A 162170-nucleotide genomic window follows, 5' to 3' on the forward strand; every position below is an offset into this window, starting at 1 on the left:
CTCCGCGACGGCCTGTACGCCGACGGTTCGTTCGTCCAGCACACCACCGTGCCGTACACCGGCTCCTACGGCTCGGTCATGCTCGGCGGACTCGGGCTGCTGTTCGCGCTGCTGGCGGGGTCCAGCTGGGAGGTGACGGACCCGAACCGGCAGATCGTGTTCGACGCGGTGGAGCACGCCTGGGCGCCGTTCCTGCACAACGGTCTGATGATGGACGGCGTCGCGGGCCGGGCGATCAGCCGCGGGCTCTCGGCGGCGGACCCCCAGCAGGTCCAGCAGGACGACCATCTGCGCGGCCATCCGATCCTCGGCTCGATCGTGCTGCTCGGGCAGGGCGCGAGCGCGGCCGAGAACGCACGCTGGCGTGCTCTGGTGAAGGGCTGGATGCAGCGCGACCACTACAGCCCGCCGCTCGCCGACCCGGTGCTGAGCCTGCCGCATCTGGCCCGGCTCAAGGGGGTGCAGGACGACGGGTCGGTGACGGCGCTGGCCGAGCCGGCCGGGCACCGGCTGTTCCCGTCCATGGCGCGGGCCACGCACCGCGGATCCGGCTGGGCGGCCTCGGTGAGCATGGCGAACAAGAGGATCACCTACTACGAGACCGGCAACGGCGAGAACCTGCGCGGCTGGCACACCGGGGCCGGGATGCTCTACTGGTGGGGGGACACCTTCGCCAACGGGCAGTACAGCGACGCCTTCTGGCCCACCGTCGACCCTTACCGGCTGCCCGGTACGACCGTCTCGCGCAAGGCGCTGGCCGACCAGGCCGGCGGGGACTGGGGCGCCTCGATGCCGGACGTGAACTGGGTGGGCGGCGCGACGGACGGACACCGGGCGGCCGTCGGGCAGTACCTCAAGGGCCTGCAGTCGACGCTCGTGGCGAAGAAGTCGTGGTTCTTCCTGGACGACACGGTCGTCTGTCTCGGCGCGGGCATCACCTGCACCGACGGCACGGCCGTGGAGACCACGGTCGAGAACCGCAACCTCGGCCCCACCGGCGGCGCCCCCTTCACCGTCGACGGCACGGTCCAGCCCGCCTCCTACCCCTGGTGGGCGACGCTCGCCGGGGCGAAGTGGGCGCACATCGGCGGGCACGGCGGCTATGTCTTCCCCGGCGGGGCGACGGTACGGGCGCTGCGCGACGCCCGCGACGGCAGCTGGAGCACGATCAACAAGGGCGGCGCGACCACCGTCCTGAACCGCAAGTACCTGACGATGTACGTCGACCACGGCACCGACCCGGCGAACGCCTCGTACGCCTACCTCCTGCTGCCGGGCGCCACCGCGGCCCGAACGCAGGCCCGGGCGGCGGACGCCCACTGGATGACCGTGCTCGACAACACGGACCACCAGCAGGGGGTGGCCGTCACCTCGCTCGGCTTCACCGGGGTGAACTTCTGGTTCGGCGGAACGGTCGGAACGCTCACCGCGAGCGATCCGTGCTCCGTGATGATCAGTGAGAACGACGACGGCACCGCCGTGATCGCGGTGAGCGATCCGATGCGCATGCGCACGAGCCTCACCCTGACCTGGCGGCGTGCCGTCGCCGCGGTGACGTCCGCGCCGGGCACGCTCGCCTCGGCCACCACCGGTGCCACGCTGACGCTGGGCTTCGGCGACCTCACGGGCACGGCCGGGGCCACCCAGCGGGTCACCGTCAGGCTGGGCTGAGCACCTCCCGCACCCCCTGCGCGAACCGGCCCAGGGACGCCGTGAACGCGGCGACGAAGGCGTCCCTGGCGTCCTCCGGGAGGGCCTGCAGGGACAGGTAGGGGTTCAGGTCCTCCAGTTCGACCAGCAGGAGGCCGCCGTCGCGGGTGCGGCAGGCGTCGACGCGCTGGATGCCGTGGCCGAGGTCGTTCCAGTCGATGAAACGCCGGGCGAACTCCAGGTCGGCGGCGGTGGCCGCATAGGGCTTCAGCTCCCAGCGGCGCGCGGGGTCGGGGGCGTGCAGGGCGTACTGGAAGTCGTCGTCGACGAAGTAGAAGGACACCTCGTGGACGAAGTCGACGCACGGCTGGATGAGGACCTGACCGGTGGCGAGTGCGGCGACCTGACCGGGGGGCACGATCCTGAGGCCGAGGGAGTCGGCGCCGAGCATCGGCTTGACGACGTACCGCTCGGCGGCCGGCAGCAGGTGCAGTTCCTCGGCGCGGCCGACCGTGGGTATGACGGGGAAGCCCGCGGCGCTCAGGTCGAGCAGATACTGCTTGCCGGCCATGTCGGCCTTGCCGGTGAGCGGGTTGTACACGCGGGCGCCGGTGGCCAGGGCACGCGCGCGGAAGTCGTCGTACGCGCGCTGGTAGCCGAGGACGGGCCCGCTGTTGCGGACCACCACGGCGTCGAAGCCGTCCATCAGCGCGGCGGCGTCCAGCGGATGGCACAGGGCGAGGTCGAAGCGGGCGCGCAGCCGGGAGGTGAGGAAGATGTCCTCGTCGCAGTAGCGGCGCCCGCGGGCCTCGTACGCCAGGTCGGTGACGTAGAGCAGGCGGGGGCGGGCGGCGGGCATACGGGGTCTCCTCGGGCGGGTGCGGCAGGGCCGGCTTCGGGTCGCCGTGCCGACGGTGGGTGCAGAAAGGTTACGTCGGGGTGCGGCCGCCCCCGTCCCCGGCCCGGATCTCCGTGCCCGTCCCCCAGCGTCGCAGTCCCGCCTCAGAGGTCCGCCGCCCGCGACTCGCCGATGTCCACGCCCTCGAGTCCCCGGCGCACCGTGCGCCGGGGTCCTGCCTCGATCGGCGTGTACGACGGTACGGCGAGCACCCGGCAGCCCGCCGCCGCGGCCGCGGTGACCCGGCGGGCAATGCGGCCACGGCGAGATACGCGGCGGGGTCGACGCCCAGGGTGCGGGCGGCGGCCGGGCAGGGGTCGGGGGCGGGCTCGGTCCGGGGCCGTCTCGCCCACGGCGATCGTGGTGCGGAAGGTGTCCGCGCCCTCGGTGGCGAGCACGTTCAGCACGGCATCCACCACGGGTCGGGAGGACTCCGAGACGAGGGCCGCCGGCATCTACAACTCGCAGAGCAGGCAAAGGAGTTCGCGTGCGCCCGACGGGGGTTTCACCTCCTGCCCGACGGCCGCTCGGAAGCGGGACTCCAGGGCCGCGGCGAGGCTCGCCGGGTCGCCGCCGGTGAGGGTGTGCGGGTGGGCCGCGGTGCGGGTGGCGGGGCGGCCGAGGGCGGCGAGGTCCTCCGCGTCGATGCCGGGGACCGTCTCGCGCGCGGTGCGCGCAGCCTCAGTGATCCGGTGTCGGTCGGGGCGCCGTCCATGTCGAACGGCACCGCGTGCGGCCGGGCCGCGCACGCCCGGCCGTCCAGGGCCCAGCGGCGGTCCAGATGCCGGCCGACCGCGGATCGGACCCATCCATTCGATCGCCCCGATGTTCGGATCTTGCTCCCACAGCACTCGGTTCCCCCATTTGGGCCCTCGAACTGCACTGAGTGTCACCAGGACCGTTCGGGTGCTACGTTCCCCTCCATGAGCTCCAGCAGCGCGGCGCCGGCCGTGAAGCCGCCGATGCGCGATGCCCTCGTCGCTGCGGCCTTCCAGCTCTTCCTGGAACGCGGGTACGAGCAGACCACCGTGGACGACATCGTGGCACTGGCCGGGGTCGGCCGGCGTTCGTTCTTCCGCTACTTCCCCTCCAAGGAGGACGTGGTCTTCCCCGACCACGAGCGCTGCCTGGCCGACATGACCGCCTTCCTCGCCGCGAGCGGCGAGGAGCACGAACCGGTGCGCCGGGTGTGCGACGCGGCCCGGCTGGTGCTGGGGATGTACGCGGAGAACCCGACGTTCTCCGTGCAGCGCTACCGCCTCACCAAGCAGGTGCCGGGCCTGCGGGCCTACGAGCTGTCGGTGGTGTGGCGCTACGAGCGCGCGCTCGCCGAGTACCTGCGCGGGCGCTTCGCGGGCCGGCCCGACGGGACGCTGCGGGCGGATGTCATCGCGGCCGCGGTGGTCGCCGCGCACAACAACGCCCTCCGCTCCTGGCTGCGCTCGGACGGCCTGGGCGATGCGGGAGCGGCGGTGGACCACGCGCTGGGACATGTGCAGCGTGTGTTCGGGCACGCGGCCGAGCCCGCCCCGGCGCCCGCCCGCTTCGGCCCGCTGCCGCCCGGCGAGCCCGCGGACGGCCCCGACGACGTGGTGGTGCTGGTCGCCCGCCGGGACGCCCCGCTGTGGCGGGTGGTGCAGGAGCTGGAGGCGGCGCTCGGCCGGGCCTGACCGCGCCGCCTCCATGAAATAAGGGTACGCAGTGCCTTTACGAGTGACACTGAGTGCCATACTCTGTCGCCGTGCACGGTGGCACGGCCGCCGCGCACGCGTGTGCCCGGTGCGCGCCGGACACGCGGGATTCCGGCCGAGCGCAGGGAGTTGACCAGCGTGTACCACTACTCAGCAAACGTCTCGCATCCGGCGGCCGGCTCCGCGGCGGGTGTTCTCGACCCCGTCCCCGCGGACTCCAGGGACGCCATCGTCTTCCAGCGCTGCACCTGGTGCGGCACGGCGATGTACCACCGGCTGCTGTGTCCGGTGTGCCAGGGCAGCGAGCTGCGCACCGAGCGCAGCGAGGGGGTCGGGACGGTCCGGCACTCCACCGTGGTGCACCGCAACACGCCCGCGGCACGCAACGTCTCGCTGATCGAGATGGCCGAGGGGTTCGTCGTACGCGGCCGGGTCATGGGCCCGCCGGTCGGCATCCACAGCGGTGACCGGGTCCGGCTGTCCACCGCCCAGGACCCGGTGCGGGGCGAGCCGGTCTTCCAGCTGCTGGACGAGCCGTACCGGGGCGCCTGGACCTGACGGCGCCGTACCGGACTTCGGGCCGAAGCGAGTTGAGGCCGGGTCACCAGGTGACGACCCCGCCGGGCAGGCATCTCGGTCCCTACTCCGTGAGGCTCACCCGGATGCCGACCGTGCCGTCCAGCCCGCGTCGCAGCCGGCTGCCGAGCAGGGTGAGGCGGCCGATGATGCCGTACTTGCGGGCGATGAGGTCCCGGTAGCGGGCGGTGGTGGCGGCGTCGGTGATCTCCGCGGTGGCCGGGACCTGGTCGCCGGTGGGGTTGCCGCGCAGGTCGCAGGGGCCGACGAGGACATCGGCGCGACGGCGGATGCGTTTGACCTTGAAGCTGTCGGCGGCCGTCCAGACGCCCAGGGTGTCACCGTCCCGGACCACCCACACCGGGGTGGCGACCGGGGTGCCGTTCTTGCGGTGGCTGGTCACCAGCAGGTACTTGCCGGAGCCGAGCCGGTCCAGCCGCGTGTCGTCCATGCACGGCAGTCTAGGAGGCCGTCCCGCTCGGCGGCCCGGCTCGGTCGCACCCTCGCGGGACCCTCGCGAGACCCGCGCGGTCACGCCAGGGCGGCGGCCATGCGCCGTACCCCCTCGGTGAGAATGCCGGGCGAGGTCGCCAGGTTCAGCCGTACGTGCCCCGCGCCCCCGGTGCCGAAGGACGGGCCCGGGCTGAGGGCGACCCGGCCGCGGTCGAGGAAGACCTGCGCGGGGTCGTCGCCGAGGCCGAGGGCGCGGCAGTCGAGCCAGGCCAGATAGGTGGCCTCGGCGGGATGCAGGCGGATCGCGGGCAGGTGCTCGGCGAGCAGACCGGCGAGCAGGGTGCGGTTGGCCTCCAGTCCGGTCAGCAGGACGTCCAGCCAGTCGGTGGCCTCGCGCAGGGCGGCGGTGTGGGCGATGACGCCGAGGTGGCTGGGTCCGTGGCCGACCTCCTCGGGCAGCCGGCCCAGGTCGGTGGCGGCCTTGGGCCCGGCGAGGGCGAGGGCGGCTTTGAGGCCGGCCAGGTTCCAGCCCTTGGACGCCGACATCAGGGACAGGCCGCGTTCGGCGCCGGGCACGCTCAGGTACGGCACGAAGGTGACGCCCGGGGCGACGAGCGGGGCGTGGATCTCGTCCGCGACGACCCGGACGCCGTACCGCTCGGCGAGATCGGCGACGGCCGCCAGTTCGGCGGCGGTGTGCACGGTGCCGGTGGGGTTGTGCGGGCTGCACAGCAGGAAGGCGGCGCGCCCGCCGGCGGCGGTCGCCTCCCGGAAGGTGTGCTCGAGGACCGCCAGGTCGATACGCAGGTCGGCGCCCAGCGGGGCCTCGGCCACCCGGCGGTCCATGTGCGTGACGAACTGGAAGAACGGCGGATACACCGGCGGGTTGACGATCACCGGATCGCCTGGCCCGGTGACCAGTTTGATCATCTCGACCACGCCGAGCATCACGTCCGGAACGATCGCCGTGCGCTCGACGGCGATCCCGTCCCAGTGCCAGCGTTCGGCGGCGAACGCGGCCAGTGCCTCGGCGTAGGCCGTGCCGGCGGGGTACCCGGTGTCGCCGAGGGCGAGCGCGTCGGTCACGGCCCGGACGACGGGTCCGGCGAGGGGCACGTCCATCTCGGCCACCCACAGCGGCAGCACGTCCTCGGGGTAGGTGCGCCACTTCATGCTCGTACGGCGGCGCAACTGCTCCGGGCCGAGGGCGTGCAGCGGGTCGGGGGCGTCGCCGGGAGGGGTGCGCGGGATGCGGCTCATGGGGCTCACGATAGGACCCCGTGCGGGGCGCGGGAACGACCGGATCACCCGGGTCGCGAGCGGAGATCAACTCGGGCGTCTAGATTGCGTCTTGAACGGTGTATCCCTCGTCCGGCAACTCATCCCGTACCCAGGAGCTGACCCACGTGACCGACAACCCGGCAGCCACCGACGAGGTGGCCGTGTCGCTGCGTGCCCGCATCAACACCAGCCAGCCGCACACCGCCCGGATCTGGAACTACTGGCTCGGCGGCAAGGACAACTACGAGGTCGACCGCGCGGCAGGCGACCAGATACGCCAACTGCACCCCGGCATCGGGGACTACGCGCGCGCCGACCGGCTGTTCCTCGGCCGCGCCGTGCGTCACCTGGTCGGCGAGGTGGGCATCCGGCAGTTCCTCGACATCGGCACCGGGCTGCCCACCGCGGACAACACGCACGAGGTCGCCCAGCGGATCGGGCCCGAGTCGCGGATCGTGTACGTCGACAACGACCCGCTGGTCCTCGCGCACGCGCGTGCGCTGCTGACCAGCACGCCCGAGGGCCGTACCGACTATCTGGACGAGGACCTGCGCAACGTCGACGCGATCCTCGGACACGCCGCGAAGACACTGGACTTCAGCCGGCCGGTGGCGCTGATGCTGCTCGGCGTGGTCATCTTCATCGGCGACGACGAGGACCCGTACGGGCTGGTGCGGCGGTTGACGGACCGGTTGCCGGCGGGCAGTCACCTGGTGCTGTCGCACACCGTCACCCATCCGGCGATGCCGGACGTGGACGAGGCGGTGAAGTTCTGGAACGAGCACGGCACCCCGAAGCTGACCCAGCGCACTCCAGAGGACGTGACCCGGTTCTTCGACGGCCTGGAGCTGCTGGAGCCCGGCGTGGTGTCCTGCTCGCGCTGGCGCCCGGATGACGACCACGCGGGCGAGCCGGAGGAGGTCGCGATGTTCGGCGGGGTGGCCCGCAAGAACTGAGCGCGGGCCGAAAGGATTCGGGAGACACCGAGCCCTTCGGAGGGGGATCCCGGCTGCGCTGAGCCGGGCGGTGGCGGATTCTGCCCACGCTGAACCGGAGGGCGGCGAATCCCGGCCGCGCTGAGCCGGACGGCGGCGGAACCTGCCCACGCTGAACCGGACGACGGCGGATCCCGACCGCATTGAGCCCAGCGGTGAGAAATCCTGCCCACGCTGAGCCGGACGGCGGCGAATCCCGCCCGCGCTGAATCCCCCGGCGGTGGCGGATCCCGGCCACGCTGAGCCCAGCGGTGAGAAATCCTGCCCGCGCTGAGCCTGACCGGGAGCCATTCCGCAACCGATCGGCGCAGGCGGGAGGGAGCCTGCAGGCGCTCACCTCAGGCGGGAGCGTGTTTCTTACGCTCAGAGCGGCCGGAACGCAACCGGCAAACGCTCACCGCGGCGGAAACCGAGCCGGCCATCGCTCGACACGGGCGGAAAAAAGCCCTCCATCGCACAGCACAGGCGGCAGGGAGCCGGCCATCCCCCCCGGCAAGCGGAAGGGAGCCGTCGAGAGCCGAGCCTGGTGGAAAGGCCACCGCGAAATCCGAGCGCGGCACAAGCGACCCCACGAAGTCCGAGCACGGTACAAAGGACCCCGCGAAATCCGAGCGCGGCACAAGCGACCCCACGAAGTCCGAGCACGGTATAAAGGACCCCGCGAAATCCGAGCGCGGTACAAGGGACCCCGCGAGAGCCGCGTGAAAAGCCGGGCGCGGCGCGATGGGCCCCGTGGAAGCCGGGTCCGGCCGCCCGGAATCCCCGCTGTCGGTGAACGCCCGGGCCGTGGCCCGCGTATGGAGGTGCGGGCCCTCGACGATCCGAGGGTCCCGCGCCGCCGGCACGGGCGGCGCGCGTCCGGTTCGGCTTCGGGAGCCCTGCATGCGGCACGCACGACGACGGATCGTCAGGCGGGTGACACGTCTGGCGGCGGTCGGCGGACTCCTCCTGGGCGGCGCGATGGTCGCCCAGGCGGCCATGGCGAGCGAGACACCTCCGGCGGCCGCCAGACCGCTCGCCGCGTCCGGCGCGTCCGGCGCCGGGGACACCGGGGCCGCGCTGGTGGCGCGGCTCGGCACGGCACGGACGGCCGGCGACTGGATCGGCGCCGACGGGCGGCCGGTCGTGGCGGTGACCGACGAGGCGGCGGCGCGCGAGGTGCGGCGCGCGGGCGCCGAGGCGAAGGTCGTGTCGCACAGCATGGACGAGCTGAAGTCGGCGACGGCGACGCTGCGTTCGGCGCCCCGCGTGCCGGGCACCGCGTGGGCGGTGGACTACCGGACCAACGGGGTCGTGGTCAGCGCGGACAGCACGGTGTCCGCGGGCGACTGGTCCCGGATGAGCCAAGTGGCGGCGAGGATAGGGAATTTCGTGCGGATGGAGCGCACGAAGGGCACGTTCACCACGCGGCTGAACGGCGCCCAGCCGATCCTGTCGACCGGCGGCCGCTGCTCGGCCGGGTTCAACGTGACCAACGGGCAGAGCGACTTCATCCTCACCGCCGGTCACTGCGGTCCCGCGGGGTCGACCTGGTTCGCCGACAACCAGGGGAACCAGCAGCTCGGCCGGACCGTGAGCAGCACTTTCCCCGGCAACGACTTCTCGCTCGTGCAGTACGCCTCCGGCAAGGCCGGTGACGGCGCCGACGTCGTCGCGATCGGCGGCGGTAACGGCGTGCGGATCACGGGGCTCGCCGACGCGGCCGTCGGGCAGCGGGTGTTCCGCAGCGGCAGCACCAGCGGACTGCACGACGGACAGGTCACCGCGCTGAACGCGACCGTCAACTACCCCGAAGGGACGGTCACCGGGCTCATCCAGACCAACGTGTGCGCCGAACCCGGAGACAGCGGCGGGCCGCTGTTCTCCGACGGGATCGCGCTCGGCGTGACCTCGGGCGGCAACGGTGACTGCACGACGGGCGGCACGACGTTCTTCCAGCCGGTGACGAAGGCGCTGACGGCGCTGAACGTCAAGCTGATCGTGTCGGCGCAGAACGCCGGTGGTGCCGCCGGCAGCGCGGCCCCCTCCCCCGCGCCGTCCGCCTCGGCGGCGCAGGGCGCGGTGGCACCGAGCGCGGCCTCGCCGGGGTCCGCGGCACCGGTGACGGGCACGCAGGGCCGGACGCTGCTGGCACGGCTGACGGACACCCGCAACATCGGTCCCGGGCTGCTGGTCATCGCGGGCAGTCTGATCGCACTGGTCGCGACCCGCTACATCAGGGCCGAACAGGATCGCAAGGCCTATCAGCGGTACTACTCGGCGACCTGGGGCTGAGGCGGGCGCCGGATCGAGGCAGGCGACGTACGAAGGGCACCCGTGCTTTCACGGGTGCCCTCAAGGTGCGGCGAGGTCCGCGCGAGGTCGGTCAGGCCGCCCGCTGCGACGGCGGGGTCGCGGCGGCCCACTCCATCACGAGGCGCTGGTACTCCGCGCGCTGCTCGGTGGTCAGTGTCCCGCCCGACCGGCGCCACAGGGCCCTGATCTCCTCGTTGACCTCCGCGGCCGATCGCGCAGAGCGCTCGGGGGCGGCTTCAACAGTGGTGGACATGCTGTGAAGCATATGCCGATCGGGGTGAAGGCGCTGTGAGTAAGTGCACTCGATAGGGACATTACGGACGTGGTGCTCATCACGTCGATGTGTCAAGCATGAGACGGGAGTTCACACCGGGCCCTCACCCAGTACGAGCACCTGGATCGCCAGCACCGCGGCGCCGCGGGCCCAGTCGTGGAAGTCGGAGACCTTCGTCTCCAGGGCGACCGGGTCGGCCTCTGGATGCCGGTGGGCACCCATGGTGGCGCGGACCGTGTTCCCGGCCACATCCATCAGACCGACGCCCTCACCGGCCAGCAGGATCTTCTGCGGCATCGCGAAGTTGGCGATCTGTGCGACGAGGGTGCCGAGGGCCCGGGCGGCCTCGCCGATCACCCGGGAGGCCATGGGCTCGCCCGCAGCGGCGCCGGCGAGGATCTCCTCGTAGGTGGTGTCCCGGCCGGTGGCGGCGCGGATCTGGTACTCGATGCTGGGAATGGTGAGCAGGGACACGGCGCTGCCACGGGCGCCGTCCGGCGTGAGCGGGCCGTTCGCGTCGATGATCCAGTGCCGGCCGAAGCCTCGCCCCTCCTCCGCGAACGGCACGCGCCTGCCCCCGAGCACCAGCCCGTAGCCGATGCCGGCGCCGATGGTGAGGACGGCGAAGCGGTCCAGGCCGCGGCCCGCACCGAACCAGGTCTCGGCCTCGACCAGGGCGGCCACGTCGTTCTCCACGACGACCGGCAGTCCGGTGCACTCCCCCACCTGCGCGGCGAGCGGTACGTCCCGCCAGCCGAGGAACGGCGACTCGGCGACCACCGCCCGCTCGCGCACCAGGCCGCCCACGCCGATGCCGATGCCCGCGGGAGCGGGACGCCCCTCGGCCAGGGCGGTGGCCATCTCCGCGAGCAGCGCGGCGACGGCTTCCGGGTCGCGGCCGGTGAGCGGCCGGTCGAGTCTTCCGGTCACCTCGCTGCGCAGGGTGGTGACGACGCCGTAGGCCATGTCCCCGGTGATCTTGAAGCCGAGGAAGCAGCGGGCGTCGGCCACGACGTCCAGCGGCTGCGAGGGACGGCCCTGACGCGCCTGGGCCGGACCGGCCGCCTCGGGGGCCTCGGCCAGCAGCCCGGACTCTAGGAGCGGCTTCGTCAGCCGGGTGAGACTGCCCTGGGAGAGCCCGAGGCGCCGGGCCAGCTCGGTGCGGGACAGCGGTCCGTGCACGAGCACCTCGATCGCCACGGAGCGCTCCGCGGCGCTCAGCGGCAGCCAGCTGGTCATGAACTCGACCCCTTCGCTTTCTTCTGCCTCAGAAGTAATTAGCCGCAGCCTACCGCCAGAAGCGCGACAGTGGACCTGCCAGAAACCCCTCTTGACGGTCTGATTCTTCGGAGGCAAAAGTAATCGGCATGACTTTCTCCCTCGGTATCGTCGGCGCCGGACAGTTCTCCGGTCAGTTCGCCACGCTCTTCCAGGCCCACCCCGGTGTGCGCGACGTCCATGTCACCGACCTGCTGCCCGAGCGGGCGGAGCGGCTCGTCGCCTCGCAGGGTCTCGCCGGCACCTTCCCGTCGTACGAGGCCATGCTGGAGTCGCGGGCGGTCGACGCGGTCGCGATCTTCACCCAGCGCTGGACGCACGGGCCGCTGGTCCTGCAGGGCCTCGGTGCGGGCAAGCACGTCTACTCCGCCGTCCCCATGGCGATCACCACGGACGAGATATCGGCGATCATCGACGCGGTCCGGACGACCGGCCTGACGTACATGATGGGTGAGACCAGCCAGTACAACCCGGCGACCGTGCACGCCCGCAACCAGATCGCCCAGGGCGCCTTCGGCCGGCTGTTCTACGCCGAGGGCGACTACGTCCACGACATGGACCTCGGCTTCTACGAGGCGTACCAGTACAGCGGCGGCGAGAACTGGAAGGCGACCGCCAGCTATCCGCCGCTGCTGTACCCGACGCACTCGGTGGGCGGGGTGCTCGGGGCCTGGCGGACGCACGCGGTGAGCGTGTCGGCGATCGGGGTGCGGGACGATCGCGGCGACGGCGTTTTCGAGCGTTCGGTCAGCCAGTTCGACAACGACGTGTCCAACGCGACCGCGTTGTTCGAGGTGGCGGGCGGCGGATCGTTTCGCACGAACGAGTTCCGGCGGGTCGGCTACCCCTCGCACATCCGCGAGTCCCGGTTCCGGTTCTTCGGTACGGAGGCCAGCATGGAGCAGCTGGCGACGGTCGCGCTGTGGCAGGACAAGAATGGGGTGAAGGACATCAGCGAGCTGCTGGAGCCCAAGCCGACCCTGGCCCCCGACGATCCGTCCCTGGCGCACATCGCGCCGGAGCTGCGGGCCGCCTTCACCTCGGGTTCGGCGCCGGTGCACGACCGGTCCCGGCTGCCGCGGGAGTTCGACGAGCTCCACAACGGCCACGAGGGCAGCCATCACTTCCTCGTGGACGATTTCGTCACCGCGGTCAACGCCCGTTCGCTGCCCACGGTGAACGCGTGGGTGGCCGCCCGCTACACCCTGCCGGGCATCATCGCGCACGAGTCGGCGCGGCAGGGCGGCGCCCGTCTGGCGATCCCCGACTTCGGGGACGCGCCGCAGGAGTGACGGCCCGGGCGGCGACGGCCGAGGCCGGCCGCCCGGGTGCTGCTCAGGTGCCCGGCTTGCGGCCGTAGACGAAGACGTCGTCGCCCTTCTTCAGCAGCGACCAGTACGCCTTGGCGTCCTTGGTCGTCATGTTGACGCAGCCGTGCGAGCCCGGAGGGTTCCACATGCTCAGGTTGACCGAGTGGAAGGCCTGTCCGCCGTCGAAGAACTGGCTGTAGGGCATCGGCACGTTGTAGACGGTCGAGACGTGGTTGATGTCCCGCCAGTAGATCTTCTTCAGGCCGGTGCGGGTGGCATAGCCCTTGCGGCCGGTGCGCACGGGGACCGGTCCGTAGACGAGCTTCTTGCCGTCCTGGATCCAGCTCAGCTGGAGCGTGAGGTTCACGCAGGCGATCCGGCCCTTGTTCACCGGGCACGCCCCGTCCTTGTCGGGGTTGTTGCCCACGGCCTTCTGCTTGATCATCAGGTCCATCACGCCCCAGGTGACGGGCCCGGCGTAGCCGATGGCGGGCGTGATGCCGTGCTTGTTCTGGAAGGCCTGGATGGCGCTGCAGTCAGCGGCGGACTGCTTGCCGTCGACCGGCCGGCCGAGGAACTTCTCCACCTGCTTCTGATACGGCCCCGTCTGTGTGGTGCAGCTCGCTGCCTGGGCCGGGGCCGCGGTCAAGGCGAGTGTGAGCGGCGCGACGAGTCCCGTGACCCCCAGTGCGACGACGCCCCGTCTGCGTATGTCCCCCATGTCGACCCCTCTTCTCCCCTGTTCGCCCAGGGTCTGCCCCGGGTGCTCCCCTGCGCGATTCCCGCGATGTCGCACTGCTAGACCTGTGCGGGGGCCCGGGGGTTGTGGTTCCGGTCAGGCTGTGACGAAACGGTGAACTTCCTCGCCGCGCAGCCGGCCGGCGGGGAGCCTGCGGCCGTACGCGACCAGCAAGAGGTCCTGGCCACGGCCGTACAGCGGCGCGCCGGAGCCGAAGGACCAGTCGAGGTCGTCCGCGCACAGCCGTACGCCGGTCAGGTCGGTGCCGAAGACGCGGAAGGCGCGCGGATCGATCGCGCCGAGCAGGATCCGCAGCCGGTCCTCCGGGATGTCGCGGTCCAGGCCGAGGGCGACGGTGACGTCCAGGCCGTGCACGACGTCGTGGCCGAGCGCCGCGGCGAGACCGCCGATCGGAGGCGTCCAGGGGTGGTGGGCGTGGGTGCGCAGGAACCCGGCGAGTACGGCGTCCGGATGGGCGGCGGCGTCGCGGCGGGCGAGCCGGTCGGTCATGCGGTGCAGGCTGCCGCGCGCCTTGACCAGCTCCAGCAGCACCCGCGTGGCCGGATGGCGGAATCCCATCGACATGTGCGCCACGACCTCCCGCACCCGCCAGCCCGCGCACAGACTGGGCGCGCCCCACTGCCCGGGCGTCAACGTCTCGAAAAGATCGGCCAGTTCTCGACGCTCGGCGGCGATGGCGGCGGCCGTGGTGGCCTGGTCGGTAGCGGTGTGTGCTGCTTTCCCCATGAGTCCAGGGTGTTGGCGGCGTTGCCGGAAGTCCAAGACATGATCCGTCTGGCATCTAGCATGATCGCTTATGGAGTTGAGGCAGCTGCGGTACTTCGTGACGGTGGTGGAGGAGGCCGGATTCACCCGGGCCGCCGAACGGCTGCACCTGGCCCAGCCCGGGCTCAGCGCGCAAATACGGCAGCTGGAGCGGGAGTTGGGGCAGCCGCTGCTGGATCGATCGGGCCGGTCGGTGCGGCCGACGGAGGTGGGTGAGGCCGTACTGCCGTATGCGCGGGCCGCGCTCGCGGCCGTCGACGGGGTGCGGCAGACGGTGCAGGAGCACACCGGGCTGCTGCGCGGCCGGGTCGCCGTCGGCCTGGTCCCGGGCACCCTCGCGCACCCCTTCGACCTGGCCGGACAGCTGGCCGACTTCCATGACGCGCACCCCCAGGTGGAGGTCACGCTCACCGAGGACACCTCGGACCGGATGCTGGCCGCGCTGCGCCGGGGCGAGCTGGACCTCGCGGTGGTCGGCGTCGCGCAGGAAGCCCCGCCGCCGGGTATCGCCCACCACGTGGTGATCGACGAGCCGCTGGTCGCGGCGGCCGCTCCCGGACACCCCCTGCTCGCCGAGTACGACGGCTGCGACGCCGTTCCGCCGACGGCTCTGCGCGGGCACCGGCTGATCGGCCTGCCGCGCGGGACCGGGATGCGTGCCGTGGTGGAACGGCTGTGCGCCGAGGCGCGGTTCCGGCCGCACATCGCGTTCGAGGCGGCGACGCCGGACGGGCTGGGCCGGCTGGCGGCTCGCGGGCTCGGGGTCGCCGTGCTGCCCGGCCTCGGCCCCCGCCCGGGCCTCGCCGTGCTCCCGCTGCAAGACCCGCGGGCGCGCGCTCGGGTGGCCCTGGCGTGGCGGTCGCAGGGGCCGCTGCCACCGGCGGCGCGGGAGCTACTGGGGCGACTGCGGAGGGGGACGGCCGGGGGCGGGTGAGCGCCGTGGGGTTCCGGCCGGTCGCCGGGTGCGGGTGCGTCGTGGTGGCTCACACGGTTCCCCGCACCCCTTCCGCCCCCTGCGGTGCCCTCGGCTTCACAGCTCCACCGCGTCAGGGATGTCGTACGGCCGTGTGAAAGCCGGTGTTGACGACCGTGAGTCCGCCGTCGACCACCAGGGCGGTGCCGGTGATCCAGGCGGCGTCCCGGGAGGCGAGGAAGGCGACCGCGGCGGCGATGTCCTCGGGCTCGCCGACCCGGCCGAGGGGGTAGACCGGGCGGATCGCGGCGAGTTCGTCGTCGCGCCCCTCCCACGCCGAGGTGCGGACCGTGCCCGGCACCACGAGGTTCACCCGCACGCCCCGGGCCGCCGCATGCCCGGCGAGAGTGCGGGTGAGCGACTGCTGTCGCCGTCCACTGTCACGGGAGAACCGGACACCTTCTGTCAGTGCTGCCTGCGCGGTCTGCCGGTGTCGCCGGCGCGGTCTCAGTGTCCGCGCCGGATCCACTCCTCCAGGTGCGGTGCCTCGGCGCCGATGGTGGTGGGGTCGCCGTGGCCGGTGAGGACCTTGGTCTCGGGCGGGAGGGTGAGGAGCTTGTCGCGGATGGAGTCGATGATCGTCGGGAAGTGCGAGTAGGAGCGTCCGGTGGCGCCCGGGCCGCCCTGGAACAGGGTGTCCCCGGTGAAGACGGTGCCGAGCGCGGGGTCGTACAGGCAGACGGCACCGGGGGCGTGGCCGGGGGTGTGGAGCACGGTCAGGTCGGCGCCGGCCGCCTCGATGACCTGGCCGTCCAGGAGGTGCCGGTCGGGGTCGCGGTGGGGGTGGGTCGTCTTCCACAGGGGCAGGTCGTCGGGGTGCAGCCAGATGGTGGCGCCGGTGAGGTCGGCGAGTGCGGGTGCGGCGTTGACGTGGTCGTTGTGGGCGTGCGTGCACACGATGGCGATCAGGCGCCGGTCGTCGACGGCGCGGGCGATGGCCTCGGCGTCGTGGGCGGCGTCGATCACGATCACCTCGCGCTCGTCGCCGACGATCCACACGTTGTTCTCCACGTCCCAGGTGCCGCCGTCGAGGGTGAACTGCCCTGTGGTGACGAGGCGTTCGATGCGTACGGTCATCAGAAGACCACCACCGAGCGCAGTACGTCGCCGCCGTGCATCCGCTCGAACGCCTTCTCGACCTCGTCCAGTCGGATCGTCTCGGTGACGAACGCGTCGAGCGGCAGCCGGCCCTGGAGGTGCAGGTCGATCAGCATGGGGAAGTCACGCGAGGGCAGGCAGTCGCCGTACCAGCTGGACTTCAGGGCGCCGCCGCGGCCGAAGACGTCCAGCAGGGGCAGTTCGAGCTTCATGTCGGGGGTGGGGACGCCGACGAGGACCACGGTGCCGGCGAAGTCGCGGGCGTAGAAGGCCTGCCGGTAGGTCTCGGGGCGGCCGACGGCCTCGATGACGACGTCGGCGCCGAAACCGCCGGTCAGCTCGCGGATCGCCGCGACCGGGTCGGTCTCCTTGGAGTTGACGGTGTGGGTGGCGCCCAGGGTGCGGGCCTTGTCCAGCTTGCGGTGGTCGATGTCGACGGCGATGATCTTCGCCGCGCCGGCGAGGTTCGCCCCCGCGATGGCCGCGTCGCCGACCCCGCCGCACCCGATGACCGCGACCGAGTCGCCCCGCCCGACACCGCCCGTGTTGATGGCGGCGCCGATACCGGCCATGACCCCGCAGCCCAGCAGGCCGGCGACCGCCGGGGAGACGGCCGGGTCGACCTTGGTGCACTGGCCGGCGGCGACGAGCGTCTTCTCGGCGAACGCGCCGATGCCCAGTGCCGGCGAGAGCTCCGTGCCGCCGGTGAGGGTCATCTTCTGCTTGGCGTTGTAGGTGGCGAAGCAGTACCAGGGCCGCCCGCGCAGACAGGCCCGGCACTGCCCGCACACGGCACGCCAGTTGAGGACGACGAAGTCACCGGGCGCCACGTCGGTCACGCCCTCGCCGACCGACTCCACGACTCCGGCGGCCTCATGGCCGAGGAGGAAGGGGAAGTCGTCCGAGATGCCGCCCTGTTTGTAGTGCAGGTCGGTATGGCAGACCCCGCAGGCCTGGACGCGCACCACGGCTTCGCCGGGCCCGGGATCGGGGACCACGATCGTCTCGATCCGTACGGGCTCGTCCTTCCCCGGTGCGATCACGCCGCGCACTTCCTGCGCCATGGTCTGGCCCCTTCCTCGAATGCCTTCGCCGCCGACCCTACGCGGGACCGATCGGTGGCGGCGCGGACCACGGCGGGGAGCGTGGATCTTTCCGGCCGCCGGGCGACATGCGCCGCGCCGGGTGCGCCCGCCGAGAACGGCGTACGCATTCGCCATTCGTAAGAAATGATCCGCTCCCCGGTAAGAATGTGACCGAATAACGTCATTCCATGATGGCAATCTTTTTGCAGGGTGCATGAGTTCGCCTGGTGTGTGCACCGACTGCGGCGTGCCTCAATGGGGGCATGCCCATCGAAGCCCTCAATGGTCGTATCGCATTCCTTTTCTCGGCCGGAGGCGAGCCGCGGCCCGGAAATGGACGGGAACTCAGCGACGCGTTCCCGGTGTTCGCCGACACGCTGGACGACATCTGCGGGCGTCTCGATCCGTATCTCGAACTCCCGCTGAAATCCGTGATGTTCGCGGACAACGGGACGCGTACGGCCGCGCTGCTGGAGCGGGAACCGTTCGCCGGGCCCGCGGTGTTCGCCCTCCAGGTGGCGCAGTACCGGTTGCTGCGCAGCTGGGGCGTCCTGCCGGACGCGGTGTTCGGGCAGGCGGCCGGGCGGATGGCCGCCGCGTACGCAGCGGGCGTCTTCTCGCTGGCGGACGCCTGCCACGCGGTCGGCACCCTGGCCCGGCTCCTGGGCGGCCCGGCGGACCCGGAGCCGTACTCCGCGCACCTGGACGACATCCTCGACGCCTACGGCCGTACCCTCGCCACGCTCCACCCGTGCACGCCGCGCCTCCCCCTGGTGTCCGACGTCACCGCACGTCCGGTGGGCGCGGAGACCGCCGAGCCGGAGTTCTGGGTGCGGCGCGCTCCGCTGCGCTTCGCGGAGGCGGTCGGCCTGCTGCACCGCGACGGAGTCCGCACCTGGCTGGAACTGGGCCCGGGCGACCGGCTCACCCGGCTGCTCCCGGAATGTCTGCCGGACGGCGCCCCGGGCGGTACGGCCTCGGCCTTCGCGCTCTGCCGGGACTGGGCGGTGCTGCGGTCGGGACCGGCCGCGGACCCGTCACAGGCGCACCCCTGAGGCGGGGCCCGCAGGCTGCGCTTGCCGAGGCCGCCGCGCCGGAGCAGTCTCGAAGGGTGGGCGTCCGCGCGGTCCGCGCCCCGCCGGGCCGCAGGCGCCCGAAGGAGGTCAGCCATGGGCACCGCGACGGGTTCCGGCTTCGACATCGAGACACTGCGCCGGGGCATAGAGGGGAACACCGGGAACACCCTTCTGTCGCTCTACGCCGACGACGCGGAGATCCGTATCGTCGACCGCAACAACCAGCCCAGCCACCCCACGGTCCTGCGCGGCCGGGGGCAGATCGCCGAGTTGCTGGACGACATCTACAGCCGCGACATGACACACAGGCTGGACCGGTGCGTCGTGCAGGGCGATCACGCCGCGTTCAGTGAGTCCTGCCAGTACGGGGACGGCACCCGAGTCCTCGCCGAGTCGATGGTCACGTTGCGCGACGGCAAGATAGCGGACCAGTTGATCATCCAGGCCTGGGACGAGTAGGCACACCCGGCATGACGGGCGCCGGACGGAGATGGGCGACGGTCCGGGTCACCTCCCGGTTGACCTGGACCTTATCGGCGCGGGCGAGCCTGGGGAGGATGCCCCGGGCTCGCCCTCGACGGCCAGGACCAGTGTGGGCAGCAGGTCCGCCAGTGTGCGCCGCTCTGTTTCGGTCAGCGCTGAGAGCAGCGCACCTTCGCCCGCGTCCTCCGCTGCCGCGTGTGCCGCGAACACGGCGTGCCCGGCCTCGGTGAGCCCGGCCCGCACCCGCCGGCGGTCGCCGCTCTCGTGGGTACGGGTGATCAGCCCAGCCTCCTCGATCGGCCCCAGCCGGGCCGAGAGCGCGCCCTGGGTCAGGCCCAGCCGCTCGGCGAGTACGGACGGACCGGACTCGTACGGCGGCCCGGACCGGCGCAGTGTCAACAGCACTTTGTACTGCCAGTACTTCAGGCCGTCCGCGTCGAGCACCACCCGGCAGCCCTGGGACATGTGCCGGGCGAGGATCATCAGCCGGGCGGCGACGGCCTCCCGCACCGGGTCCAGCCACTCCGGCTCGCGCGCCCAGACGCGACGTGCCGGTCCACCGAGCGTTCGGCAACTTCTCTGCGCAGCAGGTGAGTTGGCCACCGCCGGCCGTTGGAAGCGGGCCGCGCTGCGTCCGCACGGATCGAGGCAGCCGAGCGGGAGTTCCCGGACGGTGACCGGGACACCGGGCTCCTCCGCCTCAGACACACCTACGCCCGGCTGCTCCACATAGCCGGCGCCCCGCGCCTCGGCCCGGCGGGCAAGGGCTCCGGGGCGCTCGCCGCCCTGCGTGACCGGGCGCGGGACCTGTACGACGGCGCTCCGGACGAGGTGCGCCGGGGCTGGGCGGCGATGTACCGGGGGCTGATCGCCGACCACCACTTCGCCGACGCGGCGGCGGGCGCCGGGTACTGGGCGCAGGCACTGCGGGCCGGGGAGGGTGGCGCGGACGATCTGCTGGCCCGCGAGGCGCTGCGGCACCGCGGGGGCCACGACCACGGCTCCGGCGCGTACGAGCGGGGCCGGGAGCGCTGGCGCCGGGCCACCGCGCTGGGCGCCCGGGCCGGCGCGGTGCCCGGCACCCTCTCCCAGCTGTTGCTGCTGGCGGTACTGGCCCGGGACACGGGCGACGAGGCGGGCGCCACGGCGCTGGCCACGGACCTCGGGGAACTCGACGAGGCCCGGGCCCTGCGGCGCCTGCCGGCCGTCCACGGCAGTCAGACCGCGCCGGCCGGCCCGCTGGGCGGAGTCCGTCGACGCCGAACGGCTGCGTGCGGGGCGACCGCGTTGCTGGACGGCGCGGACCCGTTGCCGCCGGGCCCGGCCGCGCCGGACGCGGCGGGGTCGGGCGCGGCCACGTCCGACGCGGCGGGCTGAGGCCCGACGGCCCCGGTCACCCCGGGCCCTGACGGCACCGGCCCCGCGGCAGCCGCCCCGGCGCGTCGGCCCGGTGCCGAGGCGGGGAGCCGTACGGGTGCTCGGTTACCCTGTACCCGGGCCGTGACTGGCGCTGAGGTGGAGTACCACCGGGGAGCGGTCCGTGGTGGATGCCGCGCGCCTGGGCGCAGGAGTCGAACGAGCTCAGGAGTGTGCAGCATGACCCAGGCCCGTCTCATGGACGGCACCGCTCTCGCCCGCCGTGTCGTCGAGGACACCGCGAAGAGGGCCGCCGACCTCACCGAGAGGACCGGCACGGCGCCGTGTCTCGCGACCGTGCTGGTCGGCGAGGACCCGGCGTCGGTGACCTACGTCCGCATGAAGCAGAACCGCTGCCGCAAGGCAGGCATCACCTCCCGGCACGTGACCCTGCCCGCGGCCACGACCACCGGTGAACTGGTCGGCACACTGCGGGAGTTGTCGGCCGACCCGGCGGTCCACGGCATCCTGCTCCAGCACCCGGTCGGCGACCACATCGACGAGCGGGCCGCGTTCGAGGCGATCGCGCCGGAGAAGGACGTCGACGGCGTCACCTTCGCCTCCTTCGCCACGATGAGCTTCGGCCTGCCCGGCTTCGTCTCCTGCACGCCCGGCGGGATCGTGCGGCTGCTGGACGAGTACGACGTGGACCCTGCCGGAAAGCGGGCGGTGGTCGTGGGCCGCAGCGCGATCCTCGGCAAGCCGGTGGGCATGCTGCTGCTGGCCCGGGACGCGACCGTGACGTACTGCCACTCGCGCACGGCCGACCTGTCGGCCGCGGTCCGCGAGGCGGACATCGTGGTCGCGGCGGTGGGCCGGCCGCGGCTGATCCGAGGGCAGGACATCAAGCCCGGCGCGGTCGTCATCGACGCCGGCTACAACCCGGGCAACGTCGGCGACGTCGACTTCGACTCCGCCGTGGAGCGGGCTTCGCTGATCACGCCGGTGCCGGGCGGTGTCGGGCCCATGACGATCGCCACGCTGCTGGAGCAGACCGTCGAGGCCGCCGCCCGGCAGCTCGGCGCCTGAGGTTCGGCACACCGGGTCAGCGCATCCAGGCGCTGTACTCCATCACGTCCCCGGCCTTCACTCCGTACCGGTGGTCGTCCTGCGTGAAGGTGGTCTCCAGACCGAGGACGGCGCCGGTGCGCGGATCGAGGATCAGCATGCGCCGCTCGCCCGGCCCGTCGTACGTGTACGCCTGCGCCGGGCGCCCGAGCCGGTCCGTCACCTGCCCGACCGGGCGCAGGCCCCTGGCGTCCGCGAGGATCCGGACCAGCGCGGCGGACTCCCGCGCACCGAGTGTCCAGTTGTCCAGCAACTCCTGGACGCCGTCCAGGAGTTCGGACGTGGACAGCGAGCCGGTGCCGGTGCGGGCCGTCTCCGTGAGGTAGGCCCGCAGGGCGGCCGGATCATGCGGGGGGTGCGCCTCGGGCGGGGCGTCGCTCCAGCTCGGCGGGTAGGTGGTCCGGCTCAGCACCTGGCCGTCCGCGACCAGGTGCGGCGCGCCGCCGTCGTCGTCGCTGAGGACCGGGCGGCCCGGGTGGCGCGGGTCGGTCGCCACGACGAGCTCGGTGTGGCTGTCGTCCGCGTTCCAGCGCACCACGCGCTCCTGGGGGAGGGTCACGGGTGGCCCGTCGTCGCTCATGCCGAGGCTCCAGGACTGCACATGGGTTCCCTTGCGCAGACCGGGCGAACCGTCCGTGGCGGCAGCGGCGGCCAGTTCGGCCATCCGGTGCAGGGGTACGGCCGTGGAGTGGGCGCGGACGGCCAGCGGGCGGGGCGCGGCCACGGCGGGCGGGCTGCCCGGGCCGCCGAGCAGCGTGGTGAGGGTGGTGGCCAGCACGACGGCGGTGGCGGCGAGACCCCACCGCAGCCGGGCACGCGGAGTACGCAGCCGGGCGGGCCGGGATTCGCCCTCGCCCAGCAGGAGTTCCAGCCGCCGCTCGGCACCGTGGTCGAGCGGACCGTCGCCGAAGTACGGTCCGTTGGCCGGCACCGGGTTGGTACGGCGCAGCAGGTCGAGTTCGTCAGGCATGGCGGGAGTCCTTGCACAGGGGGACGCCGGCGGGGGCGGCGGAACGTGTCGAGCGCGGGCCGGGACCGCTCTGCCCGGCGGGCATGTCTTCGGCGGGCATCTCGTGGGCGGGCGTCCCGTCGGTGATGCGGGCGGAACCGGACGGCCGCGTGCCGTCCCCGACACCGGGCAGCGGCCCGGCCGACGGGACGGACTCCGGTGTCACGGCGGGCGGGCGCTGTCCGCAGAGCGATGGATCCGCGGACGCGTCGGCGGGCGGCCGGCGCCCGGGGAGTGCGGCACCGTCCGGCGGCCCGGAACGCGCACGGCCGTCGGACGGCGGCAGGCTCGCCCGGGCCCCCGGGCTCGCCCGCTCAGGCGTGCCCGCAGCCGCTCCGGGAAGCGACCGGGCACCGGAGTGCGGCGGGCTCACCGGCGCTCCGGAACACGCGAGTCGATCGGGTGGCGGCCCGGACACGGACGCTTCACCACGCGACCGGTCGCCGGAAGGCGCATCGCCCTCGCCCGCGCCGGGATCCGTGCGGCGGCCGGGCGGCGTAGCCGGCGCGCGCGGCGCCGGGCGCATGCGGTCTATCTCGGCTCGCAGTCGGCGGCGGGCGCGGTGCAGGCGCATCGTCGCCGCGCGCCGGCCGCAGCCCAGGGCGACGGCGATCTGCCCGGCGTCGAGTTCCTCCCAGGCGGCGAGGCGCAGTACCTCCTGGTCGGCCGGGGAGAGCCGGTCCAGGGCCTCGTGCACCCAGGCGCCGGGTGCCTCCGCGTCCGGGCTGTGCGCGACGTGCCGGCCGTGCGCGGCCTCGTCGTTGCCGAGCCGGTCCAGCAGCCGGCGCCGCCGCCCGTGCCCGCGTACCGCGTTCGCCAGGCAGTTGCGGGCCACCCCGTACAGCCAGGGCAGCGGCTCGTCCGGCAGCTCGCGTCGGCGCCGCCAGGCCACCGTGAACACCTCCGCCACCACTTCCTCCACCTCGCCGGCCCGTCCGGGCAGCCGCCGCGCGACATAGCGGCTGACCGCCCAGTAGTGCTCGCGGTAGGCAGCGGCGAAGATCTCGTCGTTGCTCATGTCCCGTTCGTGTCCGGCACCGCCCGGATCGTCACACCCTTCTTCCGTGATGCTTCTCGCATCGTCCGAGTGGGCCGCCCCGGATCAGGTCCGGGACCACTTCTGGTTGTCGTGGCCGTTGCAGTCCCACAGTTCGGCCTGGGTGCCGTTGGTGATCGTGTTGTCGTGGACGTCGGCGCAGCGGCCGGACTGCTTGCCGACGAGCAGGGTGCCGTCGGTTCCGGGTATCGGGTGGACGGTGACGCCTCCCAGGGCCGGGCCGCCGGTGAAGGTGAGGGAGTTGGCGGCCCCCTTGGTCAGATGCGCCTGGACCGAGACCGTGCCCTCGGCGGAACCGGTGGGCGGGAAGGAGACGGTCGTCGGGGTCTGGCCGTCCACCTGGAGGGTCGCGGTGACGGGTGGCGGCGGTGTTGGTGTAGGCGATGCCGACGACGTCCAGGCCGGTGCTCGTGGCGCTGACGCCGGTGTACCTGCCGGTGGAGGCGGCGCTGTAACTGCTGCCCGCCGCCTCGGTGCCGCTGACCCCGGGGCGGCGAGGAGCAGGGCGGTGGCCGCCGTCAGCGCCAGGACGAGCGCGCCCAGCACGGCGGCTCTGCACCGGCGTGCGAGGCCTTCGGTGGTCGGTCGGGTGGGGGGTACATGCGTGCCTCCGCGTACGGGACGGACTTGATGTTGACGAGATATCGAACGTAGGTCGGTTGATCGAACGCGCTGCGCGCCGACCGTAGGGCCCGGCGGGGGTCAAGTCAACGCTTGCGACAGGGGCTGAGTCGCCCTCTTTCGGGGCTCGTTCTGCCTGTGGGGGCCGTACCGCCGCCATACTGAGGGCTGTGCGCGTTGCGATCATGACGGCGGGATCCCGGGGCGATGCGGCTCCCTACACCGGACTGGGGCACCGGCTCGTCCGGGCCGGACACGAGGTCACCCTGGTCACCCACGCCCGGTTCGCGCCACTGGTGGCGGGCTCCGGCGTACGGTTCCACGCGTTGCCTGTCGATCCACGAGCGGAGCTGGAGTCCCCGCGCGGCCGGGCCCTGCACCGCAGTGCCGGGGGTGCCGGGAAACTGCTGCGGGTGGTGGACCTGGCGCGGCGGCTGGTCGGGCGGATGACCGAGGATCTGCTCACGGCCGCCCGGGACGCCGAGGTCCTGCTGCTGTCCTCGTCGCTGGCTCCGCTCGGGCACGCCATCGGCGAGGGACTGCGGGTGCCCAGCATGGGTGTGTATCTGCAACCCCTGACCGCCACCAGGGAGTTCGCGCCTCCCGTGCTCGGCGGCGGCCACTGGGGCGGCACGGTCAACCGGCTCGCCGGACACGGTGTGGGCCTCGCCGTGGAGCACGTCTTCGCGGCCACCGTCCCCGGGGTGCGCGCACGGCTCGGACTGCCCCCGCTGCGCACCGGCACGGCGCGGCGGGCCCGTGAACGGCGGGACTGGCCGGTGCACCACGGCTTCAGCCCCCTGGTGGTGCCGCGCCCCCGGGACTGGCGGGCCGGCCTCACGGTGAGCGGCTACTGGTGGCCGTACGACACCGAGGAACAACTCCCCGACCACGTGAGCGAGTTCCTCGACGCGGGCCCGGCGCCGGTCTTCGTCGGACTGGGCAGCGCCACCGTGCCGGACGCGGCGCGGCTCAGCGCCCAGGTGGTCGCGGCGCTGCGGCGGGCCGGGCTGCGCGGGGTGATCCAGCGCGGCTGGGGCGGGCTCGCGGCCACCGGAGACGACATGCTGACCGTCGACGACGTGCCGCACGCGCTGCTCTTCCCGCGGATGGCCGCGGTGGTCCACCACGCGGGCGCGGGGACGACCGCGGCGGGGCTGCGCGCCGGGGTCCCGGCCGTGCCGGTACCGGTCCAGTTCGACGCGGGGTTCTGGTCCGCCCGGCTGGTGGCGCTGGGGGTCGCCCCGGCCGTCGTACCGCTGCGCCGGCTCACCGTGGACACGCTGGCCCCGGCCCTGGTGCGGGCCACCCGGGAGCCGGTGTACCGGGACCGGGCGCGCCGTCTGGGCGCCCGCATCCGTGACGAGGACGGCACCGCCCCGGTACTCGCGGCACTGGACCGGCTCGGCGGCTGACGGACCGGCCGGAGCCGGCCCTCAAGGGTCAGCCGTTGGTGATGACCATCCGGAAGCGCGCCTTGCCGGCGAGCATCTTCTGGTAGGCCTCGCCCGCGGCGTCCAGCGGCACGGTCTCGGTCGTCGGGCGGATGCCGTGCAGGGCGCTGAACGCCATGGTGTCCTCCACGTCCTGCGAGGTGCCGGAGGGGTGGCCGCGGACGACGCGGGCGGCCAAGAGCAGTTGGGCCGGGTTGATACCCATCGGCTCGGTGTCGGCTCCGATGACCACGAGCTCACCACGGGGCGCCAGCCCGTCGACGGTGGCCGTGATGGCCTCCGAGTTCCCGGCGGTGGCCAGCACGACGTCGGCACCGCCGAGGGACTGCAGCGCCTCCGCGACGGGGGTGCCGGACGTGCTGTCGACGTAGTGGTGGGCGCCGAGCCGCTTGGCGAAGTCGGCCTTCTCCGCTCCCCGGGCGATCGCCACGGTCTCGAAGCCCATCGCGACCGCGTACTGCACCCCGAGGTGCCCCAGACCGCCGAGACCGAGGACGGCGACCAGGTCTCCCGGCCGGGCCGAGCTGCGCCGCAGCCCGTTGAACGTGGTCACGCCGGCGCAGGCCATGGGTCCCGCGTCGACCGCCGACAGGCCTTCCGGGATCCGGGCCAGGGCGTCGGCGGGCGCGATCACCTTCTCGGCGAAGCCGCCGTCGTAGGCCCACCCCGGGACCTTCAGGTTCGGACACACGATGAAGTCGCCCTGCCGGCACTGCCTGCAGTGCCCGCAGCTGCCGCCGAACCAGCCGACCGCCACCCGGTCACCGACCTTCCAGCCCCGTTCCAGCACGCCCTGGCCGAGCTCCTCGACATGCCCGGCGATCTCGTGTCCGGGCACCTCGGGGAACGACACGCCCGGTAGCCCGCCGCTCACGAAGAGGGCGTCGCTGTGACAGACCCCGCACGCCTCCACGGCGATCCTCACCTGGCCGGGCCCGGGCTGCGGCACCTCTCGTTCGACCAGCTCGAACGCGCCGTTCGGGGCGGTCACCTGCGCGACTCGATACGTACTCATGCGCTTCTCCGGAGAACGGGTACGACAGGCCCCCGATCCAGCACACCAGCTCCGGGCCGATCGCGCGCGTCGAGGCCCGGACCTACGACGGCCTCACCCGACGGGCCGGGCGACGGCCCGCGGGACGGCCACCGGCGCCCGGAGCCCGCCCGCCACCCCGGACACCCAAGCCCCGCAGCCCACCCGGCGGCCCGCGCCCCGGTCACGGGAACCGGGCCGCCGGGCGGCCTCATCCGCCGGGAGCTCGCGCGTCGAGCCCCCAGGACCCACAACGACCTCGCCCACGCGCCGGGCGACGGCCCGCAGCGCGGACACCGACGCCCGAAGCCCCGTCCGGGGGCCCGGACACCCAACCCCCGCAGCCCGGCGGCCCAGGCCTCGGTCACGGGAACCGCGCCGCGCAGCCGGCCTCACCCCCCGGACGCTCGCGCGTCGAGCCACCGAACCCACAACGACCTCACCCACGTGCCGGGCGGCGGCCCGCAGCGCGGACACCGACGCCCGAAGCCCCGTCCGGGGGCCCGGACACCGAACCCCCTCAGCGGTCCGGCGGCCCGGGCCGTCGGTCACGGGAACCGCGCCGCGCAGCCGGCCTCATCCACCGGACGCTCGCGCGTCAAGCCACCGAACCCTCATCCGACGCGCCGAGCGGCGGCCCGCAGCGCGGACACCGACACCCGGAGCCCGCCCGGCGGCACGGACACCCAACCCCCGCAGCCCGGCGGCCCAGGCCCTGGTCACGGGAACCGCGCCGCGCAGCCGGCCTCACCCCCCGGACGCTCGCGCGTCAAGCCACCGAACCCTCATCCGACGCGCCGAGCGGCGGCCCGCAGCGCGGACACCGACCCAGAGCCCGCCCGACAGCCCGGGCCCCGGTCACGGGAACCGCGCCGCGCAGCCGGCCTCATCCACCGGACGCTCTCCGGCTCGACCCCGGCGACGGCGTCGGAGACCGTGCCCGGCCGGTCGCCGGTGGTGTCACCCGCGCCGGGGCCGCCAGCCCTGCGGGCGCAGCATGCCCAGCAGCAGCCGCACCAGCTCGTCCACCACCTCGTCCAGCGTGGCGTCCACCCAGCCGGCGGTCCAGTCGTGCAGCAGGCCGTTGACGCTGCCGATGAAAGCCGTCGCGGCGAGGCGGTAGTCGCGGGGCGCCGCCTCCCCGCGCGCCACGGCCGCGTCCGCCTCCGCTCGGATGAGGTCGACCCAGCGGGCCCGGCGGGCCAGTCGCTGCTCCTCCAGGCGGGGGCTCACGCCGACGATCTCCACGAAGGTGACGCGGATGCGGCGCGGGTCGCAGGTGACGTCGCGGGCGTAGGCCCGGAAGAGCACGCCGGCACGCTCGGCCAGCGGCAGCCCGTCAGCCGTGGCGAGGGCGTGCAGCACCGCCTGTTCGGCCCAGTCGTTGACCTGGAGGTGCAGCGCGGCGAGGACGTCTTCCAGCGTGCGGAACTCCTCGTAGAACTGACGGGTCGACAGGCCGGCCGCCTGGCTCAGCGCGGCGACCGTCGTGCCCCGGTAACCGGGCGCACCGCCGAACAGCTCCAGGGCCGCGTCCAGGAACCGCCGGCGCCGCTCCGCCTGCCGCTCCTCGGCGGACCTGCCGCCGTAACGGCCCGTGGGCGCCTTGAGTCTGCCCGTCACCTTTCCCCCTCCGTCCGCCGACCGCTCACCCAATCTTGTCGTGCACACATCTTGTCGCGAAGGCCTCCTCCTCCTTACTTTTCAGTAAGTTCACTGTGAATGCGCCCGTGTTCAGATTCCCCGCACACTTCCCCGAGGAAGGAGAGCAGTCATGCCTGCCTCCAGAACCAGGCACCTGTGCTCCGTGGCCGCGGCCCTCGCCCTGACCGTCGCCGGGCCGGCGACCGCCGCCTCCGCCGTGAGCGGCGCCCCCGACGGCCTGCGCGAGGTGCTGTTCGTCGGCAACAACTGGGACGGCACCGCCGATGTCATCACGTCCTCCGGCGACTTCGCGAGGATCGGCCGGATCAACGTCATCCCCGACAAGGCGGAGCGGCTGGCCGAGATCAACGCCGACCCGGTCAAGTGGATCTACTACACGTCCATCCGCAACCAGGTCGGCGAGGGGCACGACCAGTACGTGGACGACATGTACTCCACGCCGGACGGCAGGTCCGTGGTCGTCTCCCGGCCCAGCTTCGCCGACGTCGTGTCCATCGACCTGGCCACCGACAAGGTCAACTGGCGTTTCCCGGTGGCGGGTTACCGCGCCGACCACATGGCGGTCTCCCCCGACGGCACCCGCGTCGCGGTCTCGGCGTCCACCGCGAACAAGGTGCAGGTGCTGGACATCAACACGGGTAAGGAGCTGGGCGAGTTCGGCACCGGCGACAAGCCGCACGAGAACTTCTTCACCAACGGCGGCAAGTACATCTGGAACATGTCCATCGGCGAGGTGACCACGTCCCTCGACGACCCGGGCTGGGACTGGACCAAGGGTGACCGGCACCTCACCGTCGTCGACGCGACCACGTTCAAGCAGGTCAGGACCATCGACATGCGGCAGCGTCTGGACGCGATCGGGCTGAAGGACTTCTCCGACGCCGTGCGGCCCGCCGCCTTCACCCCCGACTGGTCCAAGCTGTACTTCCAGGTGTCGTTCTTCAACGGCTTCCTCGAGTACGACGTCGCCGCCGACAGGATCACCCGGGTGAAGACGCTTCCGGAGAACCCGGCGACCAACCCCGACCGCACCACCTGGCTGCTGGACTCGCGCCACCACGGCATCTCGATGAACCCCGAGGGCACCAGGCTGTGTGTCGCGGGGACGATGGACAACTACGCGACCGTGGTCGACCGGGCCTCCTTCGACGTCGGCCCGCTGATCACCGCCTCGACGCCGTACTGGGCGACCGTGAGCGGCGACGGCAAGGACTGCGTCATCTCCGAGGCCGGCGCCGACCAGGTCACGGCCATCGACTTCGCCACCGGCCAGAAGGTGCTGTCCGTGCCGGTCGGCGACCATCCGCAGCGTGTCCGGCTGGGGCACGTCCAGGCCGACTGGACGGGTCCGGCGGGGAGTTGAGCGCCGTACGGCCTCCGGGGCGACCCCACTCCTCCCGGGGGCCGTACGGCTTCGTCCGGGAGGCGTCAGAAGTGCGCCGACGCCCACGCGGCCAGCTCGGACCGGGCCGCGGTCAGCAGGTCCGCCGAGGGCGCGGTGGCCCCGTTGGTCACCAGCGCGTAGTGCAGGGCACCGGAGTCGGTGTCGGTGAGCAGCAGCCGGCGGCTGCCGGTGCCGCCCGGCTCGGGGGCGACGGCGACCGGGGTGGCGGCGCCGGTGTAGGCGGGCGGGGCCAGGACCGTGCCCAGGTCGGAGACGACGGTGGTGGCCGCGGTGGGGAAGGACGCCGGCAGGTGCAGTTCGGTGGGTGCACTGCCGTCGCCGGAGCGCCACACCAGCAGCCCGTACTGTCCGGAGCCGACGAGCCGGGAGACGTCCGGAAGGGAACTCGGCACCGGGTTCCAGGTGAGGGTGGTGGAGCCGTCGCGGGAGCGGTCCTCGTAGGTGAACGCCAGAGCCGTACCGGCCGTGGCGCTCGGGTAGAGGCGGTCCAGCAGGCGGGCGTCCTGGCGCAGGGTGACGGTGCCGGAGTCGTCCAGGCGTACGGCGGACAGGTCCTCGTCGTTCCAGGCGTCGCCGGCGGTGAGCACCTTGCCGGGGTTGCCGTTCATCAGCTCGTGGTGCCGGCCGTTGTAGAGGTCCCACTGCCACTGGGTGGCGGAGAGCACCGGACCGGACGCGGCCGGGTTCGTCCACCAACTCGACCCCCGCAGGCGTGAGTCGAGGCCCTGGTACATGGCCTTCAGGACGGTCGGCGCCTTGTCGGAGACCGTGCCGGACAGCGGATGGCCGAACTCGCTGACCACGACCGCGGTGCCGGCGGCCGCGGCGCGGTCGCGTACGGCGGCGAAGTCGGAGGCGTACTGGCCGTCGGCCGCCTTGCCCCACATGAGGACGCCGGAGATGGCCTTCTGGTCGTAGAAGTGGGTGTTGAAGACATAGCGCGGGCCCAGCGTGCCCGCGTCCAGCAGGCCTCCCTCCTGTTTCTGGGTGGAGATGTTGGCGTTCCAGAAGAGGTTGGGCTCCACGAGGGCGGGCTTGTCCTGCCAGCCGGCGGCGTCCATGCGGGCGCGGAACTTCTCGTAGAACGGCCACAGCAGGTCCTTCTCCCAGGTGCGGGAGGTCTGCCCGGAGTCGTAGGAGCCGGCGTAGGGCTCGTTGTACGGGTCGAATCCGGCAACGCCCGCGAACTCGGCCGGGTTGAGGTGCTGTTGGAGGTAGGCCATGGTCGTCTGTGCGGTGGCGAGGAAGGCGTCCTGAAGACCGTGGGCGTTGTGCCAGAAGTCGTACTGCGCCTTCTGCACGGCCGCGTTCTGGGTGATGTTCTGGCCCCAGAAGAGACAGATGCCGCAGGACTCGGCCGGGTAACTCCCCGCGTCCACCGCCCACTTGGGGGCGCCGTCGCCCGTGTACCAGCTGCCGCTGTTGAACAGGTACCGGGAGTACAGGTCCTGGTGGAAGTCCGGGAAGACGCGGATGCCCGCGTCCAGGAAGGCGCGCATCTGCTCGGTGACGGCGGCCAGATAGCCGGTGTCCACCTGGCCGCGCACGGGTTCGGCGCGCGCCCAGGAGAGCAGGAAGCGGACGGTGTTCCCTCCTCCCAGGGCACGCAGCGCGGTGGCCGACTTCTCGGCGTCGGCCACCGAGGCGAAGGGCAGCCCGCCGTTCTCCTCCAGCTTGGCCTCGCCGGAGACGTTGTAGCCGCGCAGGACGATCTCGCGCCCCTGGCCGTCGGTGAAGCGGCCGCCCTGCACGGTGAGCGGGGCGCCGTCGAACCAGAGCGAGCCGGCGGGGAGGGCAGGGGTGGCGGCGGTGGCGGGCGGGCGGCCCGCCACCGTCAGGAATCCGCAGAGGACGACCAGAACAACCAGCAGACGCACCCGGATATTCGGCATGTCCACCACAGTCCGGCGACGTCCGGACAGCGTCAATAGCTCCTGACTCTTCAGTAAGTTGACTATCAGTCAGCATACCGATCCGATCCCCCGCCGAGGCGCCCCGATCCCCCACCGAGGCGCCACGTCGGGCAGGTACTTCTTCCGGTTCAGGACATGTACGCAGCGTGCACGGCCGGCCCTCTGCGTGTGACGACGGGCACGGCGCGGTGCGGGAGACACCGGCTCCCGGGCAGCTATGGATCAACGCTCAACAAAAGCCCGTCGCAGCATTCGCCGTGACCAGGGCACGGCCGTAGGGTGACCTACATCGCCTCCGGCGGCTGGAATCCCCTGGCTGAAACCCTCACCCGCACGGTCTGGAGGGCCCATGACCCACATCTCGGTGAACGTGGACGTGACGACCGTGCAGAGCTGCTCGGTGCGCGCCGTCGCCGAGGACGAGGAGTGGACGGCGCCGCAGCGGGCAGGAGCGGACGGTGCGTGAGATCCTGCCGGCGCTGGCGCACTGGCATGCGGCCGGGGCTTCGTTCGGGCTGGCCACGGTCGTCGCGGTGAGCCGCAGCGCGCCGCGCGGCCCCGGTGCCGCCATGGCGGTGGGCCCGGACGACGAGGTCATGGGGAGCGTGTCCGGGGGCTGTGTGGAGGGCGCGGTGTTCGAGCTCGCCCGGGAGGTGGTGGCGGACGGCGAGGCGCGCCTCGCGACCTTCGGCTACAGCGACGAGGACGCCTTCGCGGTCGGGCTGACCTGCGGCGGCGAGATCACGCTGCTGGTACGGCCGGTGACGCCCGAGTCGGACCCGGCGTTCGGCGCGGTCGCCGAGTCGGTCGCCGGGGGCGAGCCGGTGACCGTGGCCACCGTGGTGGACGGACCGGCGCCACGCGGGGCCACGCTCGCGGTCTGGCCGGACCGGGCGGCGGGCACGCTGGGCGCAAGCGGCCTCGACGTCGCCGTCACCGCCGACGCGCGCGGCGAACTCGCGCTCGGCGCCTCGGTGTTGCGGCACTACGGTGCGCAGGGTGAGCGCCGTGAGGACGCCGTCACGGTGTTCCTGCAGTCGTTCGCGCCGCCGCCGCGCATGCTGGTCTTCGGCGCGATCGACTACGCGGCCGCCGTGGCGCGGATCGGCGACTTCCTCGGCTACCGGGTCACCGTGTGCGACGCCCGCCCGGTCTTCGCCACGCCCAAACGGTTCCCGGCGGCCGTCGAGGTCGTGGTGGACTGGCCGCACCGCTATCTCGCCGGCACGGACACCGACGACCGCACCGTGATCTGTGTCCTCACCCACGACCCGAAGTTCGACGTGCCGCTGTTGCAGGAGGCCCTGCGCCGCCCGGCCGCCTACATCGGCGCGATGGGCAGCAGGAAGACCCACCAGGAGCGACTCGAACACCTCATCGAGGCCGGGCTGACGCAGGCCGAGCTGTCCAGGCTGCGCTCACCGCTCGGCCTCGACCTGGGGGCCCGTACGCCCGAGGAGGTCGCCGTGTCCGTCGCCGCCGAGATCGTCGCGCAGCGCTGGGGCGGCAGCGGCGCGCCCCTGACCACCACCGCCGGAGCCATCCACGCGCCCACCGTCTGACGCGTCGGCATCGAGCGCGTCGCGCCCTGCCTGCCGGAACGGCCGGCCGGCGGACGGCCGGGCGCCATGCCACCGCCGCGCCATGCCACCGCCGCGCCATGTCACCGCCGCCTCACGGACACGGCTCCCGGCAGCAACGCGAGGGCGACCACCGCCGCAACCACGTACAGACAGGCGGACGAAAGGGCCACCGCGTGGAACCCGGAAACGAACCGCTCCTGGTTCGCCGGCGTCCCGGCAGCCGCCCCCGCCAGGGCGATCCCCATCGCGCCTCCGGTCTGACGCGCGGTGTTGTTGACGGCCGAGGCAAGCCCCGACCGCTCCCCGGGTACCGCGGCGATCGCCGCGGCGACCACCGCCGGTGTGACCAGTCCCAGCCCGACCCCCCACAACAGGAACGCCACGAGCAGCACGGGATATCCGGCACCGGGCGTGGCCCGCAGCAGCAGCGCGAGCCCGCCCGCGGCGACCAGGAACCCCGCGCCCGCCGGGAGCCGGGAGCCGATCCGGCTGGTGATGCGCCCGCCGAACGGCGCGAGGACGGCGAGCGGCGCGAACAGCGGGACGAGCATGAACCCGGCGGTGAGCACGGAGTGGTGCTGCACGGACTGCAGGAACAACGTCAGCACGAAGAGGGTGCCCAGCGTGCACAGGTTCATGATCCCGGCGGCGGTGTTGGCGGCGCCGAAGGCCGGCCGGCGCAGCAGGCCGAGCGGCAGCATCGCGTCGTCGCCGCGCCGGAGTTCCACCAGGCCCAGGGCCACCGGGGCCGCGACGGCGATCACCGCGGCCGCGAGGACCTCGGGCGCGGCCGCACCCAGTCGCCCGCCCTCGATGACGGCGAAGGTGCCGGCGAAGAGCGTGACGGCGCCCAGCAGCATGCCAGGCAGGTCGAGGCGCCGGGCCCGGTCCTCCCTGCTCTCCCGTACGACCGCGGCCGACCAGATCAGGGCGAGCACCACGATCGGCACATTGACCAGGAAGATCGCACGCCAGCCGAGCCCCTCGGTGAGCAGGCCGCCGAGCAGTGGCCCCGCCGGCAGAGCGAGACTGCCGACGCCCGCCCACACACCGATCGCGCGGGCCCGCTCGGCCTCGTCCTGGAAGACGCGGCCGATGATGGCCAGTGTGCCCGGCAGCAGCAGCGCCGCACCGACGCCCTGGACCACGCGGGCGGCGAGGAGCACGGGCACGCCCGGGGCGAGCCCGCAGGCCAGGGATCCGGCGCCGAACACGGCGAAGCCGGTGAGCACGACGCGTTTGTGGCCGTACACGTCCCCTGCCGTGCCGCTGGTCAGCATCAGCGCGGCGAGTGCCAGCGCGTAGCCGTCGACCACCCACTGCAGTCCGCCGACGTCCGCACCGAGCCCGGAGCCGATCCGGGGCAGGGCGACGTTGACGATCGTGACGTCGAGGAGCACCAGGAAGTAACCGGCGCACATGACGAGGAGCACGGTGCGCGGGGAACCGGCGCGCGAGGCGGGTCGCACCGCGCGCCGCAGGAGGGTTGCCGGTGTGTGAGCCATACCCCCCGGGTACCACCCGGCACTGACATTTCTCGGGTCCGCTATCGCCCCGGCAGGCGGTGCAGGGTGACGTCGGTCAGCGTGCCGTCGGTGAGTGCGGCCGTCAGGTAGGTGCAGTGGGGCTGGCGGCGGCGGTCGGTCGGGGAGCCGGGGTTGAGCAGGCGCAGTCCGGTCGGGGCGGTGGTGTCCCAGGGGATGTGGCTGTGGCCGAAGACGAGCAGGTCGAGGTCGGGGAAGCGGGCGGCGCAGCGGGCCTCGCGGCCCTGGGCGGGGCCGGTCTCATGGACGACGCCGAAGCGCAGGCCGTCCAGTTCGGCGTACGCCATCTCGGGGAGCCGGGCGCGGAGCTCCGGGCCGTCGTTGTTGCCGTAGACCCCGATGAGCCGGCGGCTGCGGCTCTCCAGCAGGTCCAGGGTGGCGGTGTCGACCCAGTCGCCGGCGTGGAACACGACGTCGGCGCGCGGGAGTTCGGCCAGCAGCGGCTCGGGGAGCCGTTTCGCGCGCTTGGGCAGATGGGTGTCGGACATGAGCAGGAGGCGCACGCGGCCAGCCTAGGCCCGGGAGGTCAGCCGGCGCAGGCCGCGCGCGACGCCGAGCATCGCGGCGCCCGTGCCGAGGGCGGTGGCGGCGGGGTGCCGGGCCAGGGTCTGCTGCCAGGAGCGCGGGTGGGCGCTGTCGTCGAAGGAGCCGTGGGCGCCCTGGTCCTCGCCGGGTTCCTGGTCCGCGGGGGCGAAGAGGTTGTCCAGTCCGGCGGGCGGGATGCGGTCGGTCTGCTGGGAGTCGAAGCCGGTGCGGGCGAGGTAGCGGTCGAGCAGGGCCGGGACGAGCCGGTTGGCCCAGATGGTGGCCATCGCGCCGGCGCCGACGTAGTACTGCTTTCGGCGCGGGTGGTCGGCCGCGTACAGCACGGCCCGGGCGGCGACCTCCGGCTGGTAGATCGGCGGCACCGGCATGGGATGCCGGGACAGCCGGGAGCGGACCCATTCGAACTGGGGAGTGTTGACCGCGGGCATCTGGACGACGGTGACGTGGACGTTGCTGCCGCGGTGCAGCAGTTCCGTGCGCAGGGAGGAGGTGAAGCCGTTGATGGCGTGCTTGGCGCCGCAGTACGCCGACTGCAGCGGGATCGACCGCTCCCCGAGGGCCGAGCCGACCTGCACGATCGTGCCCCGGTCGCGGGGCAGCATGCGCCTCAGGGCCGAGCGGGTGCCGTTGACGAAGCCGAGGTAGGTGACGTCGGTGATGCGCCGGAACTCCTCGGGGGTGATCTCGTCGAACGGCGCGAACACGGAGGCGAAGGCACAGTTGATCCACACGTCGATGGGGCCGAACTCCTTCTCCGCCGCCTCCGCCACGGCCTCCACCTGGGCCTGGTCCGCCATGTCGGCCGGCTGGACCAGGGGCCGTCCACCGAGGGCCGCGACCTCGTCCGCCGCCGCCCGTAGGCCGCCCTCGCCGCGCGCGACCAGGACGACGTCGGCACCGCGCCGGGCGTAGAGCCGGGCGGTGGCGCGGCCGATCCCGGCGCTGGCACCCGTGATGACGACGGTCGCAGGCATGCTCATCTCCTTACCGGTGTTCCCGGTGTTTCCCACTGCTTCCCGACTCTCCCGTGCGGGGATGTCGCCGCACGCTCGGCTGCTCACTCATGCCCGCCGCCGCACCCCGAGCACGGCGGCGCCGGCGGCGAGTCCGGCGGCGGTCGCCGCGGTCGCCCAGCGAGCCGTGCGCGAGGGCTCGGGCGGGCGGTCGGCCAGGCGTTCCGGGCGGTCGCTGGGCAGGTTGCCGTCCAGCGCGAGCGCCAGGGCCTCGGCGAGGTGCAGGGCACGGCGGCCGGTACCGCCCTCCTCGATCTGGGTGCGGCAGCTGAACCCGTCGGCGATGACCAGACTGCCCGGCGCGGCGGCACGCACGGACGGCAGCACGCCCAGTTCGCCGACGGCCATGGAGACCTCGTGGTGGCCGCGCTCGAAGCCGAAGTTGCCGGCGAGTCCGCAGCAGCCCTCGTCGAGCACGTCGGCGTCCAGGTGGGCGCGGCGCATCAGTTCTTCGTCGGCGTCGAACTTCATGATGGCGTGCTGGTGGCAGTGGGTCTGCACGGTCGCCTGCCGGGCGAGCTGAGGTGGCCGCCAGCCGTCGGGGGCGTGGTGGACGAGCTGTTCGGCGAGGGTGCGGACCTGTCCGGCCAGTCGCTGCACGTCCTGGTCGGCGGGCATCAGCTCGGGGGCGTCGGCGCGGAAGACGGCCGTGCAGGAGGGTTCCAGGCCGATGACCGGGGTGCCTGCCTCCAGGTAGGGACGCAGCACCGCGAGGGTGCGGGTCAGCACCTTCCGGGCGACGGTGAGTTGACCGGTGGAGATCCAGGTGAGGCCGCAGCAGACGGGTTCGGTCGGTACGGCCACCCGGAATCCGGCGTCCTCCAGGACCCGTACGGCCGACTTGGCGATCGCGGGGTGGAAGTAGGTGCTGAAGGTGTCGGGCCACAGCACCACGGTGCGGGGGTCGGCCGGGTCCGGCTCCTGCCGGTCGCTCGCCTTCCACCACTGCACGAACGACTCCCCGGCGAACACCGGTGCCGAGCGGGCCTCGTCGATGCCCGCGAGCCGCTTGCCGAGTCGGGCCAGGCCGGGGGCGTGCAGCGCGGAGTTGACCAGCGAGGGGGCGATCCGGGACAGCCGGGCCCACACCGGGAGCCAGCCCATGGCGTAGTGCGCCGCGGGCCGCAGCCGGCCCTCGTAGTGGTGGGCCATGAACTCCGCCTTGAGCGTGGCCATGTCGACGCCGGTCGGGCAGTCGGACTTGCAGCCCTTGCAGGCCAGGCACAGGTCGAGCGCGTCGCGCACGGCGGTGGAGCGCCAGCCGTCCTTGATCGCGGAGTCGGCGTGTCCGTCGAGCATCTCGAACAGCAGCCGGGCCCGGCCGCGGGTGGAGTGCTCCTCCTCCATGGTGGCCCGGTAGGAGGGGCACATCACGCCGCCGGAGTGGGCGCGGCAGTTGCCGATGCCGACGCAGCGCATCACCGCGCGGTTGAAGGAGTGCTCGTCCTCGGGGAAGTCGAAGTGGGTCGAGGGGGTCGCGGGCCGCCAGCCGGGGCCGAGCCGCAGCTGTCCGTCGACGGGGTTGGGGTGGACGACCTTGCCGGGGTTCATCCGGTCGCGGGGGTCGAGCAGGGCCTTCAGCTCGCCGAAGGCGGTCACCAGCCGCTCGCCGAACATGCGGGTGAGCAGTTCGCCGCGGGACTGGCCGTCGCCGTGCTCGCCGGACAGTGAGCCGCCGTAGGAGGCGACGAGGTCGGCCGCGCGCTCCACGAAACGGCGGAAGTCCGCCACGCCGTCGGCCGTCCTGAGGTCGAAGGGGATGCGGGTGTGGACGCAGCCCTGTCCGAAGTGGCCGTACAGGGACGGGTGGTCGTAGCCGAACTCCTCGAACAGCCGCTTCAGGTCCCGCAGGTAGTCGCCGAGCCGTTCGGGCGGTACGGCCGAGTCCTCCCAGCCCTCCCAGGTCTCCCGGTCGTCCGGCGGGCGCGCGGTGACCCCGAGGCCGGCCTCGCGGGCCTTGAGCATCTTCTGCTCGCGTTCGGGGTCGTCGGAGAAGGCGACGGTGCTCTCCTTCTCGTCGCGGCCGATGGCGCGCAGCAGGGCGTGGGCCTGCTCGTCCACGTCCTCCTGGCTGTCTCCGCTGTACTGCACCATGAGCCAGCTGCGGCCCTCGGGCAGTGAGTCGAGCGAGTCGAGGTAGGCGCCCTCCTCGCGCATCAGCTGCGCCATGCGGTCGTCCAGCGCCTCCAGCTGGCTGGGCGAGCAGTGCTCCAGCAGGCGCGACACGTCGTCGGCGGCGGCGCAGATGTCGTCGTAGCCGAGGACCAGCAGCGACTGGTACGGCGGCACCGGGACGAGGTCGAGTTCGGCGCGCAGGACGGTGACCAGGGTGCCCTCGCTGCCGACGAGGGCCCTGGCCACGTCGAAGCCGTTCTCGGGCAGCAGGGAGTCGAGGTTGTAGCCGGAGACGCGACGCGGGATCTTCGGATAGCCGCGGCGTATGTCGGCGAGGTACTCGGTGGCGATGCGCTCGAGGCCGGCGTAGATCTCGGCGAGCCGGCCGCCGCCGGAGATGATCCGGGCGCGCTCGTCGGGCGGCGTGGGGCCGGTCCAGGCGCGCTGTCCGTCGTAGGTGAGGATCTCCAGGCGCCGGACGTTGTCGACGGTCTTGCCGTAGGCCTGCGCGGAGGCGCCGCAGGAGTTGTTGCCGATCATGCCGCCGAGCGCGCAGTGGCTGTGGGTGGAGGGTTTCGGCCCGAACTGGAGCTTGTGCGGGGCGAGTTGCCGGTTGAGTTCGTCGAGGACGATCCCGGGTTCCACCACGCAGGTGCGCCGCTCGGGGTCGACGGAGATCAGCCGGGTGCAGTACTTGCTCCAGTCGATCACCACGGCGGTGTTGGTCGACTGTCCGGCCAGGCTGGTGCCGCCGCCCCGGGAGAGCACGGGGGCGTCGAAGCGTGCGCACACCGACAGCGCCCGGGCACCCGCCTCGACGGTGCGTGGTACGACGAGGCCCAGGGGGACCTGCCGGTAGTTGGAACCGTCCGTGGCGTAGGCACCGCGGCTGCCGGCGTCGAAGCGGATCTCGCCGTCCACCTCGGCGCGAAGAGCCGCCTCCAGACCGGAGGTGTCCGCAGGGGTCATCTGCGCTCCCTTGAGTTCACCCGACGTGTGGGTTCACCGACGTGCTGCCCTGTCCGAGGACCGGCGAGTACCCGACAATCATTCAGGCAAAACTGAACAGTCCAAGCTGGACAGTTTCGCCTGCCGGTCCTAGGGTGGGCGCATGGCCGACATCTCCGACTCCGCCGCCCGCGCCGCGCGCGATCTGCGCGTGGTGTTCAGCCGGCTGCGGCGCCGTATCCGCGAGGTCGCGCAGGACACCGACCTCAGCCCCTCCCAGGAGTCGGCGCTCACCCTGGTCGGCAAGCACGGCGCCGCCACGGCCAGCGCACTCGCCGCCGCCGAGGGCGTGCGCCCGCAGTCCATGGCGACGACGCTGGGCGTGCTGGACCAGCACGGTCTGATCCGGCGCGCGCCTGACCCCGAGGACGGGCGCCGCCAGCTGGTCACCCTGACCGACGCCGGGCGGGCCCGGGTCGAGGGCAACCGCCAGGTCCGCGAGGAGTGGCTGGCCCGCGCCTTCCAGGACCGCTACACGGAGGAGGAACGGCAGACGGTCCTGAGGGCCCTGGAGCTGATGGAACGGCTGTCGCGGCAGTGATGCCGAGGCTCACCGGACGCACCGGGAAGGCAACCCGCCCCACCCCCGCCGGATTCGACCGCCGGCTGAGCCCGCCGATGCTGTTCGGCTCGGTCCTCGACCCGGTCAACTCCTCGATGATCGCCGTGGCCCTGGTGCCGATCGGCGCCGCCTTCGGTGCCCCGCCCGCCGGGACCGCCCGGCTGGTCCCGGCGCCGTACCTGGCCACGGCCGTCGGGCAGCCCGTCATCGGCCGCCTGGTGGACATGTACGGCCTCGGGACGTCGGCGGCGTACCCGGCGGCGGTGCCGCCGGCCCGCGGCGAGGCCGAACGCACCGGGCGGGGCAGCCCGGCGGGGGTGCCGGCCGCGCCGGCCGTCGCCCACCGGACGGTGGCCGTCGTCGGGCCCGCGCTCGGCGGCCTGCTGACCGGCCTGGGCGGCCGGCGCGCCGTGTTCACCGTCGACGTGCCGCTCTCGGCGGTCTGCCTGGTGCCCGGCACGCTGCGGCTGCCCCGGTCCGCGACCCGGCGGCGGGCCCGTCGACCTGCCCGGCATGGCGCTGTTCGCGCTGCTGCTGGTCGCGTTGATGCTGTTCCTGCCGGAGCCGCGCGCCGACCGCTGGTACCTGCCGGTGCTGTCGGCCCTCGCCGCCGCCGGTTCAGCGGTGCGCGAGCTGCGGGTGCCGGACCCGTTCATCGGCCTGCGTGTCCTCGGCGGCAACGGCCCGCTGCGCGCCGCCTGTCTGCGCCGGCTGCTCGCCTACACACCTCCTACGCCTTCATGTACGGCTGCACGCAGTGGCTGGAGCGGGGCCGCGGGCTCGGTGCCTCCACCGCCGGGCTCGTCCTGCTGCCGCTGTCGGTGACCGCGCTGATCGTGTTCCTGGTGCGCACCGACAGCGCGCTGTGGCTGCTTTCGGCGGTCGGTGCGCTGCTCGGCGGGCCGCAGGGCCTCATCGGGCCGGCCACGCAGCACGCCCTGTACCGGCAGGCCGACCCGGAGCGGATCGCCTCCGCGGCCGGGCTGCCGCGGACCTTCATGTACCTCGGCGCGCTGGGCGCGTCCGCCGCCACCGCGGCGTTCCACCCGCACCGCGCCGACCCGGCCGGGCTGCACGGCCTGGCCCTGTTCATGCTCGCCGGCTCGGCGCTGCTGCCGGCGACAGTCCTGCCGGACCGCTCCCCGGGCCGGCTCGGCACCACCACCCGAACCACCGGAAAGGCCTGACCGACCGATGTCGCTCACCACGCTCGACCCCCGTACCGCCCTCGTCGCGATCGACCTGCAGAACGGCATCGTGGGCATGCCCGTCCAGCCGCACACGGCCTCGGACGTCGTCTCCCGCACCGCCGAACTGGCCGAGGCCTTCCGGTCCCGGAACCTGCCGGTGGTGCTGGTCCGCGTCTCCTTCGCGCCCGACTGGGCCGACGCCGTGCCCGGCCGTACCGAGCACCAGGCACGTGGCCTCGCCTTCCCCGAGGGGTGGGACGTCCTCGTCGACGAGCTGTCCGGCCACCCCGGCGACATCCGCGTCACCAAGCACAACTGGAGCGCCTTCCACGGCACCGACCTGGACGTCCAGCTGCGCCGCCGCGGCATCACCCAGATCGTGCTGACCGGCATCGCCACCAGCATCGGTGTGGAGTCCACCGCCCGCGACGCCTACGCCCACGGCTACCACGTCACCCTCGCCACCGACGCGATGGCCGACGCCGTCCCCGAGGCGCACGCGAACAGCGTCGAGCGGATCTTCCCGCGGCTCGGCGAGAGCGGCACGACCGCCGAGGTCCTTCAGCTGCTCGCCAAGACGCACGCCTGACCTGCCGCAGCCGTCCCTCGCGGGGGTGCCCGGACACCCTCGCGAGGAGCCGGGTCGGCATTCGGCCACGCCCACCGTGCCGGCGTCATCGTCCGGCAAGTTGGCCGGAAAGGGCCGGCCGGTGCCGCCGGGACTCGTGCGCCGGCTGGTACGCCGGATACGGCGGCCGCCGGGCGGGATACTGGGGACGCGGACGACCACGACGACACGGAAGGCATGACGGCGTGCGGCAATTGGGGATGGGCGACGCGTGGGTGCTGGAGCCCCAGGTGTTCCCGGACGACCGGGGCAGCTTCCACGAGTGGTACCGGGGCACGGAGTTCCGCGAGGCCACCGGCTATGACCTCGGGCTCGTCCAGGCCAACTGCTCGGTGTCCCGGCGGGGCGTGCTGCGCGGCATCCACTTCGCCGACGTGCCGCCCGGCCAGGCCAAGTACGTGACATGTGTGCGCGGCGCCGTCCTCGACGTGGTCGTGGACATCCGCGCCGGCTCCCCCACCTTCGCGCGCTGGGAGGCCGTACGGCTGGACGAGGACACCCGGCGCGCGGTGTTCCTCGCCGAGGGCCTCGGCCACGCCTTCATGGCGCTCACCGACGACGCCACCGTGGTGTACCTGTGCTCGGCCGGGTACGCGCCCGGGCGCGAGCACGGGATACACCCGCTCGACCCGGCGCTGGGCATCGCCTGGCCCGACGGCATCGAGCCGGTGCTGTCGCCCAAGGACGCCGAGGCGCCCTCGCTGGCCGAGGCGGAGCGGTCCGGGCTGCTGCCGACGTACGCGGACTGCTCCGCCCACTACCGGCGGCTGCGCTCAGGGGAGTTCGGCGGCTGACGCGTACGGCGAGGCCGGCGGCCGCCGGCGTACGGGGCCGCCGGGGCGCGGCGCAGCGGCTTCCAGAACCCGGCGGCCGGTGTCGACCGGGGCTCACAGGGTGCGCCGCCGGTAGCTTCGCTCAGGACGTCTCCTTGCGGATGTGGGGCAGTGCTTCGTGCAGGGCGGACCGCCAGTGCCTGAGCGGTGCCAGACCGGCTGCCCGCCACCGTTCGTGGCCGAGGACGCTGTAGGCGGGCCGGGGCGCGGGCCGGACGAAGGCCCGGCTGTCGGTACGGCGCACCCGGTCCGGGTCGGCTCCGGCCTGCCGGAAGACCTCGCGCGCCAGCTCGTACCAGGTGGCCTCGCCCGCGTTGGTGGCGTGGAAGACCCCTGACGCTCCGGTGGCGCCGAGGTCGGCGATCCGGGGGGCCAGGTCGGCGCTCCAGGTGGGCTGCCCGCGCTGGTCGTCCACCACGTCGACGGTGTCGCGGGTGGCCTCCAGCTCGAGCATGGTGCGCACGAAGCTCCGGCCGTGGGCGCCGTAGAGCCAGGCGGTGCGCAACACGGCCGACCCGTCCGGGAGTTCGGAGAGCACGGCCCGCTCCCCGGCGAGCTTGGTGCGGCCGTAGGCGGTGTTCGGGGCCGGCGGATGGTCCTCGGGGTAGGGGGAGGTGCGGGCCTCGCCGGAGAAGACGTAGTCGGTGGAGACGTGGATCAGGCGGGCGCCCTGCGCGGCACAGGCGCGGGCGAGCTGCCGGGGGCCCTCGCCGTTGACGAACAGCGCGCGGTCCTCGTCGGTCTCGGCGGCGTCCACGGCCGTGTAGGCGGCGCAGTTGACCACGACGTCCGGCCTGTGGTCGGCCAACGCCCCTTGTACGGCGGCCGGTTCCGTTATGTCCAGGGCGGCGCGGGTGAGGCCCGTGACGGCTTCGCCGCGCTCGCGCAGTTCGTGCACGGTGTCGCGGCCGAGCATGCCGCCCGCGCCGGTGACCAGCCACCTCATCGCCCGCTCCGCCGCTTCAGCGGCTCCCACCAGGCGCGGTGGTCGCGGTACCAGGCCACGGTCTCCGCGAGCCCGGCGGTGAAGTCGCGGCGCGGACGGTAACCGAGTTCGTCGCGGGCCTTGCTCCAGTCGACCGAGTAGCGCAGGTCGTGGCCCTTGCGGTCGGCGACGTACTCGACCCGGTCCCAGCCGGCGCCGCACGCCTCGAGGAGCAGGCCGGTCAGTTCCCTGTTGCTCAGCTCGGTGCCGCCGCCGATGTTGTAGACCTCGCCGGGGCGGCCCTGGGTGCGCACGAGGTCGATGCCGTGGCAGTGGTCGTCGACGTGCAGCCAGTCGCGGACGTTGCGGCCGTCGCCGTAGAGCGGGACGTTCAGGCCGTCGAGGAGGTTGGTGACGAAGAGCGGGACGATCTTCTCGGGGAACTGGTGCGGACCGTAGTTGTTGGAGCAGCGGGTGACCCGGACATCCAGGCCGTGGGTGCGGTGGTGGGCCAGGGCCAGCAGGTCGGAGGAGGCCTTGGAGGCGGAGTACGGCGAGTTGGGCTGCAGCGGGTGGCTCTCGGGCCAGGAGCCCTCGTCGATCGAGCCGTACACCTCGTCGGTGGAGATGTGCACGAACGGGCCGGCGCCATGGCGCAGGGCCGCGTCGAGCAGGGTCTGGGTGCCGAGGACGTTGGTGCGGACGAACTCCCCCGCGCCCTCGATGGACCGGTCGACGTGGGACTCGGCGGCGAAGTGCACGACCTGGTCGGCGTCGGCCATCAGCTTGTCGACCAGGTCGGCGTCGCAGATGTCGCCCTGCACGAAGTCGAGCCGGGGATGCCCGGCGGGAAGGTTGGTGAGCGTGCCGGCGTAGGTGAGCTTGTCCAGCACGGTGACGCGGGGCGCGTCGCGCGGGTCGGCGGCGAGGAGCATACGGACGTAGGCGGAGCCGATGAACCCGGCGGCGCCGGTGACGAGGAGGTTCATGAACGGATCTGCACCTTGGTGTGGTCTCCGAGGACGGTTCGGTGGGCACTGGGTACTCCGGCCGCCGGGGTCACCTCGACATGCGCGCCCTCCTCCTGGTCCCGCCAGGAGGAGGGCTGCACAGCAGGTACGGGCTCGTGGACGGCCGGGGTGAACAGGTGGACGCCGGCCAGGGCGAGGTCGCTCCTGGGGTGCTCGGGCTTCTCCTCCAGGCCCACCGCCTGGCCGGACGCGTCGGGTTCGGCGACTCCGAGGGGCGATCAGGACGGCGAGGCCGTGGAACACCAGTTGTCCGGAAAGCACCAGAGCCTTCATTCGCCACACCCTAGCGGCGAATGTCAGGATCGGACCTTTGTTTGCATGACTGGGCCGTTACGACGAGACATGACCCCGGCGTCTAGCAGGCCTTGCGGAACCTCAGTCCTCGCCCCGCACGATGTTGTCGTCCGCGGTGGCACCCTGCCGCTGCGCGGAGCGGCGGTCCATGACGGCGGGGAGACACGTCCGCACTCCCCGGTCCCGGCGTCGGCGGGCCTTCGCCCAGCCGGTCTCGGCGTAGGGCAGGGCGGGTTTGTCACTGGGATGCGCGGGCGCGGTCACGTCGTCCATCTTCCTTCTGCTTCGTGCGCCGGGCGGGGGCAGGTGCTCCGGCCCCGCCCGGCCGGTGTGGTGCGAACTGTGCCCCACCGGGTCCCCGCGGTGCCGCGCCCACAAACGCCGCGCCGGCTCAGGTCCGTCCGCCGCCCCCGCCACCGAAGGACCCGCTGGACCCGGGCGACCAGCGCGGACGGCGCTGGTCGTCGGCGCGCCGGGAGCGGACGTTGCCGATCTGGTAGGGAGTGAGCCGCTCGCTGCCGTCGGCGGCCCGGGGCACCTCGTCCGGTTCCCGCATCTCGAGGGTCTCGCGGACGGGCCCCGACGGGGGCACCCTGGGCTGCTCGTCGGGTCGCGGCGGGTCCGGTTCGCCCTGGCGCACCTTGAAACCGAGCCGGAAGGCCCAGATCAGTCCGGCGACGCAGACGACTCCCGCGAGCAGGATGAGGACGTACCCGAACACCTGAGCGCCCGGGGCGGCTGTGTGCATGGCGGAGTTCATGGGCGTCGGGTACCCGGCCGAGCGGCGGATACGACCCGGGGTGGGAGGGCGTGGCGCACGGGAGGCCGCAGGTCACGGGGAGTAGCGTCACCCGCGATGACGGAACTACCGGAAATGTCGGACACCCACGAGGTCGTCGTACGCTACACGGCGCCCGCGCCGCGCCCCGGCCGGGCCCTGCTGCGCTGGGTCTCCACCGCCGACCACAAGGTGATCGGCCGGCTCTACATGGTCACGGCGTTCTGCTTCTTCCTGCTCGCGGGACTGCTCGCGCTCGGGATGCGCGCGGAACTCGCCCGGCCGGGTCTGCAGTTCCTGAGCGAGCACGGCTACGACGAGTTCTTCACGATCCACGGCACGATCATGATGCTGCTGTTCGCGACCCCGATGTTCGCCGGGTTCGCCAACGCCGTGATGCCGCTGCAGATCGGCGCGCCCGACCTGGCCTTCCCCCGGCTCAACGCGATGTCGTACTGGATGTTCCTCTTCGGCGGCCTGATGGTGGTCTCCGGCTTTCTCGTGCCCGGCGGGGCGGCGGCGTTCGGCTGGTTCGCCTACGCCCCGCTGAACAGCGCCTACTTCTCCCCCGGCGCGGGAGGCGACCTGTGGGCGATGGGGCTGGTGGTCTCGGGTGTGTCGACGACGCTCACCGCGGTGAACTTCATCGCCACGATCCTGTCCCTGCGGGCGCCGGGCCTGACGATGTTCCGGATGCCGATCTTCACCTGGAACGTGCTGTTCACCTCGATCCTGATCCTGCCCGCGTTCCCGGTGCTCACGGCGGCGCTGCTCGCGCTGGAGGCGGACCGCAAGTTCGGGGCGCACGTCTTCGACGCGGCGAACGGCGGCGCGCTGCTGTGGCAGCACCTGTTCTGGTTCTTCGGGCACCCGGAGGTCTACATCGTGGCGCTGCCGTTCTTCGGGATCATCTCGGAGATCCTGCCGGTGTTCTCCCGCAAGCCGCTGTTCGGCTACCTGCCGATGATCGGGGCGACGATCGCCATCACCATGCTGTCGGCGGTGGTGTGGGCGCATCACATGTTCGCCACCGGTGCGGTGCTGCTGCCGTTCTTCTCCATCATGTCGTTCCTGATCGCGGTGCCCACCGGCATCAAGTTCTTCGCCTGGATCGGCACGATGACGAACGGGTCGGTGTCGTTCGAGACGCCGATGCTGTGGTCGATGGGCTTCCTCGTGTCGTTCCTGCTGGGTGGGCTGAGCGGGGTGCTGATCGCGTCGCCGCCGCTGGACTTCCATCTGACCGACACCTACTTCATCGTGGCGCATCTGCACTATGTGCTGTTCGGCACGGTGGTGTTCGCGATGTTCGCCGGGTTCTACTTCTGGTGGCCGAAGTTCACCGGGAAGATGCTGGACGAGCGGCTCGGCAAGCTGCACTTCTGGCTGCTGTTCCCGGCGTTCCAGCTGACCTTCCTGGTGCAGCACTGGCTCGGCGAGCAGGGCATGCCCCGCCGGTACGCGGACTACCTGCCCGAGGACGGCTTCACCCTGCTCAACTCCCTGTCGTCGGCGGGTGCGTTCCTGCTGGGCGTGTCCACCCTGCCGTTCCTCTACAACGTGTGGCGCACCGCCAAGCTGGGCGAGAAGGTCACCGTGGACGACCCGTGGGGCTGGGGGCGCGGCCTGGAGTGGGCGACGTCCTGCCCGCCGCCCCGGCACAACTTCGTGGCGCTGCCCCGGATCCGCTCGGAGTCCCCGGCGTTCGACCTGCACCATCCGGAGGTCGAGAGCCCGGCCGGAGAGGAGCTGGCGCGGTGAAGGCGGAGGCGCTGCTGTTCGGCGGGGTCGCGGCGTTCTTCGGCGGGTCGGCGGCGCTCTACGGGATGTGGGCGGGGGAGGAGGCGGGCACGGTCGCGCTGGTCGTCGCGTGCGGGATGGCCGGACTGGTCGCGTTCTTCTGTCTGATCCAGTACCGGCGCCGGGGCACGCGGGCCCAGGACCGCACCGGGGCGGAGGTGGCGGACGCGGCCGGGCCGGTGGCGTTCTTCCCCGACGAGAGCCTGTTTCCGGTCGTCACCGCGCTGGGTTTCGCGCTGACGGCGACCGGTGTGGTCTTCGGGCTGTGGCTGTTCCTCATCGGCCTGGGCGTTCTGGCGCGCGGGGTGTTCGGGCTGGTGTACCAGTACGCGCATCGGTGAGCGGTCTGCGCGGGGCACCGGGCCGGAACCTGTCCACGGGCTCGTGGTCGGTCTCGTAGCCGCCGGTGACGCTCTGCCGGATCTCGCCCGTGGGCACGCCCTCGGCCAGCCGCTCGTTCTCGGCCGCCGTCAGGGCCCGGCACAGCCATCGCGCGAGCAGGAAGGCGAGGACCGGCGCCACGAGGAAGGCCACGCGCAGCACCCAGGTGATGGCGTTGACGGAGACGTGGAAGGTCTGGGCGATGACGTCGTTGCCGCCGGCCAGTAGCAGCACGCCGTACCACACCGTGCCCGCCACGCCGAGGCCGGTGCGCACCGGCCGCTCGCGGGGCCGGTCGCACAGGTGCCGCTCGGCCCACCACTCCCCCGTCAGCCGCTGCTCCACGAACGGATAGGCGTACAGCGCTGCGAACAACAGGCCGGGCAGGACGACCGCGGGCAGCAGGACGTTCCACATCAGGGTGTGTCCCGCGACGTTCGTCTCCCACGGCGGGACCAGCCGCAGCGCGCCCTCCAGGAAGCCGACGTACCAGTCGGGCTGGGAGGCGGTCGAGACCTGGTCGGGGCGGTAGGGGCCGTAGTTCCACACCGGGTTGACCTGGGCGATGCCCGCCAGCAGCACCAGCACCCCGGCGACGATGATGGCGAGGCCGCCGGAGGAGCCGGTGAACTGCGGGAGGAACGGCTTGCCGACGGCGTTGCGGTTGGTGTGGCCCGGGCCGCGCCACTGGGTGTGCTTGAGATGCACCACCAGGATCAGGTGCACGGCGACCAGCGCGAGCAGAGCACCCGGCAGCAGCAGGATGTGCACCGGGTACAGACGGGTGATGATGTCGTGGCCCGGGTACTGGCCGCCGAAGACGAAGAAGGCCACGTACGTGCCAACGACCGGGATCGACTGCATGATGCCCTGCGCGATGCGCAGTCCGGTGCCGGAGAGCAGGTCGTCGGGGAGCGAGTAGCCGGCGAAGCCCTCGGCGAGCGAGACGGCGAACAGGGTCACCCCGATCACCCAGTTCAGCTCGCGCGGCCGGCGGAAGGCGCCGGTGAAGAAGATCCGCAGCAGGTGCGCGCCGATCGCGGCGACGAAGACCAGCGCGGCCCAGTGGTGGGTCTGCCGCATCAGCAGCCCGCCGCGCACGTCGAAGCTGATGTGCAGGGTGGAGTCGAACGCGGCCGACATGCGCACCCCGCGCAGCGGCACGTAGGAGCCCGCGTAGACCACCTCGCGCATCTCCGGCTGGAAGAACAGGGTGAGCCAGACCCCGGTCAGGACCAGCACCAGCAGGCTGTACAGGGCGAGTTCGCCGAGCAGGAAGGACCAGTGGTCGGGAAACGCCTTGCGCAGCAGCGCGCCGCCCTCGTACACGGGGAGCCGGGCGTCCGCGGCGTCCACGAGCCGCTCGGCGCGGCGGCCGGCTCGGCTCATGCGTCCCCGGGCTCCGCCGCCGCGCGAGCCACCTCGGCCTCCACCTCGGGACGCGGCCGGCCCGTCTCCTTCGCGAACTCGCTCACCGCCGTCTGCACGTCCCTGGCCAGGTCCCGCCAGGCACGCAGCGCGGTCTCGTACGTGCCCGACTGGGCGCCGGTCATCCGCCGCTCGGCCGGCGGGCCGTAGGTGTCCCGCAGCTCCTCGACCGTGGCTTGTGCCGCGTCGGCCGCGCGCTGCTTCTGCACGAGTTCGTCGAAGGTGTGCACCACACCAATCGACCCTAGGCACCCCTCCCGGGATACGCCTCCCCAAGCCCCGGCAACCTGCCGAAACGCACCCGTGTGGCGGTCAGCGACCTGGGGGCGGTCAGCTCAAGGGTGGGGTGGCGGTCAGCTCAAGGGTGGGGTGGCGGTCAGTCGACAGAGGGGCAGCGGTCAGCCCAGGGAGGGCGGCAGCGGTCAGCCGACGTGTTGGGCAGCGGTCAGCCGACGGGCGGGACGGCGGGGCGACGCTTACGGAGGCGACGGTCGGCGTTCAGCCGACGGGCGGCGGCGGGCGGGCGCGGGCAGGCGGCGGCGACAGGCGGGCGGGCGGCAGCGACGGGCCGGCGCGGGCAGGCGACGACAGGCGGGCGGGCGGCAGCGACGGGCCGGCGCGGGCAGGCGACGACAGGCGGGCGGGCGGCAGCGACGGGCGGGCGCGGGCAGGCGGCCGATGGGCACAGCGACGGCCAGCCAGAAGACGGGACCGAGACGGCGCGAGCAGGCAGACAGCCCCACGCGCACAGCGACGGCCAGCCAGGAGACAGGACCAAGACGGCGCAAGCAGGCAGACAGCCCCACGCGCACAGCGACGGCCGGCCGAGGGACCGGCGGTCGGCGGGGCGGGCGGGTACAGGGGTCGGCGCTCGGTGGGTCGGCCGGCCAGGAAGAGGCGGCGAGGAGACGGGCACGGGGCCGGCGATGAGCGGGGCGGCCGACATGGAAGAGGCGGCGGAAAGGCCGGCACGGCGGCCGACGACCGGCGGGACAGCCGACGAGGAGGAGGCCACGCAGGGCCGACGACCAGCAGGGAGGAGGCGAGAACGCGCCAGCGGCGTGCGAAGACGGCGACCACCATGGCGAGGACCAGGAGAGCGAGAACCGTACCGGCACTGCGCGTGGCGCGGGGCGCGCCGCGCAGCGCTTGGCACGGCGGCCGGCGACCGGCGGAGCACCCGGCAGGGAAGCGGCGCCGAAGAGCCCGGCACGGGGCGTCGGGGCGGCACCGGCGGTGCGGGGGGACAGCCGCGGTCAGCCGTCGGGGACGAGGTCGGCCCACACCTGTTTGCCGCCGCTGACCGGGACCGTCCCCCACGCCGCCGATACCGCCTCCACGAGGAGGATGCCCCGGCCGCCGGTGGCCTCCCAGCCGATGCTGGTCGGCTTGACGGGGCTGCGCGGGGAGGAGTCGGCGACGGCGAGGCGGAGGCGGTGGTTGACCAGGGAGAGGTCGAGGCGGATCTGGCCGTCGGTGTGCACGAGGGCGTTGGTGACGAGTTCGGAGACCACCAGCAGAGCCGCGTCCTGGGTCTCCTGCGGGACGCCCCAGGCGCGCAGGGTGCGCCGGGTGAAGCGGCGGGCGTGCCGCACCGCCTCCGGCAGCCGCCACACCGTCCAGCTCTCCCGCAGCGGGCGTACGGCCATCCCGTCGTAGCGCATCAGCAGCAGGGCGACGTCGTCGCCCCGGTGCGCGCCGCCGAGCAGCGCGTCGGCGACCAGCCCGAGGTGCTCGGGGTCGGCAGCGGCCAGCTGGGCGGCGAGCCGGTCCATGCCGACGTCGATGTCGACGTCCGGCGACTCCACCAGGCCGTCGGTGGTCAGCGCGATCACCGTGCCGGGCAGCAGCCGCAGCGGGGTCATCGGGAAGTCGGCCTGCGCGAGGACGCCGAGCGGGGGTCCGCCCTCCGCCCGGACGATCTCGGTGGTGCCGTCCGGGTGCCGCAGCACGGGCTGGAGGTGACCGGCGCGCACACACCAGGCGGTGCCCTCCTCCATGTCGACGTCGACGTACGCACAGGTGGCGAACAGGTCGGTCTCCATGTCCAGCAGCAGCCGGTTGGCGTGCGCGACGACCACGTCGGGCGCGTGTCCCTCGGCGGCGTAGGCGCGCAGCGCGGTGCGCATCTGGCCCATCAGCGTGGCGGCGCCGGCGTTGTGGCCCTGGACGTCCCCGATGACGAGGGCCACGTGGTTGTCGGCGAGCGGGATCACGTCGTACCAGTCGCCGCCGACCTCCAGTCCGGCGGTGGTGGGCAGGTACCGGGCGACGGCGACCGCGCCGGGCAGCCGGGGCAGCCGGCGCGGCAGCAGGGTGCGCTGGAGCATGCCGACCAGTTCGTGCTCGGCGTCGAAGGCGTGGGCGCGCAGCAGGGCCTGCCCGGCGAGGCCCGCGCACGCGGTGAGGAGGGCCCGTTCGTCGGGGCTGAAGTGGTGCGGGCGGTCCCAGCCGATCAGACAGGCGCCGGCCATGCGGCCGCCGGCGGGCAGCGGCAGCACCGCGAGGCCTCCCGGGCCGACCTCGGCGAGGGCGGGTTCCAGCGGACTGCCGGCGGGCCAGATCCGGGAGCGGCCCTCGCGCAGTGCGGCGGCCAGGGTGGGCATGGCGCGCACGGGTGCGTCGGGCCACTCGGTGCGCCATTCGGTGCGCCACACCTCGGGCCAGGCCTCGGGTTCGGGCGGGTCGAGGACGGTGACGACGAGCCGGTCGTTCTCCAGTTCGGCGAGCGCGAGCCGGTCGGCCTTCAGCGGCCCGCGCAGGGCGGCGACGACGGCCTTGCCGACGTCCTTGACGGTGGTGGCGGTGGCGAGGGAGGCGGCCAGCCGCTGCACCCGGGCCACGTCGGTGACGTCGGAGCGCAGGGTGGAGGCGTCGGCGACGGTGCCGACGAGCCGGGCGGAGCGGCCCTCCCCGCCGGGCAGCAGCCGGCCGCGCAGCCGCAGCCACTTGGGCGGGCCGGAGGGCTGCAGGACGCGGAATTCCAGTTCGCGCTCGCCGATGGACATGTGGTCGGCCTCGACCACGGACATCAGCGCGGGCAGGTCCTCGGGAACGGTGAGCGCCAGCAGGGTCTCGACCCGGCCGTCGAAGTCGTCCCGGGCGATCCCGAACAGCCGCAGGATGTCGTCGCCGACCTCGACCCGGCCGCTGTCCATGGCGAGGCTGAAGGCGTCCGGCGCCGGCTCGCCGCCGTCGCCGGGGGGCTCGGGCGCCCGGGGTACGGCGATCGCGCGGGCGACCAGCTCCAGGCAGGCGCGGTCGTCGGCGCCGAAGCCGCCGGGGTGCTCGCTGACGGCGAGCAGGCAGCCGCTGCCCGCCGGGCCGAGCGGCAGGGCGGCCAGGGAGAAGTCCGGGGACGGGGTGCGGCGGGCCTCGGGGCAGCCGGCGAGCTGCTCGGGGGTGAGCCGGACCGGATGTCCGCTGCGGTGGGCCTCGGCGACCGGGGAGCCGCCGGCGGCCGGATAGCCGTCGCGGAGCCCGTACAGGGTGCGCGGCAGGCCCGCCGACTCGGCGAGGCGCAGCTGGGCCGGGTCGTCGCCGGGGAGGTAGACCCCGGCGAAGGCGGCCCCGGCGAACACCAGCGCCTGTTCGAGGACCCGGTGGAGCCTGTCGGGCGTGGCGGGCGCCGCGGTGAGCGTGTCCAGGGCGGCTTCGGCACGCTCCGTTCTCTTTCTGCTGATCGCAGCGCCCTCGCTCCTCACCACTTCGCCATTACAGCGCGTGTGGGGCTCTGGCGCAGCCCCTGTGAAGGCTCGGGGTGCGCGGTCGGGCCGTGCGCTCGAAAGCCGCCGAACACATCTTGACGCGTGCGTTCCGCACGGTGACCTCGTGACAGACGTGACTGTCCGCGACCGCCCGACTGCTGCGAGTGTCGTCTGCGGCCACACGACGAGGGGCGGGAGGCGCATGGACAAGCGGTACGAGGTGTACGCGCTCGCCGACGGGCACTTCTACGACACGCCCGACCGGCTCGCGGGGGCGGCCGGCGAGCCGGCGCCGCTGTTCGCGACGGCGCGTCGCGCGGTCCCGGAGGGCTGGCACGCGGCGCGCTCCGGCGACTGGCTGACGCTGACCCCGGTCGGCGCGGACGGCGCGCCGCTTCCCTCGCCGGCGCAGGGCTGGAAGATCCATTCCTCGGCGACGGCCGCGAACGCGGAACGGATCGCGGACCTCGTGTGGGACTACTGCGTGCCGCGCCGCATCCCGTTCAAGTTCGTGCCGGGCCCGCACCTGCTGCACCTGCGCAACGCCAAGTACGCGGGCCGCGACACCAGCGGCAAGTTCGTCACGGTGTACCCGGCCGACGAGGAGCAGCTGCACCGGACGCTGCGGGAACTGGGCGCGCTGCTGGAGGGTCTCGAGGGGCCGTACATCCTCACCGACCTGCGCTGGTACGACGGTCCGCTCTACGTCCGCTACGGCGCATTCGCCCGCCGGTACGTCGTCGACGAGCGCGGCTCGCTGGTCCCGGCGGTGACCGACGGCGCCGGACGTCTCGTCCCGGACCGGCGGGAGCCGTCCTTCCAGGTGCCCGAGTGGGTGAGCCTGCCGGAGTTCCTGCGGCCGCATCTGGACGCCCGCAACACCACGACGGTCGGCGAGCTGCCGTACCGCATCGAGAAGGCGCTGCACTTCTCCAACGGCGGCGGGGTGTACGCCGGCACCGACCTCCGGGACGGACGCCGGGTGGTGCTGAAGGAGGCCCGGCCGCATGCCGGGCTCGCCTCCGACGGGGCGGACGCGGTGGCCCGGCTGGAGCGGGAGAAGGCGGCGCTGGAGCGGGTCGCCGGGACCGGTGTGGTGCCCGAGGTACGGGACTGGTTCACGCTCGGCGAGCACCGGTTCCTGGTCATGGACCACGTGGCGGGCCGCCCGCTCAACTCCTTCTTCGCCGAGCGGCATCCGCTGCTCACGCCCGACCCCGACCCGGCCGCGATCGCCGCCTACACGGAGTGGGCACTGCGGATCAACGCGGCGGTGGAGCGGGCGGTGGCGGCGGTGCACGCGCGCGGGCTGATCTTCAACGACCTGCATGTCTTCAACATCATGGTGTCCGAGGACGAACGGTCGGTGTGTCTCATCGACTTCGAGGCCGCCGCGCCCGCCGCTCAGAACGCCCGGCAGACCGTCGCGCACCCCGGCTTCTTCGCCCCGCCGGACCGCCGTGGCACGGATGTCGACCGCTATGCGCTGGCCTGTCTGCGGCTCGCCCTGTTCCTGCCGGTGACCACGCTGTTCGTGGTGGACCGCGGCAAAGCGGCGCACCTCGCGCAGGTGATCGCCGAACAGTTCCCGGACGTGCCGCGGGATTTCCTGGACGAGGCGGTCGCGGAGATCACCCGGGACCCGGCGGGCGGACGGCGCAGCCGGCCGGCGCCGCCGGTGGTGCCCGGCGACTGGCCCTACAGCCGGGACTCGATGGTGAAGGCGATCCTCGCCTCCGCCACCCCGGAACGCGACGACCGGCTCTTCCCCGGTGACATCGCCCAGTTCACGGACGGTGGCGGCCTCGGGCTCGCGCACGGTGCTGCCGGGGTGCTGTACGCGCTCCAGGCGTCCGGGGCCGGCCGGTACGACGAGGGCGAGCGCTGGCTGCTGGACCACACCGCCCCGCCGCCACTCGGCACCCCGCTAGGCCTGTACGACGGTCTCGCGGGCGTGGCCCTCGTCCTCGATCAACTCGGCCACCGGCAGCGGGCGTTGGACCTGATCGACGGCATCCTGCGGGAGAACTGGCACAGCCTCGCCTCCGACCTGCACGGCGGGCTCGCCGGGCTCGGCCTGGTCCTCGGCCGTCTCGCGGAGACCACCGGTGAACCGGCCCTGCGGCGACACGCCGCCGAGGCCGCCGACATCCTGCTGCGACGACTCGCCGAACCGGTACCGGACAGTCCGCGCCGGCGCGCCGGACTGCTGCGCGGCGCGAGCGGACCCGCGCTGTTCCTGATCCGGCGGTACGAGGAGACCGGCGAGGAGCGTTGCCTGAGCGGGGCGGCCGAGGCGCTCCGCCGCGACCTGGACTGCTGTGTGACCCAGGAGGCGGGCGGCGGCCTGGAGGTGGACGAGGGCTGGCGGACACTGCCGTATCTCGGCGACGGCAGCGCGGGGATCGGCCTGGTGCTCGACGACTTCCTGGCGCACGCGGACAACGCCGGGTTCGAACGCGCCCGGGCCGGCATCCGCACCGCCGCGACCTCCCGCTTCTACGCCCAGCCCGGCCTCTTCCAGGGCCGCGCCGGAATGATCCTGCACCTGGCCCGCTGCACCGCACCGGACGACGGCCACGACCGGCTGGAGCAGCAGATCGCGGGGCTGGGCTGGCTCGCGATGGACTACCAGGGCCAACTGGCCTTCCCCGGGCACCAGATGATGCGGCTCTCCATGGACCTCGCCACCGGCACGGCGGGCTGCCTGCTCGCGCTCGCCGCGGCCCGCGACGGCGCCGGAACCGCACACCTGCCCTTCCTCCCGCCGCCACCGGCGGCCCGCACACGCGGCTCCGCACCGACGGAGCCGTGACACAACCCCGTCCCCAATTCAAGGGAAAGGACACCGTCATGGCACTGCTGGACCTGCAGACCCTCGAGTCCGAGGAGCACACCCACACCGGCGCGAGCACCGCGAGCCTGCTCTCCTGTGTCTCGGCGGCGAGCGTTCTGCTCTGCCTCTGACCGGGCCGGTGAGTCCACGGCTCCGGGCGGCCCCTCTCCCGCGGGAGGGGGCGCCCGGAGCCTCTCCGGCCCCAGGGGGCGGTGCACCTCCCGGCGCAGGTGCCCCACAGGAAGCCTCGGCGGCACCGCGAGCCGGGCTCGGTCCCGAGCACCAGGACCGCGGTGAGCAAGCCACCACCCGAAGCACGGCCGGCCGCCGCGCGAGCGAGCCGCCGACGCAACCCCCGGCAGCCGTCGCGAACGAGCGGCCGTCCAAGGCCCGGCGCCCGCCGTGCGTGCCAACCACCCTCCGAAGTCCGGCAACCGCCGTGAACGAGCCGCCCACCGGGGCCTGCCTGGGGCGGCGGTCGCCCGCCCGGCAGCCCGGTCCCTCCCGTTCCGTCCGATCCCAGCGAGGCCGCCGCTCATGAACTCCCGCCCGGACAGCGCCACTTCGGCGGCCGGCCGTGCCCTGTCGCGCGGAGTGCTGCGGCAGGGCGTCGTCCGCTGTGCCGCGCTGTGTGCCGTGAGCACGACCGCCACCGCGGCGGGCCTGCTGCTGCCCGCCCTGCTCGGCCACACCCTGGACCTGCTGCTGGCCCGCGCCCCGGCGGCCCGCTGGCTCGGCTGCTGTGCCGCCGTCGTCCTGCTGCTCGCCCTGCTGGACGGCTGCGCGGGCGTGCTCACCGGGACCGCCGACGCGCACGCCACCGCATGGCTGCGCCGGCGGCTGACCGGGCATGTCCTGGCGCTCGGCCCGCGCGCGACGGCCCGCTTCGGCGCGGGGGAGCTGGTGGCACGGCTGGTCGGCAACGCCGCGCAGGCCGGGACCGCGCCGGGCGCACTGGCCGCGCTGCTCGCCGCGCTCGCCGGGCCCGTCGGGGGCGTGGTGGCGCTCGGCCTCATCGACCCGTGGCTGGCCGCCGTGTTCCTCGCCGGGGCACCGGTGCTGGCCCTGCTGCTGCGCGCCTTCGCCCGGGACACGTCGGCGTGCGTGGCCGACTACCAGGGGGTGCAGGGCCGGATCGCCGGCGCGCTGGCGGAGGCGGTCGGCGGTGTCCGTACGATCCGGGCCGCCGGCGCCGAGGAGCGTGAGACGGCCCGGATCCTGGCACCGCTGCCCGAACTGTCCCGCGCCGGGCACCGCATGTGGCGGGTGCAGGGGCGGGCCGCCGCCCGGGCGGTCACCGTGGCGCCGCTGCTGAACCTCGGCGTGCTGGCGGTGGCCGGGCTGCTGCTCGCCCGGCACCGGCTGTCGGTGGGTGACGTGCTGGCCGCGTCCCGGTACGCGGTGCTCGCCACCGGCGTCGGCGCGCTGGTCGGACAGCTGGCCGCGCTCGCCCGGGCCCGCGCGGCGACCGGCCGGCTCGCCGAGGTGCGCGCCGTTCCCGCGCCCGGACACGGCACCCGCCGCCTGCCGCCGGGCAACGGGCGGCTGGAGTTGCGGGCGGTGACCGCACGCCGGGGCGGACGAACCGTCCTGGACGGCGTCGGCCTGACCGTCCCGGGCGGCACGACCCTGGCGGTCGTCGGCCGCTCCGGCGCCGGGAAGTCCCTGTTCGCCGAGGTGGCCGGCCGGCTCGCCGACCCCGACGAGGGGGAGGTGTTGCTGGACGGCGTTCCGCTGCGCGACCTCGCCCGTCCCGAACTGCGCCGCGCCGTCGCCTACGCCTTCGAGCGCCCGGCCCTGCTCGGCACGACCGTCGAGGACACGATCGCCTTCGGTCTCACGGCCGCCACCCCGGCCGCCGTCCGCTCCGCCGCCCGGCGCGCCCACGCCGACGACTTCGTACGGCGCCTTCCCGACGGCTACGCCACCCGCCTCACCGACGCGCCCCGCTCCGGCGGCGAGTCCCAGCGCCTCGGCCTGGCCCGGGCCTTCGCGCACGGCGGCCGCCTGCTCATCCTCGACGACGCCCTGTCCAGCCTCGACACCGTCACCGAACACCGCATCGCCCAAACCCTGCTGGCGCCCGACCCCGGCCGCACCCGCCTGCTGATCGCCCACCGCGCGTCGACGGCGGCCCGCGCGGACAGGGTCGCCTGGCTGGACGCCGGCCGGGTCAGGGCGGTCGGGACGCACCGGGAGCTGTGGCAGGAGGCGGAGTACCGGGCGGTGTTCGGGGGTGGCGAGGGGGAGATCCCGGACGAGGAGATCCGGGACGAGGCCGGGACGGAGGCGCGGGGCTGATGACGGTGCAGGTGCCGGGCCGGGCGCGCCGATACCGGGTGGCGGCCGCCCGCGGGGCGGGCCCGACGGCCGTACCGGGTGAGCGAGGCCCCACGCCGGGGCACAGGCGCGGCGCGGTGCATGCGCATGGCGAGGAGCGGCCGGGAACGGGAGGTGACGGACGTGCGTGACGGGGACCGCGCCCCTGAGGTGGACGGCGACCGGATGCGCGGGCCGGCCTCCGGGCACCTTGAGCAGGTGCGCGGCCGGGCGTACCGGTTTCTGCGGGTGCGTCGGCGGGTGCTGGTCCGGCTCGGCGCGTGGTCCGTGCTGGAGGCCGGGCAGACCTTCCTCGTCGGATACGCCCTCGCGCGGGCGCTGGACGCCGGGTTCCTGGCCGGGAACGCCCGGGCCGGCCTGCTCTGGCTGGGGGCCGCGGGACTCGCCGTCGGTGCCGGGGCGTACGGGACCGGGCGGGTGTACGGCGTGGTCGCGGCGCTGGTCGAGCCGGCCCGGGACCGGCTGGTGACGGCGGTGGTCGCGCGCGGGGTGCGGGAGGCGGACCCGGGCGCACTGTCCGGGCTCACCCAGCAGGTGGAGCTGGCCCGGGACACCCTCGCCGGTGTGGTGATGGTGTCGCGTTCGTTCCTGTTCACCGCCGTCGGCGCCCTGATCGGCCTGTTCTCCCTGGCCCCGCTGCTGCTGGCGGTCGTGCTGCCCCCGCTGCTCGCCGGGGTGGCCCTGTTCGCCGTGACGCTCGGCCCGCTGGCCCGCCGTCAGGAGGCCTTCCTCGCCGCCGACGAGGCGCTGGCCCAGGCGCTGGGCGCGGTCTGCCCGGGACTGCGGGACGTCACGGCGGCGGGCGCCGAGGACCGGGTCGCCGGCACCGTCGGCGAGCGCACCGACGCGGAACTGCGGGCCGCCCGCGCCCTGGCCCACTGGAGCGTGGCCCGCGTGGCCGCCCTCACCGTGGGCGGCGAACTCCCCGCGGTGCTGCTCCTGCTCACGGCGCCCTGGCTGCTCGACCACGGCGTCACCCCGGGCGCCCTGGTGGGCGCGCTCGCCTATGTCACGCAGTCCTTGCTCCCGGCCCTGAACAACCTCGTCCACGGCCTAGGAACCAGCGGCTCCCGACTGACGGTGGTTCTCCGCCGGCTCATGGTCCCACGTCCAAGGGGGCGCGGGGCCGAGTTCGTCAGCGGCTCCGCCGCGGGGCGCGACACACCACAACGGACCGTCACCCGCGGTACCACCGCGCTCCCCCCTTCCTCCTGCGTCCTCTCCCTCACCTCGGTCACCTTCGCCTACGGCCCGGCCGGCGAACCCGTCCTGAACGATCTCACCCTCACCCTCCCCACCGGCGCCCACCTGGCCGTCGTAGGCCCCAGCGGAATCGGCAAGTCGACACTCACCGCACTGATCGCAGGTCAGCTGGCCCCCCAGCGCGGCACCATCCGCGTGCACGAGGCGACCGTCCTCATCCCGCAGGAGGCCTACGTCCACAGCGGCACCCTCGCCGAGAACCTGGCCCTCCACCGCTCGGGCCCGGTACCCGCATCCGAACTCCTGGCCGCCGCCGACGCCGTAGGTCTGACCCCCTTGCTGGAAGCCCTGGGCGGGCCCGACGCCCCCGTCGAACCGGCGGAGCTCTCCGCAGGCGAGCGGCAGCTCATCGCGCTGACCCGGGCCTACCTCTCCCCCGCCCCGCTGGCCCTGCTGGACGAGGCGACCTGCCATCTCGACCCGGCGGCCGAGGCGCGCGCGGAGCGGGCCTTCGCGGCGCGCCCGGGCGGCACGCTGATCGTCGTCGCCCACCGGATCAGTTCCGCGCGCCGCGCCGGCCGGATCCTCGTCATGGACGGCGCGCGCACCACCTGCGGCAGCCACGACGAGCTGCTGCGCGCCTCGGCCCTCTACCGGGACCTGGCCGGCCACTGGACGACGCCGTCCCTCACACCCAGCCCTCACCCCGGGATATACGAATCGCGTCGATCCGGTTCCGCGCCCCGGTCTTGCGGGTGATCGACGCCATGTAGTTGCGGACCGTGCCGTGGGACAGGTGCAGGCTGCCGGCGATCTCCGCGATGGACGCGCCGCCGGCCGCCAGGGACAGCACGCTCAGTTCGCGTCTGGTCAGCGGCATCTGGGCCGCTTTGAGGAAACCGAAGCCCAGCGACTCATCGACGAAACGTTCCCTCACGGCGACCGACCGGATGGCGCGCAGCAGCCGGTCCGGGGAGCCCGCCTTGTCCACGAAGCCGAGCGCGCCCGCCTCGGCGGCCCGCTTCAGCAGCCCGGGCCTGTTCGAATGGGCCAGCACCACGAGCGCCGGCGGCCTGCCGCCGGCGCCGGGCGGGCACAGCTCGCCGAGCGGCGGCACCCCATGACCGTCGGCACAGTCGAGGTCCGCCGCGCACACGTCCGGCCGTAAGGACCGCACCCGCGTGACGGCACCCCGCCATGGCGTGTCGTCCACGTCCAGCCCGGGTTCCCGCCGCAGCCATTCGGCCAGGACCGATCGCACCAGACACGCGTCCTGCACCAGAAGCACCCGGATCACTGCCCCGCCCCCTCGGATGGTCGTCGTACGCCCGTTCCTGCGTTCCTCGTCGCCGCCCGTGCCGCCGTGGTCCGCGCCCTCGTGCCCCTCGCGGTCCGCCACGTCCGTGCCGTGGCCCGGGCACGGCAAGCGCGTGCCCATTCTTCGGGGCCGGTACCGTTCGCGGGCGCGGAGATCCGGCCATCAGGGTGCGCGGGGGCGCACACGATGCGCCCGTACGCCGCCCGCGCTTCCGCTGCCCGGGCATGGGTGCGGCCGGACGGGGTATCCGAAGGCCTCCCCGCCCGGGGACCACGGCGGGCGGCCGGGGTGCGCGGCGTGCGCCCGCGAGGGAATCTTGTGCCCAGGATGCGAGGCGGCCGTGCGAGGAGGTGGTCGGCGTGTCCGACGGGCCGGGACCGGCACCGGCGGCCGACGGGGCACCGGCCGCCGATCCGGTGCTGTCGCTTGCGCTGGTCTCGATGATGCAGGAGGTGCACGCGCACTCCGGCGCCGTCTACCTGCTCAGGCCCGACGAGCCGGTGCTGGAGATGACGGTGCACGCGGGCATGCCCCGGGCGTTCGCGGCGCCGTGGGAGCGGGTCGGGCTGTCCGCGCCGATCCCGGTCGCCGAGGCGGTGCGCGAGCGGCGGCTGGTGTGGGTGGGCGGCGAGGAGCAGATGGCCCGCTCCTATCCGCGCATCGCGGTGGTGCTCCCGTACCCGTTCGCGCTGGCCGCGCTGCCCGTGGCGACCGAGCGGCAGGTGTACGGCGCGGTGTTCGTGACCTGGCCCGGGGCGCATCCGCCGGAGCTGTCCGACTGGGAGCGGGACCATCTGTGGGCGGCGTGCGAGCGGCTGGCGCTGCGGCTGCAGCGGAGCGAGCGGGAGGACCGGCCGCTCGGCCACCAGGACGACGTTCTGGCGGAGCCGGTGTCGGCCGTGGCGGACACGCTGGGCGCCGTGGAGGCGACGCGGATGGTGTCCCGGCTGCCGTACGGGTTGGTGTCGCTTGATCTTCACGGCCGGATCGGCTTCGTCAACACGGCCGCCGCCGAGCTGCTCGGCAGACCGGCCGGGGAGCTGCTGGGCACGCCGCTGTGGGCGTCGGTGCCCTGGCTGAACGACCCGATGTACGAGGACCGGTACCGGGGGGCGCTGCTCAGCCAGGAGGCGACGTCGTTCGTGGCAGTGCGCCCGCCGGGTGAGTGGCTGTCGTTCCGGATGTATCCGAGCACGACCGGGCTGAGCGTGCGGATCACCCGGGTCGGGGCGGTGGCGGAGGTGGCGCGCGGGCCGGCGCGGGAGGACGCGCCCCCGCCCCGGCTGGTGACGATCTCCCAGGTGCTGAGCTTCGCGGGCGCGCTGACCGAGGCGGTCGGCGTGCAGGACGTGGTGCAACTGGTCTGGGACGAGGTGGCACCGGCGGTCGGCAGCCAGGCGATGGTGATCCTCGGCACGCAGGGCGGGCGGCTGCACGTGCTGGGACATCGCGGTTACCCGGACCCACACACCGTGGAGCGGTTCGACGGGCTGCCGCTGACCGAGCGGACCCCGGGCACCCAGGTGCTGAACAGCGGGGTACCCGCGTTCTTCGACTCCCAGGACGAGCTGGAACGGCTGTATCCGCACCGGCACGAGACCCCGGACGGCTTCGCCGCCTGGGCGTATCTGCCGCTCATCGCGTCCGGGCGGCCGGTGGGCACGTGTGTGCTGGCGTACGCCGAGCCGCACGTCTTCCCGGCCGACGAGCGGGCCGTACTGACGTCCCTGGGCGGCCTGATCGCGCAGGCGCTGGAGCGGGCCCGGCTCTACGACGCCAAGCACCGGCTCGCGCACGGGCTCCAGCAGGCCCTGCTGCCGCGCGTCCTGGCGCCGCCGCCCGGCATCGAGGCGGCCGCCCGCTATCTGCCCGCCACCCACGGCATGGACATCGGCGGCGACTTCTACGACCTGGTGCCGACGCTGCCGCTCACGGCCGCGGTGATCGGGGACGTCCAGGGGCACAACGTGACCGCGGCGGGCCTGATGGGGCAGATCCGCACCGGGGTGCGGGCGTACACCACGGTGGGGCAGGCCCCGCACGAGGTCATGAGCAGCACGAACCGGCTGCTGATCGACCTGGGCAGCGAGTTGTTCGCCAGCTGCCTGTATCTGCGGCTGGACCCGGCGCGCGGGCGGGCCGTCATGGCGCGGGCGGGGCATCCGCCGCCGCTGCTGAGACGGCCGGACGGCCGGGTACGGGTGCTGGACCTGGCCGGTGGCCCGCTGCTGGGGATCGACGCCTGCGCGGTGTATCCGACGACCGAGGTGTCCCTCGTGCCCGGCTCGGTGCTCGTCCTGTACACCGACGGTCTGGTGGAGGCGCCCGGTGTCGACATCGAGGACGCGCTGTGCGGCCTCGGCGCGCTGCTGTCGGAGACCGGCGACCGGCCGCTGGAGCAACTGGCGGACGAGGTGGTCCGTCAGAGCGCGGCGGCGCGGGAGCGGGTGGACGATGTGGCGGTAATGCTGCTGCGGGCACGCGACGACGCCTGACCGCATATGACGGTCCGGCCCTCCCGCCGGAGGGCCGGACCGTTCCCCGAGCCGGGGCTCGGGGCGGACGAAGGGATCGGCCTGTCGCGGCACCGCCCCCTCGCGTCACTCCGAGCGGAGCGGTCAGCGCGTACTGGTCAGGGACGACCCGTCGTTCGCCGAACCCGCTCCGGACTGGTCGCTTCCGCTGCCGGACGGGTCCGCGGAGCCGGCACCGGCACCGGCACCGGCACCGGACTGGTCACCCGCCGAGGCCGAGGGGTCGGCCGAGCCGCCGATCTGGTCGCCGCCCGCGCCGGACTGGTCCCCCGCCGAGGCCGACGGGGCGGCCGAACCGGACTGGTCACCCGCGCCGGACTGGTCACCGGCCGAGGCCGACGGGGCGGCGGAACCCGACTGGTCGCCCGCGCCGTTGCCCGCGTTGCCGCCGTTGCCGAGGGTCGCGCCGGTGGCCTGCAGGGCGGCGGTGACCGGCTGGAAGAAGGTCTCGCCGCCGTTGGTGCAGTCGCCGCTGCCGCCGGAGGTGAGGCCGACGGCGCCGCCGTCCTGGGTGAACAGGGAGCCGCCGCTGTCCCCGGGCTCGGCGCAGACGTTGGTCTGGATCAGGCCGTTGACGGTGTCGGTGCCGCCCGGGACGGTCTCGCTCGCGAAGTTCACGGTGGCGTCGAGGCCGGTGACCTGGCCGTTGTGCAGGCCGGTGGTGGAGCCCATGCGGAACACGGTCTCGCCGACGGTGGCGTCGGCGGCCTGGGTGATCTGGACGGTCTGGCCGTTGCCGGTGTTGACCTCGCTCGGCGCCTGCGTGCTCGTGTCGTTGTACTTGACGAGCGAGAAGTCGTTGCCGGGGAACTTGGCCTGGTCCACGGTGGCGACGGGCTGGCCGTTCTGCGAGTCGGACCAGTCCTTGGCGGCGACTCCGCAGTGACCGGCCGTCAGGAAGGCGGGGCTGCCGTCGGCGGCGGTGACGTTGAAGCCGAGGGAGCAGCGGACGCCGCCCTGCTGGGTCTGGGCGAAGATGGCGTCCCCGCCCGAGACGAAGGTCTTGAAGGTGCCGGCGGACTTCTTCAGTGTCGCCATGCCGGAGCCGAGGCTCTGCACGGTCGACTGCAGTCTGTTCCACTTGGCGCCGGTGACGGTGGAGTCGGCGGTGACGAGGACCTTGTCGGTGCGCGGGTCCACGGCCCAGGAGGTGCCGGGGATGGTGGCCTTGGTCCTGAGGGTCGCGGCGGCGGCCTTGAGGTCGCTCGTGCTGTTCTTCACCTGGCGCGCGACCGCGCCCGCCTTCTTCACCTGCGCGATGACGTTGTTGTCGCCGCTGACCACGTTGACGACGAGTTGCTGCTTGCCGCTGTCGAAGTACGACCCGGCGACGGCGTCACCGAGGACCTTCTGCAGCTGGGCGGCGAGATCCGAGGCCTGCGTGGCCTTCAGCGTCCTCGCCGTGCCGGTGGCAACGGATGCCTGGTTCTTGTCCTGCGAGGCCATGGCGTTGGGCAGCAGAATGGCCGCCGCTCCGAGCGCCGCGACACCGCCCACCGCTATCGCCGCCTTGCGCTTGGGCATTCGCTTGTGACTCAAACTTCTCGACCTCCTGGGGACGGGGGCCTGCCGCTTGCGGGCAGTGCGTATCGGGGCGCCTGGATGGCCGTACGTACGCACCGGCCGTCCGGTGTGTTCAATTCCGTTTCCCAACGGCCGTGTCGGACGGGCGAATCGGCCACGCTCCGCGTGCCGTCGCGGGGAGCCGGGAACAACCCCCGTATGACGATGACCCCCGCCGAGGCGGACAAGATCCTCTCCGCCAACTTCGCCCCCTGGGTGCTCGATCTCCAGCTCGCCGTGGAGGCGGTGGGCGAGGACCGGGCCGTGCTGCGACTGCCCTGGTCCGAGCGGTTGGCCCGGGAGGGCGGGGGCCTGTCGGGGCAGGCGCTGATGGCGGCCGCCGACACGGCGACGGTGATCGCGGTGTCCGCGGCGCGGGGCGGCTTCGTGCCGATGACGACGGTGCAGCAGTCGACGTCGTTCCAGCGGGCGGTGACCGGTTCGGATGTCCGGATCGAAGCGGTCCTGACGAAACTGGGCCGCCGGATGGCGTTCGCGGACATCACCCTGAGCGACGCGGGTTCGGGCGCGCTCGCGGCCCGGGCGAGCACGGTGTACGCGATTCTCGGCTGACACGTTCCGCTACCGATCAGTAACGGTCCGTTCCTCACACGATCCGGAATCCCGGCTTCAGGAAATCTACACATTGAATACTCAACGAAGTCACTGAGAGCCGGGGATCTGCACATCCGCGCGCCCCTCGTCGCTCCATTGGGGCGGAGTGCCGGATTCGCGTCCCGGCGGACAAGCCTTCGTGCGCGACGATGCCGTGCGGCATGTGAAGGAGTGGCCGACATGTCGTGCGCACGCCTGCACGGACGGTGCCCGTCGCGAGGCAAGTCCCCTGGTGAGAGCCCTGGTTGATTGGAAGCACGCCCCGCCTGCGTGCTTTGATCCATCGCACCGCGGGGGTCGCGGCGGGCTCCCGGAGACGGGGGCCCGGCGCCCGCGGTCGCGGCCGTCCGTCTGTCCCCAGAGGGGGCCGCTCCCCCTTGTGAAATATCCATAGGAAGGGAAGTTCCATCATGAACTCCACCCCCCAGGTCGAGACCGTCGAGATCTCGGACGCCGAGCTGGACAGCATCTCCGGCGGTCTGTCCGTGAACACCCTGAACACCGTCACCGGTGCCGTGAACGGCGTTGCCCCGGTCTCCGGCGCGGTGAACACGGTCGTCGGCACCGTCGAGGGCGTCACCGGCCTGAACGTGCAGCCGGTCACCAACCTGGTCGCCGGTCTCTGATCGCACCTCGTTGCATCGGAAGTCCCGGAGCCGTCCTCGGCTCCGGGGCTCTCGGATGTCCTGAAACACCAGCGTCTCTCCCACAGGTGAGGGAAGTTCCGTGCAGTTCCGCCAACAGGCCCTCGCCAAGCTCCAGTCGCCCGAAGAGCTGGACCTCCCGGTGCGGCTGGCCCGCCCCCAGGGCTGGCTCGCCCTGGGCGTCACCGTCGTCGTCATGGCGGTCGCGTCCGTCTGGGCGGTGACCGGTTCGGTCGCCTCCACCGTGAGCGCACCGGCCATCCTCACGCACGGGCAGGGCAGTTATCTGCTGCAGAGCCCGGTGTCCGGCCAGGTCACGGCCGTCCTCGCCCGGCAGGGCGAGCGGCTGCCCGCGAACGCCCCGGTCCTCAGGGTCCGGACGAGTCAGGGCGACTCGGTGGTCCGCACGGTCGCCGCGGGCCGGGTCACCACGCTCGCCGCCACCATCGGGCAGATCATCCAGACCGGCACCAATGTCGCCGCCGTGGAGAAGGTGGCCCACCCCTCCGACCCGCTGTACGCGACCGTCTACGTGCCCGCCCAGAACGCGGCCGCCATCCCCGCCCACGCCTCGGTCGACCTCACCGTGTCCTCGGTGCCGGCGCAGACCTACGGCGTGCTGCGCGGCGAGGTGAAGTCGGTGGACCGCACCGCGCAGTCCGCCCAGTCGATCTCCGCGTTCCTCGGCGACAGCCAGCTCGGGCAGCAGTTCAGCGACAAGGGCCGCCCGGTGGCCGTGCTGGTCGCACTCGACAGGTCGGCGAGCACGAAGAGCGGTTACCGGTGGTCCACCACCGACGGACCGCCGTTCCGGCTCGACTCCATGACGCTCGCCTCCGGTTCCATCAAGCTGGCCGACCAGCACCCCGTCGATTGGCTGCTGCCGTGACCACCACGCAGGAACGCGGCCGCAGACGCGCCGCCCCGGCCAAGCGGCCGGTCCCCAAGCCCCGTGGCGGCACGGTCCGTACGCCCACCGTGCTCCAGATGGAGGCCGTCGAGTGCGGCGCCGCCTCCCTGGCGATGGTCCTCGCGCACTACGGCCGGCACGTCCCGCTGGAGGAGCTGCGGATCGCCTGCGGTGTCTCCCGCGACGGCTCGCGCGCCTCCAACCTGCTGAAGGCGGCGCGTAGTTACGGCCTGACGGCCAAGGGCATGCAGATGGACCTGGCCGCCCTCGCCGGAGTGCAGGCACCGGCCATCCTGTTCTGGGAGTTCAACCACTACGTCGTCTTCGACGGCATGGGCCGCCGCTTCGGCCGCCGGGGCGTGTACATCAACGACCCCGCCAAGGGCCGCCGTTTCGTGCCCATGGAGGAGTTCGACGGCAGCTTCACCGGTGTGGTGCTGGTGCTGGAGCCGGGCGACGGCTTCACCCGGGGCGGGCGCCGGCCCGGTGTGCTCGGCGCGATGCCGGCCCGGCTGCGCGGCACCGCCGGCACCCTGCCCGCCGCCGTCCTCGCCAGCCTGCTGCTGGTCGCGGTCGGTGCCGCCGTACCCGCGCTCAGCCGCACCTACATCGACACGTTCCTCATCGGCGGCCGGACCTCCCTGCTGGGCGTGCTGTTCGCCTCGATGGGCACCTGTGTCCTGCTCACCCTGGTGCTGACCTGGCTGCAGCAGGCCAACCTGCTGCACGGCCGGATCATCTCCTCCACCCTCTCCAGCGCCCGCTTCCTGCGCCATCTGCTGCGGCTGCCGGTGACCTTCTTCGCCCAGCGCTCCCCCGCCGACCTGGTGCAGCGGCTGCAGTCCAACGACCAGGTCGCCGAGACCCTGGCCCGCGACCTGGCAGCGGCCGGCGTGGACGCGATCGTCGTCGTCCTGTACGCCGTCCTGCTCTACACCTACGACCCGCAGCTGACCTTCGTCGGCATCGGCGTGGCCCTGCTCAACGTGGTCGCCATGCGGCTGGTCGTACGGCTGCGCGCGACCCGGACGGCGAAGCTGCGCGCGGACACGGCACGGCTGACGAACACGTCGTACACCGGTCTTCAGCTGATCGAGACGATGAAGGCGACCGGCGGCGAGGACGGCTACTTCCGCAAGTGGGCCGGGCAGCACGCCACCACCCTGGAGGAGCAGCAGCGGCTCGGGGTGCCCAGCGCATGGCTGGGCGTGGTCGCCCCCACCCTGGCCACCTTCAACAGCGCGCTGATCCTGTGGATCGGCGGCCTGCGCGCGGTCGAGGGGCACATCTCGGTGGGTCTGCTGGTCGCCTTCCAGGCACTGGTCACCCGGTTCACCGCTCCCCTCACCAGGCTCAACGGCGTGGCGGGCCGCATCCAGGACTTCGCCGCCGACGTGGCACGGCTGAAGGACGTGGAGAACTTCCAGGCCGACCCGCTCTACGCCCGCCCCGGCGGCGCCGACTCCACGCGCCGGCTGCACGGGCACGTCGAGCTGGAGAACGTCACCTTCGGCTACAGCCCGCTGGACAAGCCACTGCTGAGCGGCTTCGACCTGACCGTGGGCCCGGGCCAGCAGGTGGCGCTGGTCGGCGGCTCCGGCAGCGGCAAGTCCACGGTGTCCCGGCTCATCTCCGGCCTCTACGCACCCTGGGACGGCGTGATCCGCATCGACGGCCGTCGTCTGGAGGACATCCCCCGCGGCGCGCTCGCCGCCTCCGTCTCCTTCGTCGACCAGGACGTGTTCCTCTTCGAGGGCTCGGTGCGCGACAACGTCGCCCTGTGGGACCCGTCCATCCCGGACGAGGCCGTGGTGGAGGCGCTGAAGGACGCGGCCCTGTACGACGTGGTGATGCGCCGGCCCGGCGGCATCCACAGCAGGGTCGAGCAGGACGGCCACAACTTCTCCGGCGGCCAGCGGCAACGGCTCGAGATCGCCCGGGCCCTGGTCCGCAGGCCGAGCATCCTCGTCCTGGACGAGGTGACCAGCGCGCTGGACGCCGAGACCGAGCTGACCGTGATGGACAACCTGCGCCGGCGCGGCTGCGCCTGCGTGGTGATCGCGCACCGGCTGAGCACGGTCCGCGACAGCGACGAGATCGTCGTGCTCCAGCACGGCACGGTCGTCGAGCGCGGGCGGCACGAGGAGCTGGTGGCGCGCGGCGGCGCGTACGCCGCGCTGGTCAGGGAGCGATGAGATGACGACCGTTCAGGAGGGATACGAAGGCGACCTCGTGCTCGGCGCGCTGGGGTCCATGGGCACCCGCGTCGACTGCGCCGGCTTCAACCGCCTCGACCTCGAAGGCCCGCAGGTGCTGTGGCTGGTCGCGGCCGGGGCCCTGGACCTGTTCGCGGTGGACGCGGCCCAGCAGGGCCACTGGCACCACCTGGGCCGGCTGGAGCCGGGCGCGCTGCTGCTCGGCCCGGTCGCGGGGCCCCAGCACACCCTGGTGGCCCGCCCGGTCCGGGACTGCGTGGTGCACCGGATCAACCTGCGCGAGCTGTACCAGCCGGCGAACACCCAGACCTGGTCGTACGACGAGTACGGCAACCCCCAGTACGTGCCGCCCGCCACCAGCCCACTGGAGTACGCGGTCGCGCTCGGCGTCGGCCGCGGCCTGTCCGTCCTCTTCCAGGCGCCGATGGCCGAGGAACGGGCCGCCACGCCCACCGACGACGACGTGTTCTGGATGCAGGTGCCGCCGGGCAGCGTCCAGTACGGATCCCTGTACGGCGCCGAGGCCGCCGCCGACCTGCTGATGGACCCCGCGCTGTGGCAGTCCATGGTCGACCAGCAGTACCGGCTGCTGACCGCGCTGGACCGGTGGATCGAGCAGCTGGAGCGCACCCACGAGACCCGCACGGCCGCCGGGATCAAGGCCGGCGAGGCGGTGCGCGCCCAGGCCGACCAGACCCTGCTGGCCTCCATCGGCAAGCGCTCGGCCCGCCGGACGACGGCCGCCGACGCCGACGCCGGTTACGCCGCGTGCAAGCTGGTCGCCGAGGCGGCCGGGATCAAGCTCGCCGAGCCCGCCCAGAGCGGCACCGAGAGCGAACGCCTCGACCCGGTCGAACGGGTGGCGCTCGCCTCCCGGGTGCGCACCCGGGCCGTACGGCTGCAGGGGCGCTGGTGGCGGGAGAACGTGGGCCCGCTGGTCGGGCACCGGGCGCTGTCCGGGGCGCCGGTCGCGCTGCTCTGGCGGCGCGGCGGGTACGTGGCCGTCCACCCCGGCACCGGTCGTGAGACGCCGATCGAGAAGGCGAACGCGGAGGAGTTCGAGCCGCGCGCGGTGATGTTCTACCGGCCGCTGCCCGACAAGGCGCTGACGCCGTTCGGTCTGCTGCGGTTCAGCCTCCAGGGCACCCGCGGCGATCTGCTCGGGCTGATCCTGGCGGGCCTGGTGACGGTGGCGATCGGCGCGCTGGTGCCGGTGGCGACCGGCAAGGTGCTCGGCGAGTACGTGCCGAGGGCACAGACGGGCCTGATCGTCCAGGTGTGCCTGGCGGTGATGGTGAGCGGGGTGGTCGCGGCGGCGTTCACGCTGCTGGAGAACCTGTCCATCCTGCGTCTGGAGGGCCGGATCGAGTCGGCGCTCCAGCCGGCCGTCTGGGACCGGCTGCTGCGCCTGCCCACCCGGTTCTTCACCCAGCGCTCCACCGGTGAGCTCGCCAGCGCGGCGCTGGGCATCAGCGCGATCCGCCGGCTGCTGGCGGGCGTCGGCCCGGTGGTCGCGCAGTCGGTGACCGTCGGCGCGATGAACCTGGGCCTGCTGTTCTGGTACAGCCCGTCGATGGCCATGGCCGCGCTCGGCATGCTCGTCGTCATCGCGGCCGTGTTCCTGGGACTCGGGCTGTGGCAGGTGCGCTGGCAGCGGAAGCTGACGGTGCTCGGCAACAAGCTGAACAACCAGGCGTTCCAGACCCTGCGCGGCCTGCCCAAGCTGCGGGTGGCGGCGGCCGAGAACTACGCGTACGCGGCCTGGGCACGGGAGTTCGCGCGCAGCCGGGAGCTGCAGCAGAAGGTCGGCCGGATCAAGAACCTCACCACGGTGCTCGGCGGGATCTATCTGCCGGTGTGCACGCTGCTGATGTTCATGCTGCTGGCGGGCCCGGCGCGGGGCGCGATGTCGGCGGCGGACTTCCTCACCTTCAACACCTCGGTGACGATGGTGCTGACCTCGGTCACCCAGCTGACCGGCTCCTTCGTCTCGGCGGTGGCGGCGCTGCCGCTGTTCGAGGAGATCAAGCCGGTCTTCGAGGCGACCCCCGAGGTGCGCACGGCGAGCACCCGGCCGGGCCCGCTGTCCGGCGCGATCGAGGCCCGCCGGCTGTCCTTCCGGTACGCCGACGACGGCCCGCTCGTCCTGGACGACGTGTCCTTCGCCGTCCGCCCGGGCGAGTTCGTGGCGGTCGTCGGCCCGAGCGGCTGCGGCAAGTCCACCCTGCTCCGCCTCCTCATCGGCTTCGACAAGCCGGTCACCGGCAGTGTCCTGTACGACGGCCAGGACCTCGCGGCGCTCGACCAGTCGGCCGTACGCCGCCAGTGCGGGGTGGTGCTCCAGCACGCGCAGCCGTTCACCGGCTCCATCCTGGACGTCATCTGCGGCACCGAGCCGTACACGCCGGAGGAGGCGATGACGGCGGCCGAGATGGCGGGGCTCGCGGAGGACATCAAGCGGATGCCGATGGGACTGCACACGATCGTCGGCGGCAACGGCGCGATCTCCGGCGGTCAGCGGCAGCGGCTGATGATCGCGCAGGCTCTGATCCGGCGCCCCCGCATCCTGTTCTTCGACGAGGCCACCAGCGCCCTGGACAACGACACCCAGCGCATCGTCATCGACAGCACGCGCAAGCTGAACGCCACCCGCGTCGTCATCGCGCACCGGCTGTCGACGGTCCTGGACGCCGACCGGGTGATCGTGATGGAGGACGGCAAGGTCGTCCAGCAGGGGGCACCGGCGCAGCTGCTCGCCGACACCACGGGCCGCCTGCACGAGCTGGTGCGCCGGCAGCTGACGTAGCGCCGGCGGCGACGGGCCGGGGGGCGCTCAGTACTTCCCCCGGCGTCGTGCCGGCTCCTCGTCCCCCCGGTCGTCACTGGTCGGCCTCCAGTGGTGTTCGGTGAACCAGCGGCCGAACATGGCGCCGCCGTAGATGACGAACCCGACGCCGATCAGCCAGGACTCGACCACGAGGACGGTGCCGACCGCGCCGTAGCTGAGCGCGTTGGTCACGATGAGCGGGGTGAAGACGAGATGGGAGAAGGCCCGCAGGCCGGCCAGGCCGACGACGGTGGCGAGCGCGCCCGGCAGCAGGGTGCGCCAGTGGACCTGGCCGCCCAGCAGGAAGCGCTGCCCCCACCAGAAGAAGAGGATGCCGCTCGCCGTGGACAGCGCGATCCGCTGGCCCCCGTGCAGCGCGTCCTTGGTCGCCACCTCCTGGTAGAGGTAGGCGGTGAGCACGATCAGCCAGGTCGCCTGCCGCCAGACCCGGTGCCAGGGGCCGGGGGGCACGCCCCAGATCCGTTCGTAGGCGTTCTGCACGCTGCCGCCGAAGGACACGCCGAAGACGGCCAGCAGGACACCGCCCCAGACGCTGGTGGTGCCGATGACGTTGCGCGGCGGGCTGATGACGTCGGTGAGCACATGCGCGGACCGGCCGGACAGGCCCATGCCGTCGGTGAGCCACGAGGCGAAACCTCCCCGCACCAGCGGATCCGCGGCGGCGACCACGATCAGCAACGGCGCAAGCGTCACCAGTGCCAGGGTGGCGAACCCCATGGCCCGGTGCATCAGTTCCAGCTCCCGGCCGTGTTCGAGCAGGGCCCCGGCCCTGAGCCACTCCCAAGCGCGGTGCAGGCCGCGCCGCCACCGCCTCACGGCTCCTCCCGTGCTCGCCACCCACACGCTCTGCTGAAGCCGATTCATCCATCCCGGCGCGCTCCGGGCAACTCACGTGCATGCCGTGTCGCGTGTCCGCGGTCCCGCGACACGGCGGCCGAGTGACCGGTTTGCGGGCGGCACCCACCGGAGAATCGGACCCCGTGCGTACTCCTGCCGAGGTCCCCTCCCCCCAGCCGGCCCCGCCGGGCCGACGGCGGCCGCTGATCCTGAGCGCGAGCATGGGCGCCGGTCACGACACCGTGGCCGCCGAACTGGCCCGCCGGGCCGCGGCGTGCGGACACGAGCCGCACGTGGCCGACGTCCTGCGGCTGCTGCCGTACGGCCTGGGCGGCGGCCTGCGCCGCTCCTACCAGGCCTCGGTACGGCACTTCCCCTGGGCGTACGCCGGCGTCTACGGCGCGTTCCTGCGCGACGGCAGCGGGCCGCGGCCCAGCGGGGTGCCGCTGGCCCGGCTGGCCGCCGACGGGCTGACGGATCTCGTGGCGCGGCTGGACGCCGACGTGGTGGTGTCCGTCTTCCATCTGGCCGCCCAGCTCACCGGTCATCTCCGGGCCCGGGACCGGCTGGGGGTGCCGAGCGCCGTGTTCCTCGTCGACTTCGCCGTGCACCGGCAGTGGCTGCATCCCGGCAACGACCGGTACCTGTGCCTCACGGACGGGGCGGCGGCCGAGGTGCGCCGGGCCCTGGGCACGCCCGCCGTGACGACCGGCCCGGCGGTCGCGCCCGGGTTCCGGGCACCGGCGCCCGGGGCGGCGCGGTGGCGGGAGCGCCTCGCCGAACAGGCGCCGGGCCGGCCGGCGGTCCTGCTCTCCGCGGGTGCCTGGGGTGCCGCGCACCGCCCGGACGCCACCGCCCGGCTGTTGACGCGGGCCGGCTGTCTGCCGGTCGTGCTGTGCGGGCGCAACACGCGGCTGCGGGCGCGGGTGGCCCGGGTGCCCGGGGTGCTCGCCCTGGACTGGGTGGACGACATGCCCGGTCTGCTGGCCGCCGCGTACGCCCTGGTCGACAACGCGGCCGGCCAGACCGCCGTACAGGCGCTGGCCGCCGGGCTGCCCGTGATCGGGTACCGGCCGCTGCCCGGCCACGGGGTGGACGGAGTCCGCCGGATGGCCGACCTCGGCGTGTCGGAACTCGCCTCGGACGGGCCCGCCCTGCTGGCGGCTCTCGGCAGGCTCACGGAAGGCAGCCCGGAGCGGGCGGAACGGGTGGCCCGGGGGCGGGCACTGTTCCGGGACGACCCGATGGCGCACGTGGTGGGACTCTGACACAGGGACGCAGGACGCCGACGGCACGCCCGGCGTGGGGCCGACAGCACGGGCCCCGGCGCATCGGGCGGCTGCTCGCCGAGGTGCCCGACGGCGCCCGTCCCGACCCGCAGCGACTCCTCGACCTCGGTGAACGGCCGCACGCCCAGGTGCCCGGCACCGCGGCACCCGATACCCCAGCGGCTCCGCGGCCGTTGCCCCCCACGCACCGGACGACTCCTCCCCTGCACCAGCGGCACGCCCGGCGTGGGGCCGACAGCGCGGGACCCGGCGGATCGGGCGGCTGCTCGCCGAGGTGCCCGACGGCGCCCATCCCGACCCGCAGCGACTCCTCGACCTCGGTGAACGGCCGCACGCCCAGGTGCCCGGCACCGCGGGACCCGATGCCCCAGCGGCTCCACGGCCGTTGCCCCACCATCCGCCGAACGGCTCCTCCCCTGCACCAGCGGCACGGAATCCGGGCCTCCGGTGGCCTCGCGGTCGGTGTTCGGCCTCGCGTCGGGTCACCGCTGGCCCGGTGGTCAGCACAGCATCCCGTGCTCGCGCAAAGGGCCGACCGAGAGGCCGGCCTCCCGGCAGTCCGCCACCAGGTCCGACAGTGCACCGAGGGCCGAACGCCAGCAGCCGGGGGCGCCGAGCCGGTCGGAGTCGTGCAGCAGGACGGTGCCGCCCCCGCGCAGGTCCGCCGCGAGCAGGGCCCGCACGGACGCCGGGGTGGCCTCGGCCGTCCAGTCCTTGCCCCACGCCGACCACAGCACCGGCCGCAGCCCGGCCCGCCGCGCGGCCAGCCAGCGTCCGGAGGTCAGGATCCCGTACGGCGGCCGGTACCACTGCGGCCGGTGGCCGCCGAGGTCGTGCAGGGCGCGGACGGTGCGGGCGACCTGCTCGGCGTCCCGGGCGGGTGCGGGGCGCCAGGGACGGTCGTGCGTCCAGCCGTGCACGGCCAGTTCATGTCCGCGCCGGACGGTCTCCCGGACCAGCGCGGGGTGGCGCACCACGTTCTCGCCGAGCACGAAGAACGTCGCCCGCACGCCGAGGTCGTCCAGCACGTCGAGGAAGCGTGGCGTCGACTCCGGGTCCGGGCCGTCGTCGAAGGTCAGCGCGACATGCCGGCGTCGGCCGGTGCCGGCGAGCCGGGGGAACAGCAGCAGCCGCACTCCGGGGAGCCAGGTGGCCGCCGGTCCGATGTGCGCGGCGGCGACGGCAGCCGGCAGCAGCACAGCCGCCGTACGCCATGGACGGCCGGACATGAGGGACATCGCTGACCCGCCTTCCCGTACGTGTTCTCACCGGTGCGTCCGGTGCAGACGTCCCCGGTTCTCCTTCCCGCCCCGCGACCGCGCGTCCCACTCCCGGCCGACAGTGGGTGCCCGGGCCAGTCCGATGCTGCCCGCCCCGATCAGCGCGATCCCGATCGCCTCCGGCAGCATCCGCCACCCGAGGTGGATCGCCTCCGCGAACAGGACCCAGCCGAGGACGACGCTGGTGAGCGCGTCGCCCAGGGTGAGCGCGGGCTGGGAGGCGGTGAGCGATCCGGCGCCCAGCGCGCTCTGCAGGAGCAGGAAGGCGACGAGTCCGGCGCCGGCCGTGGCATACGGCGACCAGTGGCTGAACATCGCCGCGGGCCCGTGTCCGAGCCGCCCCACGGCCTCCTTGAGCAGCGCGGCGGTGGTCGCGAAGCACACGGCGGAGGCGAGGCCGAACAGCGCGGCCCGGGGCGCGCCCTTCGTCGGGCGCGCGGCGATCACGAGCAGCGCGACGAGGCCGAGCGCGCCACCGCCGCCGAGGAGCCAGGCCCGGGGCGGCGCGGTCGGCCGGCCCGCGCCGGGTGCGGCCGCCAGCAGGAACACGGCCAGTCCGGCGGCGAGGGCGACGAAGGCGACCCAGGTCCACAGGCCGGGGCGGCGCCGGAACACGATTCCGCCCACCAGGAGGGTGAACAGCAGCTCGGTGGCGAGCAGCGGCTGCACCAGGGAGAGGCTGCCCACGGCCAGCGCCCCGGCCTGCAGCAGCCCCGCGACGGCCAGCAGCGAGGCGCCCGCGAGCCAGTACGGGCGCCGCAGCAGCCGGGCGAACCGGCGCACGGCCGGCCCCACCCCGCCGGGCCCGCCCTGCTCGTGCGGCTCCTCCACGGCGGCCCGGCGCTGCAGCACGGACGCGGACGCGTTGGCCACGGCCGCGAGCAGCGCGAGCAGCACCGCTACGGCGATCACGGCCGGTCACCCGAAGCGCGCGGCGAGACACCGGTAGAGCCCGGGCGCGACGCCGCGCACCAGGGCGGGATACCGCAGCCACCCGGGGACGTACACCTCGTCCCTGCCGTGCCGGACAGCAGCCAAGACGGCGTCCGCCACCCGCTCGGCCGGCACCGGGCGCGGCCATCCCCTCGTGTAGGGGGTGCCCCGGCGCTCGAAGAACGGCGTGTCGACCGCGCCGGGGATCACATGGGTCACGCCCACCCCGGTGCGGCGCAGCTCGTAGCGCAGGGCGTCGGCGAAGGCGGCGAGGGCGGCCTTCGCCGCGGAGTACACCGCCTCGCCGCGCACGCCGACGCTGCCCGCGACGGACCCGATGAGCACGATGCGTCCGGTGCCGGCCGCGACCATGTGGGGCAGCAGGGCGCGCACGAGGTGCAGGGTGGCCAGCAGGTCGACGCCGACGATCTCGTCGATGCGGGTGTGCGGCATGCCGGTGAAGTCGCCGGCCCACCCCAGCCCGGCGCAGGCCACCAGCAGGTCCAGGCGGCCCGCGTGGTCCAGGACCAGATCGGTGAGCAGACGGCCGGCGCCCGGCCGGGTCAGGTCCGCCGGCACGGCCAGGGCGTCGAGCGGGGCGGCCACCTGCTCCAGACGGGTGGCGTCGCGCCCGTTCAGCACCAGCCGCCAGCCTCCCTCGGCGGCGAGCCGGCGGGCGACGACGGCGCCGATGCCCGACGAGGCACCCGTCACCAGGGCGGTGCCGCCCAGGTTCCCGGCCGGTCCTGGCACGGGGCCCGCGTCCGGCACGGAGGTCGCGACCGGCCCGGCGCGTTTCGACGGTCCTGTGGGGTGCGGGGCGTGGGACATGGTGACGACCTCACTGCGACATGGGGGCACGGGCTCGCGAACTCCGGGACCGAACCTTCGCGGTGTATCCAGGGCGCCACACACTGAAACACCGCGCACGGCGGAGCCCCGCCGAACGCCCGCCGCAGGTGACCGGACGGGGCCCGGATCGCGGGGTGGCGCGCCCGGGCCTTCCCTGGGTTTTCGGGGAACGCGGGAGCGTTGCGGGGGCACCGCGCCGACGTCACCGCGGGGCCGCCCCGGTTCTCCGTGGCCGCCGGTGCTCCAGGGGGCTGAGCGGCGCGGCCGGTCAGTCCAGGCCCGGTACGGGTGCGCCGGAGGGCACACCGGCGCCGAGGTAGGCGTCGTAGAACTCTTTCCAGGGCGCGCTGATCCCGGCGTGCGCGCCCTCGAAGCGCTCGCCGCGCGCCTTGGCGTCGAGGGCGGCGAGGCACACCTCCCAGCCGGCGCCGTTGCGGGCGGCGGTGTCCGCCTCGCCGAGGACGTTGGTGAGCGTGAACAGGGTGCGCCGGTCGCCGACGGCTTCCAGGTCGAAGCGGAGCTCGTCGCCGCCCCACGCGAAGGCGAGGTGCCGGGGCGGGTCGACGGCGAGCACCCGGCCGGTGGACTCTGGCATGTTCGGGTCGCCGGTGAAGCGGATGGCGCCGCCGGGACGCAGCTCCATCTCGGCGCGGGAGGGGAACCACTGCTGGAGTTCGTCGGGATCGGTGACGAAGTGCCAGACGCGGTCCACCGGATGGTCGTAGGTGCGGCTGAACCGGACGGCGGGGCGGCCGTCGTCCAGGGTCAGATAGGTGCCGGTGAGGTCGACGGGCATGGTGCTTCGGTCCTTCGCTGTGGGGGGTGTCAGGTGTCGTCCGACGTCTCGTCGAGCCGCCGGCCCAGGGCGTCCAGGCTGTCGTTCCACAGCCGGCGGTAGGGCGCGAGCCAGGCGTCCAGGGCGGCGATCGGCGCCGGGTCGAGGGCGTAGACACGGCGCTGCGCGTCCTGCCGGACCCGGACGAGGCCCGCCTCCCGGAGCACCTTCAGATGTTTGGAGGTGCTCGGCTGGCTCAGTCCGCAGGCCTCGACGATCTCGCCGACGGACCGGGGGCGCTCGAGCAGGAGCGCGACGATGGCCCGCCGATGCGGGTCGGCGAGGGCGGACCAGAGCGCTGCGTCGGCCATGAAGGCAATATGCGTCGACGGTTATATACCTGTCAAGGAATATCACCACGTCGACGGCACGCCCGCCGGACCCAAAAGAAACGTTGCCGTTTCGCTAGCCGTGTCGTACGCTCCATGTGTACGAAACCGTTTCGTTTACAGGCTGTTTGCCATCCGTGCCCGGACGACTTGCCCTGGAGTGGTTCCGATGTCCCAGAAGACCCTGGCCGAAGGCTCCCGCGCAGGAGCCGCCGCGATCGAACACGCGGACGCGGCCTCGCCGAGGCGGTGGTGGATCCTCGCGGTCATCGCCATCGCCCAGCTGATGGTCGTCCTCGACGCCACGATCGTGAACATCGCCCTGCCGTCCGCCCAGACCGACCTCGGCTTCTCCGACGGCAACCGGCAGTGGATCGTGACGGCGTACGCCCTCGCCTTCGCCTCCCTGCTGCTGCTCGGCGGCCGGACAGCCGACCTGTTCGGCCGCAAGCCCGCCTTCCTCGTCGGCGTCGTCGGCTTCGCCGCGGCCTCCGCGCTCGGCGGCGCCGCGAACGGCTTCACCATGCTGGTCGTCGCCCGGGCCCTGCAGGGTGCCTTCGGCGCACTCCTCGCACCCGCCGCGCTGTCGCTGCTCAACACCACGTTCACCAACGCCCGGGAGAGGGCCCGCGCCTTCAGCGTGTACGGCGCGATCGCCGGCGCCGGCGGTGCGGTGGGCCTGCTCCTCGGCGGTGTGCTGACCGACGCGCTCGACTGGCGCTGGACCCTCTACGTGAACGTGGCCATCGCGGTCGTCGCCTTCGCGGGCGGCTGGATCCTGCTGGGCAACCACCGCGACGCGGAGAACGCCAAGCTGGACGTGCCGGGCACGGTCCTCGTGGCCGCCGGTCTGTTCTCCCTGGTCTACGGCTTCTCCAACGCCGAGACCCACGACTGGGGCTCGCCGCTGACCTGGGGCTTCCTGATCGCGGGCGGGGTGCTGCTCGCGGCCTTCGCCGGGTGGCAGACCCGGGCCGCGCACCCGCTGCTGCCGCTGCGCATCCTGCTCGACCGCGACCGCGCGGCCTCCTTCGTCGCGGTGCTGATCACCGGCGCGGGCATGTTCGGCGTGTTCCTCTTCCTGACCTACTACCTCCAGCTCAACCTCGGCTTCAGCCCGACCAAGACCGGTGTGGCGTTCCTGCCGATGGTCGGCGCGCTCATGGTGACCGCACAGGCCGGCACCACGCTCCTGGTGCCCCGCTTCGGCCCCAAGGCGGTCATCCCGCTGGGCTTCGCGGTCGCCACGGCCGGCCTGGCCTGGCTGACCGGCATCGGTCTCGGCTCGCACTACCTGAGCGCGGTGCTGCCGCAGCTGATCGTGATCGGCGTGGGCCTCGGCCTGGTCATGCCGCCGGCCATGCAGCTGGCCACCGGCGGGGTCGCGGCCGAGGACGCGGGCGTGGCCTCCGCCACCGTCAACGCCATGCAGCAGGTGGGCGGTTCGATCGGCACGGCACTGCTGAACACCCTCGCCGCGAGCGCCGCCACCGACTACCTCTCCGGCCGGGACGCCACCAGCAAGCTGGTGCGGGCACAGGCGACCATCGAGAGCTACACGACCGCCTTCTGGTGGTCCGCGGGCTTCTTCGCCGCCGGCGCGCTGGTCGCCTTCCTGCTCTACCGGCGCGGGGTGCCGCAGCAGGACGCGGGAGCCGCACCGGTCGTCCACATGTGACGCATGTGACGACCACGCACCACCGAGCCCGAGGGGCCGCCGTCAGCAGGGAGACGGCGGCCCCTCGCCCTGTCACGGTGGGGGTGTGCGCAAGGCGTCGGCGGCGCTCGGCAGCGCCCTGTTCCTCGTCCTCGTCTCGGGCAGCGCGGCCGTGGTGGTGCCGTGCCGGCCGACCGGTGGCCGGCGGGCGGGCCAGTGGCGGCTGCCGTGGCGGCTGCTCGGACTGCTGCCGCTGGTGGCCGGTGCCGCGGTCGTGCTGGAGGCCTTCACCCGGTTCGCCCTCAAGGGGGCTCGGCACCCCCGGCGCCGGTCGCCCCGCCCGCGCGGCCGGTGGTGAGCGGTCCCTACCGGTACGCGCGCAGTCCGATCTACGTCGCGGTGGTCGCCGTACTCATCGGGACTCAGCGGGCAAGGCCTGGTGCTCGGGACTGGTGCGGCGGTTCGGTGCCGAGTACGAGGGCTACCGGCGGGCGGTGCCGGCGTAGTGGCCCCGGCGCCCTGCCCCTGCGGCGCGCTTGAGACGGCCGTCAGCGGGTAACTCAGCTGATCAGGGGCACGGCGGCGGAAGGAGAGGCCATGTCGGGCGAGGAAGACGAGAAGGACCGCAAGGAACAGTTCGACACCGCCCTGGAGGAAGTGCTCCGGGAGGTCGAGGAGGCCGAGAAGCGCGACGAGGACAAGGCCGCCGGCGGAGAGGCCGGGGACGCCATCACACCGAACACCGAGGCGCAGGAGCAGGCGGGAGAGGACTGAGGACCGAGGAAACCGCACACGGGACCAGCCGTACGTTCCCGGGCGCAGCGACCACCTGTCCCGAGCCCGGCGTGGGGCGACCACTCATGCGTTCCCGCGGCGCGGCGCACCCACGCCCTCCGAAGCCCAGCAACCACCCGCACCCTCCACGCACGGCGACCACCCGCACGACCCGGGGCGCAGCGATCGCCGGCGCGGCCCGGGGGCGCAGCGATCGTCGGCGCGGCCTAGGCCCGGATCGACCACCCCGCCCTCCCAAGCCCAGCAACCGCCCCCACCCCCCACACACGACGACCACCCGCCCGCCCCGGGACGCACCGACCACCCGCGCGGCCCACGACCGGATCGACCACCCCGCCCTCCCCAAGCCCAGCAACCACCCCCACCCCCACACACGACGACCACCCGCACCTTCCACGCACCGCGACCACCCGCCCGCCCCCGGGACGGAGCGACCGCCAGCGGCGTTCCCGAGGGCGAGCGACAACCGACGGTCTTGCCATGGCCGAGCGGGCATCGCCGGCCTCCCCCCGGGCCGAGCGACGACCGGCGGGCTCCTCACGGGGTGGCACGACCGCCAGTGGCCTTCCCGAGGGCGAGCCATCACCGGCGGCCCCCTCGGCGCCGAGCCATCACCGGCGGTCCCCCCGACACCGAGCCATCACCGGCGGCCTTGCCTGGGCCGAACGGCCACCGGTAGCGGCCGGTGTGGTCGGCCGTGTCGTCCCCGGACGGGGGTACCCGGGGCTCATGAACAGCCACGAGCGCGGGCCGGGGCTGCCCCCGGCCCGAGGGAACGTGTCCGCCGCGGTCGCCGCCTGGCTGCGCGGCGCGGGGTCCCTCCCCCGCCCCGCCGAGGCCGGGGAGGCGGATCCCTACGGCGACGACGCGCAACTGGCCCTGTACCTCTGCTACGAGCTGCACTACCGGGGCTTCGCCGGTGTCGGGCCGGAGACCGAGTGGGACCCTGACCTGCTGCGGGTCCGCGCCGCGCTGGAGCGCCGTTTCCTGTCCGCGCTGCGCGCCGACGTGCCGGGCCACGACGGCCTCGACGACGCGCTCGCCGCGCTGCTGGTGGAACCGGTCGAGGGCAGCGGGGTCACCCACTTCCTCCGCGCCGAGGGCGAGTTGTGGCAGCTGCGCGAGTACGCCGCCCAGCGCTCCCTGTACCACCTGAAGGAGGCCGACCCGCACGCCTGGGTGCTGCCGCGGCTGTGGGGCCGGGCGAAGGCGGGGATGGCGGCGGTGGAGTTCGACGAGTTCGGCGGCGGCCGGGCCGACCGGGTCCACGCACGCCTGTTCGCCGAGCTGATGACGGACCTGGGCCTGGACAGCACCTACGGCCGGTATCTGGACGCCGCCCGAGCGGAGATGCTCGCCGTCGTCAACCTGATGTCCCTCTTCGGCCTGCACCGCGAGCTGCGCGGCGCGCTGGTGGGCCACTTCGCCGACGTGGAGATCACCTCCTCGCCGGGTTCCCGCCGGCTCGCCGAGGCCATGCGCCGCACCGGCGCCGGACCCGCGGCGGAGTTCTTCTACGACGAGCACGTCGAGGCGGACGCGGTCCACGAACAGGTGGTACGCCACGAGGTGATCGGCGGGCTGCTCGCCGAGGAGCCGGAACTCGCGGCGGACGTGGCCTTCGGGATCGACGCGACCGAGTATCTGGAGGACCGGCTGGCGCGGCGGCTGCTCGCCGACTGGCGTGCGGGGCGCTCGTCCATGCGCACACCCCTGGCGTCGGAAATATCCCATACATCCTGAACGCCGGGGTACTCGCGCGGTGTGATCGCTGTGGTGCTTCCGGGCGTGTACGCCCCGCAGGACGACACCGAGTTGCTGGCCGAGTCCCTCCGCGAGGAGGCCCCGCCGCCCGGCGCCCGGGTGCTCGACGTGGGCACCGGCAGCGGCGCACTGGCCCTGGAGGCGGCCCGGCGCGGTGCCGAGGTGACCGCGGTGGACGTGTCCCGGCTGGCGGTGTGGACGGCTCGGATGAACGCCTGGCTGACCGGGCTGCCGGTGCGGATCCGGCGCGGCAACCTCTTCGGGCCGGTGCGGGGCCGCACGTACGACCTCATCCTCGCGAACCCGCCGTACGTTCCCGCACCGGATGCCGGAGGCGGGTCGCACGGCCGGTCCCGGGCCTGGGACGCGGGCCAGGACGGCCGGCTGCTGCTGGACCGGATCTGCCGGGACGCCCCCGTGCTGCTGCGCCCCGGAGGCGTGCTGCTGATCGTGCACTCCGCGCTCAGCGATCCCGACCGCACCGTGCAACTGCTGCGTGCCGCCCGGCTGAAGGCCGCGGTGGTCCGTCGCCGCTGGATCCCCTTCGGTCCGGTGCTGCGCTCACGGGAGGACTGGCTGCGCCGGCGCGGACTGCTCGCGCCGTCCGCACACGAGGAGGAGCTGGTGGTCGTCCGTGCCGAACGAGCGTGCTGAGCGGGCCCGCCGGATCACCCTGCAGCGGCAGGGGCCGCTGCTCGTGGAGGGGCCGGTGGAGGTCGAGTTGGAGGACGGCACCACGGTGTGCTCGGACCGTTTCCGTGTCGCCCTGTGCACCTGCGGGCGCAGTCGCCGTTACCCCTGGTGCGACACGAGTCATCGTCGCAGGACCAGGGACACCGGCTGAAACGGGCTGTTTTTCGCCGCTCCCCGGGAAAGGCCCCCCACAGGCCCGCCCGGGGAGCGGCTGTGTGCCCGGAGACCGGCGGGCGGCCCCACTCCGCCCGTCGGCTCCGGTACGAGATCGCAGGTTCCCCGTTCCAGGGGCCGCACTCCCCGGTTGCGGACCTGTTCCGGTGTATACGGGGTTCGGCTGCGATCCCGGCTCTAGAAGGCGAAGACGCCGCCGCCCACGGAGTCCCGCACGCACGTGTTGCCGAAGGTGCGCTCGTAGGAGACGCGCTTGCCCTGCCAGACGCCCTGGACGGTGACGACGACCGGGTCGTACAGCTTGTTGCACCACACGTCGCCGGCGGGCTTCAGCGCATCGAAGTCGCCGCCGGTGCCGCGCAGTTCGGCGCAGGCCGCCGCCGCTGCCGGATGGGTTCCGGAGGCCGTGGGCGCGCAGGTCAGGGTGACGGCGCGCTCCGGGGTGGCCGTGGCCGCGCCGCTGCCGTGGCCGGTGGTGAGGACCAGCGCCGAGGGGGCGTAGAGCGACGACGGGGCGGCGCCCGGTGCAGCGACGGCGGCCCCGGTCAGGGGTCCGCAAACGGCGGCGGCCGTGAGGCCGAGGGCCGCTGCCCAGCGCGCGGTGTTCCGCATTGTGTGCATCCTTCCGCTCGAATAGACGAGTGCCGGCTCCGGCTCGGTCGGTGCCGGACGGCGAGCGCCACTCTGCCGAGTCCGCCGCCGAAACACACATCGACCCCACCGCTTTCAGTAACCTTGCGTGTTGAAACAGTGGCGTGAAGTTACGGAAATGGAAGAGCTCGACCGCGTAACTGAGCGGTTCTTGATCGCAGAAAGCGGTCCCATGGCCGAAAATCACCGGCTCGTTAATCGGCCTGAAACATTCCGGGTTCACTGCGAGTGAAAGCTTTCACGATGCCTTCACGTCTCCTTGCGTTCATGAACACGGCCGAGTAATGCTGATTACATGATTACACCGGAGCAGAAAGAGAAGCTGCGGGGCTGGTTCGCCGGCCGCCTGCCGGACGATCTCTTCGAGGAACCGCCCGAGATCACCGTCGACCGCGAGGAGATCACGGTGATCGGCCGCATCCGCGAGCCCCGGCTCGCCGAAGGCGCCTCGGACGCCGAGCGGGCAACCGCCCTGCGCGCCCGGATCCAGGAGTTCCGGGAGCGGACCCGTGAGGACCGGATGGAGGTGGCCCGGGAGGCCGAGCACCTGTTCCGCCGAAAGGTCTCGTGGGGGGTGGTGTGCGGCCCGGAGCGCGCCCTGTTCACCCATGTGGCCGCGCCGGTCATGACCCGGCTGCGCCAGCCGGAGCGTCAGGTGCTGGACACCCTCATCGCCTCGGGCGTCGCCCGCAGCCGCAGTGACGCCCTCGCCTGGTGCGTGCGCCTGGTCCAGCGGCACACCGAGGACTGGCTGACCGAGCTGCGCGAGTCGCTGGAACATGTGCAGCGCGTACGGGCTCAGGGACCCGACACGGGGGAGGTGGCCGATTCCTCCACCGGCGACGGCGAAGATGGATGAATCATCCTCTGGCAGGGGTCCACGCCCGAGCCGTACCGTCGGCAGACCGCTCCGGGCGGCCCTTGCCATGCCGTAACACCCCTGCGGCACAAGGGCCGTCCGTCACCGCCGCGCCACCAAGCGCTCCATCGCCGCGACCTCGCTGGAGCCCTCCGTGCCCCCTCAGTCCCCCGACTCGCCGACCGCGCCGCCGCCGTCCCTCACCGAGGTCGAGCCCTACGGCGTCGAGCGCATCCCCGACGCGGACCGCACCGCGACCCCGCTGGACCTCTTCCGGGTCGCCTTCGGGGGCGCCAACACCTTCTCCACCTGCGTGCTCGGCGCGTTCCCGATCCTGTTCGGGCTCTCCTTCCGGCAGGGACTCGCGGCCACCGTCCTCGGTGTCGTGGCGGGTGCCCTGATCCTGTGCCCGATGGCCGTGTTCGGTCCCGTCAACGGCACCAACAACGCGGTCTCGTCCTCCGCGCACCTGGGCGTGCACGGCCGGGTGGTCGGTTCGTTCCTGTCCCTGCTGACGGCCGTCGCGTTCTTCTCCATCTCGGTGTGGAGCTCGGGCGACGCCCTGGTCGGTGGCGCGCACCGGCTGTTCGGCCTGGACCGCGGCACCCTGTCGTACGTCGTCGCGTACGCCCTGTTCGCCGGGCTGGTGCTCGCGGTGTGCGTCTACGGCTTCCGGTTCATGCTGTTCGTCAACAAGATCGCGGTGACCTCGGCAACCGTGCTCTTCCTGCTCGGCGCGTTCGCCTTCGCCGGTGACTTCGACCCGTCGTACGCCGGTGTGTTCACGGCCTCGGCGGACGCGGCGACGAAGGCCCCCCAGTCGGCGTTCTGGCCGTCGTTCATCGGGGCGTCCCTGATCGTGCTGTCCAACCCGGTGTCGTTCGGCGCGTTCCTCGGCGACTGGTCGCGCTACATCCCGGCCGGGACCCCGCGCCGCCGGGTGGTCGGCGCCGCGTTCCTGTCCCAGATCGCGACCCTGCTGCCGTTCGTCTTCGGCCTGGCGACCGCGAGCATCATCGCGACGAAGGCGCCGAAGTACGTCGACCCGGCCGCGCCCGACTTCGTGGGCGGGCTGCTGGCGATCTCGCCGAGCTGGTTCTTCCTGCCGGTGTGTCTGCTCGCCCTGATCGGCGGCATGTCGACGGGCACGACCTCGCTGTACGGCACCGGCCTGGACTTCTCCTCGGTGTTCCCGAGGCTGTCCCGCGTGCAGGCGACGCTGCTGGTCGGCGTGGTGTCCATCGCGTTCATCTTCGTCGGCCGGTTCGGCCTGGACCTCGTGCAGTCGATCTCGACGTTCGCCACGATGATCATCACCTGCACCACGCCGTGGATGGTCGTCATGATGCTCGGCTTCTACACCCGCCGCGGCTGGCGACCCGGACGCGCTGCAGGTCTTCAACCGCCGTCAGCACGGCGGCCGCTACTGGTTCGCGCACGGCTGGAACTGGCGCGGTATGACCGCCTGGTGGGTGGCGGCGGTGCTCGGCGTGCTGTTCACGAACATCCCGGGTCAGTTCGTCGGCCCGCTGGGGAACCTGGCGAACGGGGTCGACATCAGCCTGCCGCTGTCGCTCGCGGTGGCCGCCGTCCTGTTCCTGACGCTGCTGCGGCTGTTCCCCGAGCCCCGGGCGGCGTACGGGCCCGAGGGCGCCCGGCTGGTGCCCACGGTCGACGTCCCGGTGCCTCGAATCACCGGCCCCGGTGCCTCGACGACGGCTCGCGAAGGGGCCGTTGACACATCCGTGCCCTAGGCACTGTCGTCGAACTCCCTCCCCCAGCCTTCGGCCGGGGGACCCCCAGAGCACGCACCTGACGCCGCAGGGCCGCCCTCCGGGCGACGACGGGAGTTCGACAGGACCTAGCCCTCCGCGTCCGGCGCGTCCGCACACGACGGCCTCCGCGCGGACGAGCGGACCGACCGTGTCCGTTCCGACGGCGGCGGCCCGGACTCCGGACCGGGCGGCCACCCGCCGCCGAAGGCCCCGGCTACCCGCCAGTATCGTCGGGCTGCACGCGTACTCAGCGACGAGAGGCGGGACGGCCGGATGGCGAAGCACTGGGCGGACTTCCAGTACGAGATCTATCTGAACGGGATGACGGGTGCCGTGCCCCGGCTCCCCACCGACCCGACCCGGCTGGAGGAACTGGCCGAACACCGGCTCGGTCCGGGCCCGGTGGGCTATGTGGCGGGAAGCGCGGGCGACGGCAGCACGGCCCATGCGAACCGGGCCGCGCTCGCCCGGCGCCGGATCGTGCCGCGCATGCTGCGCGACGTGGCCGAGCGCGATCTGTCGGTCGAGGTGCTGGGCAGGGCCCTGCCTGCGCCGCTGGCACTGGCGCCCGTCGGCGTGCTGTCGATCATGCATCCGGACGCCGAGTCCGCCGCCGCCCGCGCCGCCGCCGTGCAGGGCGTGCCGTACATCCTCTCCTCGGCGTCGAGCACACCGATGGAGCAGGTCGCCGAGGCGATGGGGGACGCCGAGCGCTGGTTCCAGCTGTACTGGGGCAAGGATCGCGAGGTGACACGGAGTTTCCTGAGCCGGGCGAAGGCCGCCGGGTTCTCGGTGCTCGTGGTCACCCTGGACACCCCGCTGCTGGCCTGGCGGCCGCGCGATCTGGACCAGGCGTATCTGCCGTTCCTGCACGGGGTGGGCACCGCGAACTACTTCACCGACCCGGCGTTCCAGGCGGGGCTCGCGCGGCCCGTGCACGAGGACCCGAACGCGGCGGTGCTGCACTTCCTCGGCCTGTTCGGGGACGCCGGCCACACCTGGCCGGACCTGGCGTTCCTGCGGGAGCACTGGGACGGCCCGATCGTGCTCAAGGGCGTCCTGCACCCGGACGACGCCCGGCTCGCCGCCGACGCCGGAGTGGACGGCGTGGTGGTCTCCAACCACGGCGGCCGGCAGGTGGCCGGCTCGGTCGCCGCGGCCGACGCGCTTCCCCGGGTCGCGGACGCGGTCGGCGACCGGCTGACGGTGCTGTTCGACAGCGGGGTGCGCACCGGCGACGACATGTTCAAGGCGCTGGCCCTCGGCGCGCGCGCCGTGCTCCTCGGGCGGCCGTACGTCTACGGGCTCGGGCTGGACGGGCAGGCGGGCGTGGAGCATGTCATCCGGTGCGTGCTGGCGGAGTTCGACCTGACGCTCGCCCTGTCGGGGCACACCGGCCCGGGCACGGTGACCCGGGCGGACCTGGTCGAGGAGCCGAACTGACCATGTCCGCCAAGCGCTCCGCGGGGGTGCCGCGAAGCGCTGTCCCGAGTGCCGCGACAGGTCGTCAGGCGTCTGCTGCGCCGTCTCGGCCGGTCGAGCAGTTCCCCGCGCCCCGTCGGGGTGCTTCGGTACCGGCGATGGAGAGCGAGCCCGGGCTCGCCGAGGACGCGTCGGTCACCCAGCGCTGCCCGGCGGAGCCGTCGCGGACCTTGACCACGAGGTCGGTGCCCGGGCTGTCGGCGGTGGTGGCGAGGGCCAGGGACCGGTCCCAGCGGGGCAGCAACTCGCCCTGCGCGGTGAGGTCGTAACGCACGTCGTCACCCCGCTGCGCGCCCGCGTCCGCGCAGGTGCCGAGGATCACCACCCCGGCGTCGGCGTGCGAGTCCAGGCACAGCCCCGGGGCGGCCGCGCTGCGCAGGCGTCCGTCGGCCTCGTACGTCCACTGCTGGGTCGGTGCCGAGGAGCAGACGGCGAGGGCCGCGCCCGCACCGGCCTTCGGTGCGCCCTTGATGTCCAGGCACAGGTCGGCGGCGGCGGTGCGCAGCCGGGTGGGGCGGCCGGCGGCGGGCAGCCCCACGGTGCCGGGCGCGGTGGCGGAGGCGGGCGGGGACTGGCCGGCGGCGCTGCCGGGGACCGCGCTGGTGGAGGCGACCGGGTCGGTGCCGTCGCCACCGTCCGGCCACACGCTGATCGCGAGGACGGTCGCGAGCAACCCCGCCGAGGCCACACCGACGCCGGTGAGCAGGGTCCTGGACGACCAGGCGGTGCCGGGGATCCGGGCGAGCGGTCCGGGCTCGCCGCCGCGCCGCCGGCCACGGGACACCGGGACGCCGGTCCGGGGTTCGCCGTCGGCGCGCCGCCGGGTGCCGGGCAGGGCGGCGCGGGCGAGCAGGCCGGGCCGGTCACCGCCGCGCCGGCGTCCGCCGGAGCGCCGGGAGCCACCGCGGCCACGGGCGGTACCTGGGCGGCGGCCGGGGCGCGAGTCGAGGTAGCGGCGGGCGCCCCAGCCGAGCACGGCCTCGGCGAGCAGCACGCCCAACGCGGCATCGGCGTGGCCCAGTTGCTCGGCGGCGTGCCGGCAGTAGGAACAGGCGGACAGATGTTCCTGGACGTCGGGCAGCAGGGCGCCGCCACGCCGGATCGGAACGTCGAGGAGTCGGTTGTAGTAGCGGCATTCCTGGCCGGGAGCGAGTTCCCGGTGGGCGCGTACCAGGCCTTCCCGGAATTTCTCGCGCGCCTGTTCCAGTGCGGCCGTCGCGCTCTCGACGTCCACGCCGAGCACTCCGGCGGGAACGGTTATCGGTTCGGCCTCGACCTCGATGTGCCAGAGCAGGGCCTGCTCCAGCCGGGGAAGGGCATGGAATGAGCGGTCGGAGAGGGCACGGTTTTCCGGTATCAGCGTCTTCGCGGCGCGCATACCGCGGCCGCCGGCGGGTTTTCCGAGTCCGGGCAGTACGGCGGTGATCCGGTCGGTGCCGGACCAGTTGACGACCGTGTCCCGGACCGCCACGAGCAGCCGGGGCCGCAGCGCCTCCGCGGGTTCGCCGAGCGCGAGCCGGCCCAGAACCTGGTGGAAGGCGGTGGCGGTGACCATGTGGGCGAGCGGCCCGGTCAGGGCCAGGCAGATGACCGCATACTCGTGCGCCGGCTGCCAGTGCCGGGCCATCAGCAGGGCGGCGGACCGGGAGGCCTCCGCGTCGGATCCGGCCCGCAGTGGACCGGCGAGCGACTCGTCGGATTCCCCGGGGTCGCCGCCCGGCGGATAGAGGGGACGAGGGGGGTGGGGGGTGGGCACTGAGCGGGTTCCTTTGGTGCGACGTGCGTTGATGCGTACCTCTGCGCCGCGCGGGGAAGGAATGGGCCGGCGCTCGGCCGGTGAAGTTCGGCAACTGCCGGAAGAACTCCGGATCTTACCCCCCGCACGGCCGTTTCAACCCTTGCACAACTTCCACACGAGCAACAGGGCACCCGCACAATCTCGACCGTTTTGAAAGAAAGTCAGAAAGCCGCCATGCGGCTGGCCTCTGCCAGTTCCCCTGGACCGGTTTTCGGTATTTCGTGCGCCCCGTGTGAAGGACGCGCACAGAGCGGCGGGGCCGCGCACGCTTCCGGGGCGTGCGGGCCGGTAGTGAACTGGGACCGGCCCCTTGGAAGGCCACGCGCGGGACGGCGGGCCCTCCCGCGCGAAACCGCCGCCGGCCCCGTTCCTCCCGCCCTCGGCCGGCGGCCCCGCCCACCCTGCCCCGGCCGGCGGCCCCGGCGGCTTCCCCCGCCGGCCGGGGCGGGACGGGTCCTCATGAGGCCCGCTCAGATCTGCCAGGACCGCAGCCGGTCGGCGGCGCCGTACACGTCGGTCTTGCCGGAGATCAGGTCGCGGGCGAGGTCGACGAGGGCGCCGTAGGGCGGGTCGATGCCGACGCCGCTGACGAACATGTAGGCCACGGCGGTCGCGCAGGCGAAGCGGGCGTTGGCCGCGGGCAGCGGCTTGAGCAGGGCGAGGGTGTGCAGCAGGGCTGCGGCCCGCCAGGCGGGGTCGGAGTCCACGCCGAGCCGGGGCGGATCCACGCGGTGCCGGGCGACGGCGGCGACCAGAGCGGAGAAGTCGTCGACCGCGGGCTGGTCGGGCAGGACCTCCTCATGGCGCTGGAGCAGCCAGGGGACGTCGATGTGGATGACGGAGGGCATGCGTCAGGCGGCCTCGTCCTTCGCTGCGGGCTCGTCGTCGGGGAAGGCCGCGGCGAACTCCTCGGCGTGCGCGGCGAAGAACTGCCGGAAGGCCGCGGCGCCCTCCTGCAGGGCCCGGTGCCGGGCTATGTCGGCGGCGGCGGCCTCGCGCACGAGGGCTTTCATGGACGTACCGCGCTCCTTGGCGATCTGCCGCAGGTCCTCGAGTTCCCGTTCGCTGAACTCCACGTTGAGAGCTGGCATGCCCCTCACCGTACCGCGCGGGTACTCACCCGTAAATATCGCCAGGTCAAGCACCCTTTTCCGTGGTACCAGCGAGGCCCGAGAACGATGTCCGATTCCCGCCGGTCAGCGGGCGCCCGGCGCAGCAGACTCGGCAGCACGGGCGAGGCCGGCGATCGAGACGGACATAGTCGGCACATGAGACACAAGGAGCACCCCGATGAGCACACGCGCCGTCCACACCGTTCATCCGAGCCCGCTGGGCGACCTGTCGCTGACCGGCGCGGTCTCGCCGACGGGCGGCCTGGCGCTCTGCTCGCTCGCCATGCCGGGGCAGCGCGGCGCGCCCGCCGTCCGCGCCGAGGACCGTGACGACGGACCGTTCGCCGAGGCGCACCGGCAACTGGACGCCTACTTCGCGGGCCGCCGCACCCGATTCGAGCTGCCGCTCGTCGCCACCGGCACCCCGTTCCAGCGGGCGGTGTGGCAGGCCCTGGAGGACATCCCCTACGGCACGACGACCACGTACGGCGAGCTGGCCGCCCGGCTGGGCGTGCCGCGCGCCGATCTGCGCGCGGTGGGCCGGGCGCTCGGCGCCAACCCCCTTCTGCTCGTGCGCCCCTGCCACCGGGTGATCGGGGCGGACGGCTCGATGCGCGGGTACGCGGCCGGAGTCGAGCGCAAGCTGTGGCTGCTCACGCACGAGGGTGCGCTGCAGCCGGCCCTCGTGTGAGGGAGGCGGTCGGGGCGCTGCCCTCCTCCCCACCCGGTCTTCCCGGCACGGAGCCGCTCAGGGGGTGTCACACGTCCAGCCGGCTGATCCGTACGCTCCCTTCGCCTGCCCAGGAGCGGCGCTCGTGAGGGTCAGTCGCAGCCGGGAGCCCCGTACCGCGTCGAAGGTGATCACCGTCGGGCTGTCCGAAGCGGTGGCCCACTCCGCCTTGGCACCCGTGACAGGGACGTGGGCACGCCCGTCCCACACGGCCACCTCGGCCTTCGCGGGCAGCGCATGGGTGGTGTCGACGGTGAAGGAGACCGCGACCCGGTCGAAGCTCCGGGTGCGCCCGAAGTCCACCGAGACCCAGTTCTCGGCGCGTGCGCCGTTGAACGCGGGCGGCAGTGCGGTGGCCGCCTTGGCGAAGGCGTCGGACCAGCCGGCGGCGGGGTCGCCGTCGAGCATCGCGGCGGGCAGGGAGTCCGAACGGCCGGAGTAACTGGCGTCCGCGCAAGGGTAGTGCGTGGGCGACGGGTGCTCGGGCCGGAAGCCGGGTGCCGGGGTGCGGGCCGTCTCGCGCGCCGGGGTCGTGGACCCGCTCGCCGTACCGGTGCGCAGGCCGTCCGCCCGCGCGGTGACCGTCAGCCGGCCCGGCTTCGTACCGGAGCGGACGATGGCGAGGGCGTTGCCGTGGAACGCGGTGCGGGTACTGGCCTGGTAGCGCTCGGCACTCTCCTCGCGGCCGTTGTCGACCCCGGCCAGGGAGCCGCCGGAGACGTCGAAGGCGATGAGGTGCTCGGCGTCGGGCACCACCACGCCGTGCGCGTCGACGATCTCGGCGGTGACGAAGACCAGTGAACGGCCGTCGGCCGCGAGCGAGTCGCGGTCGGCGGTGAGGCGTACGGCGTGCGCGGCGCCTGCCGTGCGCAGCGCATCGGTGGCGACCACCTTGCCGTCCCGCCGGGCCACCGCCTTCAACTCGCCCGGCTGGAACGGCACTTTCCAGGTCAGGTGCAGCTTGCCGGCGCTGCCGTTGGGGCTGGCGGGCGCGCCACGTGCACCGGTTCGGTGATCACGAGCCGGGCCTCGCGGTAGATGCCGCTGCCGGAGTACCAGTGGCTGCTCGGCAGCTGGTTCTGCACCTTGACCGCGAGCACGTCGGGCGTGCTGCCGCCGGTGTGCACGAGACCGGTGAGTAGGCGCCGTCGAACTCCGCCGAGATCCGCTTGCCCGCGTGAGCCGGCGGCAGGGTGAAGGCGAGCCGGTACCAGCCGAGGCCGCCCGGGAGGAAGCCGGTGCCGCTGGTGGTGCCGTGGTCGGTGGTGGGGGTCGGGGTCTGCTCGATGCTCCAGTCGTGCGGGACGGCGACCTCGCGCCAGGCCGAGTCGTCGTGGCCGGGATCGGCGGCCTGTGCGTAGGCGCCGGTGGGATGCGTGATGCCGCCCGGGTCGACCAGGGCGAAGCGCCGGCCGTCCCGCAGGGGCACGGTGTGGCGTCCGCCGGTGCCCGCGGACGCCTCGGCGGCGGCCGAGGCCGGGGCGGCGGGGATGCTCAGCAGCGCTCAGGCCGCGGGTGTCGCGGTGGCGGCGACCAGAACCGATCGGCGAGTGACCGTCATGGCGGGTCTCCCTCATCAGGGCCCAGAAGTGCTCACAACTGATCGTGAGCAAACAGATTCTGACGGGCTGGCATACGCGATCGTCAAGGGTCAGGACCCCCGAGACCTCCCCCACCGGCACATCGGCCGGATTTCCTGCTTGACCGTGTTCGACCGAGCGGCCGGGGAGGCGGGGGTCGCGGGGTCACGGGAGTCCGCGAAGCACTACGCTGGAACACGAGAAGTGCCACCTGTTCACTGTGAGTGCGCGCTGGGAGCGGCGACGATGAGCCGGGTCTATCCGTTCGACGACGCGGCGACGGCCCGGGCTGTCATCGACGACGACGGCACGCTGGTCGAGTGGAACGAGGGCGCCAGGCGCCTGCTCGGCCACCCGGCGGACGCCGTCGTGGGCCGTCCGGCCGCCCGGCTCCTGGCCGAGGACATCCCGGACGTGCCCAGGGGCCACCGCTGGGAGGGAACGGTGGGATTGCGCCACCGCGACGGCCGTACCGTCCCGGTGTGGCTGCTCGTCCACCGCCGGCCGGCGCAGGACGGACACGGCGGGAGCTGGCTCGTGGTCACCCCGCTGCCCGGCACGGAACCACCCGCCGAGGACGACCCGCTCGCCGCGGCGGGCCTGCTCCAGTCGCCGTGCGCCGTCGCCGTGTACGACACCGAGCTGCGGCTGCACCGGATGAACGAGGCGATGGCCGACGTCATCGGTCTGCCCGAGGAGCGCCTGCGCGGGCTGCGGCTCGCGGAGATCGGCGGCAAGCCGCAGAGCGAGGAACTGGAGCAGGGCATGCTCCAGGTGCTGACCACCGGCAGCCCGCTCGACGTACAGACCTACGCGCGCATCGGCGCCGAGGACCGCGCCCACGCCTGGCTCGCCCGGATGGCCCCGGTCAGGGACGCCCAGGGCCGGGTGCACGGGGTGAGTCTGGCCACGCACGACGTCACCGACAACTACCGGGCCCGCCAGCGGCTGCAGCTGGTGAACGCGGCGAGCGTGCGCGTCGGCACCACGCTCGACGTGACCCGTACGGCACAGGAACTCGCGGACGTGTGCGTGCCCACGCTCGCCGACTTCGTCACCATCGACCTGCTGGATCCGCAGGACTACGGCGGCGAGCCCCCGGCCCGCCTCTCGGCACCGCTCACTCTGCGCCGGGCCGCCCACCAGTCGGTCCTGGACGACGTGCCGGAGGCGGTGCTGAAGCCCGGGCAGACCGAGGAGTACCCGCCCGGCTCGCCCCAGGCGGACGCGCTGACCGCGAGCCGCACGATCATCGCCTCGGTGGCGGCGGGCGAGATGCAGTCGTGGCCGGCCTGGAGCCCCGAGCGGGGCGAACGGGTGCGCAGGTTCGGCGTCCACTCCTCGATGTCGGTGCCCATCCGGGCCCGCGGGCTCACCCTCGGTGTCGCGGTGTTCGCCCGGCACCGGCGTCCGGACCCGTTCACCGGGGACGACCGGCTGCTCGCCGAGGAGATCACCACCCGGGCCGCCGTCTGCATCGACAACGCCCGCCGCTACTCCCGCGAGCGGGAGACCGCGCTCGCGCTCCAGCGCAGCCTGCTGCCCCGCACCCTGCCGCGCACGGCCGCGCTGGAGGCCTCCTCCCGCTATCTGCCGGCCGCGCGGGCCGGGGTGGGCGGCGACTGGTTCGACGTCATCCCGCTGTCCGGGATGCGGGTCGCGATGGTCGTCGGGGACGTCGTCGGGCACGGTGTCGAGGCCTCGGCCACCATGGGGCGGCTGCGGACGGCCGTGCGCACCCTCGCCGACATCGACCTCGCCCCGGACGAGCTGCTCACCCACCTGGACGACCTGGTGGTCCGGCTGTCGGAGGAGTCCGGCAGCGTCCCCAGTCCCGGCGAGGCCGGCAGTCCCGGCGAGGTCGGCGCGACCTGCCTGTACGCCGTCTACGACCCGGTGTCCCGGCGCTGCACCCTGGCCCGCGCCGGGCATCCGCCGCCCGTGGTGCTGCGGCCGGGCGGCGCGCCCCAGGCGCTGGACATGCCCGCCGGTCCCCCGCTGGGCCTCGGCGGGCTGCCCTTCGAGGCCACCGAGGTGGAACTGCCCGAGGGCACGGTCCTCGCGCTGTACACGGACGGTCTGGTGTGGTCCCGGGAACGGGATCCGGAGACGAGCCGCGAGATGCTGTACGACGCGCTCGGCACGTACGCGGACTCCCTGGACGGAACGTGCGACCACGTCCTGCACAGCCTGCTGCCGGCCGGGGGCTCCGCGGACGACGTGGCGCTGCTGCTCGCCCGCACCCAGGGCCTGCCCGCCTCGCAGGTGGCGACCTGGGACATCCCGGCCGACCCGGCACTGGTCGCGCCGATCCGCAAACAGGTCGTGGAGCAGCTGGACACCTGGGGGCTGAGCATGGCCGCGTTCACCGCTGAGCTGGTGGTCAGCGAGCTGGTCACCAACGCCATCCGCTACGGCTCCCACCCGATCCGGCTCCGTCTGATCCACGACGCGGCCACGCTGATCTGCGAGGTGTCCGACACCAGCCACACCGCCCCGCACCTGCGCCGGGCCAAGGTCTTCGACGAGGGCGGCCGCGGCCTCCTCCTGGTCGCCCAGCTCACCCAGCGCTGGGGCAGCCGGCACACCCCGGAGGGCAAGACGATCTGGGCGGAACTGCCCCTGTTCGAGGAGGACCGGTAGAGCGACGAAGAGGCCCGCCGTGCCGGGGCAGGGCCACCGGGCCCCCCACCGAGGCCCGACAGCCCGGTCCCGGCCCGACAGCCCCGTCCCGCCCGACAGCCCCGTCCGGCCGGACTGCCCCCGCACCCGGTGACCCTACTGGCACGACGCCCGCCGGTAACCCGGCGAGGGGTTCAGCCGCCCGTCAGCCACGGTCGTACCTGTTTGCGGGCCTCGTGGAGGCGGGACTTGAGGGTGCCGAGGGGGATGCCGACGCGTTCGGCGACCTCGGCGTAGTCCAGCTGGCAGATGTCCCGGTAGACCAGCGGAGCGACCAGGTGCGGATGGGTCCGCTCGAGCCGGTCCAGCGCCTCCAGCAGGTCCACCCGGGAGCCGGCGATGACGCTCGTGGTGCGCGGGTCGACGGCGTGCGAGGGCTCGATGGCGGCCGGCTGCTCGGCGGCCCGCCGCTTCAGCTCGCGGTACTTCTGCCGGCAGCAGTTGGCGACCACCGTGTACAGCCAGGTCCCGAAGCGGCTGCGGCCCTCGAAGCGGGAGATGTGCCGGGCCACCTGGAGCAGCACGTCCTGGGCCGCCTCCTCGGCATCCTCCCGGCACGGCAGGAAGCGCCCGCAGCGGCGCAGCACCTCCGGCCGGATCTCGGTGAGCAGCCGGTCCAGGGCCGCGCTGTCGCCGGCGGCGGCCCGCCGGGCGAGGTCTTCCATCGGCGCCTGGTCCTGCACCGGGGTCCCCCTTCGAGTCGATCTCAGGCCAGGCATGATAGCCGTATGCAATCCCAAGGGCGGATCGGCCGCTACCGCCTCGAACGGCCGCTGGGCACCGGCGCCTTCGCCACGGTCTGGCTCGCCCACGACGACGAGCTCCAGGCCCCGGTCGCACTGAAGGTCCTCGCCGACAACTGGGCGCACCGGCTCGACATCAGGGACCGCTTCCTGTCCGAGGCCCGGCTGCTGCGCCGGGCCGGGTCCAGCCGCGTGGTGCAGGTCTACGACATCGGTGAACTGCCCGACGGCAGGCCGTACTTCGTGATGGAGTACGCCGACGGCGGCACCCTCGCCGACCTGCTGGCGCACGGTCCGCTGCCGGTGGGTCACGCCCTCGCGCTGACGGCCGAGGCCGCCCGGGCGGCCGCCGCGCTGCACGAGGCGGGCATCGTGCACCGGGACATCAAGCCGACCAACGTGCTGCTGCACACCGCCCGGGACGGCACCCGGCGGGTGCTGCTGGCCGATCTGGGGCTCGCCAAGAGCCTCGCCCAGGCCTCGGTGCTCACGCTGGCCGCGGGCTCGGCGGGTTACCAGCCGCCCGAGCAGGCGGAGCCCGGCGAGGGCATCGACGAGCGTGCCGACGTCTACAGCCTGGGTGCGGTGGGCTATGAGCTGGTCACCGGTAGTGTCCCGGGCCCGCCGGGACGCGTCGTACCGCCCCGGCGGCTGCGGCCGGACCTCGGCGAGGACGTGGAGCGGGCGCTGCTGCGCGCGCTGGAGCCGGACCGGGCGCGCCGCTGGCCCGGCGCGCAGGCGTTCGCCGACGAGCTGGACCGGCTGGCGGCGGGGCCGCGCGCGCTGCGGCCCGCCCGGCGGCTGGACGGCGTGCGCGGCCGGCTGAACACGGTGACGCTGACCGTGGCCGCGGTCCTCGCCGCGGCGGCGGCCGCGACCGCGGTGACCCTGGTCATCCACCACGGCGGCTCCTCGGACCAGGTGCGGGTCGCGGACTCGACCGGGCGGGTCGCCGTCACGGTGCCGGCGGGCTTCGGCCGCGAGCTGCGCGACTCCGGCTGGGACCCGGGCGCGCTGGGGCTCGGCAAGGGCCACGAACCGGGGCTGGTGGTGGCCGACGACCTGACCCGGTGGCCCGTTCTGAGCGCGCCGGTGGACGGCGTGTTCGTCGGGGTGAGCGAGCACGGCGACGTGACCGCCAGGGTGAAGGCCCTCGCCCACGCGGGCTGCCGCTACTCCGGCAGCCGCAGCTTCGCCGACGCCCGGTGGCACGGCCTGGTGCGGGCCTGGAGCGGTTGCCCGGACGGCGGCTCGGTCACGGAGTCCGGGCTCGTCCCGGCGGACGGCACCCAGCAGCCCCAGGTGTATGTGCAGGTGCGCCAGCGGGGCGCCGGGGACGCGACCGAGGGCATACTCCGTTCGCTGAGCGTGACCTGACGGGCGGCTGCGGAGGGTCACGGCGGGGAAAAGAATCCTGCGTGTGCCGAACTTTTCCGGGCCTGCGCGCATCGGAGTGTGAGGACGGCGCACCCGCGCCCTGAGGCACGCGTTCCGGCGCATGCCATGACCCTCCAGGAGTGTTGAGCGAGATGGTGTACACATCCCGGTCCGCGCGGCACGGGGCCCTGCTCGTGGGCACGTTCGCCGTACTGGGCCTCCTGACCGCCTGTGGCAACGGCAAGGACGTCCACAGCAACCCACCGATCACGGCATCCGGTACGGCGGCGCCGGCGACGGGCACCACGAACAGCCCGGCGTCCGGCACGTCCGCCCCGGCCCACACGTCCACCGGTGCCGTCCCGTCCGCCCCCTCCAAGGCGGCCCCCTCCGCGAGCGGCGGCGGTACGACCACGGCCGCGGCGAACACCCGCTGCCACACCTCCCAGCTGCGCGCCTCGGTGGGCCGCAACGACCCGGGCGCCGGCCAGGAGAACTTCCCCGTCGTCCTCACCAACACGTCCGGCCGGACCTGCACCGTGCACGGCTATCCGGGCGCGGCGTTCGTCAGCGCCTCCGGCAGCCAGCTCGGCCCGGACCCCAAGCGTGAGTCGGGCTCCCCGGCGACCATCACGCTCCGGCCCGGGCAGAGCGCCTGGGCCGGGCTGACCTTCTCCAACCCCGGCATCAGCGGCGCCGGCACGGCCACCCCGGCCGCGCTGCTGGTGACACCGCCGGACGAGCGCGACGCGCTGAAGGTCGTGTGGACGGGCGGAGCAGTGCCCGTCTCCGGGAACTCCTCCTCCGTCTTCCTGTCGGTGTTGAGCCCCGGCACTGCTCCCTGACCGGACCGGACACCCCCGAGAACCCCGCTGCCGCACCGTCCGGGCAGCGGGGTTCGCCATGTCCGCGCCACAACTGTCACAGGACGGCAACAGGCACCGAAGGCCTCGATCTTTCCCACGACTCCCGTCATCGAACCCGTCGACCCACACCGGCGAGCAGGCCCCGCAGGGGCCGTGACAAGGAAATCGGGGACAAGATGAGCGGGATCTCACGCAGGCGGGTGCTGACGGCGGGCGCGGCGGCGGGCGCCCTGGGCACGCTGGCCGCGTGCTCCTCCGGCACCGGCCTCCGGATCGGCGGCCCGACGGACGGCAAGGGCACCGCCCAGGCCCGTCCGGTGAAGCCGATCGGCGACGGCTCCACGGCCGACACCGGGCCCCAGCCGCATCAGCCGAAGCCCGAGCGCCTGAAGCCGGGCCAGAAGCCCCCGCAGTTCGTGGTGTTCTCCTGGGACGGCGCGGGCGAGCTGAGCAACCAGTTGTTCTCCCGGTTCCGCAAGGTCGCCGCCGACCACGGCGCCAAGATGACGTTCTTCCTCAGCGGCATCTACACGCTGCCCGAGTCCAAGAAGAACCTGTACCGTCCGCCGCAGCACCCGGTCGGCGCCTCCGCCATCGGCTACCTCGCCGACCGGCACATCCACGCCACCCTCCAGCAGGTCCGCGCGGCCTGGCTGGAGGGCCACGAGATCGGCACCCACTTCAACGGCCACTTCTGCGGCGCGACCGGCGTGCGCAACTGGTCCCCGGCCGAGTGGCGCAGCGAGATAGACCAGGCGGTCGACTTCGTGACCAAGTGGAAGACCAACACCGGCTTCACCGACCTCGAACCGCTCCCCTTCGACTACCGCAAGGAGCTGATCGGCGGCCGTACCCCGTGCCTGGAGGGCCAGTCCAACCTGCTGCCCACGGCGGCCGCGCTGGGCTGGAAGTACGACGCCAGCTCCCCCGGAGGACTGCAGATCTGGCCCGGCAAGGTGCAGGGCGGCAAGATCTGGGACTTCCCGCTGCAGTCCATACCCTTCCCCGGGCACTCCTTCCAGGTGCTGTCGATGGACTACAACATGATGTTCAACCAGTCCGGCGGCAATCCGAACGGTGACCGCGCCCAGTACGACGCCTGGCGCACCCAGGCCCGCGACGCCTATGTCGCCGGTTTCCAGCGGGCGTACACGACCAACCGCGCGCCCTTCTTCATCGGCAACCACTTCGAGCGCTGGAACGGCGGCATCTACATGGACGCCGTCGAGGAGGCGGTCGGGAAGATGGCCGCGTACGGCGACGACGTGCGGTTCGTGTCGTTCAAGCAGCTCGTGGCCTGGCTCGAGGCGCAGGACCCGGCGGTGCTGCGCAAGCTGCGCACGCTGGTGCCGGGTCAGGCGCCGGCGGGCGGCTGGGAGGAGTTCCTGGGCGCGGCGGGCAGCCGGACGTCGTAAGGGATTCAACATCGTCTGCTTTCATGGGCGGACCTCCTGTGACCCCTTGCGGAAGGACCCGCCCTGAACGCCCCGCTCGCCGAAGCACTGTCCGCCGTGCTGCTCGTCGCCGTGCTCGCCTGGGCCGTCGTACGGCCCTTCGGGTGGCCGGAGGCCGTCATGGCCGTGCCCGCCGCCGGCATCGCGGTCGGCACCGGGGCGATCTCGCTGGACCACGCCAGGGCCGAGGCGGAGCGGCTCGGGCCGGTGGTCGGTTTCCTGGCGGCGGTGCTGGTGCTCGCCCACTTCTGTGATGGGGAGGGGCTGTTCCAGGCCTGCGGGGCGTGGATGGCCCGGTGGGCGGCGGGCCGGCCGGTGCGGCTGCTGACGGCGGTCTTCGCGCTGGCGTCCGCCATCACCGCCGTCCTCAGCCTGGACGCCACGATCGTGCTGCTCACCCCGGTGGTCTTCGCCACGGCCGCGCGCACCGGCGTACGGCCGAAACCGCATGTGTACGCCTGCACCCACCTGTCGAACACCGCGTCGCTGCTGCTGCCGGTGTCCAATCTGACGAACCTGCTGGCGTTCGCGGCGAGCGGGCTGAGCTTCACCCGGTTCGCGGCGCTGATGGCACTGCCGTGGCTGGTGGCGATCGGTGCCGAGTACGCGGTGTTCCGGCGGTTCTTCGCCCGGGACCTCGCGGCCGCGGCACCCACGGGCGGGGACACCGGTGCGCCGCCGCGGCTGCCCCTGTTCGCCCTGGGGACGGTGGCCTGCACCCTGGCGGGATTCGTGGTGGCCTCGGCGTTCGGCGTGGAGCCGGCCTGGGTCGCGGCGGCGGGTGCGCTGGTGCTGGCCGGGCGGGCCGTGGCCCGGCGGAGGGCGACCCCGCTGACCGTCGTACGCGCGGCGGCCCCGGCCTTTCTCGCGTTCGTCCTCGCCCTGGGCATCGTGGTGCGCGCGGTCGTCGACAACGGGCTCGCCGACGTGCTGGGACATGTCGTGCCGGGCGGTACCGGGCTGCCGGCGCTGCTCGGGATCGCCGCGCTGGCCGCCGTCCTGGCCAACCTGATCAACAACCTGCCCGCGGTGCTGGTCCTGCTGCCGCCGGCCGCACCGGCCGGGCCGGGCGCGGTACTGGCGGTGCTGCTCGGGGTGAACATCGGCCCGAACCTGACCTACGCCGGCTCGCTGGCCACGCTGCTCTGGCGGCGGATCGTGCACCAGCACGAGCACGAGGTGGACCTCGGGGAGTTCACCCGGCTGGGCCTGCTCGCCGTGCCGTCCTCCCTCGCCGTGGCGGTGGTGGCACTGTGGGGGTCGCTGCAGGTTCTCTGAGGTCGTACGGGCGCCGAGGGAGGCCGACCGGATGCGTGTGATCGCCTGGCTCGTCGAGGGCACCTGGCCCGGCTGCGTGGACGCGGTGCGCGAGCACGCGCCGGACACCGCCGAGGTGGTGCTGCTGCACGTCAGCGGGCCCGAGGTGCCGGGGCTGGCGCACGGCGCGTTCGCGGGGCTGCTCGGCCGGGGGCGTCCGGACCGGGATCCCGGCGACCGGATGCGGGCACTCGGGGGGAGTTCGGCGGCCGAACTGCTGGACGCGGCCGCCGAGCGGCTGGGCCGGCCCTGTGCGCGCGAGGAGCGGTCGGGGCGGGTCGAGCGGGAGGTGGTCGCCGCCGCCGAGGGCGCCGATCTGCTGGTGCTGGCCCGGGACGGCGACCGGTGCCGGCTCGGGCCGAAGAGCCTCGGCCCGGCGGTCCGGTTCGCCGTCGACCACGCGCCCTGCCCGGTGCTGCTGGTGTGGCCGGAACCGGCACCGGGGCTGGGCACGATCCCGCCGCCTCCGCCGCACCACCCCTGAGTCAGCGCCGGTGCCGGCCGCCGCCGTAGCCTCCGCCGTATCCGCCGCCGCCCCACCCGCAGTAGTACGGGTACGCCGAGCAGGGGTCGGACGTGGCGGACGGCGTGGTTGCCGGAGCGGACTTCGAGGCCGTGGGCGCCGGGGTCGGCGACGCGGTGCTCCTGGTCGGGGCGGGCGCGGGCTCGGGGCTCGTCGGTTTCGGGGTGGTGGTCGGCGACGGGGAGTTGTCGCTGTCCCAGTTGACGTTCTGCATCTGCAGATCTGGCTCGGCGGCGTCGAGGCTCCACCGCTGGGCGGCGCCGGGGGCGCGGTTCTTGAGGACGAGCGCGCCGGAGCCGTCGGTGGCGGCCGGGGTGAGGGCCAGGTCCTGGTCGAAGCGGGGTATCAGGGCGCCCTGGAGGGTGAAGTCGTAGCGGATGTTCATGGCGGCCTTCCCGGTGGCCGAGCAGGGGGCGAGGACGACCGAGTAGCCGAGGTGGGAGTCCAGGCACAGGCCCGGCGCCGCTGAGTCGCGCAGCAGCCCGTCGGTCTCGTACGTCCACTCCTGGCTCGGGGTCGCGGAGCAGGGGACGAGTTCGGTCTCGGCGCCCTTGACGGCCTTCTTGCCGACGACACCGACACACAGTCCCGAGGCCAGGTTGTGCAGCCGGCCGTGCAGGGTGCCCTGCCCCGCCGCGTGCGCGGCCCAGGAGGCGCCGGGACTCGGGGTGTCCTTGCCGGGCGCCGGGGACGACGCGTCCTTGCTGCCAGGGCCCGGGCCGTCGCCGGACCCGAGCACCGACCACAACACCAGCGGGAGCACGACCAGTCCGCTGACGGTCACGACGGCCACGGCCAGATTGCGCCGCCTGGCCCGGCGCGTGCGGGCCGCACGATGCGCCGACCGGCCGGAGCCCACGGCATCCCCCCGCCCACCCGACGGTCCGGCGACGGCGGAGCGCCGGGCAGAGCGGGAGCCGGAGCCGGATGCGAACCCGCCGGGGCCGGCGGGGGAAGCGGCGTCGGCTGACGCGAAGGCGAAGGCGGAGGCGGAGCCGGCGGGGTCGTCCGAGGCAGACGGGTCAGAGGTGAAGGCGGTGGCAAACGGGGCGGTGGCGGAAGCGGAATGGGAGCCGGCGCCGGAGGCAGAACCGGCGAAGTCGGCTGGGTCAGATGGGCGGGGGCCGGAGGCGGAAGCGGGAGTCGGCGCCGTGGAGGCGGCCGGGGCGGCTGCAGCGGAAGTGGACGCGGCGGAGGTGGAGGTCTGGGCGTCGGCTGCGGAACCGGCACGGCGCGCGGACTCGACGGCACGCCCCCGACGCCTGCCTCCGGCGGAACCGTCCCGGCGCCCGCCCCCGGTGGAACCACCCCGGCTGGGCCCGGTGGAAGGCGAAGCCCCCTGGGGCATGGTCTCGGTGGAGCCGTCCCACGCCGTGAACTCCGCGGGATCCTCCGGAGGCGCGGACTCGGCGGAGCGCCCGCGACGCCTGCGCCCGGCGGAGCCACCCCAGCGCCTGCCCCCGGTCGCACCACCCCCGGGGGCGGAGTCGGCGGAACCGGTCCGGTGTGACGGCTCGGTGGGCAGGAAGGGCTCGCCGAACGGGGGTGCGACGGTCTCGGGCCGCGGGGCGGGTCCGGCCTCCTCCTCGGCGCGGTTCGCCCGGGATTCCACGTAGGCCCGGGCGCCCCAGCCGAGGACCGCTTCGGCGAGTGCCAGGCCAAGTCCCGTGTTGAACGTGGCGAGTTGGTCGGCCGTACGGCTGCAGTGGCCGCACCGGCCCAGGTGCTCGCGCAGATCCGGGTCGATGTCGACGCCGCCGCGCCGGAACGTCACGTCGAGCATGCGCTGATAGCGCCGGCACTCGTTCTCGGGGGCGAGCTCGCGGTGGACCTGGAGGCACTCCTCACGCAGCCGTTCCCGGGCCCGGCGGAGCTCGACACGGGCGTCCTCCTCGTCCAGGCCGAGCAACGCCGCCGGTACGGCGAGCGGTTCGGCCTCGACCTCCGTGTGCCACAGCACGGCACGGGAGGCCTGCGGCACCCGCTGGAACGCCCGGGACAGCAGTCGCCGGCCCGGCGGCGGCAGCAGCCGGGCGGCGGCACGCTCACCAGTCTCGCCGGACCGCAGCGCCGGGTGGAGGAGTTCCTGGCGGCCGTCGGCGTCCCACTCGGCCGCGATCCGCCGGACGGCGACCAGCACATGCGGCCGCCAGGCGGCGGTCGGGCCGGACTGGCGGAGCGATTCCCCGAACAGCCGGGTGAAGGCGGCGGTGGTGAGCATGCCCGCGGCCCGCGCCCCGTCCGTGCACAACCGCGCGTAGGCGAAGGCCGCTTCCCAGTGCCGGTCGAGGAGTTCACCCACGGGATGGAGCGCGGGTGTTCCGCCCGTCCACTTCTTCAGCTCGGCACTCAGTTGCTCGTCCGACCGGCCTGCCTCATTCACGACTGCATTCCTCCAGACGTGATACGGAAATTAGTCCATACCAAGCAGTATGGGACGGTGGTGGGGCTGCTCGAACGTCCACCTGAGGCGGCTCTTTTGAAGCGTGGGGGGTGTACGGGGAGCGGCCTGGCGCATACAGAGGAAATGCGATGAGCCTGCGCGCCGACAGCGCACACTTTCGCACAGCAACGCACGACCGAACAAGGGATCTTTCGATTGTCGACACCGGCCGTGGTGCTGTTCGTCATTGACGCGGATTCAAGGAAATCCTTTTCTTCCCGTTACCGTCCTTCGCCCGCCCGGTAGGCGCCGGGCGGCACTCCGTGGCGTTCCCGGAAAACCCGGCTGAAGTGGAAGGGACTCCTGAATCCGGAGACCGCCGCCACGCGTTCCACCGTGAGGTCGGTGGCCTCCAGCAGCCGGGCCGCGTGCCGCAGCCGGGCCTCGCGCAGTGCCCGCATCGGGGACCGCCCGGTACGCACGGTGAACAGGTGGGCGAACCGGGAGGGGGACAGCGCGACGCTCTCGGCGAGCGAGCGGACGGTGTGCGGGGCGCCGGGGTCGGCGGCGATCAGCTCCTCGGCCCGGCGCACCCGGGCGTCGTCGTCCGGTGCGGGCGGCGGCGTCCGGGAACCGCCGGCGGCGAGCAGCACCACCTCCTCCAGCGCGCACAGGGCCAGTTCCCGCGCCAGGCTGCCGTGGGCCACCGCCACCGGGTCCGGCTCGCGCGGGGCGTCCTCGCGCGGGATGTCCTCGGCCGGGCCGCGGGCGTCGGCGAGCATCCGGCCGAACGCCGCATCGACACGGCCGTGCAGGGCAGCGGGCACGGACGGGACGGCGTACAGGCCGTCGGACACGGCGTAGGGGGCGAGCCAGATCGTCCAGGCCGGGCGGGCCTGGCAGTGCGTCCACCAGAACCGCCAGCCACCGGCGCCGGGCGCGACGGCGTAGCGGTGGCCGGTGCCCGGAGCCAGCACCACCAGATCGCCGGCGCCCGCACGGACCCGGGCGGCGCCCTGGCGCAGCAGTCCGCGGCCGCCCAGCGTGAAGGTGAACAGCCAGCTGTCCGAGCCGCGGGGACGGTTGACGCGGTAGCCCGGCGGCTGGTCGTAGCGGCCGGTCACCACCAGTCCGGGCGGCGGGGACGGGTCGGCGGCGGCAGCCGTCACGGGCAGGTCCTCAGCAGGCACGGGCATCCTCCCGTCGGGTGCGACGGCCTAGCGTGGCGGATGAGTGACCACCTGACCACCGGATTCCCGGGAGCGGACACATGACAGTCACGGACAACGGCGCCGTCCTGCCCGAGGCGGTCCGGCAGCGGTTCGAGGAGGACGGATTCGTCGTCGTACGGGAGCTGTTCGGCCGGGAGGAGATCGCGCGGCTGTGCGCCGCGTTCGCCGCGCTGCACGTGGCCGGTCCGGTGCCGGGCCACTTCGAGCCGCGCCCGGCCGACCCCGACCCGCTGCGCCGGTACCCGCGGGTGATGCAGCCGCACGAAGTCAGCCCGGAGGCACGGGAGTTCCTGCTGGACGCCCGGCTGCGGGCGGTGCTGGAGGTGCTGTTCGGCGAGGAGGTGCTGGCCGCGCAGAGCATGTTCTACTTCAAGCCGCCGGGTGCGCGCGGGCAGGCCCTGCACCAGGACAACTTCTATCTGCGGGTCGAGCCGGGGACGTGTGTGGCGGCGTGGGTGGCCTGCGAGCCTATCGACCGGGACAACGGCGGCCTCCAGGTCGTCCCCGGCACCCACCGGATGGACCTGTTCTGCCCCGAACTCGCCGACGAGGAGCTGTCGTTCGCCCGTGAGTACGTTCCGCCTCCGGCCGGGCTGTCCCCGGTTCCGGTGGATCTGGCGCCGGGTGACGTGCTGTTCTTCAACGGCAGCCTGGTGCACGGCTCCGGGCCCAACCGCACGGCCGACCGGTTCCGGCGCTCGTTCATCGGGCACTATGTCGGCCGGTCGGCCGAGCGGATCGGCGGGTACTACCGGACGCTCACGATGTCGGGTGAGCGGGTGCGGCTGCCGGAGAGCGAGGGGGCGGGGCCGTGCGGCACGGAGTTCGCACCGCACGGACCCCACTGAGCCGACGGACGGTCAGTGACCGCTGATGGCCCGTGGCGTGTACGGCTGCTCCAGCTCCTCGATCTCCTTCTCGGTCAGCTCCAGCTCCACGGCGGCCACCGCGTCCTCGATGTGGTGCGGTTTGGCGGCGCCGACGACCGGGGCCGCCACCGTGTCCTGGTGGAGCAGCCAGGCGAGGGCCACCTGGGCGCGGGTCACGCCGCGGTCGTCCGCGATCCGGGTGACCGCCTCGACGATCGAGCGGTCGCTCTCCAGGTACAGGCGGCTGCCGAAGTTGTCGTTCGCGCTGCGCTCGGTGACCGTGCCCCAGTCCCGGGTGAGCCGGCCGCGGGCGAGCGGGCTCCACGGCAGCACGCCGACGCCCTGGTCCGCGCAGAGCGGCAGCATCTCCCGCTCCTCCTCGCGGTAGAGCAGGTTGTAGTGGTTCTGCATGGACACGAACTTCGTCCAGCCGTGCCGCTCCGCCGTGTACTGCAGCTTGGAGAACTCCCAGGCGTACATGGAACTCGCCCCGATGTAGCGGACCTTGCCCGCCTTGACCAGGTCGTGCAGCGCCTCCATCGTCTCCTCGACGGGGGTCGCGTGGTCGTAGCGGTGGATCTGGTAGAGGTCGACGTAGTCGGTGCCGAGGCGGCGCAGGCTGTGGTCGATCTCCGCCATGACCGCCTTGCGGGACAGTCCGGCGCCGTTGGGGCCCGGCCGCATCCGGCCGTTCACCTTGGTGGCCAGCACGATCTCGTCGCGGTTCGCGAAGTCGCGCAGGGCCTTGCCGACGATCTCCTCGCTGGTGCCGTCCGAGTAGACGTTCGCGGTGTCGAAGAAGTTGACGCCCGCCTCCAGCGCCTGCCGGATGAGCGGGCGGGAGGCCTCCTCGTCGAGGGTCCACTCGTGGACGCCGCGGTCGGGCAGGCCGTAGGTCATGCAGCCCAGACAGATCCGCGACACGTCCAGGCCCGTCGAACCGAGCTTCACGTACTGCATCGTTGCTGCTCCTGCCTTCGGGACGATGGTCACCCACGAGCCTACGGCGTGGCCCGGCACCGGCTGGACGACCGGAACGCGCGGGCGATTTGATCCTGCCACGTGCCGCCCGCCGCCCGGCGTGGGCGGGATGCGGCGGATCCGCCCCAAGGGTGTCCCGCGCCCCTCTGGGCGCGTCCCTTCAGGGCGTTGCGTTGGTGCCCCCAGGTGACCGTCCGGCGTGGGAAACGGATGATCGTCGTACTGTCGGCTCATTCTCGGCGCAGACGACCGGCATCCGGCCGGTCTCGGCCGCCCCGGAGGAAACGCGGTGCCGACTCGTTCCACCACCCTGAGGACACTTGCCGGAGCAGCGCTGCTGCCGCTGGCGCTCGTCACCCCCGCCTGGGGAGAACGCTCCGCCGCGCCGGCGCAGGAGACCCCGGCCACGCTCTGCGCGCTCGCCGGCACGCTGCGCGGTGCGCACGGTGAGCAGGCCGACGTGAGCCTGTGCGCGGACACCGGCTCGCCGAGGTTCAACATCACGGCCCCGGCCACCTGCCGGGTCGGCCGCACCCGGGTCCGCTACGCCTGTCGCACCGAGGGCACCTGGAAGGTCACCCGGTCCGGCAAGACTCTGGGCACCGGTTCGCTGCCCGGTTCGGGCCTGTACCCGGGTCCGGGCACGTACGACATCAGCGCCACCGTCCGCGTGCGGTCCACGCCCGCCGGTGTCGACCTGAAGGGCACGGTGCAGGCCGCCGTCGCGCTGACCGCGCCCAAGGCGAAGGCGACGCACTCCGTCACCGTCGACAAGGCCGTGCTGCGCCGCAACGCCACGACCACCGTGACCTACACGATCCGCCGGGACAGCGTCGAGGGTGACGGCAACGCGCGGCTGGGGATGATCGGCGAGGCGGGCACCGGTCTGCGGATCAGCACGGCCGACACACGCTGCGTCAACCCGCTGGTGGGGCGGTACCCGTCGAAGACCCGGCTGGCGCACTCCCTGGACTGCACGGTGACGGAGCTGCAGCCCGGCCACCCGGAGACGCTGAAGGTCCGCTTCACGGTCGGGGCGAAGTGCTCCACGGTGGTGTCGAAGCTCGGCTACTGGGTTCCCAAGGGCCAGGACATGTTCACCGGGAACATGCTGGCGGGGCCGACGCTGACCTGCCGCTAGAGCAGGTCCAGTGCCTGTTCCCAGGCGAGGTCCGGACGGCCGCCGTCCGGCAGTACCTCACCGGTGTACCGCTCGCCGAAGCGGACGCCCATCCCGCGCAGCCGTTCCAGGCTGTCCCGGTAGGCGGGATGGGCGTCCAGCGCGTCGGCGACGCAGGGCAGGACGGCGATCGGTATGCCCAGGCCCGCCGCCTCGCACAGGGTGCCGAGCGCGAGGGTGTCGGCGATGCCGGCCGCCCATTTGTTGATGGTGTTGAAGGTGGCGGGGGCCACCACGACGGCGTCCGGCGGCGGGAAGGGACGGGGGTCGGCCGGTGTGCGCCAGGCCGATCTGACGGGCCGGCCCGTCTGCGCCCGCACGGCCTCGCTGTCGAAGAAGCCGCTCATGGCGACCGGTGTGGCGATGACGCCGACCTCCCAGTTCCGTTCCTGGGCGGCACCGATCAGTTTGCTGACGCCCGCGGCGATCCCGGCCGCGCAGACGACGACGTAGAGGAAGGGCTTCTCGGCCTGTTCGGTCATCCGGGAACCCTACTGAACGGAAACGCTACCGAACCGGGAAGGACCGCCCTCGCTCGGCCTCGGGGCGCGGGCCGTGGATGCGGCGCTGCCCCTCCTCGATGGGCACGTCGTTGATGCTGGCCTCCCGCCGGGTCATCAGGCCGTGCTCGTCGAACTCCCACAGTTCGTTGCCGTACGAGCGCCACCACTGCCCGTCGGCGTCGTGGCACTCGTACTGGAAGCGGACGGCGATGCGGTTGCCGTCGAAGGCCCACAGGTCCTTGCGCAGCGCGTAGTCCAGCTCGCGCCGCCACTTGGCGGTGAGGAACGCGACGATCTCGGCGCGGCCGGTGACGAAGGTGTCGCGGTTGCGCCAGACCGAGTCCTCGGAGTAGGCGAGCGCCACCTTGTGCGGGTCGCGGGTGTTCCAGGCGTCCTCGGCGGCCTGGACCTTCTGCGCGGCGCTCTCGCGGGTGAACGGCGGCAGGGGCGGACGGTCGGCCATGGTCTCCTCCTTGGCTCGGCAGCCCGGAGAACGGGCGTTCTCCAGGCGCACTGCTACGGTAGGAGAACGGGCGTTCTCCGTCAAAGGGCGCGCCAGGTAACCCGTCAACGACCAGGTCGAGGAGGCATGGTGTCGCCGATGGACAGCGCGGCCGTCCGGGACAGGGCGCTCGACGCCGCGGAGGAGCTGTTCTACGCCCGGGGTGTGCAGTCCGTGGGCATGGACGAACTGCGCGGCGCGTCAGGAGTCTCGCTCAAGCGCCTCTACCAGCTCTTCCCCGCCAAGGAGCAGCTGGTCGCGGCCTACCTGGCACGGCGGGACGAGCGCTGGCGCGGACGCCTGGCGGAGCACGTGGCACGGCAGCGGGACCCGCGGGAGCGGATCCCGGCCGTTTTCGACTGGCTGGAGGGTTGGTTCGGCGAGGCCGGCTTCCGCGGCTGCGCCTGGATCAACGCCTATGGCGAGCTGGGCGCCACCTCCGCCCTGGTCGCCGAGCAGGTGCGCGCCCACAAGGAGGCGTTCCGGGACTACCTCGCCTCGCTCGTGGCGGACGCCGGGCTGCCCGCCGCGCTCACCGGTCCCCTCTTCCTCCTCGCCGAGGGGGCGATGGTGACGGCCGGCATCACGGGGACCACCCGGCCGGCGGCCGAGGCCCGCGAGGCGGCGCGGACCCTGCTGGCGACCACCGGACCGGGCGGGCCCCGGCCCTCCTAGGGCCTGTCGTCACAGTCCCTCCCCCCGCCTTGGGCCGGGAGGTGCCCGCCGCCCTGCGACGCCCGGCAGGCTCCCCCACTGCCTCGAGGGCGTGGGAGGTGCCCCCTCTCGCCGCACCGCGCGAAAGCCCGAGTGCGTGCAGTACGAGGACTTCCGCCGGCACTCCCCCAGCCTTCGGCCGGGGGACCCCAGGGCACGCACCAGACGCCGCCGGGCCGCCCTCCGGGCGACGGCGGGAATGTGACGACAGGCCCTAGGACAGCCTGATCGCGCTCACCGGGCAGGCGCGGGCCGCCTCCCGGACCATCGGATCGCCCGCGCCGTCCTCCCGCCCGGGCAGCAGGGTGCTGTAGCCGTCGTCGTCCTGGGTGAAGACGCCCGGTGCCGCCAGCGCGCACTGGCCGGCCCCGATACAGACGTCCTTGTCGATGTCGATGTGCATGAGCAGAGCCTCTTACCAGGTCACGGGGAGTTCCAGCATCCCCTGGATCGTGTCGCCGGGTTTGAAGGGGACCTCTTCGGCGGGGACCGCGAGGCGCAGCCCCGGCAGCCGGGCCAACAGGCCGCCCAGGGCGATCTCCAGCTCCGCGCGGGCCAGGTTCTGGCCCAGGCACTGGTGGATGCCGAAGCCGAACGCCACGTGGTGGCGGGTGGGCCGGTGGAAGTCCAGGGTGTCGGGGTCGTCGTAGAGGGCGGGATCGCGGTTGATCACCGAGGTCGAGAAGAGCACGCCCTCGCCGGCCCGGATGGTGGTGCCGGCGATCTCGATGTCGTCCAGCGCCACCCGCTGCAGCCCCTCCGCGATGGACAGCATCCGCATCAGCTCCTCCACGGCGGCGGGCAGCAGCGCCGGGTCGGCGCGCAACTCGGCCAGCCGGTCGGGGTGCCGGAGCAGGGTGAAGGTGCCCAGGGAGATCATGTTGGCCGTCGTCTCGTGGCCCGCCACCAGCAGGATGACGGCCAGCGAGACGAGCTCGTCGCGGTCCACCGTGCCGTCGCGCAGCTGGTGGTGGACGAGGTCGTCGAGAACGCCGTCACCGCCCTCGGCCTGCTTCGCCTTGGCGTCGATGAGCCCGCCGAGGTACTCCTCCAGCCGTGTGCGGGCCTGAACGGAGTCGGCCGCCCGGGGGCCGCGCAGCAGCCTGCGGGACTGCTCCTCGAAGAACTCGTGGTCACGGTACGGCACTCCGAGCAGCCCGCAGATCACCATCGACGGCACGGGCAGGGCGAAGGCGGAGACCAGGTCGGCAGGCGGTCCCTGGGCGATCATCGCGTCCAGCAGCCCGTCCACGGTGCGCCGGATCCACGGCCGCAGCTCGGTCGCGCGTCTGACGGTGAACGACGGGATCATCATCCGCCGCTGCCGCTGGTGTTCGGGATCGTCCATCCCGAGCAGGGCCACCCTGCGGTCGCGGACGCCGGCGAACCGCTCCGCGGGGATGGGGAAGCCGGGACGGCGGCGGTCGCTGGACAGGCGGGGGTCGGCGAGCAGGGCGCGGGCGGTGGCGTGGGCGGTGACCGCCCAGACCTCGCGGCCGTCGAACAGGGTGACTCGGGACAGGGATCGCCCGTCCCGCAGCGGCTCGTATCCGGTGGGCGGGTGGTAGGGGCAGGAGCGGTCCTGCGGGAAGGCGACGGGATCGGCCGGGTTCGCCGGACCGGTGCCGTCCGTCAGTTCCGTCATGGAAGACCTCGCAGACGAAGTAGTGCGTCGTGCCGATCTTCATTAGATGCCTCGGGCACCTATGAAGCGACGCCAAGTTCGGCCAGTTCGGTGACGCCGGTGATCTGGCCGAAGACGAGCGGTCGCGGGGGCGGGTTCCGGCCACGGTGCGACACGGGTTCGCCGGTCACGCCGGACGCTCTCCGCGGGCGGGGCGAAGGCCCGCGCGACGGCGAGACTGTCCTCGTACACATGGTCGCGTACGACCAGACCGCCCCGCACGGTCAGGTGCAGGGCGAAGCGCGCGGTTCAGGCGCGGCCGGTCGGTGCCGCCGTCTGCCGGACGACAACGAGCCGAACCGCGTCCTCGCCGTCGACCAGGATCCTGTCGACGCTCGTGTCCGCCCCTCCGGCACGTGGTGCGCGGCCCTCTCCCGGTAGTGGGCGGCGGCGTCCGCGCGGGTGGAGCGGTGCCGGATCCACGGGGTGCGGGCGCGGCCGTGCTCCTCCTGCGGCCGGTCGAGGCGCCGGTCACAGCCCTCCGCGTAGAGCTCGGCGATCCGTTCGGGGTCGCCCCGGCCGATCCTGCGCAGCAGTTCCTCGACCACGGCGCGGGTCGACTGGGCATGGCTGGTCGTCATGGTGGTCAACTCCCGGTACGGGCCGCGGTCGGGACGGGGACCACGGAACCAGCCGCATCACCGCGGCGCGATCACCCCGGAGGTCATCACCCCGTCGGCCCAAGGGCACGGCGGTACGGATGATGCGTGGGGCCGCGGGTGTTGAATGCCGGTGGCAGACAGCTGTTGGACCGACGAAGGGGACGGATCCCATGCCTCTTGAGGGCGAGTACGAGCCCAGCCCGACGCAGTGGGTGCGCGAGCAGGTCGAGCTGTACGAGAGCTCCGGCGGGACGAAGGGCACCACGCTGCTGGACACCGGCATGCCGGTGGTCGTGCTGACCAGCCGGGGCGCGAAGAGCGGAAAGATCCGCAAGACGCCGCTGATGCGCGTGGAGCACGAGGGGACGTACGCGGTGGTCGCCTCCCAGGGCGGCGCGCCCAAGCACCCGGTGTGGTACTTCAACATCATCTCCGATCCGCATGTCGAGCTGCAGGACGGGCCGGTCAAGCGGGACATGAGGGCCCGTGAGGTCACCGGCGAGGAGAAGGCCCGGTGGTGGGAGCGCGCCGTCGCCGCGTACCCGCCGTACGCCGACTACCAGAAGAAGACGTCGCGGGAGATCCCGGTCTTCGTGCTGGAGCCCCTCGACGAGGACTGAGGGGAGCCCGTTCGCGCCGGGTACCGGTGCGATTCAGAAAAATCTGCGCCGAGGAGGTGTGAAACCGCCCGGCTGCGGGCACTCGTGCGTCAGGCCCCGCCGCGTTCCCCCGTCGCGGCGGGGCTCTCCCGTGCCTCGCCCGCCGGCCGGTCGGTCACGTCCAGGAAGATCTGGTCGGCCTCGGGAAACGTCCGGGCCAGCGACCGCTTGATGCGTACGGCGACCTCCTCCACCCGCTCGCTCTCCAGCCCGGGCACCAGGTCGATGCGAGCGACCACCAGGGTGGCGTCGAGTCCCATCTTCATCGTGAACAGCGCCTCCACACTGTCGATCTCCGGCTGCGCCCGCAGCAGCGAGCGGATCCTGCCGCTGAGCTCCGGATCGGCGGCCTCGCCGATGAGCCGGTCGCGGGCGTCACGGCCGAGCCGGTAGGCGACGTACACCAGCAGGACGCCGATCGCCAGCGAGGCGGACGCCTCCCAGGCGACCTGCCCGGTCACCATGTGCAGGGCCATCCCGGCGAGGGCGAGCGTCACGCCGAGCACCGCCGTGCCGTCCTCGGCGATCACCGTGCGCAGCGCAGGGTCGCCCAGTGAGCCGAGGCCGCCCTGCCGGCGCGCCTGGTGCAGGGCCCGCAGCAGCGAGAGGCCCTCGGCGAGGAGGGCCACGCCCAGCACGATCAGGCCCGCGACATAGCCGCTGAACTTCTCCTCGGTGCCCTGGCGCAGCGCCTCGGCGCCCTGGAAGAAGGAGAAACAGCCGCCCATGACGAAGATGCCGACGGCGGCGAGGAGGGACCAGAAGAAGCGTTCCTTGCCGTAACCGAAGGGGTGCTGTGCGTCCGCGGGGCGGCGGCTGCGGCGCAGCGCGGCCAGCAGGAACACCTCGTTGCAGCTGTCGGCGACGGAGTGCGCGGCCTCGGACAGCAGCGCGGGCGAGCCGGCGAGGACACCGCCGACGGCCTTGGCCACGGCGATGACCAGGTTGGCGGCGAGCGCCACCAGCACGGTGACCCTGGTGTGCCGGTCGGCCCCGGAGCCCGTGCCCTGCGTCCCGTCGCTCTGTTGGGAGGATGTCCCGCTCACGTAACGCCGACTGCCCGAGCGCGGGCGGATCACACCGTGCGTAGGGGGGAAAACGGGGAACGCGGTGCGAACGAGTGGCCCCCGGGGAAGGGCCCGCATGAGGGCCGTCCGACGAGGAAGAAGTGACACATGGCCAAGACAAAGAAGAAAAAGCTTCCCTTCGTCTACCAGCCGATCGGTTTCGTGCTCAGCTGGACGGGCGGCGCACTGGCCGGTGTCGCCTTCCGGAAGGCGTGGATGGCGCTGCGGCACGAGGAGGAGGCCCCGGACGCGTTGGACCAGGACCGTGGGTGGGGGGAGATCCTGCTGGCCTCGGCCGTGCAGGGGGCGATCTTCGCGGTGGTGAAGAGCGCGGTGGACCGTACCGGGGCGAAGGCGATCGCTCGGTCCACGGGGGTGTGGCCCGTGGCCTCCAAGGAGGAGGACGGGGACTGAGCCGCACACCGGCACAGCCCCGCGCCCGTACGGGGCGCTTCAGTCGTCCACGAGCCACTCCCCCTCGCGCATCAGCTCCCTCCCCCGCAGTTCGTTCTCCTCGCGCCACGCCTGGACGCGCTGCGGGAGGACCCTGAAGTACAGGTAGCGGGCGGCGAGTTGGCGGGGGTCGAAGCCGGTCTTGCCGGCGAAGACCTCGGCGTCCTCCTCGGGGAGGTCCTCCGGGGTCACCGACTGGACGGTGCCCTCGATCACGACGACGTCCCGGGTCGGGCCGAGGCCGAGGCGGGTCCGGCCGGTGGCGACGAGGTTGCGGCCGGTGGGGCTGTCGGCCGGGGTGGCGATCAGCAGTGTGGCGCCGTCCCACACGAAGGACAGGGGCACGAGATAGGGGGCGGCGCCGTCGGGTCCGGCGGTGGCGACCCACACGTCGACGTCGTTCTCCAGCCGGTGGAGGGTGTCCTTCTTGCGCTCTGCGGCGGTGCGGGCGGGCGGTGGGGTCATGGCGTACGGCCTCCTCGGGATCCGATCCCGTCCAGTGTGGCCGTCAGCCCCCGGTCCCCGCACGAATGTGATCAAGGCGTGTCCGCGCGGCTGTCAGGAGGAGGTCCAGGGCGGCCGGGTAGGAGCTGGAGCGCATGGTGGCGACCAGATGGGGGGCGGTGGCCGCGATGTGCGGGTGGGTCGCGGCGGGCAGCCGGCCGTAGGTGCTGCGCCACACCTGCGCCTCGGCCTCGCGCGCGGCCCGGGGCAGGGCGGTGCCCGCGGAGTCCAGGGCGCCGAAGGCGAGGGCCTGGTCGACGAACGCGTGGTAGATGCGTACGGCCTCCGGGTCCGGGAACCCGGCGTCGCGCAGCACGCCGAGGATGCTCTCCACGGCCTGGATCTCATGGCCGCGCCCGGTGACCCGGTGGGCGCTGAGCACCGCCGCACGGGGGTGCGCGAGCGCCCCTGCGTGCATGCGCAGGCCCAGAGCGCGCAGGTCGGCCACCCAGTCGCCGCTCGGCCGCCAGGTCCGCAGGGTACGGCCGATCAGCTCGTCGGCGATGGCCAGCATCAGGTCGTCGGTGTGCCGGAAGTACCGGTAGAGGGAGCTGGGGTCGGCGCCGAGGGCCCGGCCGAGGCGGCGCACGGAGAGCGCGTCGGCGCCGTGCTCCTCGATCAGCCGGAGGGCGGTCTCCACGATCAGTTCCGCGGACAGCACCACGCCCTGTTTGGTGGGGCGGCGGCGCTGCCGGGCGGCGGGCGGGGCGACACGGTCGGTCATGGGGCCTCCCTGGGTGTGCCCGGCACCTTATGACAACACCGTTGACCTGTTAAGTGCCCCGGCAGTTTCATTTCCGGTCACCGGGGCCGTACGGGGCCCCGCGGTGCGAGCGGAGAACCGGCCATGAGCGACAGACCCCTCGGCGTCGATCCCCCTACGCGGCCCGAACTGCGCAGGTCCCTCAGCGTGGTCGACGGTGTGGCCGTCGCCGCCTCCAGTACGGCCGCCACGACCAGCATCGGCATCGGGCTCGGGGTGACCGCGGGCGTGGTCGGCCCGCATCTGCCGGCCATCATGCTGCTGGCGTTCCTGCCCGTCCTCGGGATCGCCGGGGCCTACTCGCGGCTGAACCGGGTGGAGCCGAACGCGGGCAACGGCTATGTGTGGGTGGGCCGTTCGCTCAGCCCCTGGCTCGGTTTCCTGGTGGGCTGGGTGAACGTCGTGGCGAGCGTGGCGTTCCTCGCCTACACGACGGCGGTGACCGGTTCGGCGCTGCTCCAGCTCGCCGGTGAGGCCGGGCTGCACCGGATCGGCTCGCTCGGTCTCGATCCGGGCTCGACCGCGCAGACGACGGCGGTCGGGATCGTCGTCCTGGCCGCCGTCACCCTGACCGCCGTGACCGGTGTCCGCACCGCGGCCCGGCTGCAGTCCGGGCTGCTGGTCTTCGAGTACGTGGTCCTGCTCGGCTTCTGCGGCTACGGCGTCGTGACCGGACCGCACTCCTTCAGCCTCTCCTGGTTCGACCCGTTCGCGATCCCCTCGGCGACCGCGCTGGCGCAGGGCCTGCTGCTGTCGGTGTTCTGCTACTGGGGGTTCGAGGCGGCGTTCACCGTCAACGAGGAGGTGCGGGACCCCCAGGACGCCTCCAGGGCCGGGACCATCACCCTGGTGACGATGCTCGGGCTGTTCCTGCTCGGCTCGGTCGCCTTCCAACGGGTGCTGGCGCAGGGCGAGTTGGCCGGTCATGGCGCGCAGGGGCTCGCGTACTACGGCGACCGGCTGGCGGACCGGCCGCTGGCCGCGCTGCCGCTCGTCGCGCTGATGTTCTCGGCGGTGGCCTCGCTGCAGGCCGGGGTCATCCCGACGGCGCGTGGGATGTTCGCGATGAGCCGGGACCGTACCCTCGGTCCGGTGTGGTCCAGGGTCAGCGCCCGGTACGGGACTCCGGCGGCCGGGACGCTGCTGATCGGGGCACTGGCCGTCGCCGTGGCCGCGGGCGCGCTGGTCATCCCCCGGCTCGCCGACATGATCGACGCGATCGTGAACGCGGTCGGCATCGTGGTCGCCCTGTCCTACGCGCTCACCGCGCTGGCGGCCGCCGTACGCTTTCGCTCGCTGCTGCGGGACCACTGGTGGCAGGGCGTCCGAGCGGTGCTGCTGCCCGTGCTCAGCGCGCTGGTCCTGCTGGGCCTCGGAGGCTATCTCGGCTGGTCCTTCTACACCTCCGCCGACCACCTCGAACTCCGCGCGGACAACGGCTGGTTCCTGCTGCTGATGCCGGTCGCGATGATCGTGTCCGGGTTCGCGGTGGCCGCCTGGGCCAGGTGGGTGCGCAGGTCGCCGTACTTCCGCACCGGCGCGGGCACCGACGCCGACTCCCCCGCGCTGCTCACCACCACCTCCAACTGACCCGACAGGAAAGGCAATCATGCACGCTGATCTCCTCTTCACCCGCGGCCCCGTCCTCACCCCGGACGGCCGTACGGCGACCGCCGTCGCCGTCACCGGGGACCGGATCACCGCCGTCGGGCACGACGAGCTGCGGGCACTCGCCGGGCCGCGCACGGAGGTGGTCGACCTCGCGGGACGGCTGCTGCTGCCCGGCTTCCAGGACGCGCATGTCCATCCGGTGCCGGCGGGCCTGGAGCTGGCCCAGTGCGATCTGTCGGGCCGGGCGACGGCCGAGGAGACCGTGGCCGCCGTACGGGCGTACGCCGAGGCCCATCCGGAGCGGGAGTGGATCCTGGGCGGGGGCTGGTCGATGGAGGCGTTCGCGGGCGGTACGCCGACGAAGGAGCTGCTGGACGCGGTGGTGCCGGACCGGCCGGTGTACCTGCCCAACCGGGACCACCACGGGGCCTGGGTCAACAGCCGGGCGCTGGAGCTGGCCGGCATCGGCCGGGGCACGCCCGACCCGGCCGACGGGCGGATCGAGCGGGACGCGGCCGGAGAGCCGAGCGGCACGCTCCAGGAAGGTGCGATGCAGCTGGTCGGCCGGCTCACCCCGCCCGCCACACCGGCCGACCGGCTGGCCGCGCTGCTGCACGCCCAGCGGCATCTGCACGCGCTCGGCATCACCGCCTGGCAGGACGCGCTGGTCGGCGACTTCCTCGGCATGGACGATCCGGCCGAGGTGTACCGTACGGCGGCGCGGGACGGCTCGCTCACCGCCCGGGTGCGGGGCGCGCTGTGGTGGGACCGGGAACGCGGCGCCGAGCAGATCCCCGAACTGGTGCAGAAACGCGCCGAGTTGAGTCACGGGCGGTTCCGGGCCGGTACGGTGAAGCTGATGCTGGACGGGGTCGCCGAGAACGGTACGGCCGCGTTGCTGGACCCCTATCTGGACCGGTGCGGGTGCGCGACCGTCAACCGCGGCAAGAGCTTCATCGACCCCGGACAACTGCCCAAATACATCACCGAGTTGGACGCGCTCGGCTTCCAGTGCCACTTCCACGCGCTGGGCGACCGCGCCGTACGGGACGCGCTGGACGCGGTCGAGGCGTCCCGCGCCGCCAACGGGCCGAGCGACACCCGGCCGCATCTCGCGCACCTCCAGGTCGTGCATCCGGACGACGTGCCCCGCTTCGCCCGGCTCGGGGCCACCGCGAACATCCAGCCGCTGTGGGCCGCGCACGAACCGCAGATGGACGAGCTGACGATCCCCTTCCTCGGACCCGAACGGGCCGCCCGGCAGTACCCGTTCGGCGCGCTGCTGCGCTCGGGGGCGCGGCTCGCGGCGGGCAGTGACTGGCCGGTGAGCAGCCCGGATCCGCTCCAGGGCATCCATGTCGCGGTCAACCGGGTCGAGCCGGGCGGCAGCGGCCCGGTGTTCCTGCCCGAGGAGCGGCTCGGCCTCGCGGACGCGCTGACGGCGTACACGGCCGGGTCCGCGTACGTGAACCATCTGGACGGCACCGGCCGGGTGGCCGTCGGCGCCCTCGCCGATCTGGTGGTGCTGGACCGCGATCCCTTCGCCGGACCACCGGAGGCGATCGCGGAGACGGGCGTGGCGCTCACCTATGTGGGCGGGGTGCGGGTGTACGGCGCCGAGTGACACCGTCGCGCACAGCCACCACCCGGCCGGGGTGGCCTCAGCGGTTCCGCTGGAACGTCCGACGGTATGCCTGCGGGGACACTCCGATCGCCGCGTGCAGGTGCTGGCGCAGCGAGGCGCCGGTGGCGAAACCGACCTCGGCGGCGATCCGGTCCACCGGCAGGTCGCTGGACTCCAGCAGGTGCCGGGCGCGGGCGACGCGCTGCTGGATCAGCCAGCGGCCGGGGCTGAGGCCGACCTCGTCGTTGAAGCGGCGGGCGAAGGTGCGCAGGCTCATCCGGGCGTGACCGGCGAGATCGGCCAGGGTGAGCGGCTCGTCCAGGCGCTCCAGGGCCCAGGCACGGGTCGCGGCCGTGCTCGCCGCGCCGCTGACGGGGACGGGCTGCTCGATGTACTGGGCCTGGCCCCCGTCCCGGAACGGCGGGACGACACAGCGGCGGGCGACGGAGTTGGCCAGTTCGCTGCCGTGGTCGGTGCGGACGATGTGCAGGCAGACGTCCACGCCTGAGGCGGCTCCGGCGGAGGTGAGGATGCGGCCGTCGTCGACGAAGAGGACGTCCGGGTCGAGGTCGACCTTCGGGAAGCGGCGGCGGAAGTGGTCGGCCACCTGCCAGTGGGTGGTGGCGCGGCGGCCGTCGAGCAGGCCGGCCTCGGCGAGCACGAACGCGGCCGTGCAGATCGAGACGATCCGGGCGTCCGGGCGGATGCGGGCGAGGGCCGCGGAGACCTCGTCCGGCAGCTCCGCGGGGATGTACGCGGGCGGCATCGAGGTGACCACGACCGTGTCCGCCGTCCGGAGGATCTCCGGGCCGTGGGCGACGCCGATCGTGAAGTCGGCGCTGGTGCGCACGGGGCGGCCGTCGACCGTGCAGGTCAGCACCTCGTAGTGGCCGTCGGCGGCACCGAAGATGCGGCTGGGGATGCCCAGCTCGAAGGGGTAGGCGCCGTCGAGGGCCAGGACGACCACCCGCTCCGGGCGCCGGTTGAGCAGTTGCATGTCGGGCATGGCACGATCCTATCGAAGCTTGGCAATCATGCCATTTCCCGGGCGGGGCGACTCCCGGCAGGCTGGGTGACCATGAGCGATGAGAAGACGATGCGAGTCATCAGCCAGGACGTCCTCGGTGGTCCCGAGGTCCTGAAGGAAGTAGCGGCGCAGCGGCCGAAGCCGGGCCCCAACCAGGTGCTGGTCCGGGTCCGGGCGGCCGGGGTCAACCCCACCGACTGGAAGCACCGGGCCACCGGAGGCTTCCTCGGCAAGCCGCCGTTCGTCCTCGGCTGGGACGTCTCCGGGGAGATCGTGGAGACCGGGATCGGTGCGGCCGCGTTCCGGCCCGGCGACGAGGTCTTCGGCATGCTGCCCTACCCCTACGGCCACGGCTCGCACGCCGAGTACGTGATCGCCCCGGTCCGCGCGCTGACGCACAAGCCCGCCTCGATCGACCACACCCAGGCGGGCGCGCTGCCGCTGGTGTCCCTGACCGCCTGGCAGGCGCTGACCGAGCACGCCGATGTACGGCCCGGACAGCGGGTGCTGATCCACGCGGCGGCCGGCGGGGTCGGGCATGTGGCGGTGCAGATCGCCAAGGCGCGCGGTGCGTACGTGATCGGCACGGCGAGCGCGGGCAAGCACGACTTCCTGCGGGAGATCGGCGTGGACGAGCCGGTCGACTACCGGACGACCGACGTCACCGAGGCGGTCCGGGACGTCGACGTGGTCCTGGACACGCTCGGCGGGGACACCTCCGTCGCGTCGCTGAAGGTGCTGCGGCCGGGCGGTGTCGTGGTGTCGATCCTGCCGGTGGGCTCGGCGGAGTTCCACACCGAGGCCGAGCGGCTCGGCGTACGGGCCGTGCGCATGCTGGTGGACGCCGACCGGACCGGGATGGAGAAGGTCGCGGAGCTGGCGGGGTCCGGGAAGCTGAGGGCAACGATCGCCGGGACGTTCCCGCTGGCCGAGGCCGCGAAGGCGCACGAGGTGGGCGACACCGGGCGGACCACGGGCAAGCTGGTCCTTCTGGTCGACTGAGCGCAAACACCCGGTCGCCCGGGCGGTGTTACCGGGCGACACGCCTCAAACTCGAAGACATATGTCAACCGAACATGCTCAAATTCCTTCCATCGAGGGTAACTTGACGATCGGGAGACCGTCGTCCGGGCGCGGGTGGGAGGTGATGCCGTCGTGCGAGACGAGCCTGCACCACTCACCCGTCACCTCCGTGTGTACGAGCACCGGGCGCACACGGTGCTGGAGCTGCGCGGCGAGATCGACCTGGTCTCGGCGACGGAGATCGGCCCGTGCCTGGACCGGGTCACCGGCAGACCCGGGGCACGGGTCGTGATCGACCTGCGGTCGGTGGAGTTCTTCGACTGCTCGGGGCTGCGGCTGCTGTACCGGGCCCGCGCCCGGGTGCTGGACGGCGGCGGGCAGCTGCACCTGGTGTGCACGCATCCGCTGACGCTGCGCGTCTTCCGGGTCACGGGCCTGTCCCGGCTGCTGCCCCCGCACCCGACCCTGGACTCGGCCCTGGCTACGACTGCTCGAACAGGGCGCTGACCGATTCACCGTTGTGGATGCGCCGTACCGCCTCGGCGAGGGCCGGGGCGATGGAGAGCACCCTCAGCTTGCCGGTGTGCTCGGCGTGCTCCTCCGCCGTGGGGAGCGGCACGGTGTTCGTGCAGACGATCTCCAGCACGTCCGGCTGTTCGCTGAGCCGCTTCAGCGCGCCCGCCGCGAACAGCCCGTGCGTACACGCCACCCGGATCGTGCGAGCGCCGAGCTCCCGCAACCGGGCCAGGAGTTCCACCACCGTGCTGCCCTTGGCGATCTCGTCGTCCAGCACGATGACGTCCCGGCCGGTGACGTCGCCGATGACGGAACTGATGCTCACCCGGTCGTCCGCGAAGCGCTGTTTGGCGCCGGCCGCCACCGGAGCCCCGATGAGCCGGGCGAAGGCGGCGGCCTCCTTGGCGTTGCCGAGGTCCGGTGAGACGACGGTGGTGTGGGTCAGGTCGTACTGCCGGAAGTGCGCGGCGAGTTCGCGCAGCGCGTTCAGGTGGTCGACCGGCACCGAGAAGAAGCCGTGCACCTGCGGGGAGTGCAGGGTCATGGCGAGCACCCGGCCCGCACCCGCCGCCACGAGCAGATCGGCGACCAGCCGGCCGCCGATGGAGATGCGCGGCGCGTCCTTCTTGTCGGAACGGGCGTAGGAGTAGTGCGGCATGACGACGGTGATCCGGGCCGCGGAGGCGCCCCGGGCCGCGTCGCACATCAGCAGCAGCTCCACCAGGTGTTCCTGCACCGGCCGGACCAGCGGCTGGATCAGGAAGACGTCCCGCTCCCGGCAGTTGGCCTGGAGCTGCACCCCCAGACAGTCGTTGGCGAACCGGCTGACCCGGGTGGGGCTGAGGGGCACGCCGAGGTGGGCGCAGACCTCGCGGGCCAGGTCGGGGTGGGCGCTGCCGCTGAAGACGGCGATGTCTCGCATGATCCGCTCCTCGCCCGATCACTGCAGGACCGCCGATCATGCTACCGACCGGGGCCGCACCGGTAGAGGGTCTGGGCGGTCGCCGTCCACGCGTCGCCGAGGGCGCTCGTGCCGCCGTAGGCCGAGGCCGGCACCTCGGTGCAGGCGGACCGCACCCAGAGGGTGATCTGCGCGGCAGCCGTGTTCCCGGTGCGTGCGGACCCGGGTCCCGTGCCCCGACCGCCGCCCAGCAGCACATACCGCACCTGGCCGGCGTCGACCAGCCGCCGGAACTGCGCCTCGGTGGGAAACGGCACCCGGCCGCTGAATCCGCCGAGCGGCAGGACGTGGGCGCCGGCCGCCAGGATGTACGGCGACGCGGTGGTCCAGCTGCCGGCGGCGAACACATAGCCGGCGGAGCCCTGGTGCGCGCGGGTGTAGTCGAGCAGCCGCCGCTGGTCCGCGGTCAGTGAGCCGCTGCCGTCGGCGCCGCCGAAGCCGCCTCGGCCGACCGGTCCGCCCCGGCCGAAGCCGCGCGGGCCACCCCGGGCCGACTGCCCGGGGGTCCGGCCGCCGGTCCAGACCGCCTGGCCGAACCGGCCCGGTCCCGAACGCACCGCCCCGGGGCCGCGGTTCATGGCGGACGGGCCGACCGCTCCCATGGCAGAGGTGCGGTAGACCGGGTTGAAGACCTGTACGGCCCACGCGCTCGGCGCGAGGAGCAGGGCGGCCAGGGAGGCGGCCGGCGCGGCGAGCAGGAGGCGGCCCGCGGCGCGCGGCCGTCCGGGCCGGGTGAGGAAGAGCAGCACCAGGGCGGTGATGGCGAGCAGGGCCACCGCGGGGGCCAGCCAGGGCAGGAACGTCGGGAACCGGCTCGCGAGATACACACTCCAGGCGGCCGTCGCGGCGACCGCGCCCGGCAGGGCCCAGGCGCGGCGCCCGCCGGCCCGGTGGGCCCGCCACATCAGCACGCCGCCGGCGCCGGTGAGCGCGGCGAGCGGCACCGCGATGACGCCCATGTAGTACGTGTGACCGGCGACGCTGCCGGCGCTGAAGACCAGGAAGTACAGCGCGAGCCAGGTGGTCCACAGGACGTATCCGGCGCGCAGCCGGTCGGTGCGCGGCCGTCCCCGGCACCACAGCAGTCCGCAGACCGCGGCCACGGCGGCGATCGGGTAGAACCAGCCGGTCTGGGAGGCGAGCGGCGTACCGAACATCTTGGACCAGCCGTTCTGGCCGTCGCCGAACCCGCCGGCGGCCGTGGGCCGGGCGGATGCCGCTCCCCGGGCACCGCCCCGGACGAGTCCGCCGCCCTGCGTGCCACTCGCCCCGGCCGCGCCACGGGCACCAGCCGCGCCGAACGCGCCGGCGCCGCCGTGGCCCCCTCCGCCGCCCTGGGTCGCGCTCACGCTGCCCGTGGAGGCCGCGCTGATGCCGAGCGAGGAGAAGCGGTTCAGGAAGTTGTAACCGACCACCATGCTGAACGCGGAGTTGTTGGTGGTGCCGTCCACGTACGGCCGGTCGTTGGCCGGGGTGAGGGTCACGGCGAGCATCCACGACGCCGACACGGCGGTCATCGCCAGGGCGGACACGCCGAGGTGCAGCAGGCGCCGGCGCAGCGTGGACGGTGCCGACAGCACGTAGACCAGGGCCAGCGCCGGCAGTACGGCCCACGCCTCGAGCATCTTGGCCTGGAAGCCGAGGCCGACCCAGACACCGGCCGCCAGCAGCGGGCGCAGCCGGCCGCCGCGGGCGGCGCGCAGGGTGGCCTCGGCCGCCAGCAGCAGGCACAGCGTGAACGCGGGGTCCTCGACCGCGGTGCGGAACAACCCGACCGCCACGGGAGTCACCAGGAAGGCCGTGCAGGCGATCAACGCCGCGTGCACACCCGCCCAGCGGCGCACGATGCGGTGGAGGACGAGCAGGCTGGCCACCCCCTCCAGGACCTGCGGCAGGACAAGGGCCCAGGGATGGAATCCGAAGAGCCGCGCGGAGAGCGCCTGCGGCCACAGGAATCCCGGCAATTTGTCGAGCGTGATGGAATTCCCGGGGTCGAAAGAGCCGTAGAAGAACGCCTTCCAGCTCTCCGTCATGCTGCGGGCGGCGCTCGCGTAGAACGTGTGGTACTGGCTGTGGTCGATGCCCCAGCTGTAGAGAACGGCGGCGAGCACGGTGAGGAGCAGCAGCGCAGGGCGTGCGTACGCGGGCTCGTCCGCCGGTGAGCGCCAGGGTGTGCGGCGGGTGGCACCGGGGGGCGCGGTTGCGTCGAGGACGTTCGTGGCCATGCGCAGCAGTGTTCGTCAACCGCGCGCCGCGACCGGGCCGATGCGGCCCCCTTCAAGGAAACTCTCACCACACCCAGGGCATCTCTTTAATCACACGACATGGAATTTGCATCGGAAAAGAGAGTTCCTTACCCGCGACAGGATTCCGCGATACACAGGAATCCGACAGCTGACGCACAGTCGGCCGTCAGCCGCCGAGCACCGCCGGCAGGGCCAGCGCCCCCAGCACGGTGGCGCCCATCAGCAGCCAGGCCACGTAGTCGCCGACATGCCCGGACTGCAGCCGGCGCAGGGGCCGGGACCAGTCGGGCGCGGCGGTCCAGTGCGGCCGGGTCACCGCGAGGCCGGCGAGGCCCACGGCCAGTCCGGTGGAGAGCAGGTCCAGCAGGACACCGTGCGCCGTCCACTGCGCCGAGGCGTGGGCGCCGCCCGATCCGGCCTCGTTGACGGAACGGGCCACCAGGTCACCGAATCCGGGGACCGCTCCGACCGCGAGAGCGGCGGCGAGGAGCACGGCGGGGACTGTCGTCATGGTGTCCGGGATACGGCTCAGCGGGCCGGTCGTCTCGGGCTCCTCCTCGGATCCGCTGGTCTCCAGGTCGGCGTCGGCCTCCTCGGGGCGCGGCCCGAGGCCGCGGAACACACGGGCGGTGACCCGCAGCACGGCGCCTCCGGTGATCGCGGAGGCGACCACGTACACCACGGTGAGCGGGCCGCCGACCGCCTCCTCTGTGACCGCCTTGCCGAGCCCCGTACCGAACGGGGGCAGGCCCGCGAGACCGAGGCCTCCCACGGCGAACATCACGGCCGTCGCGCGCAGTTCGCGGGCCCGGCCGTACAGCGTGTGCTCGTCGAGGCAGCCGTACCGGTCGAGCAGGACTCCCGCGCAGGCGAACAGCGCGGCCTTCACTCCGGCGTGCCCGAGGATGTAGAGGGCGGCCCCGTCGTCGCCCTGCGGGGTGAGGATGCCGAGGCCCACGAGGAACAGACCGGTGTGCGAGATGGTGGAGTACGCCAGGAGCCGCTTGATGTGCCGCTGGTACCAGCACATGACGGCGCCGGTCGCGGCCGTGAGCGTCCCGAGCGTCACCAGGGCCCGGGTCAGATCGGCGGCGGGGATGCCGCCGGGTCCGGCGAAGACGGTGCCGTACACCCGCCAGACGCCGTAGACGCCGAGTTCGACCATCACCCCGGACAGCAGCATGCACACCGGGGTGGGGGCGACGGCGTGGGCGTCCGGGAGCCAGAAGTGGAAGGGCACGGCGGCCGCCTTCACCAGCAGGCCGGTCAGCACGAGGACGAAGGAGGCGAGGACCAGCGCGTCCGCGCCGCCGTGCCCCGCCGCCGCGTCGAGACCGCGCCCGATCTTCGCCATGGCCAGCTGGCCGGTACGGGCGTACAGCAGGGCGATGCCCGTCAACATGGCGTAGGCGCCGAGGGAGTTGACGACACCGAAGGTCAGCGCGCCCTGTACGGCCTTCGGGTCGTCGATGCGGTAGCCGGTGAGCGCGTACGCGGTGACGCTCATCAGCTCGAAGAAGACGAACGCGTTGAACAGGTCGCCGGCGATGGCGAACCCGCACATGCCGCCCTGGAACAGCAGCATCAGCGCGGTGAAGGCGCCGGGATGTCCGCGCGGCGGTTCGTCGAAATAGCGCCAGGAGTAGGCGAGCGCGGCCAGCGTCAGCAGGGAGACCAGCGCGGCCATGCCGAGCGAGGGACCGTCGCCGACCACGACGATGCCGACGCTCTCGCCGCCGAGGGGCAGCCAGCCGCCGACCCACTCCACCATCGGCGGCGAGGAGTTGAGGAGCAGCACCAGTGCGAGGGCGGCCGTACCACCGGAGACCACGAAGCCGGTGACCTCGGCGGCGATCCGCGGCAGACGGCGGCCGGTGGCCACCAGCAGGGCGGCGCCGAGCAGGGGGATCGCGACGAGCAGCGGGAGGAGGTGGTGCATCAGCCGCGCAGCTCCCGCAGTTCGTCGGGATCCACCGTGCCGTGCCGTTTGGCGATCTGCAGCACGAGCGCGAGCAGCAGCGCGGTGACGGTGGCACCGACGACGACGTCGGTGAGGGTGAGCGCCTGCACGATCGGGTCGACCACCGGCCGGGAGCCGGGCTTGATGTCGGAGAAGACGGGTGCGGTGGCGCCGCTGCGGTAGCCGACCGCCAGCAGCAGCACATAGGTGGAGGACTGGCAGACCGCGAGACAGCCGACGGCGTGGATGAGGTTGCGGCTGGTGGCGAGGCCGTAAGCGCCGGTCAGGAAGACGTAGGCGGCGACCAGGTAGGGAAGGATGTGCATCACGGTGCTCAACTCCCGTGCTCCTCCTCGATCTCGACGGCCTGGTCGAGGAAGTTCGCGAGCAGCACGACGACCGCGCTCGCCACCTCCATGCCGATGGCCGCGTTCAGCAGGGGGACGGTGCCGCCGGAGCACAGCGTGTTGAAGGTGCCGTACGGCAGCAGCGTGTTGGCCAGGAAGGCGGTGCCGGCCAGCACACCGGCGATGCCCAGCACGAGGTAGGAGGAGACCGCGACCGCGTCGGAGGCCTCGAAGACAGCGAGCGGGCGGACGCGTTCCAGCGCGCGGTAGTCGGCGCCGAGGTACAGCAGGTGCAGCGCGGTCGCGGCGACGACCCCGCCCTGGAAGCCGCCGCCGGGGCTGAGCTGGCCGTGGGCGATGACGTACAGGCCGGTGACCAGGGCGACGGGCAGCGCGATCAGGGCGTAGCGGCGGACCGGCCGGGCCACCTCGGCGGGTCGCGGCCGCGCCCGGTGCTCGTCGCGGGCCTGGCGCAGCAGTACCACGCAGCCGAGGACGGCGGCGAACAGGATGGTCATCTCGCCGAGGGTGTCGTGGGCGCGCTGGTCGAAGTTGACGGAGGCGATGGTGTTGGCGGTGTGCCGGGCGAGGGAGGCGTGTACGGCCCGGGTGCCGTAGGGATGGCTCCGGCCGCCGAAGCCGGGCAGGTCCAGGCAGGCGGCGACGAGCAGGGCGGCCAGGCCTGCGCCGCCGACGGCCAGCAGGGCGAGCCGCAGCCGGTTCACCGCGCACCGCCCTTCGAGCCGTCCTCCGCGCGGCCGCGGCGTCTGACCTTGCGCACGCTCAGCATGATCAGCAGCGGCGTGAGCGCGGAGCCGACGGCCAGCTGGGACAGGCCGACGTCCGGGGCCTGGAACACCGTGAACAGCACGGCCAGGAAGGACCCGAGCACGGACAGCACCAGTGCCTGGCGTGCGGGGTCGCGCTGGGCCACGGCTGCGGTGGCGGTGGCGGCCATGAGCACCAGCGCCACGACGATCACTGCGTCGTCCATGCCGCACCTCCGCCCCGTTGGGCTGACGACCCGTCACCCTTCGCGTGCCGGCAGGTCGGTGTGTTCGGGGACCGGCGGCAGCACCGCGGGTCGGCCGACGCGGCCGTGTGGTCGCGGCGGGGGTGCGCCGCGCGCGACGTGTGTGCGGTTCGGCTGCGGGAATGTGCCGTGGCTGCTGTCCCGGTGCGGAGGGCGCGGGGCCTCACGGGCCCGTCAGGCCGCCGGTATGCCGGCGACTCCGCAGGCGCGACCGCCGTCGGGTACCCCGGCGGCCCACCCGCGAGCGCATGGGGGACGGCACACCCCCGCAGCCGCCCCACCACCACGTCCGCCACCCCGCACCTGCGCGATCGTCGCACGAACGCGCCTTCGAGGCCCGAGCCCTGCGAGCGCCGCGCGCCCACATCCGCATCCGTGCCCGCACAGGCACCCGCACCCGCACAGGCACCCACCCCCACACCCGCCATCACCCCACCCCGCAACCGCCGCGCACCCGCGCTCGCCACCCCGTCGACCTGCCGCTCGACCGCGGGCACACCCGCCACCCGGCCATCCAGCAGCCGCGGCCACGTGCACGCACGGTCAGCCGTCACCGCCCGGTCGCTCGGCCGGCCCGCGGCCGCGGCGCCCTTGGCTCCGCTCCAGCGCATGTCAGCCACCCCGCACCCCCCGGAACCCACCGGACAGGGCGCGTGAGGCGATCACGTTGCCGGAGATCAGGAGGGCGCCGATGACCAGGAGCTTCACCATGGCGCGGCCGGGACCGGTGGCGGCGCAGACGGCGGCCACGACGGCCGCGCTCAGTGCGGCGGCGGTCCACGTCAGCCCCCAGGCGCTCGGCCGCCGGCCTTCCAGGTCGTCCGAGAGCAGCCGGGCGAAGACGAGCGTGCCGACCGGGCCGAGCAGGGCCAGCAGCAGGGCGAGGTCGACGTAGGCCGGGCGGCCGTAGCCCTGGGAGAGCAGCAGAAGGGCCGGGCACAGGGCCGGGGTGGTCATGTTCTGGGCGACGACGCGGCGGGCCGGCGGGCCGGTGGTGACGCCCCACAGGGCGGCCGCCCCTCCCCCGCCCAGTTCGACGGTCGCCGCGAGGATCCAGCCGTTCACCGCCAGGTCACCGCCCGTCGGCCGGCCCGTGCCAGCAGCGCCCCGACCGCCGCGGCGCTCGCGCCCACGACCCGTTCCAGGGTGTCGACCGAGGTGATGAACACCAGCCACAGCAGCGCCAGCGCGCCCCACCAGACGAGGAGTTCAGCGACGACGAGGAGGGCCGTGCGGGGAGCCGTACGCCGGGTCATCCGCCACCTCCTCGGTCCACTCTGCACACATGCGCGGCGATGTGTCCGATGCGCCGCTCGGGGCATCCAAGCACCGCCGGGCCCGTTGAGGGGCGGCGGCACGCGGGTCCGCAACCGGAGTGCCCCGGGAGCGTGAACGGAAACGCCACCCGGTCCCGGCAGCCGCGCGGGTGGCGGCATCCCCGTCCCGTGTCGGGGTAACCGCGTTGTGAATCGGGCGAGTTCACCACGGGAGGACCTCATGGCCCGTACCGTCCCGCGCCTGCCGGCGTTGCTGAGCGCTTCCGGGAAGCGGGCGCCGGCCGAGAAGAACCGCCGGCCGGGCGCGCGGCACGCCCTTCCCCTGCTGCTGCGGGTGCCGGCGATGCTGGTCGCCTTCGTGTGCATGGTGGCGTTCGCCGCAGCCCTGGCCCGGATCACCCTGGCACCGTCGCCCGCCTCGGCGCATCTGACGCACAGCAATCTGCACCCGGGCCGCTCCTTGCGGGCCTACCTGGAGCAGGCACGGACGCTGGACGCGGTGAAACAGATCGGCGGGAACGTGCTCCTGGGCGCCCCGTTCGGGGTGCTGGTGCCGGTCCTCGCGCCGCGCGCCCGCGGGGTGCTGCGGGTGCTGACGCTCACGGCGCTGGTGATGCTGACCGTGGAACTGGTGCAGGGGGCGCTGGTCACCGGGCGGGCCTTCGACATCGACGACGTGCTCCTCAACACCGCCGGGGCGCTGCTGGGCTGGCTGCTGCTGGGACGACGGCTGGGGCGAGCGGTGCACCGGCGCGTGCGCGAGCCGGCCGGGAAGCAGTCACCGCCGAGCGTATGACCTCTTGTCAGCATCAGGTCTGCACCAAGGTATTGACGCCTCCTTTTCTTACTTCTTAAATCAAGAGGCATCCTCAGCCCCCCACGTCGAACGGAGAGCCATGGCCTCCCCACGCCTGCTCCGCAGATGCCTCTTCGCCGCCCTGTCCGCCGTCCTGGTCGGTTCCGCCGCCGTCGGTCCGGCGCGGGCCCGGGCGGCCGTGCCGGCGGCAGCGACCGTCACCACCTTCTCCGACAATTTCGACGGACCCGCGGGCTCCGCGGTCGACTCCTCGAAGTGGACGCTGGAGACCGGCGACAACGTCAACAACCACGAGCGGGAGTACTACACGTCCGGCACGCACAACGCGGCCCTCGACGGCCAGGGCCACCTGGTGATCACGGCCCGCAAGGAGAACCCGGCCGGCTACCAGTGCTGGTACGGCAGCTGCCAGTACACCTCCGCCCGGCTGAACACGGCCGGGAAGTTCAACGCCCAGTACGGGCACGTCGAGGCGCGGATGAAGATCCCGCGCGGACAGGGCATGTGGCCGGCGTTCTGGATGCTGGGTACGCCCGTGAACTGGCCCGACTCGGGCGAGATCGACGTGATGGAGAACGTCGGGTTCGAACCCTCGACCGTGCACGGCACCATCCACGGGCCCGGCTACTCCGGCTCCGGCGGCATCGGCGCGGCCTACACGCTGCCGGGGGGTCAGGCCTTCGCGGACGCCTTCCACACCTTCGCGATCGACTGGTCACCCGGCTCGATCACCTGGTCCGTGGACGGGAACGTCTACGAGCGGCGCACCCCCGCCGACCTGGGCGGAAAAACCTGGGTGTTCGACAACAAGCCGTTCTTCCTGATCCTGAACCTGGCCGTCGGCGGCTACTGGCCCGGCGACCCCGACGCCAGTACCCAGTTCCCGCAGCAACTGGTGGTGGACTCGGTGTCGGTGACGACGAGCGACAGCGCGAGCGGAGTCCCGATACGCGGTCTGGCCGGCAAGTGCGTGGACGTGGCCGGCGCGAACCCGGCGAACGGCACACCGGTGCAGCTCTACGACTGCAACGGCACGGCCGCGCAGGCGTGGACGGTCGGCTCGGACGGCACGATCCGGGCGCTCGGCAAGTGCCTGGACGTCACGGGCAACGGCACCGCGGACGGCTCGACCGTCCAGCTGTGGGACTGCACCGGCGGGCCGAACCAGAAGTGGACCGTCACCGGGGCGCACGACATCGTCAACCCACAGGCGGACAAGTGCCTTGACGTGACCGGGAACAACTCGGCCAACGGCACACGCCTGCAGATCTGGACGTGCACGGGCGGCGCCAACCAGAAGTGGACGGTCGGCTGAGCCGTCGCCTCAGTGCAGCGTCCAGGTGTACTTGCCGCCGCCCACCCAGCGGACCGCGTCCGGGTCGTCCAGGTCATGGATGGGGATGCCGTAGGCGGCGGCGGTCTCCAGCACATCGGTGACCGTCCTGGCCTCACCGACCACCTGACCGTCGATCTCCATGATCCTGAAGGGTGGTTCGCCCGGCCTCCCCGGGCACACCCCGTGCACCAGGACCCGCGGATGGGCGATGTGGGGAACACCTTGCTCGGTCATGAAACTCAGCGTAGAACGCAATGCGGGCGGACGGCTCATCCGCGGGAGCCGTCCAGCAGACCGAGGACCGCCGCCTCGACGGCTCCCTGGGTGGCCGGGCGGCCGAAGCTTTGGCTGACCTCGCGGACGGCCGGCTGATCTGCCGGCGCCGGGCGGCGGGGCTCGCCCGGCCGCTCTCGGCGGTCACGGCGACCGCGACGGCGGCGAGCACGGTGGCGTGCCAGGTGCGGAAGCCACGCGCGTAGTGGGCGAGGAAGCGGTCGCCGCCGCGCGGGCGCCGCAACAGCGCCCGGGCGACGGCGCGGACCTGTTCGTCGACGAGGGCGCGGACCGTCTCCACGCCGCCCTTGGCCGGGTAGCTGAAGGTGACCTCCTCCCGGCCGCGGGTGACGTGCTCGCGGAGCATGGTCGTCAGGCCGTAGGTCTCGCTGACGCGGGTGTGCCGGTCGCTGCCGATGCGAAAGAAGCCGAGGTCCAGCAGACGGACCGCGCAGGCGGTGACCCGGGACGGGCTCAGCCCGCGGCCGGCGAGGTCGAGGGCGACCTGGGCGCGCAGCTCGGGCAGGGCCCGCGCGACCTGTCGTACGTGCTCGTGCTTGGCCTTCTCGTGCTCGGCCCGGAACCGCTCGTGGTACAGGTCAGGTACTGGCGGCGCCCGGCGTCGTCCGTGCCGACGGCCTGGAGGTGGCCGTTCGGCCAGGGACAGATCCACACGTCACGCCAGGCGGGCGGGATGGCCAGGGCCCGGATCCGGGCGAGCTGTCCGGGGTCGGTGAGGGACCGGCGGCGGTGTCGGCGTAGCGGAAGCCCCGGCCGCAGCGAACCCGCCGGTAGCCCGGGCCGTCGCAGGAACTGGTCCGCAGGCGCATCGGCTCAGGGACGCCGCCACTCGTCGCCGGTCAGGTGGGAGCCGGCCTGCGGGCCCATGCGGAGCATCCCGCCGTCGACGCTCCAGGAGGCGCCGGTGACGTACGAGGCGTCCGGGCTCGCCAGGAAGGCGATGACGGCGGCGACCTCCCGGGCGTCACCGGGCCGCCCGAGCGGCACGCCGGGCCGCCGCTCGGTGTGCACGTCGGTGTCCTCCTGGCCGGTCATCGGTGTGGCGATCTCGCCCGGCGCGACCGCGTTCACGGTGATGCCGTACTCGGCGAGCTCCAGCGCCATGACCTGTGTGAGCAGGCCGAGCCCGCCCTTCGCCGCACAGTAGGGGGCGGCGCCGACCCGGGGCTGGTGCTCGTGGACGGAGGTGACGTTGACGATCCGGCCGCCGTCGCCCTGCCGGATCATGTGCCGGGCCGCGCGCTGCCCGCACAGGAACGGGCCGACCAGGTCGACGTCCAGGACCCGGCGCACGTCCGCGAGGGTCAGGTCGAGGAAGGGGGTCATGACGCCCGTACCGGCGTTGTTGACCAGGACGTCGAGGCGGCCCAGTTCGGCGCACAGCTCGTCGACGGTGTCGGCGGCCTCGGGCAGCCGGGTGAGGTCCAGCTGGGCGACGGCGGCGCGGCGGCCCTTGCCGCGGACCTCCTCCGCGGTCCCGGCGGCGCCCTCGTCGTCGGTGTGCCAGGTGATGCCGACGTCCAGGCCGGCTTCGGCCAGGCGTACGGCGGTGGCCCGGCCGATTCCGGAGTCGGCGCCGGTGACGATGGCTGCGCGTGGCATGGGCCGGCCTCCTCAGCTGGGTTGCGCATCGCAGTACCCGGGGGTGGGGTGCGCAAACCGGGTTCTTCTGCCTCGTTGAGCGCCGTTGCGGACTGCGGGTGCGTCTGTGGCTTGTCGCGCGTTCCCCGCGCCCCTTCGGAGCTCCTCAGGCACTCTGGGTTGCATGGATCCCGTCGCCGCTCTCGACCGGATTGCCTTCCTGCTGGAGCGGTCGCTCGCGCCCACCTACCGGGTCAAGGCCTTTCGTACCGCCTCCCGGGCGCTGGCCGCGCTGCCCGCCGAGGAAGTGGCCGAGCGGGCCGCTGCCGGGACCCTGGAGGCGCTCAAAGGGGTCGGACCCAAGACCGCGCAGGTCGTGCGGGAGGCGTTGGCCGGGGAGGTGCCCGGATATCTGCGGAAGCTGGAGGAGGAGGCGGGGGCGTCGGTGGGGACGGAGGGTGCCGGGGCCGAGCTGCGGGCCATGATCCGGGGGGACTGTCACACCCATTCGGACTGGTCCGACGGGGGCAGCCCGATCGAGGAGATGGGCCGGGCCGCGGCCGAGCTGGGTCATGAGTGGACGGCGCTGACCGACCACTCCCCCCGGCTGACCGTGGCCCGCGGTCTGTCGCCGGAGCGGCTGCGCGAGCAGCTGGCGGTGGTGGCGGGGCTGAACGCGCGGTGGGCGCCGTTCCGGCTGCTCACCGGCATCGAGTGCGACATCCTCGAGGACGGCTCGCTGGACCAGGAGCCGGAACTGCTCGAGCGGCTGGACGTCGTCGTGGTGTCGGTGCACTCGAAGCTGCGGATGGACGCCCGGTCGATGACACGCCGGATGGTCGCCGCCGTACGCAACCCGCACGCCGATGTGCTCGGGCACTGCACCGGGCGGCTGGTGACGGGCCGCGGGCGGCCGGAGTCGGAGTTCGACGCGGACGCGGTGTTCGCCGCCTGCGCCGAGGCCGGTACGGCCGTGGAGATCAACAGCCGGCCCGAGCGGCTGGATCCGCCCCGCAGGCTGCTGCGCCGGGCCGTGGACGCGGGGGTGCTGTTCTCCGTCGACACCGACGCGCACGCGCCCGGCCAGCTCGACTGGCAGATCCTCGGCTGCGCCCGGGCGGAGGAGTGCGGGGTGCCCGCCGGGCGGGTGGTGACCACCTGGTCCGCCGACGAGCTGCTGGCCTGGACCCGGGAGGGCCGGGTCCCGGCGCGCGCGTCGGGTTCCTGACCTGCCCGGCGTGGTACCCGGCCCGCAACGAGAACGGAGAGCCGGGCGCCGGGCAGGGACGCCCCGGACGGCCCGGGCAAGGACCCTCGGACGGTCAGGAAGGGACCCGCGGATGGAGCGCGCCGCCGTCTTCGATGTCGACGGAACCCTCGTCGACACCAACCACCTGCACGTCGTCTCCTGGTGGGAGGCGTTCCGGCAGGCCGGACACGACGTGCCCATGCACGCGGTGCACCGGGCCGTCGGTCTCGCCTCCACGGACCTGATCGCCCAGCTGCTCGGCGACGGCCGCGACACCGATCGGGACGGCGAGCTGAGCGCCGCGCACAAAGCCCTGTACGGCCAGTACTTCGACCGGCTGCCGGCTCTGCCGAAGGCCGGGGAGCTGCTGCGCCGGCTGCACCGGGACGGCTGGACGGTCGTCCTCGCCACCTCGGCGAGCGGCGCCGAGCTGGGTGCGCTGCGGCGGGCCATCGCCGCCGACGACGCGATCGCGGACACGGCGAGCTCGGAGGACGTCCAGGAGGGCAAGCCCGCCCCGGAGCCGGTGGAGCACGCCCTGGAGCTGGCCGGGGTTCCGGCCTCGCGGGCGGTGTTCGTCGGGGACACCGTGTGGGACATGCGGGCGGGTGCCAGGGCCGGGGTGCGCTGTGTGGGGGTGCTGTGCGGCGGGATCCCCCGGGCCGACCTGGAGGAGGCCGGGGCGGAAGCCGTCTACGCGGACCCCGCCGACCTGCTCGAAGGGCTCGACGGGAGCCCGCTGGCGTGAGCATCATGGGTAGTGGTGCATGGGTGGTGAAGGTCACATGACCGGCCGGAACACCCGAGGGTGGTTGCCCGTTGAACCAGCCGTGGGTACGGATGGGACAGTGTCCCCGGGCCTCACCCTTTGCCCACAGGGACGATCGTTCGGCTGAAGCCCTGTGGAGCCTTTCGCCGAGAGGCGACCGCCATCCGTGCCCACCACCTGACCGCCCCGGTCGTGAATCCCCCGTCACGGCCGGGGCCCTTGTCCGTTCAGCGGCCGTGCGCCGCCGCACCGACCAGCTCGCCCGCGCGGACGGCCCCGGACTCGATGAAGTCCCGCAGGTCGGCCGTGAGCCGGGCGGCATGCGTGGCGAACAGGCCGTGCCCGCCGTTCTCGTACACCTTCAGGACGGCCTCCGGTACCAGCCGGGCCACGCGTTCACCGGTGAGTGCCAGGGGCGCGGAGGTGTCGTGGGTGCCGTGCACGACCAGCACCGGCAGGTCCAGCGCGGGCAGCTCGCCGGCGATGTCCAGCGCGGCGACCACGGCCCGGACGCCGGTCGCGGCGCGGGGTGTGGCGACCATGCAGCGGTCGATCAGATGGCGGACATAGGCCGGGGAGACGTCGTTGCCGGGCTGCCCGACGGCGAAGAAGTCGTCCGCGAAGTGGGTGAACCAGGCGGCCCGGTCACGCCGGAAGGACTTCTCGTCGGCGCGTACGGCCGCCGGGTCGATGCCCTCCGGGAGGTTCGGCGAGCGGACCAGGCCGGGGCTGACGCCGGCGACGAGGGCGGCGCGGGCCACGCGTGCGGAGCCGTGCCGGGTGAGGCAGCGGATCACCTCGGCGGTGCCGACGGAGTGCCCGACGAGGGTGACCTCGCGCAGGTCGAGGTGGTCGAGGAGCCCGTTCAGGTCGTCGGCGAGGGTGTCGAGGTCGTCTCCGTTCCAGGTGTCGTCGGAACGCCCGTGTCCGCGCCGGTCAAGCGCCACGCAGCGGAATCCGGCCTCCGCGAGCGGCAGCGTCTGGTACTCCCACATCTCGTGGCCGAGGTACGCGCTGGCGACGAAGACGGCGACCGGGCCGGTGGCCGGTCCGTGGTCGATGTAGTGCAGACGGGTGCCGTCGACGGGGCTCTCGAAGTACGGCATGGGGTGCCTCCTCGGCGGTGGGTGCCTGGTGCGACGCGTCTCGGTCGCGCTGACGTCCTCGATGCTCCCCGGACACCGCGCACCGGTCGATTACCCGCCACGTCATGGCCGGGTGTGCGCGCGCCGGGGCCCGGGTACCCGGCGGGTCCACCGGAGTGTGGGCCGAGAGGAGCCGAAGGTGAGCAGCGCAGCGGGCAGCAGGGTCGTCGTCACGGGCGCCACCGGCAACGTCGGCACGAGTGTGGTGCGGTTGCTCTCGGAGGACCCGGAGATCAAGTCGGTGCGCGGGCTGGCCCGGCGTACCCCGGCCTGGTCGCCGCCGAAGACCGAGTGGGCCGCGGTCGACCTCGCCGCCGAACAGGACAATCTCGCCGAGCGGTTCGAGGGCGCCGACGCGGTGGTCCATCTGGCCTGGGCGTTCCAGCCGACGCACGATCCGGCGGTCACCTGGCGGACCAATGTGCTCGGCGGCATCCGGGTGTTCGGGGCGGTCGCCGCGGCGCGGGTGCCGGTGCTGGTGCACGCCTCGTCCGTGGGCGCGTACTCGCCCGGGCCGAAGGACCGCGCGGTGGACGAGTCCTGGCCGACGCACGGCTGGCCGGATGCCGCCTACTGCCGGGAGAAGGCCTATCTGGAGCGCACGCTGGACGTGTTCGAGCGGGACCACCCCGAGGTGCGGGTGGTGCGGATGCGCCCGGCGTTCCTGTTCAAGTGGCAGTCCGCGAGCGAGCAGCGGCGCATCTTCGGCGGGCGGTTCCTGCCCGGTCCGCTGGCCCGGCCGGAGCTGCTGCCGTTCCTGCCGGACATCCCGGGGCTCCGGGTGCAGGCGCTGCACACGGACGACGCCGCCGAGGCCTACCGGCTCGCGCTGCGCACGGACGGCGCGCGGGGCGCCTTCAACCTCGCCGCGGACCCGCCGCTCGACGCCGGCGTGCTCGGCGAGCTGCTGGGCAGCCGCCCGGTACGGCTGCCGCGCACGGCGGCCCGGTCGGCCATCGCCGCGGCCTGGGGGCTGCATCTGCTGCCGGCTTCCCCGCACCTGTTCGACGCCGTGCTGCGGCTGCCGCTGATGGACTGCGGGCGGGCGCACACCGAGCTGGGCTGGCAGCCACGGCGTACGGCGACCGAGGTGCTGCAGGAGTTCCTCGACGGCCTGCAGCAGGGCGCCGGGATGGACACCGAGCCGATGCGCGGACGCAAGGTCGGCTGACACGCCGTGCCCGTCCGGGCCGAGGGGAGAACGCCATGGCCGCACAACGAGAGCCGGAGCCGGGCCGCGACACGGGCAGCGACGCGGGTCCCGTGCCGAGGGACATGCCCGACCAGCAGGCGGGCGCAGGCGAGGACCGGTGGGAGGTCACACCGGACAAGCCGCGCAAGCGGGAGCAGACCCCGGCGGACGACGCGCCGGACGCGGAAGAGCCGTCCGGCTGAGCGGCGGGTGGCGCCGAGCTGCGGCAGGCCGTCGGTCGTGTGCGGCGCCACCGTGGCCGGTCGCGCCCACGCGGCGGAGCCGCATGTCGATACGGCCCGCGCCCCTGAGGGGTTCACCGCCGGCTACCGGCCCCGGCAGCCGTCGGTCAGCGTGGGGCCCTCTGGCGCAGTGCGGCCCGCCAGGCCGGGACGTGGTCCTCGGTGGCCGGTTCCGGGCGGTGGCCGCCACTGGCGAAGAAGTCGGCCAGGGGCAGGATCGCGGCGCCGACGGTGACCGCGTCGGGGCCGAGCCGCCCGAGGTCGATGGTGACCTTGTCGGCCGGATGGCGCAGCGCGTAGGTCGTCGCGTGCCGTCGTACGGCCGGCAGGAAGCGGGCGCCCAGCTGGAGTCCGGCCCAGCCGCCGATGAGGATCCGCTCGGGCTGGAAGAGGTTGATCAGGTCGGCCAGGCCGGCGCCGAGGTACTCGGCGGTCTCCTCCAGAACGGCCAGTGCGACCGGATCGGGCTCGATCCCCTCGGCCGGATAGGCGGCGGCCAGCATCGCGGTGAGCGCGGTCTCCTCGTCGGTGTCCTCGGGTGGCCGTCCGCCCTCCTCGCGCCAGCGCTCGAGCAGGGACTCGGCGCCCGCGTAGGCCTCCAGGCAGCCGGGTGCGCCACAGCGGCAGCGGCGCCCGCGCACCCGTACGGTCAGGTGGCCCCACTCGACCGCCCGCCCGTGCTCGACCTCGGGTGTGACCACACAGGCGCCGACGCCGGAGCCGAAGAGCACGACCACGGCGTTGCGGGCGCCGCGTCCCGCGCCGAACCACATCTCGGCCTGGCCCAGCGTCTTGGCGCCGTTGTCGATGAAGTACGGGATCGCGTCGGGGAGCTGGGAGGCGGAGCGCAGCAGCCGCTCCAGCGGGACGGCGTCCCAGCCGATGGTCTGCCCGTGGACGACGGCGCCCTGCTCGGCGGTGTGTTCGACGATGCCGGGGACACCGATCCCGACGCCGAGCAGCCGCTCGGGCACGGCTTCTTCGGCGCCCAGGACCTCGGCGATGCCGTCGCGGATGTGGCCGGCGATCACCTCGACGTCGTAACCCTGCGGGGCCAACCGGCGTTCGGTGCGGGCGAGTTCGGTCAGGGCCAGGTCGAACAGCTCGACGCGGACGCGGGTTTCGCCGACGTCGACGCCGATCATCTGTCCGCAGTCGGGGGCGACGCGCAGCAGGGTACGGGGCCGGCCGCCGTCGGAGTCGACGCTGCCGGCCTCCACGACCAGACCGTCCGCGATGAGGTCGGCGACCACATTGCTGACCGAGCCGGAGCTCAGGCCGGTGGCCGGGCCCAGCTCGAACCGGCTGAGGGGGCCGTCGAAGTACAGCTTCTGCAGCACCGCCGTGCGGTTGCCCCGCCTGAGGTCGCGAACCGTGCGCCCGTTACGCCCCGCCATGACGCTCCCTTCACGAACCCTGCCCGACCTGCAACATACCCCTTCGGACGGGCGGAAGGCGAGATTCTCCCAACCCTTAGTTCATGATCTGAGCTAAGCGAGGGCGCGCCCAGGCGTCACCCCGCCGCGTACACGTCCTCCACGTAACGCCCCTCAGCCACCAGCGCGTCGAGCCACCGCTCGGCCGCCGCCCCGTCGCTGCCCGGCGTCCGCCCCCGGTACAGCGCGCGGAACGCCTCCCGCACGCCGGGTGCCATCCTCGCGCCGTCGCCGCAGACGTACACCCGCGCGCCGGAGCACACCAGCTCCCACACCTCGTCGGCCTCGGCGGCGATGCGGTGCTGGACGAACACCGCGCCGTTCTCGGGGGCCGCGCTGAAGGCCGGGCGCAGTGAGACCGCGCCGGCCTCCTCGGCGGCCCGCAGCTCTCCGGCGTGCAGGAAGTCGGCGTCGGGGGCGTCGCAGCCGAAGTACAGCAGGGCGGGCGGGAGTTCGGCGCCTGCGGCGCGGGCCGCGACGCGGTCGGCGACGGCGCCGCGGAACGGGGCGAGCCCGGTACCGGCGGCGACCATCACGACCGGTGCCGAGCCGTCGATCCGGAAGGCCTCGCGGCAGGGCTGGACGCGGGCGTGCACCGTGTCGCCGGGCCGGAGAGAGGCGAGGTGGCCGGAGCCGGTCCCTCGGTAGCGGCCCCTTCCGGAGCGGGCCGGGGCGTCCAGGACGGAGACCATGAGGTCCACATGGTCCGCGTCGACGGCCGGCGAGGAGCTCACCGAGTAGTGGCGAGGCCTGAGCGGGGTCAGCAGGTCGAGCAGGCGCGGCCAGTCGAGGGCTCCGCGCAGGGCCGGGTGGTCCTCGGCGAGTTCGAGCAGGGTGCGCGGATCGTCGCCGGTCAGGGCGGCGAGGGCGGCACGCTCGGGCGGGCAGGGGTTGGCCTCGGCGAGCAGGGCCAGCTGCCGGGCCGTGGGACGCTCCTGCAACTCGACATGGTGCGTGAGGAGTTGCCGTACCTTCAACGGGCGGTCCACGGCGAGGCCGTCGCGGCGCGGGCGGGTGGCCCGGATGTCCAGCAGGGCGTCGGGGTCGAGGCCGAACGCGGCGACGGCCCGGTCCACCAGGTCCTGGGCGTTGGCGGGCAGCACGGTCAGATGGTCGGCGGTGCGGTAGGTGACGCCCTCGGGCAGCGCGATGCGCAGGAAACGCTTGGTGCGCGGGTGTGCGGGCGCGGTGAGGTCGTAGGCCTCGGTCACGGTCATCGGGACCAGTTCGTGCCGGGCGGCGAGGGCGTCCAGCGGGCCGCCGGTCAGCGTGCGGACCTCGTACGCGCTCGTGGGCTCCTCCGTCGGGGCGCCTGCGGCGGGATCGCCGTACTCCGTCAGCAGCGCGGTGCGCAGCCGGGCCGTGAACTCCCGTACGGTGCCGCTCAGATCGCCGGAGGCGTCGGCGGCGGTCCGGGCGGTCAGGCGGGTGGCGCCGAGTTCGGCGAGGCGGGCGTCGATGCGGGTGGGCACCTGCTGGTAGGTGGCGGCCCAGTTGCGGTCGCCGACGCCGAGGACGGCGTAGGTCACGCCGGTCAGGTCGGGGGTGCCGCCGAGCCAGGCGGTGAAGGCCGTGGCGTCGTCGGTGGGGTGGCCGTTGTAGGAGGCGGCGGTGATGACCACGGTCCGGTCGGTGGGCAGTTTGCCCGTGTACGTGTCCAGGGCGGCGACCTCGGTGGCGCAGCCGACGGCGGCGGCCTCGTCGGCGAGCTGGGCGGCGAAGGCCCGGCAGGTGCCGTAGTTGCTGCCGTGCAGGAAGAGGACGCCGGTACCGGGGCGGACCCGGGCGGGCAGGGTGTCCGGGGCCGAGTCCTCGCCCGACTGCGCGGGGACGCTGCCGGGCAGCGGGGCGTGCACGCGGTCGGCGGAGGTGCGCGGCGTGAGCGTGAGGGTGAAGCCCTCGGGCTTGAGGGTGAGGGTCTCCTTCACCGTGAGCCGGTAGTCGGCATGGTCGTGCAGCCGGTAGCGGTGGACCAGCATGGCGAGCAGCATGGTCGCCTCGTGCAGCGCGAACTGCCGCCCGATGCAGGCGCGTTCACCCGTGCCGAAGGGCTTGAAGGCGTGCACCGGGCGGGCCGCCTCCGCCTCGGCGGTGAACCGCTCGGGGTCGAACAGCTCCGGGTTGTCGCCCCAGACGGGCTGCCGGTGCAGCATCGGGGTGAGCACGGTGACGGCCTGCCCGGCCGCGAGCGGGATCCGGCCGCCGAGCAGGGTGTCCGCACGGGCGTGCCGGCTGAAGGCGGCGGCCGTCGGCCACAGCCGAAGTGCCTCGGCCAGCACCTGGCGGGTGTAGGTGAGCCGGCCGACGTCGTCGTACGACGGCTCGGGGTCGGCCGTGTCACCCCACAGCTCGTCGGCCTCGCGCTGCACGAGGCGCAGCACGGCGGGGTGCTTGGCGAGGTAGTACAGGGCGAAGGACATCGCGCCGGAGGTCGTCTCATGGCCGGCGATGAGGAAGGTGATGACCTGGTTGCGGATGTTGGCGGTGTCCAGGGTGGTGCCGTCGGCCGGGTGCGGCGCGCTGAGCATCAGCCCGAGCAGGTCCGCCGCGCCGCTCTGGTCGGTGCCGGTGCGGGCGGCGATGACCTCGTCCACGACCTTCGCCAGGTAGTCGGCGTCCGCGCGGAAGGCCGCGTCGGCCGCCGAGTGGTCCTGGCCGGGGCTGCGGGCCAGGCGGGTCATGCTCCACTCCAGGCAGTGGACCATCGACTCCACGAAGGGGTGTGGCTCATCGCGTTCGAAGGAGCCGAAGTCGTAGTCGAACCCGGCCAGGCCGATGGTGTCGAGGGTCATCCGGGTCATGTCGTCCGGCACGTTCACGGCGCGCCCGTCCCGGGCCGCGCGGTCCCAGGAGTCGATGAGCCGGCGGGCCACCTTGAGCATCACCGGGTGGTAGGTGCGCATCGAGCCGAGCGCGAAGGCGGGCATCAGGATGTCGTGCGCCTTGGCCCAGTTGGGCTCGTCGTTGTATGCCGTGAACAGGCCGTCGGCGGCGAAGGCGCGCACGTTCTGGAGCGCGGGCCCGATGTGCTTGGCGAACCGCTCCTCGTCGGCGAGGTCCGCGACCAGATCGGCGTCGGCGACGAACAGCGCGTCCCGGTCGTGCAGCCGGCGCACGAGCACGGGGCCGTGGGTGCGCATCAGGTCCATGACCTGCTGCAGGGGGGTGCGGCCGGGACCGGTGGCGGTGATGTCGACGACGGGGACGCCGGGCAGGGTGGCGGCCGGGTCGGGGTGCGGTGCGGTGGGGGGCATGGCGCGACAACTGCCTTTCGCGGAAACGGAGTACTCGCGGTAACGGGGTACTGCGTTCCAGGGTGATCGACCCGTGCCGCGGGCCCGGGCCACGGCACTACACGATCGTGCAGTCAAAACTCGGTTGCGGGCCTTGCGCCCACCGCCGGGCGGGGACTCGCGGACGCGCCCCACGGGCCTGCGGTTTGCCGCTGACCTGGATCTTCGTCTTGGATGAGAGCGCCGGGTCGGCACTTCGGGAGGTGGGCGTGGACGCGGAGCGGGCCGAGGGGGTCAGGTGGCGCAACCGGGCCCTGATGCTCTTCGACCGGGTGTCGGTACCGGTCGCCGTGTGCGACGTGTACGGCCTGGTGGTGCTGGCCAATCCCGCGATGGCGGCGGAGTGCGGTACGACACCGGGGCAGCTGCGCGGGCGCGACGTGCTGGAGCTGTTCCGCCCTCAGGAGGCCACGCAGGTGGAGCGGATCGCGCAGGCGCTGCGGCTGCGGCACCGCTCGCGCTACCAGGTGTCGGTGCGCTGGCGGGCGCCGGGCGGTGCCGAGCGGTTCGGGGAGCTCACGGCGGACCCGGTCAGCGACAGCGTGGACGAGACCCCGGCCCTGCTGGTGATGCTGCGGGTGCGGGGCGAGTGCGCGCCGCCCGAGCCGGAGCCGGCGCGGGTCACCCCGGTGGAGGGCCGGGTGCTGGCCCTGCTCGCGGGCGGCGCCACGACGTCCGGCGCCGCCCGCGAGCTGGGCCTGAGCAAGGACGGCGTCACCTACCACCTGCGACGCCTGTCGGCCCGCTGGAACGCCGCCAACCGCACCGAACTCGTCGCCCGTGCCTACGCGTTGGGTGTCCTGACGCCTGGGGCGTGGCCACCGGAGGCGAGGCCGGCGGAGGAGGGGTAGGGCAGGGCGGGCGTACCGGAGGTGTCCGGGCCGGGACAGGCCGTACCGCGGCCGGTCCCGCGGGAGGTGGCCACCGCCCGGCAGGCCGTGCCCGCGCCCTCCGGGGCGCCGAAGCGGGCCAGGGTGTGCCAGACCATCTTCAGGTCCTGGAGCGCGTACCGGCCGGTGCGGGCCGCGTCGCCGATCAGGCGGGGGGGCAGCAGGCCGCGCTCGGCGATCTGCGCGCCGAGGCGGGCGTACTCCGGCCCCCGGTAGTCGGCGTGACGGCGCAGTTCGGTGACGGTGAGCCGGTAGCCGGGGTGCCACTCCAGCGGGAAGGGCAGTTGCCGGGCCGCCGCCTCCACCGGTGTGCCGCGGTAGTCCGCGTCGAGCACGAGCGCCTCCACGTCCCGGGCGAGCAGCACACCGGCGTGCACATGGCTCTCGATGTAGTCGTTGAGGGGGTCCTGCTCGTCCGCCTCCGCGAGCGCGATCAGTGGCATCGCCGAGGCCACGCCGAAGTCGGTGGGCTCGGCCGCGCTGTCCGGGTAGCAGAAGGTGGCCCGGTTGAGGACCGCCGCGGTGAGCCTGAGGTGCGAGGAGCCGAAGCGCGGGGCCGCGCCCACGACCTGGCGGCGGAAGTTCAGGGCGCCGTACAGCGGGCGCTCGGCCGGGGCGGCGTCGTCGTACACGCCGCCGAAGATCCGGCTCTCCCAGCGGTGCCGGTCGCCGCCCGGGTGCGCGGTGAGGCCGCCGTTGCTGGTCCCGGTGACGTACTGCGAGTGGTAGGCGCCGTCCCGGGCCAGCGCCACGAGGATCGGCAGTCCGCCGGAGACCCGGTCGGGATGGAAGTTGAGCGTGATGCGCAGACCGGGGTCGAGCGGTGGGCCGTTCACCCCGGCGGCGACATGGTCGAGCGCCCTTCGGGCACGCGGCGGCAGCCCCTGCCGGAAATCCATTGGCCCACCCTCCCCTTGGCTACCTAGGCTAGCCGTGAACCTAGACCTATTAGGTTCCTGGGGCCACCAGGTTCACGACGACGATTCCGATGAAGGACTCCCCCATGAGATGGCTCACCGAGCAGGACATCCGCAACTCATTTATCAACTGCTCCAAGGGGGAGGCCAAGCGGCTGGCGGTGCCCCGGGACCTCGGTGAACGCCCGTGGGACGACCTGGACTTCCTCGGCTGGCGGGATCCGGGGGCACCCGACCGCAGCTACCTGGTCACCGAACGGGATGACCGGCTCGTCGGTGTCGCCCTGCGTTTCCAGGCCTCGCAGCGCGGGTTTCTGCACCGCAGCATGTGCTCGGTGTGCCTGACCACACATCCCGGCGGAGGCGTGACGCTGATGGCGGCACGCAAGGCGGGGGCGGCGGGCCGCGAGGGCAACACGGTCGGCCTGTACATGTGCACGGACCTGGCGTGTTCACTCTATGTGCGGGGCAGGAAGGTGCCGGAGTCCGGTACCCGGTTCGAGGAGAGCCTGACGGTGGAGGAACAGATCGCCCGTACGACGGGCAATCTGTCCGCGTTCATCGACAAGCTGTACGCCTGAGTACCGCGACAAGCTGTACGCCCGAGTACAGCGACAAGCTGTAAGCGTGACAGCCCGGTTCACCCCACGCTGAGCACGATCTTGCCCCGGTTGTCCCGGCTCTCCAGCCGCTCGTGCGCGGCGCGCGCCCGCTCGAGCGGCAGCACGGTCTCGACCGGCACCCGGTAGTCGCCGGCGGCCACGCGCTCGGCGAGTTCGCGCAGGTCGGGTCGCGGGTCGTAGCCGTGGATCTGCCGGTTGGTGAGCTGGAAACCGAGGATCGCGATGTTCTTCGGGTAGAAGTCGCGGGTGTCGAGCGTGCTCGGCTCCAGGGCCACGTTGGCGAGCGAGACGACCCTGCCGCCGTGCGCCGTCTCGCGCAGGCTCCGTCCGAGGGCTCGGCCGCCCACGGTGTCGAGGACGATGTCGGCGCCGCGTCCGCCGGTCAGCCGCAGCACCTCCTCGACTTCTCCCTCGCCCTCCCCCTCGTCGGCGTACCGCGAGGTGTCGACGGCCTCGGAGGCCCCGAACTCCCCGGCCCAGGCGGCCTTCTCGGCGGACCCGGCGAGGGCGATGACCCGGGCGCCGGCCCGGGCGGCGATCTGGACGGCCGCGGTGCCGACTCCGCTGGCCGCGGCCTTGACCACGACCGTCTCCCCCTCGGCCACCCTGGCCAGGCGGCGCAGGCAGTACCAGGCGGAGAGCCAGGCGACGGGCAGGGTCGCCGCCTCGGTCAGGCCGACCCCGTCGGGGAGCGCGACCACCTGCCGTGCGTTCACCGCGGCCAACTCGGCGTAGTAGCCGGGCGCTTCCCCTCCGTCCAGGGCCATCACCCGCTGCCCGGCCCGCAGTCCACTCACCCCCTCCCCCACCGCCGCGACGGTGCCGGCCGCCTCCGCGCCCGGGATCAGCGGGGGCCGGCCCGCCCGGTGATAGGCGCCGGCGCGCAGCAGCGCGTCCGCCCGGTTGACGCCCGCCGCCGCGACCCGCACCAGCACCTGCCCGGGACCGGGCTCCGGGTCCGGCACCTCCACCGGCACCAGCACCTCGGGCCCGCCGAACTCCTCGATCCGCACCGCGCGCATGACACACACCCATCCTGCTCGGAAGACGCCGGCGCCCAGGAACTCCACACATCACGGACACCGGTTGAAGTGGTGTCACTCTGCGACACCGGTTCAACGAGTGTCAAGACACCCCATGAAACGGTGTTGCACGGTAGGCTGCTCACATGACCACGCCGACGGACCCCGCACTCGCCTTCCCCTTCCTCGGTGGCCGTCCCTGCCTGGACTTCGTCGCCACGCTCGGCAAGCGGCACGCCACGCCCGTCGAGCGGATCCCCGATCCCGCCGCCCTGGCCCGCTGGATCACGGAGGCGGGCCTGGCGGCCGAGGACGGGCCGGTCCCGGTCGCCGTACGGGATCTGACCGAGGCGCGCGCCCTGCGGGAGGCGGTGTACCGCGTGCTGCGGGCGGCGATGGCCGCGCGGGAACCGGACGCGTCCGACGTGGCGCTGGTCAACGAGGTCGCCGCCCGGCCGGACCTCGCGCCCCAACTGGGCGCCCGGCGCTGGACGGCCCGCCACCCGGCCCGCGCCGCCCTGGCGACCGTGGCCCGGGACGCCGTCCTGCTGGTCGGCGGTCCGCTGCTGGAGCGCGTCAAGGAGTGCGGCAACCCGGACTGCTCGCTGCTGTTCCTCGACGACTCGCAGGCCCGGCGGCGCCGCTGGTGCTCCATGGAGCGCTGCGGCAACCTCGCGAAGGTCGCCGGCTACCGGTCGCGCAACCGCGCGGCCGACACCCGGTGAAGGTGGCTCAGCACGTGGTGGCCGCGGGCGGGTGAGCCCATGTCGGGCCCGGCCCGGCCGGTGTCGCCGCCCAGGAAGCGGACCAGGTCCTGGGCAGCCACCCGGTGAGCAGGGCCAGGAGGGTGATCCTGTGTCGTGTCACACGTGTCCCGTCCCCGGGCTGCCGCCCCCCCCGCCGACGGAGGCTCCCCGCCTGACCCGCCCGTCATGGTGCCGAGGGTGCGCGCCGCGGGGCGCGGCCGGGGAGGCCGAGGAGGGCCGCCGGCTCGTGCGCCGAGTGGCCGGATCCGACCGGTGGCGACGGCGGTGTTCCCGGCGTGCACGGCGGCGTCCAGCGCTGCCGCGCCGGCGGCCGACGGCAGGGAGCCGGCCCAGCGGCGTCGGCGGGCGGCGCGTATGCGTCGGCCACGACGCCGAGGAGCTGCTCCGGATCGGCCACCGGAGCCCCGTCCAGGGCGTCGGCCGGGTGAACCGAGGTGCTCCCCATGAGGACAGGTGTGGTCCGCGATTGCGGCACGTTCGATCGGACCGAGGAATGGGAACAGGCCAAGGGATGCACGACGTACGGAAGTGGACCACGGGACTGCGGAGCCTGGTGGCGCGCCGCCGGGAGCCGGTGGTCGTCCAGACGCTGCGGTCGGCCACGGCCGCGACGATCGCCTACGTCATCGCCCTCCGGCTGAGCCCCGAGCCGGCCCCGCTGACCGCGCCGCTGACGGCGCTGCTGGTCGTCCAGGTGACCTTCTACGCCACCCTCACCAACGGCATCCGCCGGGTGAACTCGGTGGTGGCCGGCGTCCTGGTCGCGATCGCCTTCAGCGGTCTCGTGGGGCTGACCTGGTGGAGCCTCGCGCTGCTGATCGTGGCCTCGCTGACCGTCGGGCACCTGGTGCGGGTCGACGAGTACGTGGCCGAGGTGGCGATCAGTGCCATGCTGGTCCTCGGGGTCACCACCGTCGGGTTCACCGCCTGGGCGCGCATCGTGGAGACGCTGATCGGCGCGGTCGTCGGCACGGCCTGCAATCTGCTGCTCCCGCCCCCGGTGTGGGTGGACGAGGCGGGCCGCTCGATCGAGGACCAGGCGCGACGGGTGCGGCAGTTGATGCTGCGGATGGGCGAGGAGGCCGCCGGCCGGATCTCCTGGGAGCGGGCGGCCGAGCGGTTGCACGAGGCCCGGCAGCTGGACCAGCACATCAGTCAGGTGGACGCGTCGCTCAGACAGGCCGAGGACAGCCTGCGGCTCAATCCGCGGGTGAAGGAGGGGCTGCTGCACCGGGTGGTGCTGCGCACCGGTCTGGACACGCTGGAGATCTGCACGGTGGTGCTGCGGGTACTGGCGCGTACCTTCACCGACCTGGCCAAGGCGCGCGGGGCCGAGGAGCTGTTCCCGCCGCGCGTCGGGGCGACCGTGGAACAGCTGCTGTCGGAGATCGCCGACGCTGTGGTCAGCTTCGCGGTGCTGGTCACCACGCATCTGAGCGAGAACGCCGAGTCGGCGGAGGCCCGGCTGTCCGCCGAGCTGCACACGGCGGCCGGCACCCGGGACCGGCTGGCCGAGCTGCTCCGCGAGGAGATCGGTCAGGACGAGGAGTGGGCGAACTGGCAGCTGTTCGGGGCCGTGCTGACCGAGACGACCCGGATCATCGACGAGCTCAACACCGAGCACCGCACCCGCCGCCTGTTCGAGGAGCTGGACCGGGTCTCGCGCAGGCAGCGGGCGAAGCTGCCCCGGATGACCCGGCTGCGCGAACGGCTCGGGGTGCAGGAGGAGCTGTGGCGGAACCGTGCGGGGTTCGGTGAGCGTTCTTGGTGAGGAGGGGCCGGGCAGGGCTCGGCGCGAAGGGTGCCGGGCGGCCGGCACGGAGTGCGAGGGGGCGACCGGATGGCCGGTTCCGGGGTGCGGATCGACGGGAACACGCTGCGGTTGCCGGGCGGGGTGGCGATCCGGTTCATCCGCACACTGCGGTTGCCGGAGACGGGCACGCATCCGCTGCCGCCCGGGCTGGGCGAGTTCCCGGTCCGGCGGGTCGCGGACTACCCGGACACGGTCCCGGCCGAGTGGCGGGCGCGCGGTGGCGTGATGCTGCCGGTGTATCTGCGCGAGGCGATGTGGCTGAGCTTCTCCGGCACCCTGGAGCCGGCGGCGCTGCAGGTCGCGGCGGGCAAGGTGTGCGCGGTGTCCGGCCGGCCCTGGAGCAGCCGTCTCGCCCGGGAGCCGCAGAACTACGTGGTGCTGCCCCGCCAGCCCTGGCTGGACGGCATCAACTCCGGCAAGGGGACGGTCCGCCAGTTCGTCGCCGTGCCGCTCGGCCTCGGCGCGACGGTGGAGGGGCAGGTCACCGGCGAGGAGGTGTGGGGCGGCGTGCAGCTCCAGTCGTTCCCGCTGCGGGAGCCGCTCCTCTCCGAGTGGCGCCGCCGTGAGCGCGAGCGGGAGGAGGCGCGGCGCAGGGCCCTGGCCGCCGGGCCGACGGGCGGGTACGGCGCGCCGATGCCGATGGCGGCGTCCGCACCCGGGGCGATGCCGCCTCCCCCGGCACCGGGTGGGGCGCCCCGGGCTGCCGCCATGGGGCTCGGCGTCGGCGGCTCGATGCGCCAGGAGGTCTACCGGGACGACCGCCCGCTCACCGACTGGTCCGAGGAACCGGCCGGCCGGGTGTTCGTGCACCTGGTCACGCCGCCGGAGTGGCGCCGCATCACCGGCGAGGCACCCCCGCCGTCACCGGTGGACCGGGCGGCGTACACCCGCGCGGGCCTGCCCTGGTACGACTACTACGACGCCGATGCCCAGGATCTGGCCCCCACCCACACCCTGGAGGCGGTCAAACCGGTCGGCGAGTGGCTCGGGGACGACCTGGACCCCTGGCAGGCGCCGTCCGCCGGTCAGGTGACCCCGTTGAAGGACGCGCCGGGCAAGCCGGTCGAGGACGGGGACTGGTAGCCCCGAAGCGACCGGTGTCACCATCGCGGACGGTCCGGCCGGTGGTTGCACCTTGCGCAACGCTCGTTGCCCCGCTTGCGCCGGCTGACGGGTTCAGGCCAAGGTGGCTGTCACGACCGGGGCGACCGAGGACCTGAGGTGCGGACATGGACGCGGAGGAAGGGCCGGGGAGCGGGCGCTGGAGCAGGCGCCGGTTCGTCGGCGCCGTCGCGGGCACGGCGGCCGTGGTCGCGGTGCCGTCCCCGGCGGCCCCGCCGGCCGGGGCGGACGAGCCAGGTGCCGCCGCACCACCTCGCCGGCCGTCCGCTCCGCGTCCGCTGTACGTGGGCACCTACACCTCGGTCGACGGCGGCGGCACCGGCATCGCACTGGCCTCCTACGACCCGGCGACCGGCCGGATCACCGGCTCCGGCACGCTCACCGGCGTCCCCGACCCGTCGTATCTCGCCGTGCACCCGGACGGCCGCACGCTGTACGCGGTGGACGAACGCCAGGACGGCGGCGTGACGGCGGTACGCCTCGCCGACCGGCGGGTCCTCGGCACCCGCGGCACGGGCGGGGCGGGCCCGTGTCATCTGTCGGTGCATCCCTCCGGACGCTGGCTGCTGAGCGCCAACTACGGTTCGGGCAGTGTCGCCGTGCATCCCGTCGACGCCTCGGGCGCCCTCGGCGAGCGCACCGACCTGGTCACGCACACCACCCCACCACCGGGCCCGGGGCAACAGGGGCCGCACGCGCACCAGTTCGTCACCAGCCCGGACGGCGGCCATGTCCTCGCGGTCGACCTCGGCACCGACACCGTCTACAGCTACCGCCTGGACCGGGCGAAGGGCACGCTGACGGAGGTCGCGCAGGCGCACACCCGGCCCGGGGCGGGGCCACGCCATCTGACCTTCCATCCGGGCGGCCGGTACGCCTATCTGGCCAACGAGGTGGACGACACGGTCGCCGTCTGCGGCTATGACCCCGCCTCCGGCCGGCTGACGATCGGCGAGCCGCAGTCCACCGGCTCGGACGGCGGCACCAACTACCCGGCGCAGTTCGTGGTGACGGCGGACGGCGGGTACGCGTTCCTGGCCAACCGCGGGCACAACAGCCTCGCGCGGTACGCGGTCGAGGCCGACGGCGCCCGGCTGCGGCTGCTCGGCACGGTGCCGGTGGGCGGGGACTTCCCGCGGCAGATCGCCCTCTCGCCGGACGGCGGGCTGCTGTTCGCGGCGAACCAGCGCTCGGGCACGGTCACCGTCTTCCACGTCGACGCGGACAGCGGTGAACTCCGCTCGGCCGGCGAGCCGTTCGCCTCACCCGTCGCCGTCTGCGCGCTGCCGCTGTAGGGCGCGGGGGCAGGCCGCGGCGGTGGCCTGGGCCAGCAGGGCGTGCATGCGCTCGGTGAGCTGGGCGACGTCGTCGGCGGGCGTGTGGAAGGGCAGCCGTACGTCGCCGTGGGCGCGGGTGCGCTCGATGCGCAGGGTCAGTCCGTGCCGGTCGACGGCGAGCGGGAGCACGCGGGTCGCGGCATGCAGGCTCTCCGGGCGCACCAGGCGGGTCAGCCGCTCGACGGCGTCCGGGTGGGCGTCGGCGAGGTGGGTGAGGAGCCGGGCCTCGGCCTCGGCGAGCGGGTCGGGCCGGGCGGCGGCGTACTCGCCGAGGTCGACCACCACGGCCCCGGAGGACCGCCGCAGCACCACGCGCGTGGGCCGGAACAGCAGGGTGCCGCGGTCCGGTGCGAACCAGCCGGCGAGATGGAGCCGGGCCCGGATCCGCCCGCGCATCGGTACGGGGGCCACGTCGGCGAACTCGAGTACGGCGGAGGGCTCCTGGCGTGGGGCGCAGATGGCGGCGGTGAGCAGGGCGCTGTCGTCGGGCACCGTCAGCCGCACGGCGCCGTCGTCGGTGACGGTGTGCGCGCCGACGTACTCCTCTCGGGCGCCGTCCGCAGTCACCGCGCACGACCAGGCGGCGGCCAGCACCGACCGCGCCCGCTCCGCCGCACCGGGTGCGGCCGTCCAGTCCTGCGTGTCACCCATCCGAGACCTCCTTAGGTAAGCCTTGCCTAACCTATCGAAGATCAGGGCTCACGCCAACCGCACCCCACCGGCGGAGAGGATCGGACGGGGGGCGGACAGTGGTCAGGCGATGACACCCAACAGCGCCCGCGCGCACAGGTCGCGCACCTGCTCGCGGGTCAACTCCCCGTCACGCAGCCACTCCAGGCACACGGCGGTGGTGAAGGCGAGCCAGCCGCGCACGGCCAGGCGGACCTGCGGGGCGCTCTCGAAGACGGGCCCGAACTCGGGGTCGGCGGCGAGCGCGGCCAGTATCTGCTGTTCCTGGGCGGCCAGGGCCCGCTGGTAGACCCGGCGTACGGCCTGGTCACCGGCCGCGTCGGCGCGGTGGAAGGCGCGGAAGCCGTGGGCGTGGGCCTGGACGTAACCCAGGTAGGTGTCGAGGCCGGCGGTGAGCTGCTCACGCACCGGCACCCCCGGCACGGCCGCCGTCATGCGCAGCATCCGCTCGCTCTCACGCTCCACGACCGCCGCGAAGAAGTCCCGCTTGGTCGGGAAGTAGTGGTACAGCAGCCCGCGGGAGACCCCGGCGATCTCGGCCACCTGCTCGATCCACACGTCGTCGTACGGGCTCTCCGAGAACAGCTTGGCCCCGACCGACAGCAGCTGCTCACGGCGTTCCCCGGTGCTGAGTCTGCGCCTGGCGCGCTCCCCCTGGTTCGCGGGCATGGCGTCACTCTACTTGACGCGGGTTCAACAAGCGGACCAGACTGAAACCGGTTATTGAACCCACGTACAACACGCGCGTCGCAGCTGGATCAAGGGAGATCGGCGTCATGGCGGAGACGACGGAGACGAGGGACACGGGGCTGCCGACGGGTTTCCGGAGCGCCGAACTGGGCTGGCCCGAGCTGCACCGCATCCCGCACCCGCCGCGCCGCGTCCCGCTGCTCGGCGATGTGCTCGGCGTCGACCGGCGCAAGCCGGTGCAGGACTCCATGCGGTTCGCACGCGAACTGGGGCCGATCTTCCGGCGGCGGGCGTTCGGCAAGGAGTTCGTGTTCGTGTGGGGCGCGCGGCCGGCCGCCGACCTGGCCGACGAGTCCCGGTTCGCCAAGCACGTCGGTCTCGGCGTGGCCAATCTGCGGCCCGTCGCCGGGGACGGCCTGTTCACCGCCTACAACCACGAGCCCAACTGGCAGCTGGCGCACGACGTCCTGGCGCCCGGCTTCAGCCGGGAGGCCATGGAGGGCTACCACGGGATGATGCTGGCGGTCGCGGAGCGCCTGACGGCTCACTGGGACCGTGAGGCGGCGGCCGGGCGCACGGTGGACGTGCCCGGGGACATGACCAAGCTGACCCTGGAGACCATCGCGCGGACCGGATTCGGGCACGACTTCGGCTCCTTCGAGCGGAACCGCCCGCACCCCTTCGTCACCGCGATGGTCGGCACGCTCACCTACGCCCAGCGCCTCAACAGCGTGCCCGCGCCGCTGGCCCCGCTGCTGCTGCGCGCCGCCGCCCGGCGCAACGCGGCCGACATGGCGCACCTGAACCGGACGGTCGACGAGCTGGTCGCCCAGCGGCGCCGGTCGGGCCCCGGGGACGGCGACCTGCTGGACCGCATGCTGGAGACGGGGCATCCCGTGACCGGCGAGAAGCTGTCGGCGGAGAACGTCCGCAAGCAGGTCATCACCTTCCTGGTCGCGGGCCACGAGACCACCTCCGGCGCGCTCTCCTTCGCCCTGTACTACCTCGCCCGGCACCCCGGGATCGCCGCCCGGGCCCGCGCCGAGGTGGACCGCGTCTGGGGCGACACCGAGCGGCCCGGCTACGACCAGGTGGCCAAGCTGCGTTACGTCCGCCGGGTGCTGGACGAGTCCCTGCGGCTGTGGCCGACGGCCCCGGCCTTCGCACGCGAGGCGCGGCAGGACACCGTGCTCGCCGGCGACCACCCGATGCTCCGGGGCGCGTGGGCGCTGGTGCTGACACCGATGCTGCACCGCGACCCGGAGGTCTGGGGTGAGGACGCCGAGCGCTTCGACCCGGACCGCTTCGAGGCGGCGGCCGTACGGTCCCGTCCCCCGCACACCTTCAAGCCCTTCGGCACCGGCGCGCGGGCCTGCATCGGCCGCCAGTTCGCCCTGCACGAGGCGACCCTGGTCCTCGGACTCCTGCTGCGCCGCTACGAGCTGCTGGCCGACCCGGCCTACCGGCTGGACGTGACCGAACGGCTGACGGTGATGCCGGAGGGGCTGCGGCTGGGGTTGGCACGGCGGGCGGTACGGGCGGATGCCCCGGCACCGGACGAGACCGGTCCGGCGGCACCCGGGGCGGCCGCGCCGGAGGCCTGCCCGGCCCACGCGAGGAGCGCGTAGGAGACATGTCCGGTCAGTTCACCGGAGTGAGGCCGTTACCTGCTGAACACCTCGAAGGCCACCGCCGGCCTGCCGCCGAAGCGTTCACCGGCGGTCTCGGCGGTGGTGGTCAGGAAGGTGCGGACGTACGTCTCCGGGTCCTCGTCGTCCATCGCGTGGGTGGGCTGTGCGGAACCGGCGACGGCGACCCAGCGGACGCCGTTCCAGGGTTCGAGTCCCTGTTCGCCGAGTTCCGGGAAGATCCAGCGGTTCCCGGCGTCGGCGGCCGCGTCCAGGGTGGCACGGCCCACGGCGACGTGGTCGGGGGTGTTCCAGGCGACACCGCCCCAGGTGTCCCGGTGGTTGAGGGTGATGACCAGCTCGGGGCGGTACCGGCGGATCGCGGCGGCGATGTCGCGGCGCAGCGCGAGCCCGTACTCGATCACGCCGTCGCGGTGGTCGAGGAACTCCACGGTACCGAGACCGACGACGGCGGCGCTCGCCCGCTGCTCGCGCTCGCGCAGCGGGCCGCAGACGGCGGGGTCGAGGTGGTCCATGCCCGCCTCGCCACGGGTCGCCGGCACGTACGTGACCTCGCGTCCGCCGTCGGTCCAGGCCGCGATGGCGGCGGAGCAGCCGTATTCGAGGTCGTCGGGGTGGGCCACCACGGCCAGGGCGCGCTGTCAGTCGTCGGGCATGGGCTGGAGCCGGGTGATCTCGGACTCGGTCATGGGCGCAGAATATGCCGCCGGGTCGCACCACAACTCCATCCGCAGAACTGGCGGTTGTGTCACACCTCGCCCCGCGCCATCGCCAGCAACCGGTCCAGTACCCGCGGCGCGCCGGTGCGCAGGCCGTCGTGTTCGTACTCGTCGGTGACCCAGGTGCGCAGGCCGCGGATCGTGCGGGCGGTCTGCAGGGAGTGCGCGGTGTCGACGTACATGTCGTCGTGGTAGACGGCGGCCACGACCGGGACCTCGTTGGCGGCGAGGCGGGCGGGGTCGTAGAGGGGCTGCCAGTCGGTGCGGGCGGCGAGCAGGTCGGCGGTCTCGCGCAGCGGGCGCAGCGCCGGGTCCGCCTCGAACATCCAGGGGTGGATCGTCTCGCCGGTGAACAGGACCGGGGTGTCGCCGGCGAGCGCCTTGGCCGCGTCGAAGTGGGGGAACTCGGCGCGGATGCGTTCGGCGGCCCAGGCGGTGGGGCGGGCGTCCTGACCGTAGATCGACTCGTGGACGAGGGCGTAGAGGGGGTGGGCCGCGTACGACAGCAGGGACTGGGCCTGTTCCTGGAAGGCGTCGGAGAGGTCGAGGCCGCCGGGTGTGCGTACGAAGGCGTCCTCCAGGAGGTGGTGCAGCCGGTGGCTGCCGTCGCTCGTGCCGAGCATCAGGCCGAGGGACTGGAAGGCCTCGACGGTGAACCGGTAGCCGTTCGGCAGGGTCACGTCGTGGGTGAGGAGGTGGTCGGCGATACGGCGGGCCCGCTCGACGTCCTGCGGGTAGCGGGCGTAGTGCGCGCCGACCTTGCGTTCGATGCGCGGGTAGGCCGCGCGGTAGACGTCGTCGGCGTGGGCGTCGAGGGAGGGCAGGCCGCCGGTGATGACGGCGGTGTCGACGCCCTCGGGGGCGAGGGAGAGGTACGACACCGTGCAGAAGCCGCCGAAGCTCTGGCCGAGCACGGTCCAGGGGGCGCCACCGGTGACCTCGGGGCGGATGGCCTCGCAGTCCCGGACGATGGAGCCGGCCCGGAATCGGGTGAGGTAGTCGGCCTGCTCGGCGGGGCCGCCGCGGAGCGGGAGCGTCTGCCGGGAGGCCGGGGTGGAGCTGCCGGTGCCGCGCTGGTCGAGCAGCAGGACGCGGTAGTCCTTCAGCGCCCGGTCGAGCCAGGCCTGACGTCCGACGAAACGATTCGCCCCGAAGCCGGGACCGCCCTGGAGATACAGCAGCCACGGCAGCTCCTGCCCGGCCTTGTCGCTCGCGACCACCTCACGGCCGTACAGCTCGATCGTCTCGCCGTCCGGCGCGGCGTGGTCGAGGGGCACGGTGAAGCGGCGGTCGGTGAGGATGACGCCGGGCTGGCGGTAGCTGAGGCTCAACGGGTCTCCCGGGACGGACGGTACGGACGGGACCCAGTTCAGCACATGACCGGGCCCGCGCCGAGCCCAGGGATCATGGATTGTTACTGAACTTCCGGTCAGCCCCGGTCAGCGGGCCGTCAGGCTGGAACGGCGGACCACCAGCTCCGGCTGGAGCACCACCCGGCGGTGCTCGTGGGTCCCCCCGCCCTCGCCCTCCTCCGTCTCCTCCAGCAGCAGCTCGGCGGCGAGGGCGCCCATGGTGACGGCGGGCTGCCGTACGGAGGTCAGCGGTACGGCGGCGGCGGCCGCGAACTCGATGTCGTCGTAGCCGACGATCGCGAGGTCGTCGGGGACGGTGACCCCGGCCGCGTACATGGCCTGCAGGACGCCGAGGGCGAGCAGGTCGTTGGCGCAGAAGACGGCGGTGGGACGCTCGGCGAGGCCCAGCAGACGGGCGCCCGCGTCGCGGCCCGCGGCCACGTCGAGGCGTTCGGTGGGCAGCTCGCGCAGCGCCTCGGGGCCGAGCCCGGCCTCCGCGAGAGCGTTCAGGGCGCCGGTACGGCGGTCGCGGACCTGGTTGAGTCCGGGCGGTCCGCTGACGTAGGCGATGGAGCGGTGCCCGGCGTCCACCAGATGCCGGACCGCGAGCGCCCCTCCCGTGACGTCGTCCACCGACACCGAGCACTCGGCGGTGCCCTCGGCGACCCGGTCGACCAGCACGAACGGGATGCCGTGCCGGCGGAAGGCCGCGATGTTCCGGCCGGTGGCGTCGGCCGGGGTCAGCAGCACACCCCGCACCCGCTGCTCGGCGAAGAGCGCCAGATAATCGGCCTCCTCACCGGCGTTCTGGGCGCTGTTGCACACCATCACGCCGAGCCCCGCCTCGCGGGCCGCCCGCTCGGCGCCCCGTGCCACGTCCACGAAGAACGGGTTGCCCATGTCGAGCACGAGCAGACCCATGATCCGGCTGCGGCCCGCGCGCAGCTGACGGGCGGACTCGCTGCGGACGTAGCCGAGCCGCTCAATGGCGGACTGCACCCGGGCGCGGGTCTCGGAGGCGACCGTGTCCGGGCGGTTGATCACGTTGGACACGGTGCCCACGGAGACGCCGGCGGCGCGGGCGACGTCCTTGATACCCACCGACTGGGCCATCGGCTTTCAGACCTCCAGGGACGACGAGGGGCGGCGGGCGGAACCTCACATTACCGTCACCGCCCCCTGTGACGGCCCGCTCAGGCGGGCAGGGAGAACTCCACGACGCGCAGCGCCGAGGGCGTCGTACCGCTGGACTTCTCCTGGTACATGAACGACAGGACGTTGTCGGACCGCGCCCGCATCTCGTCGATCACGACCTCACCGAAGGCGCCCAGGCCGCTCCCGTCGAAGAGCGGCGTCCAGTCGGTGTAGCCGGAGGACCTGGAGGCGCCGGCGATGCGGCCGTACGGGAAGACCGCGTACGCGTTGTCGTACTTGTCCAGGATCAGCTTGGTGCGCTGGCTGGAGTCGAGGGGGACCGGGATCTCGGTCTTGGTCCAGGTGCCGGAGGAGTTCTTGCGGAGGTGGAACGCCCGGCCGCCCGCGGTGCGGTCGGCGACGTAGTCGGTGGTGCACTGGCCGAAGCGGCCGGGGACATAGCTGATGATCGCGTGCGGGAGGCCGGTGGAGTCGGTCCACTGGCTCTCCTGGTTCATCAGGGAGTGGTCGGGGCCCAGGGGGTCGACGACCAGGCCGGCGTCGGTGACGGCCACCGTGTCGGGGGTGCCGGTGGTGGCGACCGGCGCGCCCGCGTCGTTGCGCCAGGTGCGGCCGCGGTCGGTGGAGCAGACGTAGCCGGTGTCGTGGTTGGTGATGCCGCCGCTGTCGCACATCACGGCGGCGTTCTGCTCGCGCCAGGTGAAGAAGGAGTGCAGCCGGCCGTTCACGTCGTAGTCGATGCCGTGCAGGTACATGTTGCGGGCGGTGCTGGAGCCGTGCGAGCTGGTGTACGTGCCGGTGGAGGCGGACCACTCCCCCAGCGCCGTCCAGGACGAACCGTCGTACTCCGCGAGGGCGTTGCGGCCGTTGCCGGAGATGCCGGCCCGGTAGCTGAGCTGGAGCCTGCCCTCCGGGGTGGAGACGAACTGCGGGTAGGTGAACTGCGAGGTGAGCGCGAGGCCGTCGAGGGAGGTCTGGACGGGGCCGAAGACGGATGAACTCCAGGACGTAGCGGAAGGGTTGTCGAGGAGTCCGGCGACGGACTTCACGTAGAAGTAGCCGTCGCTGTGGGAGTCCATGGTGAGGTGCAGGCGGCCGTCCACCTTGGAGACACCCATGGAGATGACGTTGTGGGAGTCGCTGGTCTTCAGGACGTGCGGGAGGGTGACCGCCGACCAGGTGCCGCCTCCGGCCACGCGGCGGGCGACGACCGCGTGGCCGGTCGAGGTGTACCAGGCGGCGTACTGGTGGCCCTGGTACGTCAGCAGGCCGTTCTTCTGGAACGAGTTGTTGTTGACCAGGCCGTCGTAGGAGACGAAGTAGACGGCCTGGGGGTCGAGCGTGGTCGTGCTCTTCCTGGTGACGGAGGGGCCGGGGTCGGCGACCCGTGCGATGCCCGGCGTCGCCACGGCGGCCAGTGCGGCCGACGCGAGCACGGCGCGTCTTTTCATGAGCGGCTCCAGGAAATCCAGGAACTTCCGGCAGGGGGACGTCAGGCGAGGTGGAAGACCTCGGTGAGCGGCTTCATCGCCTCGTCGGGGCGGGATGCGTCGAGGGACTCGAAGAAGGGGGCCATCTCGGCCTGCCAGCGGGCGTTGACCTCGGTGGCCTCCATGCCCGCCCGGGCGGCGTCGAAGTCCTCGGTCTCCAGGTAGCCGACGAGCAGGCCGTCGTCGCGCAGGAAGAGGGAGTAGTTGTGCCAGCCGGTGGCGGAGAGCGCCTGGAGCATCTCCGGCCACACGGCGGCGTGGCGTTCGCGGTACTCGGCGATCCGGTCCTCGCGGACCTTGAGCAGGAAACACACGCGCCGCATGAAGTACCGCTCCAGGATCAGAAGTTGAAGTTGTCGATGTTGCCGGCGTCGAAGACGGTCGGCTTGCCGAGGTCGATCACGCCGTCCTTGCCGATGGTGTACGTCGTGTCACCGGCCTTGAAGGTCTCGCCCTCCTTGCCCGTGATCTGTCCCGAGGCCAGCGCGACGGCGGTACGGGCGGCCAGGTCGCCGAGCTTCGCCGGGTCCCACAGCTCGAAGGCGTCGACGGTGCCGTTCTTGACGTACTTGCGCATGTCGTTGGGGGTGCCGAGGCCGGTCAGCCTGACCTTGCCCTTGTACTTGGAGCCGGACAGGTACTGGGCGGCCGCCTTGATGCCGACCGTGGTCGGGGAGATGATCCCCTTCAGGTCCGGGTACTGCTGGAGCAGGCCCTGGGTCTGCTGGAAGGACTGCTGGGCGTCGTCGTTGCCGTACGCCACCTTGACCAGCTTGACGTTCTTGTACTTCGGGTCCGCCAGCTCCTTCTTCATGTAGTCGATCCAGGTGTTCTGGTTGGTCGCGGTCTGCGCGGCCGACAGGATCGCGATCCGGCCCGAGTAGTCGATCTGCTTGGCGAGCAGCTGCACCTCGGTACGGCCCAGGTCCTCGGCGCCGGCCTGCGAGACGAAGGCGTTGCGGCAGTCGGCAGTGGTGTCGGAGTCGTAGGTGACGACCTTGATGCCGTTCTTCATGGCCTGCTTGAGCGCGGTGCACAGGGCGCCGGGGTCCTGCGCGGAGACGGCCATCGCGTCGACCTGCTGCTGGGTGAGCGTGTTGACGTAGGAGACCTGGCCGGAGGTGTCGGTCGCGCTGGACGGGCCGACCTCCTTGTACCTCGAGCCCAGCTCGGTGAGCGCCTTCTCGCCGCCCTTGTCGGCGGAGGTGAAGTAGGGGTTGTTGACCTGCTTGGGCAGGAAGCCGACGGTCAGCCCCTTCTTGGTGGCCGCGTTGGGGTCGGCCTTGCCGGCCGCCGCGCCCGAGCCGCCGTCGCTCCTGACGTCGTTCTTGGTGGTGCCGCCGCAGGCGGTGAGGGCGAGGGCGAGGGAGGTACCGGCGGCGAGGGCGGCACAGGTGCGGCGGAGGGATGGCTTGCGCATGGTGAAGGTCCTTTGACGAGGGTGAGCGGAATTACGACGTCGTGGCCGAGGCGGCGGCTCTGCGGCCCGCCCTCGCAACGGAGACTTGGCGGGCGACCCGGGGGCCGAGCACCGAGATGACGAGCAGGACACCGGTGACGACGATCTGCGACTGCGCGGAGACGTTCAGCAGACTCATCACGTTCTGCAGCGCACCGAGCAGGAACACCCCGGCGATCGCGCCGCCGAGCGTGCCCTTGCCGCCGTCGAAGTCGATGCCGCCGAGCAACACGGCCGCGACGACGGAGAGTTCGAGTCCCGTCGCGTTGTCGTAGCGGGCGCTGGCGTAGTGCAGGGTCCAGAAGACGCCGGTGAGGGAGGCCATGAACCCGGTGGCGACGAACAGCAGGAGCTTGGCCCGCTTGACCCGGATGCCGGCGAACCGGGCGGCCTCCTCGCCGGCGCCGATCGCGAACAGCGACCGCCCGAACGGGGTGGCGTGCAGGACGACGACGGCGATGGCGAGCAGTACCAGGAAGGGCAGGAAGGCCTGCGGGAGGAAGGAGTTCCCGAGGCGTCCGGCGGCGAAGTCGAGGTACTGGGTGGGGAAGTCGGTGACCGCGTCGGAGCCGAGGACGATCTGGGCGATGCCCCGGTAGGCGGCGAGGGTGCCGATGGTGACGGCGAGGGACGGCAGCCCGAGCCGGGTCACCAGCAGGCCGTTGACCAGCCCGCACACCACCCCCAGCAGCAGGCACAGCGGGATGATCGTCTCGATGGCCATGCCCTCGTTCCACAGCTTGCCCATCACCGCGCCGGACAGTCCGGCCGTGGAGGCCACCGACAGGTCGATCTCGCCGGAGACGACCAGCAGGGTCATCGGCAGCGCGATCAGCGCGATGGGCAGGGTGTTGCCGATCAGGAACGACAGGTTGAGGGCGTTGCCGAAGCCGTCGACGAAGGAGAAGGAGAGCAGGAGCAGGACGATCAGCAGGGCGCCGACGACCGTGTCCCAGCGGACGGCACGGCTCAGGGACTCAGGCACGAGCCTCCCCCTTCTGTACGGCGGGCTTCGCGGAAGCCGACTTCTTCTTCAGG

147 protein-coding genes, 6 pseudogenes and 1 riboswitch are annotated in these 162170 nt (G+C 73.3%); of the genes and pseudogenes, 69 read left to right on the forward strand and 84 right to left on the reverse strand.

The window, feature by feature from the left end:
* The coding region (locus tag FB563_RS40440) for a polysaccharide lyase 8 family protein (RefSeq protein WP_142219255.1) at positions 1 to 1671 on the forward strand (1671 nt) is incomplete at its 5' end.
* Here FB563_RS40440 and FB563_RS40445 read toward each other — a convergent pair.
* The 3 genes from FB563_RS40445 to FB563_RS40455 all read right to left on the reverse strand — a co-directional run bounded on the left by FB563_RS40445 (position 1658) and on the right by FB563_RS40455 (position 3297).
* The gene (locus FB563_RS40445; RefSeq protein WP_142219256.1) at positions 1658 to 2509 is read right to left on the reverse strand and encodes an ATP-grasp domain-containing protein; all 852 of its coding nucleotides are present in this window, start codon (positions 2507 to 2509) and stop codon (positions 1658 to 1660) included. The genes FB563_RS40440 and FB563_RS40445 overlap by 14 nt on opposite strands.
* A 143-nt stretch (positions 2510 to 2652) precedes the next feature.
* A complete protein-coding gene (locus FB563_RS40450) occupies positions 2653 to 2955 on the reverse strand; it encodes a hypothetical protein (RefSeq protein WP_167528557.1) in 303 nt (100 codons plus the stop codon).
* 48 nt (positions 2956 to 3003) lie between these two features.
* Complete coding sequence (locus FB563_RS40455) at positions 3004 to 3297, reverse strand: hypothetical protein (protein WP_142219258.1); 294 nt, start codon at positions 3295 to 3297, stop codon at positions 3004 to 3006.
* Between the two features lie 174 nt (positions 3298 to 3471).
* Here FB563_RS40455 and FB563_RS40460 point away from each other — a divergent pair, with 174 nt between their 5' ends.
* Both FB563_RS40460 and FB563_RS40465 read left to right on the forward strand, forming a co-directional pair.
* A complete protein-coding gene (locus FB563_RS40460) occupies positions 3472 to 4218 on the forward strand; it encodes a TetR family transcriptional regulator (protein WP_055709436.1) in 747 nt (248 codons plus the stop codon).
* Positions 4219 to 4377: 159 nt separating this feature from the next.
* On the forward strand, positions 4378 to 4797 hold the full coding sequence (locus FB563_RS40465; RefSeq protein ID WP_055709437.1) for a Zn-ribbon domain-containing OB-fold protein: 420 nt from the start codon (positions 4378 to 4380) through the stop codon (positions 4795 to 4797).
* Between the two features lie 82 nt (positions 4798 to 4879).
* Here FB563_RS40465 and FB563_RS40470 read toward each other — a convergent pair whose 3' ends face one another.
* Positions 4880 to 5266, reverse strand: a complete 387-nt coding sequence (locus tag FB563_RS40470) for a PPOX class F420-dependent oxidoreductase (RefSeq protein WP_055709438.1) — start codon at positions 5264 to 5266, stop codon at positions 4880 to 4882.
* A gap of 80 nt (positions 5267 to 5346) precedes the next feature.
* Positions 5347 to 6528, reverse strand: a complete 1182-nt coding sequence (locus FB563_RS40475; protein ID WP_055709439.1) for a MalY/PatB family protein — start codon at positions 6526 to 6528, stop codon at positions 5347 to 5349.
* A gap of 146 nt (positions 6529 to 6674) precedes the next feature.
* On the opposite strand from FB563_RS40475, the gene FB563_RS40480 reads away from it, so the two are divergent.
* Positions 6675 to 7505 carry an SAM-dependent methyltransferase gene (locus FB563_RS40480; RefSeq protein WP_055709440.1) on the forward strand — a complete coding sequence of 277 codons (831 nt, stop codon included), beginning with the start codon at positions 6675 to 6677 and terminating at the stop codon, positions 7503 to 7505.
* Between the two features lie 921 nt (positions 7506 to 8426).
* Positions 8427 to 9818, forward strand: coding sequence for a S1 family peptidase (locus FB563_RS40485; protein ID WP_055709441.1), 1392 nt, complete (start codon positions 8427 to 8429; stop codon positions 9816 to 9818).
* 91 nt (positions 9819 to 9909) lie between these two features.
* On the opposite strand, the gene FB563_RS40490 is transcribed toward FB563_RS40485, so the two are convergent.
* Complete coding sequence (locus FB563_RS40490) at positions 9910 to 10104, reverse strand: hypothetical protein (protein ID WP_055709442.1); 195 nt, start codon at positions 10102 to 10104, stop codon at positions 9910 to 9912.
* A gap of 99 nt (positions 10105 to 10203) precedes the next feature.
* Positions 10204 to 11352 carry an ROK family transcriptional regulator gene (locus tag FB563_RS40495; protein WP_055709443.1) on the reverse strand — a complete coding sequence of 383 codons (1149 nt, stop codon included), beginning with the start codon at positions 11350 to 11352 and terminating at the stop codon, positions 10204 to 10206.
* A gap of 128 nt (positions 11353 to 11480) precedes the next feature.
* Between FB563_RS40495 and FB563_RS40500 the strand changes: the two genes are divergently transcribed.
* Positions 11481 to 12683 carry a Gfo/Idh/MocA family protein gene (locus tag FB563_RS40500; RefSeq protein WP_055709444.1) on the forward strand — a complete coding sequence of 401 codons (1203 nt, stop codon included), beginning with the start codon at positions 11481 to 11483 and terminating at the stop codon, positions 12681 to 12683.
* A 43-nt stretch (positions 12684 to 12726) separates the two neighbouring features.
* Here the strand turns inward: FB563_RS40500 and FB563_RS40505 are convergent, their stop codons facing one another.
* Positions 12727 to 13422, reverse strand: coding sequence for a L,D-transpeptidase family protein (locus FB563_RS40505; protein ID WP_055709445.1), 696 nt, complete (start codon positions 13420 to 13422; stop codon positions 12727 to 12729).
* Positions 13423 to 13536: 114 nt separating this feature from the next.
* Positions 13537 to 14187, reverse strand: coding sequence for a maleylpyruvate isomerase family mycothiol-dependent enzyme (locus FB563_RS40510; RefSeq protein ID WP_055709446.1), 651 nt, complete (start codon positions 14185 to 14187; stop codon positions 13537 to 13539).
* Between the two features lie 70 nt (positions 14188 to 14257).
* Between FB563_RS40510 and FB563_RS40515 the strand changes: the two genes are divergently transcribed.
* The gene (locus FB563_RS40515; RefSeq protein WP_142219259.1) at positions 14258 to 15160 is read left to right on the forward strand and encodes a LysR family transcriptional regulator; all 903 of its coding nucleotides are present in this window, start codon (positions 14258 to 14260) and stop codon (positions 15158 to 15160) included.
* A 112-nt stretch (positions 15161 to 15272) separates the two neighbouring features.
* On the opposite strand, the pseudogene FB563_RS40520 reads toward FB563_RS40515, so the two are convergent.
* From FB563_RS40520 to FB563_RS40530, 3 genes and pseudogenes are all read right to left on the reverse strand, one after another.
* Positions 15273 to 15560 (reverse strand): annotated as a pseudogene (locus FB563_RS40520) (SDR family oxidoreductase); the annotation flags it as partial.
* An 86-nt stretch (positions 15561 to 15646) separates the two neighbouring features.
* Positions 15647 to 16276 (reverse strand): MBL fold metallo-hydrolase, encoded by a 630-nt coding sequence (locus FB563_RS40525; protein WP_055708925.1) that lies wholly within the window; start codon positions 16274 to 16276, stop codon positions 15647 to 15649.
* Positions 16276 to 17361 (reverse strand): S-(hydroxymethyl)mycothiol dehydrogenase, encoded by a 1086-nt coding sequence (locus tag FB563_RS40530; RefSeq protein ID WP_055708924.1) that lies wholly within the window; start codon positions 17359 to 17361, stop codon positions 16276 to 16278. The genes FB563_RS40525 and FB563_RS40530 overlap by 1 nt, the downstream gene beginning before the upstream one ends.
* 284 nt (positions 17362 to 17645) lie before the next feature.
* Between FB563_RS40530 and FB563_RS40535 the strand changes: the two genes are divergently transcribed.
* On the forward strand, positions 17646 to 18437 hold the full coding sequence (locus tag FB563_RS40535; protein ID WP_079048999.1) for an acyltransferase domain-containing protein: 792 nt from the start codon (positions 17646 to 17648) through the stop codon (positions 18435 to 18437).
* Between the two features lie 114 nt (positions 18438 to 18551).
* A complete protein-coding gene (locus tag FB563_RS40540; RefSeq protein ID WP_055708922.1) occupies positions 18552 to 18917 on the forward strand; it encodes a nuclear transport factor 2 family protein in 366 nt (121 codons plus the stop codon).
* 48 nt (positions 18918 to 18965) lie between these two features.
* Here FB563_RS40540 and FB563_RS40545 read toward each other — a convergent pair whose 3' ends face one another.
* The gene (locus FB563_RS40545) at positions 18966 to 19451 is read right to left on the reverse strand and encodes a MarR family winged helix-turn-helix transcriptional regulator (RefSeq protein ID WP_234357927.1); all 486 of its coding nucleotides are present in this window, start codon (positions 19449 to 19451) and stop codon (positions 18966 to 18968) included.
* A gap of 102 nt (positions 19452 to 19553) precedes the next feature.
* Between FB563_RS40545 and FB563_RS40550 the strand changes: the two genes are divergently transcribed.
* Both FB563_RS40550 and FB563_RS40555 read left to right on the forward strand, forming a co-directional pair.
* A complete protein-coding gene (locus FB563_RS40550) occupies positions 19554 to 20318 on the forward strand; it encodes a hypothetical protein (protein ID WP_055708921.1) in 765 nt (254 codons plus the stop codon).
* A gap of 113 nt (positions 20319 to 20431) precedes the next feature.
* Positions 20432 to 20512: riboswitch (ZMP/ZTP riboswitch) on the forward strand.
* Between the two features lie 25 nt (positions 20513 to 20537).
* On the forward strand, positions 20538 to 21386 hold the full coding sequence (locus FB563_RS40555) for a bifunctional 5,10-methylenetetrahydrofolate dehydrogenase/5,10-methenyltetrahydrofolate cyclohydrolase (protein WP_055708920.1): 849 nt from the start codon (positions 20538 to 20540) through the stop codon (positions 21384 to 21386).
* A gap of 16 nt (positions 21387 to 21402) precedes the next feature.
* Here FB563_RS40555 and FB563_RS40560 read toward each other — a convergent pair whose 3' ends face one another.
* The 3 genes and pseudogenes from FB563_RS40560 to FB563_RS44765 all read right to left on the reverse strand — a co-directional run bounded on the left by FB563_RS40560 (position 21403) and on the right by FB563_RS44765 (position 23830).
* Positions 21403 to 22395: a CU044_5270 family protein gene (locus FB563_RS40560; RefSeq protein WP_055708919.1), complete on the reverse strand. Its 993-nt coding sequence runs from the start codon at positions 22393 to 22395 to the stop codon at positions 21403 to 21405.
* Between the two features lie 556 nt (positions 22396 to 22951).
* Positions 22952 to 23452 (reverse strand): annotated as a pseudogene (locus FB563_RS40565) (RNA polymerase sigma factor); the annotation flags it as partial.
* A gap of 84 nt (positions 23453 to 23536) precedes the next feature.
* Positions 23537 to 23830, reverse strand: coding sequence for an RICIN domain-containing protein (locus FB563_RS44765; protein WP_055708918.1), 294 nt, complete (start codon positions 23828 to 23830; stop codon positions 23537 to 23539).
* Positions 23831 to 24297: 467 nt separating this feature from the next.
* Between FB563_RS44765 and FB563_RS40575 the strand changes: the two genes are divergently transcribed.
* A complete protein-coding gene (locus FB563_RS40575; RefSeq protein ID WP_055708917.1) occupies positions 24298 to 25527 on the forward strand; it encodes a glycosyltransferase in 1230 nt (409 codons plus the stop codon).
* A 28-nt stretch (positions 25528 to 25555) separates the two neighbouring features.
* Here FB563_RS40575 and FB563_RS40580 read toward each other — a convergent pair whose 3' ends face one another.
* Both FB563_RS40580 and FB563_RS40585 read right to left on the reverse strand, forming a co-directional pair.
* Positions 25556 to 26581 carry an alcohol dehydrogenase gene (locus tag FB563_RS40580; RefSeq protein ID WP_055708916.1) on the reverse strand — a complete coding sequence of 342 codons (1026 nt, stop codon included), beginning with the start codon at positions 26579 to 26581 and terminating at the stop codon, positions 25556 to 25558.
* Positions 26582 to 27559: 978 nt separating this feature from the next.
* On the reverse strand, positions 27560 to 28222 hold the full coding sequence (locus FB563_RS40585) for a TetR/AcrR family transcriptional regulator (RefSeq protein WP_055708915.1): 663 nt from the start codon (positions 28220 to 28222) through the stop codon (positions 27560 to 27562).
* 151 nt (positions 28223 to 28373) lie between these two features.
* Between FB563_RS40585 and FB563_RS40590 the strand changes: the two genes are divergently transcribed.
* The gene (locus tag FB563_RS40590; protein WP_055708914.1) at positions 28374 to 29627 is read left to right on the forward strand and encodes a YncE family protein; all 1254 of its coding nucleotides are present in this window, start codon (positions 28374 to 28376) and stop codon (positions 29625 to 29627) included.
* A 65-nt stretch (positions 29628 to 29692) separates the two neighbouring features.
* Here the strand turns inward: FB563_RS40590 and FB563_RS40595 are convergent, their stop codons facing one another.
* A complete protein-coding gene (locus FB563_RS40595) occupies positions 29693 to 31561 on the reverse strand; it encodes a cellulase family glycosylhydrolase (protein WP_142219260.1) in 1869 nt (622 codons plus the stop codon).
* A gap of 479 nt (positions 31562 to 32040) precedes the next feature.
* Between FB563_RS40595 and FB563_RS40600 the strand changes: the two genes are divergently transcribed.
* A complete protein-coding gene (locus tag FB563_RS40600; RefSeq protein WP_142219261.1) occupies positions 32041 to 33144 on the forward strand; it encodes an XdhC family protein in 1104 nt (367 codons plus the stop codon).
* A 101-nt stretch (positions 33145 to 33245) separates the two neighbouring features.
* Here the strand turns inward: FB563_RS40600 and FB563_RS40605 are convergent, their stop codons facing one another.
* The 4 genes from FB563_RS40605 to FB563_RS40620 form a co-directional block, all read right to left on the reverse strand.
* The gene (locus FB563_RS40605; RefSeq protein WP_234357896.1) at positions 33246 to 34670 is read right to left on the reverse strand and encodes an MFS transporter; all 1425 of its coding nucleotides are present in this window, start codon (positions 34668 to 34670) and stop codon (positions 33246 to 33248) included.
* A gap of 41 nt (positions 34671 to 34711) precedes the next feature.
* A complete protein-coding gene (locus tag FB563_RS40610) occupies positions 34712 to 35212 on the reverse strand; it encodes a metallophosphoesterase family protein (RefSeq protein WP_055708541.1) in 501 nt (166 codons plus the stop codon).
* Between the two features lie 9 nt (positions 35213 to 35221).
* On the reverse strand, positions 35222 to 36229 hold the full coding sequence (locus tag FB563_RS40615) for an SDR family oxidoreductase (protein ID WP_107100736.1): 1008 nt from the start codon (positions 36227 to 36229) through the stop codon (positions 35222 to 35224).
* An 87-nt stretch (positions 36230 to 36316) separates the two neighbouring features.
* On the reverse strand, positions 36317 to 39352 hold the full coding sequence (locus tag FB563_RS40620) for an FAD-binding and (Fe-S)-binding domain-containing protein (RefSeq protein ID WP_055708543.1): 3036 nt from the start codon (positions 39350 to 39352) through the stop codon (positions 36317 to 36319).
* Between the two features lie 142 nt (positions 39353 to 39494).
* Between FB563_RS40620 and FB563_RS40625 the strand changes: the two genes are divergently transcribed.
* From FB563_RS40625 to rfbC, 4 genes are all read left to right on the forward strand, one after another.
* Positions 39495 to 39932 (forward strand): MarR family winged helix-turn-helix transcriptional regulator, encoded by a 438-nt coding sequence (locus FB563_RS40625; RefSeq protein ID WP_055708544.1) that lies wholly within the window; start codon positions 39495 to 39497, stop codon positions 39930 to 39932.
* Positions 39932 to 41140 (forward strand): MFS transporter, encoded by a 1209-nt coding sequence (locus tag FB563_RS40630; RefSeq protein WP_341874455.1) that lies wholly within the window; start codon positions 39932 to 39934, stop codon positions 41138 to 41140. The genes FB563_RS40625 and FB563_RS40630 overlap by 1 nt, the downstream gene beginning before the upstream one ends.
* Positions 41141 to 41147: 7 nt before the next feature.
* The gene (locus FB563_RS40635) at positions 41148 to 41732 is read left to right on the forward strand and encodes a hydrolase (RefSeq protein ID WP_055709350.1); all 585 of its coding nucleotides are present in this window, start codon (positions 41148 to 41150) and stop codon (positions 41730 to 41732) included.
* Between the two features lie 224 nt (positions 41733 to 41956).
* Positions 41957 to 42565, forward strand: a complete 609-nt coding sequence (rfbC, locus tag FB563_RS40640; RefSeq protein ID WP_055709349.1) for a dTDP-4-dehydrorhamnose 3,5-epimerase — start codon at positions 41957 to 41959, stop codon at positions 42563 to 42565.
* 121 nt (positions 42566 to 42686) lie between these two features.
* On the opposite strand, the gene rfbD is transcribed toward rfbC, so the two are convergent.
* The 5 genes and pseudogenes from rfbD to FB563_RS40665 form a co-directional block, all read right to left on the reverse strand.
* On the reverse strand, positions 42687 to 43550 hold the full coding sequence (rfbD, locus tag FB563_RS40645) for a dTDP-4-dehydrorhamnose reductase (protein WP_055709348.1): 864 nt from the start codon (positions 43548 to 43550) through the stop codon (positions 42687 to 42689).
* Entirely contained in the window at positions 43547 to 44518 is a 972-nt protein-coding gene (gene rfbB, locus FB563_RS40650; protein ID WP_055709347.1) for a dTDP-glucose 4,6-dehydratase, read from the reverse strand. The genes rfbD and rfbB overlap by 4 nt, the downstream gene beginning before the upstream one ends.
* Positions 44515 to 44769: pseudogene (locus FB563_RS40655) on the reverse strand (sugar phosphate nucleotidyltransferase); the annotation flags it as partial. The pseudogene FB563_RS40655 and the gene rfbB, both read right to left, overlap by 4 nt.
* A gap of 166 nt (positions 44770 to 44935) precedes the next feature.
* Positions 44936 to 45127 (reverse strand): hypothetical protein, encoded by a 192-nt coding sequence (locus tag FB563_RS40660; RefSeq protein ID WP_055709345.1) that lies wholly within the window; start codon positions 45125 to 45127, stop codon positions 44936 to 44938.
* A gap of 118 nt (positions 45128 to 45245) precedes the next feature.
* A complete protein-coding gene (locus FB563_RS40665) occupies positions 45246 to 45614 on the reverse strand; it encodes a DUF6479 family protein (RefSeq protein ID WP_234357982.1) in 369 nt (122 codons plus the stop codon).
* A gap of 114 nt (positions 45615 to 45728) precedes the next feature.
* On the opposite strand from FB563_RS40665, the gene ctaD reads away from it, so the two are divergent.
* Positions 45729 to 47393, forward strand: a complete 1665-nt coding sequence (gene ctaD / locus FB563_RS40670) for an aa3-type cytochrome oxidase subunit I (protein ID WP_055709343.1) — start codon at positions 45729 to 45731, stop codon at positions 47391 to 47393.
* Complete coding sequence (gene ctaF, locus FB563_RS40675) at positions 47390 to 47773, forward strand: aa3-type cytochrome oxidase subunit IV (protein ID WP_055709342.1); 384 nt, start codon at positions 47390 to 47392, stop codon at positions 47771 to 47773. The genes ctaD and ctaF overlap by 4 nt, the downstream gene beginning before the upstream one ends.
* On the opposite strand, the gene qcrB is transcribed toward ctaF, so the two are convergent.
* The 3 genes from qcrB to FB563_RS40690 all read right to left on the reverse strand — a co-directional run bounded on the left by qcrB (position 47709) and on the right by FB563_RS40690 (position 52945).
* Positions 47709 to 49202, reverse strand: a complete 1494-nt coding sequence (gene qcrB / locus FB563_RS40680; protein ID WP_142219262.1) for a cytochrome bc1 complex cytochrome b subunit — start codon at positions 49200 to 49202, stop codon at positions 47709 to 47711. The two genes, ctaF and qcrB, sit on opposite strands and share 65 nt — an antisense overlap.
* Positions 49199 to 49474, reverse strand: coding sequence for a hypothetical protein (locus tag FB563_RS40685; protein WP_142219263.1), 276 nt, complete (start codon positions 49472 to 49474; stop codon positions 49199 to 49201). Before FB563_RS40685 ends, qcrB begins: the two co-directional genes overlap by 4 nt.
* A gap of 1023 nt (positions 49475 to 50497) precedes the next feature.
* Entirely contained in the window at positions 50498 to 52945 is a 2448-nt protein-coding gene (locus FB563_RS40690) for a SpoIIE family protein phosphatase (protein ID WP_167528559.1), read from the reverse strand.
* A 205-nt stretch (positions 52946 to 53150) separates the two neighbouring features.
* Between FB563_RS40690 and lanKC the strand changes: the two genes are divergently transcribed.
* The 4 genes from lanKC to FB563_RS40710 all read left to right on the forward strand — a co-directional run bounded on the left by lanKC (position 53151) and on the right by FB563_RS40710 (position 60086).
* Complete coding sequence (lanKC, locus tag FB563_RS40695) at positions 53151 to 55763, forward strand: class III lanthionine synthetase LanKC (RefSeq protein WP_055704590.1); 2613 nt, start codon at positions 53151 to 53153, stop codon at positions 55761 to 55763.
* 38 nt (positions 55764 to 55801) lie between these two features.
* The gene (locus FB563_RS40700; protein ID WP_055704589.1) at positions 55802 to 55915 is read left to right on the forward strand and encodes a SapB/AmfS family lanthipeptide; all 114 of its coding nucleotides are present in this window, start codon (positions 55802 to 55804) and stop codon (positions 55913 to 55915) included.
* A 406-nt stretch (positions 55916 to 56321) separates the two neighbouring features.
* Complete coding sequence (locus FB563_RS40705) at positions 56322 to 58085, forward strand: ABC transporter ATP-binding protein (protein WP_079048570.1); 1764 nt, start codon at positions 56322 to 56324, stop codon at positions 58083 to 58085.
* Between the two features lie 204 nt (positions 58086 to 58289).
* On the forward strand, positions 58290 to 60086 hold the full coding sequence (locus tag FB563_RS40710; protein WP_055704594.1) for an ATP-binding cassette domain-containing protein: 1797 nt from the start codon (positions 58290 to 58292) through the stop codon (positions 60084 to 60086).
* Here the strand turns inward: FB563_RS40710 and FB563_RS40715 are convergent.
* On the reverse strand, positions 60016 to 60624 hold the full coding sequence (locus FB563_RS40715) for a response regulator transcription factor (protein ID WP_055704593.1): 609 nt from the start codon (positions 60622 to 60624) through the stop codon (positions 60016 to 60018). The genes FB563_RS40710 and FB563_RS40715 overlap by 71 nt on opposite strands.
* Positions 60625 to 60995: 371 nt before the next feature.
* Between FB563_RS40715 and FB563_RS40720 the strand changes: the two genes are divergently transcribed.
* Positions 60996 to 63140 (forward strand): SpoIIE family protein phosphatase, encoded by a 2145-nt coding sequence (locus tag FB563_RS40720; RefSeq protein ID WP_199832734.1) that lies wholly within the window; start codon positions 60996 to 60998, stop codon positions 63138 to 63140.
* Positions 63141 to 63263: 123 nt separating this feature from the next.
* Here FB563_RS40720 and FB563_RS40725 read toward each other — a convergent pair whose 3' ends face one another.
* Complete coding sequence (locus FB563_RS40725; protein WP_234357599.1) at positions 63264 to 64718, reverse strand: S1 family peptidase; 1455 nt, start codon at positions 64716 to 64718, stop codon at positions 63264 to 63266.
* 183 nt (positions 64719 to 64901) lie between these two features.
* Between FB563_RS40725 and FB563_RS40730 the strand changes: the two genes are divergently transcribed.
* The 5 genes from FB563_RS40730 (at position 64902) to FB563_RS40750 (ending at position 71933) form a co-directional block, all read left to right on the forward strand.
* Complete coding sequence (locus tag FB563_RS40730) at positions 64902 to 65315, forward strand: PaaI family thioesterase (RefSeq protein WP_055704587.1); 414 nt, start codon at positions 64902 to 64904, stop codon at positions 65313 to 65315.
* A 452-nt stretch (positions 65316 to 65767) separates the two neighbouring features.
* Positions 65768 to 65983: a hypothetical protein gene (locus FB563_RS40735; RefSeq protein WP_055704586.1), complete on the forward strand. Its 216-nt coding sequence runs from the start codon at positions 65768 to 65770 to the stop codon at positions 65981 to 65983.
* Between the two features lie 100 nt (positions 65984 to 66083).
* Entirely contained in the window at positions 66084 to 66890 is an 807-nt protein-coding gene (locus FB563_RS40740) for an HlyD family efflux transporter periplasmic adaptor subunit (RefSeq protein ID WP_055704585.1), read from the forward strand.
* Entirely contained in the window at positions 66887 to 69106 is a 2220-nt protein-coding gene (locus FB563_RS40745) for an NHLP family bacteriocin export ABC transporter peptidase/permease/ATPase subunit (RefSeq protein WP_055704584.1), read from the forward strand. The genes FB563_RS40740 and FB563_RS40745 overlap by 4 nt, the downstream gene beginning before the upstream one ends.
* Before the next feature lies 1 nt (position 69107).
* Positions 69108 to 71933, forward strand: coding sequence for an NHLP bacteriocin export ABC transporter permease/ATPase subunit (locus FB563_RS40750; protein ID WP_055704583.1), 2826 nt, complete (start codon positions 69108 to 69110; stop codon positions 71931 to 71933).
* A gap of 27 nt (positions 71934 to 71960) precedes the next feature.
* Here the strand turns inward: FB563_RS40750 and FB563_RS40755 are convergent, their stop codons facing one another.
* Positions 71961 to 72839, reverse strand: coding sequence for a ribonuclease BN (locus tag FB563_RS40755; RefSeq protein ID WP_055704582.1), 879 nt, complete (start codon positions 72837 to 72839; stop codon positions 71961 to 71963).
* A 194-nt stretch (positions 72840 to 73033) separates the two neighbouring features.
* On the opposite strand from FB563_RS40755, the gene FB563_RS40760 reads away from it, so the two are divergent.
* Entirely contained in the window at positions 73034 to 74080 is a 1047-nt protein-coding gene (locus FB563_RS40760) for an MGDG synthase family glycosyltransferase (protein WP_055704581.1), read from the forward strand.
* A 521-nt stretch (positions 74081 to 74601) separates the two neighbouring features.
* Here the strand turns inward: FB563_RS40760 and FB563_RS40765 are convergent.
* From FB563_RS40765 to FB563_RS40785, 5 genes are all read right to left on the reverse strand, one after another.
* A complete protein-coding gene (locus FB563_RS40765) occupies positions 74602 to 75339 on the reverse strand; it encodes a polysaccharide deacetylase family protein (protein WP_055704580.1) in 738 nt (245 codons plus the stop codon).
* Between the two features lie 27 nt (positions 75340 to 75366).
* Entirely contained in the window at positions 75367 to 76293 is a 927-nt protein-coding gene (locus FB563_RS40770) for a DMT family transporter (protein WP_055704579.1), read from the reverse strand.
* A 6-nt stretch (positions 76294 to 76299) separates the two neighbouring features.
* A complete protein-coding gene (locus tag FB563_RS40775) occupies positions 76300 to 77145 on the reverse strand; it encodes an SDR family NAD(P)-dependent oxidoreductase (RefSeq protein ID WP_055704578.1) in 846 nt (281 codons plus the stop codon).
* A 289-nt stretch (positions 77146 to 77434) separates the two neighbouring features.
* Positions 77435 to 77962, reverse strand: coding sequence for an SRPBCC family protein (locus tag FB563_RS40780; RefSeq protein ID WP_055704577.1), 528 nt, complete (start codon positions 77960 to 77962; stop codon positions 77435 to 77437).
* 29 nt (positions 77963 to 77991) lie between these two features.
* A complete protein-coding gene (locus tag FB563_RS40785) occupies positions 77992 to 78312 on the reverse strand; it encodes an ArsR/SmtB family transcription factor (protein WP_055704576.1) in 321 nt (106 codons plus the stop codon).
* Positions 78313 to 78499: 187 nt separating this feature from the next.
* On the opposite strand from FB563_RS40785, the gene FB563_RS40790 reads away from it, so the two are divergent.
* The 6 genes from FB563_RS40790 (at position 78500) to FB563_RS40810 (ending at position 83390) form a co-directional block, all read left to right on the forward strand.
* Complete coding sequence (locus FB563_RS40790; RefSeq protein ID WP_055704575.1) at positions 78500 to 80008, forward strand: MFS transporter; 1509 nt, start codon at positions 78500 to 78502, stop codon at positions 80006 to 80008.
* A gap of 85 nt (positions 80009 to 80093) precedes the next feature.
* Positions 80094 to 80345 carry a hypothetical protein gene (locus FB563_RS44770; RefSeq protein ID WP_055704574.1) on the forward strand — a complete coding sequence of 84 codons (252 nt, stop codon included), beginning with the start codon at positions 80094 to 80096 and terminating at the stop codon, positions 80343 to 80345.
* Between the two features lie 239 nt (positions 80346 to 80584).
* Positions 80585 to 80761, forward strand: coding sequence for a hypothetical protein (locus tag FB563_RS43385; RefSeq protein ID WP_167528558.1), 177 nt, complete (start codon positions 80585 to 80587; stop codon positions 80759 to 80761).
* A 750-nt stretch (positions 80762 to 81511) separates the two neighbouring features.
* Complete coding sequence (locus FB563_RS40800) at positions 81512 to 82525, forward strand: iron-containing redox enzyme family protein (RefSeq protein WP_142219265.1); 1014 nt, start codon at positions 81512 to 81514, stop codon at positions 82523 to 82525.
* Positions 82526 to 82546: 21 nt separating this feature from the next.
* The gene (locus tag FB563_RS40805; protein ID WP_234358066.1) at positions 82547 to 83200 is read left to right on the forward strand and encodes a HemK2/MTQ2 family protein methyltransferase; all 654 of its coding nucleotides are present in this window, start codon (positions 82547 to 82549) and stop codon (positions 83198 to 83200) included.
* The gene (locus tag FB563_RS40810; RefSeq protein WP_055710064.1) at positions 83181 to 83390 is read left to right on the forward strand and encodes a CDGSH iron-sulfur domain-containing protein; all 210 of its coding nucleotides are present in this window, start codon (positions 83181 to 83183) and stop codon (positions 83388 to 83390) included. Before FB563_RS40805 ends, FB563_RS40810 begins: the two co-directional genes overlap by 20 nt.
* 200 nt (positions 83391 to 83590) lie before the next feature.
* On the opposite strand, the gene FB563_RS40815 is transcribed toward FB563_RS40810, so the two are convergent.
* A complete protein-coding gene (locus tag FB563_RS40815; protein WP_055710063.1) occupies positions 83591 to 84025 on the reverse strand; it encodes a protease inhibitor in 435 nt (144 codons plus the stop codon).
* Positions 84026 to 84359: 334 nt separating this feature from the next.
* Between FB563_RS40815 and FB563_RS40820 the strand changes: the two genes are divergently transcribed.
* The 3 genes and pseudogenes from FB563_RS40820 (at position 84360) to FB563_RS40830 (ending at position 88141) form a co-directional block, all read left to right on the forward strand.
* Positions 84360 to 84923, forward strand: coding sequence for a hypothetical protein (locus tag FB563_RS40820; RefSeq protein WP_055710062.1), 564 nt, complete (start codon positions 84360 to 84362; stop codon positions 84921 to 84923).
* A gap of 154 nt (positions 84924 to 85077) precedes the next feature.
* A pseudogene (locus tag FB563_RS40825) lies at positions 85078 to 86677 on the forward strand (purine-cytosine permease family protein).
* 294 nt (positions 86678 to 86971) lie between these two features.
* Positions 86972 to 88141 (forward strand): lactate 2-monooxygenase, encoded by a 1170-nt coding sequence (locus FB563_RS40830; protein WP_142219266.1) that lies wholly within the window; start codon positions 86972 to 86974, stop codon positions 88139 to 88141.
* 64 nt (positions 88142 to 88205) lie between these two features.
* On the opposite strand, the gene FB563_RS40835 is transcribed toward FB563_RS40830, so the two are convergent.
* The 3 genes from FB563_RS40835 to FB563_RS40845 all read right to left on the reverse strand — a co-directional run bounded on the left by FB563_RS40835 (position 88206) and on the right by FB563_RS40845 (position 91069).
* The gene (locus FB563_RS40835; RefSeq protein WP_142219267.1) at positions 88206 to 89936 is read right to left on the reverse strand and encodes an RICIN domain-containing protein; all 1731 of its coding nucleotides are present in this window, start codon (positions 89934 to 89936) and stop codon (positions 88206 to 88208) included.
* A 512-nt stretch (positions 89937 to 90448) separates the two neighbouring features.
* Complete coding sequence (locus FB563_RS40840) at positions 90449 to 90826, reverse strand: toxin Doc (RefSeq protein ID WP_142219268.1); 378 nt, start codon at positions 90824 to 90826, stop codon at positions 90449 to 90451.
* 3 nt (positions 90827 to 90829) lie between these two features.
* Entirely contained in the window at positions 90830 to 91069 is a 240-nt protein-coding gene (locus FB563_RS40845) for a hypothetical protein (RefSeq protein WP_055706684.1), read from the reverse strand.
* Between the two features lie 199 nt (positions 91070 to 91268).
* On the opposite strand from FB563_RS40845, the gene FB563_RS40850 reads away from it, so the two are divergent.
* Complete coding sequence (locus tag FB563_RS40850; protein WP_055706685.1) at positions 91269 to 91781, forward strand: methylated-DNA--[protein]-cysteine S-methyltransferase; 513 nt, start codon at positions 91269 to 91271, stop codon at positions 91779 to 91781.
* 57 nt (positions 91782 to 91838) lie between these two features.
* Here the strand turns inward: FB563_RS40850 and FB563_RS45690 are convergent, their stop codons facing one another.
* Together FB563_RS45690 and FB563_RS45695 are read right to left on the reverse strand one after the other, a co-directional pair.
* Complete coding sequence (locus FB563_RS45690) at positions 91839 to 92762, reverse strand: discoidin domain-containing protein (protein WP_055706686.1); 924 nt, start codon at positions 92760 to 92762, stop codon at positions 91839 to 91841.
* A gap of 73 nt (positions 92763 to 92835) precedes the next feature.
* The gene (locus tag FB563_RS45695) at positions 92836 to 93249 is read right to left on the reverse strand and encodes a hypothetical protein (protein ID WP_055706687.1); all 414 of its coding nucleotides are present in this window, start codon (positions 93247 to 93249) and stop codon (positions 92836 to 92838) included.
* Positions 93250 to 93646: 397 nt separating this feature from the next.
* On the opposite strand from FB563_RS45695, the gene FB563_RS40860 reads away from it, so the two are divergent.
* Complete coding sequence (locus FB563_RS40860) at positions 93647 to 96043, forward strand: SpoIIE family protein phosphatase (protein ID WP_055706688.1); 2397 nt, start codon at positions 93647 to 93649, stop codon at positions 96041 to 96043.
* Positions 96044 to 96216: 173 nt separating this feature from the next.
* Here FB563_RS40860 and FB563_RS40865 read toward each other — a convergent pair whose 3' ends face one another.
* Positions 96217 to 96765 carry an RNA polymerase sigma factor gene (locus FB563_RS40865; RefSeq protein ID WP_055706689.1) on the reverse strand — a complete coding sequence of 183 codons (549 nt, stop codon included), beginning with the start codon at positions 96763 to 96765 and terminating at the stop codon, positions 96217 to 96219.
* A gap of 45 nt (positions 96766 to 96810) precedes the next feature.
* Between FB563_RS40865 and FB563_RS40870 the strand changes: the two genes are divergently transcribed.
* From FB563_RS40870 to FB563_RS40890, 5 genes are all read left to right on the forward strand, one after another.
* On the forward strand, positions 96811 to 98202 hold the full coding sequence (locus FB563_RS40870) for a serine/threonine-protein kinase (protein WP_055706690.1): 1392 nt from the start codon (positions 96811 to 96813) through the stop codon (positions 98200 to 98202).
* Between the two features lie 152 nt (positions 98203 to 98354).
* On the forward strand, positions 98355 to 99047 hold the full coding sequence (locus tag FB563_RS40875; RefSeq protein ID WP_055706691.1) for a DUF4232 domain-containing protein: 693 nt from the start codon (positions 98355 to 98357) through the stop codon (positions 99045 to 99047).
* A 197-nt stretch (positions 99048 to 99244) separates the two neighbouring features.
* Entirely contained in the window at positions 99245 to 100483 is a 1239-nt protein-coding gene (locus FB563_RS40880; RefSeq protein ID WP_199832840.1) for a polysaccharide deacetylase family protein, read from the forward strand.
* Between the two features lie 63 nt (positions 100484 to 100546).
* Positions 100547 to 101800, forward strand: a complete 1254-nt coding sequence (locus tag FB563_RS40885; protein ID WP_107100643.1) for an arsenic transporter — start codon at positions 100547 to 100549, stop codon at positions 101798 to 101800.
* Positions 101801 to 101831: 31 nt separating this feature from the next.
* Positions 101832 to 102323, forward strand: a complete 492-nt coding sequence (locus FB563_RS40890) for a universal stress protein (protein ID WP_055706692.1) — start codon at positions 101832 to 101834, stop codon at positions 102321 to 102323.
* Position 102324: 1 nt separating this feature from the next.
* On the opposite strand, the gene FB563_RS40895 is transcribed toward FB563_RS40890, so the two are convergent.
* Together FB563_RS40895 and FB563_RS40900 are read right to left on the reverse strand one after the other, a co-directional pair.
* Positions 102325 to 104745: an RICIN domain-containing protein gene (locus FB563_RS40895; protein ID WP_079048808.1), complete on the reverse strand. Its 2421-nt coding sequence runs from the start codon at positions 104743 to 104745 to the stop codon at positions 102325 to 102327.
* A gap of 281 nt (positions 104746 to 105026) precedes the next feature.
* Positions 105027 to 105941, reverse strand: a complete 915-nt coding sequence (locus tag FB563_RS40900) for a helix-turn-helix domain-containing protein (protein WP_055706693.1) — start codon at positions 105939 to 105941, stop codon at positions 105027 to 105029.
* Between the two features lie 74 nt (positions 105942 to 106015).
* On the opposite strand from FB563_RS40900, the gene FB563_RS40905 reads away from it, so the two are divergent.
* Positions 106016 to 106825, forward strand: a complete 810-nt coding sequence (locus tag FB563_RS40905; protein ID WP_055706694.1) for a phytanoyl-CoA dioxygenase family protein — start codon at positions 106016 to 106018, stop codon at positions 106823 to 106825.
* 12 nt (positions 106826 to 106837) lie between these two features.
* Here the strand turns inward: FB563_RS40905 and FB563_RS40910 are convergent, their stop codons facing one another.
* On the reverse strand, positions 106838 to 107806 hold the full coding sequence (locus FB563_RS40910; protein ID WP_055706695.1) for an aldo/keto reductase: 969 nt from the start codon (positions 107804 to 107806) through the stop codon (positions 106838 to 106840).
* Between the two features lie 310 nt (positions 107807 to 108116).
* On the opposite strand from FB563_RS40910, the gene FB563_RS40915 reads away from it, so the two are divergent.
* Complete coding sequence (locus tag FB563_RS40915) at positions 108117 to 108968, forward strand: hypothetical protein (RefSeq protein ID WP_055706696.1); 852 nt, start codon at positions 108117 to 108119, stop codon at positions 108966 to 108968.
* Here the strand turns inward: FB563_RS40915 and FB563_RS40920 are convergent.
* Positions 108965 to 109489, reverse strand: a complete 525-nt coding sequence (locus FB563_RS40920; protein ID WP_055706697.1) for a flavoprotein — start codon at positions 109487 to 109489, stop codon at positions 108965 to 108967. The genes FB563_RS40915 and FB563_RS40920 overlap by 4 nt on opposite strands.
* Before the next feature lie 25 nt (positions 109490 to 109514).
* Complete coding sequence (locus tag FB563_RS40925) at positions 109515 to 109973, reverse strand: nuclear transport factor 2 family protein (protein WP_055706698.1); 459 nt, start codon at positions 109971 to 109973, stop codon at positions 109515 to 109517.
* Between the two features lie 138 nt (positions 109974 to 110111).
* Here FB563_RS40925 and FB563_RS40930 point away from each other — a divergent pair, with 138 nt between their 5' ends.
* Positions 110112 to 110687: a TetR/AcrR family transcriptional regulator gene (locus tag FB563_RS40930; protein WP_055706716.1), complete on the forward strand. Its 576-nt coding sequence runs from the start codon at positions 110112 to 110114 to the stop codon at positions 110685 to 110687.
* A gap of 253 nt (positions 110688 to 110940) precedes the next feature.
* On the opposite strand, the gene FB563_RS40935 is transcribed toward FB563_RS40930, so the two are convergent.
* The 3 genes and pseudogenes from FB563_RS40935 to FB563_RS40945 form a co-directional block, all read right to left on the reverse strand.
* On the reverse strand, positions 110941 to 111129 hold the full coding sequence (locus FB563_RS40935; protein ID WP_055706699.1) for a ferredoxin: 189 nt from the start codon (positions 111127 to 111129) through the stop codon (positions 110941 to 110943).
* A 12-nt stretch (positions 111130 to 111141) separates the two neighbouring features.
* A complete protein-coding gene (locus tag FB563_RS40940) occupies positions 111142 to 112371 on the reverse strand; it encodes a cytochrome P450 (protein ID WP_055706700.1) in 1230 nt (409 codons plus the stop codon).
* A 195-nt stretch (positions 112372 to 112566) separates the two neighbouring features.
* A pseudogene (locus FB563_RS40945) lies at positions 112567 to 112991 on the reverse strand (nuclear transport factor 2 family protein); the annotation flags it as partial.
* Between the two features lie 191 nt (positions 112992 to 113182).
* On the opposite strand from FB563_RS40945, the gene FB563_RS40950 reads away from it, so the two are divergent.
* Positions 113183 to 113632 (forward strand): nitroreductase family deazaflavin-dependent oxidoreductase, encoded by a 450-nt coding sequence (locus tag FB563_RS40950; protein WP_055706701.1) that lies wholly within the window; start codon positions 113183 to 113185, stop codon positions 113630 to 113632.
* An 89-nt stretch (positions 113633 to 113721) separates the two neighbouring features.
* Here the strand turns inward: FB563_RS40950 and FB563_RS40955 are convergent, their stop codons facing one another.
* Positions 113722 to 114717: a cation diffusion facilitator family transporter gene (locus tag FB563_RS40955; protein WP_234357783.1), complete on the reverse strand. Its 996-nt coding sequence runs from the start codon at positions 114715 to 114717 to the stop codon at positions 113722 to 113724.
* Positions 114718 to 114846: 129 nt separating this feature from the next.
* Here FB563_RS40955 and FB563_RS40960 point away from each other — a divergent pair, with 129 nt between their 5' ends.
* Entirely contained in the window at positions 114847 to 115152 is a 306-nt protein-coding gene (locus tag FB563_RS40960) for a DUF4235 domain-containing protein (RefSeq protein WP_055706703.1), read from the forward strand.
* A gap of 39 nt (positions 115153 to 115191) precedes the next feature.
* On the opposite strand, the gene FB563_RS40965 is transcribed toward FB563_RS40960, so the two are convergent.
* Both FB563_RS40965 and FB563_RS40970 read right to left on the reverse strand, forming a co-directional pair.
* Positions 115192 to 115656 carry a pyridoxamine 5'-phosphate oxidase family protein gene (locus tag FB563_RS40965; RefSeq protein WP_055706704.1) on the reverse strand — a complete coding sequence of 155 codons (465 nt, stop codon included), beginning with the start codon at positions 115654 to 115656 and terminating at the stop codon, positions 115192 to 115194.
* A gap of 43 nt (positions 115657 to 115699) precedes the next feature.
* Positions 115700 to 116419: a TetR/AcrR family transcriptional regulator gene (locus tag FB563_RS40970; RefSeq protein WP_055706705.1), complete on the reverse strand. Its 720-nt coding sequence runs from the start codon at positions 116417 to 116419 to the stop codon at positions 115700 to 115702.
* Positions 116420 to 116542: 123 nt separating this feature from the next.
* Here FB563_RS40970 and FB563_RS40975 point away from each other — a divergent pair, with 123 nt between their 5' ends.
* Positions 116543 to 118048, forward strand: a complete 1506-nt coding sequence (locus tag FB563_RS40975) for an APC family permease (protein ID WP_055706706.1) — start codon at positions 116543 to 116545, stop codon at positions 118046 to 118048.
* Positions 118049 to 118067: 19 nt separating this feature from the next.
* A complete protein-coding gene (locus FB563_RS40980; RefSeq protein ID WP_055706707.1) occupies positions 118068 to 119693 on the forward strand; it encodes an amidohydrolase in 1626 nt (541 codons plus the stop codon).
* Between the two features lie 37 nt (positions 119694 to 119730).
* Here the strand turns inward: FB563_RS40980 and FB563_RS40985 are convergent, their stop codons facing one another.
* Positions 119731 to 120699: a GlxA family transcriptional regulator gene (locus tag FB563_RS40985; protein ID WP_411573185.1), complete on the reverse strand. Its 969-nt coding sequence runs from the start codon at positions 120697 to 120699 to the stop codon at positions 119731 to 119733.
* Between the two features lie 72 nt (positions 120700 to 120771).
* Here FB563_RS40985 and FB563_RS40990 point away from each other — a divergent pair, with 72 nt between their 5' ends.
* Together FB563_RS40990 and FB563_RS40995 are read left to right on the forward strand one after the other, a co-directional pair.
* The gene (locus tag FB563_RS40990) at positions 120772 to 121722 is read left to right on the forward strand and encodes an NADP-dependent oxidoreductase (protein WP_199832841.1); all 951 of its coding nucleotides are present in this window, start codon (positions 120772 to 120774) and stop codon (positions 121720 to 121722) included.
* A gap of 153 nt (positions 121723 to 121875) precedes the next feature.
* The gene (locus tag FB563_RS40995) at positions 121876 to 122250 is read left to right on the forward strand and encodes an anti-sigma factor antagonist (protein WP_055706709.1); all 375 of its coding nucleotides are present in this window, start codon (positions 121876 to 121878) and stop codon (positions 122248 to 122250) included.
* On the opposite strand, the gene FB563_RS41000 is transcribed toward FB563_RS40995, so the two are convergent.
* The 8 genes from FB563_RS41000 to FB563_RS41035 all read right to left on the reverse strand — a co-directional run bounded on the left by FB563_RS41000 (position 122225) and on the right by FB563_RS41035 (position 130062).
* Positions 122225 to 123181: a ribose-phosphate diphosphokinase gene (locus FB563_RS41000; protein WP_055706710.1), complete on the reverse strand. Its 957-nt coding sequence runs from the start codon at positions 123179 to 123181 to the stop codon at positions 122225 to 122227. The two genes, FB563_RS40995 and FB563_RS41000, sit on opposite strands and share 26 nt — an antisense overlap.
* Positions 123182 to 123222: 41 nt before the next feature.
* Positions 123223 to 125445, reverse strand: a complete 2223-nt coding sequence (locus tag FB563_RS41005; RefSeq protein ID WP_055706711.1) for a glycosyltransferase family 39 protein — start codon at positions 125443 to 125445, stop codon at positions 123223 to 123225.
* A 187-nt stretch (positions 125446 to 125632) separates the two neighbouring features.
* Positions 125633 to 127405 carry a complex I subunit 5 family protein gene (locus FB563_RS41010; RefSeq protein ID WP_055706712.1) on the reverse strand — a complete coding sequence of 591 codons (1773 nt, stop codon included), beginning with the start codon at positions 127403 to 127405 and terminating at the stop codon, positions 125633 to 125635.
* A complete protein-coding gene (locus FB563_RS41015; RefSeq protein ID WP_055706718.1) occupies positions 127405 to 127752 on the reverse strand; it encodes a sodium:proton antiporter in 348 nt (115 codons plus the stop codon). Before FB563_RS41015 ends, FB563_RS41010 begins: the two co-directional genes overlap by 1 nt.
* A gap of 8 nt (positions 127753 to 127760) precedes the next feature.
* Entirely contained in the window at positions 127761 to 128498 is a 738-nt protein-coding gene (locus FB563_RS41020) for an MnhB domain-containing protein (protein ID WP_142219269.1), read from the reverse strand.
* The gene (locus tag FB563_RS41025; protein ID WP_055706713.1) at positions 128495 to 128767 is read right to left on the reverse strand and encodes a Na(+)/H(+) antiporter subunit B; all 273 of its coding nucleotides are present in this window, start codon (positions 128765 to 128767) and stop codon (positions 128495 to 128497) included. Before FB563_RS41025 ends, FB563_RS41020 begins: the two co-directional genes overlap by 4 nt.
* A 651-nt stretch (positions 128768 to 129418) precedes the next feature.
* Entirely contained in the window at positions 129419 to 129871 is a 453-nt protein-coding gene (locus FB563_RS41030; protein ID WP_142219270.1) for a monovalent cation/H+ antiporter complex subunit F, read from the reverse strand.
* A complete protein-coding gene (locus FB563_RS41035; RefSeq protein WP_142219271.1) occupies positions 129868 to 130062 on the reverse strand; it encodes a hypothetical protein in 195 nt (64 codons plus the stop codon). Before FB563_RS41035 ends, FB563_RS41030 begins: the two co-directional genes overlap by 4 nt.
* A 241-nt stretch (positions 130063 to 130303) precedes the next feature.
* On the opposite strand from FB563_RS41035, the gene FB563_RS41040 reads away from it, so the two are divergent.
* Together FB563_RS41040 and FB563_RS41045 are read left to right on the forward strand one after the other, a co-directional pair.
* Positions 130304 to 130879 (forward strand): VanZ family protein, encoded by a 576-nt coding sequence (locus tag FB563_RS41040; protein WP_055710230.1) that lies wholly within the window; start codon positions 130304 to 130306, stop codon positions 130877 to 130879.
* Between the two features lie 100 nt (positions 130880 to 130979).
* Positions 130980 to 132215: an RICIN domain-containing protein gene (locus FB563_RS41045; protein ID WP_055710229.1), complete on the forward strand. Its 1236-nt coding sequence runs from the start codon at positions 130980 to 130982 to the stop codon at positions 132213 to 132215.
* 9 nt (positions 132216 to 132224) lie between these two features.
* Here the strand turns inward: FB563_RS41045 and FB563_RS41050 are convergent, their stop codons facing one another.
* From FB563_RS41050 to FB563_RS41060, 4 genes and pseudogenes are all read right to left on the reverse strand, one after another.
* The gene (locus FB563_RS41050; RefSeq protein ID WP_324615896.1) at positions 132225 to 132446 is read right to left on the reverse strand and encodes a hypothetical protein; all 222 of its coding nucleotides are present in this window, start codon (positions 132444 to 132446) and stop codon (positions 132225 to 132227) included.
* Complete coding sequence (locus FB563_RS41055) at positions 132349 to 133182, reverse strand: site-specific integrase (RefSeq protein ID WP_324615895.1); 834 nt, start codon at positions 133180 to 133182, stop codon at positions 132349 to 132351. Before FB563_RS41055 ends, FB563_RS41050 begins: the two co-directional genes overlap by 98 nt.
* 11 nt (positions 133183 to 133193) lie before the next feature.
* Positions 133194 to 133319: pseudogene (locus tag FB563_RS45355) on the reverse strand (hypothetical protein); the annotation flags it as partial.
* Between the two features lie 24 nt (positions 133320 to 133343).
* A complete protein-coding gene (locus tag FB563_RS41060) occupies positions 133344 to 134132 on the reverse strand; it encodes an SDR family oxidoreductase (RefSeq protein WP_142219272.1) in 789 nt (262 codons plus the stop codon).
* Between the two features lie 163 nt (positions 134133 to 134295).
* Here FB563_RS41060 and FB563_RS41065 point away from each other — a divergent pair, with 163 nt between their 5' ends.
* On the forward strand, positions 134296 to 135339 hold the full coding sequence (locus FB563_RS41065; RefSeq protein ID WP_142219273.1) for a PHP domain-containing protein: 1044 nt from the start codon (positions 134296 to 134298) through the stop codon (positions 135337 to 135339).
* Positions 135340 to 135451: 112 nt separating this feature from the next.
* On the forward strand, positions 135452 to 136108 hold the full coding sequence (locus FB563_RS41070; RefSeq protein WP_055709247.1) for an HAD family hydrolase: 657 nt from the start codon (positions 135452 to 135454) through the stop codon (positions 136106 to 136108).
* Between the two features lie 248 nt (positions 136109 to 136356).
* Here the strand turns inward: FB563_RS41070 and FB563_RS41075 are convergent, their stop codons facing one another.
* A complete protein-coding gene (locus FB563_RS41075) occupies positions 136357 to 137235 on the reverse strand; it encodes an alpha/beta fold hydrolase (RefSeq protein WP_055709246.1) in 879 nt (292 codons plus the stop codon).
* Between the two features lie 178 nt (positions 137236 to 137413).
* Between FB563_RS41075 and FB563_RS41080 the strand changes: the two genes are divergently transcribed.
* Entirely contained in the window at positions 137414 to 138445 is a 1032-nt protein-coding gene (locus tag FB563_RS41080; RefSeq protein ID WP_055709245.1) for an SDR family oxidoreductase, read from the forward strand.
* 35 nt (positions 138446 to 138480) lie between these two features.
* Positions 138481 to 138669, forward strand: coding sequence for a hypothetical protein (locus FB563_RS41085; protein WP_055709244.1), 189 nt, complete (start codon positions 138481 to 138483; stop codon positions 138667 to 138669).
* Positions 138670 to 138815: 146 nt separating this feature from the next.
* Here the strand turns inward: FB563_RS41085 and FB563_RS41090 are convergent, their stop codons facing one another.
* Together FB563_RS41090 and FB563_RS41095 are read right to left on the reverse strand one after the other, a co-directional pair.
* Positions 138816 to 140105, reverse strand: coding sequence for an ROK family protein (locus FB563_RS41090; RefSeq protein WP_055709243.1), 1290 nt, complete (start codon positions 140103 to 140105; stop codon positions 138816 to 138818).
* 116 nt (positions 140106 to 140221) lie between these two features.
* Entirely contained in the window at positions 140222 to 143398 is a 3177-nt protein-coding gene (locus FB563_RS41095) for a cytochrome P450 (protein ID WP_055709242.1), read from the reverse strand.
* Positions 143399 to 143646: 248 nt separating this feature from the next.
* Here FB563_RS41095 and FB563_RS41100 point away from each other — a divergent pair, with 248 nt between their 5' ends.
* Positions 143647 to 144288, forward strand: coding sequence for a PAS domain S-box protein (locus FB563_RS41100; protein ID WP_055709248.1), 642 nt, complete (start codon positions 143647 to 143649; stop codon positions 144286 to 144288).
* Here FB563_RS41100 and FB563_RS41105 read toward each other — a convergent pair.
* Positions 144222 to 145226 carry a DUF3626 domain-containing protein gene (locus FB563_RS41105; protein ID WP_142219274.1) on the reverse strand — a complete coding sequence of 335 codons (1005 nt, stop codon included), beginning with the start codon at positions 145224 to 145226 and terminating at the stop codon, positions 144222 to 144224. The genes FB563_RS41100 and FB563_RS41105 overlap by 67 nt on opposite strands.
* Before the next feature lie 104 nt (positions 145227 to 145330).
* Between FB563_RS41105 and FB563_RS41110 the strand changes: the two genes are divergently transcribed.
* Entirely contained in the window at positions 145331 to 145825 is a 495-nt protein-coding gene (locus FB563_RS41110) for an FBP domain-containing protein (RefSeq protein WP_055707511.1), read from the forward strand.
* A 59-nt stretch (positions 145826 to 145884) separates the two neighbouring features.
* Here FB563_RS41110 and FB563_RS41115 read toward each other — a convergent pair whose 3' ends face one another.
* Positions 145885 to 146889 carry a quinone oxidoreductase family protein gene (locus tag FB563_RS41115; RefSeq protein ID WP_055707510.1) on the reverse strand — a complete coding sequence of 335 codons (1005 nt, stop codon included), beginning with the start codon at positions 146887 to 146889 and terminating at the stop codon, positions 145885 to 145887.
* A 146-nt stretch (positions 146890 to 147035) separates the two neighbouring features.
* Between FB563_RS41115 and FB563_RS41120 the strand changes: the two genes are divergently transcribed.
* The 4 genes from FB563_RS41120 (at position 147036) to FB563_RS41135 (ending at position 151886) form a co-directional block, all read left to right on the forward strand.
* Entirely contained in the window at positions 147036 to 147614 is a 579-nt protein-coding gene (locus tag FB563_RS41120) for a CGNR zinc finger domain-containing protein (RefSeq protein WP_055707509.1), read from the forward strand.
* A gap of 553 nt (positions 147615 to 148167) precedes the next feature.
* Entirely contained in the window at positions 148168 to 149427 is a 1260-nt protein-coding gene (locus tag FB563_RS41125) for an FUSC family protein (RefSeq protein WP_199832885.1), read from the forward strand.
* 69 nt (positions 149428 to 149496) lie between these two features.
* Positions 149497 to 150552, forward strand: a complete 1056-nt coding sequence (locus FB563_RS41130; protein ID WP_055707508.1) for a hypothetical protein — start codon at positions 149497 to 149499, stop codon at positions 150550 to 150552.
* Between the two features lie 146 nt (positions 150553 to 150698).
* Positions 150699 to 151886 (forward strand): lactonase family protein, encoded by a 1188-nt coding sequence (locus FB563_RS41135; protein ID WP_055707507.1) that lies wholly within the window; start codon positions 150699 to 150701, stop codon positions 151884 to 151886.
* On the opposite strand, the gene FB563_RS41140 is transcribed toward FB563_RS41135, so the two are convergent.
* Positions 151854 to 152579, reverse strand: coding sequence for a DUF2470 domain-containing protein (locus FB563_RS41140; protein WP_055707506.1), 726 nt, complete (start codon positions 152577 to 152579; stop codon positions 151854 to 151856). The genes FB563_RS41135 and FB563_RS41140 overlap by 33 nt on opposite strands.
* A gap of 102 nt (positions 152580 to 152681) precedes the next feature.
* Positions 152682 to 153287: a TetR/AcrR family transcriptional regulator gene (locus tag FB563_RS41145; protein ID WP_055707505.1), complete on the reverse strand. Its 606-nt coding sequence runs from the start codon at positions 153285 to 153287 to the stop codon at positions 152682 to 152684.
* 107 nt (positions 153288 to 153394) lie between these two features.
* Here FB563_RS41145 and FB563_RS41150 point away from each other — a divergent pair, with 107 nt between their 5' ends.
* Positions 153395 to 154936, forward strand: coding sequence for a cytochrome P450 (locus FB563_RS41150; protein WP_055707504.1), 1542 nt, complete (start codon positions 153395 to 153397; stop codon positions 154934 to 154936).
* Positions 154937 to 154971: 35 nt separating this feature from the next.
* Here the strand turns inward: FB563_RS41150 and FB563_RS41155 are convergent, their stop codons facing one another.
* From FB563_RS41155 to FB563_RS41185, 7 genes are all read right to left on the reverse strand, one after another.
* On the reverse strand, positions 154972 to 155589 hold the full coding sequence (locus FB563_RS41155; protein WP_234357829.1) for a PIG-L deacetylase family protein: 618 nt from the start codon (positions 155587 to 155589) through the stop codon (positions 154972 to 154974).
* Positions 155590 to 155705: 116 nt separating this feature from the next.
* The gene (locus FB563_RS41160) at positions 155706 to 157007 is read right to left on the reverse strand and encodes an alpha/beta fold hydrolase (protein WP_055707512.1); all 1302 of its coding nucleotides are present in this window, start codon (positions 157005 to 157007) and stop codon (positions 155706 to 155708) included.
* Between the two features lie 108 nt (positions 157008 to 157115).
* Positions 157116 to 158141, reverse strand: coding sequence for a LacI family DNA-binding transcriptional regulator (locus FB563_RS41165; RefSeq protein WP_055707503.1), 1026 nt, complete (start codon positions 158139 to 158141; stop codon positions 157116 to 157118).
* Between the two features lie 80 nt (positions 158142 to 158221).
* Positions 158222 to 159634 (reverse strand): BNR repeat-containing protein, encoded by a 1413-nt coding sequence (locus FB563_RS41170; RefSeq protein WP_055707502.1) that lies wholly within the window; start codon positions 159632 to 159634, stop codon positions 158222 to 158224.
* 41 nt (positions 159635 to 159675) lie between these two features.
* Positions 159676 to 159996, reverse strand: a complete 321-nt coding sequence (locus tag FB563_RS41175) for an L-rhamnose mutarotase (protein ID WP_055707501.1) — start codon at positions 159994 to 159996, stop codon at positions 159676 to 159678.
* Positions 159997 to 160013: 17 nt separating this feature from the next.
* Positions 160014 to 161093 (reverse strand): rhamnose ABC transporter substrate-binding protein, encoded by a 1080-nt coding sequence (rhaS, locus tag FB563_RS41180; RefSeq protein WP_055707500.1) that lies wholly within the window; start codon positions 161091 to 161093, stop codon positions 160014 to 160016.
* Positions 161094 to 161124: 31 nt separating this feature from the next.
* On the reverse strand, positions 161125 to 162117 hold the full coding sequence (locus FB563_RS41185; RefSeq protein ID WP_055707499.1) for an ABC transporter permease: 993 nt from the start codon (positions 162115 to 162117) through the stop codon (positions 161125 to 161127).
* Positions 162118 to 162170: the final 53 nt, after the last annotated feature.

This window comes from Streptomyces puniciscabiei (genome assembly GCF_006715785.1).
In the GTDB taxonomy this organism is placed as follows: domain Bacteria; phylum Actinomycetota; class Actinomycetes; order Streptomycetales; family Streptomycetaceae; genus Streptomyces; species Streptomyces puniciscabiei.

Bases quoted from the DNA above. Each gene is read 5' to 3' on its own strand.
- FB563_RS40445 (WP_142219256.1), bottom strand. From the start codon at position 2,509: ATGCCCGCCGCCCGCCCCCGCCTGCTCTACGTCACCGACCTGGCGTAC.
- FB563_RS40460 (WP_055709436.1), top strand. From the start codon at position 3,472: ATGAGCTCCAGCAGCGCGGCGCCGGCCGTGAAGCCGCCGATGCGCGAT.
- FB563_RS40470 (WP_055709438.1), bottom strand. From the start codon at position 5,266: ATGGACGACACGCGGCTGGACCGGCTCGGCTCCGGCAAGTACCTGCTG.
- FB563_RS40475 (WP_055709439.1), bottom strand. From the start codon at position 6,528: ATGAGCCGCATCCCGCGCACCCCTCCCGGCGACGCCCCCGACCCGCTG.
- FB563_RS40485 (WP_055709441.1), top strand. From the start codon at position 8,427: ATGCGGCACGCACGACGACGGATCGTCAGGCGGGTGACACGTCTGGCG.
- FB563_RS40490 (WP_055709442.1), bottom strand. From the start codon at position 10,104: ATGCTTCACAGCATGTCCACCACTGTTGAAGCCGCCCCCGAGCGCTCT.
- FB563_RS40495 (WP_055709443.1), bottom strand. From the start codon at position 11,352: ATGACCAGCTGGCTGCCGCTGAGCGCCGCGGAGCGCTCCGTGGCGATC.
- FB563_RS40500 (WP_055709444.1), top strand. From the start codon at position 11,481: ATGACTTTCTCCCTCGGTATCGTCGGCGCCGGACAGTTCTCCGGTCAG.
- FB563_RS40505 (WP_055709445.1), bottom strand. From the start codon at position 13,422: ATGGGGGACATACGCAGACGGGGCGTCGTCGCACTGGGGGTCACGGGA.
- FB563_RS40510 (WP_055709446.1), bottom strand. From the start codon at position 14,187: ATGGGGAAAGCAGCACACACCGCTACCGACCAGGCCACCACGGCCGCC.
- FB563_RS40515 (WP_142219259.1), top strand. From the start codon at position 14,258: ATGGAGTTGAGGCAGCTGCGGTACTTCGTGACGGTGGTGGAGGAGGCC.
- FB563_RS40525 (WP_055708925.1), bottom strand. From the start codon at position 16,276: ATGACCGTACGCATCGAACGCCTCGTCACCACAGGGCAGTTCACCCTC.
- FB563_RS40530 (WP_055708924.1), bottom strand. From the start codon at position 17,361: ATGGCGCAGGAAGTGCGCGGCGTGATCGCACCGGGGAAGGACGAGCCC.
- FB563_RS40535 (WP_079048999.1), top strand. From the start codon at position 17,646: ATGCCCATCGAAGCCCTCAATGGTCGTATCGCATTCCTTTTCTCGGCC.
- FB563_RS40540 (WP_055708922.1), top strand. From the start codon at position 18,552: ATGGGCACCGCGACGGGTTCCGGCTTCGACATCGAGACACTGCGCCGG.
- FB563_RS40555 (WP_055708920.1), top strand. From the start codon at position 20,538: ATGACCCAGGCCCGTCTCATGGACGGCACCGCTCTCGCCCGCCGTGTC.
- FB563_RS40560 (WP_055708919.1), bottom strand. From the start codon at position 22,395: ATGCCTGACGAACTCGACCTGCTGCGCCGTACCAACCCGGTGCCGGCC.
- FB563_RS40575 (WP_055708917.1), top strand. From the start codon at position 24,298: ATGACGGCGGGATCCCGGGGCGATGCGGCTCCCTACACCGGACTGGGG.
- FB563_RS40580 (WP_055708916.1), bottom strand. From the start codon at position 26,581: ATGAGTACGTATCGAGTCGCGCAGGTGACCGCCCCGAACGGCGCGTTC.
- FB563_RS40590 (WP_055708914.1), top strand. From the start codon at position 28,374: ATGCCTGCCTCCAGAACCAGGCACCTGTGCTCCGTGGCCGCGGCCCTC.
- FB563_RS40595 (WP_142219260.1), bottom strand. From the start codon at position 31,561: ATGCCGAATATCCGGGTGCGTCTGCTGGTTGTTCTGGTCGTCCTCTGC.
- FB563_RS40605 (WP_234357896.1), bottom strand. From the start codon at position 34,670: ATGGCTCACACACCGGCAACCCTCCTGCGGCGCGCGGTGCGACCCGCC.
- FB563_RS40615 (WP_107100736.1), bottom strand. From the start codon at position 36,229: ATGCCTGCGACCGTCGTCATCACGGGTGCCAGCGCCGGGATCGGCCGC.
- FB563_RS40620 (WP_055708543.1), bottom strand. From the start codon at position 39,352: ATGACCCCTGCGGACACCTCCGGTCTGGAGGCGGCTCTTCGCGCCGAG.
- FB563_RS40625 (WP_055708544.1), top strand. From the start codon at position 39,495: ATGGCCGACATCTCCGACTCCGCCGCCCGCGCCGCGCGCGATCTGCGC.
- FB563_RS40630 (WP_341874455.1), top strand. From the start codon at position 39,932: ATGCCGAGGCTCACCGGACGCACCGGGAAGGCAACCCGCCCCACCCCC.
- FB563_RS40635 (WP_055709350.1), top strand. From the start codon at position 41,148: ATGTCGCTCACCACGCTCGACCCCCGTACCGCCCTCGTCGCGATCGAC.
- rfbD (WP_055709348.1), bottom strand. From the start codon at position 43,550: ATGAGGTGGCTGGTCACCGGCGCGGGCGGCATGCTCGGCCGCGACACC.
- rfbB (WP_055709347.1), bottom strand. From the start codon at position 44,518: ATGAACCTCCTCGTCACCGGCGCCGCCGGGTTCATCGGCTCCGCCTAC.
- FB563_RS40660 (WP_055709345.1), bottom strand. From the start codon at position 45,127: ATGGACGACGTGACCGCGCCCGCGCATCCCAGTGACAAACCCGCCCTG.
- FB563_RS40665 (WP_234357982.1), bottom strand. From the start codon at position 45,614: ATGAACTCCGCCATGCACACAGCCGCCCCGGGCGCTCAGGTGTTCGGG.
- ctaD (WP_055709343.1), top strand. From the start codon at position 45,729: ATGTCGGACACCCACGAGGTCGTCGTACGCTACACGGCGCCCGCGCCG.
- qcrB (WP_142219262.1), bottom strand. From the start codon at position 49,202: ATGAGCCGAGCCGGCCGCCGCGCCGAGCGGCTCGTGGACGCCGCGGAC.
- lanKC (WP_055704590.1), top strand. From the start codon at position 53,151: ATGGACAAGCGGTACGAGGTGTACGCGCTCGCCGACGGGCACTTCTAC.
- FB563_RS40700 (WP_055704589.1), top strand. From the start codon at position 55,802: ATGGCACTGCTGGACCTGCAGACCCTCGAGTCCGAGGAGCACACCCAC.
- FB563_RS40705 (WP_079048570.1), top strand. From the start codon at position 56,322: ATGAACTCCCGCCCGGACAGCGCCACTTCGGCGGCCGGCCGTGCCCTG.
- FB563_RS40710 (WP_055704594.1), top strand. From the start codon at position 58,290: ATGCGCGGGCCGGCCTCCGGGCACCTTGAGCAGGTGCGCGGCCGGGCG.
- FB563_RS40730 (WP_055704587.1), top strand. From the start codon at position 64,902: ATGACGATGACCCCCGCCGAGGCGGACAAGATCCTCTCCGCCAACTTC.
- FB563_RS40735 (WP_055704586.1), top strand. From the start codon at position 65,768: ATGAACTCCACCCCCCAGGTCGAGACCGTCGAGATCTCGGACGCCGAG.
- FB563_RS40750 (WP_055704583.1), top strand. From the start codon at position 69,108: ATGACGACCGTTCAGGAGGGATACGAAGGCGACCTCGTGCTCGGCGCG.
- FB563_RS40755 (WP_055704582.1), bottom strand. From the start codon at position 72,839: ATGAATCGGCTTCAGCAGAGCGTGTGGGTGGCGAGCACGGGAGGAGCC.
- FB563_RS40760 (WP_055704581.1), top strand. From the start codon at position 73,034: ATGGGCGCCGGTCACGACACCGTGGCCGCCGAACTGGCCCGCCGGGCC.
- FB563_RS40765 (WP_055704580.1), bottom strand. From the start codon at position 75,339: ATGTCCCTCATGTCCGGCCGTCCATGGCGTACGGCGGCTGTGCTGCTG.
- FB563_RS40775 (WP_055704578.1), bottom strand. From the start codon at position 77,145: ATGTCCCACGCCCCGCACCCCACAGGACCGTCGAAACGCGCCGGGCCG.
- FB563_RS40780 (WP_055704577.1), bottom strand. From the start codon at position 77,962: ATGCCCGTCGACCTCACCGGCACCTATCTGACCCTGGACGACGGCCGC.
- FB563_RS40785 (WP_055704576.1), bottom strand. From the start codon at position 78,312: ATGGCCGACGCAGCGCTCTGGTCCGCCCTCGCCGACCCGCATCGGCGG.
- FB563_RS40790 (WP_055704575.1), top strand. From the start codon at position 78,500: ATGTCCCAGAAGACCCTGGCCGAAGGCTCCCGCGCAGGAGCCGCCGCG.
- FB563_RS43385 (WP_167528558.1), top strand. From the start codon at position 80,585: ATGTCGGGCGAGGAAGACGAGAAGGACCGCAAGGAACAGTTCGACACC.
- FB563_RS40800 (WP_142219265.1), top strand. From the start codon at position 81,512: ATGAACAGCCACGAGCGCGGGCCGGGGCTGCCCCCGGCCCGAGGGAAC.
- FB563_RS40815 (WP_055710063.1), bottom strand. From the start codon at position 84,025: ATGCGGAACACCGCGCGCTGGGCAGCGGCCCTCGGCCTCACGGCCGCC.
- FB563_RS40820 (WP_055710062.1), top strand. From the start codon at position 84,360: ATGATTACACCGGAGCAGAAAGAGAAGCTGCGGGGCTGGTTCGCCGGC.
- FB563_RS40830 (WP_142219266.1), top strand. From the start codon at position 86,972: ATGGCGAAGCACTGGGCGGACTTCCAGTACGAGATCTATCTGAACGGG.
- FB563_RS40840 (WP_142219268.1), bottom strand. From the start codon at position 90,826: ATGCCCTCCGTCATCCACATCGACGTCCCCTGGCTGCTCCAGCGCCAT.
- FB563_RS40845 (WP_055706684.1), bottom strand. From the start codon at position 91,069: ATGCCAGCTCTCAACGTGGAGTTCAGCGAACGGGAACTCGAGGACCTG.
- FB563_RS40850 (WP_055706685.1), top strand. From the start codon at position 91,269: ATGAGCACACGCGCCGTCCACACCGTTCATCCGAGCCCGCTGGGCGAC.
- FB563_RS40860 (WP_055706688.1), top strand. From the start codon at position 93,647: ATGAGCCGGGTCTATCCGTTCGACGACGCGGCGACGGCCCGGGCTGTC.
- FB563_RS40870 (WP_055706690.1), top strand. From the start codon at position 96,811: ATGCAATCCCAAGGGCGGATCGGCCGCTACCGCCTCGAACGGCCGCTG.
- FB563_RS40875 (WP_055706691.1), top strand. From the start codon at position 98,355: ATGGTGTACACATCCCGGTCCGCGCGGCACGGGGCCCTGCTCGTGGGC.
- FB563_RS40880 (WP_199832840.1), top strand. From the start codon at position 99,245: ATGAGCGGGATCTCACGCAGGCGGGTGCTGACGGCGGGCGCGGCGGCG.
- FB563_RS40890 (WP_055706692.1), top strand. From the start codon at position 101,832: ATGCGTGTGATCGCCTGGCTCGTCGAGGGCACCTGGCCCGGCTGCGTG.
- FB563_RS40900 (WP_055706693.1), bottom strand. From the start codon at position 105,941: ATGCCCGTGCCTGCTGAGGACCTGCCCGTGACGGCTGCCGCCGCCGAC.
- FB563_RS40905 (WP_055706694.1), top strand. From the start codon at position 106,016: ATGACAGTCACGGACAACGGCGCCGTCCTGCCCGAGGCGGTCCGGCAG.
- FB563_RS40910 (WP_055706695.1), bottom strand. From the start codon at position 107,806: ATGCAGTACGTGAAGCTCGGTTCGACGGGCCTGGACGTGTCGCGGATC.
- FB563_RS40920 (WP_055706697.1), bottom strand. From the start codon at position 109,489: ATGACCGAACAGGCCGAGAAGCCCTTCCTCTACGTCGTCGTCTGCGCG.
- FB563_RS40925 (WP_055706698.1), bottom strand. From the start codon at position 109,973: ATGGCCGACCGTCCGCCCCTGCCGCCGTTCACCCGCGAGAGCGCCGCG.
- FB563_RS40930 (WP_055706716.1), top strand. From the start codon at position 110,112: ATGGACAGCGCGGCCGTCCGGGACAGGGCGCTCGACGCCGCGGAGGAG.
- FB563_RS40935 (WP_055706699.1), bottom strand. From the start codon at position 111,129: ATGCACATCGACATCGACAAGGACGTCTGTATCGGGGCCGGCCAGTGC.
- FB563_RS40940 (WP_055706700.1), bottom strand. From the start codon at position 112,371: ATGACGGAACTGACGGACGGCACCGGTCCGGCGAACCCGGCCGATCCC.
- FB563_RS40950 (WP_055706701.1), top strand. From the start codon at position 113,183: ATGCCTCTTGAGGGCGAGTACGAGCCCAGCCCGACGCAGTGGGTGCGC.
- FB563_RS40960 (WP_055706703.1), top strand. From the start codon at position 114,847: ATGGCCAAGACAAAGAAGAAAAAGCTTCCCTTCGTCTACCAGCCGATC.
- FB563_RS40965 (WP_055706704.1), bottom strand. From the start codon at position 115,656: ATGACCCCACCGCCCGCCCGCACCGCCGCAGAGCGCAAGAAGGACACC.
- FB563_RS40970 (WP_055706705.1), bottom strand. From the start codon at position 116,419: ATGACCGACCGTGTCGCCCCGCCCGCCGCCCGGCAGCGCCGCCGCCCC.
- FB563_RS40975 (WP_055706706.1), top strand. From the start codon at position 116,543: ATGAGCGACAGACCCCTCGGCGTCGATCCCCCTACGCGGCCCGAACTG.
- FB563_RS40980 (WP_055706707.1), top strand. From the start codon at position 118,068: ATGCACGCTGATCTCCTCTTCACCCGCGGCCCCGTCCTCACCCCGGAC.
- FB563_RS40985 (WP_411573185.1), bottom strand. From the start codon at position 120,699: ATGCCCGACATGCAACTGCTCAACCGGCGCCCGGAGCGGGTGGTCGTC.
- FB563_RS40990 (WP_199832841.1), top strand. From the start codon at position 120,772: ATGAGCGATGAGAAGACGATGCGAGTCATCAGCCAGGACGTCCTCGGT.
- FB563_RS41000 (WP_055706710.1), bottom strand. From the start codon at position 123,181: ATGCGAGACATCGCCGTCTTCAGCGGCAGCGCCCACCCCGACCTGGCC.
- FB563_RS41005 (WP_055706711.1), bottom strand. From the start codon at position 125,445: ATGGCCACGAACGTCCTCGACGCAACCGCGCCCCCCGGTGCCACCCGC.
- FB563_RS41010 (WP_055706712.1), bottom strand. From the start codon at position 127,405: ATGCACCACCTCCTCCCGCTGCTCGTCGCGATCCCCCTGCTCGGCGCC.
- FB563_RS41015 (WP_055706718.1), bottom strand. From the start codon at position 127,752: ATGCACATCCTTCCCTACCTGGTCGCCGCCTACGTCTTCCTGACCGGC.
- FB563_RS41025 (WP_055706713.1), bottom strand. From the start codon at position 128,767: ATGGACGACGCAGTGATCGTCGTGGCGCTGGTGCTCATGGCCGCCACC.
- FB563_RS41035 (WP_142219271.1), bottom strand. From the start codon at position 130,062: ATGACCCGGCGTACGGCTCCCCGCACGGCCCTCCTCGTCGTCGCTGAA.
- FB563_RS41040 (WP_055710230.1), top strand. From the start codon at position 130,304: ATGGCCCGTACCGTCCCGCGCCTGCCGGCGTTGCTGAGCGCTTCCGGG.
- FB563_RS41045 (WP_055710229.1), top strand. From the start codon at position 130,980: ATGGCCTCCCCACGCCTGCTCCGCAGATGCCTCTTCGCCGCCCTGTCC.
- FB563_RS41060 (WP_142219272.1), bottom strand. From the start codon at position 134,132: ATGCCACGCGCAGCCATCGTCACCGGCGCCGACTCCGGAATCGGCCGG.
- FB563_RS41065 (WP_142219273.1), top strand. From the start codon at position 134,296: ATGGATCCCGTCGCCGCTCTCGACCGGATTGCCTTCCTGCTGGAGCGG.
- FB563_RS41070 (WP_055709247.1), top strand. From the start codon at position 135,452: ATGGAGCGCGCCGCCGTCTTCGATGTCGACGGAACCCTCGTCGACACC.
- FB563_RS41075 (WP_055709246.1), bottom strand. From the start codon at position 137,235: ATGCCGTACTTCGAGAGCCCCGTCGACGGCACCCGTCTGCACTACATC.
- FB563_RS41085 (WP_055709244.1), top strand. From the start codon at position 138,481: ATGGCCGCACAACGAGAGCCGGAGCCGGGCCGCGACACGGGCAGCGAC.
- FB563_RS41090 (WP_055709243.1), bottom strand. From the start codon at position 140,105: ATGGCGGGGCGTAACGGGCGCACGGTTCGCGACCTCAGGCGGGGCAAC.
- FB563_RS41095 (WP_055709242.1), bottom strand. From the start codon at position 143,398: ATGCCCCCCACCGCACCGCACCCCGACCCGGCCGCCACCCTGCCCGGC.
- FB563_RS41105 (WP_142219274.1), bottom strand. From the start codon at position 145,226: ATGGATTTCCGGCAGGGGCTGCCGCCGCGTGCCCGAAGGGCGCTCGAC.
- FB563_RS41110 (WP_055707511.1), top strand. From the start codon at position 145,331: ATGAGATGGCTCACCGAGCAGGACATCCGCAACTCATTTATCAACTGC.
- FB563_RS41115 (WP_055707510.1), bottom strand. From the start codon at position 146,889: ATGCGCGCGGTGCGGATCGAGGAGTTCGGCGGGCCCGAGGTGCTGGTG.
- FB563_RS41120 (WP_055707509.1), top strand. From the start codon at position 147,036: ATGACCACGCCGACGGACCCCGCACTCGCCTTCCCCTTCCTCGGTGGC.
- FB563_RS41125 (WP_199832885.1), top strand. From the start codon at position 148,168: ATGCACGACGTACGGAAGTGGACCACGGGACTGCGGAGCCTGGTGGCG.
- FB563_RS41130 (WP_055707508.1), top strand. From the start codon at position 149,497: ATGGCCGGTTCCGGGGTGCGGATCGACGGGAACACGCTGCGGTTGCCG.
- FB563_RS41135 (WP_055707507.1), top strand. From the start codon at position 150,699: ATGGACGCGGAGGAAGGGCCGGGGAGCGGGCGCTGGAGCAGGCGCCGG.
- FB563_RS41140 (WP_055707506.1), bottom strand. From the start codon at position 152,579: ATGGGTGACACGCAGGACTGGACGGCCGCACCCGGTGCGGCGGAGCGG.
- FB563_RS41145 (WP_055707505.1), bottom strand. From the start codon at position 153,287: ATGCCCGCGAACCAGGGGGAGCGCGCCAGGCGCAGACTCAGCACCGGG.
- FB563_RS41150 (WP_055707504.1), top strand. From the start codon at position 153,395: ATGGCGGAGACGACGGAGACGAGGGACACGGGGCTGCCGACGGGTTTC.
- FB563_RS41165 (WP_055707503.1), bottom strand. From the start codon at position 158,141: ATGGCCCAGTCGGTGGGTATCAAGGACGTCGCCCGCGCCGCCGGCGTC.
- FB563_RS41170 (WP_055707502.1), bottom strand. From the start codon at position 159,634: ATGAAAAGACGCGCCGTGCTCGCGTCGGCCGCACTGGCCGCCGTGGCG.
- FB563_RS41175 (WP_055707501.1), bottom strand. From the start codon at position 159,996: ATGCGGCGCGTGTGTTTCCTGCTCAAGGTCCGCGAGGACCGGATCGCC.
- rhaS (WP_055707500.1), bottom strand. From the start codon at position 161,093: ATGCGCAAGCCATCCCTCCGCCGCACCTGTGCCGCCCTCGCCGCCGGT.